Origin of the sequence: Streptomyces sp. NPDC087270, from assembly GCF_044744625.1 — a bacterium.
Taxonomy (GTDB): Bacteria; Actinomycetota; Actinomycetes; order Streptomycetales; family Streptomycetaceae; genus Actinacidiphila.
This window is the reverse complement of sequence record NZ_JBIUYR010000002.1, coordinates 191458-388030: the sequence shown is the minus strand read 5'-3', so window position 1 is coordinate 388030 and position 196573 is coordinate 191458. Positions and strand designations below refer to the sequence as shown.

General features: G+C 72.6%; 155 protein-coding genes, 2 tRNA genes and 1 pseudogene. 91 read left to right on the top strand and 67 right to left on the bottom strand.

The annotated features are described in order from the left end of the window. Nucleotides 1-324: pseudogene (locus tag ACIPAE_RS05145) on the top strand (hypothetical protein); the annotation flags it as partial. A 60-nt stretch (nt 325-384) separates the two neighbouring features. On the opposite strand, the gene ACIPAE_RS05140 reads toward ACIPAE_RS05145, so the two are convergent. Further along, on the bottom strand, nt 385-3522 hold the full coding sequence (locus tag ACIPAE_RS05140; RefSeq protein ID WP_402442985.1) for a phosphocholine-specific phospholipase C: 3138 nt from the start codon (nt 3520-3522) through the stop codon (nt 385-387). 427 nt (nt 3523-3949) lie between these two features. Between ACIPAE_RS05140 and ACIPAE_RS05135 the strand changes: the two genes are divergently transcribed. The 15 genes from ACIPAE_RS05135 to ACIPAE_RS05065 all read left to right on the top strand — a co-directional run bounded on the left by ACIPAE_RS05135 (nt 3950) and on the right by ACIPAE_RS05065 (nt 24032). Then, entirely contained in the window at nt 3950-4732 is a 783-nt protein-coding gene (locus ACIPAE_RS05135; RefSeq protein WP_402442984.1) for a TIGR03936 family radical SAM-associated protein, read from the top strand. A 224-nt stretch (nt 4733-4956) separates the two neighbouring features. Then, nucleotides 4957-9186 carry an Rne/Rng family ribonuclease gene (locus tag ACIPAE_RS05130; protein ID WP_402442982.1) on the top strand — a complete coding sequence of 1410 codons (4230 nt, stop codon included), beginning with the start codon at nt 4957-4959 and terminating at the stop codon, nt 9184-9186. Between the two features lie 339 nt (nt 9187-9525). After that, the gene (rplU, locus tag ACIPAE_RS05125) at nt 9526-9849 is read left to right on the top strand and encodes a 50S ribosomal protein L21 (protein WP_328464128.1); all 324 of its coding nucleotides are present in this window, start codon (nt 9526-9528) and stop codon (nt 9847-9849) included. A gap of 14 nt (nt 9850-9863) precedes the next feature. Next, entirely contained in the window at nt 9864-10118 is a 255-nt protein-coding gene (gene rpmA / locus ACIPAE_RS05120) for a 50S ribosomal protein L27 (RefSeq protein ID WP_202233703.1), read from the top strand. 132 nt (nt 10119-10250) lie between these two features. Then, a complete protein-coding gene (gene obgE / locus ACIPAE_RS05115; RefSeq protein ID WP_329369436.1) occupies nt 10251-11693 on the top strand; it encodes a GTPase ObgE in 1443 nt (480 codons plus the stop codon). 136 nt (nt 11694-11829) lie between these two features. Then, nucleotides 11830-13329: a bifunctional cytidylyltransferase/SDR family oxidoreductase gene (locus ACIPAE_RS05110; protein WP_329369438.1), complete on the top strand. Its 1500-nt coding sequence runs from the start codon at nt 11830-11832 to the stop codon at nt 13327-13329. 205 nt (nt 13330-13534) lie between these two features. Then, nucleotides 13535-15673 carry a hypothetical protein gene (locus tag ACIPAE_RS05105; RefSeq protein ID WP_329369440.1) on the top strand — a complete coding sequence of 713 codons (2139 nt, stop codon included), beginning with the start codon at nt 13535-13537 and terminating at the stop codon, nt 15671-15673. An 81-nt stretch (nt 15674-15754) separates the two neighbouring features. Then, a complete protein-coding gene (locus ACIPAE_RS05100) occupies nt 15755-16822 on the top strand; it encodes a glucose-1-phosphate thymidylyltransferase (protein WP_329369441.1) in 1068 nt (355 codons plus the stop codon). Beyond that, nucleotides 16819-17802, top strand: a complete 984-nt coding sequence (rfbB, locus tag ACIPAE_RS05095; protein ID WP_329369443.1) for a dTDP-glucose 4,6-dehydratase — start codon at nt 16819-16821, stop codon at nt 17800-17802. The genes ACIPAE_RS05100 and rfbB overlap by 4 nt, the downstream gene beginning before the upstream one ends. Next, nucleotides 17799-18695: a dTDP-4-dehydrorhamnose reductase gene (gene rfbD, locus ACIPAE_RS05090; protein WP_329369445.1), complete on the top strand. Its 897-nt coding sequence runs from the start codon at nt 17799-17801 to the stop codon at nt 18693-18695. The genes rfbB and rfbD overlap by 4 nt, the downstream gene beginning before the upstream one ends. Continuing rightward, nucleotides 18688-20244, top strand: a complete 1557-nt coding sequence (locus ACIPAE_RS05085) for a lipopolysaccharide biosynthesis protein (protein ID WP_402442977.1) — start codon at nt 18688-18690, stop codon at nt 20242-20244. Before rfbD ends, ACIPAE_RS05085 begins: the two co-directional genes overlap by 8 nt. Before the next feature lie 22 nt (nt 20245-20266). Further along, nucleotides 20267-20995, top strand: coding sequence for a glycosyltransferase family 2 protein (locus ACIPAE_RS05080; RefSeq protein WP_329369448.1), 729 nt, complete (start codon nt 20267-20269; stop codon nt 20993-20995). Between the two features lie 3 nt (nt 20996-20998). Next, nucleotides 20999-21373, top strand: coding sequence for a DUF2304 domain-containing protein (locus ACIPAE_RS05075; protein WP_328464106.1), 375 nt, complete (start codon nt 20999-21001; stop codon nt 21371-21373). Further along, nucleotides 21370-22293 (top strand): glycosyltransferase, encoded by a 924-nt coding sequence (locus tag ACIPAE_RS05070; RefSeq protein WP_329369451.1) that lies wholly within the window; start codon nt 21370-21372, stop codon nt 22291-22293. The genes ACIPAE_RS05075 and ACIPAE_RS05070 overlap by 4 nt, the downstream gene beginning before the upstream one ends. Continuing rightward, the gene (locus ACIPAE_RS05065) at nt 22290-24032 is read left to right on the top strand and encodes a DUF6020 family protein (RefSeq protein WP_402442974.1); all 1743 of its coding nucleotides are present in this window, start codon (nt 22290-22292) and stop codon (nt 24030-24032) included. The genes ACIPAE_RS05070 and ACIPAE_RS05065 overlap by 4 nt, the downstream gene beginning before the upstream one ends. A 9-nt stretch (nt 24033-24041) precedes the next feature. Here the strand turns inward: ACIPAE_RS05065 and ACIPAE_RS05060 are convergent, their stop codons facing one another. From ACIPAE_RS05060 to ACIPAE_RS05045, 4 genes are all read right to left on the bottom strand, one after another. Beyond that, complete coding sequence (locus tag ACIPAE_RS05060) at nt 24042-24830, bottom strand: class I SAM-dependent methyltransferase (RefSeq protein WP_328464100.1); 789 nt, start codon at nt 24828-24830, stop codon at nt 24042-24044. A 116-nt stretch (nt 24831-24946) separates the two neighbouring features. Continuing rightward, nucleotides 24947-25558 carry a dTDP-4-dehydrorhamnose 3,5-epimerase gene (rfbC, locus tag ACIPAE_RS05055; RefSeq protein WP_328464098.1) on the bottom strand — a complete coding sequence of 204 codons (612 nt, stop codon included), beginning with the start codon at nt 25556-25558 and terminating at the stop codon, nt 24947-24949. Between the two features lie 241 nt (nt 25559-25799). Beyond that, nucleotides 25800-27875 (bottom strand): glycosyltransferase family 2 protein, encoded by a 2076-nt coding sequence (locus tag ACIPAE_RS05050; RefSeq protein WP_402442971.1) that lies wholly within the window; start codon nt 27873-27875, stop codon nt 25800-25802. Nucleotides 27876-28200: 325 nt separating this feature from the next. Further along, entirely contained in the window at nt 28201-29967 is a 1767-nt protein-coding gene (locus ACIPAE_RS05045) for an FG-GAP repeat domain-containing protein (RefSeq protein WP_402442969.1), read from the bottom strand. A gap of 266 nt (nt 29968-30233) precedes the next feature. Here ACIPAE_RS05045 and galE point away from each other — a divergent pair, with 266 nt between their 5' ends. From galE to ACIPAE_RS05020, 5 genes are all read left to right on the top strand, one after another. Next, nucleotides 30234-31202, top strand: a complete 969-nt coding sequence (gene galE, locus ACIPAE_RS05040; RefSeq protein ID WP_329369459.1) for a UDP-glucose 4-epimerase GalE — start codon at nt 30234-30236, stop codon at nt 31200-31202. A 77-nt stretch (nt 31203-31279) separates the two neighbouring features. Beyond that, the gene (gene proB, locus ACIPAE_RS05035; protein ID WP_329374306.1) at nt 31280-32380 is read left to right on the top strand and encodes a glutamate 5-kinase; all 1101 of its coding nucleotides are present in this window, start codon (nt 31280-31282) and stop codon (nt 32378-32380) included. A gap of 198 nt (nt 32381-32578) precedes the next feature. Continuing rightward, nucleotides 32579-33061: a hypothetical protein gene (locus ACIPAE_RS05030; RefSeq protein ID WP_329369460.1), complete on the top strand. Its 483-nt coding sequence runs from the start codon at nt 32579-32581 to the stop codon at nt 33059-33061. Between the two features lie 141 nt (nt 33062-33202). Next, nucleotides 33203-34489 carry a glutamate-5-semialdehyde dehydrogenase gene (locus ACIPAE_RS05025; RefSeq protein ID WP_328464088.1) on the top strand — a complete coding sequence of 429 codons (1287 nt, stop codon included), beginning with the start codon at nt 33203-33205 and terminating at the stop codon, nt 34487-34489. Between the two features lie 157 nt (nt 34490-34646). Then, nucleotides 34647-35069 carry a hypothetical protein gene (locus ACIPAE_RS05020; RefSeq protein ID WP_402442966.1) on the top strand — a complete coding sequence of 141 codons (423 nt, stop codon included), beginning with the start codon at nt 34647-34649 and terminating at the stop codon, nt 35067-35069. 1326 nt (nt 35070-36395) lie between these two features. On the opposite strand, the gene ACIPAE_RS05015 is transcribed toward ACIPAE_RS05020, so the two are convergent. Then, on the bottom strand, nt 36396-37448 hold the full coding sequence (locus ACIPAE_RS05015; protein WP_329374308.1) for a M48 family metallopeptidase: 1053 nt from the start codon (nt 37446-37448) through the stop codon (nt 36396-36398). Nucleotides 37449-37670: 222 nt separating this feature from the next. Between ACIPAE_RS05015 and ACIPAE_RS05010 the strand changes: the two genes are divergently transcribed. The 6 genes from ACIPAE_RS05010 to ACIPAE_RS04985 all read left to right on the top strand — a co-directional run bounded on the left by ACIPAE_RS05010 (nt 37671) and on the right by ACIPAE_RS04985 (nt 41763). Then, on the top strand, nt 37671-37814 hold the full coding sequence (locus tag ACIPAE_RS05010; protein ID WP_328464084.1) for a hypothetical protein: 144 nt from the start codon (nt 37671-37673) through the stop codon (nt 37812-37814). Nucleotides 37815-37822: 8 nt separating this feature from the next. Further along, the gene (gene nadD / locus ACIPAE_RS05005) at nt 37823-38422 is read left to right on the top strand and encodes a nicotinate-nucleotide adenylyltransferase (RefSeq protein ID WP_328464082.1); all 600 of its coding nucleotides are present in this window, start codon (nt 37823-37825) and stop codon (nt 38420-38422) included. A 30-nt stretch (nt 38423-38452) separates the two neighbouring features. Next, nucleotides 38453-40255 (top strand): LytR C-terminal domain-containing protein, encoded by a 1803-nt coding sequence (locus ACIPAE_RS05000; protein ID WP_329369464.1) that lies wholly within the window; start codon nt 38453-38455, stop codon nt 40253-40255. A 115-nt stretch (nt 40256-40370) separates the two neighbouring features. Further along, nucleotides 40371-40814 (top strand): ribosome silencing factor, encoded by a 444-nt coding sequence (gene rsfS / locus ACIPAE_RS04995; protein WP_329369466.1) that lies wholly within the window; start codon nt 40371-40373, stop codon nt 40812-40814. Nucleotides 40815-40959: 145 nt separating this feature from the next. After that, entirely contained in the window at nt 40960-41577 is a 618-nt protein-coding gene (locus ACIPAE_RS04990) for a histidine phosphatase family protein (protein WP_402443306.1), read from the top strand. A gap of 113 nt (nt 41578-41690) precedes the next feature. Then, a tRNA-Ala gene (locus tag ACIPAE_RS04985) sits at nt 41691-41763 on the top strand. Between the two features lie 184 nt (nt 41764-41947). Here the strand turns inward: ACIPAE_RS04985 and ACIPAE_RS04980 are convergent. After that, entirely contained in the window at nt 41948-43045 is a 1098-nt protein-coding gene (locus tag ACIPAE_RS04980) for a helix-turn-helix transcriptional regulator (RefSeq protein ID WP_402442963.1), read from the bottom strand. Nucleotides 43046-43147: 102 nt separating this feature from the next. Here ACIPAE_RS04980 and ACIPAE_RS04975 point away from each other — a divergent pair, with 102 nt between their 5' ends. Beyond that, nucleotides 43148-44680, top strand: coding sequence for an MFS transporter (locus tag ACIPAE_RS04975; protein ID WP_402442961.1), 1533 nt, complete (start codon nt 43148-43150; stop codon nt 44678-44680). Between the two features lie 61 nt (nt 44681-44741). Here ACIPAE_RS04975 and ACIPAE_RS04970 read toward each other — a convergent pair whose 3' ends face one another. Further along, nucleotides 44742-45848, bottom strand: a complete 1107-nt coding sequence (locus tag ACIPAE_RS04970; RefSeq protein ID WP_402442959.1) for an alkene reductase — start codon at nt 45846-45848, stop codon at nt 44742-44744. A 215-nt stretch (nt 45849-46063) separates the two neighbouring features. Here ACIPAE_RS04970 and ACIPAE_RS04965 point away from each other — a divergent pair. The 7 genes from ACIPAE_RS04965 to ACIPAE_RS04935 all read left to right on the top strand — a co-directional run bounded on the left by ACIPAE_RS04965 (nt 46064) and on the right by ACIPAE_RS04935 (nt 57530). Next, nucleotides 46064-46136, top strand: a tRNA-Ala gene (locus ACIPAE_RS04965). Nucleotides 46137-46601: 465 nt separating this feature from the next. Then, complete coding sequence (locus ACIPAE_RS04960) at nt 46602-48572, top strand: protease pro-enzyme activation domain-containing protein (RefSeq protein WP_402442957.1); 1971 nt, start codon at nt 46602-46604, stop codon at nt 48570-48572. A 309-nt stretch (nt 48573-48881) separates the two neighbouring features. Further along, nucleotides 48882-51764: a leucine--tRNA ligase gene (leuS, locus tag ACIPAE_RS04955; protein ID WP_366413178.1), complete on the top strand. Its 2883-nt coding sequence runs from the start codon at nt 48882-48884 to the stop codon at nt 51762-51764. 189 nt (nt 51765-51953) lie between these two features. Beyond that, entirely contained in the window at nt 51954-52553 is a 600-nt protein-coding gene (locus ACIPAE_RS04950; RefSeq protein WP_329369478.1) for a hypothetical protein, read from the top strand. Nucleotides 52554-52789: 236 nt separating this feature from the next. Beyond that, entirely contained in the window at nt 52790-53659 is an 870-nt protein-coding gene (locus tag ACIPAE_RS04945; protein ID WP_329369480.1) for a DegV family protein, read from the top strand. A gap of 201 nt (nt 53660-53860) precedes the next feature. Beyond that, the gene (locus ACIPAE_RS04940) at nt 53861-54730 is read left to right on the top strand and encodes a helix-hairpin-helix domain-containing protein (protein ID WP_402442955.1); all 870 of its coding nucleotides are present in this window, start codon (nt 53861-53863) and stop codon (nt 54728-54730) included. Between the two features lie 181 nt (nt 54731-54911). Further along, complete coding sequence (locus ACIPAE_RS04935) at nt 54912-57530, top strand: ComEC/Rec2 family competence protein (RefSeq protein WP_402442953.1); 2619 nt, start codon at nt 54912-54914, stop codon at nt 57528-57530. Nucleotides 57531-57548: 18 nt separating this feature from the next. Here ACIPAE_RS04935 and ACIPAE_RS04930 read toward each other — a convergent pair whose 3' ends face one another. Next, nucleotides 57549-58712: an epoxide hydrolase family protein gene (locus tag ACIPAE_RS04930; protein ID WP_329369486.1), complete on the bottom strand. Its 1164-nt coding sequence runs from the start codon at nt 58710-58712 to the stop codon at nt 57549-57551. Between the two features lie 97 nt (nt 58713-58809). Between ACIPAE_RS04930 and ACIPAE_RS04925 the strand changes: the two genes are divergently transcribed. The 3 genes from ACIPAE_RS04925 to ACIPAE_RS04915 all read left to right on the top strand — a co-directional run bounded on the left by ACIPAE_RS04925 (nt 58810) and on the right by ACIPAE_RS04915 (nt 61528). Continuing rightward, nucleotides 58810-59409, top strand: coding sequence for a TetR/AcrR family transcriptional regulator (locus tag ACIPAE_RS04925; protein WP_402442951.1), 600 nt, complete (start codon nt 58810-58812; stop codon nt 59407-59409). A 149-nt stretch (nt 59410-59558) separates the two neighbouring features. Next, the gene (locus ACIPAE_RS04920) at nt 59559-60221 is read left to right on the top strand and encodes a winged helix-turn-helix domain-containing protein (protein ID WP_402442949.1); all 663 of its coding nucleotides are present in this window, start codon (nt 59559-59561) and stop codon (nt 60219-60221) included. 26 nt (nt 60222-60247) lie between these two features. Then, nucleotides 60248-61528 carry an MFS transporter gene (locus ACIPAE_RS04915; protein ID WP_402443305.1) on the top strand — a complete coding sequence of 427 codons (1281 nt, stop codon included), beginning with the start codon at nt 60248-60250 and terminating at the stop codon, nt 61526-61528. A gap of 84 nt (nt 61529-61612) precedes the next feature. Here the strand turns inward: ACIPAE_RS04915 and ACIPAE_RS04910 are convergent, their stop codons facing one another. Next, nucleotides 61613-61870 carry a hypothetical protein gene (locus tag ACIPAE_RS04910; RefSeq protein ID WP_329369491.1) on the bottom strand — a complete coding sequence of 86 codons (258 nt, stop codon included), beginning with the start codon at nt 61868-61870 and terminating at the stop codon, nt 61613-61615. 107 nt (nt 61871-61977) lie between these two features. Between ACIPAE_RS04910 and holA the strand changes: the two genes are divergently transcribed. Continuing rightward, nucleotides 61978-62964 (top strand): DNA polymerase III subunit delta, encoded by a 987-nt coding sequence (holA, locus tag ACIPAE_RS04905; RefSeq protein WP_402442948.1) that lies wholly within the window; start codon nt 61978-61980, stop codon nt 62962-62964. 112 nt (nt 62965-63076) lie between these two features. Here holA and ACIPAE_RS04900 read toward each other — a convergent pair whose 3' ends face one another. After that, nucleotides 63077-63961: a collagen-like protein gene (locus ACIPAE_RS04900; protein WP_366412795.1), complete on the bottom strand. Its 885-nt coding sequence runs from the start codon at nt 63959-63961 to the stop codon at nt 63077-63079. A 326-nt stretch (nt 63962-64287) separates the two neighbouring features. After that, nucleotides 64288-64554 (bottom strand): 30S ribosomal protein S20, encoded by a 267-nt coding sequence (rpsT, locus tag ACIPAE_RS04895; protein WP_328464046.1) that lies wholly within the window; start codon nt 64552-64554, stop codon nt 64288-64290. 260 nt (nt 64555-64814) lie between these two features. On the opposite strand from rpsT, the gene lepA reads away from it, so the two are divergent. The 3 genes from lepA to hemW all read left to right on the top strand — a co-directional run bounded on the left by lepA (nt 64815) and on the right by hemW (nt 70034). After that, on the top strand, nt 64815-66698 hold the full coding sequence (lepA, locus tag ACIPAE_RS04890; protein WP_402442945.1) for a translation elongation factor 4: 1884 nt from the start codon (nt 64815-64817) through the stop codon (nt 66696-66698). A 173-nt stretch (nt 66699-66871) separates the two neighbouring features. Then, nucleotides 66872-68755 (top strand): AMP-dependent synthetase/ligase, encoded by a 1884-nt coding sequence (locus ACIPAE_RS04885; RefSeq protein WP_402442943.1) that lies wholly within the window; start codon nt 66872-66874, stop codon nt 68753-68755. Nucleotides 68756-68801: 46 nt separating this feature from the next. Further along, nucleotides 68802-70034, top strand: a complete 1233-nt coding sequence (hemW, locus tag ACIPAE_RS04880) for a radical SAM family heme chaperone HemW (RefSeq protein ID WP_329369499.1) — start codon at nt 68802-68804, stop codon at nt 70032-70034. Nucleotides 70035-70070: 36 nt separating this feature from the next. On the opposite strand, the gene ACIPAE_RS04875 is transcribed toward hemW, so the two are convergent. Further along, nucleotides 70071-70901, bottom strand: a complete 831-nt coding sequence (locus ACIPAE_RS04875) for a DUF3097 domain-containing protein (protein WP_329369501.1) — start codon at nt 70899-70901, stop codon at nt 70071-70073. Nucleotides 70902-71188: 287 nt separating this feature from the next. Continuing rightward, on the bottom strand, nt 71189-71905 hold the full coding sequence (locus ACIPAE_RS04870; RefSeq protein ID WP_402442940.1) for an MBL fold metallo-hydrolase: 717 nt from the start codon (nt 71903-71905) through the stop codon (nt 71189-71191). 260 nt (nt 71906-72165) lie between these two features. On the opposite strand from ACIPAE_RS04870, the gene hrcA reads away from it, so the two are divergent. The 4 genes from hrcA to ACIPAE_RS04850 all read left to right on the top strand — a co-directional run bounded on the left by hrcA (nt 72166) and on the right by ACIPAE_RS04850 (nt 76219). Next, the gene (hrcA, locus tag ACIPAE_RS04865; protein WP_329369505.1) at nt 72166-73182 is read left to right on the top strand and encodes a heat-inducible transcriptional repressor HrcA; all 1017 of its coding nucleotides are present in this window, start codon (nt 72166-72168) and stop codon (nt 73180-73182) included. Next, a complete protein-coding gene (gene dnaJ / locus ACIPAE_RS04860; protein WP_103889160.1) occupies nt 73183-74319 on the top strand; it encodes a molecular chaperone DnaJ in 1137 nt (378 codons plus the stop codon). Nucleotides 74320-74414: 95 nt separating this feature from the next. Then, nucleotides 74415-75479, top strand: coding sequence for a nitronate monooxygenase (locus ACIPAE_RS04855; RefSeq protein ID WP_402442937.1), 1065 nt, complete (start codon nt 74415-74417; stop codon nt 75477-75479). Then, nucleotides 75476-76219, top strand: coding sequence for a 16S rRNA (uracil(1498)-N(3))-methyltransferase (locus ACIPAE_RS04850; protein ID WP_402442935.1), 744 nt, complete (start codon nt 75476-75478; stop codon nt 76217-76219). The genes ACIPAE_RS04855 and ACIPAE_RS04850 overlap by 4 nt, the downstream gene beginning before the upstream one ends. A 203-nt stretch (nt 76220-76422) precedes the next feature. Here the strand turns inward: ACIPAE_RS04850 and ACIPAE_RS04845 are convergent, their stop codons facing one another. The 7 genes from ACIPAE_RS04845 to ACIPAE_RS04815 all read right to left on the bottom strand — a co-directional run bounded on the left by ACIPAE_RS04845 (nt 76423) and on the right by ACIPAE_RS04815 (nt 88006). Continuing rightward, the gene (locus tag ACIPAE_RS04845) at nt 76423-79203 is read right to left on the bottom strand and encodes a glycoside hydrolase family 3 C-terminal domain-containing protein (protein ID WP_366412798.1); all 2781 of its coding nucleotides are present in this window, start codon (nt 79201-79203) and stop codon (nt 76423-76425) included. 680 nt (nt 79204-79883) lie between these two features. Then, nucleotides 79884-80390 carry a DUF4232 domain-containing protein gene (locus ACIPAE_RS04840; RefSeq protein WP_402442933.1) on the bottom strand — a complete coding sequence of 169 codons (507 nt, stop codon included), beginning with the start codon at nt 80388-80390 and terminating at the stop codon, nt 79884-79886. Between the two features lie 143 nt (nt 80391-80533). Beyond that, entirely contained in the window at nt 80534-81208 is a 675-nt protein-coding gene (locus ACIPAE_RS04835; RefSeq protein WP_402442931.1) for a hypothetical protein, read from the bottom strand. Between the two features lie 157 nt (nt 81209-81365). Further along, entirely contained in the window at nt 81366-83363 is a 1998-nt protein-coding gene (locus ACIPAE_RS04830) for a protease pro-enzyme activation domain-containing protein (protein WP_402442929.1), read from the bottom strand. Nucleotides 83364-83675: 312 nt separating this feature from the next. Beyond that, nucleotides 83676-87209 carry a S41 family peptidase gene (locus ACIPAE_RS04825; protein WP_402442927.1) on the bottom strand — a complete coding sequence of 1178 codons (3534 nt, stop codon included), beginning with the start codon at nt 87207-87209 and terminating at the stop codon, nt 83676-83678. Nucleotides 87210-87289: 80 nt separating this feature from the next. Continuing rightward, complete coding sequence (locus ACIPAE_RS04820) at nt 87290-87652, bottom strand: hypothetical protein (RefSeq protein WP_402442925.1); 363 nt, start codon at nt 87650-87652, stop codon at nt 87290-87292. Nucleotides 87653-87808: 156 nt separating this feature from the next. Next, a complete protein-coding gene (locus ACIPAE_RS04815; RefSeq protein WP_402442923.1) occupies nt 87809-88006 on the bottom strand; it encodes a hypothetical protein in 198 nt (65 codons plus the stop codon). Between the two features lie 151 nt (nt 88007-88157). On the opposite strand from ACIPAE_RS04815, the gene ACIPAE_RS04810 reads away from it, so the two are divergent. Both ACIPAE_RS04810 and ACIPAE_RS04805 read left to right on the top strand, forming a co-directional pair. After that, nucleotides 88158-88514 carry a histidine triad nucleotide-binding protein gene (locus ACIPAE_RS04810; protein WP_329369521.1) on the top strand — a complete coding sequence of 119 codons (357 nt, stop codon included), beginning with the start codon at nt 88158-88160 and terminating at the stop codon, nt 88512-88514. 160 nt (nt 88515-88674) lie between these two features. Beyond that, nucleotides 88675-89583: a ribonuclease Z gene (locus tag ACIPAE_RS04805; protein WP_402442921.1), complete on the top strand. Its 909-nt coding sequence runs from the start codon at nt 88675-88677 to the stop codon at nt 89581-89583. A 53-nt stretch (nt 89584-89636) separates the two neighbouring features. Here the strand turns inward: ACIPAE_RS04805 and ACIPAE_RS04800 are convergent, their stop codons facing one another. Both ACIPAE_RS04800 and ACIPAE_RS04795 read right to left on the bottom strand, forming a co-directional pair. Continuing rightward, complete coding sequence (locus ACIPAE_RS04800) at nt 89637-90455, bottom strand: HAD family acid phosphatase (RefSeq protein ID WP_402442919.1); 819 nt, start codon at nt 90453-90455, stop codon at nt 89637-89639. 163 nt (nt 90456-90618) lie between these two features. Continuing rightward, nucleotides 90619-91971: a 6-phospho-beta-glucosidase gene (locus ACIPAE_RS04795; protein WP_402442917.1), complete on the bottom strand. Its 1353-nt coding sequence runs from the start codon at nt 91969-91971 to the stop codon at nt 90619-90621. A 142-nt stretch (nt 91972-92113) separates the two neighbouring features. Between ACIPAE_RS04795 and ACIPAE_RS04790 the strand changes: the two genes are divergently transcribed. From ACIPAE_RS04790 to ACIPAE_RS04765, 6 genes are all read left to right on the top strand, one after another. Next, a complete protein-coding gene (locus tag ACIPAE_RS04790; protein WP_402442915.1) occupies nt 92114-93331 on the top strand; it encodes a carbohydrate kinase family protein in 1218 nt (405 codons plus the stop codon). Nucleotides 93332-93434: 103 nt separating this feature from the next. After that, complete coding sequence (locus ACIPAE_RS04785) at nt 93435-94520, top strand: PhoH family protein (RefSeq protein WP_329369527.1); 1086 nt, start codon at nt 93435-93437, stop codon at nt 94518-94520. 13 nt (nt 94521-94533) lie between these two features. Next, nucleotides 94534-95028, top strand: coding sequence for an rRNA maturation RNase YbeY (gene ybeY, locus ACIPAE_RS04780; RefSeq protein WP_329369529.1), 495 nt, complete (start codon nt 94534-94536; stop codon nt 95026-95028). A gap of 19 nt (nt 95029-95047) precedes the next feature. Beyond that, nucleotides 95048-96421 (top strand): hemolysin family protein, encoded by a 1374-nt coding sequence (locus ACIPAE_RS04775; RefSeq protein ID WP_329369531.1) that lies wholly within the window; start codon nt 95048-95050, stop codon nt 96419-96421. A 52-nt stretch (nt 96422-96473) separates the two neighbouring features. Continuing rightward, nucleotides 96474-97091 carry a MarR family winged helix-turn-helix transcriptional regulator gene (locus ACIPAE_RS04770; RefSeq protein ID WP_402442912.1) on the top strand — a complete coding sequence of 206 codons (618 nt, stop codon included), beginning with the start codon at nt 96474-96476 and terminating at the stop codon, nt 97089-97091. Continuing rightward, nucleotides 97088-98503, top strand: coding sequence for an MFS transporter (locus ACIPAE_RS04765; RefSeq protein WP_402442910.1), 1416 nt, complete (start codon nt 97088-97090; stop codon nt 98501-98503). Before ACIPAE_RS04770 ends, ACIPAE_RS04765 begins: the two co-directional genes overlap by 4 nt. A gap of 22 nt (nt 98504-98525) precedes the next feature. On the opposite strand, the gene ACIPAE_RS04760 is transcribed toward ACIPAE_RS04765, so the two are convergent. From ACIPAE_RS04760 to ACIPAE_RS04740, 5 genes are all read right to left on the bottom strand, one after another. After that, entirely contained in the window at nt 98526-99896 is a 1371-nt protein-coding gene (locus ACIPAE_RS04760; RefSeq protein WP_402442908.1) for an MFS transporter, read from the bottom strand. A 199-nt stretch (nt 99897-100095) separates the two neighbouring features. Beyond that, on the bottom strand, nt 100096-102696 hold the full coding sequence (locus ACIPAE_RS04755) for a hypothetical protein (protein ID WP_402442906.1): 2601 nt from the start codon (nt 102694-102696) through the stop codon (nt 100096-100098). 140 nt (nt 102697-102836) lie between these two features. Beyond that, complete coding sequence (locus ACIPAE_RS04750) at nt 102837-103787, bottom strand: carbohydrate ABC transporter permease (protein ID WP_402442905.1); 951 nt, start codon at nt 103785-103787, stop codon at nt 102837-102839. Then, nucleotides 103784-104728 (bottom strand): carbohydrate ABC transporter permease, encoded by a 945-nt coding sequence (locus ACIPAE_RS04745; RefSeq protein WP_402442903.1) that lies wholly within the window; start codon nt 104726-104728, stop codon nt 103784-103786. Before ACIPAE_RS04745 ends, ACIPAE_RS04750 begins: the two co-directional genes overlap by 4 nt. Before the next feature lie 35 nt (nt 104729-104763). After that, complete coding sequence (locus ACIPAE_RS04740) at nt 104764-106041, bottom strand: extracellular solute-binding protein (RefSeq protein ID WP_329369546.1); 1278 nt, start codon at nt 106039-106041, stop codon at nt 104764-104766. 479 nt (nt 106042-106520) lie between these two features. Between ACIPAE_RS04740 and ACIPAE_RS04735 the strand changes: the two genes are divergently transcribed. After that, nucleotides 106521-107492: a LacI family DNA-binding transcriptional regulator gene (locus ACIPAE_RS04735; RefSeq protein ID WP_329369548.1), complete on the top strand. Its 972-nt coding sequence runs from the start codon at nt 106521-106523 to the stop codon at nt 107490-107492. 235 nt (nt 107493-107727) lie between these two features. On the opposite strand, the gene ACIPAE_RS04730 is transcribed toward ACIPAE_RS04735, so the two are convergent. From ACIPAE_RS04730 to ACIPAE_RS04720, 3 genes are all read right to left on the bottom strand, one after another. Continuing rightward, complete coding sequence (locus tag ACIPAE_RS04730; protein WP_402442900.1) at nt 107728-108105, bottom strand: hypothetical protein; 378 nt, start codon at nt 108103-108105, stop codon at nt 107728-107730. Between the two features lie 122 nt (nt 108106-108227). Beyond that, on the bottom strand, nt 108228-109478 hold the full coding sequence (locus ACIPAE_RS04725; RefSeq protein WP_402442899.1) for a helix-turn-helix domain-containing protein: 1251 nt from the start codon (nt 109476-109478) through the stop codon (nt 108228-108230). Nucleotides 109479-109764: 286 nt separating this feature from the next. After that, nucleotides 109765-110949: a helix-turn-helix domain-containing protein gene (locus ACIPAE_RS04720; protein WP_402442897.1), complete on the bottom strand. Its 1185-nt coding sequence runs from the start codon at nt 110947-110949 to the stop codon at nt 109765-109767. A 671-nt stretch (nt 110950-111620) separates the two neighbouring features. On the opposite strand from ACIPAE_RS04720, the gene ACIPAE_RS04715 reads away from it, so the two are divergent. Further along, nucleotides 111621-114437 carry a glycosyl hydrolase family 95 catalytic domain-containing protein gene (locus ACIPAE_RS04715; RefSeq protein ID WP_402442895.1) on the top strand — a complete coding sequence of 939 codons (2817 nt, stop codon included), beginning with the start codon at nt 111621-111623 and terminating at the stop codon, nt 114435-114437. A 103-nt stretch (nt 114438-114540) separates the two neighbouring features. Continuing rightward, nucleotides 114541-116310, top strand: coding sequence for a CocE/NonD family hydrolase (locus tag ACIPAE_RS04710; protein ID WP_402442893.1), 1770 nt, complete (start codon nt 114541-114543; stop codon nt 116308-116310). 1 nt (nt 116311) lies between these two features. Here ACIPAE_RS04710 and ACIPAE_RS04705 read toward each other — a convergent pair whose 3' ends face one another. Beyond that, nucleotides 116312-116929: a TetR/AcrR family transcriptional regulator C-terminal domain-containing protein gene (locus tag ACIPAE_RS04705; RefSeq protein WP_366412822.1), complete on the bottom strand. Its 618-nt coding sequence runs from the start codon at nt 116927-116929 to the stop codon at nt 116312-116314. 68 nt (nt 116930-116997) lie between these two features. On the opposite strand from ACIPAE_RS04705, the gene ACIPAE_RS04700 reads away from it, so the two are divergent. Further along, nucleotides 116998-118260 carry a beta-ketoacyl-[acyl-carrier-protein] synthase family protein gene (locus ACIPAE_RS04700; protein ID WP_402442891.1) on the top strand — a complete coding sequence of 421 codons (1263 nt, stop codon included), beginning with the start codon at nt 116998-117000 and terminating at the stop codon, nt 118258-118260. 438 nt (nt 118261-118698) lie between these two features. Here the strand turns inward: ACIPAE_RS04700 and ACIPAE_RS04695 are convergent, their stop codons facing one another. Then, nucleotides 118699-120231, bottom strand: coding sequence for an MFS transporter (locus tag ACIPAE_RS04695; protein WP_402442889.1), 1533 nt, complete (start codon nt 120229-120231; stop codon nt 118699-118701). Nucleotides 120232-120397: 166 nt separating this feature from the next. Here ACIPAE_RS04695 and ACIPAE_RS04690 point away from each other — a divergent pair, with 166 nt between their 5' ends. Beyond that, the gene (locus tag ACIPAE_RS04690) at nt 120398-121222 is read left to right on the top strand and encodes a helix-turn-helix transcriptional regulator (RefSeq protein ID WP_402442887.1); all 825 of its coding nucleotides are present in this window, start codon (nt 120398-120400) and stop codon (nt 121220-121222) included. A gap of 38 nt (nt 121223-121260) precedes the next feature. Here the strand turns inward: ACIPAE_RS04690 and ACIPAE_RS04685 are convergent, their stop codons facing one another. Then, complete coding sequence (locus ACIPAE_RS04685; protein ID WP_366412826.1) at nt 121261-122103, bottom strand: helix-turn-helix transcriptional regulator; 843 nt, start codon at nt 122101-122103, stop codon at nt 121261-121263. A 42-nt stretch (nt 122104-122145) separates the two neighbouring features. Beyond that, nucleotides 122146-122379: a hypothetical protein gene (locus ACIPAE_RS04680; protein ID WP_328463924.1), complete on the bottom strand. Its 234-nt coding sequence runs from the start codon at nt 122377-122379 to the stop codon at nt 122146-122148. Between the two features lie 106 nt (nt 122380-122485). Here ACIPAE_RS04680 and ACIPAE_RS04675 point away from each other — a divergent pair, with 106 nt between their 5' ends. The 3 genes from ACIPAE_RS04675 to ACIPAE_RS04665 all read left to right on the top strand — a co-directional run bounded on the left by ACIPAE_RS04675 (nt 122486) and on the right by ACIPAE_RS04665 (nt 123792). After that, nucleotides 122486-123325: a Scr1 family TA system antitoxin-like transcriptional regulator gene (locus ACIPAE_RS04675; protein WP_402442884.1), complete on the top strand. Its 840-nt coding sequence runs from the start codon at nt 122486-122488 to the stop codon at nt 123323-123325. Next, nucleotides 123307-123516 carry a DUF397 domain-containing protein gene (locus ACIPAE_RS04670; RefSeq protein WP_402442882.1) on the top strand — a complete coding sequence of 70 codons (210 nt, stop codon included), beginning with the start codon at nt 123307-123309 and terminating at the stop codon, nt 123514-123516. Before ACIPAE_RS04675 ends, ACIPAE_RS04670 begins: the two co-directional genes overlap by 19 nt. Before the next feature lie 66 nt (nt 123517-123582). Then, complete coding sequence (locus ACIPAE_RS04665) at nt 123583-123792, top strand: DUF397 domain-containing protein (protein WP_402442880.1); 210 nt, start codon at nt 123583-123585, stop codon at nt 123790-123792. 209 nt (nt 123793-124001) lie between these two features. On the opposite strand, the gene ACIPAE_RS04660 is transcribed toward ACIPAE_RS04665, so the two are convergent. Continuing rightward, nucleotides 124002-124952: an aldo/keto reductase gene (locus ACIPAE_RS04660; protein WP_329369575.1), complete on the bottom strand. Its 951-nt coding sequence runs from the start codon at nt 124950-124952 to the stop codon at nt 124002-124004. 72 nt (nt 124953-125024) lie between these two features. Next, nucleotides 125025-125633, bottom strand: a complete 609-nt coding sequence (locus ACIPAE_RS04655) for an NAD(P)H-binding protein (RefSeq protein WP_329369577.1) — start codon at nt 125631-125633, stop codon at nt 125025-125027. A gap of 87 nt (nt 125634-125720) precedes the next feature. On the opposite strand from ACIPAE_RS04655, the gene ACIPAE_RS04650 reads away from it, so the two are divergent. The 3 genes from ACIPAE_RS04650 to ACIPAE_RS04640 all read left to right on the top strand — a co-directional run bounded on the left by ACIPAE_RS04650 (nt 125721) and on the right by ACIPAE_RS04640 (nt 127076). Further along, a complete protein-coding gene (locus ACIPAE_RS04650) occupies nt 125721-126053 on the top strand; it encodes a winged helix-turn-helix transcriptional regulator (protein WP_402442877.1) in 333 nt (110 codons plus the stop codon). 83 nt (nt 126054-126136) lie between these two features. After that, nucleotides 126137-126424, top strand: a complete 288-nt coding sequence (locus ACIPAE_RS04645) for a hypothetical protein (protein WP_328463908.1) — start codon at nt 126137-126139, stop codon at nt 126422-126424. Between the two features lie 130 nt (nt 126425-126554). Further along, on the top strand, nt 126555-127076 hold the full coding sequence (locus tag ACIPAE_RS04640; protein WP_329369582.1) for a hypothetical protein: 522 nt from the start codon (nt 126555-126557) through the stop codon (nt 127074-127076). Between the two features lie 83 nt (nt 127077-127159). On the opposite strand, the gene ACIPAE_RS04635 is transcribed toward ACIPAE_RS04640, so the two are convergent. Further along, on the bottom strand, nt 127160-127687 hold the full coding sequence (locus tag ACIPAE_RS04635; RefSeq protein WP_402442876.1) for a GNAT family N-acetyltransferase: 528 nt from the start codon (nt 127685-127687) through the stop codon (nt 127160-127162). A 48-nt stretch (nt 127688-127735) separates the two neighbouring features. On the opposite strand from ACIPAE_RS04635, the gene ACIPAE_RS04630 reads away from it, so the two are divergent. Beyond that, nucleotides 127736-128011, top strand: coding sequence for an Ig-like domain-containing protein (locus ACIPAE_RS04630; protein WP_402442875.1), 276 nt, complete (start codon nt 127736-127738; stop codon nt 128009-128011). A 17-nt stretch (nt 128012-128028) separates the two neighbouring features. Here the strand turns inward: ACIPAE_RS04630 and ACIPAE_RS04625 are convergent, their stop codons facing one another. Continuing rightward, entirely contained in the window at nt 128029-128223 is a 195-nt protein-coding gene (locus tag ACIPAE_RS04625; protein WP_328463900.1) for a hypothetical protein, read from the bottom strand. Between the two features lie 114 nt (nt 128224-128337). Between ACIPAE_RS04625 and ACIPAE_RS04620 the strand changes: the two genes are divergently transcribed. Further along, nucleotides 128338-128721 (top strand): cytidine deaminase, encoded by a 384-nt coding sequence (locus ACIPAE_RS04620; RefSeq protein WP_328463898.1) that lies wholly within the window; start codon nt 128338-128340, stop codon nt 128719-128721. Between the two features lie 41 nt (nt 128722-128762). On the opposite strand, the gene ACIPAE_RS04615 is transcribed toward ACIPAE_RS04620, so the two are convergent. Beyond that, the gene (locus ACIPAE_RS04615; protein ID WP_328463896.1) at nt 128763-129101 is read right to left on the bottom strand and encodes a P-II family nitrogen regulator; all 339 of its coding nucleotides are present in this window, start codon (nt 129099-129101) and stop codon (nt 128763-128765) included. Then, on the bottom strand, nt 129098-130411 hold the full coding sequence (locus tag ACIPAE_RS04610) for an ammonium transporter (protein WP_402443303.1): 1314 nt from the start codon (nt 130409-130411) through the stop codon (nt 129098-129100). The genes ACIPAE_RS04615 and ACIPAE_RS04610 overlap by 4 nt, the downstream gene beginning before the upstream one ends. Before the next feature lie 294 nt (nt 130412-130705). Here ACIPAE_RS04610 and era point away from each other — a divergent pair, with 294 nt between their 5' ends. Continuing rightward, on the top strand, nt 130706-131677 hold the full coding sequence (gene era, locus ACIPAE_RS04605; protein WP_328463894.1) for a GTPase Era: 972 nt from the start codon (nt 130706-130708) through the stop codon (nt 131675-131677). 282 nt (nt 131678-131959) lie between these two features. Here era and ACIPAE_RS04600 read toward each other — a convergent pair whose 3' ends face one another. Then, entirely contained in the window at nt 131960-133057 is a 1098-nt protein-coding gene (locus ACIPAE_RS04600) for an Lrp/AsnC family transcriptional regulator (protein ID WP_402442873.1), read from the bottom strand. 118 nt (nt 133058-133175) lie between these two features. Between ACIPAE_RS04600 and ACIPAE_RS04595 the strand changes: the two genes are divergently transcribed. After that, complete coding sequence (locus ACIPAE_RS04595) at nt 133176-134636, top strand: MFS transporter (RefSeq protein WP_402442871.1); 1461 nt, start codon at nt 133176-133178, stop codon at nt 134634-134636. A 236-nt stretch (nt 134637-134872) separates the two neighbouring features. Here ACIPAE_RS04595 and ACIPAE_RS04590 read toward each other — a convergent pair whose 3' ends face one another. From ACIPAE_RS04590 to ACIPAE_RS04580, 3 genes are all read right to left on the bottom strand, one after another. Further along, nucleotides 134873-137200: an ATP-binding protein gene (locus tag ACIPAE_RS04590; RefSeq protein ID WP_402442869.1), complete on the bottom strand. Its 2328-nt coding sequence runs from the start codon at nt 137198-137200 to the stop codon at nt 134873-134875. 86 nt (nt 137201-137286) lie between these two features. Then, entirely contained in the window at nt 137287-137907 is a 621-nt protein-coding gene (locus ACIPAE_RS04585) for a DUF6879 family protein (RefSeq protein ID WP_402442867.1), read from the bottom strand. Then, on the bottom strand, nt 137900-138169 hold the full coding sequence (locus ACIPAE_RS04580) for a hypothetical protein (RefSeq protein ID WP_402442865.1): 270 nt from the start codon (nt 138167-138169) through the stop codon (nt 137900-137902). Before ACIPAE_RS04580 ends, ACIPAE_RS04585 begins: the two co-directional genes overlap by 8 nt. 604 nt (nt 138170-138773) lie before the next feature. Between ACIPAE_RS04580 and ACIPAE_RS04575 the strand changes: the two genes are divergently transcribed. Next, nucleotides 138774-139340, top strand: a complete 567-nt coding sequence (locus tag ACIPAE_RS04575; RefSeq protein ID WP_328463879.1) for a DJ-1/PfpI family protein — start codon at nt 138774-138776, stop codon at nt 139338-139340. Between the two features lie 105 nt (nt 139341-139445). Here ACIPAE_RS04575 and ACIPAE_RS04570 read toward each other — a convergent pair whose 3' ends face one another. Both ACIPAE_RS04570 and ACIPAE_RS04565 read right to left on the bottom strand, forming a co-directional pair. Next, entirely contained in the window at nt 139446-139712 is a 267-nt protein-coding gene (locus ACIPAE_RS04570) for a protealysin inhibitor emfourin (RefSeq protein ID WP_329369605.1), read from the bottom strand. 5 nt (nt 139713-139717) lie between these two features. Continuing rightward, entirely contained in the window at nt 139718-140839 is a 1122-nt protein-coding gene (locus ACIPAE_RS04565) for a M4 family metallopeptidase (RefSeq protein ID WP_402442863.1), read from the bottom strand. Between the two features lie 300 nt (nt 140840-141139). Between ACIPAE_RS04565 and leuA the strand changes: the two genes are divergently transcribed. The 7 genes from leuA to ACIPAE_RS04530 all read left to right on the top strand — a co-directional run bounded on the left by leuA (nt 141140) and on the right by ACIPAE_RS04530 (nt 148924). Then, complete coding sequence (leuA, locus tag ACIPAE_RS04560) at nt 141140-142912, top strand: 2-isopropylmalate synthase (protein ID WP_329369608.1); 1773 nt, start codon at nt 141140-141142, stop codon at nt 142910-142912. 176 nt (nt 142913-143088) lie between these two features. Further along, complete coding sequence (locus ACIPAE_RS04555; protein ID WP_402442860.1) at nt 143089-143709, top strand: hypothetical protein; 621 nt, start codon at nt 143089-143091, stop codon at nt 143707-143709. Between the two features lie 289 nt (nt 143710-143998). Continuing rightward, nucleotides 143999-144700 (top strand): TerB family tellurite resistance protein, encoded by a 702-nt coding sequence (locus ACIPAE_RS04550; RefSeq protein WP_328463862.1) that lies wholly within the window; start codon nt 143999-144001, stop codon nt 144698-144700. A gap of 455 nt (nt 144701-145155) precedes the next feature. Continuing rightward, the gene (locus ACIPAE_RS04545; RefSeq protein WP_402442858.1) at nt 145156-146514 is read left to right on the top strand and encodes a sensor histidine kinase; all 1359 of its coding nucleotides are present in this window, start codon (nt 145156-145158) and stop codon (nt 146512-146514) included. Continuing rightward, the gene (locus tag ACIPAE_RS04540) at nt 146511-147203 is read left to right on the top strand and encodes a response regulator (protein WP_402442856.1); all 693 of its coding nucleotides are present in this window, start codon (nt 146511-146513) and stop codon (nt 147201-147203) included. The genes ACIPAE_RS04545 and ACIPAE_RS04540 overlap by 4 nt, the downstream gene beginning before the upstream one ends. Before the next feature lie 49 nt (nt 147204-147252). Further along, nucleotides 147253-147999, top strand: coding sequence for a DNA repair protein RecO (recO, locus tag ACIPAE_RS04535; protein WP_329369614.1), 747 nt, complete (start codon nt 147253-147255; stop codon nt 147997-147999). A gap of 127 nt (nt 148000-148126) precedes the next feature. Continuing rightward, entirely contained in the window at nt 148127-148924 is a 798-nt protein-coding gene (locus ACIPAE_RS04530; protein ID WP_328463856.1) for an isoprenyl transferase, read from the top strand. Between the two features lie 234 nt (nt 148925-149158). On the opposite strand, the gene ACIPAE_RS04525 is transcribed toward ACIPAE_RS04530, so the two are convergent. Continuing rightward, nucleotides 149159-150541: a glycine--tRNA ligase gene (locus tag ACIPAE_RS04525; protein WP_329369615.1), complete on the bottom strand. Its 1383-nt coding sequence runs from the start codon at nt 150539-150541 to the stop codon at nt 149159-149161. Nucleotides 150542-150809: 268 nt separating this feature from the next. Here ACIPAE_RS04525 and ACIPAE_RS04520 point away from each other — a divergent pair, with 268 nt between their 5' ends. The 3 genes from ACIPAE_RS04520 to ACIPAE_RS04510 all read left to right on the top strand — a co-directional run bounded on the left by ACIPAE_RS04520 (nt 150810) and on the right by ACIPAE_RS04510 (nt 153206). Further along, a complete protein-coding gene (locus tag ACIPAE_RS04520) occupies nt 150810-151241 on the top strand; it encodes a Fur family transcriptional regulator (RefSeq protein WP_402442853.1) in 432 nt (143 codons plus the stop codon). Between the two features lie 178 nt (nt 151242-151419). Further along, nucleotides 151420-152190 carry a class I SAM-dependent methyltransferase gene (locus tag ACIPAE_RS04515; protein WP_402443301.1) on the top strand — a complete coding sequence of 257 codons (771 nt, stop codon included), beginning with the start codon at nt 151420-151422 and terminating at the stop codon, nt 152188-152190. Between the two features lie 11 nt (nt 152191-152201). Continuing rightward, nucleotides 152202-153206 carry an NAD-dependent epimerase/dehydratase family protein gene (locus tag ACIPAE_RS04510; RefSeq protein WP_402442851.1) on the top strand — a complete coding sequence of 335 codons (1005 nt, stop codon included), beginning with the start codon at nt 152202-152204 and terminating at the stop codon, nt 153204-153206. A 46-nt stretch (nt 153207-153252) separates the two neighbouring features. Here ACIPAE_RS04510 and ACIPAE_RS04505 read toward each other — a convergent pair whose 3' ends face one another. Both ACIPAE_RS04505 and ACIPAE_RS04500 read right to left on the bottom strand, forming a co-directional pair. Then, on the bottom strand, nt 153253-154254 hold the full coding sequence (locus ACIPAE_RS04505) for an aldo/keto reductase (RefSeq protein ID WP_329369621.1): 1002 nt from the start codon (nt 154252-154254) through the stop codon (nt 153253-153255). A 320-nt stretch (nt 154255-154574) separates the two neighbouring features. Then, nucleotides 154575-156113, bottom strand: a complete 1539-nt coding sequence (locus ACIPAE_RS04500; RefSeq protein WP_402442849.1) for an MFS transporter — start codon at nt 156111-156113, stop codon at nt 154575-154577. A gap of 161 nt (nt 156114-156274) precedes the next feature. Between ACIPAE_RS04500 and ACIPAE_RS04495 the strand changes: the two genes are divergently transcribed. Then, on the top strand, nt 156275-157210 hold the full coding sequence (locus tag ACIPAE_RS04495; RefSeq protein WP_402443299.1) for a helix-turn-helix transcriptional regulator: 936 nt from the start codon (nt 156275-156277) through the stop codon (nt 157208-157210). Between the two features lie 103 nt (nt 157211-157313). On the opposite strand, the gene ACIPAE_RS04490 is transcribed toward ACIPAE_RS04495, so the two are convergent. From ACIPAE_RS04490 to ACIPAE_RS04460, 7 genes are all read right to left on the bottom strand, one after another. After that, entirely contained in the window at nt 157314-157922 is a 609-nt protein-coding gene (locus ACIPAE_RS04490) for a lamin tail domain-containing protein (RefSeq protein ID WP_402442847.1), read from the bottom strand. A gap of 373 nt (nt 157923-158295) precedes the next feature. Continuing rightward, on the bottom strand, nt 158296-160047 hold the full coding sequence (locus ACIPAE_RS04485) for a RyR domain-containing protein (protein ID WP_402442845.1): 1752 nt from the start codon (nt 160045-160047) through the stop codon (nt 158296-158298). Further along, complete coding sequence (locus tag ACIPAE_RS04480) at nt 160047-160904, bottom strand: RimK family alpha-L-glutamate ligase (protein WP_402442843.1); 858 nt, start codon at nt 160902-160904, stop codon at nt 160047-160049. The genes ACIPAE_RS04485 and ACIPAE_RS04480 overlap by 1 nt, the downstream gene beginning before the upstream one ends. Beyond that, a complete protein-coding gene (locus tag ACIPAE_RS04475; protein ID WP_402442841.1) occupies nt 160901-163870 on the bottom strand; it encodes a TIR domain-containing protein in 2970 nt (989 codons plus the stop codon). The genes ACIPAE_RS04480 and ACIPAE_RS04475 overlap by 4 nt, the downstream gene beginning before the upstream one ends. 32 nt (nt 163871-163902) lie before the next feature. Next, complete coding sequence (locus tag ACIPAE_RS04470) at nt 163903-164901, bottom strand: NAD(P)-dependent oxidoreductase (protein WP_402442840.1); 999 nt, start codon at nt 164899-164901, stop codon at nt 163903-163905. A 284-nt stretch (nt 164902-165185) separates the two neighbouring features. After that, nucleotides 165186-167948 (bottom strand): pyruvate, phosphate dikinase, encoded by a 2763-nt coding sequence (gene ppdK, locus ACIPAE_RS04465; RefSeq protein WP_329369629.1) that lies wholly within the window; start codon nt 167946-167948, stop codon nt 165186-165188. Between the two features lie 479 nt (nt 167949-168427). After that, entirely contained in the window at nt 168428-170626 is a 2199-nt protein-coding gene (locus ACIPAE_RS04460; protein ID WP_402442838.1) for an RICIN domain-containing protein, read from the bottom strand. A gap of 266 nt (nt 170627-170892) precedes the next feature. On the opposite strand from ACIPAE_RS04460, the gene ACIPAE_RS04455 reads away from it, so the two are divergent. From ACIPAE_RS04455 to ACIPAE_RS04435, 5 genes are all read left to right on the top strand, one after another. Next, nucleotides 170893-172080 carry an ROK family transcriptional regulator gene (locus ACIPAE_RS04455; protein ID WP_366411410.1) on the top strand — a complete coding sequence of 396 codons (1188 nt, stop codon included), beginning with the start codon at nt 170893-170895 and terminating at the stop codon, nt 172078-172080. Between the two features lie 140 nt (nt 172081-172220). After that, nucleotides 172221-173546, top strand: coding sequence for an extracellular solute-binding protein (locus ACIPAE_RS04450; RefSeq protein ID WP_366411409.1), 1326 nt, complete (start codon nt 172221-172223; stop codon nt 173544-173546). Between the two features lie 178 nt (nt 173547-173724). Then, a complete protein-coding gene (locus ACIPAE_RS04445) occupies nt 173725-174690 on the top strand; it encodes a sugar ABC transporter permease (protein WP_329369635.1) in 966 nt (321 codons plus the stop codon). Between the two features lie 173 nt (nt 174691-174863). Then, entirely contained in the window at nt 174864-175649 is a 786-nt protein-coding gene (locus ACIPAE_RS04440) for a carbohydrate ABC transporter permease (protein WP_366411408.1), read from the top strand. A gap of 7 nt (nt 175650-175656) precedes the next feature. Continuing rightward, nucleotides 175657-177303 (top strand): beta-N-acetylhexosaminidase, encoded by a 1647-nt coding sequence (locus ACIPAE_RS04435; protein ID WP_402442835.1) that lies wholly within the window; start codon nt 175657-175659, stop codon nt 177301-177303. A 107-nt stretch (nt 177304-177410) separates the two neighbouring features. Here ACIPAE_RS04435 and dusB read toward each other — a convergent pair whose 3' ends face one another. Beyond that, nucleotides 177411-178646: a tRNA dihydrouridine synthase DusB gene (dusB, locus tag ACIPAE_RS04430; protein ID WP_402442833.1), complete on the bottom strand. Its 1236-nt coding sequence runs from the start codon at nt 178644-178646 to the stop codon at nt 177411-177413. Nucleotides 178647-178770: 124 nt separating this feature from the next. Between dusB and ACIPAE_RS04425 the strand changes: the two genes are divergently transcribed. Both ACIPAE_RS04425 and ACIPAE_RS04420 read left to right on the top strand, forming a co-directional pair. Further along, nucleotides 178771-180192 carry an MFS transporter gene (locus ACIPAE_RS04425; protein WP_402442831.1) on the top strand — a complete coding sequence of 474 codons (1422 nt, stop codon included), beginning with the start codon at nt 178771-178773 and terminating at the stop codon, nt 180190-180192. Beyond that, nucleotides 180189-180788, top strand: a complete 600-nt coding sequence (locus ACIPAE_RS04420; protein WP_402442829.1) for a MarR family winged helix-turn-helix transcriptional regulator — start codon at nt 180189-180191, stop codon at nt 180786-180788. The genes ACIPAE_RS04425 and ACIPAE_RS04420 overlap by 4 nt, the downstream gene beginning before the upstream one ends. A 31-nt stretch (nt 180789-180819) precedes the next feature. On the opposite strand, the gene ACIPAE_RS04415 is transcribed toward ACIPAE_RS04420, so the two are convergent. Together ACIPAE_RS04415 and ACIPAE_RS04410 are read right to left on the bottom strand one after the other, a co-directional pair. Next, nucleotides 180820-181206, bottom strand: a complete 387-nt coding sequence (locus ACIPAE_RS04415) for a hypothetical protein (RefSeq protein WP_402442827.1) — start codon at nt 181204-181206, stop codon at nt 180820-180822. Between the two features lie 179 nt (nt 181207-181385). Next, nucleotides 181386-182108: a MarR family winged helix-turn-helix transcriptional regulator gene (locus ACIPAE_RS04410; protein WP_402442825.1), complete on the bottom strand. Its 723-nt coding sequence runs from the start codon at nt 182106-182108 to the stop codon at nt 181386-181388. Nucleotides 182109-182202: 94 nt separating this feature from the next. Here ACIPAE_RS04410 and ACIPAE_RS04405 point away from each other — a divergent pair, with 94 nt between their 5' ends. Continuing rightward, complete coding sequence (locus tag ACIPAE_RS04405) at nt 182203-183063, top strand: nitroreductase/quinone reductase family protein (protein WP_402442823.1); 861 nt, start codon at nt 182203-182205, stop codon at nt 183061-183063. Nucleotides 183064-183147: 84 nt separating this feature from the next. Here ACIPAE_RS04405 and ACIPAE_RS04400 read toward each other — a convergent pair whose 3' ends face one another. Continuing rightward, on the bottom strand, nt 183148-183861 hold the full coding sequence (locus tag ACIPAE_RS04400) for a DUF4230 domain-containing protein (RefSeq protein ID WP_328463792.1): 714 nt from the start codon (nt 183859-183861) through the stop codon (nt 183148-183150). A gap of 255 nt (nt 183862-184116) precedes the next feature. On the opposite strand from ACIPAE_RS04400, the gene ACIPAE_RS04395 reads away from it, so the two are divergent. Together ACIPAE_RS04395 and ACIPAE_RS04390 are read left to right on the top strand one after the other, a co-directional pair. Beyond that, the gene (locus ACIPAE_RS04395) at nt 184117-185214 is read left to right on the top strand and encodes a LacI family DNA-binding transcriptional regulator (RefSeq protein WP_329369648.1); all 1098 of its coding nucleotides are present in this window, start codon (nt 184117-184119) and stop codon (nt 185212-185214) included. A 319-nt stretch (nt 185215-185533) separates the two neighbouring features. Beyond that, complete coding sequence (locus ACIPAE_RS04390; RefSeq protein ID WP_366411402.1) at nt 185534-186961, top strand: endo-1,4-beta-xylanase; 1428 nt, start codon at nt 185534-185536, stop codon at nt 186959-186961. Nucleotides 186962-187105: 144 nt separating this feature from the next. Here the strand turns inward: ACIPAE_RS04390 and ACIPAE_RS04385 are convergent, their stop codons facing one another. From ACIPAE_RS04385 to ACIPAE_RS04360, 6 genes are all read right to left on the bottom strand, one after another. After that, on the bottom strand, nt 187106-187588 hold the full coding sequence (locus ACIPAE_RS04385; RefSeq protein WP_329369650.1) for an OsmC family protein: 483 nt from the start codon (nt 187586-187588) through the stop codon (nt 187106-187108). 82 nt (nt 187589-187670) lie between these two features. Continuing rightward, the gene (locus tag ACIPAE_RS04380) at nt 187671-188330 is read right to left on the bottom strand and encodes a vancomycin high temperature exclusion protein (protein ID WP_402443297.1); all 660 of its coding nucleotides are present in this window, start codon (nt 188328-188330) and stop codon (nt 187671-187673) included. A 368-nt stretch (nt 188331-188698) separates the two neighbouring features. Further along, a complete protein-coding gene (locus ACIPAE_RS04375; protein WP_402442821.1) occupies nt 188699-190555 on the bottom strand; it encodes a hypothetical protein in 1857 nt (618 codons plus the stop codon). 601 nt (nt 190556-191156) lie between these two features. Beyond that, a complete protein-coding gene (locus tag ACIPAE_RS04370) occupies nt 191157-195059 on the bottom strand; it encodes a DUF5682 family protein (protein ID WP_402442820.1) in 3903 nt (1300 codons plus the stop codon). Continuing rightward, nucleotides 195046-196308 carry an AAA family ATPase gene (locus ACIPAE_RS04365; RefSeq protein ID WP_402442818.1) on the bottom strand — a complete coding sequence of 421 codons (1263 nt, stop codon included), beginning with the start codon at nt 196306-196308 and terminating at the stop codon, nt 195046-195048. The genes ACIPAE_RS04370 and ACIPAE_RS04365 overlap by 14 nt, the downstream gene beginning before the upstream one ends. Further along, the gene (locus ACIPAE_RS04360; RefSeq protein WP_402442816.1) at nt 196305-196523 is read right to left on the bottom strand and encodes a hypothetical protein; all 219 of its coding nucleotides are present in this window, start codon (nt 196521-196523) and stop codon (nt 196305-196307) included. Before ACIPAE_RS04360 ends, ACIPAE_RS04365 begins: the two co-directional genes overlap by 4 nt. Between the last annotated feature and the right edge of the window lie 50 nt (nt 196524-196573).

Sequence of the window (196573 nt, the reverse complement as noted above, 5' to 3'; positions counted from 1 at the left end):
GCGATCGCGGCCGCCTGGCAGGCGGGGGCGTATGTGGCCCGGCTGATCGGCCGCGGCATCGGCTGGTTCTTCCGGGTGCTGGTCTTCCTGCCGGTCGCCTTCGTCTGGCGCTACACCGGGGCGCCGGTCTTCCGCGTGATCGGCGCGGTGCTCCGCTTCGTCCGCCGGGAGATCCTGCACCCGGTCCGGGTCGCGCTGGCCGACGCCCGGCGGGCCGTCGGGTCCGCGCTGTTCGGCACCCCGCGGCAGGCGCCGCCACCCCTGCCGCCTCCCCCGCCCGCGCCCGGCGGCGGCTTCGGGCCGCCGCCGGACATGAGCAAGTAGGCCGCGTGGCAAGCGGAGTGACGGTTCGTCAATTCCGCTTCCCCGCAAGGCTATTCGGGGTCAGTCCGCGACCGGGGTGAGGCCGATCCGGACGTGGTCGATCGCCCAGTACCAGTTGTTGCCGGCGTCGAACATCCGGAACTTCAGCGTCACCGCGGCCGCCCCGGCCGGCACCGCGATCTTCCGGGTGATCAGCTGGTTCTCCGCGTCGCCGCCGGCGTTGTCGTTGCCGGTGGCGGCGCCGCTGTAGGTGAGCAGCACCGTCTCCTCGCCGGTGTCGAACGCGGCCGTGACGGTGGCGGTCTGCGGCGCCTCCTGCCGGTAGTGCGAGTCGAAGCCGAGGTACAACTCCGCCGTACCGGACGGGATCGCGACCGCGGGCGAGCTGAGCGTGGAGTCGAACCGCCCCTTCGACGACGGTGATCCGGTGTCGTCCCAGTCGTCGGGGTCGGCGACCGCGACGATGCCCAGCCCGCGGGTGAAGTTCCCGCGGTCCTGGCTGTCGGACGCGAGCCAGAACCGCTTGGTCATGAACGACCAGCCCTGCTCCTCCGCGGTGCCCTGCGGCATGCCCGGCGCGTTCGTCACCGACCAGCCGGCCGGCGGGGTCGCGGTCCAGCCGAGCACGCCCGCCGGCACGTTCAGGTTCACCGCCGGCTTCAACTGCCCGGCCAGCGACTCGAAGTCCTCCCCGAGCAGGTAGCCCTTCATCGAGGGCGCGGTGCGCGCGGCGACCTCGCCGTCCGCGAGCGCCACCCGCGATCCGGCCCGGCCGCGTACGTTCGCCAGCACCCGTGCGGTGGTACCGGACGGCAGCGCGGCCGGCGCGGTGACCTGCCAGCGCACCGTGGCCGAGGCGCCGCGCGCGAGCCGCCGCGGCGGGGCGGCGAGCGTGCGCACCGTCCAGCCGGCCGGCACCACCAGCGCGGCCTCGATCCGGTCGACCGCCGCGTCCGGCGCGGTGAGCACCGCCGACACCGTGGCCGGGGTGCCCGGCACGACCACCGGCTCGTCGACCGTGGTCGAGCCGGAGGCGAGCGCGACCTCGGCGACGAGCGCGTCCGGCAGCCCCATCGCCGGGTCGGTGACGCCCTGCCGTCCGTCGGCCAGCCGCCCGGCCGCCCGGCGCAGCCAGAACAGGTCGTCCCCGGCGCCGACCGCCACGTCGTACCAGCCCTCGCGGGCCACCGGCAGCGTCACCGTACGGGTCCGGCCGCCGTCGATCCGCACCTCGTGGGTGCCGCCGCCGTACGCGAGGTCGCCGACGGTGAAGGTGCGGGCGCGGCGGCCGCCGTTGCGCAGCTCGACCCGCAGCTCGCGGCGGTGGACGTCCTCGGCGAACACCGCCTCCGACGTGTCGCCCTGGCCGCCGCGGAAGTGCCACAGCGAGCCGTTGGGGCCGTGCACCCGCAGGTCGTAGCCGTCGGCGCCGACCTTCCAGGAGTCCGACAGCCGCTTGCGGGCGCCGACGGTGAAGAACCGCGGCTTCACCCCGGGCGCCGGGTAGGCGGCGAACACCGCGGCCTGCGTACCGGAGTTGGCGTAGTCCAGCTCCAGAGCGCCGCCGCGCAGCCGCCCCCGGGTGCTCAGCGTGTACGGCACCGGGCGCGCGGTGCGGGTGCCGCGCGCCTGCACCGGCCGCACCTGCGGGCTCGGCACGGTCGGCGCGGGCAGCTTGCCGGTGTCGGTGACCTTCTGCCGGTTGCCGCTGGTGTCCGGCAGCGACGGCCACTGCGGCTCGTCGCCGGAGAAGTCGAAGGCCGAGGTGAGGTCGCCGGTCACCGCGCGCCGCCAGGCGCTGATGTTCGGCTCGTGCACGCCGAACCGCCGTTCCAGGAACTTGATCACGGAGGTGTGGTCGAAGACGGTCGAGTCGACCGCGCCGCCGCGGGTCCACGGCGAGGCCACGATCATCGGTACCCGCAGGCCGAGCCCCAGCGGGAACGGCCCCGCGGTCACGGTCTCCCCGGCGGGCAGGTTCGGCGACCAGCTCAGGGTGCCGTCGGCGGCCGCGACCCGGTAGCGGCCGCGCTGGTCCACCACCCGGTAGAAGGTGCTGCCGCCCTTGGCCACCCGCACCACGACCTCGCCGTCGGTGGAGACCGTCGAGTCACCGCGGCCGGCCGCGAGCGGCGGCACCGGCGGCAGCAGGTGGTCGAAGAAGCCGCCGTGCTCGTCGTAGGTGAGGAACAACGCGGTCTTCGCCCACACCTCGGGCTTCGCGGCCAGCGCCGCCAGCAGCCGCGCGGTCAGGTTCTCGCCGTCCGGCGGCGCGTAGCTGGCGTGCTCCGACAGCGCGGCCGGCGCCACCAGCCAGGACACCTGCGGCAGCGCGTCCGCGGCCACGTCGGCGCCGAACGCCGCCACCAGCGCGTCGCCCATCGCCCACGGGTTGCCGGCGTTCGCCGCGTCACCGGCCCGGGCCAGACCGCGGTCGTACAGCGGCTGGCCGGGCTTCGCCTGGTGGAAGGCGGAGAACCAGGCGAGCGCGTTGTCGTCGAAGTTCTCCTGCGCCTGGTAGGTCTTCCAGCTGATCCCGGCCGCCTGCAGCCGCTCCGCGTACGTCGTCCACTCGTAGCCGGCGGACACCTCGGTGTTGTCGATGACCGGGAACTCGCGGAGGCTGCCGCCGCTGGTGCCGGTCATGAAGTGCTCGCGGTTGGGGTTGGTGCTGGTCTCGATCGAGGCGTGGTAGTTGTCGCAGATGGTGAAGACCGAGGCGAGCGCGTTGTAGAAGGGCATGTCGGCGGGGGCGTAGTAGCCCTGGCCGAGCCGGCCGCTGTCGCGCCGGGTGACGTAGCCGTCGCCGATGCCGTCGTTGCGGGCGTTCATGCTGTCGCCGTAGCCGAACGCGGCAGCGCCCTGCTGGTAGGCGCTGGTGTGGGCGGCGTCCATCGCGAACGGTGCCAGGTAGCCCTCGGCGCGGGAGGGGTCCGGCTGGTCCCAGACGGGCCGGCCGTTGACGCCGCGCACGGCGGTGCGGTCCCCGTAGCCGCGGACGCCGGCCATGGTGCCGAAGTAGTGGTCGAAGGCGCGGTTCTCCTGCATGAGGACCACGACGTGCTGGATGTCCTCCAGCCGGCCGGGGCGGGCGGGTGCGGCGAGCGCCTGCCGCACGCTGATCGGCAACGCGGTCAGCGCGGCCGCGCCGGCGGCGCCGCCGAGCAGCGCGCGGCGGGACACGAAGGGGGAGGTCACGGGCTGGGCTCCTTGCTGGGTGGGTACGCGGGCGGCGGCGAGCGGGTGCGGACGGGATACCCGCCGCCCGGAATTTGGGTCCAGACCCGTTATGAATACGAGACCATGATGGCGGGCGAGGGAGCGCGGGATGAACAGCGGCGGAAGCCGTGCGGGTCGGTGGGCGGCGGGCGGGGGCGCCGGGCACCGGATGGGGCGGGCGGGGGAGCAGGTGTACGGGAGGCGTCGTCGCGACCGCGGGCGGGCGGTTGTCCACAGGCCGGATCGCGGGCGGCGCGGGGCCTGTGGCATGCGGCGTAACCTTGGAGGTGCAGGGACGCCCGGGTGCGCCGGAATGGGCACGCGGGCGCGTGGTACACGACCCGACACGAAGGACTGAGCGACACTGGGCAAGCGACAGCCAGAGGGCCCGCCGCCGGCACCGGCGGTGCAGCGCATCCGCCTGCGGTACACCAAGCGCGGCCGCCTCCGGTTCACCAGCCACCGCGACTTCCAGCGCGCCTTCGAGCGGGCCCTGCGCCGCGCCGAGGTGCCGATGGCGTACTCGGCAGGGTTCACCCCGCATCCGAAGGTGTCATACGCGAACGCCGCGCCGACAGGCGTCGGCAGCGAGGCGGAGTATCTGGAGATCGCGCTCGCCGCACCGCGCGACCCCGAGCAACTCCGGCTGCTGCTCGACGAGTCGCTGCCCACCGGCCTCGACGTCATCGAGGCGGTCGACGCCCGCACGTCGGGCCTGGCCGAGCGGCTGGAGGCGTCGGTGTGGCAGCTCAGGCTCGACGGCGTCGAGCCCGACGAGGCCCGCCGGGCCGTCGCCGCGTTCCTCGCCGCCGAGACCGTGGAAGTACAGCGCACCACCAAGAACGGCGTCCGCACCTTCGACTGCCGGGCCGCCGTCGCGCGGTTCGAGGTCGTCTCCGCGGCCGACGCGGCGGCCGGTGCGGCGGACACGGACGCGGCAGATCCGGGTCCCGGCGCGCCGCGGGGCGGCGCCTGTGCGATACTGCGCCTGGTTGTACGACACCTGACACCTGCCGTGCGACCCGACGACGTACTGTCCGGCCTCCATGCGACGGCCGACCTCGCGCCGCCGGTCCCCGTAGCGGTGACCAGGCTGGCGCAGGGGCCGCTCGACGAGGAGTCCGGCACGGTCACCGACCCGCTCGCGCCAGATCGCGACGCTGTGGCGGTACCTGCCGGTTCCGCCTAGGTACGGCGTCGACGCGTTGCCGACGCACCAGGGAGCCACCCGGGTCCGGCGACGCTGACCACACGAGACTTTCGTCGGCCCCCCACCGGGGCGGGCCGATGAGCGAGACAGCAGCCCCCGTGCGGCGCCCGCGCCCCCGGAGGACGGCCACCGCGACCCAAGCGGCCCGCCGACCCCGGAACTCCAGGCGCGGCGCCCGGGGGCACGACGGGAGCACTGCCCGAATGCCCGACAACGACGAGACCACCCCGGGTTCCACCCCGGACACCACTTCCTCCGGCGCCGCGGCCGACGAGAGCGCGGCACCCCGCCGCCGCCGTCGCGCCGCGTCCCGCCCGGCGGGCCCGCCCGGAGCGGACACCGCCACCGACACGTCCGGCGCCGCAGGCACGGAAGAGGCGGCCCCGGCCGCACCCCGCCGCCGCGCCACCCGCAAGACCGCCGCCGCGGCCCCGGCCGAGGAGACGCCGGCCGCGGAGGCCGCTCCCACGGAGAGCAAGCCTGCTGCCGAGGGTGAGGCGGAGGCCGCTCCGGCGCGTCCGCGTCGTCGTGCCACGCGTAAGGCGACGGCTCCGGCGGGTGCGCCTGCCGCTGCCGAGGAGACCCCGGCCGCGGAGGCCGCTCCCACGGAGGACAAGCCTGCTGCCGAGGGTGAGGCGGAGGCCGCTCCGGCGCGTCCGCGTCGTCGTGCCACGCGTAAGGCGACCGCTCCGGCGGGTGCGCCTGCCGCCGCCGAGGAGACCCCGGCCGCCGAGACGGTGACCGCCCCGGCCGCCGCCACCCCCGCCACCCCCGCCGCCGCGGAGGAGAGCGCGCCCGCCGCCGACGAGAGCGCGGCGCCCGCCCGCCCGCGCCGCCGCGCCACCCGCAAGGCGACCGCGCCCGCGGGTACCCCGGCCCCGGCCGAGGAGGCCGAGACCCCGGCCGCCCCCGCGACCCCCGCAGCAGAGGCCCCCGCCACCGCCCCCGCCGACGAGGCCCCCGCCGCCCCCGCGCGCACCCGCCGCCGGGCCACCCGCGGCTCCGCCGCTCCCGCGCCGGCCCCCGAGCCCGCCCCGGAGCAGGCGCCCGCACCGGCTGCCGCACCGGCACCCGCGCCGGCCGCCGACGAGCAGCAGAGCGGCGGCCGTTCCCGCCGCCGCGGCCGCAAGGGCGCCGCCGTACCGACCTTCTCCGCCGGCGACGGCCTGCGGCGGCTGAAGCCCGGCGCGCTCGCGCCCCGCGAGGACGCCACCGGCCACCACCCGTACACCGGCCGGGCGCTGCGCGACGGCGACGGCTGGGGCGTCGAGATCGACGACGCCTACGAGATCCGCGGCTACGGCGAGACCGTCGCCGACGCGACCGCCGAGGCCGCCGACGCCCTCGCCGCGGCCTTCGGGATTCCCGTCGAGTCCATCACGATCGACGTGCGCACCGAGACCGCCGAGACCAGCGGCGCGCCCGCGGCCGACGCCGCCGCCGAGCCCGCCGAGGAGGCGCCCACCCGCGGCCGCCGCCGCGCCACCCGCCCGGCCGTCGCGGTCTTCCAGCCGCCGGTGTTCCAGGCCCCCGAGGCCGGCGCCCCCGCGGAGGCCGCACCCGCCGCACCCGCCGCTGCCGCCGAGCCGGCCGCGACCTCCGACGAGAGCGCGGAGGCCGACACCGAGGCCGACGACGACCGCACCCCCCGTCGCCGTCGCCGCCGTCGCGGCACCGCCCCCGAGCAGTCGCCCGCCGCGGCCGACGAGCAGGAGGCCGAGCCCGCGCGGGCCGGCGCCGCCGCCGACCAGGACGAGGCGGACGAGCACGACGACCACGACGGCGCCGAGGGCGCCGACGGCTCCGACGCCGACCAGGACGGCGACGACCGCCCGTCCCGCCGTCGCCGCCGCGGTGGCCGCCGCCGTCGCCGCGGTGAGTCCGGCGACCAGGACCACGACGACAACGGCTCCGACGACGAGTCCGACGAGTCGGCCGAGGGCCACGACGATGACGACAACGGCGCCGCGCACGACGACGACCACGACGACGCCCAGGGCGGCTCCTCCTCCAGCAGCCGCCGCCGGCGCCGCCGTCGCCGCCGCGGCTCGGACGGCGGCGACGACCACGCGGCCGCCACCGGCACCGACGACCCGGAGCGCACCGTCATCAAGGTCCGCGAGCCGCGCTCCCGTTACGAGGGCGGCACCGGTTCCGACGAGGTGCAGTCCATCAAGGGCTCCACCCGCCTGGAGGCGAAGAAGCAGCGCCGCCGCGAAGGCCGCGAGCAGGGCCGCCGCCGCGTGCCGATCATCACCGAGGCCGAGTTCCTGGCGCGCCGCGAGGCCGTCGAGCGCGTCATGGTGGTCCGGCAGAACGGCGACCGCACCCAGATCGGCGTGCTGGAGGACAACGTCCTCGTCGAGCACTACGTCAACAAGGAGCAGTCGACCTCCTACGTCGGCAACGTGTACCTCGGCAAGGTGCAGAACGTGCTGCCGTCGATGGAGGCCGCCTTCGTCGACATCGGCAAGGGCCGCAACGCCGTGCTGTACGCGGGCGAGGTCAACTTCGAGGCGCTGGGCATGTCCGGCGGCCCGCGCCGGATCGAGTCCGCGCTCAAGTCCGGCCAGCCGGTGCTCGTGCAGGTCACCAAGGACCCGATCGGCCACAAGGGCGCCCGCCTGACCAGCCAGGTCTCGCTGCCCGGCCGCTACCTGGTCTACGTGCCCGAGGGCTCGATGACCGGCATCAGCCGCAAGCTGCCCGACACCGAGCGGGCCCGGCTGAAGTCCATCCTGAAGAAGGTCGTCCCCGAGGACGCGGGCGTCATCGTGCGCACCGCCGCCGAGGGCGCCAGCGAGGACGAGCTGCGCCGCGACGTGGAGCGGCTCCAGTCGCAGTGGGAGGACATCAAGCGCAAGTCCAAGAGCGGCAACGCGCCCACGCTGCTGTACGGCGAGCCGGACATGACGGTGCGGGTGGTCCGCGACATCTTCAACGAGGACTTCTCCAAGGTCATCGTCAGCGGTGACGAGGCGTGGTCCACCGTGCACGAGTACGTCTCGCACGTCGCGCCCGACCTGGTCGACCGGCTGTCGCGCTGGACGTCGGAGGTCGACGTCTTCGCCAACTTCCGGATCGACGAGCAGCTGTTGAAGGCGCTGGACCGCAAGGTGTGGCTGCCGTCCGGCGGTTCGCTGGTGATCGACAAGACCGAGGCGATGGTCGTGGTCGACGTCAACACCGGCAAGTTCACCGGGCAGGGCGGCAACCTGGAGGAGACCGTCACCCGCAACAACCTGGAGGCGGCCGAGGAGATCGTCCGCCAGCTGCGGCTGCGCGACCTCGGCGGGATCGTGGTGGTCGACTTCATCGACATGGTGCTGGAGTCCAACCGCGACCTGGTGATGCGCCGGCTGCTGGAGTGCCTGGGCCGGGACCGGACCAAGCACCAGGTGGCCGAGGTCACCTCGCTCGGCCTGGTGCAGATGACCCGCAAGCGGGTCGGCCAGGGGCTGTTGGAGTCCTTCTCCGAGACGTGCGTGCACTGCAACGGGCGGGGCGTCATCGTCCACATGGACCAGGCGACCACCACCGGTGGCGGCGGCAAGCGCAAGCGGCGCCGTGGTGGCGCCGGCGTGGGCGAGCACGACCACGACCACGAGCACGAGACGGCCGTGGAGGCCGAGCAGGCGCAGGGCGACGAGGCCGAACTCCCGGAGCTGGAGCCGATCGAGGTCGGCGAGTCGGACCTGGTGCCGGCGGTCGGCGACCCCGAGGAGGAGTGGTTCGGCAGCGCCGCGGAGGCGGAGGCCGCCGCGAACGGCTCCCGTGGCCGCGGCCGGCGCCGCGGTGCTCGCAAGGCCACGGCCCCGGCGGGCGCGCCCGCCGCGGCGGACCACGAGCCGGAGCCGGCCGTCGTGGTCGTCCCGGTCAGCGAGCCCGAGGTCGAGCCGGCCGAGGCCGAGCCGGAGCCGGTCGTCTCGACCGAGCCGCCGGCCCGTACGCGCCGCCGCGCCACCCGCAAGGCGACCGCCCCGGCCGGGGCGCCGCCCGCCGCCGAGGAGGCCGCGGTGGTCGTGGTCAGCGCGGAGCCCGCGGCGGCCACGCCCGAGCCCGAGGCCGAGCCGGAGCCTGCCGTCTCGACGGAGCCGCCGGCCCGTGCGCGGCGTCGCGCCACCCGTAAGGCGACCGCGCCCGCGGGGGCGCCGGCCGCGGCAGCGGAGGAAGCGGCGGTGGTGGTCGTACCGTCCGCCGAGGCCGCCCCTGCGGAGGCTGCGCCCGACCAGGCCGAGCGGGCCGAGCAGGCTGACGGTGAGCCGTCGGCGGAGGCCGAGGCCGAGCCCAAGAAGCGGGCGGCCCGCAAGGCCCCGGCGAAGAAGGCGGCGGCCAAGAAGACGGCGAAGAAGGCCGCGACGAAGAAGACGGCGGCCAAGAAGACGACGACGAAGAAGGCCGCGACGAAGAAGGCGAGTTCGCCCGCGGAGTAGCCAGGCGGACCCTCCGGGGTGCCCCGTCAGCGCCGTAGGGACCTTGCGGTCCACGGCGGTTCGCCGCGCGGTTCTCCCCCAGAGCTTCGCCTGGGTGGTGCCCCCACGCGCCCCTGGTCAGTGCAGCCACTGCCAAGGGGCGCGGGCAACCCGGGCGGTCCTGCTCGACCCTGGCCGGATTTGACCCGGGTGGACGCGGTCCGTAGCCTTGACCTTCGGCGTTTCTGCGCCTTCGCCTGAGCACATTCCTCCCGGGCTTCCCGGGAGAGGCCCCTCCGCGGCAGTTATGGAGTGGCTGGCATCAGGGGTTTTCGAATCGAGCGAGAGAGTGAGTTCCGCGTGTACGCGATCGTGCGTAGTGGTGGCCGCCAGCACAAGGTGGCCGTCGGCGACATCGTCGAGGTTGACAGGATTCCCACCGGCAAGGTCGGCGACGCGGTCGAGCTCTCGACGCTGCTCGTCGTCGATGGCGAAGCCGTCACCAGCGACCCGTGGGTGCTCGCCGGGATCAAGGTCGAGGCCGAGATCGTGGACCACCACAAGGGCCAGAAGATCGACATCCTGCGCTACAAGAACAAGACCGGTTACCGCCGTCGCCAGGGTCACCGCCAGCACTACACGGCGCTGAAGATCACTGGCATCCCCGCCGCGGCTGCGAAGTAAGGGACTGAGGAGAGATGGCACACAAGAAGGGCGCATCGTCCACCCGGAACGGTCGCGACTCCAACGCTCAGCGGCTCGGTGTGAAGCGCTTCGGCGGCCAGGTCGTCAACGCCGGTGAGATCATCATCCGCCAGCGTGGCACCCACTTCCACCCCGGCTCCGGCGTCGGCATCGGCAAGGACGACACGCTGTTCGCGCTGTCCGCCGGTGCGGTCGAGTTCGGCGTGAAGCGCGGTCGCCGCGTGGTGAACATCGTTCCGGCCGCCTGAGGCGAGCCGTAAGAACTTTCGAGGGCGGACCCGTTTCCCGGACTCCGGGAAGTGGGGCCGCCCTCGGCGTGTTACAAGGCCAGTAGGACCGTAAGAACCGTGGGAAACCCGTACGTTCTGGAGGAAGCACCCATGACCACCTTCGTGGACCGCGTCGAACTGCATGTCGCCGCGGGTAACGGGGGCCACGGCTGCGCCTCCGTGCACCGGGAGAAGTTCAAGCCGCTCGGCGGGCCGGACGGCGGCAACGGCGGGCGGGGCGGGGACGTGATCCTCGTCGTCGACCAGGACGTGACCACCCTGCTCGACTACCACCACAGCCCGCACCGCAAGGCGACCAACGGCAAGCCGGGCGAGGGCGGCAACCGCTCCGGCAAGGACGGCAGCGACCTGGTGCTGCCGGTGCCGGACGGCACCGTCGTGCAGGACCGGGACGGAAACGTGCTGGCCGACCTGGTCGGCCAGGGCACCACCTACGTCGCCGGGCAGGGCGGCCGCGGCGGCCTCGGCAACGCGGCGCTCGCCTCAACCCGGCGCAAGGCGCCCGGCTTCGCGCTGCTCGGGGTGCCCGGGCAGGCCCGGGACATCGTGCTGGAGCTGAAGACCGTCGCCGACGTGGCGCTGGTCGGCTACCCGAGTGCGGGGAAGTCCTCGCTGATCTCGGTGCTCTCGGCGGCGAAGCCGAAGATCGCGGACTACCCGTTCACCACGCTGGTGCCGAACCTCGGAGTGGTCAACGCCGGCTCGACGGTCTACACGATCGCCGACGTGCCCGGGCTGATCCCCGGCGCGAGCCAGGGCCGCGGGCTGGGTCTGGAGTTCCTGCGGCACGTCGAGCGCTGCTCGGTGCTGGTGCACGTGCTGGACACCGCGACCCTGGAGTCCGACCGCGACCCGGTGACCGACCTCGACGTCATCGAGGCGGAGCTGCGGGCGTACGGCGGCGGGCTGGAGGACCGGCCGCGGCTGGTCGTGCTGAACAAGATCGACGTGCCCGACGGGCAGGACCTGGCGGAGATGATCAAGCCGGACCTGGAGGCGCGCGGCTACCGCGTCTTCGAGGTGTCCGCGGTCTCGCACGCCGGGCTCAAGGAACTGTCGTTCGCGCTGGCCGGGATCGTGGCGGAGACGCGGGCGGCGCGCCCGGCCGAGGAGTCCACCCGCGTGGTGATCCGGCCGCAGGCCGTCGACGACGCCGGGTTCACCGTCACCTACGACGGCGAGCTGTACCGGGTGCGTGGCGAGAAGCCCGAACGCTGGGTGCGGCAGACGGACTTCACCAACGACGAGGCGGTCGGCTACCTCGCGGACCGGCTCAACCGGCTCGGTGTCGAGGACGAGCTGGTCAAGGCGGGGGCGAAGGCGGGCGACGGCGTCGCGATCGGGCCGGAGGACGACGCGGTGGTCTTCGACTGGGAGCCGTCGCTGGCGGCCGGTGCGGAGATGCTGGGGCGGCGCGGTGAGGACCACCGTTTCGACACGCCGCGGCCCGCGGCGAGCCGGCGTCGCGACCGGCAGGCCGAGCACGACGAGGCCGCCGACGCCTACGACGAGTTCCATCCGTTCGGAGGGTGACCGGACCTCCTGGCCGCCCCTCCCCGTGGTCGTAGGACCTTGCGGCGAGGGGCGCCTCGGTGAACCCCGCCTTGCGAGACGGTTACCGGGGGTGAGACGATCCCCGTATCTCTTGTTGCCGCTAGGTAGGTCTCACGTGTCCCTGCACCTTGCCCACTCCCGTACCACCGCTGTCATCCTTGCCGGTGGCACGGGGCAGCGGGTCGGCCTGTCGATTCCCAAGCAGCTGCTGAAGATCGCCGGTAAAGCGGTGATCGAGCACACGCTCGCCATCTTCGAGCAGTCGGACGCGATCGACGACATCATCGTGCTGATGGCGCCGGGCTATGTCCCGGACGTCGAGAAGATCGTCACGAAGGCCGGTCTGAAGAAGGTCAGCCGGGTGATCGAGGGCGGCACGACGCGCAACGAGACCACCGAGCGGGCCATCGCCGCGCTGAGCGAGGAGCTCGAGCCCGGCCAGGACCGCAACGTGCTCTTCCACGACGCCGTGCGCCCGCTGATCTCGCAGCGCGTGATCGCCGACTGCGTGGCCGCGCTGGAGCGGTACGAAGCGGTGGACGTGGCGATCCCGTCCGCGGACACCATCATCGTCACCCGCACCCACGGCGGCGACGGCGAGTTCATCACCGAGGTGCCGGACCGCTCCCGGCTGCGCCGCGGCCAGACCCCGCAGGCGTTCCGGCTGTCCACTATCCGCCGGGCCTACGAGGTCGCCGGCGGCGACCCCAACTTCCAGGCCACCGACGACTGTTCGGTGGTGCTGAAGTACCTGCCCGACGTGCCGATCTACGTGGTCCCCGGCGACGAGCACAACATGAAGGTGACCACCCCGGTGGACGTCTTCATCGCCGACAAGCTCTTCCAGCTCGCCTCCACCGCCGCCCCCGGCCAGTCCGACGAGGCGGCGTACCGCGAGCTGCTCGCCGACAAGACCCTGGTGGTCTTCGGCGGCTCCTACGGCATCGGCGCCGACATCGCGGCGATGGCCGAGGGATACGGCGCGAAGGTCTTCGCGCTGGGCCGCTCGACCACCGGCACCCACGTCGAGGACCCCGAGCACGTCGACGACGCGCTGTCGCGGGCCTACGCGGAGACCGGCCGGGTCGACTACGTGGTGAACACCGCGGGCGTGCTGCGGATCGGCAAGCTCGCCGAGACCGACAACGCGACCATCGAAGAGGCGCTGCGGGTCAACTACCTCGCCCCGGTGCAGATCGCCCGCGCCTCCCACAAGTACCTCGCCGAGACCCGCGGCCAGCTGCTGCTCTACACCTCCAGCAGCTACACCCGGGGACGGGCCGAGTACAGCCTGTACTCGTCGACCAAGGCCGCGATGGTGAACCTCACCCAGGCACTCGCCGACGAGTGGGCCGGCGACGGCATCCGGGTCAACTGCGTCAACCCCGAGCGCACCGCGACGCCGATGCGCACCAAGGCGTTCGGCCAGGAGCCGGCCGGCTCGCTGCTCTCCTCGGAGGCGGTCGCCCGCACCTCGCTCGACGTCCTGCTCTCCACCCTCACCGGCCATGTGATCGACGTCCGCCAGCAGGACCCGATGCAGGGCCTGTCCGGCGCCTCCGGGATCGAGCGCGCGCTGGCACACGTTCTCGCCCAGGGGGAGGACGAGCAGTAATCCTTACCGGAACGGATCGACAGTCCTTGGGCCCGCGTGACACGGTGCGCCCAGGGACTTCGTCCGTTGATGAGGGAGCGCGGCGCCGGCCGGCCCGCCCCTTCCCGCACCGCCACTCCGCCTCACCCGATCTCCGTATCCTCATTCGACGTCTCATTCGACATCGCACTGGAGCAGTCACCCCGTGATCTCAAAAGCCATTCGCATGGCCCGTGTGGCGTCCGGCGGCGAACTCGCCGCCGCGCTGCTCATGCTCCTCAGCTACCCGTGCCTGGTGATCGCCGCGCTGCTGCCGAGCCTGTGGTTCTTCGTGGCCGCCGGCGCGGTCAGCTACGTGACGGACTGGTTCCTGCACCAGCGCCGCTCGTACCTGATCAACCGGCTGGGCAAGGCCCGGGCCGGGCTGTCGCTGCGCTTCCTGCTGCGTGAGCTGACGCTGGTGCTGCTGATGGCGCAGATGAACCTCGCCAACAACCGGGCGTTCTCCGCGGCCATCGTCTGCTTCCTGGTCTTCTACGGCATGCAGGCCCCGCACGCGGCCCTGATCACGCTGATCCGCAACCGCCGCAAGCTGCCGTTCGGCACCCGCAACATCGACCTGAGCGGGATGCGCATCACCAACGCGCCGTCGGGCCTGCTGACCTCGCGCGCGGCCGAGAAGATGCTGCACCTGGACCTGTTCGCGGTGATCGGCCTCCTGCTGTACGCGAAGGCCGGGCACATCGCGTTCGTCTACCTCGGTGCCGCGCTGACGCTGGGCCTGGGCATCGTGTACACGCTGGCCCTGGCGCCGTACCTCACCCGCCGCCGGCTGCCGGCGAAGACCGACGACGCGCTGGCGTTCATGGACACCTGGCTGCGGGCGTACCGGCCGAGCACCGTGCTGTACTTCTCCGGCTCGCCGGACTCCGCGTACCAGGTCAACATGTGGCTGGACACGATGGCGGACATGCCGGGGGAGCGGCCGCTGGTGATCCTGCGCGAGCGGGCGATCCTGCTCCAGCTCGCCGACACCGCGGTGCCGGTGCTGTGCGTGCCGGGCGCGGTGCACCTGATGAACATGGACCTGTCGACCGTGCGGGTCGCGCTGTACCCGGCGAACGTCGGCAAGAACATCCACCTGCTGCGGGTGCCGAGCATGAAGCACGTCTTCGTCGGCCACGGCGACAGTGACAAGGTCGCCAGCATCAACCCGTTCAGCAAGGCGTACGACGAGGTCTGGTCGGCCGGCAAGGCGGGCCGGGACCGGTACGCGCTCGCCGACGTCGGGGTGCGTGACGAGGACGTGGTCGAGGTGGGCCGCCCGCAGCTCGCCGGGATCACCGCCTGGGACGGCTCGGCCGCGACCGGCATCCCGACCGTGCTGTACGCGCCGACCTGGGAGGGCTGGACCGACGAGCCCGGCAACACCTCGCTGATGCTGGCCGGCGTGAACATCGTGCGCGGCCTGGTCGCGTCCGCCACCCCGGTCCGGGTGCTGTACAAGCCGCACCCGTTCACCGGCACCGTCAACCCGAAGGCGAAGCGGGCCCACGACAAGGTGGTCGCGGTGCTGGCGAAGGCGAACGCCCAGCGGGCCGCCGACCCGGCGTGGTCCGCGCGGATCGCCGAGGGCAAGGCGGCGCAGGCCACGGCCCGCGCCGAACTGGCGTCGATAGAGACCGAGTTGGATTCGCTGGTGGCCGAGGCGACCTCCGCGGAGGGGGACATGGCGATCATGTCCCGCGACTCGATCGCCGACCCGCAGCTCACGGCGCGGCTCGCCGAGTTGCGCGCCCGGTGGAACGCCGCGTACTGGAAGTCGCTGAGCGCCTGGGAGCACAAGGTCGTCACCGGCCCGATGCCTCACCTGTACGAGTGCTTCAACGAGTCCGACGCGATGGTCTCCGACATCTCCAGCGTGGTCTCGGACTTCGTGGCGACCGGCAAGCCGTACGCCATCACCGATTCGGCCGAACTGGGCGAGGAGGAGTTCAAGCGGCAGAACACCGCCGCCCGCGCCGCGCTCATCCTGGACAACTCGGCGAGCCGGGTCGGCGAGCTGGTCACGGCCGTGGTCACCCCCGAGCTCGACCCGCTGGCCGGGTCGCGCAAGGAGATCAAGCAGTACCTGCTCGGCCCTGACCACCCCACCTCCATCGAGCGGTTCTCGCAGGCGGTGCGCGACCTCGCACACAAGGCCGAGGTCCGGCTCGTCCAGCAGGCCGCTCTGGGCCAGACGGGTGATGTCGATCCGCTGGACGGTCCGACCGCCCAGGCCAGGGCCGAAATGGAGCGAACCACTCCGCAACGGCGCGCCGACGAGGAGTTGGCGTCGGATGTCCAGGAGCGAAACGCGGGGTGACGTCCGGGTATGCTCGCAGCCGGGGGCGCGGGTCGCGACCCGCAGTGACCGCCCCCTGAATCCATCTGCATGGGACGTAACGTGAAAGCACTTGTGCTCTCCGGCGGGGCGGGCACCCGCCTCAGGCCGATCACTCACACCTCGGCCAAACAGCTGGTACCGGTCGCCAACAAGCCGGTGCTGTTCTACGGCCTGGAAGCCATCGCCGAAGCCGGGATCACCGAGGTGGGCATCATCGTCGGCGACACCGCCGAGGAGATCAAGGAGGCGGTCGGCGACGGCTCCGCCCTCGGTATCGCGGTCACGTACATCCCGCAGGACGCGCCGCTCGGGCTGGCGCACGCGGTGCTGATCGCGCGCGAGTTCCTCGGCGAGGACGACTTCGTGATGTACCTCGGTGACAACTTCATCGTCGGCGGCATCAGCGGCCTCGTCGAGGAGTTCCGCGCGGAGCGCCCGGACGCGCAGATCCTGCTCACGAAGGTGCCGAACCCGACCTCCTTCGGCGTCGCCGAACTCGACGCGCAGGGGCGGGTGAAGAACCTGGAGGAGAAGCCGAAGCAGCCCAAGAGCGACCTGGCGCTGGTCGGCGTCTACCTCTTCACCCCGGCCGTCCACGAGGCGGTGCGCGCCATCAAGCCGTCCTGGCGCGGTGAGTTGGAGATCACCCACGCCATCCAGTGGCTGATCGACGAGCAGCGCGACGTGCGCTCCACCACGATCTCCGGCTACTGGAAGGACACCGGCAACGTCACCGACATGCTGGAGGTCAACCGGTCGGTGCTGGACACCCTCGAACCCGAGGTGCTCGGCGAGGTCGACGCGGAGAGCGAGATCATCGGCCGGGTCCGGATCGAGGCCGGCGCGAAGGTGGCCGGCAGCCGGATCGTCGGTCCGGCGATCATCGGCCGCAACTCGGTGATCAGCGACGCGTACGTCGGCCCGTACACCTCCGTCTCGGAGAACTGCCGGATCGAGGACAGCGAGATCGAGTACTCGATCCTGCTGCGCGACTCCTCGCTCACCGGCGTGCGCCGGGTCGAGGCGTCGCTCATAGGGCGCAACGTCGAAGTGACCCCGGCCCCCCGAAACCCTGCCGCGCACCGCCTGGTGCTCGGCGATCACAGCAAGGTGCAGATCTCGTCATGACCGACCGCATACTGGTGACCGGCGGGGCCGGCTTCATCGGCTCCCACTACGTCCGTACGCTGCTCGGCCCGACCGGGCCCGGGGACGTGGCGATCACCGTCCTGGACAAGCTGACCTACGCGGGCAACCCGGCGAACCTCGACGAGGTCCGCGCGCACCCCGGCTTCCGCTTCGTGCAGGGCGACATCTGCGACGCCGAGCTCGTCGACAAGCTGGTCGCCGAGCACGACCAGGTGGTGCACTTCGCCGCCGAGTCGCACGTCGACCGCTCGATCCTGGGCGCCACCGAGTTCATCACCACCAACGTGGCCGGCACCCAGACCCTGCTGGACGCGGCGCTCCGCAACAACCTGCGGACGTTCGTGCACATCTCCACCGACGAGGTGTACGGCTCGATCGCCGAGGGCTCCTGGCCCGAGACCGACCCGCTCCAGCCGAACTCGCCGTACTCCGCGGCCAAGGCGTCCAGCGACCTGATCGCGCTCGCCTACCACCGCACCCACGGCCTGGACGTGCGGGTGACCCGCTGCTCCAACAACTACGGGCACCACCACTTCCCGGAGAAGGTCATCCCGCTGTTCATCACCAACCTGCTGGACGGCGGCAAGGTCCCGCTCTACGGCGACGGCGGCAACGTCCGGGACTGGCTGCACATCGACGACCATGTGCAGGGAATCGACCTGGTACGGAACCTCGGCCGCCCGGGAGAGGTCTACAACATCGGAGGCGGCACCGAGCTGTCCAACAAGGAGCTCACCGGCCTGCTGCTCGAAGCGTGCGGGGCCGGCTGGGACTCCGTGGAGTACGTCGAGGACCGCAAGGGCCACGACCGTCGCTACTCGGTGGACTGCACCAAGATCCGTACCGAGCTGGGTTACGTGCCGCGCAAGGACTTCGCGACCGGCCTGGCCGAGACCGTCGCCTGGTACCGGGAGAACCGGGCCTGGTGGGAGCCGCTGAAGGAGCGCGCCACACTGTGAAACCGCCGAACGCGACCTGGCTGGTGACCGGCGCCGCCGGGATGCTGGGCCAGGACCTGCTGGTCCGGCTGCGGACCGAGCCGGACACCGCGGTGGTGGCCATGGGCAGCACCGCCCTGGACATCACCGACCCGGAGGCGGTCGCCACCGCGATCGCCGAGCACCAGCCCGTCCTGGTCGTCAACTGCGCGGCCTGGACCGGGGTCGACGACGCGGAGAGCCGCGAGGCCGACGCCGCGCGGATCAACGGCGACGGGCCCCGGCACCTCGCCGAGGCGTGCGCCAAGTCCGGCGCGAAGCTGATCCACGTCTCCACCGACTACGTCTTCGCCGGGGACGCGGACCAGCCGTACGCCGAGGACGCCGCCACCGGTCCGCGCGGCGCCTACGGGCGCACCAAGCTGGCCGGCGAGCGGGCGGTGCTCGACACCCTGCCCGACGCCGGCTACGTGGTGCGCACCGCGTGGCTGTACGGCGCGGCCCGCGGCAACTTCGTCCGCACGATGATCCGGCTGGAGGGCGTCAAGGACACCCTCGACGTGGTGGACGACCAGCGCGGGCAGCCCACCTGGACCGCGGACCTGGCCGACCATCTGGTCCGGCTCGGCACCGCCGCGCTCGCCGGCGACGCGCCGGCCGGCGTCTACCACGGCACCAGCGCGGGCGAGACGACCTGGTTCGGCTTCACCCAGGAGATCTTCCGGCTGCTGGGCGCGGACCCCGAGCGGGTCCGGCCCACCACCAGCGCGGCGTTCGCGCGCCCCGCGCCGCGCCCGGCGTACAGCGTGCTCGGCCACGACCGGTGGCAGTCGGCCGGCATCGAACCGATCCGCGACTGGCGGTCGGCGCTGGCCGAGGCGTTCCCCGCCCTGGTGGCAGCCGAACGTGGCTGAGGCCCCGGCCGGCGCGGCCGGCGGGCGGGCGCGGCGGCTGGGCCGGCGGGCGCTGGCGGTGCTGCCGCCGGGCACCGCGCTGGTGGGCGCCGGCACCGCGGTCCTGGGACTGGCCAGCTACATCCAGCTCGCGGCCGCGGGCCGCACGCTGCCGTCCGACCGGATGGCGGGCGTGTCGGTGCTGTGGACGCTGGTCTTCTCGGTCGGCCTCGGGCTCTTCTTCCCGATCGAGCAGGAGATGACCCGGCTGGTCGCGGCCCGGGTGGTGGCGGGAGAGGGCACCGGTCCGGTGCTGCGCCGCGGCCTGGCCACCTCGCTGGGGCTGCTGGCCGCGGTGTGCGTGCCGGTGGCGGTCCTCGCGCACCCGGTCGCGAACCGGCTCTTCGACGGCAACCTCTCCCTGGTCGGCGCGCTGTGCGCGGCGTTCGGGGCGCTGTCGGTGGCGTACGTGACCCGCGGCATGCTGGCCGGCACCGGCCGATTCCGGGTGTACGGCACGCAGTTGGCGCTGGACGGCGCGCTGCGGGTGGTGTTCTCGGTGCTGCTGGCGGCGGCCGGGACGCACTCGCCGCTGCTGTTCGCCGCGGTGCTGACGGTGCCGACGCTGCTGTCGGTGGCGGCCACGCTGCCGTGGGTGCTGCGCGCGGCGCGGTACGGCGCGGAGGGCGTGAGCGCGGTGAAGCCCGCGGCCGGCGCGGATGTCGCCGCTGCCGCCGCCGGCGTCGCGGCCGGCGCCGTCGCAGGCGGGGCCGCTGGTGCCTCTTTTGCCGGTGAGACGGCGGGCGGGGCCGCCCGGACGGGCGGGGCGACGGCGCTCCGGTCGTCGCCCCCGCTGCCGTGGCGTGCGCTGTGGTCCGGCCTGCTCGCGCTGATCCCCTCCACGCTGCTCGCCCAACTGCTCGTCAACATCTCGGTGATCAGCGTGAAGCTGCTGGCACCCGACGACACCGCGTTCATCACCGCGCTGCTGTCCGCGGTGGTGCTGGCCCGGGTGCCGCTGTTCGTCTTCGGCTCGCTCCAGGCGTCGCTGCTGCGCGGGCTGTCCGAGGCCGTCGCGGCCGGCGACCGTGCGGCCTACCGCCAACTGCTGCTGCGTACGGCCGCGTTCACCGGCCTGCTGGGCGGCACGGGCGGGGTGGTGGCGGTGGCGCTGGGCCCGTGGCTGGTGCCGCGGCTGTTCGGTTCGCCCGATCTGCTCGGCTGGACGGACTTCGCCTGGCTGTCGGCCGGCACGCTCTGCTACATGCTCGCCTCGGTGCTCGGCCAGGCGTTGCAGACCACCGGCGGTCACGGCCGGCAACTGGTTTCCTGGGCGGTCGGCACGGCCGCGCTGCTCGCGGTGACGTTCAGTCCGTTGCCTATCCGTGACCGGGTCGAGATCGCTTATGCGGTCGGCGCGGCAATCACCGCGATCCTGCTCTCCATCCGGGTGACTTATGCCATTCGGATGCAACCTATGCGTCACTTCGACCGTCAAGCTGGGTGGACGGATGCGATACAGGGGACCAATTTCCGGGACCCCGCGGAGCGTCCACAATCGGTTGAATAATTGACGAAAGGGTGCGCTTCCCATGGTGATTTCCGGCGCGCCGCGCCTTGCCAGTAAGCGCACCTTCGGTGATGTCTGGCTGATCATCCCGGTCTACAACGAAGCCCCGGTCGTGGCCGGAGTGGTGACAGAGGCGCTGCGTACCTTCCCCAACGTGGTGTGCGTCGACGACGGCAGTGTCGACGGCTCCCAGGACGAGGTCGCCCGTACCGGCGCCCACCTCGTCCAACACCCCGTCAACCTCGGGCAGGGCGCGGCGATCCAGACCGGGCTGCACTACGCACTGTCCCAGCCCGGTGCCGAACGCTTCGTCACCTTCGACGCAGACGGCCAGCACCGCGTCGAGGACGTCATCACCATGCTGGCGGTGGCCCGGGCCCGGGGCGCCGACGTGGTGCTCGGCTCCCGCTTCCTGCGGCCCGGCGGCGAGCGCGTCGAAGTCCCCTGGGCCAAGCGCCTGGTGCTGCGTACGGCGGCGGCGGTGAGCCCCACCGCGCGCCGCCTGAAGCTCTCCGACGCGCACAACGGGCTGCGGCTGTTCAACCGCACCGCCGCCGCCCGGGTCAACATCACGATGAACGGCATGGCGCACGCCTCGGAGATCACCGGCTTCCTCGCCCGCTCCGACCTGAGCGTCGTGGAGTCACCGGTGTCGATCCGCTACACCGACTACTCGCGGGCCAAGGGCCAGTCGCTGCTCAACGGAGTGAACATCCTCTTCGACCTGTCCCTGAACCGCGAGAAGGGCTGACCGGTGCTCATCCAGATCGTCCTGCTGTCCGCGGTGGTGGTCCTGCTCGCGGTGTTCATGCGCAGCTGGAACACCACCCGGACCCGGGCGTGGAAGCGGATCGCCTTCCTCGCCTTCTGCTTCCTCAACGCCTACGCGGTACTGCGGCCCGGCGACACCACGAAGGCCGCCCACCTGCTCGGTGTCGGCCGCGGCACCGACCTGGTGCTGTACCTGCTGGTGGTCGGCGTGACCGCGCTGGCGCTCAACACCTACCTGCGGTTTCGCGCCATGGAACGCCGGCTGACCGAACTCGCCCGTGACGCGGCCCTGCGCACGGCCCACCGCCCGGAACCCGAGCGGCCGCTGGCCGCCGTGGAAGGCGAACGCTCCCAGTGACCGACACGCTCGACATCATGCTTCCGTACTACGGCGACCCCGCGCTGATGCGCGACGCCGTGCGCAGCGTCCTCGCGCAGACCGACCCCGACTGGCGGCTGACCGTCGTGGACGACGACACCCGGCCCGGCGTGCCGGAGTGGTTCGCCGGACTGGACGACCACCGGGTGCGGTACTTCCGCAACGAGCAGAACCTCGGCGTCACCGGCAACTTCCGCCGCTGCGTCGAGCTGGCCGACTACCCCTACACGGTGCTGATGGGCTGCGACGACCTGATGCGTCCCGGCTACGTCGCCACCGTACGGGCCGCCCGGGCCGACCTGCCGGGCGCCGCGATGTACCAGCCGGGGGTCCGGGTGATCGACGGCGAGGGCCGCCCGGTGCACACGCTGGTCGACACCGTCAAGCGGCGGCTGTACTCGACGGCGCCCGAGCGGCGCGCGCGGCTCGGCGGGGAAGAGCTCGCGGTCAGCCTGCTGCGCGGCAACTGGCTCTACTTCCCGGCCATGTGCTGGCGCTCCGACCTGCTCAAGGAGGTCGGCTTCCGCACCGACCTGACGGTCGTGCAGGACCTCGCGCTCACCGTGGAGCTGCTGCTGCGCGGCGAGGAGCTGGTCACCGACCCGGAGATCTGCTTCGACTACCGGCGGCACGTCGGCAGCGAGTCCTCCGCGCAGGCGGTCAGCGGCTCCCGCTTCGAGGAGACCCGCCGGCTGCTGCTCGAACTCGCCGCCGACTTCGACGCGCTCGGCTGGCACCGCGCCGCCCGTACCGCCCGCCGCCACCTGTCCACCCGGCTGCACGCGCTGCTGATGGTGCCGGGAGCGCTGCGCCGGCGCCGGCTGGACACGGCCCGCGAGCTGACCGGGCACGCCTTCGCCCGGGTGCCGCGCCCGGCCGCCCCGGCGGCGGCCCGATGAGCGCCCCGAACTCCCCGGGCGGCGGCCGGTTCGGCGCCCCCGCGAACGCTCCCGCGAACGCCCGCGCCGACGCCCGCGCCGACGCCCATCTGGACACCTCCGCGGACACCGCGCCGCCCGACCTGGTGAAGGCCCCGGGGAAGGCAGCCGGGGGCACCCCGGCAGGCCCGCCGCCGGGCGCCTCCGCGCTCTCCCCGGCCGGGCCCGGCCGCTGGTCGCCCTCCCGCCTGTCCGCCCGCCTGCCCGCCCGCTGGCGGCTGCCGCTCGCGGTGTACGCCGCCTGCCAGCTGCTGCTGCTGGGCTGGTGGGCCGCCTTCTACCCGGGCCGGATCAGCGGCGACACCCTCACCTACATCTACGAGGTCAGCACCTCCCACTGGCGCTCGGACCACTCGGTCGCCTACGACGCGCTGCTGTGGATCTCGCTCCAGGTCACCGGCGGCATCGCGGCCCTGACCTTCGTCCAGACCGTCTGCATGGCCGCCGCGCTCGCCTACGTCTGCGTGGCGCTGCGTGACCTCGGGGTGCGCGGGCGGTGGAGCGCGGCCGCCGCCGTGGTCGTCGCCGCGGCGCCGATGACCGCCTCGTTCACGGTGTTCGTCTGGAAGGACGTCGCCTACACCATCGCCACCCTGGTCGCCTTCGGCGCGGTGGTCCAGCTCACCGCCCGCCGGCTGCGCCGCGAGCACGCCGTACGCGACCGGTCCTTCCGCCGCCAGCTGCTGACGCTGGCCCTGGGCTGCCTGGGCATCGGCCTGTTCCGCAACAACGGCTTCCCGGTGCTCATCGCCGCCGTGGTGCTGCTGGTGCTGCTGCTGCCGGGCATGCGCCGCTGGATCGCCGCCGCGATCGGGGTCCCGCTGGTGCTGACGCTGGCGATGAACAACTTCCTCTACCCGGCGCTCGGCGTCCAGAAGCCGCGCCCCGACGAGGTGTACGCCTTCAACTACGCCGACATCGGCGTCGCCTACGCCAAGCGCCCTGACATCTTCACCGCCTCCGACCTGCGGCTGATGCGCGGCCTCGCGCCGCTGTCGCACTGGAGCGGGCCGGGCGGCGACTGCCATGTGGCCGACCCGATCATGCACAAGCCGATGAACCGGATCAAGGCCGGCAAGGAGAACGGGCAACTGCTCGCCCTGTGGGGGCGCATCCTCGAACACCACCCGACGCTGATCATCGACGCCCGGCTGTGCCGTGCCGACATCGCCTGGGCGTTCAACGGCCACACCGGCAAGTACGCGGCGTCCAACCACCACGTGCTGCGCACCTGGTCCAGCTTCGGCCTGGACTCGGTCCAGCAGCTGCCGTACCACGCGTCGCTCTCCGACGCCCCGCTGTCGTACAAGCTCGACCACCTGGCCACCAGGGCCTACGAGTGGACGCAGACACCGAGGAAGGCACCGGTGCTGTGGCGCGGGGTGAACTGGACCTACCTGGGCTACCTGGTGGTCGCCCTGGTCGCGGTGCGCCGCCGCAGGTACGAGCTGCTGGCGCTCGCGGTGCTGCCGGCCGGCCTCCAGGTCACGGTGCTCGCGGCGAACCCGTCACCGCTGTGGCGCTACATGTGCGCCGCGCTCTTCGTGGGCATGCTCACAGTGCCGGTGCTCGCGCTGGCCGGCCGCCGAACGCTGCCGTGGGAGCGCGCCGCCCGGTCGGCGGCCCCGCCGGACACCACGACCGGGTCGCCCACCGAGGGCAGCCAGGACACGGCGCCGGCGACGGGGCGCCGGACCTGAGACCAGCGGTCAGCTCACGGACTCGATCTGCCGGCGGATCGCGCCGAAGGACGAGCGGCCGCGGCGCAGGTTGCGGGCCCGGGCGAGCGCGGGCCAGAAGGGGGCCCGCAGCAGCGTCTCGGCGTTGACCGCGTTCTTGCGGAGCAGCAGCTCCTCCGGGATGTCCTGCGGGTCCTCGGTGGCGTACTCCGCGATGATCTTGTCGTAGTTGTCGCGGAGTACCGTGTTGGTCGGGTCGGCGCCGAAGATCGCGGTCACGCCGGTCTTCACGGTGTCGACGTCCACCACGGTCAGGTCGGGGCGGTAGCGGCGCAGCACCTGGGCGACCTTGAAGACGTCGCCGGCCCAGTCCTTGGTGTGGCGGTCGCGGGCGGCCTCGTCCACGTTGCGCGGCAGCATGTCGTCGAAGACGATCACGCTGGACCAGCGGGAGTGCTTCTCGACGTTCATGAAGTCGCGCAGCGCGTACTCGAAGATGTGCATGCCGTCGATGAAGGACAGCTCCAGCACGGGGTCGCCGACCAGGGCGAGCGGGTCGCGCCGGCCCAGCGCCCGGAACGGGTTGCGTCCCGGGCGCAGGTGCAGCAGCGGGTCCTTGCGGTTGAAGAACGCGTCACTCGTGGCCCGCACCAGGTGTACGTCGCAACTGATGGACTGGGTGAGCTTGAAGGCCGGGTCGATCGCGACGGACGGTACCCGGGACAGCGCCAGGCTCTTCCCGTCGTTGACGCCGATCTCCAGATAGTTGCGCGGCTTGTAGACCTTGTGCAGCCTGCGCAGGAACTCGTGACGGTGCACTGAACAACCCCTCGATGCGAAAGACGGCGGGAGTGATGGAGCGACGCTAGCGCTTGCTCCGCCGGACCGACATCGTTCAGCGGAAGTTTGTCGAATCCTCAGAGACCTCAGAGGTTTCAGGAGCCCGCAGGGCCGCCGGCCCGCAGTTCTGCGTCGAACCGCAGGCAGTCCTCGTACGAGGGCAGCAGCCCCTGCGCGCGGGCCTCGGCGAGGGTGGGCGCCTGGGCGTCCTTCTCCGACAGCAGCGGCTCGACGTCCGAGGGCCAGGCGATGCCCAGTTCCGGGTCGAGCGGGTTGATGCCGTGCTCGCGCCCGGGGGAGTACCCGGCCGAGCAGAGGTAGACCACCGTGGCGTCGTCGGTGAGGGCCATGAAGGCGTGCCCCAGGCCCTCGGAGAGGTACACCGCGTGGTGCTGGTCGTCGTCCAGCCGCACACCCTCCCACTGGCCGAAGGTGGGCGAGCCGACCCGGATGTCCACGATCACGTCGAGCACCGCGCCGCGCACGCACTTGACGTACTTCGCCTGGCTCGGCGGCACGTCCGCGAAGTGCACCCCGCGCAGGGTGCCGCGGCTGGACACCGAGCAGTTGGCCTGCACCAGGTCCAGCCGGTGGCCCACGGACTCCTCGAAGTCCGCGGCGCGGAACCACTCGTGGAAGCTCCCCCGGCTGTCCGGGAAGATCTTGGGCTCGTGTACGAAGGCGCCGGCGATGTCCAGCTGCCGCATGCGGATCACGTCCTTGGGGGTTGGTGACGGGTGGGGGAGAGGGCGACGGGAAGGGAGGCGGGCGAAGCGGTGGCCGGCCGGCGGCAGGAACACCCGCGAGGAGTACGGGGTCCCGCCGATGTGCGCGGGACCCCGTTCGAGTGGTGCTGCGTGCCGTGCGGCCGTCCCGCCCCGAACCCAGGCAGAAGCCAGGCGCCGGAGCCTGGGCTCCGAACCCAGGCTCCGAACGTAGGCTCCGAACCTAGGCGCCGAAGCGCGCGGCCATCCGCCGGAGCTTCTTGCGGGAGCCGGGGTTGAGCCGCTGCATCACCGGGCCGCCGATCCGCTTCAGCATGCTGCGCTTGGCCGACCGGCGCCGCTGGGCCTGGGCCTCACGGGCGGTCGCCGGGTCCACCGTAGCCAGACCCTCGACCGGGTGCAGCCGGCCGCGGTCGTCGACCCGCACCTGCCCGATCTTCAGCTCGGGTCCGGAGGCGGCGCCGTCCAGCCGGGCCGACAGCTGCCAGGTGCCCGGCCGCAGCCCGGTGAACGGAGTGGCGCCCTCCTTGACGTCGGCCGGCCGCAGGTGCACCCGGCCGCCCACCGGCTCCAGCACGGCCGGCAGCCCCGCGAAGGCCGCGTCCGGACCGGTGCCGCGCAGCACCAGCCAGGCCCGGGCCGTGGCGGTGCCCGTGTGCGAGACCGCGGCCAGCTCCAGTTCCAGCTGGTCGCCGGGCATCCGCAGCACCTCCTGGCCGGCCAGCGCGTCGCCGAGCTTCTTGCCGCGCCGCGCCACGTCCAGCGTCAGGTTGCCGTGCGGGTCGGTGAAGTACGGCACCGTGAGCTGGGCGGGCTCGCCGAGCAGGGCGGGCAGGCACGCGTCGTCCACACCCGGCGCCCGGTCGGCGCCGAGCCGGGCCTTGCGGACCAGACCGAGGCCGCGCACCGGCACCCACACGTCCCACATGCCGCGGGTGAGCGCGTCGCGGCCCTTGACCGCCTTGGGGTCGAGGTAGCCGGTGCCGTGCAGCACCACCTCGCAGAGCACGCCCTCCGGGCCGCCCGCGACGGCCGGCAGGTCCTCCACCGCGGTCTCGAACTCCGCCGGGCAGGCCCACTCCACCGCGGTCTCCCGGTCGCGGATGCTGACCTCCGCGCGGTAGCCGTCGATCTCGTCGGTGACGTCGATCAGCTCGCCGTCCTCCAGCAGGTCCTGGTGGAAGTCGGGGTGCAGGTAGTAGCGGTCGCCGCGGCGCAGCAGCGACAGCGGCTTCTTGTCGTCGCCCCACACCAGGCGGGCGGTGACGGTGATGGCGATCCGGCCGTCGACCCAGCGGAAGTCCTCCAGCCGCGCGGCGCCCTTGACCGAGGAGGCCCGGCGGGCGACCACGACCAGCTGCTCGCGCCGGTCGCGGCGCAGCAGGGTGGAGCGCAGCCGCATGATGGCGCCGAGCCCGTCGTGCACCCCGTCGTTGACGAAGTCGCCGGCCACGTCGTTGACGGCGTCGATCATCTCGTCGCGGTACTCGGGGGTGTACTTCAGCACCGACGGCTCGCTGAGCCGGCCGAGCATCTCGACCCGGTAGAAGCGGCGCAGCAGGTCGTCCCGGAAGGTGCCGGGCTCGGTGTTGGCGACCACCACGTCGAGCACTTCGCGCAGGTTGCCGTAGTAACCGGACGGCACGATCTTCGCCGAGCCGGCGTTCTTGCCGTCGTCGCGCTTGGAGTAGTGGTAGCAGGTGTAGTCGCCGAGGATGGAGACGACCTTCGCCGGGAAGTAGGTCTCCATCATGTACAGCTGGTCTTCCAGCCGCCGCTTGCCCTCGGGATAGGCGATCTTGTTGTCCCGCAGGAACTGGGTGCGGAACATCTTGTGCGGCGTGAGGCTGTCCACCAGCGGTGCGTCGTGGATCGTGCACTTCTCGCGGTTGACCCGGAAGACGCCGTGCGGGACGCCGCGGAAGTTGCTCGCGACCTTGCCGAAGACGATGTCCGAGCCGTTGCGGTGGCCCATGTCGTACAGCCGGCGCAGCGCGTCGGGCGCCATGTAGTCGTCCTGGTCGACGAAGTGCACGTACTCGCCGCGCGCCTGTTCGACGCCGATGTTGCGCGGCTTGCCCGGCCAGCCGGAGTTCGGGATGTGGATCACCCGCACCTGCGGATGCTCGGCGGCGAGCCGGTCCAGTCTCGCGGGGGTGTCATCGGTGGAGCCGTCATTGACGAAAAGGAGTTCCAGTTCGTCCGCCGGCAGCGTCTGTCCCAACAGCGACGCGATGCAGGGCTCTATGTATTTCCCGGGGTTGTAGACCGGAACGATGACGCTGACCTTGACCGACATCCTTGTTTCCGCCTCGCCTTTCGCAGCTCTCGTTCAGGCCGCTGGTATGTCCGTGGAATCCTACGGCGGCCGTGAGGGGTCGCCGAACAGAGCGCGGGCGTGCCTCAGGGGGTACGTGGCGCTCTGCGGTAAGACGATTCAGCGGGCGAAAGGATGTACGTACACCGCGGATTGTGACTGGTGTCACTTCGACGTCGGCGTCCGTTCAGGTGGGACGTCGGCGGGGTGGGCGGGGTGGGCGCGGGGCCGGGCGGGAACGGCAAGGGGCGCCGGCGCCGCGTGAAGCGGTGCCGGCGCCCCTCAGGTGAGCCGCTGGTTGCTCGGATCAGCCCAGGTCGGCGTACTGGCTCCAGCCGGCGCCGCCGATCTGGACCCGCGCCTTGAAGGTGCCGGTTCCGGTGCCCGCGTAGAAGTACAGGCCCTTCGAGCTGCGGGCCAGCAGGTCCGCCACCCCGTCGCCGTTCATGTCGCCGGGCGCGATCAGCTTGTTGTACTGGCTCCAGCCGGTACCGCCGATCTTCTTCTTCGCCCCGAAGGGTGAGGACGCGTTTCCGGTGCCGGCGTACAGGAACAGCCCGGCCGACGAGCGAGCGACGATGTCCGCCTTGCCGTCACCGGTCAGGTCGCCGGTGCCGACGATCTGGTTGTACTGGTTCCAGCCGCTGCCGCCGATCTGCACGCGGCCCTTCATCGACAGGCCGTTGCCGTTGCCGCCGTAGTAGTACAGCGCCGACGAGTTGCGGGCGAGCAGGTCGCCCTTGCCGTCGCCGTTGAGGTCACCGGGGCCGACCACCAGGTTGTACGACGTCGAACCGGCGGCGAGCATGTCGTCGTCGATGGCGTAGTTCGCCAGGTTGTAGAGGTGGCCGTCGTACAGGCCCTTGCCGATCAGGTCCGAGAACCCGGAGTCGGTCAGCGAGGAGACCTCGTAGAGCCGGATCGCGCTGCGGTCGAAGCCGGTGCCGGCCTCGTACTTCGTGTCGAGGTTCCCGGTGCCGGTGGCGTCGTAGTAGTACAGGGTGCCGTTGGAGGTGTTGGCGTAGATGCCGTCCTTGCCGAAGAACGGGTTGGCGCCCGCGCCCGCGAACTGCCGCTCCCAGCCCCAGCCCGTGCCGACCTTCATGCGCGTGGGGTCGAACGTGCCGTTGCCGTTGCCGTCGTACAGGTAGAGGGTGCCGTCGTAGCCGCGGGCCAGCAGGTCCTGGGTGCCGTTGCCGTCGTAGTCACCGCCACCGAGGATCTGGTTGTACTGGTTCCAGCCGGTGCCGCCGATCTGGGTCTTCGCCGCGAACGGGGTGGCCGCCTTGCCGCTGCCGGTGTACAGCCACAGCCCGCTGGAGTTGCGGACGACGATGTCGCCGATGCCGTCGCCGTTGAAGTCGCCCACGCCGACGAGCTGGTTGAACTGGTTCCAGCCCGCGCCGCCGACCTGGACCCGGGCGCCGAAGGGCGCCGAGCCCGAGCCGGTGCCCGGGTAGAAGAACAGTCCGGCCGAGCTGCGCGCGAGCAGGTCGGGCTTGCCGTCGCCGTTGAGGTCGCCGGGCGCGAACAGCTTGTTGTACTGCTGCCAGCCGGTGCCGACGGTGGTGTACGACTGGAAGCCGTCGGTCTGCAGCCCGTTGGCGCCGCTGTGCAGGCGCAGCGAGCCGCTGGCGGTCAGCGTCAGCAGGTCGGGCTTGCCGTCGCCGTTCAGGTCGCCCGGCGTCAGCAGGTCCTTCACCTGCGAGGTGTCGCCCTCGATCACCGTGGTGAGGCGGTTGGAGGCGCCGTTGAGCAGGTCGATGACGATGTCGCCGTTGCTGTACCGGTAGACCAGGTCGTCCGCGCCGTCACCGTCGAAGTCGGACGGGTGCGTGGTCGCGGCGGAGGTGGCGATCTTCGCGGTCTTGCCGCGCAGCTTCTTCGACGAGCGGGCCGGCAGCGAGACCTGCGAGGTCTTGGCCGTGACGGCCGGCCGCTTGACCGGGCCGGGGGCACCGGGCGCGTCAGCGGCCGCGGTGCCGCTCAGCGCGCCGGTGGCCAGCAGGCCCGCGCAGCCGAGCACCGCGCAGGCGACCGTACGGCGGCCCTTGCGGCGAATGGTGTTGGACACGTGTGTGTTCCTTCGTCGAGAAATGGTGTGCGGGCACCACAGCGCCGGGCCACGTGTCGCAGGCATGACCGCGCAGAGCGCGCAGGTCGCCTCGACCGCCGATGTCCCCCCCGGGGTGCTCCGACTCTCTGTCCTATGCGGATATGTGCTCGAAGCGCAAGGCTTTTCTGTGAATTCGGTGAAGATCTCCGGTACCTCGGGTGACGGCCGGGCGGCCTCCGGAAGCGGTCATCGGGCCCCGCCGCCCCCGCTGTTAGGGTGGGACGATGTGGTTGATCACCGGCGGAGCCGGATACATCGGGTCCCACGTCGTCAGGGAGTTGACCGCCGCCGGCGAGAGCCTCGTGGTCCTGGACGACCTGAGCAGCGGCGACCCGGCCCGGCTGCCGGCCGGCATCGTGCTGGAGCGCGGCTCGGTGCTCGACGCGGAGGTGCTGGCGCGCGTGCTGCGCGAGTACGCCGTCGACGGGATCGTGCACATCGCCGGCCGGAAGCAGGTCGCCGAGTCCGTCGAACGCCCGCTGTACTACTACCGGGAGAACATCGAAGGACTGCGCACCGTCCTCGACGCGGCCGCGGCCGCCGGGGTGCGCCGCTTCGTCTTCTCCTCCTCCGCGGCCGTCTACGGCCCGACCGACGTCGATCTCGTCACCGAGCAGACCCCCTGCGCGCCGATGAGCCCGTACGGCCAGACCAAGCTCGCCGGCGAGTGGCTGGTCGCGGCGGCCGGCCGGGCGTACGGCATGGCCACCGTCTCGCTGCGCTACTTCAACGTCGCGGGCGCGGCCACCCCGGAACTCGCCGACACCGGCGTGTCCAACCTCGTCCCGATGGTCTTCCAGCGGCTCGCCGCGGGAGCGCCGCCGCTGATCTTCGGCGACGACTACCCGACGCCGGACGGCACCTGCGTGCGCGACTACATCCACGTCCAGGACATCGCCTCCGCGCACCTGGCCGCCGCCCGCCGGCTCACCGCCGACCCGGACACCGCCCTGGTGCTGAACATCGGCACCGGCCTCGGCGTCTCGGTGGCCGAGATGGTCACGGTGATCGGCGAGGTGACCGGTCACACTGATCTCGTGCCCGAAGTCGGCCCGCGCCGCCCGGGTGACCCGGCCCGTGTCATCGCCTCGGCCGAGGCGATCGCCAAGGAGCTGGACTGGCGCGCACAGTACGACGTCCGGGAGATGGTGGGTTCGGCATGGGCGGGCTGGCAGGCACGCCACCCGGGGTGACGGCCCGTCACGGCCGGACGGATCGCGGAACAGCGGACAGAGGGACGGCGCAGGTGGCAGCGGCGGCACGGCAGGACGTGGTGGAGGCCCGCAGGGTCGTGGTGAAGGTCGGCTCCTCGTCGCTGACCACGGCCGCGGGCGGGCTGGACGCCGACCGGGTGGACGCCCTCGTCGACGTCCTGGCCAAGGCCCGCGCGGACCGCGAGGTGGTCCTCGTCTCCTCCGGCGCGATCGCCGCCGGGCTCGCGCCGCTCGGCCTGCCGCGCCGCCCCCGCGACCTGGCCCGGCAGCAGGCCGCCGCCAGCGTCGGCCAGGGCCTGCTGGTCGCCCGCTACACCGCCTCCTTCGCCCGGTACGGCATCCGCGTCGGCCAGGTGCTGCTCACCTCCGACGACGTCAGCCGCCGCACCCACTACCGCAACGCCTACCGCACGCTCGACCAGCTGCTGGCCATGGGCGCCCTGCCGATCGTCAACGAGAACGACACCGTCGCCACCGACGAGATCCGGTTCGGCGACAACGACCGGCTCGCCGCCCTCGTCGCCCACCTGGTCCACGCCGACCTGCTGGTGCTGCTCTCCGACGTCGACGGCCTCTACGACGGCGACCCGCGCACCCCCGGCACCAGCCTGGTCGGCGAGGTCACCGGCCCCGGCGACCTCGCCGGCATCTCCATCGGCAGCGCGGGCCGGGCCGGCGTCGGCACCGGCGGCATGGTCACCAAGGTCGAGGCCGCCGCCATCGCCACCGGCGCCGGGGTGCCGGTGGTGCTCACCTCCGCCGTGCACGCCGCCGACGCGCTGGCCGGCCGCGAGACCGGCACGTACTTCCACCGCACCGGCAAGCGCTCCGCCGACCGTCTGCTGTGGCTCGCGCACGCCTCCACCCCGCGCGGCTCGCTGCGGCTGGACGCGGGCGCGGTGCGCGCCGTCACCGAGCGGCACAGCTCCCTGCTGCCGGCCGGACTCACCGCGGTCGAGGGCGACTTCACCGCGGGCGACCCGGTCGACCTGCTGGACGAATCCGGCCACCCGGTCGCCCGCGGCCTGGTCAACTTCGACGCCCGCGAACTGCCCCGCCTGCTCGGCCGCTCCACCCGCGACCTCGCCAGGGAACTCGGCCCGGCGTACGAACGCGAAGTGGTCCACCGCGACGACCTCGTACTGCTGCGCCCCTGAGCGGAGGGCTGCCCGTTTCCCGCGTGCGAATGCCCGGTTCCGCCCGGTTCCCGGGACCCCTCCGGCCGGTCGCTCCTCGGCCAATCTCCGGGAAAACGCCACGCCCGGCCGCCGAGCCTGGTCAACTGTGAAGCGGAGGAGTCGTCCGCAGGGAGCGTGCGGGCGGGCTCGGTCACGTCACCCACAGGGAGGCCACCGGTGAAACGAGGGCGCCCAGGGCACTCGTCCAGGGGGACATCGGGGCGCGCGCTGGTCAGCGTGAGCAGCGGGCACGACGTCGGTAAGGCCGGCGCCGGCAGCAGCGCTGACGACGCGGAGACCGGGCACGACGAACACCCCTCCGCCCGGCTGTGGCACGTCACGCTCAGCGTCTCCGGCCCCCGCGCGCCCCTCGCCGAGGTCAGACGCGGACTGGAACAGCTCGCGCACGATCACCCGTTCCTGCTCACCAGCCGCTACGCGACCGACCACGCCGAGATCCGCTACTGGGAAGAGGCCCGCGACCTCCACGACGCCGCCGCGCTGGCCTTGCGGTTGTGGGGCGAACACCGCTCCACCGCCGGGCTGCCCCCCTGGGAAACCGTCGGCCTCGAAGTCATCGACCGCACCACCTACCACCAACGCCTCGCCGAAGGCTACGGCCCCCCACCCGCCGTCCCCGTAGGCGTCCACCCGTACTAGGCGGCGTGGGCGGTCCGCCTCTTCCGCGACGAGCAGCCCCACCAAGGGGCGCGGGGAACCGCGCGCTCAACAGGCCACCGGCAGGTGGTCCGCCAACCGACAGAACCAGCCACCCGGGCGGGTCAGGGTACCCTGCACCGCATGGAATTGCCCTCGCCGCTCCCCACGTCCCCCGTGCTGCTGGCCGCGTACCGCGCCCGCGCCGCCGCCGCGGAGCTGGCCCCGCAGGCCCGCGCGGCGAAGGACGACGCGCTGCTGGCCATCGCGGACGCGCTGATCGTCCGCACCCAGGAGATCGTCGCCGCCAACGCCGAGGACGTCGCCCGGGCGAAGGCCGCCGGCACCAGTGAGGCGATCATCGACCGGCTCACCCTCACCCGCGAGCGGGTCGCCGCGATCGCCGCCGACGTACGGCATGTCGCGTCGCTGCCCGACCCCGTCGGCGAGGTGCTGCGCGGCTCCACCCTCCCCAACGGCCTCGACCTGCGGCAGGTCCGGGTCCCGCTCGGCGTGGTCGGCATCATCTACGAGGCCCGCCCGAACGTCACCGTGGACGCCGCCGCGCTCTGCCTGAAGTCCGGCAACGCGGTGCTGCTGCGCGGCTCGTCCTCCGCGTACGCCTCGAACACCGCCCTGGTCACCGTGGTGCGCGACGCGATCGGCGGCGCCGGCCTGCCCGCGGACGCGGTACAGCTCGTGCCCGGCGAGAGCCGTGAGTCCGTCACCGAGCTGATGCGCGCCCGCGGCCAGGTCGACGTGCTGATCCCGCGCGGCGGCGCCGCCCTGATCCGTACCGTCGTCGAGGGCTCCACCGTGCCGGTGATCGAGACCGGCACCGGCAACTGCCACGTCTACGTGGACGCCGAGGCGGACCTGGACACCGCCGTGCAGATCCTGGTGAACTCCAAGGCGCAGCGGCCCAGCGTCTGCAACTCCGCCGAGACCCTGCTGGTGCACCGCGACATCGCCGACCGCTTCCTGCCGCTCGCGCTGGACGCGCTCGCCGAGGCGGGCGTCACCGTGCACGGCGACCCGGGGGTGGTGGCGGCCGCGCGGGCGCACGACGGCAAGGCCACCGTGGTGCCGGCCACCGCCGAGGACTGGGAGACGGAGTACCTGTCGTACGACATCGCGGCCGGCGTGGTGGACTCGCTGGACGCGGCCGTCGCGCACATCCGGCTGTGGTCCTCCGGCCACACCGAGGCGATCGTGACCACCTCGCAGGCCGCCGCCCGCCGCTTCACCCGGCTGGTCGACGCCGCCGCGGTGATGGTGAACGCCTCCACCCGGTTCACCGACGGCGGCCAGTTCGGCTTCGGCGCCGAGATCGGCATCTCCACCCAGAAGCTGCACGCGCGCGGCCCGATGGGCCTGCCCGAGCTGACCTCCACCAAGTACATCGTCACGGGCGACGGCCACATCCGCTGACCGGCGCCCCACACGTACTCACCGGTATCCGCCGTCCCGCCCGCCCCGGCGGTCGGGACGGCTGGCGTACCACGTCCCCGCCACTGGCGCACAGCCGCCGCACGGTGGGCCAGGAAAGCCCTGCCCAAAAGGGCCCCTTCCGGCTTACTCTGAACAGATGCCGGACGATGACGAGTTCGCCTCCGTAGTCCTCGACGAGGAATTCGTACGGTCCGCTCTGTTCCATGAGCCCACGGCCAGGGAACGGATGCTTGCCGTCGCCGAAGGTCCCGCGCTGCCACCCAGCCGTCCCGGACGGCACAGAAGCCGGGGCGCCACCGTACCCGAGCTGGAGGACGACTCCGTCCTGGAGTCGGACGAGCTCTACGCCGCCGGGCACCCCTACCGCGCCGGCAACACCCGCTGGCACCGGCCGGTGGCCTGGGCGCTCGCGGTGGTGATGGGCATCGGCGTGGTCGCCCTGACCTTCGCCGCGGTCTACCGGGGCGCGGGCGGCGGGCGCACCACGACCCCGCCGCCGACGCACCCGCCGATCGGCACATCGGCGACCCCGACCATCCACTTCGTCCCGCAGCCCTGATCGCACGTCAACTTGACCGCCACAAGGGCGCCTGTTCCCGTCCATACGGACTTAACCTTGTGATATGAGCGGGCATGAGGACCCTCCCGAGGGCTCGCCCGACGGCGTGCCGGCCGGGGGCGACGACGAGAGCGAATACCGATCCGTCGTGTTCGACGAGTCGTTCGTCAAGGCTGCCCGTATCCAGGAGTACTCCGCGCGCGAGCGGCTCGACGACGCCGCGCACGCGGTGCGCATCCGCCATGTGATGCCGCACGGCCTGGCCCGGCAGGCACTGGCGATGTTCGCGCTGATCATGGTGGCGTTCGGCTTCGCCGTCTACATGGGGGTCCGCCACCCGTACCGCGGCCACACCCCCGCGGTGAGCGAGCAGATCCGGGTGAACCTGATACCTCTGGTGCCGAAGGGCACGGTGCAGGCGGTCTCGCCGAGCGAGCCGTTCGCCGGCAGCCGCGCCGAGGGGTACGGACACGGCATCAGGGTGCCGACCGACGCGGCCCGGCGGATCGGCGGCTACGCGCAGAGCGAGGTCCAGGAGGCGCTGGACACCGCGAAGAAGTATCTGACCGTCACCTCGCTCGACCGCGAGACGGTGATCTCCGGCGACCTGGAGCCGGTCCGGGACCTGCTGAGCCCCGGCCAGCTCGACCAGTTCGACGCCACCCTCACCCAGCCCAGCGACGACGGCAGCCACGCGGCCACCGGCTGGCTGGTGCGCTTCGACCCGCAGATCTCCCTCGCGGGCAGCGCCGACAACGCCATCCGTGTGAACGACGGCAAGGTGCGGACCGCCGCGGCCGGCAGCGAACTGGAGATCGTCACCGACTACACCTTCTTCTACGCCCTGCGCGGTGAGTCGGACACCACGGTGTCGCTGTTCTCGGTGCGGCGCGATCTGACCTTCCACGTCAACCACACGGATGTGCGGCAGCACCACATCGAGCTGGTCGACGCCGACGTCCAGGCCGGGCCGCTGGCCTGTACCGACACCGTCGGCAGCTATTTCCGGCCGATACTCGCCGGCGGCAGCGGCGGTCGGCTCGACGGCGTCGACCCGTACCGGCCCGACCACCCGGCGGGCTCGGTCTGCAGCGCGATGGACGGCAGCGCGGACGCCCCCACCGGCACGGCCACCGCCCGTACGCCCACTCCCACCGGGAGCGGGGCCGGGGCTGGGTCAGGGCCCGGGTCCGGGACCGGGTCCGCGACGGCTACCGAGACGGGGCTGGTGACCGCGACCGGCAGCACGACCGGCGGCACGACCGGCAGTGCGGTCGTGCCGCCGGCGACGGTGACCACCGCGTCCGCGGTGCCCGTCGCGCGCTGCTACGCCCCTTCGGGCGCGGCGCCCGACGGGTCGGCGCCGGTGTCGCCCTTGCCGCCCGCCCCGGTGAACTTGTCGCGCAGCTTGCCGCCGATGTCACCGGCGCCGTTGCCCAGATCGCGGATCAGACCGACCAGCGGGTCCTTGCTCTGCTTCGCCCGCTCGGAGTAGTGACTGGCCGACTCCTTGAACGTGTCGTAGACCGAGGCGTCCTTGTCGTCGGTGCGCCGCGGGTAGTGGCCGTCCATCAGCCGCTGGTAGTCCCGGCTGGTCGCCCACTTGCGCAGCTCGCTGGCGCGCACGGTGGCGAAGGGGTGGCTGCGCGGCAGCACGTTGAGGATCTTCAGCACGGAGTCGCGCAGGTCGCCGGCGGCTTCGTACTCGTCGGCCTGCTTGAGGAACGCGTCCACGTTCATCTCGTGCAGGTGGTTGCCGCCGGCCAGCTTCATCAGGCCGCGCATCGACGCCTGGAGGTCCTGGCCGACCAGCAGCCCGGCCCGGTCCGCGGACAGTTCGGACTTGCGGAACCACTCGCGCAGCGCGGTGACGATCGCCAGCACCGCCAGGTTTCCCAGCGGTATCCACGCCACCCGCAGGGCGAGGTTGGTGAGGAAGAGCAGGATCGTCCGGTAGACGGAGTGGCCGGACAGCGCGTGGCCCACCTCGTGGCCGACGACCGCGCGCATCTCCTCCTCGTCCAGCAGCTCCACCAGGCCGGTGGTGACCACGATGATCGGCTCGTCCATGCCGATGCACATCGCGTTCGGCTGCGGGTCCTGCGTCACGTAGAAGGCCGGGACCTTCTCCAGGTCGAGGATGTAACAGGCGTCCCGGAGCATCGCGTTGAGGTGCGCGAACTGCTCGTCGCTGACCCGGACGGAGTCGGACAGGAACAGCAGCCGCAGGCTGCGCTCGGGCAGCAGCCCGCTCAACGCCTTGAAGACGGTGTCGAATCCGGTGAGCTTGCGCAGCGCCACCAGCGCCGACTTGTCGGCCGGGTGTTCGTAGGCCCGCGACGAGATGTCGGGGAACCGGCGCCGGGTGCGGCTGGGCAGCTTCTCACCGCCGGAACCCTTGCCGGCCGAGCCCTTTCCGCCGGGCCCGTCCTTCTTCGATTTCTTCGACTGGGACGATTCGGACACCTGGGCCAACCCCCTGCTCGCCAACCGTTACACAGTGCTGGACGCGCGGAGCCAGCGCGAAGTTCCCCGGGCACCGCCCGTACCATGTGCCGTGAGTCTTCCCGCCCGTCCCCGAGAAAGCAAAGGGTCAGCCGAATGTCGACCGCAGCAGCCACCACCCTGACCACACTCGCCGAGGGCGGCAACCACCCGAGCCTCAGCCCCTACCTGACCGGATTCGGCGCCCTGGGCGCCCTCCTGCTCCTCCTGTGGGTCGTCACCCGCTTCAACCGGGACTAGCCGTCCGCATGTCAGAGAAGAAGCGCATCGGCGTGATGGGCGGTACCTTCGACCCCATCCACCATGGGCACCTGGTGGCCGCGAGCGAGGTGGCGAGTCTCTTCCACCTCGACGAGGTCGTCTTCGTGCCCACCGGCCAGCCCTGGCAGAAGGAAGACCGCAAGGTCTCGGCCGCCGAGGACCGCTACCTGATGACGGTGATCGCCACCGCCTCCAATCCGCAGTTCTCGGTGAGCCGGAGCGACATCGACCGCGGCGGCCGGACCTACACCATCGACACCCTGCGGGATCTGCGGAACGACCACCCCGAGGCGGAGCTCTTCTTCATCACGGGGGCCGACGCGCTCTCGCAGATCCTGTCCTGGCGGCATGCCGAGGAGCTCTTCGCGTTGGCGCATTTCATCGGCGTCACACGTCCAGGGCATACGCTGTCGGACCCGGGCCTCCCCGAAGGCGGAGTGTCGCTGGTGGAGGTCCCGGCGCTGGCGATCTCGTCGACCGACTGCCGCCAGCGGGTGGCCAAGGGGGACCCGGTCTGGTACTTGGTTCCGGACGGTGTGGTGCGCTACATCGACAAGCGCGCGCTCTACCGGCACGAGACCGGGTAGCGGCGCACAGCAAACGTGAAGGGGTTCCTCGTGAACGACGCAAACCCCCGCAGGCACTATGCCGAGGGCGGTCCAGACAACGAGAGAGACCCTTACGCGCAGGACCCCTACTACCAGCAGCAGCCTTACGGCTACGACGAGTACGGCCGCCCGCTCACCCAGCCCCCGCCGCCGTACCAGGACCCGTCCTCGACGTACGGCGGCCAGCAGCAGGGCTACGGGGTCCCCCAGCAGGCCCCGCCGCCGTACCAGGAGCAGTACGACACCGGCGCGCACCCGGTCTACCCGCAGCAGGGCTACCAGCCCGGCTACGACCAGGGCTACGGCACCGGGCAGATGCCCGCCTACGGCACCGGCCAGCAGCCGGCGTACGACACGGGCCAGCAGCCGGCGTACGACACGGGGCAGCAACCCGCTTACCAGACCGGGCAGATGCCCGTGTACGAGACGGGTCAGCAACCGGCTTATGACACCGGGCAGCAACCGGCCTACCAGGACGAGCAGGCTTCCGCGGCGGCGGAGCAGGCCGCGGAGCAGGCGGAGCGGCAGGCCGCGCAGGACTACCGCACCGAGCAGTTCGCCTTCGTCGACGAGGAGTCGGAGGAGTCCGAAGAGGTCATCGACTGGCTGAAGTTCTCCGAGTCGCGCACCGAGCGCCGCGAGGAGGCCAAACGGCGGGGCCGCAAACGGAAGTTCGGCCTGGTGGTCATACTTGTGCTCGCCCTGCTCGGCGGTGGCGGGTATCTGTGGCAGGCCGGGAAGCTCCCCGGATTCAAGAAGGGCTCCGCGGCGGCGGCCGCGAGCGGCGGCGCCGAGCGGCGCGACGTGATCGTGGTGCACATGCTGCCGGTCAACGGCGGCGCCAGCTCCACCGCGCTGCTGGTGGACAACACGACGAAGAAGCACGGCAACACCGTGCTGATCCCGGGCGACGTGCAACTCACCGATGACGACGGCTCGGTGACCACCCTCGACAAGTCCGTGGCGAACGGTGTCGGGCCCACCCGGGACTCGCTCAACACCCTGCTCGGCACCGACATCAAGGGCAGCTGGCGGCTCGACTCGCCGTATCTGGAGCTGCTGGTCGACTCCCTCGGCGACATCTACGTCAACACCGACACCGAGGTCAAGGGCACCGGCAAGGACAAGGACAAGGTGCTCGTGCCCAAGGGCGAGCAGCAGGAACTGAGCGGGGACGCCGCGGTCGCGTACGCCACGTACAAGGCCCCCGGCGAGCCGCAGACCGCCCAGCTCAACCGGTTCGGGCAGGTCATGCAGGCGGTGCTGATGAAGATGCCGAGCGACGCGCCCGACGCGACCAGGACGGTGCAGGCGCTCGCCCAGATCCTCGACCCGTCGCTCACCGACAAGCAGCTCGGTGCCTCGCTCGCCCAGCTCGCCGACCTCGCCAAGACCGGCCAGTACAGCACCTCGATGCTGCCGGTGCAGAAGGACGGCACGCTCAGCGAGGCGGCCACCGACAGCGTGGTGAAGGACGTGCTCGGCGGCAACGTGAAGCAGGCCACCGGCAACTCCGGTCCGGCGAGGGTCGCGATCAAGGACGCCAGCGGCAACGCCAAGTCCGCGGCCATGGCGCAGGCCGCGATCGTCAACGGCGGCACCTACACCTACGTGTCGGGCGGCAAGTCCGCCACGGTGCAGGCGGTGTCCCAGGTGCTCTACACCGACCCGGCCCGGGAGGCCGCGGCCAAGGACGTGGCCGCCACGCTGGGCCTCCAGGCGAGCGCGGTGAAGAAGGGCACGGTTCCGTCGAACGCCGACATCTCGGTGGTCCTCGGCAAGGACTACAAGCCGGCCAACGACGACGGCTGACCGTCCAACCGGGTGGCGCCGCAGGTCAGCGGCGTCGCCCGGTAATGCGGTCGGGGTCTGTCGGAGGGTCGTGAGACCCTGGGGGCGACAGGTTCCCGACCGGAAAGCCGCATCCGTGACCGCCACTGACCGTTCCATCGAGCTGACCCGCGCCGCCGCCCAGGCGGCCGCCGACAAGCTCGCGCACGACATCATCGCCTACGACGTCAGCGATGTGCTCTCCATCACCGATGCCTTCCTGGTCGCCTCCGCGCCCAACGACCGGCAGGTCAAGGCGATCGTCGACGCGATCGAGGAACACCTGCTCAAGGAGCTCGACACCAAGCCGGTGCGGCGCGAGGGCGAGCGGGACGGCCGCTGGGTGCTGCTGGACTACGTCGACATCGTGGTGCATGTACAGCACTCCGAGGAGCGGGTCTTCTACGCCCTGGAGCGGCTGTGGAAGGACTGCCCCGAGATCGCGCTGCCCGAGGACGCGGTGGCCACCCGGGGCAAGGCGGCAGCCCACGCGGCGGCCGCGGAGGAGGCGGCCGACGCCGCCGAGCGCGAGGAGGCGTGAGGGCACGGTGACCGGCAACGAGCGTGCGAGGGGTGCCGAGCGTCCGGAGGGCGCCGAGGGTGGGGCCGGGTCCGATCACGCGGCCGTCCCCGAGGGTGCGGCCGGGTCCGATCACGCGGCCGTCCCCGACCGGCGCCGGCGGGTCGTGCTGTGGCGCCACGGGCAGACCGCCTGGAACGTCGAGCAGCGCTTCCAGGGCAGCACCGACATCCCGCTGACCGAGACCGGCGTGGCCCAGGCCCGCCGGTCCGCCCGGCTGCTCGCCGCGCTCGCCCCCGACGCGATCATCTCCTCGGACCTGCGCCGTGCTGCCGACACCGCGGCCGAGCTGGCCGCCCTGACCGACCTGCCGGTGACCCCGTACGAGGGCCTGCGGGAGACCTACGCCGGCGCCTGGCAGGGGCTCACCCACGCGGAGATCCTGGCCCGCTACGGCGAGCAGTACACCGCGTGGAAGCGCGGTGAGCCGGTCCGGCGCGGCGGCGGCGAGCTGGAGACGGAGGTCGCCGACCGTGCCGCGCCGCTGGTGCTCGCCGCCGCCGACAAGCTCGCCGACGGGGGAGTGCTCGTCGTGGTGAGCCACGGCGGCGCCATCCGCACCACCATCGGCCGCCTGCTCGGCCTGGACCCGACGAGCTGGGAGTCGCTGGGCGGACTGTCGAACTGCTGCTGGTCGGTGCTCGGTGAGGGCGCGCGCGGCTGGCGGCTGACCGAGCACAATGCCGGCACCCTGCCGGAACCGGTGCTCGGCGACGACGCGTAGGTCCGGCGCGCAGCGCTCCTTCCCGCTGCTCGGGCGGGCCGTGCGGCCGATTTCGTTTCCGGCCCGTCCACCGGCTATGCTTCTTCACGTCGCCGGGACAACCGGGTCGACGCGGGGCTGTAGCTCAGTTGGTAGAGCGCTTGCATGGCATGCAAGAGGTCCGGGGTTCAATTCCCCGTAGCTCCACAGACGAGAGAGCGGGACCTGTTCGCGGAAGACGCGGGCGGGTCCCGCTCTTTTCTGCCTGCTCGACTTCCCGCGCCCGGCTTCCCCCTCGCGTGCGGGGCCGGTCGAACGGCGGGCCGGGGCAGACGGCGGGCTCCGGGACGGCGGGCTCCGGGACGGCGGGCTCCGGGACGGCGGGCTCCGGTCAGACGGCGGGGCCGGTCTGCCGGGCGCGCTCGGTGCGTCCGACGCTGTCCGCCAGTGCCGCCGACAGGCGCCGCCCGTGCCGCTCGCAGCCGACGATCGGGTCCCCGATCGCCCGCAGCCGCTCGATCTGAAGCCGGTCCTCCTCCTCGACCGGGGTGTAGACCACGATCCGGTGCTCCGCCATGCCGTCGATGCTCAGCGACAGGGAGGTCAGGTTGATGATGCCGACCTCCGCGTGCCGGAAGACCTTCACCCGGCGGCCCGGCGCCGCCACGTTGCCGCTCGCCCACAGCTGCGCGAAGGTCGCGCTCTCCTTGATCAGCAGCGCGACGAAGTCCTCCCACGCGGACTCGCCGATGTGCCGGGCGTAGCTGCGGCGCAACTGCGCGACCATCCACGGCAGTTCCTCCGCACTGTTCTTGAAGGTCGAGCAGCAGTCGGGAGTCGTGAAGAGCTTGTACAGGACGTTGCGTTCCCAGCGTTCGACGAGCGCGGTCATCGGCCACAGGACGCGGTAGGTGGCGTTGGTGGCCTGCACGTCGTAGCGGGCGTTGTAGACGGCGGCTGGCAGCGGGTTCAGGGAGCCGAGCACGCCGAGCAGTTCCTCGCCGACGATCTCCGCGTCGGAGACCGGTTCGCTGACGAACGGGATGCCGGCAAGACCGTAGAGGTGGTCGCGCTCGGTCACGTCGAGTTGGAGCACGCGGGCCACCGCGTCGAGCACCTGCACGCTGGCGTTGATCGGGCGGCCCTGCTCCAGCCACGTGTACCAGGTGACGCCGACCCCGGCGAGCTGCGCGACCTCCTCGCGGCGCAGGCCGGGGGTGCGGCGGCGCGAGCCCGGCGGCATGCCGACGTCCTCCGGGCTGATCCGGGCCCGGCGGCTGCGCAGGAAGGCGGCGAGCTCGCCGCGGCGCTGGGGTTTCACGCCGCCGACCCGCGCCGGGGGTGCTGCCGCCTGAGCGGGTGCCTGCGCGGGTGCCTGCGTCTGAGCGGGTGCCTGCGCTTGTGCCGGTGTTCGCGCCCGCGGCGGGGTGGCCGCCTGCGCCTGGTGGGCCTGTCGTCGGATGTCCGGCCGAGCTTGCGGCTGTGCCATGCCCCCATCCTGTACGGGCGGCGGTGCCGGTGCCAGGTGGTGCCAGTACCAGGATCGCTGGGCTCTCGTTACTGGTACCGGGCCGGCGCCAGGCTCGTGAACATGAGCAACGACACGCTGGCCGGAGCCACCTCCGCGACCCCCGATCCCCTGTCCACTCCCGCCCCCGCCCCCGCCCCCTCTTCCGTTTCCGTGGCAGCCGCCGTCCCACCCGGTGCCGGAAGTATCGGCCGGGCCGGGCCCCGTCCGGGGCTGCTGCTCGGGACCATCCTCGCCGGGCTGTTCATGGCGCTGCTGGACGTCTTCATCGTCAACGTCGCGGCTCCCACCATCCGTACGGACCTGCACGCCTCGGGCGCGGCCCTGCAACTGGTGATCGCCGGCTACACCATCTCCTACGCGGTGCTGCTGATCACCGGCGCCCGGCTCGGCGACCTGTTCGGGCACCGGCGGCTGTTCATCATCGGGCTGTCGGTGTTCACGGCCGCCTCGCTGGCCTGCGGGCTCGCCCAGAACACCGGCGAGCTGATCGGTTTCCGCTTCGTGCAGGGCACCGGGTCCGCGCTGATGATCCCGCAGGTGCTGAGCCTGCTCCAGCTGAACTTCCGCGGTGAGGCGCGCACCCGCGCGATGAGCGTCTACTCGGCCGTGATCTCCTCCGGTGCCGCGCTCGGCCAGCCGCTGGGCGGGGTGCTGGTCAGCGCCGACCTGTTCGGCACCGGCTGGCGGCCGGTGTTCCTGGTGAACGTGCCGATCGGCGTGGTGCTGCTGGTGGTCGCCCCGCGGGTGCTGCCGAAGGACCGGCGGAGCGCGCCGGAGCGGCGGCGCTCCCTCGACATGCCGGGCCTGGTGGCGCTGGGCGCGGCGGTCACCCTCCTCACGGTTCCGCTGGTGCTCGGGCAGGAGGAGGGCTGGCCGGTGTGGGGCTGGATCTGCCTGGCGCTGAGCGTGCTGCTGTTCGCCGCGTTCACCGTGATCGAGTCGCGGCTGACCAGGCGCGGCGGCGCCCCGCTGGTCTCCGGCCGGGTGCTGCGGGCGCCGGGCATGCCGCGGTCGGTCGCGCTGCTGATGCTCTCCATGGCGGTGAACGCGGGCTTCCTGTTCGCGGTGGCGCTGCACCTGCAGACCGGTCTCGGCTACAGCGCGCTGCGCACCGGGCTGACCTTCGCGGTCACCGCCGTGGTCTTCGGCTGCACCAGCCTCTACTGGCGGCTGCTGCCGAGTGCCTGGTGGCACCGGCTGGCCGGCGCCGGCATGGCGCTGGCCGCGATCGCGCTGGCGGTCCTGGGACTCGCCCTGCGCGGTGGCGGCCACGGAGGCGCGGCCTTCTACGTCGGCATGGTGCTGCTGGGCGGCGGTCTCGGCCTGGCCTTCAGCCCGACGTTCGCCCTCGCGCTGTCCAAGGTCGCGCCCGAGGACGCCGCCGACGCCAGCGGGCTGCTCGCCACGGTGACCCAGCTCGGCCAGCTCATCGGCGTGGCCACCTTCGGCACGGTCTTCCTCAACCGGCTCGGTTCCGGCACCGGCGCGCACCACTCCGCCCACGCCTACGCGATCACCTCGGTCGCACTGGTCGCGGTCGCGGTGGTGGGCGCGGTGGTCGCGGTGGCGGCGACCGTCCGCCGCCGGGGCTGAGCGGGGCGGTCCGTACGGGCCCGTTCGGGAGGGCCCGTACCGGCGGCGGCCGACCGTACGCTCACGCCTCCTCGGCCGCGGGCAGCGCCGGGTAGTCGGTGTAGCCGCGGTCGTCGCCGCCGTAGTACGTGGCCCGCTCGGGGGAGTTGTACGGTCCGCCGCGGCGCAGCCGGTGCGGCAGGTCGGGGTTGGCGAGGAAGAGGGCGCCGAAGGCGAGCATGTCGGCGGTGCCGTCCTCGATCAGGGGCAACTGGTCGGGGCCCGAATACCCGTTCTCCGCGCGGGCGTTGAGGATGAACACCCCGGCGAACCGCTTGCGCAGCTCCAGCGTCAGCGCCCGGTCGGGGCTCTCGATCAGGTGCAGGTAGGCCAGGCCGACCGGCTCCACGGCGCGCAGCAGCGCGAGGTAGGTGGCGTCCGGTTCCGGCTCGTCGATGTCGCCGAACGGCTTGCCGGGGGAGATCCGCAGCCCGGTGCGCTCCGGGCCGATCGCGGCGGCCACCGCCCGTACCACCTCCACCGCGAACCGGGTCCGGCGCTGGTCGTCGCCGCCCCAGTGGTCGGTGCGGGTGTTGGAGTTCGGGGCGAGGAACTGGTGCACCAGGTAGCCGTTGGCGCCGTGCACCTCCACCCCGTCGAAGCCGGCGGCCATGGCGTTGCGGGCCGCGGTGGCGTGGTCCTCGACGGTCTGCCAGATGTCGTCCTCGCCCAGCTCGCGCGGCACGACGTACGCCTTCGGCCCGCTCGCGGTGTAGACCGAGCCCTTCGCGGCGACCGCGGACGGCCCCACCGGGTAGAGCCCGTCCGGCAGCAGCGAGGGGTGCCCGATCCGGCCGGTGTGCATGAGCTGGGCGAAGATCCTGCCGCCCGCCGCGTGCACCGCGCCGGTCACCCGGCGCCACGCCGCGATCTGCTCGGCGCTGTGCAGCCCGGGGGCGTCGGGGTAGCCCTGCCCGCCCGGCGACGGCTGGGTGCCCTCGGTCACGATCAGCCCGGCCGAGGCCCGCTGCGCGTAGTACGCGGCGGCCGACTCGGTGGGGCTGAGCCCGGGACCGTACGCCCGGCTGCGGGTCATCGGCGCCATGGCGATCCGGTTGCGCAGGCGTATGCCGCCCAGGTCGATCGGGTCGAACGCGGCGGTCACGGTGGTCTCCAGCCTCTCGTCCACACGGCCGAACCCACCGTAGCCCGCGAACCCTGCACCAATTATTGAGACTTCGTGAACACCGCGACGGGTCCCGTCACCGGGCCCCGCCACCGGCGCGCGGGGCCGCCGTCCGGGAGCCCGCCGCGCCGGCCGGCGCCCCCGTTTATCGATGTGCTTCCCGGCTCCGTCGCCGTGTAAAGTAACTCCAGGTCGCCGGGGTCTCCCGGGGTCCGCGCGGGGCTGTAGCTCAGTTGGTAGAGCGCTTGCATGGCATGCAAGAGGTCCGGGGTTCAATTCCCCGTAGCTCCACAGCGATCATCGACGCCGCACACCACCAGGTGTGCGGCGTTTTCGTTCGGCCACCGGCCACCGGCCACCGGCCACCGGCCACCGGCCACCGGGCGTCAGGCATCCGGCTTCGGCCGTCGGGCTCGCCCGTCGACTGCCGCTGCCGCCAACGCCGTTCCGGCCGTAGCGTGCCAACTCGGCGCGTTCCGTGCACCGGGTCCGGTGTTTGGCCGGGTGCGCAGCGAGCAACATCAATTCGTCGGGGAGCGGATTCGCCGTGCCCGCAGGACAGTTGGGGCCTGGTGAGCGGCTGTCGCGGCGTCATGTCCGGCCGCCGGTGCGTACCATTCCTTGACCTTCTCTTGGTGAAACCATATCCCTGGCATGAACTGATCAGCGAAAGAGTGTCGCTCTGCGGTGAGCCGCGCACGCATAGCGGCGACGCCGTCTCGGATGCGACAACCATTCGCTGCGTATGGGGGTTTCATGAGATTTGAGCGCAAGAGAACGCGCGCGGCACTCGCGGTGGCGGCGGCGCTGCCGCTGGTCGCCGGTGCCCTCGCGCTGGGCGCCCAGAGCGCCACGGCCGCACAGCCCGCCGGACGCCAGCTCCTGAGCGGCACCAAGCCGCAGTGGGCCACCGCCCACGCGGACAAGGGCGCCACGTCGGACAGCGGCAAGGTGACCGTGCGGGTCTACCTCGCGGGCAAGGACGCAAGCGGCCTCGCCGCCTACGCCAAGGCCGTCTCGGACCCGAACTCCGCCGACTACGCGCACTACTTGACGGCGGCTCAGGCCAAGGCCCGGTTCGGCGCCACCAAGGCGCAGACCGATGCCATCACCGCCTGGCTGACCTCGGCCGGCCTGAAGGTGACCGGCACCAACGCCCACTACCTCACCGTCACCGGTGAAGTGAAGGCCGCCGAGAAGGCGTTCGGCACCCAGCTGCACAACTACACCAAGGCCGGCCACACCTACCGCGCCCCCACCAGCACGGCGTCCGCGCCCGCCGCCCTCAAGGGTGCCGTCCTCACCGTCACCGGCCTGGACAACGCCCCCAAGCGAGCCAGCCACGACGACACGCTGCCTCCCCCCGAGGCCGCCTTCTCCAACGCCGGCCCGTTCTCGACCTACTACGGGTCGAACACCGACAAGAAGCTTCCCTCCGCGTACGGCGGCAAGGCCCCGTACACGATCAAGGGCTACACCGGTGACCAGCTGCGCTCCGCGTACGGCGCCGGCAAGTACACCGGCAAGGGCGTCACCGTCGCGATCACCGACGCGTACGCCTCCCCGAACATCGTCGGCGACAGCGCCAAGCTGGCGAAGGACACCGGCGGCCAGAAGTACCGCAAGGGCCAGCTGACCCAGGTCACGCCCGGCCCCGACGGCTACAACAGCGTCGAGGACTGCGGCGGCTCCAGCTGGTACGGCGAGGAGTCCCTGGACGTCGAGTCCGTGCACGCGGTCGCCCCCGACGCGAACATCGTCTACGTCGCGGCCAAGTCCTGCTACGACGACGACCTGCTCGACGCCCTCAACACGGTCGTCGACGGCCGGCTCGCCACCATCGTGTCCAACTCGTGGGGCGACGTCGAGGCCAACGAGACCCCCGACGTGCAGGCCGCCTACGACCAGACCTTCGAGCAGGGCGTGGTCGAGGGCATCGGCTTCTACTTCTCCTCCGGCGACGACGGTGACAACGCCATCGACGGTGCCAAGGACGTCAGCACCCCCTCGGACTCCGTCTGGGCCACCTCGGTCGGCGGCACCTCGCTGGCGGTCGGCAAGAACGACAAGTACCTGTGGGAGACCGGCTGGGGCACCGAGCGCGCCCCGCTGTCGGCCGACGGCAAGAGCTGGGACGGCTTCCCCGGCCCGTTCACCTCGGGTGCCGGCGGCGGTGCCAGCAAGCTCGTCGAGCAGCCCTTCTACCAGCGCGGCGTCGTCCCCGACTCGCTCGCGCTGGCGAACGGCGGCACCACCAAGATGCGGGTCCAGCCCGACATCGCGGCCGTCGCCGACCCGACCACCGGCTTCCTGGTCGGTGAGACCGAGACCTTCCCGGACGGCACCGCGAAGTACAACGAGTACCGCCTCGGCGGCACCTCGCTGGCCTCCCCGGTCATCGCCGGCGTCCAGGCGCTCGCCGAGCAGGCCCGCGGCGGCGTCCCGATCGGCTTCGCCAACCCGCTGATCTACGACCGGTACGGCACCCCCGCCTACCACGACGTGACCGACCACCCGCTCGGTCAGGGTCAGGGCATAGCCAACGTCCGCGTCGACTACGTGAACAGCGTGGACGCCTCGGACGGCCTGATCACCAGCCTGCGCTCCTTCGGCGTGGACAGCTCGCTGCACGCCACGGTCGGCTACGACGACGTCACCGGCGTCGGCTCCCCGGCCAAGGGCTACGTCCAGTCGTACAAGCCGGCCAAGAAGACCGGCAAGCACTGATCGCACGTACACACGACAGGTTCCAAGCCGCCCCGGCACGGCGGCGGGACCGCACCGGCAACCCCGGTGCGCTCTCCCGCCCGGCCGGGGCGGTCCCCGTGCGGGCCCGTCCCCCGCTGCGGTATCCTGACCGCATGCGAGCCGTGAGCCTCCTGCTTAGCCCGCCGCGCTGACCACGAAAGACGTCAGTGCGGCACCCCTCCTGCGCGAGGGGTTTTTTTGTTTCCGCCTCCGGGTCCGCCCGTGGGCTCTCCGGACCGGCTCACCGGCGGCCGCAGCCGTCACGACATCGATGGAGTACCGAGGACGATGAGCGACACCACCCCGGCCGCCGAGACGGCTGCGCCACACCGCTACACGGCCGAGCTGGCCGCGCGGATCGAGAGCCGCTGGCAGGACCACTGGGACGAGCACGGCACCTTCGCCGCCCCCAACCCCAGCGGTGAACTGGACGGGCAGCCCGAGCTGGCCGCCCGGCCGAAGAAGTTCGTCATGGACATGTTCCCGTACCCGTCCGGAGTCGGCCTGCACGTCGGCCACCCGCTGGGCTACATCGCCACCGACGTCTTCGCCCGGCACCAGCGGATGACCGGTCACAACGTCCTGCACACCCTGGGCTTCGACGCGTTCGGCCTGCCCGCGGAGCAGTACGCCGTGCAGACCGGCACCCACCCGCGGGTCAGCACCGAGGCCAACATGGCCAACATGAAGGCGCAGTTGCGCCGGCTGGGCCTGGGCCACGACCGCCGCCGCTCGTTCGCCACCATCGACCCGGAGTACTACCGCTGGACCCAGTGGATCTTCCTGCAGATCTACAACTCCTGGTACGACCCCGACGCCGACCGGGCCCGCCCGATCGACACGCTGATCGCCCAGTTCGAGGACGGCAGCCGCCAGGTGCCCGGCCGCGCCCCCTGGTCCGAACTGACCGGCCCCGAGCGCGCCGACGTGCTGAGCGGCTACCGGCTGGCCTACGTCGCCCAGTCGCCGGTCAACTGGTGCCCCGGCCTGGGCACGGTGCTGTCCAACGAGGAGGTCACCGCCGACGGCCGCTCCGAGCGCGGCAACTTCCCCGTCTTCAAGGCGAACCTGCGCCAGTGGATGATGCGGATCACCGCGTACGCGGACCGGCTGGCCGCCGACCTGGACGCGGTGGACTGGCCCGAGGCGATCAAGTTGCAGCAGCGCAACTGGATCGGCCGCAGCGAGGGCGCCCGGGTGGACTTCGCGGTGCCCGGCGCGGACCGCCCGATCACCGTCTTCACCACCCGCCCGGACACCCTGTTCGGCGCCACCTACATGGTGCTGGCCCCCGAGCACGAACTGGTCGACCCGATCGTGCCCGCCGCCTGGCCGGCCGGCACCCACGCCGTGTGGACCGGCGGCCACGCCACCCCCGCCGACGCCGTCGCCGCCTACCGCAAGCAGGCCGCCTCGAAGTCCGACGTCGAGCGGCAGGCCGAGGCCAAGGAGAAGACCGGTGTCTTCACCGGCGCGTTCGCGGTCAACCCGGTCAGCGGCGAGCAGGTCCCCGTCTTCATCGCCGACTACGTCCTGATGGGCTACGGCACCGGCGCGATCATGGCCGTGCCCGCCCACGACAGCCGCGACTTCGCGTTCGCCCGGGCCTTCGAGCTGCCGATGCGCTGCGTCGTCGCGCCCAGCGACGGCCGCGGCACCGACCCGGCCACGTGGGACGACGCGTTCGCCTCCTACGACGCGAAGCTGGTCAACTCCACGAGTGAGTCCCTGAGCCTGGACGGGCTGGGCGTGGTCGACGCCAAGGCCGCGATCACCGCCTGGCTGACCGAGCGCGGCGTCGGCGAGGGCACCGTCAACTACCGCCTGCGCGACTGGCTGTTCAGCCGCCAGCGGTACTGGGGCGAGCCGTTCCCGATCGTCTACGACGAGGAGGGCACCGCACACGCCGTACCCGACTCGATGCTGCCCGTCGAACTGCCCGAGGTCGACGACTACAGCCCGCGCACCTTCGACCCCGACGACGCCGACACCTCCCCGGAGCCCCCGCTGGCCCGCAACGAGGAGTGGGTCACCGTCGAGTTGGACCTGGGCGACGGCAACGGCACGCGCACCTACCGCCGCGAGACCAACACCATGCCCAACTGGGCCGGCTCCTGCTGGTACGAACTGCGCTACCTGGACCCGCACAACAGCGACAAGCTGGTCTCCGCCGAGGCCGAGTCGTACTGGATGGGCCCGCGCGAGGGCCAGCCGGCCGGCGGCGTCGACCTGTACGTCGGCGGCGCCGAACACGCCGTACTGCACCTGCTGTACGCCCGCTTCTGGCACAAGGTGCTGTACGACCTGGGGCACATCTCGTCCTTCGAGCCGTTCCACAAGCTGTACAACCAGGGCATGATCCAGGCGTTCGTCTACCGCGACGCGCGCGGCATCGCGGTGCCCGCGGCCGAGGTGGAGGAACGAGACGGCGTCTACTTCCACGACGGCGAGCCGGTCTCCCGGCTGCTGGGCAAGATGGGCAAGTCGCTGAAGAACGCGGTCACGCCCGACGAGATCTGCGCGGAGTACGGCGCCGACACCCTGCGGCTGTACGAGATGGCGATGGGCCCGCTGGACGTCTCCCGGCCCTGGGACACCCGGGCCGTCGTCGGGCAGTACCGCCTGCTGCAGCGCATGTGGCGCAACGTCGTGGACGAGGCCACCGGCGAGGTCACCGTCGTGGACGCCGAAGCCGACGAGGCGACGCTGCGCGCCCTGCACAAGGCGATCGACGGCGTCTCCACCGACATGGCCAACCTGCGCTTCAACACGGCCATCGCCAAGATCACCGAGCTGAACAACACGCTGACCCGCACGTCGGGCGCGTCCGGTGGGGTGCCGCGCTCCGTGGCCGAGTCGCTGGTGCTGCTGATCGCGCCGCTGGCGCCGCACTTCGCCGAGGAGCTGTGGGCCAAGCTGGGGCACACGCACTCGCTGGCCCACGAGCCGTTCCCGGTCGCCGACCCCGCGCTGGTCCAGGACGAGGCCGTGACCTGCGTCGTCCAGGTCAAGGGCAAGGTCAAGGCCCGCCTGGAGGTGCCGCCGGCCATCACCGACGCGGACCTGGAGGCCCTGGCGCTGGCCGCTCCCGCGGTCGTCGAGGCCGTCGGCGGGGCGACGGTGCGGAAGGTGATCGTCCGCGCGCCGAAGCTGGTCAACATCGTGGTGTGAGGGTGTGAGGGTGTGAGGGTGTGAGGGTGCTGGGGCGCGAGGGCGTGCGGGTCCTCGGGGACCCTCGGGACCCTTAGGGGAGGGGCCGGAGCAGGTTGGGGGATCGCTCCGGCCCCTCCGCCCCTCCCCAGGCATTACCGTGGAAGCAGGCCCGAACGGGCCGGTGGCCCGCGATCGGAGGCGCTGTCCGTGGAGACCGTCGGCATCATCCTGCTGCTGTTCTTCCTGATCTTCGCGACGCTTGCCACCGTGGCGATCGTGCGGACGACCCGCGCCGTGAAGCGGGGAGTCGAGCGGCGTACGGCCAAGGCGCGGCGGATCGTCGAGGACCAGCGGCTGCGGGCCCGCCGCTTCGCCCAGCCCGGCGACATCGGCGCGCTCACCCAGCTCCGGCTGGACCTGCGCTCCTCCATCGACAGCACCTTCGAGGCCATGGCGCACGCGTCGCTGCCCGAGGCGGCCGCCCTCCTCGACCGTCTCAACGACCACGCCCGCACCCTCGACGCCGAGCTGAAGCTGCTCGAACGCGAACCCGACAAGTCCAGGGTCTCCGCGCAACTCCCCGCGCTCACCGAACGTGCCCACCGCATCACCCACTCCGCCGACGCGCTGCGCTGGGCGGCCCAGGACCGCGTCCACCACTCCACCGGCGACGACCTCGCGTCCCTCACCCGCGAGATCGACATCGAAGCGACGGCGCTCCGCCACTGGGAGCCGCTCCAGAGCGGTGACGACCGCGACCGCGAGCGTGCCCGGGAACTTCGCAACCAGCCTCCGAGCGCCGGCTGAGCCGGTCCGCGCAGCGGCGCACCCGGGCGCGTACCGGAACCCTCGCGGCGGGTGGCCGGGTCCGGGGCCGTGGGGATCGGGCGGGCAACGCATGTCGGCGGCGCACCCGGGCGCGTACCGGCACCGTCGCGGCGGGAAGCCGTACCGCTGACCGTCGCGCTGGGAAGCCCTACCCGCGCCCTGAACCCCCAGGTCCCGACGTGCCACCCCGCACCCCACCCCGGTAACCTCCGGACATGCCCCCGCACGTCTCCATCGTCACGGACTCGACGGCCTACCTGAGCCCGCAAGCCCTCACCCGGCACGCCATAAGCCTGGTCCCCCTCACCGTGGTGATCGACGACGAAGCCTTCGTGGAGGGCGCGGAAATCTCCGCACCGGCCGTGGCCCGCGCACTCCAGCGCCGCCGCCCGGTCACGACCTCCCGCCCGAGCCCCGCCGAGTTCACCGCGGCCTACGAGGCCGCCGCCGCGTCGGGCGCGAAGGCGATCGTCTCGCTCCACCTGTCCGCCGACTTCTCGGGGACGTACGACGCCGCCACGGTCGCCGCGAAGGAGGCACCCGTCCCGGTGCGCGTCGTGGACACCGGCATGGTCGCGATGGCGCTGGGCTTCACCGTGCTCGCGGCGGCGGAGGCCGCGGAGGCGGGCGGCACCGCTGACGACGTGGTGGCGGCCGCGGAACGCCGGGCCGCCGCCACCTCCGCCTTCTTCTACGTCGACACGCTCGACTACCTGCGCCGGGGCGGCCGGATCGGCGCGGCGCAGGCCCTCTTCGGTTCCGCGCTCGCGGTGAAGCCGCTGCTGCGGCTCGCGGACGGGCGGATCGAACTGCTGGAGAAGGTGCGCACCGCGTCCAAGGCGGTCACCCGGCTCGAGGAGATCGTGGTGGAGTGCGCGGGGGCCGCCGTCGACGGCGGGGCGGGTTCCGGACGGGTGGACCTCGCGGTGCACCACCTCGCGGCGGCCGACCGCGCCGCGGCCCTCGCGGAGCGGCTGCGGCCGCGGGTGCCGGGGCTGGGGGAGTTGGTGGTGAGCGAGGTCGGCGCGGTGATCGGGGCGCATGCGGGGCCGGGGCTGCTCGGGGTCGTGGTGTCGCCGCGCTGACGGTGGCGGGTGGGGCGGGGGCGATGAGGCCGGGGCACGGTGGGGCCGAGGCTGGTGGAGCCGGGTGCCGGTGGGGCCTGGGGCGTCCTCGGGCGCGGTCGGGTCACCCACACGAGTGGCGAAGTTATCCACATCCGGCGGGTTGTCCACAGATCTTGAGCAAGATCGTTCCGGGGGTCGGTGCCGGGCCAGCATCGAGTCATGGACCTTTTGGACTCGTTGGACGCGCTGAAATCGCTGGACCGGCCCGAACCGCCGCTGAGTTCGGGCGGGCGTGACCGTGCGGGAAGCGCCGCGGCGGCCCGCGACCGCACCGCGGCGATCTTCGGCATGGCGCGCGAGGGGCCGCCGGGCGCGGAGCCTCCGGCCGAGCCGTCGCTCGGCCCGCCGGTCGCGGGCGCGCCCGTCTTCGGCACGGGACCGCTCGGGCGGATGCGGACATGGCTGTTCGTGCGGTGCGGGCTCGAACTGAAAACGGTGCTGGCGCTCGCCGTCGTCCTCACCGTCGCCGCCGGGCTCGCTCTTCAGCACTACTGGGCGGGCCGCCCTCGCACCGTCCACGTTCCGCCCCCGCCGACTCCGCTCGCGGCGGCCCCGCCGTCCTCCTCGCCCGCGCCTCCGCCCCAGCTCACCGTCGACATCGCGGGCAAGGTCGCCAAGCCCGGCGTGCGCCGGCTCCCCAAGGGCGCCCGCGTCACCGACGCCCTCACCGCGGCGGGCGGCCCCCTGCCCGGCGCCGACACCACCGCCCTGAACCTTGCCCGGCCGGTCACCGACGGCGAGCAGATCCTCGTGGGCATCACCCCACCACCGTCCGCCGCGGGCGCCGCAGCCGATGCTTCCACTGGCGGCGGCTCCACCTCCGGTGGTCCGCCTGACTCCCCGCTCCACCTCAACACCGCCACCGAGCCCCAACTCGACGCGCTGCCTGGCGTCGGCCCGGTCACCGCCCAGCGCATCCTCGCCTACCGCACCCAGCACGGTTCCTTCACCTCGGTCCAGCAGCTCCGGCAGATCCCCGGCATCGGTCCGCGCAAGCTCGCCACGCTCCAACCCCTGGTCGCGCCGTGACCCGCGTCCGCCCGCCGGGTCGGGCGAGCCTGGCGGGGTGGCCCGACACCCGGACAACGTCCGCCGGTCCGGCAGTTCCGCGGCGATCGCCCGGCTTCCGGTGCCCGCGCGGCGCGGTGCGGCCTCGTACGGAGGCGGTGCGCGGCGGCGCCGGTCCGGTTCAGGCCGGCGGGGGTGGCCGATGACCGGCGCGACGCGGTGGCCGAGCGGTGGTCCGACCGAAGGGACAGCCGAAGGTCCGGCCGGGCGGCCGACGGGTGAGCAGCGGGCGGCGGTTCACGCGGGCGCGGCCTCACGGCTCGGTGCGGCCAACCCGCGGCAGGAGGGTCCCCCGGACCTGCGCCTGGTCGGGCCCGCGCTGGCCGCGTGGGCAGCCGCGGCGGCGGCGCCGACGGTGGGCGCGGGCACCGCGATCGCGGGGCTGGCGGCGCTGATCGCCTTGTCCGCGGCGGTCGTTGCCGCACCGCCCGTGGCATCCGCACCGCCCATCGCGGCCGTGGCGGTGGCCCTCCGCGGCGGCCCAGGGCGTCGCGGTCGCGGGCCCGCGCGACGTCGGACGGGTCCGACGGGTCTGCTGCCGGCGGCGATCGCGATGCTGCTGTGCGGCGTGGTCGCGGCGATGGCCGCCGCCTGGGAGGACGCCGACCTGACCCGGGGGCCGGTGCCGTCGCTCGCGCGTCACCGCGCCGGGGCGGAGGTGGCGGTGCGGGTGACGGGCGACCCGTTCGCCGCGGAGGCGGGGGCGCCGCATCCTGTGGTGGTCGTACCGGCCACCGTCGAGCGCGTCGGCCCGACCCGGCTGCGTACCCCGGTGGTCGTGATGGCCACGGGCGCGGCGGACGACTGGCTGCGGCTGGTCCCCTCCACCCGGCTGACCGCCACCGCGCGGTTCGCGCCGGACGAGAGGGGGCAGACCGCCGCCGTGCTCCGGGTGCGGGGCGTGCCGCGGATCACCGGCCCGCCGACGCGTGTGCAGCGCCTGGCCGCGCGGCTGCGCGGGGGACTGCGGAAGGCAGCCGCGCCGCTGCCGGCGGACGTCCGCGGACTGCTACCCGGCCTGGTCGTGGGGGACACGGCGGGGTTGCCGGAGGATCTGAAGGAGGCGTTCAAGGCCACGGACCTCGCGCACCTGACCGCGGTGTCCGGCGCGAACCTGACGATCGTGCTGATCCTCCTGATCGGCCCGCCCGGCCTGGCCACGCGGTCGGAGCGGCGCGGCCTGGCAGCCCGGCTCGGGTTGCCGCTGCGCTGGACCGCGGTGCTCGGTGCCGCGCTCACCGCCGCCTTCGTGCTGGTCTGCCGGCCGAGCCCGAGCGTGCTGCGGGCGGCGGTGTGCGGCCTGATCACGCTGCTCGCGATCGGTACCGGCCGACGCCGTTCGCTGCTTCCGGCCCTGGCCGGGGCGGTGCTGCTCCTGGTGCTGTACGAACCGGAGTTGGCCCGCTCGTTCGGGTTCGCGCTGTCCGTGCTGGCCACGGGTTCGCTGCTGACGCTGGCACCGCGCTGGGGCGCGGCACTGCACCGGCACGGGCTGCGGCCGCGACTGGCGGAGGCCCTGGCCGCGGCGGCGGCCGCGCAGGCGGCGTGCGGTCCGGTGATCGTGCTGCTGTCGGCCCGGCTGAGCCTGGTCGCGGTGCCGTGCAACCTGCTGGCCGAGCCGGCCGTCGGCCCCGCCACGGTGCTGGGGTTCGGCGCGCTGGCCGTGGCCCCGCTCGCGCCGTCGGGGGCCCGGGTGCTGGCGTGGCTGGCCGGCTGGCCCACGCGGTGGATCGTGTCCGTGGCCCGGCACGGCGCCGCGCTGCCGGGCGCGGAGCTCGCCTGGCCGGGCGGCTGGCCGGGAGCGGCCCTGCTCGCGGTGGTCACGGCCGCGGCGGTGGTCTGCGGACGGAGCCTGCTCCGCCGCCCGTGGCTGTGCGCGGGCGCCGCGATCGCCCTGCTGCTCGCGCTGGTGCGGCCGGTGCCGTTGCCCCGGGTGATGGCCGCGTGGCCGCCGGGGGACTGGCGGTTCGCGATGTGCGACGTCGGCCAGGGCGACGCGCTGGCGCTCTCCACCGGCACGGGTGCCGCGGTCGTGGTGGACACCGGCCCGGACCCGGCCTCGGTCGACCGCTGCCTGCGCGACCTGCGGGTGACGTCGATCCCGCTGCTGATCCTGACCCACTTCCACGCCGACCACGTCGACGGGCTGCCCGGAGCGCTGCGCGGGCGCCGGGTGGGCGCGATCGAGACGACCCTGCTGGACGATCCGCCCGGCCAGGCCGCGCGGGTGCGGCGGCAGGCCGCGGCGGCCGGGGTGCCGCTGCTGCGGGTGGTTCCGGGGGAGGAGCGCGCGGTCGGCCCGCTGTCCTGGCGCACGCTGTGGCCCGCGCCGGGTCCGGCCGGGCTGCCCGCCGCCGAACTGCCGGCCGGCGAGCCCAACGACACGAGCATCGCGCTGCTGGTCCACGACGCGGGCCTGACACTGCTGCTGATGGGCGATCTGGAGCCCGATGTGCAGGCCCAGGTGCTGGCGGAGCGGCCAGGGTTGCCGCGCGTGGACGTGTTGAAGGTCGCGCACCACGGCTCGGCCTACCAGGACCCGGCGCTGCTCGCCCGCGCACGTCCCCGCCTCGCCCTGATCAGCGTGGGCGCGGGCAACTCCTACGGCCATCCCGCACCTCGTACGGTCACGGCGCTGCGCGCGCTCGGCGCCGTCGTCCTGCGCACCGACCTGGACGGGCCGATCGCGGTGAGCGGGGCCACCCCGGCCGACCTGCGCACGTCGTTCGTCCCCCACCACGCCGCCCCGCTGAGAGGGTGAGTCGCGGGTGGCAGCGCGTCAGGAACGAAGGGTGCGCAGGCCGGTGCGGATTTCGCCGACCAGGATCTCGGGCTGTTCCAGGGCCGCGAAGTGCCCGCCCTTGTCGGCCTCGCCGTAGTGGATCAGATTGCTGTAGGTGTCCTCGATCCAGCTTCGTGGCAGGCGCGGGATGTCCTTCGGGAAGACGGTCACCGCGACCGGAAGTGCCAGCTTCGGACCGGCGAGGGTGGCCGATCTGTTCTCCCAGTAGATACGGCCGGAGGACGCCGCGCTGTTGGTGAACCAGTAGAGGGATATCGCGTCGAGCATGTCGTCCATGCTGAGGGTGTCCTCGGCGAGCCCGTGGTTGTCGGTCTTGGACTGGAACTTCTCGTAGATCCAGGCCGCCTGACCGGCGGGAGAGTCCGCCAGGGCGAATCCGACGGTCTCCGGCTTCGTGCCCTGGAGGTGGTTCGACCCGCCGAGTTCGCCGGTGTAGCGGGCGAGGGTCTCCACGGCGTAGCGCTCTTCGGGCGACAGGGTGTCGGGTATCTGCGCGGGAAAGGCGTACTGGGTGTTCAGATGGATTCCGAGCAGCCCCTCAGGTTGCATGGCCCCGAGGGCGGTGGTGACGACGGCGCCCCAATCGCCGCCCTGTGCGGCCCATCGTGTGTAGCCGAGCCGCTTCATCAGCTCCACCCACGCGCTCGCGACGCGCGAAACCGTCCACCCGGTCTCCGTGGGCTTCTGGGAGAACCCGAACCCGGGGAGCGACGGGATGACGACGTCGAACGAGTCGGCGGCGTCTCCTCCGAACGAAACCGGATCGGTCAGCGGGCCGATCAGCTTCAGGAACTCGACGATCGAGCCCGGCCATCCGTGCGTGAGGATCAGCGGCATCGCGTGGGGGTTCTTGGACCTGACGTGGATGAAGTGGATGTCCAGCCCATCGATCTCCGTCAGGTACTGGGGGAAGCGATTGAGCTCGGACTCGAAGCGCCGCCAGTCGTAGCCGCGCTCCCAGTATTCGACCAGGGATCTGGCGTTCTCCACGCGGACCCCTTGTGACCAGTCGCCCACCGTTTCCGGGTCCGGCCATCGAGTTCTGGCCAGTCGCTGCTTCACGTCGTCGATCTCCGCATCCGGGATCGAGACGGTGAACGGGCGGACGAGGGTCGAGGTCGGCGGCGTCGGTGCGGTCATTGCTCTCTTCTCCTGAGCTTCGAAGCACAGCGCAACTCTTCATTGCACACTGGTGTGCAGCCTACGTCGTTGCACACTGGTGTGCAACAATGGTGCCGTGCCCACCGAGTCCTCCCGTGCGCGCTCGATGAACGAGACGCGCGATCGCATCCTCGACGTCGCCCTCGATGTGCTGGGAGAGGACCCGGACGCCGGAATGGGCGACATCGCCGCCGCCGCCGGCGTCGTCCGCCGCACGGTCTACGGCCATTTCCCCTCGCGCCTCGACCTGGTGCGGACGCTCACGGAGCGGGCCGTCGCCGAGATGACGGCCGTGCTCGCCGACGTCAACGCCTCCGACGCGGAAGCGGACGCGATGTGGGTCGAGTTCATCGCCCGCGTCTGGCCGGTGGCGCACCGGTACCGAGTGCTGCTGGCGCTGCGCCGTGGCGAGTACGGCGAGGCGATCCACGGCCTGCTCGGGCCGGTCGACGAACTCCTCGCCGACCTCGTGAAACGGGGCCAGGACGGCGACGTGTTCGCAGAGCACCTGCCGGCGGGCATTCTGAGCCAGGTTGCCTACGGCGTCGTGTTCGCCATTGCGGACAGCGACCTGTCGAACGGGACCGCCGGCGCCCGGGCGGCGACGATCACGAGCCTGCTGATGCTGGGAGTTCCCGAGGCGCGCGCGATCGCTCTCGTGGGTGACCGTTCCTGACCTCCTCTTGGACCTGAACGCTGTAGGGCCAAGCCGGTGCCGGACCTCGCCGCATGCCGCGCCCCGCCCGGGCTCCCTGCGCCGACCCTGGAGAACCCTTGAGCAAGGAACCCTTGTAAGCACTTCTTTCTAAAGATATCTTTATATGCATGACGGAGAAGCCGGCACAGTCCTCGGTCCAGCTCACCGACCCCCGAGCGCTGCGGGCGTACGCGCATCCGACCCGGATGGCGCTGTCCGGGCTGCTCAGGCGGGAAGGGCCGCTCACGGCGACCCGGGCGGCGCAACTGACCGGGGAGTCCGTCGCGAGCTGCTCGTACCACCTGCGGGTCCTGGCCAAGTACGGGCTCGTCGAGGAGGCCGACCCGGAGGGGCCGGGGCGGGAGAAGCCGTGGCGGGCCACGGCGCAGTTCACGGACTGGCCCGGGTACTCGGAGGACCCCGCGGTCGCGGCGGCGGCCGAGGCACTGACCGCGGCCGTCGCGGAGAACTACTTCCACCGCATGGCGCGGGCGCAGGACGCGCGCCGGGAGCTGCCGCGCGCGTGGCAGGAGGCGGAGGTGTTCACGGACACCACGCTCTACCTGACCGCGGAGGAGCTGGGCGCGCTGGGGAAGCGGATGGCCGGGCTGCTCGCCGAGTTCGCCGACCGCGGCGCCGACCCGGCGCTCCGCCCGGAGGGCGCCCGCCGGGTGCCCTGGCTCCAGATCGCCTTCGTGGAGCCCGACCCCGCCGAACCCGCCAACCCCGCCGACCCCGCCGGCCCCACCGACGGTGCCGACGCCGGGACGGAGAGCGGGGAGCCGTCGTGAAGGGCGGCGGCGCGCTGCGGCGCGGGATGGCGGCCCGGGTACCGGAGCTGCTGGGGGAGCGGGCCTTCCGGCGGTACTGGACCGGGCAGACGGTCTCGCTCTTCGGGGACCAGGTGACCTTCCTCGCGGTGCCGCTCGCCGCCGTGCTGGTGCTGCACGTGGACGCCGCCGAGATGGGCTGGCTGTCGATGGCCGGGCTGCTGCCGGCGCTGCTGTTCTCGCTGGCCGCGGGCGCCTGGGTCGACCGCAGGGGGCGCCGCCGTCAGGTGATGATCGCCGCCGACCTCGGCCGGGCCGCGCTGATGGCCTCGCTCCCGCTCGCCTACGCCCTCGGCCACCTCTCCCTGCCGCAGATGTACGCGGTGGTCTTCCTGGTCGGCACGCTGTCGGTGGTCTTCGACGTCTGCAACGCCGCGCTGTTCGTCTCGCTGGTCGAACCGGAGGAGTACGTCCAGGGCAGCACGCTGGTCAACGGCAGCAGGGCGTTCTCGTTCGTCGCCGGGCCGAGCGTCGGCGGGCTGCTGGTGCAGGTGCTCGCGGCGCCGCTGGCGCTGTTCGTGGACGCGCTGTCGTACGTGTGCTCGGCCGGCCTGCTGGCCCGTATCGCCCCTGTCGAGCCGCCGCCCGCCGCACCGCGCAAGGGCCACTTCTCGGCCGGGCTGCGGTTCATCGCCCGCTCCCGGGCCATGCGCGCGCTGGTGGCGGCCGCAGCCACGGTGAACTTCTTCAACTTCGTCTTCCACGCGCTGATGGTGCTCTACGCGGTCGACCAACTCGGTTTGAGCGCGGGCACGTTGGGTGTGGTGCTCGGTGCGGGGGCGGTCGGCGGGCTGCTGGGGGCGTTCGTGACCGGGCGGGTGGTGCGGCGGATCGGCATCGGCCCGACGGTGCTGCTCGGCTTCGTCGGGTTCCCCGCGCCGCTGGTGCTGGTGCCGCTGGCGGGCGGGCCGCGGCTGCTGGTCCTGGCCGCGCTGTTCGGCGCCGAGTTCCTGTCCGGCGTCGGGCTGATGCTGCTGGACATCGGCAGCGGGTCGTTCCAGGCCGCGCTCGTACCCGACGCGCTGAGGTCGCGGGTCAGCGGCGCGTTCCGGATGGTCAACTACGGGGTGCGGCCGCTGGGCGCGCTGGCCGGCGGCCTGCTCGGCGGCACCCTGGGACTGCGGCCGACCCTGTGGGTGGCGACCGTCGGGGGTGTCCTGGGCGCCCTGTGGCTGCTGCCGTCGCCGATACCGCGGATGCGCGCACTGCCGGAAAAGGCCGAGGACCCGGAGGCCGACGCCGGCGTGCCGACCGCCGCCGCGGCGTGAGCCGATCGGCCGCCCGACCCGCGCCCGGCCGCCCTCCGCTCTCCCCGCCGCGCCCGGCCGCCCTCCGCCGCCCGCCCTCCCCGCCTACAGCTCCTCGCGGTCCTCTTCCAGCCAGCCGCCCAGCCGCCCGGCCATCTCGTCGAGTGCCGCCGGGTCGAGGAGGTCGTCGTCGTCCTCGACGACCACCAGCCACTGGGCGTCCTCGGCGTCGTCCTCGCCGGCGAGGGCGTCGCGCAGGACGCGTGGCTCGCCGGGCAGGTCGAAGCGGTCGGAGAGGAGTTCGGCGACCTCCTCGGCCGCGTCGCGTTCGGGCAGCACCAGGACATGTCGTACGTCGCTCACCCCGGCATTGTGCCCGAGCGTCCGCCGACGGTTGAACCCGGGCGGGGGGACGGCGGAAGCGCGAGCGGAGGACGGGGTTGTCGGTGCCGCGTGGGATGCTGGTCGCGATGGCCAGGAAGACCGCTTCAGACGACGTACTCGCCCCGCTGACGCTTGCCGTCGGCCAGGAGGACCTGCTGCTGGACCGCGCGGTGCGCGAGGTGGTGACCGCCGCCAAGGCCGCCGACCCGGACACCGATGTGCGGGACCTGCCACCGGAGGCGGTGCAGCCGGGCACGCTCGCGGAGCTGACCAGCCCGTCGCTGTTCGCCGAGCGCAAGGTGATCGTGGTGCGCAACGCGCAGGACGTCTCCGCGGACTCCGTGAAGGACATCAAGGCGTATCTGGCCGCGCCCGCCGAGGAGATCATCCTGGTGCTGCTGCACGCCGGCGGCGCCAAGGGCAAGGCGCTGCTGGACGCGGCCCGCAAGGCGGGCGCGCGCGAGGTGGCCTGCCCGAAGATGACCAAGCCCGCCGACCGGCTCGGGTTCGTCCGGCAGGAGTTCCGGACCCTCGGCCGGTCCGCGACCCCGGAGGCGGCCCAGGCGCTGGTCGACTCCATCGGCAGCGACCTGCGCGAACTCGCCAGCGCCTGCGCTCAGTTGACCGCCGATGTGGACGGCACCATCGATGTCGACGTGGTGGCCCGCTACTACACCGGGCGGGCCGAGGCCACCGGCTTCGAGGTCGCCGACCTCGCGGTGACCGGGCGCACCGCCGAGGCGCTGGAGCGGCTGCGCTGGGCGCTGTCCGTCGGCCAGCCGCTGCCCGGCATCACCTTCGCGCTCGCCTCGGGTGTGCGGTCGATCGGCAAGCTCGCCTCCGCGCCGCGCGGCGCCAACCCGGGCCAGCTCGCCCGCGATCTCGGCATGCCGCCCTGGAAGATCGACCGGGTCAGGCAGCAGATGCGCGGCTGGACCGCGGACGGCGTCTCGGTCGCCCTGCGCGCGGTCGCCGACGCGGACGCCGCCGTGAAGGGCGGGGCCGCCGACCCCGCCTACGCCCTGGAGAAGGCCGTGGTCACCATCGCCCGCGCCGCCCGCTCCCGCACCTGACCGCCCGCCCGGCCCGCCCCACCTGCCCGACCCGCCCCACCTGCCCGGCCCGCCCCACCTGCCCGGCCCGAGCCGCCCGCGCCGCCCGCCTTCGTACCCGTACCCGAGCCCGCTACTTCAGCTTCGGCAGCGTCGCCCGCGTCGCCGTCTTCACCATGGTGGCGGCCTCGTCGACGGTCGTGGAGTCGTCGCTGCTCGTGCCGACGCTGTAGGAACTCCAGCTCATCGTGTACGTCATCCAGCCGTCGCGGACCGCGAGGGTGACGTACTGGCTGCTGCTCTCGTCCTCCGTCAGCAGGTACGCCTCCTGCCCGATGCCGGCGACGGTCGAGATCTTGTACTGCTGGTGCCGCTGGGTGTAGCTGCGCCAGGTGTCGGCGAACTCCGCTTTCGGGTCCGTCTTGTGGTGCAGGGTCACATCGACGTACAGGTAGGCGTCGGAGAGGGAGGACGTCTCCTTCTTGAGGCTCTGGTCGCAGTACATCTCGTCGACCGTGGCGGTCTTGGTGGTGTACGACGTCGGGTCGTCGTCCTTCTGCGGGTACTGCGTGGTGAAGGCGGACACGTCCTCGGTGTCGCAGAGGTTGTCCTTCACCGTGTATCCGCGCAGGTCGGCCTTGGCCGAGGAGTCCTTGCCGAGCAGCAGCACCCCGCCGCCCCACAGCGCGGACGCCACCGCCGCGCCGACCACCGCCCACAGCACCGCCCGCCCGGCCCCGCCGGAGGTCCGCGGCGCCCCCGGCATCCCCGGTGCCCCGGGCGCACCCGGCTGCATGTAGTAGCCCTGCGTCGGCGGCTGCTGCGCGGCGCCGGGCTGTCCGGGAGCCGGCTGCCCGTACGCTCCGGGCTGGGCGTAGGGGTTGTGCTGGGCCGGCACCGGGGTCCCGTATCCACCGACCGGCGGCTGCGGGGGTATCGGGCCAGGGCCGGGGCCCTGGCCGGGCGTGTTTGGCTGCTGGTAGGGGTTGGGGCTCGGCTGCTCGGGCGGCGTCGACATGCGGTGAGAATATCGGCGCGCTGCCCCTGCGGCGACGGGCGGTCACGGAACGCACACGTACCCGTGACCCCGTCGCGACCCGAACGTGCGAGAACCCGCCCGGGCGGACCCGGGCGGGCTCTCGAAGTACGTCGGGCGCCGCAGGCACGTGGCGAACGTCCGCGTGCGACGCACGTGGTCGGGGCGATGCCGGTCCGGGCGGTAGAGGGGCCGCTGAGTCCGGTTGCCGGCGGTGCCGCGATCCATGACGCGTGGTCGTCCGGACGCGCCGGCCCCGGTCAGGGGCGCGCGGCCGTACGGCCGTGGAACGCGGTGGTGCGGGTGGTTCAGCCCTGGAGCGCGGAGACCGACTGAGCCAGCGCCGACTTCTTGTTGGCGGCCTGGTTCTTGTGGATGACGCCCTTGCTCACGGCCTTGTCGAGCTTCTTGGCGGCGGCGCGCGCGGCGGCGTCGGCCTTCGCGCTGTCGCCGGCCGCGACGGCCTCGCGGGTGCGACGGATCGCGGTCTTCAGCTCGGACTTGACGGCCTTGTTGCGCAGGCGCGCCTTCTCGTTGGTCTTGTTGCGCTTGATCTGGGACTTGATGTTCGCCACGAAAGAGCCTTCTCAGGTTCGTCTGGCCGCCGGCTGATGCCGTCGGCGTGTCTACCAGGAGTGCGCGCCTCGGGTAGAGGGCACGAGACGCAGCGGTCCAGGCTACCAGCAGCGCACGCGCGCTCCCAAACCGTGCCCGCCCCCCGGCCATGGGACTATGGGGGACAGTCCATACCCCGACGCTCTCCGATGTTCCCCGACGCTCCCGCTGTTCTCCGACGCTCCCTCGACCCTCACGTTCTCAAGAAACTGGACCCCGCGTGCCCGCGACCCCTTCCCCTCTGCCGCACGACGTCCCGGAGCCGAGCCGTACCGACCCGGCGCTGATCCGGAACTTCTGCATCATCGCCCACATCGACCACGGCAAGTCGACGCTGGCCGACCGGATGCTCCAGCTCACCGGAGTCGTCGACCAGCGGCAGATGCGCGCCCAGTACCTCGACCGGATGGACATCGAGCGCGAGCGCGGCATCACCATCAAGTCGCAGGCCGTCCGGCTGCCGTGGGCGCCGACCACCGGTGACGGCCAGGGCCGCACCCACATCCTGAACATGATCGACACCCCCGGCCACGTGGACTTCACCTACGAGGTGTCCCGCTCGCTGGCCGCCTGCGAGGGCACGATCCTGCTGGTCGACGCGGCCCAGGGCATCGAGGCGCAGACGCTCGCCAACCTCTACCTCGCGATGGAGAACGACCTCACCATCGTGCCGGTGCTCAACAAGATCGACCTGCCCGCCGCCCAGCCGGAGAAGTTCGCCGAGGAGCTGGCCAACCTGATCGGCTGCGACCCCGCCAACGTGCTGCGGGTCTCGGCGAAGACCGGCGTCGGCGTGGACGCGCTGCTGGACCGGGTGGTCCGCGACGTGCCGGCCCCGGTGGGTGTCGCCGACGCCCCGGCCCGCGCGATGATCTTCGACTCGGTCTACGACTCCTACCGCGGCGTGGTCACCTATGTCCGGGTGATCGACGGGCAGCTCACCAAGCGCGAGCGGATCAGGATGATGTCCACCGGCGCGGTGCACGAGCTGCTGGAGATCGGCACCAACTCCCCGGAGATGCTCGCCGCCGACGGCCTGGGCGTGGGCGAGGTCGGCTACCTGATCACCGGGGTGAAGGACGTCCGGCAGTCCAAGGTCGGTGACACCATCACCACCCAGGCCGCCGGCGCCACCGAGGCGCTGGGCGGCTACAAGGACCCCAAGCCGATGGTCTTCTCCGGCCTGTATCCGCTGGACGGCTCCGACTACCCCGAGCTGCGCGAGGCCCTGGACAAGCTCCAGCTCAACGACGCGGCGCTGGTCTACGAGCCCGAGACGTCCGCCGCCCTCGGCTTCGGCTTCCGGGTCGGCTTCCTCGGGCTGCTGCACCTGGACGTGATCCGCGAGCGGCTGGAGCGCGAGTTCGGCCTCGACCTGATCGCCACCGCCCCCAACGTGGTCTACCGCGTCACGATGGAGGACGGCGCCGAGCACACCGTCACCAACCCCAGCGAGTTCCCCGAGGGCAAGATCGACGAGGTGCACGAGCCGGTGGTGCGCGCCACCGTGCTCGCCCCCACCGAGTTCATCGGCGCGATCATGGAGCTGTGCCAGAACCGGCGCGGCTCGCTGCTCGGCATGGACTACCTCTCCGAGGACCGGGTGGAGATCCGCTACACCCTGCCGCTGGCCGAGATCGTCTTCGACTTCTTCGACCAGCTCAAGTCCAAGACCCGCGGCTACGCCTCGCTGGACTACGAGCCCACCGGCGAGCAGAGCGCCGACCTGGTGAAGGTCGACATCCTGCTGCACGGCGACAAGGTCGACGCGTTCTCCGCGATCACCCACAAGGAGAAGGCGTACGCCTACGGGGTGCGGCTGGTCGGCAAGCTGCGCGCGCTGATCCCGCGGCAGAACTTCGAGGTGCCCATCCAGGCCGCCATCGGGGCCCGGGTGATCGCCCGCGAGACGGTGCGCGCCATCCGCAAGGACGTCCTCGCCAAGTGCTACGGCGGCGACATCTCCCGTAAGCGCAAGCTGCTGGAGAAGCAGAAGGAGGGCAAGAAGCGGATGAAGATGGTCGGCAACGTCGAGGTGCCGCAGGAGGCGTTCATCGCGGTGCTGTCCACCGACTCCGAGGGGGAGTCCAAGGCGAAGAAGTAGGGCGCGGGGCGGGCCGCGCCGCCGGGCGGGGAGGGCGGTGGGGAAACGGGTGGGTCCGGTCACGGTTTACGACCCGCCGCCCGTTCCCCCTTACGTGCCGGGCGCTGGGCCTCTACCCTGATCGCGGATAGGTTACTGGTGAGTTAAGAACGCCGTTCGGCCCGGAGGTTGTCGTGACCGACACACAGACGTTGATCGAGAACCGGCCGCCGTCCGTGGCCACGCTCTTCCTGCAGCGGGTCGACGCGACGCCGGACGCCGAGGCGTACCGCATGCCGGTGCCGCCCGCGTCCGGCGAGGGCCCCGACGAGTGGCGGTCGCTCACCTGGGCGCAGGCCGCGAGCCGGGTGTACGCCATCGCGGCCGGGCTGATGGACCTCGGGGTGCGCCCCGAGGAGCGGGTCGCGATCGCCGCGAACACCTCGGTGGACTGGATTCTCTCCGACCTCGGCGTGCTGTGCGCGGGCGCCGCCACCACCACGGTCTACCCGTCCACCAACGCCGACGAGACCGCGTTCATCCTCGCCGACTCCGACAGCCGGGTGCTGATCGCCGAGGACGCGGTCCAGCTCGCCAAGGCCCGCGAGCGGCGCGCCGACCTGCCCGACCTCGCGCACGTCGTGGTCATCGACCCGACGGGCGCCGACGCCGCCGACAGCGACGGCTGGGTGCTGTCCCTCGCCGACCTGGAGAAGCGCGGCGCCGCCTACCTGGAGCGGCACCCGACCGCCGTCACCGACGCCATCGGCGCGCTCACCAAGGACCAGCTCGCCACCCTCATCTACACCTCCGGCACCACCGGCCGCCCCAAGGGCGTGCGCCTGCCGCACGACGCGTGGGCGTACATGGCCCGCGCCATCGAGGCGGTCGGCCTGCTCGACGAGAACGACGTGCAGTACCTGTGGCTGCCGCTCGCGCACGTCTTCGGCAAGGTGCTCACCGCCGGGCACATCACCATCGGCCACGTCACCGCCGTGGACGGCCGGGTCGACAAGATCATCGAGAACCTGCCGGTGGTCCGGCCCACCTACATGGCCGCCGTGCCGCGGATCTTCGAGAAGGTCTACAACGGGGTCGCCGCCAAGGCCAGGGAGGGCGGCAACGCGAAGTACAAGATCTTCCTGTGGTCCGCCCAGGTCGCCCGCGACTACGCCAAGGCGGCGCAGAACAGCATGCGGCTGACCGGCACCCCGTCCGTGCCGCTGCCGCTGCGCAGCAAGCACGCGGTCGCCGACCGGCTGGTCTACGCGAAGCTGCGCGAGGCGTTCGGCGGCCGGCTGCGCGCCTGCGTCTCCGGGTCCGCCGCGCTCGCCCCCGAGATCGGCTTCTTCTTCGCCGGCGCCGGCATCCACATCCTGGAGGGCTACGGCCTCACCGAGTCCAGCGCGGCGAGCTTCGTCAACCCCGGCGAGTCCTACCGCACCGGCACCGTCGGCAAGGCGCTGCCCGGCCTGGAGGTCCGGATCGGCGAGGACGGCGAGGTCCTGCTGCGCGGCCCCGGCATCATGCAGGGCTACCACGGGCTGCCCGAGCAGACCGCCGAGGTGCTGGAGCCCGACGGCTGGTTCCACACCGGGGACATCGGCGAGCTGTCGCCCGACGGCTTCCTGAAGATCACCGACCGCAAGAAGGACCTGATCAAGACCTCCGGCGGCAAGTACATCGCGCCGGCCGAGGTCGAGGGCCAGTTCAAGGCGGTGTGCCCGTTCGTCAGCAACGTCCTGGTGGTCGGCGGCGGCCGCAACTTCTGTACGGCGCTGCTCGCCCTCGACGAGCCGACGCTCCTGGGCTGGGCCGAGGACAACGGCCTCGGCGGCCGGCCGTACGCGGAGGTGGTCGGCACCGACCAGGTGCGCGAGCTGATCGACGGGTACGTCCAGGAGGTCAACGCCGGGCTCCAGCGGTGGCAGCAGATCCGCCAGTTCCGCATCCTCCCGCGCGACCTCGACGTCGAGCACGGCGACCTCACGCCCAGCCTCAAGCTGAAGCGGCCGGTCGTCGAGCGCGAGTTCGCCCCGCTGATCGACGAGATGTACCAGGGCGCCCGCGAGGCCTGAGGACGGCGCCGCCGAGCGTTCCCCCCGGGTGACGGATACTGGACGAATGCCTTCCGTACTCCCCGAGGGGGAACCCGTGCCCGCGGACGGCGGTCTGCCGCCTTCCGCGTTCGAGGGCGCCGAAGACCGCCCGCTCGGGTTCTACCTGCATGTGCCCTACTGCGCCACGCGGTGCGGGTACTGCGACTTCAACACGTACACCGCGAGCGAGCTGCGGGGCTCGGGCGGGGCGCTGGCGTCGCGGGAGAACTACGCGGACGTGCTGGCCGAGGAGGTGCGGCTGGCCCGGAAGGTGCTGGGCGACGACCCCCGCGAGGTCAGCACCGTGTTCGTCGGCGGCGGCACCCCCACGCTGCTGCCGGCCGCCGACCTCGGCCGGATGCTCGCCGCGATCAGGGCGGAGTTCGGGCTCGCCGCCGACGCCGAGGTGACCACGGAGGCGAACCCGGAGTCCGTCGACCCGGCCTATCTGGCCGGACTGCGGGCCGCCGGCTTCAACCGGATCTCGTTCGGCATGCAGAGCGCCCGGCAGCACGTGCTGAAGGTGCTGGACCGCACGCACACCCCCGGCCGCCCCGAGGCGTGCGTCGCCGAGGCCCGCGCCGCCGGGTTCGAGCACGTGAACCTCGACCTGATCTACGGCACCCCCGGCGAGAGCGACCAGGACTGGCACGCGTCGCTGGACGCGGCGATCGGCGCCGAGCCCGACCACGTCTCGGCGTACGCGCTGATCGTGGAGGAGGGCACCGGGCTGGCCCGCCGCATCCGGCGCGGCGAGGTGCCGATGACCGACGACGACGTGCACGCCGACCGCTACCTGATCACCGAGGAGCGGCTGTCGGCCGCGGGCTTCGGCTGGTACGAGGTCTCGAACTGGGCCACCGGGCCCGCCGCGCGCTGCCGCCACAACGAGCTGTACTGGACCGGCGCGGACTGGTGGGGCGCGGGTCCCGGCGCGCACAGCCACGTCGGCGGGGTGCGCTGGTGGAACGCCAAGCACCCGGGCGCCTACGCGCAGGCCCTCGCCGAGGGGCGCACCCCCGGGGTCGGCCGGGAACTGCTCGGCGCGGAGGACCGGCGGGTGGAGCGGGTCCTGCTGGAGCTGCGGCTCGCCGACGGCTGCCCGCTGGCGATCCTCGCGGAACAGGGCGCGAAGGCCGCCGCCCGCGCGGTAAGGGACGGTCTCCTGGAACCCGGCCCTTACGCGGAAGGCCGCGCCGTCCTCACGCTGCGCGGCCGGCTGCTCGCCGACGCCGTGGTCAGGGACCTGGTCGACTGACGCCCGCGGCCGGCCGCCCCGGCGCCGCCTCCCGCACTACGGCGCCGTCACGAAGTCGATCAGGTGCTCCACGGCTCCCAGCAGCTCGGGCTTGAGGTCCTTGTACGACGCCACCGACGCCAGGATGCGCTGCCACGCCTCGCCCGTGGTGAGGTCCGTCCAGCCCAGCGCCCGGCACACGCCCGTCTTCCAGTCCTCCCCGCGCGGCACCCGGGGCCACTCCGGGATGCCGACCGACGACGGCTTCACGGCCTCCCACACGTCGATGTACGGGTGGCCGACCACCAGCACGTCGGCGCCGGTGACCGACGCGGCGATCCGGGACTCCTTGGAGCCCGGCACCAGGTGGTCCACCAGCACGCCGAGGCGGGCGTCCGGGCCGGGGGAGAACGCCGAGACGATCGCGGGCAGGTCGTCGACGCCCTCCAGGTACTCCACGACGACGCCCTCGACCCGCAGGTCGTGGCCCCACACCCGCTCCACCAGCTCCGCGTCGTGGCGGCCCTCCACGTAGATCCGCCCGGCCCGGGCGACCCGCGCCTTCGCGCCCGTCACGGCGATCGAGCCCGACGCCGACAGCAGCGGGCCGCGCGGGGCCGGTGCGGCCGCGCGCGGGCGTACGAGGGTCACGGTGCGGCCGTCGATCAGGAAGCCGCGCGGCGCCATCGGGAACACCCGCAGCTTGCCGAAGCGGTCCTCCAACGTCACGGTCAGGCCCTCGGCGGTCTTCTCGACCCGGACCACGGCTCCGCAGAACCCCGTGCTCACCTCTTCGACCACCAGGTCCCGCTCCGCGGCCACCTCCGGCGCCGCGTCGGACTTCTTCCAGGGCGGGGTGAGGTCAGGGTCATAACTCCTGCTACGCATGCGGATGATCGTAGGGCCTGACCCCCCGGGTTTCCCGGATCTCCCGCCCCGGGACCACCCGTCGTGCCCGCCCCCACGGCAACCCGCCGTCCTGGCTGCCCCCGGAGCTTCGCCTGGGAGGCACCCGCACACACCCAGGGGCGCGGGGAACTGCGCGCTCAGCAGGCCACCGGGCCGAGGACGGGGACGGCGGGCAACCAAGACGGCGGGAACCCGAAGGGGCGCGGGGAACTGCGCGGCAAGCCACCCACCGAGGGGTGGTCCCGGGGCCGACAGGACGGGGCAGCCTAGGGGGTCAGGGCATCCCGCAACCCGCGGACGAAGCGGGCGTCGACCACCGCGCCGTGCCCGGGGACGTAGCGGGCCGTCTCGCCCCCGAGGGCGAGGAGGGCGTCGAGGGTGGCCGGCCACTCCGCCGGGAGGGCGTCGGGGCCGGCCTGGGGCTCCCCGGACTCCTCGACGAGGTCCCCGCAGAAGACCACCGTGGGATCGCTGGCCGTGGCGCCGGGCACGTGCACGACGAGGTCGTGGCCGGTGTGCCCGCGGCCGGGGTGGACCAGCAGCACCGGCCGGTCGCCGAGGTCGAGGGCGAGCCGGTCGTCGACCAGGTGCGTCGGGCGGCGCAGCGCGGCGGCCGCGTCGGCCGCCTCCGCGGGGTCGGTGCCGTGCGCCACCGCGTCGGCGCGCAGGACGTCGCCCTCGCGCCGCAGCAGACCGTCGAGCGCGCGCTGCCCGTACACCTCGGCGTCCGGGAAGGCCGCGGTGCCGAAGACGTGGTCGAAGTGCCCGTGGGTGAGCACCACGTGGGTGACCGGGCGGCCGGTCAGCGCCTCGGCCTGGGCGCGCAGCTCCGCCCCCTCGCGCAGCGTGGACCCGGTGTCGACCAGCAGCACTCCGTCCGCGCCGACCACCAGCCCGATGGTCACGTCGAGGTGCGGCAGCCGCCGCCTGGCGACTCCCGGCGCGAGGTGCTCCCACACCGACCCGCTGTCCTCATCGCTCACGACTCGACGCTATCGCCATGCCCGCCGCGCCGCGCGCCGCACCCCCGGGACCCGCCCCGGTCGCGCGCGGTACCGTACCCACCGCGTGCGGCACCGTACGTACCGCGCGTATCGCCCGTACCGCCCGCCGCGCGAGACCGTATCCCCGGCGCTCTTGCCGTGCCCTTGCCGCCGCGCCGTACACTGACTGCGGGAGCGCTGGCACTCGAAACGGAGGAGTGCCAGGCCGCAGGGCCGGGACGCCGGGTTGGAGGTGCGCGATGTTGAGCGAACGCAGGCTGGAAGTGCTGCGTGCCATCGTTCAGGACTACGTCGGCACCGAGGAACCGGTCGGTTCCAAGGCGCTCACCGAGCGGCACTCGCTGGGAGTGTCCCCGGCCACCGTGCGCAACGACATGGCGGTCCTGGAGGACGAGGGGTACATCGCGCAGCCCCACACCAGCGCCGGCCGTATCCCCACCGACAAGGGCTACCGGCTCTTCGTCGACAAGCTCGCCGGCGTCAAGCCGCTGTCGGGCGCGGAGCGGCGCGCCATCCAGAACTTCCTCGAAGGCGCCGTCGACCTCGACGACGTGGTGGCCCGCACCGTGCGGCTGCTCGCGCAGCTCACCCGGCAGGTCGCCGTCGTGCAGTACCCGTCGCTGACCCGCTCGTCGGTGCGCCACGTGGAACTGCTCTCGCTCGCGCCGGCCCGGGTGATGCTCGTGCTGATCACCGACACCGGCCGGGTCGAGCAGCGGATCATCGACTGCCCGGGGCCGGTCGGCGAGACGGTCCTCGCGGACCTGCGCGCCCGGCTCAACAGCCGTGTCACCGGCTGCCGTTTCCCCGAGGTGCCGCCGCTGGTGCAGGACCTGGCGGACAGCTTCGACCCCGACGACCGCCCGTCGGTCGCCACGGTGCTCGCCACCCTCCTCGAAACCCTCGTCGAGGAGAAGGAGGAGCGGATCATGCTGGGCGGCGCGGCCAACCTGACCCGTTTCCACCACGACTTCCCGCTCACGATCCGGCCGGTGCTCGAAGCGCTCGAGGAGCAGATGGTGCTCCTCAAACTCCTCGGAGAGACCGCCGACGGCACCATGACGGTCCGGATCGGGCATGAGAATTTTCACGAGGGCCTCAATTCCACCTCCGTGGTGGCGGTCGGCTACGGTTCGGGCGACGAGGCAGTCGCCAAGCTAGGCGTGGTCGGACCGACCCGCATGGACTACCCCGGAACGATGGGAGCGGTACGCGCAGTGGCACGTTACGTCGGACAGATCCTGGCGGAGTCGTAGGTGGCCACGGACTACTACGCCGTACTCGGCGTACGCCGCGACGCGGGCCCGGACGAGATCAAGAAGGCCTTCCGCCGCCTCGCCCGCGAACTGCACCCGGACGTCAATCCGGACCCGAAGACGCAGGAGCGGTTCAAGGAGATCAACGCGGCCTACGAGGTCCTCTCCGACCCGCAGAAGAAGCAGGTCTACGACCTCGGCGGCGACCCGCTGTCCGCCGCGGGCGGGGGCGGCGGCGCGGGTGGCTTCGGCGCGGGCTTCGGCAACTTCAGCGACATCATGGACGCCTTCTTCGGGCAGTCCTCGCAGCGCGGCCCGCGCTCGCGCACCCGGCGCGGCCAGGACGCGATGATCCGGCTGGAGATCGAGCTGGACGAGGCCGCGTTCGGCACCACCAAGGACATCCAGGTGGACACCGCGGTCACCTGCGGCACCTGCAACGGGGAGGGCGCCGCGCCCGGCACCTCCGCGCAGACCTGCGACATGTGCCGCGGTCGCGGCGAGGTCTCGCAGGTCACCCGCTCCTTCCTCGGCCAGGTCATGACCTCGCGGCCGTGCCCGCAGTGCCAGGGCTTCGGCACCGTGGTGCCCACCCCGTGCCCGGAGTGCGCGGGTGACGGCCGGGTGCGCTCCCGGCGGACCCTGACGGTGAAGATCCCGGCCGGCGTCGACAACGGCACCCGCATCCAGCTCGCCGGCGAGGGCGAGGTCGGCCCCGGCGGCGGCCCGGCCGGCGACCTGTACGTGGAGATCCGCGAGCTGCCGCACGCGGTCTTCCAGCGCCGCGGTGACGACCTGCACTGCACCGTCACCATCCCGATGACCGCGGCCGCGCTCGGTACCAAGTGCCCGCTGGAGACGCTGGACGGCCTGGAGGAGGTCGACGTGCGGCCCGGCACCCAGTCCGGCCAGTCGATCCCGCTGCACCAGCGCGGCATCACCCACCTGCGCGGCGGCGGGCGCGGCGACCTCATCGTGCACGTCGAGGTGGTCACCCCGCACAAGCTCGACGCCGACCAGGAGGACCTGCTGCGGCGGCTGGCGAAGCTGCGTGGCGAGGAGCGGCCCACCGGGCAGTTCGCGCCCGGCCAGCAGGGGCTGTTCTCCCGGCTGAAGGACGCCTTCAACGGGCGGTGAGGACGCCGTTCGCGGGGCGGGCCCGCCGTTGGCGGTCTCCCGCCCCGGCCACCCCGCGGCACCTGGCGCGGCACCCTACGTGACACGATGACCACATGCCCGCGTTGACCGATCTTTCCTCCTATTCGGCGTACCCGATCGTGCAGGCCCCGATGGCCGGCGGCGCGTCCAACCCGCGGCTGGCGGCCGCGGTGGCGGGCGCCGGCGGCCTCGGCTTCCTCGCCGCCGGGTACAAGACGTCCGAGGCGATGTACCAGGAGATCCGGCAACTGCGGGACGCCACGTCGCAACCCTTCGGGGTGAACTTGTTCATGCCGCAGCCCGGCACCGTCGATCCGTCCGCGGTCGAGGTCTACGCCGAGCAGCTCGCCGGCGAGGCCGCCTGGTACGGCACGGCGCTCGGCGACCCGGAGGCGGGCTCCGACGACGGGTACGACGCCAAGGTGGCGATCCTGCTGGAGGACCCGGTGCCGATGGTGAGCTTCACCTTCGGCTGCCCCGACCGGGCCGTGCTGGACGCGTTCGCGAAGGCCGGCACCTACACCGTCGTCACCGTCACCACGCCCGCGGAGGCGCTGGCCGCCCAGTGGGCCGGGGCCGACGCGCTGTGCGTGCAGGGCGTCGAGGCCGGCGGCCACCAGGGCACCCACCGCGACGACCCCCAACTCGACGGCACCGGCTTCGGGTTGCTGTCGCTGATCACGCAGGTCCGCGAGGCGGTGCAACTGCCGATGATCGCCGCCGGCGGGCTGATGCGCGGCGAGCAGGTCGCCGCCGTGCTCGCCGCGGGTGCCGCCGCGGCCGCGCTCGGCACCGCGTTCCTGGTCTGCCCGGAGTCCGGCGCGTCCGCCCTGCACAAGCGGGCGGTCACCGACCCGGTGTACGCCCGTACCGAGTTGACCCGCGCGTTCACCGGCCGCCCGGCCCGCGGCCTGCTCAACCGCTTCGTCCGCGAGCACGGCCGCTACGCCCCGGCCGGCTACCCGCAAGTGCACCACCTGACCCAACCCGTTCGCCGGGCCGCCGCCGACCTCGGCGACCCGCAGGCGATGGCGTTGTGGGCCGGGCAGGGCCACCGGCTGGCCCGGGAGCTGTCGGCGGGCGCGCTCGTGGAGACCCTGGTCGCCGAACTCCACGCCGCTCAGGGGGCCCACGCATGACCGCCCCTGTCTTCCTGGTCGGCCCCGACGCGCTCGACGGCTCCCCGGCGACGGTACGGCTCGACGGCGCGGAGGGCCGGCACGCGGTGTCGGTGCGGCGGCTCCAGGTCGGGGAGGAGATCGTGCTGACCGACGGGACCGGGCGCGGGGCCAGCGGCGTGGTCGCCGCGGTCACCGGCAAGGACGTCCTCGACGTCGAGGTGCGCGAGCCGCGCGCCGAGCCGGCGCCGGCCGTGTCGGTCACCGTCGTCCAGGCGCTGCCCAAGGGCGACCGCGGCGAACTCGCCGTGGAGACCATGACCGAGGCCGGGGTGGACGCGCTGGTGCCGTGGGCGGCGGCCCGCTGCGTGACGCAGTGGCGCGGCGAGCGCGGCGCGAAGTCCCTGGCGAAGTGGCGCTCCACCGCCCGGGAGGCCGCGAAGCAGGCCCGGCGGCTGCGGTTCCCCTCGGTCGCCGAGCAGGTGACGACACGTCAGCTCTGCGCGCTGCTCGCCGCCGCCGACTTCGCCGCGGTGCTCCACGAGGAGGGCACCGCCCCGCTGGCCGGCGCCCGGCTCCCCACCACCGGTTCCGTGGTGCTGGTGGTCGGCCCTGAGGGCGGCGTCGCCCCGGAGGAGCTGGCCCTGTTCGCGGACGCCGGCGCGGCCGCCTACCGGCTGGGCCCCACGGTGCTGCGCACCTCGACGGCGGGAGTGGCGGCCGTGTCGCTGCTGATGGCCCGAACGGGCCGCTGGTCGTAGGGCGCCCCGCGCCCCCGGGCGGGTGACCCTCTTCTCGCGGAGGGAGCCGCACTCGCTCAGGGGCGCGTGGGGCACTCCTCCTCGCTGCGCCGGGGGCACCCCCACCCAGGCGAAGCTCGGGGGAGAGCTGCGCGAGCAACCCCACCACCGGGCAGGGTGCCCCTCGACCGTTGTCCAGGGGCACCCTGGGGGGTCAGGGCACCCTAGCCCTGCTTCCAGACCTGGTTGGCCGCGCCGGTGCAGTCCCAGATCTGCACCTGGGTCCCGGGAGTGGTGGACTCGTCGGTGTCGTCCAGGCACCTCCCCGAACTCGGGTTGAGCAGCGCCCCGTCGGCCTGCGGCTGCCAGACCTGCGCACCGGTCCCGTTGCAGGTGTAGAGCTGCACCTTCGTGCCGTTGGCGGTGCCCGCCGACGTGATGTCCAGGCACTTGCCGAGCGCCCGCACCGTGTTGTCGCTGCCGACCGTCCACTGCTGGGCGGCGGTGCCGTTGCAGGTGTAGACGTCGACCTTCGTGCCGTCGGCGGAGTTCGCGGCGTTCACGTCCAGGCACAGGCCCTGGTAGCCGACGAGCTGACCGGCCAGCGCCGCGTCCGCGGGCACCACCGTCCACAGGAAGGTGGTCGAGGCGCTCGCGCCCGCGCCGTCGTGGGCGGTGACGGTCACCGTGCTGGTGCCGGCCTTGGTCGGGGTACCGGTGATCGCGCCCGAGGACGAGATCGCGGTCCCCGCCGGCAGCCCGGTGGCGGTGAAGGACGGGGTCTGGCCGGCGGTGGTGTCGTGCGCGGCGACCTGCACGGACACCGCGGCGCCGGTGAGGCCCTCCTGCGCGCCCGGCGCGGTGACGGTCAGCGGCGTGCCGAGCTGCGCCGACGTGACGCCCAGGGTGCCGGTCAGCGGCAGGTTGCCGTCGGAGTCGCCGACCGAGATGCCGTAGGAGCCGGTCGCGGTGGTCCAGGCGCCGGACGAGGCGTCGTAGCTGCGCAGGTTCTGCTGGCTGACGGGGAAGCTGACGGTCTGGCTGGCGCCGGGCTGGAGGTCCACCCGGGCGAAGCCCTCCAGCTGCCGGGGCGGTTCGCCGTTGCCGGCCGGCCGGCTGACGTAGAGCTGGGCGACGTCGGCGCCGGCCCGCGCGCCGGTGTTGGTGACGGTCGCGGTCACGGTGGCCGCGCCGCCCGCCGCCAGGGCGCCCACGTGCAGGTCGCTGAAGGAGAAGCTGGTGTACGACAGGCCGTAGCCGAACGGGAAGAGCGGCGTGAGGTTGTTGGCGTCGTAGTAGCGGTAGCCGACGTCGACGCCCTCGGAGTACTGCACCTGCCCGCCGGTGCCGGGCCACTGCGCGGTGGTGTGCGCGGGGACCTGGGACAGCGAGGTGGGGAAGGTCACCGGGAGGTGGCCGGAGGGGTTGGTGTCGCCGAAGAGCAGCGAGGCGATCGCGGTGCCGTCGTTCTGGCCCGGGTACCACGCCTCCATGACGCCCTTCACGGAGTTCAGCCAGGGCATCGTCACGGCGGAGCCGGTGTTGAGCACCACCACCGTGTTCGGGTTGGCGGCGGCCACCGCCGAGATCAGGTTGTTCTCCGAGGCCGGCAGGTCGATGCCGCCCAGGTCGCTGCCCTCGGACTCGAAGTCACTGGCGAAGACCACCGCGACCGACGAGGCCGCGGCGAGCGAGGCGGCCGAGCCGGTGTCGGAGCCGCTGTCGTACTTGACGCTGACGCCGCCGCCGGCCCGGGCGGTGATGCCCTGCAACGGGGTGACGGTGCCGCTGGAGTTGACCGCCGCGCTGCCGCCGCCGGCGGTCTGCGGGCTGGTGGAGGCGTCCGCGCCGATGACCGCGATCGAGGAGGTGCCCGAGCCGAACGGCAGGACGCCGCCGCTGTTCTTCAGCAGGACGGTGCCCTCGGCGGAGAGCTGGGTCGCCGCGGTCTTGTTCGCGGTGCTGGTGGCGACCGCGCCCGGCGAGCCGGACGGCGCCTTGTCGAACTGGCCGAACGCGAACATCTCGGTGAGGATGCGGGTGGCCATCGTGTCGAGGGTGGCCTGGCTGACCGCCCCGGAGCCGACGGCGTTGCTCAGCGCGGTGCCGTAGTAGCCGTCGTTGCCCGGCATGTCCTGGTCCAGGCCGGAGTTGGCCGAGGCGGCGGTGGAGTGGGTGGCGCCCCAGTCGGAGGTCACGAAGCCCTGGAAGCCGAACTGGCCTCGCAGCGTGCTGTTCAGCAGGTCGGGGTTCTGGCAGGCGTAGGTTCCGTTGATGGTGCTGTAGGAGCACATCACGGAGGAGGCCGCGCCCTGCTGCACCGCGTCCTGGAAGGCCGGCAGGTAGATCTCCTGGAGCGCCTTCTCGCTGATCACCGCGTCGTCCGAGGGGGTGTTGCGGTTGGTCTCCTGGTTGTAGACGGCCAGGTGCTTGACCTGGGCCATCACCCCCGTGGACTGCACGCCCCTGATGTCGGCGGCGCCCAACTGGCCGTTGAGGTACGGGTCCTCGCCGATCGACTCGAAGGCGCGGCCCCAGCGCGGGTCGCGGTCGATGTTGATGGTCGGGCCGAGGTCGACGGTGGTGCCCTTGGCGGCCTGCTCGCTGCCGATCACCTGGCCGTACGTCTGCTCGGCCGCGGTGTCCCAGGTGGACGCGACGCTGACCGGTGCGGGCAGTTGGGTGACGTCGTTCATGCCGTCGGCGACGCCGGCCGGGCCGTCCTCCAGGGTCATCGCCGGGATGCACAGCGCGGGGATCGCCGGGGTGAACCCGACGTAGCTGGAGCCGCCGGTGCCGGTGGCCAGCGCCACCTTCTGGGCGGTCGTCATCTGCGCCAGCACCTGCGCGACCCGGTCGGGGATCGGTGCGGTGGAGTGCACCCAGGGGCAGGCGCCGGCCGCGGTGGGGGCGGCCTGCGCGGTGGGGGCGGAGACGGCGCCGAGCAGGCCGGAGCCGCCGGCCACCAGGGCCAGGGCGGCGAGATACGGCGTTCGCCGTCTCACCGATGTGCGGAACGTGTGCACGATGCCTCCAAGCATCTGCCGAGGGGGGTGTTCCGGTCGGGGTTCGGGGTCGGGGTTCGGGGTCCGGTGGGGGAGTGGAGGTGCGGACGTGGAGGTGCGGACGTGGAGCTGGGGGCGGTGAGCGCGTGGTGCGTGGCGCGGTGGCCGACTTCGGAACATGGACGCATGCCCTACGGCGGCCGGGCGTCGTCACGGCGGCGCGGAACGCTCCGGCCCCGCGGTCGGACCGCGGGTGGAGCGCTCCCAGGAGTGCGCGTCCACGCACTCTTTCCGTGCCGAACGGGAGAACAGGAGAACGGGAAAGCAGGGGAGCGGGAGTGCGGGGGAGCGGGGGAGCGGGACAGCAGGCGTGCGGAAGCGCTGTGCGCGAAGGGGCCGACCCGCGGTCGCCGATGACGGCCGGTCGTCTGCCCATGGTGCGGGTGTGATTGAACTCGCCTACCGGGGCGCGGTCAAGGTCTGAACCATCATTGCGCCCAGCCCTTGACCGGCTGGCGCCATCCGCCCGTTTGGTTTCAAGGAGTGAAGCCAAGACGCCTTCGCGGTGGACCGGTTGAGCAGGTGTCGTCCGAGGGCGGTCGCACGCGGAACGCGGGCCCGCACGACGTACGTGCGAGCCCGCGTGGAGTGCGGTGCCCGGTGGTGGGGGCGGGCGCGGGTCAGGCGCCGCGCTGGACCGGGCCGACCAGGGTGCCCTTGGCGACCGTGAGCTTGCCGTCGGCGAAGGAGGTGCCGGGGATCTCGCCGCCGGGGGCCTGGAGCGTGAACGACGCCGCGTTCGCGGCGAGGCCGTGCGCGTTGTTGGGCACCTGGATGTCGAAGTGCACCGGGTGGCCCGGGCCGAAGGTCACCTTGGTGTGCTGGCTGCCGTAGCGCTTCGTGGTGAGCTTGACGCTCTTGTCGTGGTTCGTGAAGTGCACGCCGGTGGGCGAGCCGGCCAGCGTGCAGGACTCGTAGCCGCGAGGTGCGGTCAGGGTGACGCGGTAGTGCCGGTGCCCCGCGGAGTTGGCCGTCTGGGTGATCTTCGCGAGGTGGTTGGCCGGACGGCAGGCGGAGGGGGCGGGGCTCTTGCCCTTGGCCGGCGACGCCTGCGCGACTCCCGCACCGGCGGCCCCCACCAGTGCGGCGACGGCGAGGGTGACGGCAATCTTCCGGGTGGTACGCATCAACTCGTGCTCCTCGTCTTGCTCAACGGCCCCGAGGTCTCCCCGTCGGAACCATGGTCAACTCGATTGTTGCCCGACCTCCGCGGGAAAAATGTCCCGATAGCGCCACAGTCGCGTCACCGGTACGTGGGGGTATGGCCTCATCAGGCCAGCGACTGCCAGAACGCGGCCTCGTACGCCTGCATCAGCCGCGCCGCCTCCACTGCGGCCGAGGGGTCCTCTCCCGCGTCCAGGCCGGCCTGGAGCAGCCGGGTCGCCTGGGTCTCGAAGCCGGGCGGCAGGGTCGAGAAGAACGCGAAGAACTCCACGTCGCCGGCGGTCAGGTCGTAGCGCGGCGGCACGGCCTCCGCCAGACGCGCGCAATAACCGCCCCAGAAGCCGAAGTTGACCAGCAGCGCCAGCGCCAGCTCGCTGCGCGTGCCCGACCCGACCAGCCAGCCCAGATAGTGCGGATAGCCCTGCGCGGCGGGCGACGGCCGCCACCCGGCCGCACCGGCCGGCGGCCCCGCCGGATCTAGCGCCGACCCCAGCCGCGCCAGCAGCTCCAACGCCCGCGTCTCGCCCTGCGCCAGGCCGAGGAACAGCTCGGCCGCGGCATCGTCGCCGCCGAACCGCGACGCCGCCAGGGCGAAGCTGCGCCGGTCGCTGCGCACGATCAACGACTCCTCCGCCACCAGGCGGACCAGCCGCTCCCGGGGCGCGGCGCCGGACTCCACCAGCTCCACGAACGCGTTGTGCGCGGCGGCGCCGGCCAGCTCGCGCCGCGCACGGGCGATCAACTCCTGTGCCTCGCGCTGTCGTTCGTCGAGCGGTTCCACGCAAACCTCCGGAAAGCACCGTGAAAGCGGGTGGTCGGCCGGAAACCTACCCGTTCCCGGCCGCACCGACGCGGTGCCACGCCCACCCGTTCCCTGCTCGCGGGCGGTCCCTGTTCGGGGGCGGTCCCCCTTCGGTGTGGTCCGTCTCCGGGGCTGACTACCGCCTGACGGGCAGGAGCCGGAAGGAGCGCAGATAGGCCGGGGCGGGCGAGCCGACGCCCGTCACCTCGTCGTAGCCGGGGACCGCGGCCAGCGAGGAGTCGTGGCCGAGGGTCTGGAGCGTGGTGGAGGTGCCCGCCGAATCGTCCACGCCGTTGCGGTAGTCGACCCGTACGGCAGCCAACTGCCGGTCGGCGCCGAGCGGGTGGTCGGTGACGTCGTGGAAGTCGGCGGCGTGCCGCTGGTCGTAGAGGCGGGGGTTGGCGAAGCCGATCGGGAAGCCCTGCGCCTGCTGGGCGAGTGCCTGGATGCCGGCGATCACCGGCGCGGCCAGGCTGGTGCCGCCGATCCTGAACTCGCTGTACTTCACGGTGCCGTCGGGAAAGCTCTGGGTCTGGCCGATGAGGAAGCCGGTGGTGGGGTCGGCGACCGCCGCGATGTCCGGGACGGTCCGCATCGCCCGCCCGCCGCCCTGCCGCGCGAGGGCGGCCGGTACCACGCCGCGCTGGTACCACGGCTGGGCTGCCCGCGTGCTCGCCCCGCCGCCCGCGCCGTCGTCGAAGGTGCCCGGCAGCGAGGACCACGCGGTCCCGGTGGCGTTCAGCCGCGAGTTGTCGGTGCCCCAGCCGGTCTCCCACCGGTAGCCGTCGTCCGCGCCCACCGCGAGCGACGTCCCGCCGACCGCGGTCACCCACGGCCGCGACGCGGGCGTCTCGCTCTGCTTGGTGCCGGTCGACGCCTTGTCGTCGCCGTCGTCGCCGCTGGAGAAGTAGAAGCCGATGCCCTCCAGCGCGCCGGTGGCGAACGTCTGGTCGTAGGCCGGGTCGAGCGCCGGGTCCGCGGCGCTCTCCGGCTCGCCCCACGAGTCGCTGACGATGTCCGCGAGATGGTGGTCCACGACGGTGTTCAGGGCCGCCAGCAGGTCGGGGTCGTCGCACGAGGCGGCGCCGACGTACGTGATCCCGGCGTCCTGCGCCATCGCGTGCGCCGCCTCCACGTCGAGCGACTGCTCGCCGTACCAGCCGTCCGCGCCGCACTGGTCGGTGTCGGTCCAAGCCGAGGCGTCCACGGTGGTCAACTGGCCGGCGCGGTAAGGCGCGTCGCCGTTGCGCCGGGCGTACGTCTCGGCGTCCGCGGTCAGCGTCGGGGAGTGGTAGGCGTCCACCACCGCCACGGTCACGCCGCGCCCGGAAAGGCCCGAGCCGGTCACGCCGTACGCACTCCGCAACTGCCGCCCGGTGTAGCCCTGGACGGCGTACGGCGGGACGGCGCCGTACGCCTGCGGGACGCCGGCTGCCGGGTGGTCGCCCCAACTGGTCGAGAACGGCGGCGCGTTGACGAAGGCGGCGGTGGGACCGGGGAGTTGATCGCCCGGCGAGGCCGCCGATACGGCCTTGGGCGTCGCCAGGTGCGGGGTGTCCTCCAGGCCGGTCACCGTCAGCACCGCGTCGGCCATGTCCGCCGGGACCGAGGCGGCGGTGACCGGCGCGGTGTAGACGTGGCCGCCCTTGCGGTACCGGTGCAGGGTCGTGCCGAACGCGGCGCTGACGGCCTTCGGGCTGCCCTGCACGGTCAGCTGGTGCGCGTCCGCGGCTGTCACCCGGAAGCCGGCGCCGGTCAGCCAGTCGCGTACGGCCGCCTGCCGGCCAGGCGTGGCGCCGTACCGCGCCTGTACCTGCGCCGGGGTGAGGTACCGGCCGTACTCCGCCGAGGCCGGGTCGGAGACCGAACGGGCCGCCGCCTCCAGCCCGGCGTGGTCCCGGCCGGCGAGGTACACGTGCGCGGTCACGGTCGTGCCGGTCGGCGCCTGGCCCTGGTCGGCCTGCGCGGTCGCCCACGGGGGCGCGGTACCGGGCAGGCCGATCCGCCCGGTGGGTACGGCGGGCACGGCGGACGGCGTGGCGGCGTGCGCGGCGGCGGGAGTGCCCGCCACCACCAGCCCCGCGGCCAGCAGGGACGCGGTACGGGCGAGGAGCTTGCGGCTGCGTCGGCGCATGGGCGGTCACCTCTCGGTGGTGGGCGGTGCGGGCCTTCCGAAGATGCATGACCCTTCGCCGGCCGACGGCAACACGGACACCGGGAGATTGCCGCGGGCGGCGGCTGAAACTTCATCAGTTCGGGTGTTCCACCCCACCCCCGCGGATGCGCGGCGGGCCGCACATACCCAGGGGCGCGGGGAGCTGCGCGACCAGCCCCCCACTCGGGGAAGGTCCCGAGAACCGCGGACAGGGGCACCCGGGAGGGTCCCGCGGCGCCCCCGCCGCAAGGTCCCGAGAACCGCGGACAGGGGCACCCGGGAGGGTCCCGCCTACCCCGGAAGGGGCGGCGCCGACTTCGCCGGGTTCGCCGCCAACGCCTCCAGGGCCATCCCGATGGCACGGTCGAGCTGGGGATCGCGCCCGGCGGCGTAATCCTGCGGGGTGACGACCACCTCGACATCCGGCTCGACCCCGTGATTCTCCACGGACCACCCGAACCCCTCGAACCAGAGCGCGTACTTCGGCTGGGTCACCGAGGTCCCGTCGACCAGCTGGTAGCGGCTGTCGATGCCGATCACACCGCCCCAGGTGCGGGTGCCGACCACCGGGCCGATCCCGAGCGTGCGGATCGCCGCGTTGACGATGTCACCGTCCGACCCGGAGAACTCGTTGGCCACCGCCACCACGGGCCCGCGGGGAGCGTCCTGCGGGTAGCTGAAGGGGTGGCCGTACCGCGGCAGGTCCCAGCCGATGACCCGGCGGGCCAGCTTCTCCACCACGAGCTGCGAGGTGTGCCCGCCGCGGTTCTCGCGGACGTCGACCACCAGCCCCTCGCGGGCCACCTCGACCCTCAGGTCGCGATGGAGTTCGGCCCAGCCGTTGCTGACCATGTCGGGCACGTGCAGGTAGCCGAGCCGGCCGCCGGACGCCCGGTGGACGTAGGCGCGCCGGTCGGCGACCCAGTCGTGGTAGCGCAGCGCCTCCTCGTCGGCGAGCGGCACCGCGACCACGTGCCGGACCGGGCCGCCCGCCGCCGGTGTGACCGTCAGCTCGACCGGCTTGCCCGCGGTGCCCACCAGCAGCGGCGCGGGGCCGGTCAGCGGGTCGACCGGCAGCCCGTCCACCGCGACGAGGGTGTCCCCGGCGCGGACCGCCACCCCGGGTGCGGCCAGCGGCGAGCGCGCCCGGGGGTCGGAGGACTCGCCGGACAGCACCCGGTCCACCCGCCAACTGCCGTCCTCCGCACGGGAGATGTCCGCACCGAGCAGGCCCTGGCGGCGGCGCGGGTCACCGGAGCCGCCGGGGGGTGAGACGTACGCGTGCGAGGTCCGCAGCTCGCCGTGGAGTTCCCACAGCAGGTCCACGAGGTCGTCGTGGGTGGCGATGCGGTCCAGCAGCTCGCGGTACCGCTCGCCGATCGCGTCCCAGTCGAGGCCGCCCATGTCGGCCCGCCAGAAGTGGTCGCGGGCGAGGCGGTGCGTCTCGTCGAACATCTGCCGCCACTCGTCGGCGGGTTGGACGGTGGCGCGCACCCGGGCCAGGTCGATGCTCGTCGAACTGTCCGAGTCGTCATCGGACTTGCTGTCCGCCGGCCCGATCCGCAGCCGCGCCCCGCTGGTGACGAGCACCTTCGTGCCGTCGCCGGAGACCGCGAAACCGTCGGCGTCGGAGGCGATCTCCTCGACCTTCAACTGCCGCAGGTCGTAACGCTCCAGGACGGTCTCCGGCGGCTCGGCCTCGGGCGTGGCCAGAGACGCGCCGAGGCTGCCGACGAGCGGGTGCCGCAGCCACAGCACCCCGCCCTTGGCGGCTTCCAACCCCGAGTAGTGGCCGGCCTCGACGGGGAAGGGCACGATCCGGTCGGCGATGCCCTCCGCGTCGACCTTGGTGGGACGGGGCCGGTCCCGGCGGCCGCGCCGCCCCGAACCACCGCTGTCGGAACCGCCGTTGTCGCTGCCGGAACCACTGTCGGAGCCGTTGCCGGAGTCACCGTCGGAGGCGTCGTCGGACTCCTCGCCGGAACCGCTGTCCGAGCCGTCGTCCGCGCCGGTGCCGGCGCTCACGCCCGCCCCGGTGTCCTCGCCCGCGGCCAGCCCCAGACCCGTACCCGTGCCTGTACCCGTGCCGCCGCCGTCGCCGTGCTCGCCGTTCTCGTCCCCGTCGTCGTCGTACGGGCGGCCGTGCCGCTGCGGGCCGAACGGTGAGGGCGTGGTGGCGGCGAGCGTGATCAGGTACGGGCGGCAGGCGTTGGGGAAGGAGAGGTCGAACACGTGGGCGTCGTAGACCGGGTCGAAGGCCCGCTGGGACAGGAGGGCGAGGTGCCGGCCGTCGGCGGTGAACGCGGGCGCGAAGTCGATGAAGCGCAGCGGGGTGGCGTCCACCAGGGTCAGGTCCGCGGTGGCGGCGAGCTTGATCTGCCGCAGCGAGCCCGGCCCGGGCTGGGACCAGGCCAGCCAGCCGGAGTCGGGGGAGAAGGCCAGGTCGCTGACGTCTCCGGCGTTTCCGGCCGGTGCGGGAGCCGGTGCGGGTTCGTCGTCGCCCTCCGCCGTGGCCGTGTCGGTCGTCGGCACCTCGCGGACCTCGCCGGTCTGCGTGTCGACCAGCAGCACCCGCCCGTCGTGCGAGGCGACCGCGATCCGGTGGCCGTCCGGCGACACCTCCAGCTCGTGCACCCGGCCGAGCCGCCCGGCCGCGAGCCGGCGCGGCGCGGTGCCGGCCGGCAGTCCGGTGGCCGGGGAGATCTCCAGCGCGTCGTCGCCGTCGGCGTCGGTCACCCACACCACGTACTGGTCGTCGCCCTGCGAGAACACCCGCGGGTGCCGGGTGCGTACGCCCGGCTGCGCGGCCAGGACCCGGGCCGGGCCGCCCCGGTGGGTGACCCAGTGCGTGGTGCCGCGCACCTCCACCGCGCTGCCCCGGCCGGTGTGGTCCGGCCGGGCGTCGCCCAGATACGCGGCAGGGCGCAGCGGGTAGGGCTGCAAGTCCACCCGCTGGCCACCGAGTTCGATCTCCAGCGGGCGCGGCTGTACGTCCTCGCCGAGGCTGTCCAGCACGTACAGGGTGCCGCCGACGGTGTACACCACCCGGGTGCCGTCGGTGCCTGCCTGCCGGGCGTAGAACCCGCCGAGCGGGGTGTGGCGGCGCAGGTCGGCGCCGTCGGGCCGGCTGGAGTAGAGCGCGCCCTGGCCCTCGTGGTCGGAGAGGAACGCGATCCGGTCGCCGACCCACATCGGGTACTCGAGGTTGCCGTCGATGTCTTCGTGCAGCCGGGCGAACTCCCCCTCGCCGGTGGGGTCGAGCCACAACTTGCCCGCGGTGCCGCCCCGGTAGCCCTTCCAGTACGCGGCCTCGCGCCCCATCGTCACCGACTGGAGCAGCAGGGCGCCGTCCGGTCCGTACGCGAGGTCGCCGAGCGGGCCGAGCGGCAACTTCCGCGCGGGGCCGCTGTCCAGCGGCAGCCGGTGCGCCCAGGTACGGCGGATCGACGCCTGGCCGGCCGTGGTCACCACCACCAGCTCGCCGTCCGGCGTCCATGTCCGCACGCCGGTCTGGGCGTTGCCCCAGTAGGTGAGCCGCCGCGAGGGGCCCCCGGCCAGGTCCGCCACGTGGACTTCGGGGGCGCCGTCGCGGGTGGAGGACCAGGCCACCGACGTGCCGTCGGGGGAGATCCGCGGCCGCCGGACCGGCATGTTGTCCGCGCTGACCCGCCAGGCCCGGCCGCCGTCGAGCGGGGCGACCCACACGTCGTCCTCGGCGGTGAAGACGACCAGGTCACCGTGCGGGTGCGGGTGCCTCAGGTACGAGGGGTGAGATGCGGGGTGAACAGGGCCCGAAGGGCGCGCGGAGAGCGAGGACTGCGTCACGAAGCCAGCCTAACCACGATCAACTGCGCTGAGCAGTGCCCCTCGGTACGAACCGGGGCCGCCGCGCGGAGCGCGGCCGGTCAGCACGCGCCGAGCCCGTGCACGTCGAAAACGGTGCGGCCCTCCACCAACGCGGTCAGATGGCCCTGGACGCACTTGAGGTTCGACTGCCGGGTCACGTCGCCCTTCACCGAGATCTTCCGCTGGTCGTTCGTGCGGCCCACGCAGTCGACCTTCGGGTCCTTCCTGTCCTCGGTCGCGCTGCACGACAGCCACTGCACCTGGACGTGTTCCTGCTTCAGCGCCTTGGTGGCCAACTGGTCAGTGCTCACCGACACGTTGGAGCTGCTCAGCCCGTCCACGGGATCGCACGCCGCGACCGTGGCCATCACCATGGCGGCTCCCGCCACCCCGACACCCCAGTTCCTCCGGATGCGTCCCATCCCCCCACGATGCCCCGCCCTGTTCACGGCGGCCATCCCCCACACGGTGGACGTCCGCCCTTAAGGGCCGCGGCCCGCGCGGACGCCTGCGGGCGTGGGCCGGAAGGCCGGTAGGCCGGCTCACCCGCCTCCGCCGGCCCACCCACCTCCGCTGCCTCACCCGCCTCCGCCGCCGCCACCGCCGCCCCCCGTGCTCGGGCGGCAGTCGGTGTGGCACGACGGCAGCGCGTAGTAGGCGATCGCGCCGAGCCCCGCCACGATGGCTCCGACCAGCATCAGCATCGCGAGCAGGCAGCCCACGGAGATCGACCGGTCACGTAACCTGCCCGCCCGGGGCGCGCGTTCGTTCCTCACTCCCGTGATGTGCCCGGCGGGCGCCGCACCGGAACACGCAAGGGGGGCCGTACCGCGAGGAGGACGACGGGCGGGCCGATACGATGCCGGGTGCGGGTCGGCGGACGGCGCCGGCCGCGGACGGACGAGCGGAAGAGCAAGGGGTGCCGCCGTGGCGGGAGAAGCACAGCCGGACTGCCTGTTCTGCAAGATCGTGGCCGGGGACATCCCGGCGACGGTGGTGCGGGAGACGGAGACCACCATCGCGTTCCGGGACATCAACCCGCAGGCGCCCACCCATGTGCTGGTGATCCCGCGGGTGCACTACGCCGACGCGGCCGAGCTGGCCGCGGGCGACCCGGCCGCCGCCGCGGACGTGCTGCGGGAGGCCGGCGAGGTGGCCGCGCGGGAGAACGTGGTCGACACCGGCTACCGGATCGTGTTCAACACCGGCCCGGGCGCGGGCCAGACCGTCTTCCACGCGCACGCCCACGTGCTGGGCGGCCGCGACCTCCAGCGGCTGGTCTGAGCCGGGCACCGGACGCCCCGAACCCCCGGACCCGACCCGGACGCCCGGACCCGACCCGGACACCCGGACCCGACCCGAACCCCCGGACCCGACCCGAACCCCCGGACCCGACCCGGACACCCGGCCCGGCCCGACCCGCGACCGTACGGACCCCAGCGCCATGTCACCCCGCGAACTCGTCGTGCTCGGCACCGCCAGCCAGGTGCCGACCCGGCAGCGCAACCACAACGGCTACGTGCTGCGCTGGGACACCGAGGGCATCCTCTTCGACCCCGGCGACGGCACCCAGCGGCAGATGGTGCACGCCGGGCTGGCCGCGCACGACCTGACCCGGATCTGCGTCACGCACTTCCACGGCGACCACAGCCTGGGCCTGGTCGGGGTGGTGCAGCGGATCAACCTGGACCGGGTGCCGCACCCGATCACCGCGCACTACCCGGCGAGCGGGCAGCGGTACTTCGAGCGGCTGCGGTACGCCACCGCGTACCGCGAGACCGCGGAGCTGCGCGAGCGGCCGCTCGACGAGGACGGCCCGATCGCGGTCACCGGCGAACTCACGCTGTCGGCACGGCGGTTGTCGCATCCGGTGGAGGCGTACGGCTACCGGCTGGACGAGCCCGACGGGCGGCGGATACTGCCGGAGCGGCTGGCCGCACACGGCATCGCCGGGCCGGACATCAGCCGGCTGCAACGCGACGGCGAGCTGCGCGGGGTGACGCTGGATCAGGTCAGCGAGCCGCGGCCGGGCCAGTCGTTCGCGTTCGTGATGGACACCCGGATGTGCCCGGCGGTGCCCGAACTCGCCGCGGGATGCGACATGTTGGTGATCGAGTCCACCTTCCTCGACCAGGACGCCGGGATCGCCGAGGAGTACGGCCATCTCACCGCGGGACAGGCGGGCCGGGTGGCCGCGGAAGCGGGTGTACGGCACCTGGTGCTCACCCACTTCTCGCAGCGCTACCCCGACCCGGACGACTTCGGGCACCAGGCCCGCGCGGCGGGCTTCGCCGGCGAACTCACCGTCGCCCACGACCTGATGCGCGTCCCGGTGCCCAAACGCCGTCCCTGAAGGGGACCTTGCCGCCGCACGGCACAGCTTCACACCCACGGCGGCCGCACGCCCTACGGCAGGTAGTACATCGGGTTCGGCAGCTTGAACGACTTGTCCGCGTGCCCGCCCTCCAGGTCGCTGTACTGGTCGCCGAAGTTGCCGACGATGTCGTAGCCCAGCGACTCGATGTGCGCCCGGGTGCCGGACTTGTACTCGATGGTCGTGCAGGTCGCGCCGCACGGCAGGTACGACGGCGGGGTGGCCGCGTTCTTCAGGTACAGGTGCGAGGTGTCGGCCGGCGCCTTGAAGCCCTCCGCGGTCAGGTTCCGCACCGTGTCGGCGCGCTGAGCCTCCGGGCGGCCGGTGATCCAGAAGACCGTGATGCCCTTCGAGGCGGCCCAGTTGACGAGGGTGTCGATGCCGAAGACCGGCGGCATGTTCTTGGTGTCCAGGTACGTCTGGTTGCTCGCCGGGGTGTAGTTGAAGCCCACCTCCAGCTCGTAGTTGTACGTCAGCAGGCTGGTGTCGTCGACGTCGAGCACGATCGCGGGCTTGCCGCTCTTGCCGTGGCCCTTCCCGCCGCCGTGGCCGTGGCCGGCGGTGGCCGCCTGCGCCAGCCAGGACTTCGCCTTCGCCTCGATCCCGGCGACCTGATGTGCGTAGTTGCTGGTCGGGGACGCCTGGTGCTCGCCCGACGCGTCGACGGTGTCGCCGTAGTACGCCTTGATCTCGTCGACGACGTTGGTGAGATTGGGGATCTGCTTGTCGCTGCGCGGTGCGGAGTTGTCCGCGGTCGCGACGCCGACGCCGTAGAACGTGGCGCCCAGCGTCACCGCGGCGGCGGTGACGGCCAGCGCGCGGGTACGCAGGGACAGACGGGCACGGGGCATGGCGGTGCTCCTTCAAAGCTTGGTGGTGCGGCGGAATGTAGACCCCGGCATCCGAGCAGGTCAAGGCCCATCTACGCGCGTGGCGGCGCAACACGGGTTCATCCGTGGTTTCCTTTGCGTTAACCCGCAGTTCAGAGCCGCGCGGGCCGGGTTCCGCCGGTTGTCACCAGTTCGCCGCGGTGAGGATACGGCTCGCCGCCGCCGCGGAGTCGACCAGCGGATGCCGTACCAGCGCGCGCAGCGCCGCCGCCCGCGAACCGGTGGTCGCCGCCTCGATCGCCGCCCGCTCCACCGACTTCAGCGCCAGCATCAGCCCGGCCTGGTGCTCGTCGGGCGCCGCCACCGGCAGCGGACGTGCCCCGAACGCGCCCACCTCGCACGGCACTTCCACCACCGCGTCCGGGTCCAGCGCCGAAACCACCCCGCCGCCGGGCACGTTGAGGATCAGCACGGTGCGCTCGTCCCGCGCGATGGCCCGCATCAGGGCGAGCGCCACCTTGTCGTAGCCGCCGCCGTCCAGGTCGTGCGGGTCGCGCTGCCAGCCGCCGGTGGCCGCGCGGTTCTCGGCCATGTAGGTCTCCTCGCGCTCCAACCGGGCACGCTCCCACAGCTCGTACGCCGACGGCCCGCCGCCGGCCGCGCCCGCGGAGCCCGCCTCCGTACCGCCCGCTCGGTCCGCCGCCGCGAAGAACTCCGACTGCCGCGCGTGCAGGAACTCCCCCCGGGTCGCGTCCGCCGACCGCACCGCCGCCAGCGCCTCCCGCTCGAAGTAGTAGTAGTGCAGGTACTCGTTGGGCAGCGAACCCAGCGCCGACAGCCACTCCGCGCCGAACAGCCGCCCCTCCTCGAACGAGCCGAGCGCCGCCGGGTCCGCGAGCAACCCCGGCAGCAACTCCCGTCCGTCCAGGGCGAGTCCGCGCAGCCAGCCGAGGTGGTTGAGGCCGACGTAGTCGTACGAGAAGCCCGGCGCGTCCGGGTCCGCGCCCGCCGCCCGCGCGGCCCGCCGGACCAACCCCACCGGCGAGTCGCAGATGCCGATCACGCGCGGGCCCAGTACCCGGGCCATCGCCTCCGTCACCATCCCCGCGGGGTTGGTGAAGTTGATCACCCACGCGGACGGGGCCACCGCGCGGACGCGCTCGGCGAGATGCAGGGTGACCGGGACGGTGCGCAGTCCGTACAGCACCCCGCCCGCGCCGACGGTCTCCTGGCCGAGCACGCCCTCGGCCAGCGGGACCTGCTCGTCCCGCACCCGGCCCCCCGTGCCGCCGACCCGGATCGCCGAGAACACGAAGTCCGTGCCGCGCAGCGCCGCGTCCAGGTCCGTCTCGACCCGCACGCGCGGTCCGGGAGCCGCACCCGCCGCCCCCTGCTCGGCCAGCACCTTCGCGATGACCCGCAGGCGCAGCGGGTCCGTGTCGTGCAGCACCAGTTCCGTGACCGTGGGGTCCCCTTGCAGGGCCCGAAACACCAGGGGCACCCGGAAGCCGCCCCCGCCGAGGATGGTGAGTCGCACGCCGTATCCGTCCCGTCTGCCTGGCCGATGTCCTCCCCGGACCTTACGACCCGTCCGTGGCGCAACCCCACCGGCAGGTGGTCCCTGAACCGACAGCACGTGGCAACCCGGTCGGTCAGGGGCACCGTGCGACAGTGGGGGGATGGACGATCATCCCGTTCTCGACCCGCTGGGAGGGCTGCGTGCGCCGGGCGACCCGGCGACGGACGTGTACCTGACGGGCACCGTCTTCCTGGACATCATCTTCACCGGACTGGACCGGGCCCCGGTGCGAGGCACGGAGTCCTGGGCGCGCGGCATGGGCTCCAGCCCCGGCGGCATCGCGAACATGGCCACCGCGCTGGCCCGCCTCGGCCTGCGCACGACGCTCGCCGCGGCCTTCGGCGACGACATGTACGGCGACTACTGCTGGGAGTGCCTGCGGGAGGGCGAGGGCATCGACCTCGGGCCGTCCCGGCGGGTCCCCGGCTGGCACTCCCCGGTCACCGTGTCGATGGCGTACGAGGGCGAGCGGACCATGGTCAGCCACGGCCACCGCGCACCGCCTCCGGAGGACGCCGTGCCGACCTGCCCGCCGCCGGCCCGCGCCGCGGTCGCCTCGCTCGGCGCCCGGGAGGCGGGCGAGGAGCGGTACGACTGGATCGCCGGGGCCGCCGCGTCCGGCACGAAGGTCTTCGCCGACGTCGGCTGGGACGAGACCGGCCGCTGGGACCCCGCCGACCTCGCCGGGCTGCGGCACTGCGCCGCGTTCCTGCCGAACGCCGAGGAGGCGGTCCGCTACACGCGGGCCGACGGCCCCCGCGAGGCCGCCCACCGGCTGGCCGAACTCGTACCGCTCGCGGTGGTCACCCTCGGTGCGCAGGGCGCCATCGCGGTGGATTCCGCGACCGGCCAGACCGCGGAGGTGCCCGCGCTGGCGGTGGAGGCGCTGGACCCGACCGGCGCCGGGGACGTCTTCGTGGCCGGCTTCGTCACCGGCACCCTCGCGCAGTGGCCGCTGGCCGACCGGCTGGCGTTCGCCTCGCTGTGCGCGGCGCTGTCCGTGCAGGAGTTCGGCGGGTCGCTGTCCGCGCCCGGCTGGATGGAGATCGCCGGCTGGTGGGAGCAGGCCAAGGCGTTCGCAGGTCAGGCCCCGCACCACCGCGAGGCGGTGTGCCGGTACGGCTTCCTGGAGGACCTGCTGCCGGCGGCCACCCGCCCGTGGCCGCTGCGCCGAGCCGTCCCCACGATCGGCTTCCGCCCGGCGGGCGGCGCGGTCGGCGGCGCGGTCAGCGGATCGGTCAGCGGATCGGTCCCCGGCGCGGTCGGCGGCGCGCCGGGGGGCGCACCCGGCAGCGCGGCCCGAAACGGCGAGCGGTAATCCCCTCTGCCTGCGGCGTTCCGCGTCGTACCCTTGGTACCCCAAGGCCCCCTGGGCCCATCGACCAGCAGAAGGCGGGATGAGCAGGCCCTAGCGCCGGCCCATGACTCAGACACCGACCCAGCAGCAGCCGCAGCAGCCGCATCAGGCGCGCGCGCACTTCGTCGTACCGGCCAAGCACCCCATGGTGACCGTCCTGGGCTCTGGTGACGCTCTTCTCCGCGTGATCGAGCAGGCGTTCCCGGCCGTCGACATCCACGTCAGGGGCAACGAGATCAGCGCGGTCGGCGACGCCGCCGACGTGGCCCTGGTCCAGCGGTTGTTCGACGAGATGATGCTGGTGCTGCGCACCGGCCAGCCCATGACGGAGGACGCCGTCGAGCGCTCGATCGCGATGCTCCGGGCGAACGGGACGTCGGCCGACGGCGAGGCGGAGACGCCCGCCCAGGTCCTCACCCAGAACATCCTCTCCAGCCGCGGCCGCACCATCCGCCCCAAGACGGTCAACCAGAAGCGCTACGTCGACGCGATCGACCGGCACACGATCGTCTTCGGCATCGGCCCGGCCGGCACCGGCAAGACCTACCTGGCGATGGCGAAGGCCGTGCAGGCCCTTCAGGCCAAGCAGGTCAACCGGATCATCCTGACCCGCCCCGCGGTCGAGGCCGGCGAGCGGCTGGGCTTCCTGCCCGGCACCCTGTACGAGAAGATCGACCCGTACCTGCGCCCGCTCTACGACGCGCTGCACGACATGCTGGACCCCGACACCATCCCCCGCCTGATGGCCGCCGGCACCATCGAGGTCGCCCCGCTGGCCTACATGCGCGGCCGAACCCTGAATGACGCGTTCATCATCCTGGACGAGGCGCAGAACACCAGCGCCGAGCAGATGAAGATGTTCCTGACCCGGCTCGGCTTCGACTCGAAGATCGTCATCACCGGCGACATCACGCAGATCGACCTGCCCGGCGGCACCAAGAGCGGGCTGCGCCAGGTGCAGGACATCCTCTTCGACGTGGACGACGTGCACTTCTCCCGGCTCACCAGCACCGACGTGGTCCGCCATAAGCTGGTCGGGCGCATCGTGGACGCCTACGAGCGCTACGACAACGCCCAGGCCGAGGAAGAGTCCGCGCGCGGCCAGGACGCCGGGCGCGGGCGCGGCGGCTCCGGGCCGAAGAGAAAGTAACCACTCCACCATCATGGCGATCGACGTCAACAACGAGTCCGGCTGGGATATCGACGACGAGGCGGTCCTGGACGCCGCCCGTTACGCCCTGCACCGGATGCGCATCCACCCGCTCTCCGAACTGTCGGTGATCGTGGTGGACGCCGCCGCGATGGAGCAACTCCACCTCCAGTGGATGAACCTCCCCGGCCCCACCGATGTCATGTCCTTCCCGATGGACGAACTGCGGCCGGGCAAGGAGGACGACGAACCCGAGCAGGGCCTGCTCGGGGACATCGTGCTCTGCCCGGAGGTGGCGAAGAAGCAGGGCGAGGAGGCGCCGACTAAGCACTCCATGGACGAGGAGCTTCAGTTGCTCACCGTGCACGGCGTGCTCCATCTGCTGGGGTACGACCACGAGGAGCCCGAGGAGAAGGCCGAGATGTTCGGCCTGCAGAAGGCGATCCTGGACGGCTGGCGGGCCGAGCGCGGTGTCGAGGGCCCCTCGCCCGCGCCCACCACCCGCTGACGGCGGCGACTGCACCCTCATGGTCGTCTTCGCCGTACTGCTCGTCATCGTCGCCTGGCTCGCGGCGTGCGCCGAGGCCGGGCTCGCCCGGGTCTCCCGGTTCCGCGCCCAGGACGCGCTGCGCTCCGGCCGGCGCGGGGCCGCGAACCTCGTCGCGGTCGCCTCCGACCCCACCCGCTACCTGAACGTGGCGCTGCTGGTGCGCGTCGCCTGCGAGACGGCCGCGGCCGTCCTGATCACGGTCGTCGCCGACCGGCACTTCGACCGCACCTGGCAGGTGCTGTGCGTCGCGATCGGCGTGATGGTGCTGGTGTCGTACGTGGCGGTCGGGGTCTCGCCGCGCACCATCGGCCGCCAGCACCCGATGAACACCGCGACCGCCGCGTCGTACGTCCTGCTGCCGCTGGCCCGGGTGATGGGGCCGGTGCCGGGGCTGCTGATCCTGCTGGGCAACGCGCTCACGCCCGGCAAGGGCTTCAAGCGCGGGCCGTTCGCGAGCGAGGCGGAGCTGCGGGCGGCCGTGGACCTCGCCGAGTCCGAGTCGCTGATCGAGGACGAGGAGCGCCGGATGGTGCACTCGGTCTTCGAGTTGGGCGACACGATCGTGCGCGAGGTGATGGTGCCGCGTACCGAACTCGTGATGATCGAACGGTTCAAGACGGTCCGTCAGGGGATGACGCTGGCGCTGCGCAGCGGCTTCTCCCGGATTCCGGTGACCGGGGAGAGCGAGGACGACGTGGTCGGCTTCGTCTACCTCAAGGACCTGGCGCGGAGGGTGCACATCAACCGCGACGCCGAGTCCGACCCGGTCTCCTCGCTGATCCGGCCGGCGTTCTTCGTGCCCGACACCAAGAACGCCGGGGACCTGCTGCGCGAGATGCAGCAGCAGCGCAACCACGTCGCGGTCGTGGTCGACGAGTACGGCGGCACCGCCGGCATCGTGACGATCGAGGACATCCTGGAGGAGATCGTCGGGGAGATCACCGACGAGTACGACCGGGAGACGCCGCCGGTGGAGCGGCTGGGCGGCGGCCGGTTCCGGGTCACCGCGCGGCTGGACATCGGCGACCTCGGCGAGCTGTACGGCGTGCCGCTCGACGACGACGACGTGGAGACGGTCGGCGGCCTGCTGGCGAAGGCGCTGGGCCGGGTGCCGATCCCGGGCGCGGTCGCGGTGGTGCCGCTGCCGGTGGACGCGTCGGCGGTCGGACCCGACGGTACGGTCGCGCTGCGGCTGACCGCGGAGACGCAGGCGGGGCGGCGGAACCGGATCGGCACGGTGCTGGTGGAGCCGGTGAGCGGTGCCGAGGCGTCGGGGGCGACGCGGGTCCAGGGCCACCCGGAGCCGGGCGCGGCGGGGCGCGGCGAGGGGGCGCTCGGCGGCGATCGGTAATTTCGACAAGTAAATTCAACAAGTTGCTTGTCGAACTGTTACGGTGGCGGTCATGCGCCCACACGACCCCAACGGCACCCCCGTGCCGGTTTCCGGCGGCACCGCCCCGGCCGGCTCCACGCCCGCCGGCGGCACCGCGGTCGACAGCACGCCGGCAGTCGCCCACCGGCTCAGCGTGGCCATCACCCGCCTCCGCTCGCGCCTGCGGGTGGAGGCGGGGCTGCACGGCACCGGACTGTCGATCTCGCAGCTCGCGGTGCTGGGCAGCGTGGTGCACGACGGTCCGGTCACCGCGGCCTGGCTGGCCACCACCCAGCACGTGAGCCCGCAGTCCATCGCCCAGAACCTGGCCGTACTCAAGGCGGCCGGCCTGGTGCGGGGCCACCGGGACCCGGCCGACGGCCGCAAGACGCTGGTGACCGCCGAGCCGTCCGCCGCGCGCCTGCTGGACACGTTGGAGTCCTCGCGGGAGTCCTTCCTCACCCGGGCCCTGGACGCGCTGGTCCCGGCGGGGGAGCGCGCCGACCTGGAGCGCACGATCGCGCTGCTGGAGCGGCTCGCGGCGGCGGAACTCGACGACACCGAGCCGAAGGGGCCGAAGGGATTGGTAGGTCCGGAGGGACCGGATAGCCCGAAGGACGTGGCGAGCCCGGAGGGTCCGGCGGAATGACGCTCCGAATACGGAAGCAGGCAGCGTCCGCGCCCGCGGGGACGGACGCCGCCGCCCCCTTCGCCTGGCGCTTCGTGACCCCGCTGTACGTGGGCTCCGCGCTCAACCCGGTGAACAGCTCGATCATCGCGACCGCGCTCGTACCCATCTCCACCGCGCTGCACGTGTCCGTCGGCAGCACCGCGGTCCTGGTCTCCAGCCTCTACCTGGCCTGCGCCATCGCCCAGCCCACCGCGGGCAAGCTCGCGGAGGAGTTCGGGCCGCGCCGGGTGTTCCTGGCGGGGATCACGCTGGTGCTGCTCGGCGGGGTGCTCGGCGGTTTCGCCACCGACCTGGCGACGCTCACCGTGGCGCGGGTGCTGATCGGCGTCGGCACGTCCGCGGGCTTCCCCTCGGCGATGGTGCTGATCCGGCGGCGGGCCGCCGCCGCGGGTCTGGCCGAGCCGCCCGGCGCCGTGCTCGGCGGGATCGCGATCGCCGGGATGGCCACCACAGCGGTGGGACCGCCGCTCGGCGGCGTCCTGGTCGGCGCGCTCGGCTGGCACTGGGCGTTCCTGATCAACGTGCCCGTCACCGCCGTCGCGTTCGTGATGACGTTGTGCTGGGTGCCGGCCGACCCGCCCGCCACCGGGCCGCGCCGCGGTGCGCGGCAGATCGCCGCCCGGATCGACCTGCCCGGCATGGTCGGCTTCGGCGGGTTCATGACCGCGCTGATGGTCTTCCTGATGGACCTGCCGGACCTCGACTGGATCGCGCTCGCCGTCGCCGTACTGCTGCTGGGGCCGCTCGTGTGGTGGGAACTGCGCACCCCCACCCCCTTCTTCGACATCCGCGGCCTCGGTGCCAACGCGGCCCTCACCCGGACCTACCTGCGCACCTCACTCACCTTGCTGGGCACCTACACCGTGATGTACGGGCTCACCCAGTGGCTGGAGGCCGGCCGGGGGCTGTCCACCGAGGAGGCGGGGCTGCTGCTCCTGCCGATGGGCGCGCTGTCCGCGCTCGTCTCGCGCCCGCTGTCCCGGCGCAACCTCGTCCGCGGGCCGCTGGTCACCGCCGCGGTCGCCATGCTGGCCGGCTCGCTGGGCATCCTCGCGCTGACCGCGCACAGCCCGGTCGTCCTGGTCGTGGCCGTCACCCTCGTCTTCGGCCTGTGCGTCGGCACCGCCACCGTCAGCAACCAGACCGCGCTCTACACGCAGTCGCCGCCCGAGCAGATCGGTACCGCCTCCGGGCTCTTCCGCACCTTCGGCTACCTCGGCTCCATCGTCTCCGCCACCGTCACCGGGCTCGCCTTCAAGCACGGCGCCACCGACTCCGGGCTGCACGCGGCGGCGATCATCCTCATCGGCGCGGGCGCCGCGGTCCTCGCGATGACCCTTCTGGACCGCGGCCTGACCCGGAAGTCGTAGCCGGTGGCGGCGTGTTCGGGCCTCACGCGGCGCCGCGGGCGGGCTCCGGGGCGTCGGCCGGGGCGTCGGCCGGAGCGGCCGCCGGGTCGGCGGTCGCCGAGGTGCCGCGGGCGGCGCGGGGGAGGAGCAGCGGGGTGGCGAGGACGAGCAGTCCGGCGGCGCCGATCGCCAGGCGCGGTGAGGTGAGGGCCGCCAGCAGGCCCCACAGGGCGGTCATGGCCGCGACGGTGAGGTTGCTGCTGACCGTCCACGCGGACAGCGTGCGGGCGACGCGGTCCGTCGCGGTCTGCTCCAGCCGGTAGGTGGCGAGCACCGGGTTGAACACGCCGATGCAGGTGACCAGGCCGAACTGCACCACGACCACGAGCACGATCCCGGCGATCCCGGGCCGGAGGAACGCCAGCCACAGCGGCCAGCAGGCGCGCAGCGTGCCCGAGACGAGCAGGACGCGGTGTTGCCCGAACCGCGCGACCAGCCGCCGGGACAGCCGTGCCCCGATCAGGCCGCCGAGGCAGGGCAGCGCGAAGGCGAGGCCGTACTGCCAGGGGGCGAAGCCGAGCCGGCCGAGCATGAGGACGGCGAGCAGCGGTTCGGTGGCCAGCAGCAGGGCGCTCATCAGGAGCGTGTTGAGGAAGAGCCGGCGCAGCGTCGGGTGGCCGAGGATGTGCCGCCATCCGTCGAGCAGTTCGGCGGTCCGCGAGCGGGGCGCGGCGCCGCCCTGTGCGGGGACCGGCGTCGTACGGGCCCGCGGGTGCGGCTCGCTGCCGCCGATCGCGCGGACGCCGAGGGCCGACAGCAGGTAGCTGACCGCGTCGGCGACCACGGTCGTCACCGGGCCGAACAGCCCGATCGCGGCGCCGCCGAGCGGCGGTCCGATCACGGTGGCGCTCCATGTGGTCGACTCGAAGCGGCCGTTGGCGACGAGCAGGTGCTCCGGCCGGACCAGCGACTTCAGGTAGGCGCCGCTCGCCGACCGGAACGCGATCTTCGCGGTGGCCACGACGACGGACACGACGAGCAGTTGGGCGAAGCCGAGCCGGCCGCACGCGTAGGCGACGGGGATGCTGATCATCGCGGCGAACCGGACCAGGTCCATCGCGATCATCACCGGCCGCTTGCGGTGGAACTCCACCCACGGGCCGAGCGGCACCGCCGCCACCGCGCCCACGGCGAGCCCGGCGGCCGACAGCGCCGACACCTCGCCCGACCCGGCGTGCAGCACCATGATCGCGAGCAGCGGGAACGCCCCGAAGCCGAAGCCGGTGCCGTAGGCGCTGACCGCGTAGGCCGCCCAGAGCCAGCCGAAGGGCCGCCCGAGCGACCGTGTCCCCGCCGTTCCCGCCGCGCCGGGTGCCGTATCGTCCGCCCTGCCGTCCGCCCTGCTGTCCGTCACGTTCAGCGCACCCCTCGCCATGTCGCCCGTACAACTCCGCGTTGACCGGCGCCATGAAAGCAAGTGCGAGGACGGCAGGGCAAACAACCATCCGTCCGGCGAGCCACAACCGGGAGTTGTGCCTCGATGGCCGAGGTGCCGGGCGTGACCACATGCGGCGCACGCCCGGCGATCATGCGGCGCACGCCCGGCGATCGGCCTACGCCGTACGGACGTTGCGCAGCTCCCCGAACGGCGACACCACCGTCCGCCCGGGACCCGGCAGCGCCGCGCCGCCGCCGGCCGCATCCGCCTCGACCCCGAACAACCCGGCGATCACCGCCTCGGTCACCGCGACGGCGGCCACGCTCTCCCGGTTGGACACCCCGCGCTCGGCGACGCGGTAGCGGCCGTCCGCGGTGGCCTCCATCGCCTGCCCCCACAGCCCGCCCGACGTGGCACGATGGCCGCGCCGCAGCAGGTCCGCCGCGAGGTCGGCCCGCCCGAGCCGGCACAGCCCGTACGCGGTCGCCCCCGGCCAGGCCGCGAAGGCGCCCGCCGCGCCGTGGTCGGGCCGGTCGGACAGCGGCGCGATCGGGTCGGCCGGGTCGAGCGCCCGCATCCAGTCCCCGTCGATCAGCCGGGTCGTCACGAACCGCACCATCTCCGCGCGCCGCGCCGCCGACAGGTCACCGGTCATGTCGGCGGCCACCAGCGCGAAGTCCAGGCAGTGGCCGATGGGTTCGCTGCCCTCCGGGTGCCGGATCAGCCACCGCCCGTCGCCCGCGTAGCCCTCCAGTACCGCGCGGGCCAGCGCGTCGCCGTCCCGCTCGGCGCCGGTCGCCTCCGCGTCCAGGCCGAGCCGGCGCAGCAGCCCACCGAGGGAGCGCAGCATGCCGACGTAGCCGGCGTTGAACGACGTCACCGCATCACGGTAGTTGGGCACACACTCCAGCAACTCCCAGGCGTCCCGGCCCAGATCGACCAGCACCCCTCCGCCGAACGCCGCCGCCCGCGAACGAGGCCGGTAGGCCATCGCCCGCAGATGGTCCAACACGCTGCGCCCGCCGGTGGATTCGGCGAGCAGTCCCAGGTCCCCGGTCACCCCGAGATACGCGGTGGCGGTACGGAACAGCGCGTGGTCGTTCGCGGCGTAGTGGTTGCCGACCGGCAGCAGGTTGCGGGTGTCGAACGAGTGGCAGTGGTCGTACGGCTGGCCGAGCGCCGCCACGATCCATGCCCGCATCCCGGCCGGCTCCAGCAGCGCCGCGGTGCGGGCGAACTCCGACTGGTCCCAGAAGAAGGTCGTGGTCGGCCCGAGCCGGGGCCCGCCGGTCAGGAACACCGGACCGGTCCGCGACACCTGTGTGTTGCGCAGGTACAGCGCCAGCAGCACCCCCAGGTAGTAGGTGCGCGCCAGGTCCGGGTCGGCCGTGACCAGCGCCGGAAGGTGCCCGGAGAACTCCGGGTTGCCCGGCGTGAACGCGTACGCCCAGGTGGCGCGCCACCGCTCGGCGACCTCCGCGAAGGCCGCGTCGAAGCCGGCCGCCGCGCCGTACGCCCGTCGCCGCGCCGCGTCCGCGTCCCGGGCCACGTCCAGCACGAAGCCCACCTCGACCCGCTGCCCGGGCGCGAGCGCGACCTCCCAGCGGGCCACCGCCCGCGCGCCGTCCACGGTCAGTGCGTCCGGCGCGGCCTGGAACGCGTAGCAGGACCGGGCCGGCCCGGCCCCGTCCGTGACCAGCACTCCGCCGCCGGGCAGCGCCTCGGCCGTCCACCGCTGCCCGCCCCACCACGGCGCCGTACGCCCCGCCGCGGCGCCGTCGACCAGCAGCGTCGCGCCCTGCTCCGACAGCCGCACGCCCACCGCGTGCCAGGACCCGAGCGGCAGCGGCTCTTCGGCCAGCACCAGCTCCCCGCCGATCCGCAGCGTCAACCGCCCTTCATCGAAGCCCAGTTGAGCCGAGTCCGGATGGTTGCCGTGGGTGGCGACCACCCCGCTCACCCCGGGCTGGTCCACGCGCACCTCCAACTGCAGTGCGTCGCCCGCGCCGAGCGCCACCGGTCCGACCCGCAGGTCGGTGCCGGCCCGCACGGTGTACGCGGCCACGCCGTCGCCGATCGCCGTGCGTACCCCGTTGCTCCGCTCGACCGCCAACTGCCGTACCAGGCAGGGCGCGCCGGGAGCCCGCACCCGGCCGGAGTCCGGCGCGGAGTGGTCCGGCAGCTCCGACTCCAGCAGCATCGGCGCGGTGTCCTCGTCCCGTTGGATGCCGGGGATGCGCGGCGAGCCGAGCCGTATCCAGCGCTCGCCGTGCGGGAGGAGCTGCACCTGCCGGGGTCTTTCGGCCGTCACCTCCGCGCGCAGCCGCTCGGTGGCGTAGAAGTCGTGGTGGTGGCCGGAGTTCCACGGAGTTCCGTACAGCCAGCCCCAGTCGACCTCGGAGTGCGCGAACATCGCCAGCATCTCCTGCTCGACGACCGTCCGCACCGGCTCCGCCGAGTCGTTGCGCAGCGTGATCCGCCACAGCACGCGGCTGCGCTCGTACGCCATCCGCACGTCGGTCTCGACGGTCAACGGCCCCTGCTCGGCGGCGCGTTGGACGCCCCAGGGGGACCAGCGCATCCGCTGCGCGGCGAGCGGGCGGCCGTCCACCCGCAGGACCCCGGTGTGGTAGCCGCCGCTGTAGGGCGGGAACGCCACCCACGACAGCGACGCCAGGTCCGCGTTGACGTGCGCCTGGCCCCACTGGTTGCGCAGCGACGGCAGATGGGCCAGCTCCTCGACCGGCAGCCACCCGCCGGCCAGGTCGTCCAGCACCGGCACTCCTTCGGGCCGGTCAGGACCGCCCTCCGTCGGAACCGGAACCGCGGCCGGAACCGCGGCCGGAACCGCGGCCGGAACAGGGCCCGGCTCGGGGCCAGGGCCCGCCGCCACCCCCAAGCCGCCCGGCGCCGCGCTCACTTGGTCGATCCCGAGGTCAGACCGGCGATGAACTGCTTCTGCAGGGTGAGGTACCCGACGACCGGGATCACCCCGGCGAGGAACATGATGCCGAACAACTGGCCGTAATCCATCTGGAACTGCCCCACGGAGAGATAGAGACCGGTGGTGATGGTCTGGCCCTGGAGCGGGCCGAGGATGAACTGCGGGTTGAGGAAGTCGTTCCAGATCCACAGCGAGAGGAAGATGGTCACGGTCGCGGTGGCCGGCCGCACCAGCGGCATCACGATGGTCCACCAGATCCGCAGCCCGCCGGCGCCGTCCAGCCGGGCCGCCTCCACCACCTCGTCCGGCACCGCCCGCATGAAGCCGACGTAGACGAACACCGCGAACGAGAAGTAGCCGCCGCCCAGATTGGACAGGATCAGCCCCGGATAGCTGTGGTCCAGGCCGAGGAAGGTCAGGATGCGGATGGTCGGCAGCAGCACCACCTGCGGCGGGATCATCAGCCCCGCGGCCAGCACCGCCAGCACCGCCGCGCGGGTGCGGGTCCGCCGCCGGGAGACGTAGAAGCTGAACGCCGAGCCCAGCGGGATCAGCAGCAGCACCGAACACACCACCACGATCACCGAGTTGCGCAGTCCGTGCTGGAGGAGGTGGTCCGGCCGGCTGAGCGCGGTGTGCAGATTGCCCAGCGTCGGGTGGAGCGGAGGCGTCGCCGGACCGGCGACGATGTCGCCCTCCTTCTTGAACGCGTTGACGATCGTCAGGTAGATCGGGCTGACGAACACCAGCACCACGATCACCGCGAGCGTGAGCCGGGCCGGGCTCAGCCGGCTGCGGCGCGACCTGCCCGGCCGGCCAGGCCGCCGCGACCGGCGCGGCATCGGGGCCGCGGCCCGGCGCGGACGCGGACGCGGACGCGAACCGGTCCGGTCGGGTGCGGTGGGGACGGCGTGCACGGTCACAGGTCGACCTCCCTGCGGCGCAGGATGCTCGTGACGGACAGGGCGATCACCGCGGACAGCGCCAGCAGGAACATCGCGATGGCGGAGGCGTAGCCGAACCGGTCGGAGGTGAACGCCATCTTCACGATGTACTGCGCCGTGGACTGGGTGGCGTCGGCGGGGCCGCCGGAGGTGAGCACCTGGATGACGTCGTACAGCTTCAGCACCGTGATCAGCGAGATCGTCACGCTGATCGTGGTCGCCGGGGCGACCATCCGCAGCGTGATCATGCGGAACTGCTGGCGGGAGCTGGCGCCGTCGATCGACCCCGCGTCGTACAGCTCGCGCGGGATGTTCTGCAGCGCCGCGAGGTAGACGACGGTGGTGAAGCCGGACAGCACCCACGCCACCACGATCCCCACCGACAGCTGCGCCAGGTGCGGCGTGCCCAGCCAGTCCACCGGCCGGTGCACCACGTGGGTGCGCTGGAGCAGGTCGTTGAGCAGGCCGTCCTCGGTGAGGATCGTCTTCCACACGAAGCCGACGATCACCCCCGAGATCACCTGCGGCAGGAACGCGATGGTGCGCAGCACCCGGTAGCTCAACTCGGTCCGGTCCAGCAGCATCGCGAAGGCGAGGCCGACCACGTTGGCCACGACCGTCACGCCGACCGCCAGCGCGAGCGTGAACAGCACGCTGTCGCGCAACTGGCTGTCGTGCAGCATCTCGGAGTAGTTGGCGAGGCCGATCCAGTGGCTGCCGGACCTGAGCGGGTTCTCGTCGGTGAAGCTGCTGCGCAGGCTCATGAAGACCGGCACGACGATGAAGACCAGGTAGAGCAGCAGACCCAGCGCGGCGATCAGCCGCAGACCGAGGTCCTCGGTGGTGTCGCGCAACCAGTGCGAGAGGTGCGGGAAGCGCGAGCTGTTCGGGAAGCGCGAGGCGTCCGAGAGCGGCTGCACTGCTGTTCCCCTCCCTTCGTAAGCGGTCCGGGTGCTCATTGCGTCGACGTGCTCCACGCCTTGTCGAGCTTGGCCATCTGGCCCTTGACGTCACCGGAGTTGAACAGCGCCTGCGCGGCGGCGTAGAAGTCGTTGTTCCCGGAGCCGGGCAGCGCGTCGTCGTTGGTCGCCCAGCCGATCGAACTCACCTTGGTGTCGGTCCTGGTGACGTAGGCGTAGGAGTCGCTGAACGCCGGGCTGACCGTGACGTGGTAGTCGGCGAGCGTCTTGTTCTTGAGCATCGGGTACGCGCCGTCGCCCTCGATCAGCGCCTTGAGGTTGTCCGGGTCCAGCGACCACGCCTGGGCGAACTTCGTCGCCTGGGCCGGGTCACCGACCTTGGTGGCGATGGCCATCGAGCCGCCGACCGCGAACGGGACCACCACCGAGCCGTCGTCCGTCGGCCACGGGAAGACCCCGATGTCGTTCCACTGGTCCTTCGGGATCGAGCCGAGGTACCAGCTGCCCATCGGGTACATCGCGGCCTTGCCCGCGTTGAAGTTCTTGATCGAGTCGGCGTAACTGACGTTGAGCGCGCCCTGCTCGAAGTAGCCCTTGGTCACCAGCGTGCGCATCTTCGTCGCGGCGGCGACCACGTCGGCGTCGGTGAACTTCACCTTTCCGGCGTACCGCTGCTGAATCCACCGCGGGTTCCTGCCCAGCACGTCCGCGCTGATCGCACCGGTCAGCGGCATCGCCGCGGCGAACGGGTCGTTGCCGCCCAGCTCCATCGGGGTCAGGCCGGCAGACTTGAGCTTCGCGTTGGCGTCGAGGAACTGCTGCCAGGTCGTCGGCACCTGCGCCCCGGCCTTCTTGAACAGCGACTTGTGGTAGAAGACCAGCGGGATGATCTGCGAGTTCGTCGGCGGGATGTAGACCTTGCCCTTGATCGCGTTGCCCTGCGGCAGCAGGAAGTTCTGGTCGACCCAGCTCTGGTCGTACGGCCGCAGCAGCCCCGCCGCGGTGTACTGCGACGGCGTGATCGACTGCAGCAGGTCGGGGAACTGCCCTGACGCCTGGAGCTGCTTGGCGTAGGAGTCGCGGTCCGTGCTCGGCGCCACCACCTGCTTGATCTTCACGCCCGGCACGTCCTTCTGCGCCCTGGCGATGGACTGCTTCCAGAACGTCGGCGTCAGCGAAGGCGAGTTGAACGTCATGTAGGTCAACGTTCCGCCCCCGTTCGCGGAAGAGCCGGAGCCGGAGCCGGAGTCGGAGCACGCGGTGAGGACGAGCACACCGGCCGCCACGAGCGCGGCGGCACTTCGTCTGAGCATGGCCGTACCTTTCGGGAGGGTTGGGTCGGCGTACGGCGCGGCCGCCGCGACGACCGGTGGTCACGGGGGCACGGGGCCACGGACCACGGGTCACGGCAACTGCGGGGTACAGCGGAGGACTTGCCAGGATCGTTGAGTGACGATGTGGGTACTTTGAGTAACGACAGAAGGGCTGCGTGGGGACTGCGGGAGGCCCGCGTCGGTGCCGCGGAGCGCTTCTGGGGCAGGCGGAAACCGGCGAGCACGGACGCGTCCCGGACCGGGGACGCTTCGGCGGTTGCCGCGTCCTGACGGCGAGATAACGTTTTCTCGCCGAGTACACTAGGGTTCCAGGACAGCAAGTCAAGCCCCTCGGTGATCACGGACGGATCTCGGGCCGACCCCGGGGGCGAGTCGTGGGCGATCGAGGAGAGGGAAGCGAAGTGGCTGGTCCTGGTGCCGCCGGAAAGCGCGGATCGTCACGTCCGCGCCGGCCCACGATGATCGATGTGGCCCGTGAAGCGGGTGTGGCGCTGCGTACGGTCTCGCGGGTCGTCAACGGCGACACGACGGTGGGCGGGGCGCTCGCCGAGCGGGTCCGGCAGGCCATCGACCGTCTCGGCTTCCAACCCGACGAGCGGGCCCGCCAGTTGCGCAGTGGCCGCACCGGCACCATCGGCGCGGCGGTACGGCACATCGCCGACGCGCACCCGGTGCTGCGGGCGGTCGACGAGACGGCGCGCGGGGCGGGCCTGACGGTCGTCGCGATGTCCACCGAGGACGACGAGGTGCGCGAGCGCGAGGCCGTGATGTCGATGTGCGGGCGCCGCATGGACGGGATCATCATCGAGCCGATCGCGGACGGTCACCAGTACCTCCAGCCCGAGATCGACTCCGGGTTGGCCGTGGTGGCCTTCGACCGGCCCGCCACCGGAGTCGAGGTCGACACGGTGCTGTCCGACAACCAGGGCGGGATCGAGCTGGCCTTCCGCCACCTCGCCGAGCAGGGCCACCGGCGGATCGGCTACATCGGGGACGACGAGCGGATCTACACCGGGCGGCAGCGCGCCGCCGCGTTCCGGGACTGCCTGCGGGCGGCCGGCGGCCCGCTCGACGGGATGGTGCACCCCGGGCCGATCACCGCCGAGCGGATCTCCGCGGCGCTGGAGCGGCTGCGGAGCGGGCCGGACCCGGCGACGGCCATCGTCACCGGCAACTTCTCCACCTCGGTGGCCGTGATCCGCGCGCTCGGGCCCGACTTCGGCGCCACCGCGCTGGTCGGCTTCGACGACTTCGGCCTCGCGGATCTGCTCAGGCCCGGGTTGACCGTCGTCGCCCAGGGTGACGTGCAGATCGGGCGCACCACGATCGAACTGTTCCAGGCGCGGCTGGCGGACCCGGGGCGCCCGGTGCGGACGGTGACGGTGCCGACCACGCTGATCACCCGCGGGTCGGGGGAGATCCCGCTCTGAGGGTTCTCAACGGTGCGGCGGCGCCGCGGGAGTCCGGTGGGTGCCGGTTGCCACGGCTTTCGGGTGCTTCGGCTTTTGGGCGGCACGGCTTTCGGGTGCTACGGCTTTCGGGTCGGCATCGGCGTGCGGGTTGCAGTCCAGGGTGCAGGAGAAGGCTTCCTCGGCGACGGGTCCCGGGGTCGGGCTGGTGGCGCAGTAGACGGGGACCGAGGTCACGCATCAAAGCCGGACCCGATCAACGGGATACGTCCACCGTCGATCCCACCCGATCGCTACTCCCGGGCAGGCCCAGCAGCGCCCCACGGCTGTCGGCGACCCGCAGCGCGTCCGACAACGCCGTACACAAGTGCGCCACCATGCCTTGGAGTTCACAGTCCCAAGGCGTCGCCTCCGCCAGCGTCCGGCGGACAAAGCCCAGCAGCTCCCGGCCCATCCCGAGCTGCACGGACTCCATCTCGTCGGCCAGCCGCCACAACGCGTCACACGCATCCGACCGGAGATAGCACGCACCGCCGTCCGGCCCCGGCCACGGCAGAAGCCGGGCACCGTTCACCGCGGGCCCGCCCACATCCGCTTTCGCCCCGGGCGGCCACGACTCCATGAACTCGCGCATGTCGGCCTGCCTTCGTCAGGTGGTCCACGCCCCCGGACCGGTCAGACGGTCACGGGGGTCCTCAGGACGAAGACGTTATGGGCTGCTGTCACATGGCAGGGGTACGGATTGTGTCCCCTTGACTACGCTGCCAGCATTCCTATCCGCACGGCGAGTTGGGAGGCGCGCCGACGACGGTCGGGGCTCTTCGATGTGGTCTCCTCCAGCACGATCCGCTTCGCATAGCCGTTGTACTTGATGGTCTCCGGCGCGGACTCGTACGCCTTTTCCAATGTTGCCAGGGCGACGTCCGGCTGACCGTCCAACTGGAATCCTCGCGCCTCTTCGATACGGTGGCGGGCGCGGCGGGGGCGGGAAGGAATGGTCACCGCATCCGCCGCCGCGGCCTGCCGGACGGACTCACCGCCGGCATGGAGTTCAACGGCCACCGTCACGGCGTGCGCCCCCATGATGGCCTGCGAGAACGACGTGACCGGATCGTAGTACTCGCCGGGCAGGCGTTCGGCCATGGCGCGGGCCTGATCCCAGTACCGCCAGGCCGTACCCGTCTCGCTTCTCCGCGCGGCGGTGTATCCGGCCTCGAACGTCAACGCACCGGCGATGGCCAGCACCTCGTCCGGCGCGTCCGGCAGCAGGGGCATCAGATACGCAAGGCTCTCCAGAACCACCGCGTCCGCTGCCTCGAAGTGGGCCGGGCCGGCGTCCCGGTGCGCCTGCCCCGCCAGCCAGGCCGCCAGGCCGATGGCGCGCGGGTCTTCGCTCTCCTGTGCGGCCACCAGACCACGCTCGGCCACCCGCCACAGCAGCGCGGCGTCGGGCTGGTAGGCCACGAAGAACTGGCACAGCGAGTACGTCTCGCTGAGGATCGCCTGGGCCGCCCGCCGATCCTCTGCCCGGTCGGACTGTCGGACCGCCGCCTGCGCGTCCCGGATCAGGTCCGGCAGCAGGGACCCCACCACCTCACGATGGTTGGGCGATCTGTGCCGCGAGGCCCAGGCACGATCGAGCCGGGCTCGCAGGTGGGCAGTCGGCGGCGCCTCATGCTGCGATCCGACCGGGTAGGCATCCACCGCAGCCTTCACAGCGGCCAGTCTCGGATGCCCCGGTCCTGCGAACAACTCGACCGGGGGAGCCTGGTTGCCGGCGAGGTCCGCCAGATTCCGGACCCGCAGGATCTCGGCGATCCGCAGGATCACTTCGAGTTTCGGCGTCTTGAGTCGACCGCTTTCCACTGCCTTGACCCACGAACCGGTGAGACCCAGCAGGCCGCCCAACTGCTCACGGGTGATGCCTCGACTGTTGCGGAGAACCTGGAGCCGCTGGCCGAACGCCAGCGCATCGGTGTACGGGTCTGACGTACCGTCTGAAGGCATCAGTGCCCATCCTCTTGTGGCGACTTCGTCACTTGTCGGAACTGTCAGAGTATGGGTCGGGGCCGTTTCTCGGCACCGCGAGCACCGAACCACGGCACGGTAGGCCCGGTGGGTTGAGCCGGCGCGGTCCGGACCGTAGGGCCGCCTATCGGTTCGGAGCGAGGTCGCCCTTTTGGGAGGGCCGCAGCCCGTTCGAGGCCGCCGACCGCGCGCACAGAGGGGTATTCGGCCGCGCTGCTGGAGCGTTGGCCCCACGGCTGGTCCGAGCCCGGCCAATGATTTACGTTCAGTTTCCCAGCCAGTCACCGAAGTTGGTGAAGGTCTCCGGCATGCGGCGCCGAGCGGACTCCAGCCCGGCGTAGGTCTCCCTCACGATCGGGTGGTACCGCGTTTGCTGCGGAGCCAGCGTCCTCGCCTGTTGCAGGCTCTTGAACGCCCCTTCCGTGTGCCCGCTCCACATTTGGGCCCATGCCACCTCGGCGTGGTGGTGAGCCCGCCGGGACAACGGCCAGTCAGACGGAACGGTCATGGCGGTTGCCGTATGGACGGCCTCCGGATACAGATCCAGTTCGGCGAGGACACTGACCCGGTGTGCGGCGACGTTCGTGGGACCGAACGAGAGCCAGTGGATTCGTTCGGCCGGTCCGGTGCGTTGGGCGATCCGTTCGGCTTCGTCCAGGTGCCCCTCGGCCGCGTCTCTGTCCTTGTCCCTGCCTGAGAGGACGGACGCACCGAGATGAAGCTGCCCGGTCAGGACGTCTCGCGTTCGTCCGGGGGCGGCCTGCGCCAAGGCGGTCATTCCCAGGCCGATCAGTCGTTGACCGGTGCGGAAGTCACTCGCGTGCAGGTGGACCAGCGCTCGCAGGTACTGACGCATACCGCTGATGACCGGATCGGAGGCACGCTGAGCCGCCCACTCCATGCGGTCCAAGGCAACCGTGCACAGGTCGAAGAAGCCCAGCTTCGTCGTGACGTCGTAGGCGGTGCGGTACGTACTGGCCAGCAAGCGCCAATGCCGCTCGCTCGGACTGACGTGCGCCGCCGTCGTAGCCTCGAAGATCAGACTCGGCAGTTCCGCCGCGACCTTCTTGATGTCGGTTGCGCGTACCAGGGCGCACATCTCTTCGGCGTCGGTCTCCATCTCCTCGGGCGCGCGCGGCGAGATGTCCGGGTCCGGGCCCAGGTCGTAGACGTTCAGCGCCTCCCGGATCGGCTCTATCAACCCGTCGAGTTGGTCCTGCCGCAATTCCCCGAGGTACGGCTGCCCCGTCAGTTCGGCGACAGGCACCGACAACGCCCGTGCGAGGGCGCCCAACACGGAGGGGCTCGCCGGCATGACGCCTTGTTCCACCTTCGTCAGCGTGCTGTAGGCGACGCTCGACGCGTCGGAGAGCTCACGCCGCGTCAGTCCTCTGACCTTGCGGGCATGCAAGACGCGCGCCCCGGTGTGCTCTTCCGCATAGGCAGGCATAACGGTCTCCCGTTCGGCGTCGACACCAAAACGGTACCCCCGCGAACGGCCGCCTACGTGCGTGGTACTACGGCGGTGAACTCGTGCCGGGCGATCCCGAGCAGATCCGCCGCTTGTCGGAACTGTCAGAGTATGGGGCGGGGCCGTTTCTCGGCGCCGCGAGCACCGAACCACGGCACGGTAGGCCCGGTGGGTTGAGCCGGGCCGGGCCACCCCGTAGGGCCACCTCGGTGAAGGTCTCCGGCATGCGGCGCCGAGCGGCCCCGCCGCCACGCGCGCCCCCGCCGCCACGCGCGCCCCCGGCGGCGCCCAACCCCCGGCGGCGCCCCACCCCCGCGCGGCACCCCACCCCCACGGTTCCGCTCCCGTCCCCTTTACAACCCGCCCGCCCCGCACCTATAAATGAACCCAGTCATTCAAAGATAACGTTATCTCGGGTCCGCGAGCCGCCTCCCGGGAACGTCTTCGGGTGTGCCGGTCCGCTGCGACGACCGCCGGTGCCCCCGCTCCGAGCCCCCCACCTCCCCGTCCGCACACCGCTGTTCGCCCTTCCCGCGCGTGCCGGAGCGGAGGGCGCCGGCGGCGGGCGGGCCCGCGGGGAGACCGGCGTGAAGAAGCAGAGAGGGAGCAGCCTGATGAGGCTCACATCGCTTGCGAGACGAGCGGGAAGCGTGACCACCGCCGCGGTCGTGATGGGCGCCATGGTGACCACGGTGCTGTCCCGGCCGGCGGTGGCCGATTCGATCACCGCGAACCAGGGCGTGGCCACGGTCGCGCAGTACCAGGGCGTGTGGAACGCGCCACCGAGCCACCTCACCGGCGGCGACACCGTGGACGCGCCGCTGATGGGCAACGGCGACGTCGGGGTCGCGGTCGGCGGCGGCATCGACAACCAGACGTTCTACGTGGGCAAGAACGACTTCTGGTCCTCGACCAGCCACGCCATCAAGCCGCTCGGCCGGATCGTGGTGTCGGCGGGCGGCCTGGCCGGGGCGTCGTACCACGTGGTGCAGGACATCCAGCACGCCGAGGTGCGCGGCACGTACACCCTGGGCGGGCAGAGGCTGGCCACGCGGAGCTGGGTGGACGCCGACACCAACCTGTTCGTCACGTCGTTCACGCTCACCGGCGGCAGCGCGCAGAGCATCGGCGTCACGCTGCAGAACGGTACGGGCGGCACGCCCACCGTCTCCACCAGCGACCACGACCTCGACGCCGACGTGGTCGCCGACACCGGCGGCAGCGGCGACCCGCGCGCCCGGATGGCGATGCGCACCATCGGGCAGAGCCAGTCGGTATCCGGCAGCAAGCTGACCCTGACGATGCAGCCGAACACCACCTCGACGCTGGTCGCGGCGATCGAGAGCAGCAACGACTCCGCCGACTACCAGTCCGCGGCGGACGCGTTGGTCGACAACCTCACCCAGGGCAACGTCGACGACCACAACGCCTCGCACCGCAGCTGGTGGAACTCCTACTGGTCGCGGTCCTTCGTGCAGATCGGCGACAAGGACGTGGAGAAGAGCTGGTACGGCTCGCTCTACCTGCTCGGCAGCGTGTCGCGGAGCGGGAAGTACGCGCCCGGCCTGTGGGGCAACTGGATCACCGGCGACATGAACTGGAACGGCGACTACCACACCAACTACAACTACCAGGCGCCGTTCTACGCCGCCCTGACGACCAATCACATCGCGCAGATGGACGCCTACGACCAGCCGGTGCTGGACTGGATGAGCCGCGGGCAGCAACTCGCCCAGCAGAACGGCTTCCAGGGCGTGCTCTACCCGGTCGGCATCTCCCCGAACGGCACCAGCGCCGACACCAACCTGTACAACCAGAAGTCCGACGCGGTCAACGTCGCCAGTGACATGGTGATGCGCTACGAGCAGACCCGCGACGCGACGTACGCGGCGAAGGTCTACCCGTTCCTGAAGCAGGTCGGCCTGTTCTGGCAGAACTACCTCACCAAGGACTCCTCCGGCACGTACACGATCACCAACGACGCGCCGCAGGAAGGCAACGCCTACCCGCAGACCAACAGCATCCTGTCGCTCGGCCTGGTCCACCTGCTGATGGAGGGCCTGACCGACATGAGCGCCGCGCTCGGCCAGGACGCCGGGACCCGCGCCACCTGGCAGGACATCGACGCGCACCTGGCGCCGCTGCCGACGATGACGCAGAACGGCCAGACCGTCTTCCGGGAGACCTCCACCGGCGCGGGCTGGGTCAACGACGGCAACGACATCGACATCCAGGCCGTCTACCCGGGCGGCCAGGTCGGCCTGGACAGCCCGGCCGGGCTCGTGCAGACCGCGCGCAACACCGTCGACCAGCTCACCGCGGCCTGGCACGGCGGCAACGCGCCCGCCACCTTCTACGCCGCCGCCGCCCGGGTCGGCTACGACCCCGCCACGATCCTGGCCAACCTGCACACCGAGGCCGTGGACAACTCCTACCCCAACCTCGCCGTCCACCACAGCGGCGGCGGCATCGAGAACATCAACGTCACCACCTCCGGCCTGGACGAGATGCTGCTCCAGTCCTTCCAGGGCGACGTCAAGGTCTTCGCGGACTGGCCGGCGAACTCCAACGCGAAGTTCGGCGACCTGATGGCGGCCGGCGGCTTCCTGATCTCCAGCAGCATGGCGGACAACGCGGTGCAGTACGTCCGCGCGGTCAGCCAGAAGGGCGGCGACCTCGTCTTCACCAACCCCTGGCCCGGCAGTCCGGTGCAGGTGTACCGGGGCGGTTCCGACGCGGGCACCGTGTCCGGCACGAAGATCACGCTGAACACGTCGGCGGGCGAGACGATCACCCTGGCCAGGCCCGGCACCTCCTACGCCACCGTGCAGACCGAACTCGCCCAGCCGGTCAAGGCGGGCGGCGGTACCACCAGCACCAGCTTCTCCACCGGCTTCGAGTCCGGCCAGCCGCAGCCCACCTGGACCGACTCCGTCGACACCGCGGGCGGCAACGCCGTGGGCGTCACCGGCATCAACTCCGACTCCACCGGCCCGCAGACGGGCGTCCGCAGCGGGGAGACCTCCCGTACCGGAACGGCCGCGCTGATGTACTCCGGCAGTGCCGCCGGCAGCAGCCCGCACGCCTACCTCAAGGTCTACGACCTCAGTGCCGCACCCCTGGACATCGGCACCGCGAAGACCCTCGGCTACTGGATCTACCCCCAGTCGCACGCCACCACCCCCTGGGTGCCCGCCGGTTCGACCGAGAGCGAGTGCGTCGCCGTCGACCTGGTCTTCACCGACGGCGGCACGCTGCGCGACTCCGGCGCCGTGGACCAGAGCGGCGACCAGATCCATCCCGCCCATCAGTGCGGCCACTTGACCCCCGACACGTGGAACCACGTGACCGTCGACCTCGCGGCGAAGAACTCCGGCAAGCGGATCGCGCGTGTCCTCGTCGGCTACGACCACCCCGGCGGCTCGGGCGGCTACCGCGGCTACATCGACGACCTGTCCATCACCTGACCCGTCAACCGGCTGTCACAGAGCGCACGTTGGCGTTCTGCCCCCGCCGACCGGCCCCCGCCGTCTTGTCCACGGCGGGGGCCCGCACGTGACGAGGAGCCCCGTGACGTCCACCAGCCCCGTGACGTACGACACCGCGTACGCCCCGATGCGCGACGGCACGGTGCTGCGCGCCGATGTGTACCGGCCGCCGTACGGGCACGGGCCCTGGCCGGTCCTGCTCGCCCGCTGCCCCTACGGGCGGCGCGACCCGGGGATACTCGCCCGCCTGGCCCCCGCCACCGCGGCCCGCCGCTGCTGGCTCGTCGTCCTCCAGGACACCCGCGGCCGGTTCGGCTCCGACGGCGCGTGGGAGCCGCTGGCCCACGAGTACGACGACGGCCACGACACCGTCCGGTGGGCCGCCGGGCTCCCCGGCAGCGACGGCCGGGTGGCGATGTACGGGCCCAGCTATCTCGGGCACGCCCAGTGGGCCGCGATCGAAGCGGCGCCTCCCGAACTGGTCGCAGCCATACCGGAGTTCACCTGGTCAGACCCCGCTGACGGGTTGCTCGCGCGCGGGGGCGCCCGCGAACTCGGCCTGCCCGTCCAGTGGACGCTCGGCCTGGGCCACGAGGTCCTGCGCCGCAGGCACGCGGCCGACGCGGTCCGGCGGCGCGCCGCTCTCGCGGAACTCACCTGCGCCGAGGGGGAGTTGCGTGCCGGGCACTGGGACCTCGCGGCGCCGGACGCGCTGGGCCTGCCCGTCCCCGGCCGGGTCGGCGCCCCGCCACCCCGCGCCGTTCCCGCCGACCATACGGCGCTGCCGCCCGTCGCCACGCTCACCGTCGCGGGCTGGTACGACGCGTTCCTCCAGGGCAGCCTCGACAACCACGCCGCCGCCCGTGCCGCGGGCCACCGCGCCGCCCTGATCATCGGCCCCTGGACCCACGACAACCAGTCCGGCCGGGCCGAACCGGCCGCCGCCGGGGACGTCTTCGACTTCGGGCCGCACGCGGACAGCGCGCACATCGGCGGCGGCGGCTCCTTGCTGGAGCGCCAACTGGACTGGCTGGAAACGGTGGTGGAGCGCACGCGGATCGTCGCCGGGGGGTCGCGCGACGCAGCCGAGCCGCGGAACGCGCCGGAACCCGGCGCCGGCCGGGCGCGCGGGACCTCGGCGGACGCCACCGCTCTCGTCTTCGTCACCGGGGCCGGCCGCTGGCGCCGGTTCGCCGCGTGGCCGCCGCCGAGCGACCCGACCGCCTGGTACCTGCACGCGAACGGCGAACTGTCCACGCGGCCTCCTTCGGTGACAGGTACGGCCGGGCCCGGCCGGTCGTTCCGGCACGATCCGGCCGACCCCGTACCCGCCCTCGGCGGCGCGCTGCTGCTGACCGAGCGGCACCCGGCCGGGCCCGCCGACCAGCGGCCGATCGAGGCGCGCCCCGACGTACTCGTCTACGCGAGCGCTCCGTTGACCCGCCCGCTGGAGATCGCCGGGCGGATCAGCGCGGTGCTCACGGTGACCTGCACCGCTCCCACCGCCACCTGGGTGGTGCGGCTGTGCGATGTCGCGCCCGACGGCACTTCGGTCAACCTCGCGGACGGGATCGCCCGCGCGGCCCACCCCGTCGGCCGGCCCGGTCCAGCCGGTCCCGCCGGTTCAGCCGGTCCAGCCGGTCCGCCAGGTCCGATCGAGACCGCCGTGGACGTCGACCTGTGGTCCGCGCACCACCTCTTCCGGCCGGGCCACGCCCTGCGCGTGCACGTCGCCGCGACCAGTCACCCGCGCTGGCAACCCGAGCCGGGTCCCGCCGTACAGACGGTCCTGCCGGGCACCTCCCGCCTGATGCTCCCGTCCGTTCCCGCATGCCCCCCCGCACTCGAATGAGCTAACCGGGACCGGGTTCGTCGTGGATGGTCAGTGCTCCGGCGAGGTCGAGGTCGGCGACGGTGCCATGTGCCCCGGCGCGGACGAGCAGCACCGCACCGAGCGCGGTGCTCCAGAACGTCCTGGCTTCCACGTCGAGCGGTCGACGGGCCCTCCAGCCGCGACTGTCGATGAGCTGGCTCACGAAGCGCTCGGACTGCCGGAACAGCAACTGGAGGTGCTGGTCGACCACGGGGGCGAGTTCGGGCTTGGAGATCCCGGCGGCGAGTGCCCGCGTGACCGACGGGAGCGAGGGCATGGCCAGCACGGCGCGGGCGATGTTGCGGCGGAACGTCACGGCGTCGGGGGCTTGGCGACCGATGCGCTCGATCCGTCGGGCGTCGTGCAGCAAGCCGAGGAAGGCGGCGTGCACGAGGAGCGAGTCCTTGGAGCCGAAGTAGTAGGTGACCTGGTTGGGGAAGACGCCTGCCGCGTTCGCGATCTCCGCGACGCTCACCTCGGTGCCGGGCCGTTCCCTGCACAGCCGTGCGGTCGCCTCGATCAGCCGGTGCCTCGTCGCGCGACCGCGGTCACGCGACCGGGCCGACGTTGATCGAGCTTCGGTTCGCTTCTTCTCCACATCGAAATTGTATGTGATACAACAAGGGCGGTGTTGACTTGTATCGCATACAAGAAAGGTTGAGGGGCATGCACGGGACTGAAGTCGTCGTGACCGGGCTCGGCGCGATCACCCCACTCGGGGCAGACGTGGCGTCCACCTGGGACGCCCTGCTCGCCGGTGAGTCCGGTATCCGCGGCGGCGTCCTGCGCGGCTACGACGACGCGGACCTTCCCGACACCGCCGCGGGGACGATGGCGATCGACCCCGCCAAGTTGCTGCCGCCGGTGCGGGCCAGGCGGCTCGACCGCTCGCAGCAGGCGGCGCTGGCCGCGGCGGCCGAAGCCTGGGCCGACGCCGGTGCCCCAGCGGCGGACCCGGACCGGCTCGCGTCGGCGATCGGCACGGGCATCGGGGGCGTACGGACGCTGCTGAAGGAAGACGACGTACTGAGGGCCGCCGGGACGCGGCGCGTCTCGCCACGCACGGTCCCGATGCTCATGCCCAACGCGGCGGCGGCGCTGATCAGTATCGAATACGGTGCACGGGCAGGTGCCTACACGCCCGTCTCGGCGTGCTCCTCCGGTGCCGAGGCGATCGCCCTGGGGGCCAGGCTCATCCGTGCCGGCGAGGCGGACGTGGTGATCGCGGGCGGGACCGAGGCCGCGATCACACCGATCACCGTGGCCGGCTTCGCCCAGGCACAGGCACTGTCACGGCATACCCTCGAACCCGCGTCCGCGTCCCGGCCGTTCGCCGCGGACCGCAGCGGATTCGTGCTCAGCGAAGGCGCCGCTGTCCTGGTGCTCGAAAGCGCCGCGCATGCCGGCGCCCGGGGCGCGCGCGTCCACGCGGTGCTCGCCGGCGCCGGCATCGCCGCCGACGCCCACCACATCACGGCGCCCGCCGCCGACGGCTCCGGTCAGATCTCGGCCATGCGGAAGGCCCTGGCGCAAGCCGGTCTGGCTCCCGAGCGGATCAGCCACATCAACGCCCATGCCACCGGGACTCCGGTCGGCGACCTTGCCGAGGCGCACGCGATCGGGGAGGTCTTCGGCCGCGCCACCGTGACGGCCCCCAAGGCGGCGCTCGGTCATCTCTTCGGCGCAGCCGGCGCGATCGAAGCGCTCATCGCCGTCCTCAGTGTCGAGCAGGGCGTCATCCCGCCGACCCGCAACCTCACCGCGGCCGGCGTCGGTCCCGACATCGATCTCGATGTCGTCGCGGAGCGACGAGACGTCCCCCAGGAGGCCGTGCTCAGCAACTCCTTCGGCTTCGGCGGGCAGAATGTCTCGCTCGTCGTCACCGGCGCACGGCGCCATGCGTCCGGTACGGCCCCGACGACACCATGACCCACGCGAACGCACCGCTGTCCGTGGAGGGCCGCCGCCGATTGTCCGGGCGAAGCCCGACACGGCGTCGTCGGTGGGCCGACCGTTGACGGCCGGCCCACCGATCCCGGAGGTCGGCCGCAGGCGTCCCGCCCCGTCGCCCGGTGAAGCGGCTCGGCCGCGACGCTGCCGAGCAGCTTCACCGGGCCGGCCGCCCCCCTCACCGCCTCACCGCCTCACCGCCCACGGCCTGGTCCTGGAGATGCCCGCCGGGCCCCTGTCCGGCGCCTACGACCACGACCCGATCAGGGGCGGCCGGCCGCCGGTCGTCACCGTCGACATGCTCCACACCGTGGTGCGGCGCCCTCCAGGCGGCGGGTCCGTCGAGCAGATCCCGCCCGGCCTGGCCATCCCCACCGGCGAGCACGCGGGACGGGACCCCTCGGTGGCCGGCGTCATCTACCGGGCACTCGCCGAGCGCGCCAAGCGGGGCAGGCCGGCGGCTACGAGGAGGGCGGCTGCGGCGAGGACGGCCGCGTCGACGCCGAGCGCCAGGTGGAGGCCGGAGAGGAAGTGCGGGCGGGCGGCGGCGAGGGCGGAGAGCAGCGGGATGCCGATGGTCATGCCGACCTGCTGCGAGCTGGTCACCAGGCCGGTGGCCAGGCCCTGTTCGTGGTCGGGCAGGCCCGAGGTCGCGGTGATGCCGTAGGAGACGACGACCAGCAGGTGGCCCACGCAGGCGAGGGAGACCGCGGCCAACGCCAGCCAGGTGCCGGCGGAGCCGGGGCCGAGCAGCAGGAGCGGGAGCGTGAGCAGCGCCTGCACGGCCAGCCCGGTCAGCACGGTGGCGCGGGCGCCGATCCGGCCGATGACGCGGGCCGCGGTCATCCCGGTGACGGCCGCGAACACGCCCTGGACGCCGAAGACCAGGCCGGTGCGGAACGCCGACAGCCCGCGGACCTCCTGGAGGTAGAGGGTGAGCAGGAAGACCACCGAGCTCATCATCGAGAACGTGGCCAGCCCGGCCAGGTTGCCGAAGGCGACGCTGCGGCGGCGCAGCATCGCCAGCGAGACCATCGGCTCCGCGGCCCGCGACTCGACCAGCGCGAACGCGCCCAGCAGCAGCGGCCCGAGCACCAGGGTGACGATCACGTCGGCGCCGCCGAAGCCGTGTTGCGCCGCGGTGGACAGCGCGTAGATCAGCGCGAGCAGCCCGCCGGTGACGGTCACCGCGCCCGGCACGTCGATCCGCGGCCGGCCCGGGTGCCGGGACTCGGTGAGCAGGCCCGGCGCGGCGGCCAGCACCAGCACCGCGACGCCCGCGAGCAGCCCCATCGTGGAGCGCCAGCCGAACGCGTCGGTGAGGGTGCCGCCCAGCACCACGCCGATGGTGAAGCCCAGCGACAGCAGGGTGCCGCTGATCCCCAACGCCCTTTCCCGCTGCGGTCCTTCGGGGAAGGTGGTGGTCAGCAGGGACATCCCGGTCGGCACGACCATCGCCGCGCCGAGCCCCTGGAGCGCGCGTGCGGCCAGGAACGCCGCCGGGTTCCACGCCAGCGTGGCCAGCAGCGACGCGACCGCGAACAGCGCGAGCCCGGTCAGGAAGAGCCGGCGCCGCCCGTAGAGGTCCGCGATCCGGCCGAAGAGCAGCAGGAAGCCGCCCGACGGCAGCGCGAACGCGGTCACCGCCCACTGGAGGTTGGCCCGGCTCATGCCCAGGTCGGCGCCGAGGACGGGCAGGGCCACGTTGAGGATGGAGAAGTCGAGCGCGACCATGAACTGGGCCGCGCACAGCACGAAGAGGATCAACTTGGCGCGTGCGCCGAGCTGTTGGCCGGGTGCTGTGGGGGTGGTCGTGGCCGCGGTGGCCGTGGTCGTGGCGCCCGCGCCGGTCGCCGGAGTCGCGCCGGTCCTGGCGGTCGGTGCCGAGGGTGCCGCGGGCGTCGCGGGTGTCGCCGGTGTCGCCGGTGTCGTGGTGGAGTCGGTTGGCATACGGCCACCCTCGGCCGGTCCGGCCGGCTGTGGGGAGCCGCGGTTTATGCTGGTGGTCGTACCACCAGCCGGGCCGACGGCCGAGGGGGAGCCAGTGGCGGGGACGACAGCGACGAGAAGCACGGCGCCGGGTCGGCGGCGGCGCGAGGAGCTGCGGGAGTTCCTGATGACCCGGCGTGCCCGGGTCTCGCCCGTGGAGGCGGGTCTGCCGGAGGGCGGCCCGCGGCGGCGTACGCCGGGGCTGCGGCGCGAGGAGGTCGCGGTACTCGCCGGGGTCGGCGCGTCCTGGTACCAATGGCTGGAGCAGGGCCGCGACATCACCGTATCCCCGCAGGTGCTGGACGCCGTCTCCCGGGTGCTGCGGCTCAACGGCCCCGAACGGCGCCACCTTTACGTGCTCGCCGGGCTCAACCCGCCGCTGCCGGAGCCCGCTTCGGAGATCGACGTCTGCGCGGGCCTGTACCGGCTGCTCGACGGCTGGATGCCCTACCCGGCGCACATCATGGACGCCTACTGGAACATCGTGGCCTTCAACGAGGCCGCCGGGCAGGCGTTCGGCTTCACCGCCGAGGACACCAACTGCCTGGTCTCCTTCTTCACCAACCCCAGCTACCGCGGCATGGTCGAGGACGCCGACTCGGTGGCCCCCACCGTGGTGGCGCAGTACCGCGCAGCCGCCTCGGAGTTCCCCGACGACGAGGGCTTCCCCCGGATCGTCGCCGAAGTCTCCGCGCGCAGCCCCGAGTTCGCGAAGCTGTGGGCGCGCGGGGACATCGAACCGAGCGGGCAACTGGAGAAGCGGCTCGCCCATCCGCTGGTCGGCGCGATGTACTTCGAGAGCACCCAACTGCGGCTGCCGATCCGGGCGGACCTGATCGTCGTGATGCACAGCCCGCTCGACGCCGACACCAAGTCGAAGCTGGCGTGGCTGGCCACGCCCGAGGGCCGGCGCGGCTCGCTCACCCCGGTGCGGGACGAGCGGGCGAGCTGAACTCCCCTTCCGCGGAAGCGGATCGGCCTGCGGCAAGGCTACGGAAGGGCCTCGTCCCGGGCCCCGTGCAGGACCGCCAGCGAGTCCGCGGGGGTCAGCGCCGCGTCCCGCAGCAGGTCGAAGGCGAGCCGCAACGCCTCGACGTCCTCGGGCTCGTCGATGAGGTGCCCGCTCCAACTGCTCTGCGTGTAGGCGAGAGTGCGGCCGTCCTGGAAGACGATGAGTTCCAGGGAGCTGCGGATGTGGTGCGGTCCGGTCCCGAACGGCACGACCTGTAGCGACACATCGGGTTGCTGCGCCGCCGTGATCAGGCGCTCCATCTGCCCCGTCCACGTCTGCGGATCACGCGCCTTGCGCCGCAGCACCGACTCGTCGATCAGGGCGCGGTAGTGCACCGGGTTCGGACCCGCGAGCCGCTCCTGCCGGCCCAGCCGCGCCGCGACCTGCCCGGCCAGCTTCTCGATGCTGTGCGGGCGTGCGGTGCGGAGTTGTTCCTCGGCGTACGCGCGGGTCTGGAGCAGATACGGCACCGCGCTCACGGCGTACTCCTGGATGCTCACGGCGTCCGCCTCCAACGGGGCCAGTCCCAGGAAGGGCCTGTCCTTCGCCTCCCGCTTGGCCAGGTGCCACAGCTTCACCAGCAGCGTCCCGGTCCCGTACACCTTGTCCAGCGCCGTGGCCGACTCCAGCGTGCCGAGGCGCTGCCCCCGCTCCAGCCGGTGCAGGTAGGACTGCTCGTACATGCACAGCGCCGCGAGTTCCATCAGCGTCAGCCCCGCCTGCCGCCGCCGGTAGGCCAGCTCGCTCGCGTACACCTCCCGCGCGGACAGCCACTCCCAGTCGATGACGTCCTCGTTCCCGTTGCTGCTCCCGCCGTCCATACGGCTCTCCTCTCTCTACGGTGTCCTGCCGGTGGTGGTGCCCTACGCCTCGCGTCGCACGGTGGACCTGCCGGGCCTTCGGGCGAGCGGCCTGATGTTCGCGGGCGCCGTCGTCCACTCGATGCCGCCGCCCTCGGGCCGCAGGAAGAGGAGGCCGCCTTCGGTCCCCATGTAGACGCCGTTGCGCTGACGTGGCCCGTCATCCCAGACCAGCTCGCCGAGTTGAGGCGTGTGCACGGCTCCCACCGGCTTCGGCCGAGGCTCTCTCCGGAGCATGCCCCGCTCCTCTCTGTAGTGGAACCACTACCGGGAGGCGTTACTTTCCCCTAGGGTCGGGAATCGTTCAACCTGACTGCCGCGTAAGTACAATTGAAGGTGCGTCATGAATCGGAAGGAACTCGACCCGGCGAAGTCCCCGCGGCACGCGTTCGGGTCGCAACTGCGCAGCTCACGGGAAGCTCTGGGACTCACGCAAGATCAATGTGGGGATCGGATGGGGTACTCCGGCACGTACATCTCGGCTGTGGAAGTCGGGCGTAAATCTCCCACACTGAAGTTCGCCAAGGCTGCCGACAGGGCGCTGGGCACCGGCCAGACACTTGAACTGATGTGGTGGGGGATCAAGCGGTCTGCCCTGCCGGGATTCCTGGAGCACGCTGCCCATGAGGCCAGAGCGGCGGAGATTCGTGTCTTTGAGCCGAGCATCATCCCAGGACTACTTCAGACCCCGGAGTATGCGGCGGCGCATGCCACGGCAGGCGTCAAGCGCGGCGTGATCACCCAGGAGCAAGCCGAAGAGCGATTGACGTTCCTGGCGGCTCGGCAGCGCCTGCACTCACGCGCGGTGCCCCCCTTGGTGTACGTCGTCATCGATGAGAGCGGGATACGCCGGGCAACTGGTGGTGCTGAGGTCATGGCGGGACAACTGGACCACCTGATGCGCATGGCTGAGGTCCCACACGTGGTTCTTCAGGTGGTCCCTTTTGCTCTTGCCGAACCGGTGCCCTTCAGCGGCCTCGTAACGCTGCTGACCCTGCCCGACCGTTCAGTTGAGGGCTACACCGAGTCGGCGGAGCGGGGTTTCGTGGTCCGGGATACTGAGGCGGTCGCCAGTTGGGAGAGGGCCTACGATCGGTTGCAGGTAGAGGCGCTTTCCACGGCCGCGTCTCTCGCTCTGATCCGCAATGCCCGAGAGGACACGAGATGCCCGATCGAGACCTGACCAGTGCTGCCTGGTACAAGTCGAGTTACAGCCAGAACGGTGGGACCTGCGTAGAGGTGGCCGCTGGGCTCCTCGGGATCGTCCCCGTTCGTGACAGCAAGGACCCGCAGGGGCCTGCCCTGGTCTTCCCGGCCGATGCGTTCGCGTCATTTGTGGCCGGTGTGAAGTCGGGCGAGTTCGGCACCGTCTGATCGTGGGGTAGCCATCCTCTGTGCCGTCCATCCGGGCGGCGCAGGGTCACCCCCCGAGAGGGCACCGTGATGACCGAGTCCCCGTGTTGGTTCAAGTCCTCATACAGCAACAACGGCGGTAACTGCGTTGAGGTTGCGGCGAACCTTGCCGTCTCGCGTGGTGTGGTCCCCGTGCGTGATTCCAAGGACCCGCAGGGGCCTGCCCTGGTCTTCCCGGCCGATGCGTTCGCTTCGTTCGTGGCGGGCGTCAAGTCCGGTGAGTTCGGCTCCGTTTGATCCCGTCGCACCCCTGAGCTGTGGATCACCGTCCGCCGCGTTGGACCGGCGGCCAAGGTGACGGGCACCGAGCCCGGTGAACTCGACCTCCACCGCAGGGTTCTCATCGTCCGCGCGATCGACGTCCTGCGGTGAGGGCGCCGCGGAACGGCGGGGTGCCGCCAGGGCCTCAGTGGCGCTGGGGGCACCGACGCCGCACAGGTCCGTCCTCAGGCGGATGCGGCGTCCAGGGCGTGGAGTTCGGCGTCGGAGAGGCGGAGGTCCTTGAGGGCGACGAGGGCCGGCACCTGGTCCACCGTTCGCGCGGAGGCGATCGGCGCGGCCACGGTGGGCTGTTGGGCCAGCCAGGCGAGGGCGACGGTGGCCAGTTGGGCGTCGTGCGCCGCCGCGACCTCTTCCATGGCGGCGAGGACCGTGTTGCCGCGCTCGCTGTCGGCGTAGCCACCTGCCAGTCCGGGCATGTTGCGTACGCTGTCCACCGTGTGGCCGGGCCGGTACTTCCCGGTCAGGAAGCCGGAGGCGAGGGCGAAGTAGGGGACGCAGGCCAACCCGTCCCGCTGGGCGATGTCCCGGCGCTCGCCCTCGTAGGTGTCGCGGGAGACGAGGTTGTACTGGGGCTGGAGAACCGTGAAGGCCGCCAGGTTCTCGCGGTGGGCGAACCGAAGCATGGCGTCGAGACGTGCCGGGCCGACGTTGGACGCCCCGAGGGCGCGTACCTTTCCGGCACGCACCAGTTCGTCGAGCGTGGTGACGATGTCCTCGACCGGCACCGACTCGTCGTCGAAGTGCACGTAGTACAGGTCGATCCGGTCGGTGCCCAGACGCCGCAGGGAGTCCTCGGCGGCGGCCTTGACGTTGGCGGGCTTCAGGCCCTTGCGCTCCGGACTGTCACCGACCTTCGTGGCGATGACGACGCCGTCGCGGTTGCCGCGGGCGGAGACCCACTCGCCGATGATGCTCTCGGACTGGCCGGCCTGGTTCCCGGGGAAGTGGTACATGTACGAGTCCGCGGTGTCGATGAAGTTGCCGCCCGCGGCAGCGTAGGCATCGAGCACGGCGAACGACTGCTCCCGGTCGGCCGTCCAGCCGAACACGTTTCCGCCCAGACACAGCGGGGCGACGGACAGCCCCGACCCACCCAAGTTCTTGTGATCAGACATGACTTCATTCAACACCCGTCGCGCATGTTCTCGATCGAGGGGCGACCGCGTCCGCGGTGACCGCGCCGTCGGTCAGTTGCTGATCGCCGGGGCGGCGCGCAGATAGGTCTCGTCGGTCACTTGGCCGAGCAGGAAGGCGGCCATGTCGGCGCGGCTGAGGGAGAGGCCCACCACCCCTTGGCCGTAGTGCCCGACCTTGATGTCCCCGGTGGCCGGCTGGTCGTTGAGCTTGGCCACGCGGACCAGTGTCCAGTCCAGGTCGCTGGCGCGTACCGCCTCCGCCGCGGAGCGCACCTCGGCCCAGGGCCGGGGCGCCACGGTCCTGACGAACCTGACGAGTGCCGTGACCTTGAGGTCGGGCCGATCGGCCGGGTCCGCAACGCTGCAGGTGGACACGGCCACGAGGCGCTTGACGCCCGCGGTGTCCATGGCGGCGATGATCCTGCGGGTCGCGGTGCTCTCGGAGCCGACCCCCTCGATGACGGCGTCGGCGGTGCGGACCGCTTCCAGGATCGCCTCGTCGTCGTCGAGTTGTCCGGGGGCTACGGAGAGGTTGGCGTGCGTGATGCGGAGCTTGCCGGGGGTGCGGGCATAGGCCGTGACCGTGTGCCCCTCGTCGAGGGCCCGCCGCACCAGTAACTGGCCCATCCGGCCGGTCGCGCCGAAGATCGTGATCTTCATGGTGGGATGCACCCTCCTGAGGGAACCCGAAACCACTAAAGATTATTTACCGGTGAGCGTAGCACGACGGCTAAAATGGGCGGCATCATGAATCAGGCGGACGACCTCCAGACGGCGCGTTGCATGCAGGTCCTGTCGGTGATCGGCGACCTGTGGACACTGGCGATCGTGATGACGCTCCAGGAGTCGGGGATGCGCTTCAACGAACTTCGACGGGCCATCCCGAAGATCAATGCGGTCACCCTGACCAACCGCCTGCGGAAACTCGAAGATGCCGGCATCGTCAGCCGGGTCGAGGAGTCGAGGAGCAAACAGTCGACCGTCTACGACCTCACTCCGTTCGGCCACAAGCTCCAGCCGATCGTCGACGCGGTCCGTGCCGTCGCCCTGGACCTGGAGCGTTCCGGGGAGGCCCCCTGAAAGCTCCAGGTCCGGGGCGACGGCCCCGCGTCCCCGTCCCGCCGGCAGCCCGCGTGCGGCGGCTCGCGTGAGAGCATCCGTCCGTGAGCGGCGACCTGGAAGTCAGTGCCCTGGCGATCAACGTCACGATCCCGCAGGCGCTGCGCTGGACGGACACCCGACGCGGGGAAGCGTTCACGCTGACCACGCTCAACGTCCGGCTCCTGCCGGACGGCCACCTCGCCGTGAAGGCGTACGGCCGACCGGTCGGCGGCGGCCGGGGCGCGTACGTCTCGTTCCCCGTCCCCGATCGGCCCGAACTGGCGGCCCTGGTCGCCGACGCCGCGACCCGGGCGGGGGAGTTGTGGGCCGCGCATCGCGGGCTCGGCTGAACTCGGCCCGAGGAGACGTCATTTCGGGAACTCGGTGCCGGCTCCACGTCGACCGGCGCGCCCCGCGGGGTGCGGGTTCGGCCGCGAATTCCCTGGTGCGGTGGTCACGGGATGCCGCAAGGTGGCCCGCATGGACTGGTTGCCACTGCTCTCCACCCTGGCCGGCGCCGCGATCGGCATCGTCACCACCCTCGTCGCGGATCGGAGCCGGTGGAAGCGCGAGGACGACAAGGAAGCCCGTCGGCTGCGGCTCGACATATACACGCAGTACACCACCACCGTGAAAGTACTCGGTGAGACGCTGCGGGCCCTGGCCCGGCGCGAGCACCCGTCCGACGACGAGCGGGCACGCGCGCTGCGCGAGGCCTTTCGGGAGTCAGGCATCGCCATCGCGTCCGAACGGATGTGGCTCATCGCGCCCCAACCCGTCGTCAAGGCGTCCAACAGCGTGTTCCACTGCCTGCGACGCATCTGCGAGGGCTACGTCGACGGCACCGCTGTCAGCAGCCCGGAGGACCGCGCCCGCTGGGAGGCACGCGGCAAGGCGGCCGCCAGAATGCGCATGCTCATGCGCGAGGACCTCGGCGTCGGCCCGCTCGCCGAGCGCCACAGCACCGTACCCAGCGACGATGACGACCTCGCCGCCCCGTGAGCGGTCATCCGACGGCACGGCCGATCGCCGAGGCTGGTGCCGTGCCGGGCGCCGCGAACCGGTGAACCTTTCCGGTCACGACGCTAGCCGCCGAGAACCCGCTCCCACAGCAGGCTGTCGCGCCAGTCGCCGTCGAGGAGGATCGAGGAGTGCGCGACGCCGTACGGGCTGAACCCGTTGCGGCGCAGCACCCGTTGGGAGGGCAGGTTCTCCAGATGGGTGGACGCCTCGGCGCGGTGCAAGCCGAGTTCGTCCGTCATCACCCGCAGGACGAGTTCGACGGCGCGCCCGGCGTGCCCTCGGTTCTGGGCGGTCGAGGCGATCCAGTACCCGACGGAGCCGCGGCGCAGGTGCGGCTGCGGCAGGATGCCTCCGACGGTGACCTGCCCGATCACCTGGTCGTCGGCGAGCACCACGCCCGGCCAGACCGTGCCGGCCCGGTGCCCGGCCAGCAACTTCTCGATCCGCTCCGCCTGGCCGTCCGCCGTCAGGAAGCGGGCCGGCTGCGCCGGTTCCCACGGCCGGAACTCCTCGACGTCCCGCACCCGGTGCGCGGCGATCGCGTCGGCGTCGGCGGGCTCGATCAGACGAACCCGGGTGCTGCTGTCCATCGGCTGATCCTCGTCACGGCCCGTCGGCTGGCCCGCCCACCCTATGAGGTGACCGTCACCCGTGACGACCTGGCTCTGAACGCCGACCGCGTCACCGGCCCCTCCGCAACGGTCACGTACGCCAGCTCGGACCCCTCCGTCGCCACGGTCGACAGCCAGGGCGTGATCACGGGGGTCGGGGCCGGGACGTCCGTTGTCACCGCCCGCGCCACGATCGACGGCAAGCAGGTCCGCTCCAACCCGGTGACGGTCTCGGTGGCGGCCCCATCGAACCCGTCGAACCCGTCGAACCCGTCGAACCCGTCGAACCGCCGGGCGGGGTGAGCGACGGGGCGGGATCGTCAGAAGCCGATGTGGCCGATCATGCCGAGCATGTTCGCGCTGGCCGAGTGGATCGACGTGGCCAGGCTGGTGTCGGCGAGGTAGAAGCCGAAGGCGCCGCAGGCCAGTGCGTGGGTCACCTTGAGTTCGGCCTTGCGGCTCAGGAAGAACGTGGCCGCGGCGAGTGCGATGACGAGGGGGAGGTGCAGCAGCATCGTCGGATCACCCCAATCTCCTCATAAGAGGGCATTGCTCATGTATGAGGTTAGGCGGGGGTCGCTAGGTGCGCATCTGCGGATACGGAGGGTGACATCTCCGCGGGGCGTCCTATGATCACGCGTATGACCGAGCCGCAGACGCAGCCGCCCGCAGCCCCCGAGAACCCCGAGGACCGCAAGCTCCTCACGCTCGCCCGCTCCGCGCGGGCCCGCAACGCCGTGCCGGAGGGCGCCGCCGTCCGCGACGAGACCGGCCGTACGTACGTGGCCGGCACCGTGGACCTGCCGTCGCTGCGGCTGACCGCCGTGCAGACCGCGGTCGCGATGGCGGTGGCCAGCGGCGCGACGTCGCTGGAGGCCGCCGCCGTGGTCACCGCGGCCGAGGAGCCCGCCGACGCCGACCGCGCGGCCGTCCGCGACCTGGGCGGCCCGGACACGCCGCTGCTGCTGGCCGGCCCGGACGGCACCGTGCGGCGCACCGTCACCGCGGGCTGAGAAACGGACGACCGTACGGACCTCGCCCGGTCGCCCGTTCCCTACAGGGCGTCCGGGCCGCGCTCCCCGGTCCGCACCCGCACCGCCGTCTCCACCTGCACCGCCCACACCTTGCCGTCGCCGATCTTCCCGGTCCTGGCCGCCGCCACCAGCGCGTCGATCACCAGGTCCGCGTCGGCGTCCTCCACCAGCACCTCTATCCGCGCCTTCGGCACCAGGTCCACCCGGTACTCCGCGCCGCGGTACACCTCGGTGTGCCCGCGCTGCCGCCCGTAACCGCTCGCCTCGGTGACGGTCAGGCCCTGCACGCCCAGCTCCTGCAGCGCCGTCTTCACGTCATCCAGCTTGTACGGCTTGATGACGGCGGTGACCAGCTTCATGCCAGTGGGCTCCTGTCCTTCGCGGCCGGACCGAAGTGCCCGGCGCCCGCCGGGAACGGTGCCCCGCCCGCCATGCCGTGGGTGAGTACGCCGTGATCGTAGGCGGTCTCCGCGTGCACGGTCAGGTCCAGGCCGGTCCGTTCCTCCTCCTCGCTGGCCCGGAAGCCGATCAGCCGCTCGATCGCCCGCCCGAGGCCGTACGTGACCGCGAACGCGTACGCCCCGACCGCGGCCACCGCGACCGCCTGCCGGCCGAGCTGGCCGAGGCCGCCGCCGTAGAGCAGGCCGCGCGGACCGCCGGTCATGGAGGAGGTGGCGAGCAGGCCGATCAGCAGCGTGCCGACGATCCCGCCCATCAGGTGCACGCCCACCACGTCCAGCGAATCGTCCACGCCCCAGCGGAACTTCCAGCTCACCGCGTACGAGCAGAGCACGCCCGCGGCCAGGCCCACCACGACCGCGCCGATCAGGTCCACGCTGCCGCAGGCCGGGGTGATCGCGACCAGGCCCGCGACCGAACCCGACGCGGCGCCCAGCGTGGTGGCGTGGCCGTCCCTGCGCTTCTCCACCATCAGCCAGCCCAGCAGCCCGGCGCAGCCCGCCGCCTGGGTGTTGAGGAACGCCGAGCCGGCCATGCCGTTGGCGCCCAGCGCGGAACCCGCGTTGAAGCCGAACCAGCCGAACCACAGCAGCCCGGCCCCCAGGACGACCAGCGGCAGGTTGTGCGGGCGCATCGCGTCCTTGCGGAAGCCCAGCCGCGGCCCGAGCACCAGCGCCAGCGCGAGCCCGGAGGCGCCGGAGCAGACCTCGACCACGGTGCCGCCGGCGAAGTCCAGCGCGTGCAGCTTGCTCACCACCCAGCCGCCGGTGCCGAACACCCAGTGCGCGACGGGGACGTATACGGCCAGCGTCCACACCAGGACGAAGACCACCCACGCGCCGAACCGGGCCCGGTCCGCGACCGCGCCGCTGATCAGCGCGGCCGTGATGATCGCGAAGGAGAGCTCGAACGCGGCGAAGAGCGGCGTCGGCACGTGCCCGGTGACGCTGGTCGGGCCGACGCCGTGCATGCCGAGGTGGCTGAGGTCGCCGATCAGACCGAGCCCGCCCGCGTCCGGGCCGAACGCCAGCGTGTAGCCGGCCACCAGCCACATCAGCGTGACCAGCGCGATCGACACGAAGCTCATCATCAGCATGTTCAGCACGCTCTTGCTGCGGACCATCCCGCCGTAGAAGAGCGCGAGGCCCGGTGTCATCAGCAGCACCAGCGCGGTCGCGGCCAGCAGCCACGCGGTGTCGCCGGCGTTGATCGCCGCGTGGTGCGCGGCGGCGGCGGGGGCGGCGAGTGACGAGGCGGGCGGGAGGGCGTGGCCGGTGGGCAGGAGCAGCACGGAGGGGTCCCTTCGGTCGCTGATCTAGCACGAGCGTCGGGCGTGCGCGTTACCGGACGTGGGCGTACGTGTTTCGGTGGCGTTTCTTGTTGCCGCCGGGTTTCGGATTCCTCACCGCGGGACGTACGGCTCGTGTCACACCGTGTCGCGTCGTACGGGGGCGGGGGCCGCTCGATCGAGCGGTGTCCGTACACCTCTGCGGTATCGGGGAGAATGGGGGCCATGAGCGCTCGTACCCCCTCCGACGGAACCGCCGGGTCCACCGCGACCCCGCCGCACCGGTCCGGCTTCGCCTGCTTCGTCGGCCGTCCCAACGCCGGCAAGTCCACCCTCACGAACGCTCTGGTCGGCCAGAAGGTGGCGATCACCTCCAACCGGCCGCAGACGACCCGGCACACCGTCCGCGGGATCGTGCACCGGCCGGAGGCGCAGCTCGTGCTCGTGGACACCCCCGGGCTGCACAAGCCGCGCACCCTGCTCGGCGAGCGGCTCAACGATGTGGTCCGCACCACCTGGGCCGAGGTCGACGTGATCGGCTTCTGCCTGCCGGCCGACCAGAAGCTCGGCCCGGGCGACACGTACATCGCGCGCGAGCTGGCCGGGATCAGGAAGACGCCGAAGGTGGCGATCGTCACGAAGACCGACCTGGTCGACCACGACCAGCTCGCCCGGCAGCTCATGGCGGTGGACCGGCTCGGGCAGGAGATCGGGCTGGAGTGGGCCGAGATCGTGCCGGTCTCGGCGGTCGGCGACCAGCAGGTGGGGCTCCTCGCCGACCTGCTCGTCCCGCTCCTCCCGGAGGGCCCGCAGCTCTACGCCGAGGGCGACCTCACGGACGAGCCGGAGCAGGTGATGGTGGCCGAGCTGATCCGCGAGGCGGCGCTGGAAGGGGTGCGGGACGAACTGCCGCACTCCATCGCCGTGGTGGTCGAGGAGATGATTCCCCGCGAGGGGCGGCCCGCGGACAAGCCGCTGCTCGACATCCACGCGAACCTCTACATCGAGCGGCCCAGCCAGAAGGGCATCATCATCGGGCCCAAGGGGGCCCGGCTCAAGGAGGTCGGGACGAAGTCGCGGCAGCAGATCGAGGGGTTGCTGGGGACGCCGGTGTTCTTGGACCTGCATGTGAAGGTGGCGAAGGACTGGCAGCGGGACCCCAAGCAGTTGCGCAAGCTGGGGTTCTGAGACCCACCGGGGTGCCCCTGGCCGCGGGTTGAGGGACCACCTGCCGGTGGGGGCTGGTCGCGCAGTTCCCCGCGCCCCTTGGTCTGTGCGGCTCCTTCCGCGAAAGAACGCCAACACCCCCGGGGGCGCGGGGAACCGCGCGCTCAGCGGGCCACCGGCCTGTGGCCGGGAAAGAGACCGGAACCGTAACGGTGGGTAGCCCAGGGGCGCGGGGAACTGCGCGACCAGCCCTCCACCGGGCGGGAGGTGGGGAGGGGGCGGGACCCTCGCGGCGGGAATCGCTTACGCGGCGTAGGGGCCGGGGCCCTTGAGGAGGCGGTGGATGGGGGCGGTCTCGGTCCGGCGCAAGCCGGGCAACGCGGCGACGGGCCCGGTGAGATAGCGGTAGAGGGCCTCGGGGTCCTTGCAGCTGACGGACGCGTAGATGTTGGTCGCCCCGGTGGTGGCCGCCGCGAACGCGACCTCGCTGTGGTCCGCGAGGGCGGCGCCGACCTCGGCGAGCCGGGCCGGTTCGACCTCCAGCCAGAGCGCGGCACGCAGTTCGGACTTGAACAGGCCGTTGCCGAAGTCGAGGTCGTAGTAGAGGACGCCGGCGGAACGCAGTTCGGACAGGCGGCGCCGTACCGTGCTCTGCGACCAGCGGGTGACGGCGGCCAGTTCGGCGGCGGAGGTGCGGCCGTCCTGCGCGAGGGCGTCGCACATGAGGTGGTCGCCGGGCCCGAGCGGGACGGGGTCGGCGGGCGGGCCGGTCGGGACGCCGGCCGGGCCGCGGGTCGGGTTGTCGGGCGCGTCCGGGGGCGTCAGCGCGGCGATCTCGTCGGGCGTGAGTGCGCTGCTGCGGCTGACCGGGCTGAGGTCCTTCCCGAAGAACATGTGCAGCATCGCGTGCGCGGTCACCTGCACCACCCGCGGGGTGCGCGGGAGTTTCTGGAGCAGCAGCGTGTCGTCGTGGCCGGGCGCGGCGGCCTGGGTGAGGCAACTGATCTCGGTGCCGCCGGAGATCAGGTTGACCCAGCGGGTGTCGGTCCTGCGGGCCAGCGCCGCACCGATCGAGCCGGCCGCGTCGGGCGTGCAGCGCACCCGGACCATCCAGGGGGTCAGCCCGATCCGCAGCGGGTCGGCCAGGCCCAGCACCCGTACGGTCTTCTCGCGGCGCAGCCGGCCGTAGCGGCGGGCGACGGTCTGGTCCGAGACGCCCAGCACCTCCGCGAGCCGGCTGAACGGGGCCCGCCCGTCGATCTGGAGGGCGTGCACGAGCCGCCGGTCGAGCAGGTCGAGACCGGCCAGCGCGCTCCAGACGGTGTCGGTGTCGGTGGTCGCGCGCGCGTCGGTGTCGATACCGGTGTCGATGCCGGGGTCGAAATCGGTGTCGGATTCCATCACCACAGCCTAGGTTCTGTCGAAATGCGCCGCCAAGGCGGTTCTGGCTGGGGAGCGGAGCGGCGTTTGCCCGATGGTGAGGTGATCACATCACGCGAACCCGAACGGAGTCCCACCCATGCGCAAGTGGCTGCCACTTGTGGCGATCTGCCTGGGCGCCTTCATCCTGCTGGTCGACGTCACCATCGTGAACGTCGCACTGCCGAGCATGGCGTCCGACCTCCACGCGTCCTTCACCTCCCTGCAGTGGGTGATGGACATGTACGCCCTGGCGCTGGCGGCCCTGCTGCTGGCCGCCGGGTCGCTGGCCGACCTGTTCGGGCACCGGAAGCTGTACGCGATCGGCCTGGTCGTCTTCGCCATCGCCTCGCTGGGCTGCGCGCTCGCCCCGAACGCCGCCGTGCTGATCACCTGGCGGGGGGTGCAGGGCGTCGGCGGTGCGGCGATGTTCGCGACGTCGGCGGCGCTGGTCGCCGCGACCTACCACGGCCGCGACCGCGGTGTCGCCTTCGGCGTGTGGGGCGCGGTCAACGGTGCCGCCGCCGCGCTCGGCCCGGTGCTGGGCGGTCTGCTCACGCAAGGTTTCAGCTGGCAGGCGATCTTCCTGGTCAACCTGCCGATCGCGGTGGTCGCCATCGTTCTCACGCTGCGGGTGCTGCCGGCCGGCAAGCGCGGCACCGGACGGCTGGACGTGCCGGGCGCGGTCCTCTTCACCGTGGCCGCGGCGGCGCTGACGTACGCGCTGATCCGTGGCGGCGACCACGGCTGGACCGACGGTCTGACGCTTGGAGCCTTCGCGCTGGCCGTGCTGGCCGTAGTCGGGTTCGTGGTCGCCGAACTGGCAACCGCGCACCCGATGCTCGACCTGTCCCTGCTGCGCCGCCCGACCTTCTCCGGGCTGCTCGGTGGCGCCGTGCTCTTCCAGGCGGGCGCGTTCGGCGGGTTCGTCTACATCTCGCTGTGGTTGCAGAACATCCTCGGCCTCAGCCCGATCCGCGGTGGTCTCGCGCTGATGCCGCTGGCGGTGGCGTCCTTCGTGGTGGCCGCGGCGGCCGGGAAGCACACCCACCGGTTCTCGCCCGCGCTGCTGGTCGGTGGCGGCCTGGTGCTGGTCGGTGTCGGCGCGGGCATCATGTGGCAGTCGGTGTCCGCGGGGTCGCACGCGTCCTCGCTGTACGCGGGGCTCGCGGTGATGGGTGTGGGCGTCGGCCTGTCGACGCCGGTGCTGGTCTCCACGGCCGTGGAGGCGGTGCCCCCGAACCGCGCGGGCATGGCGGGCGGCGCGGTCAACACCTTCCGCCAGCTCGGGATGAGCCTCGGAATCGCGCTGTTCGGCTCGATCTTCACGTCACGACTGCGGGACGTCACGCGTCACGGCGGCAGCGTGCGGGCCGGATACGCGTCCGGGTTGGACCGGATCTTCCTGGCGAGTGCGCTGGCCGCGCTGGCGGGCGGAGTGCTGGTCTTCCTCACGGTTCGCCACTCCCGGGGCGACGGGACCCCCCAGGGTGCCCCTGCCCCCGAGCCGCGGGACCTCGCGGTCGAGGGCGGCTTGTCACCCAGTTCCCCCCGCCCCTGACCTTGCACGGCCCCTCCCGGGTTGGCGGCCCCCCAGGGTGCCCCTGCCGCCGGGTCGCGGGACCTTGAGTAGGTGCGGTTCCCCGTGCTCCTTGCTGTCGGCGTCCTTCCACGGAGCGAGCCGCACCAACCAGGGGCACGGGGCTGCGTCCGATGTGAGGCTCCGCCGCCTGGGCGCGACAGGCCACGGCGGACCGTAAGGATTCCGGGCACGGGCGGGCGGGGCAGCCCGGGTGGTCAAACGGTCAGCCGCTGCTGGATGCGGGTGCGGAGGGCCGCCGCCCGGGGATCGGAGAACGATTCAAGGCGCCTGAGCGCTTCGCTCCAGTGTGCCCGCGCGGCCTCGGGAGTATCGGCTTCGACTGCGGCGGCCAACTCGCCAAGTTCCACCGCGTGTTGCCACGTGTCCCCGAGCTCGGCGTGTACGGCCGCCGCCCGGCGGTGGAACTCGGCGGCCTCGTCCGCGCGGCCCGTGGCGCGGTACGTCCGACCGGTCCCGCGCCACGCCAGCGCTTCTCGGCTGCGGTCGCCGACGCGGCGGTGCAGCATGGCCGAGCGCTGGTAGGAGACGAGAGCATCACCGTACTCGCCGGCGGTCCGCTGGATGTCGCCGAGCGTGAGTAGCCAGTACGCCTCCAGGGTGCGGTCCCGCAGCGCCAGCGCGATGTCGAGTGCTTCGTCGATCGCCTGCCGGGCTTGGTCGGGTTCGCTCTGTTCGAGGTGGAGGGCGGCGGAGATGTTCAGGATGTTGCCGATGCTCTGCTGGTTGTTCAGCGCCCGGTGGGCGGCAAGCGCCCGACGGGTGGCCCTGGCGGCTTCGGGTAGGCGGCCTGCTTCCAGCCGGATTCTGGCCAGATTCGACAGGGCGATGGCCGCTCGCCGGGGTTCGTCCTGCTCGTTGAAGGCCGCGGCGGCCTGCTGGAAGTGCGCTTCGGCGACGTCGAGTCGGCGCGTGCGCAGATGGATCAGACCGATGAGGTTGAGCGACCTCGCCTCGTCCACGCGTGCATGGCGGGCCCGTGCGAGCGCCAGGGCCCGCTCGTGGCAGTCCAGGCTCTCGCCGAGGCGGTTGACCTGACGGTAGGACGTGCCCAGGAGCGTGAGGAGCCGGATCTGCGCGTCCGATTCGTTCGACCTCTCGGCGGCTTCCAGCCCTGCGCGGCCCGCGTCGATCCAGTCGGAGTAGGACGCCGACGGGGGCAGGGCGTTCCATTGCGCGATCGCGAGTTGCCAGGCCAGCGCGTCGAGTTCGGCCGACGCGGACGCGAGGACAAGGCGCCGTAAGGTCGCGTGTTCACGTTCGGACCAGTCGACGGCTGCGTTGAAGTCCGCGCATTCCAGGGGCGGCACGGTGGTCGCCGGTGCGGCGAGCGTCATGCGCGCTTCCGCCGGTCTGATCCACGCTCCCGCCGCGTCGGCGGTGTGCAGGTACCACTCCAGGACGCGGCGTAGTGCGCGGTCGCGCTGCTCGGGAGGTTCCTGCGTGTGGGCCTGATCGGCGGCGTAGGCGCGCAGGAGGTCGTGGAACTGGTAGCGGTCCGGGCCGGTCTGCTCCAGCAGGTGGGCGCCGACGAGGTCGTCGAGGGACTGCCGGGCGCGGCGCAGGGGGAGTTCGCCCAGGACGGCTGCCGGGTGCAGGCCGAATTCCGGGCCCGGGTGGAGGCCCAGGAGTCGGAAGAGCCGGGCGGCTGGTTCGGGCAGCGCGCGGTAGGACCAGGCGAAGACCGTCCGTACCGCGTCGGCCTCGCTCTCGCTGCCGGTGCTGAGCGTGTCCCACAGCGCCGATTCGTCGCGCAGGTCGGCGATGAGGTCGTCCAGCCGCAAGTGGGGGTGGCTTGCCGCGCGTTCGGCGGCGATCCGCAGGGCCAGCGGCAAGTGGGCGCAGAGCCGGGCCAGTTCGGCGAGTTTCGCCGGATCGTCGTCGGGCCGGTATCCGCTGGTGACCGCGCCCAGGAGAGCGACCGCCTCGCGTTCCGGGAGGGTGCCGAGGGTCAGGCGGTGGGCGCCGTCGCGTACGGCGAGGCCGGAGAGGCGGCTGCGGCTGGTCACGATGATCAGGCATCGCCCGCCGCCGGGCAGCAGGGGCCGTACCTGGGCGACCGTGGCGGCGTTGTCGAGGATGATCAGGACCCTGCGGTCGGCCAGCAGCGAGCGGTACAGGGCCGCGGCGTCGTCGGTGTCCTGCGGGATGTCCGCGGACGCGACGCCGAGGGCTCGCAGGAACCGGCGTAGGGCCTGGCCCGGGGTGAGGGGTTCGCCCGGGTCGTATCCACGGAGGTTGACGAAGAGTTGGCCCTCGGGGAAACGGTGCTTCACCTGGTGTGCCCAGTGCAGAACCAGCGAGGTCTTGCCGGCGCCGGCCGTGCCGGCCACCACGTGGACGGAGACCACGACCTGGCCGCCGTCGCGGGCGGAGAGAATCGCGTTCAACTGGCCCACTTCGCCGGTGCGGTTGACGAAGGCGGGCTCGTCCGCGGGGAGTTGGCGAGGGACGGGGTGGGACGGCTCACCCGCGGCGGCGGGGTGGAAGTGGATGTCGCCCGTGACGTTTCTGGCCTGCACCACGTCGCGGGTCCACCCGGAAAGGTCGTTCCGCGAGTCGCCCGGGCTGCTGCGGTCCCCTTCTGGTGTACCGATCGCCGACCCCGGCTTCAGGCCGCGGGCGGCGGCGGCAGGGGTGCGACCGCGCGGTGGAAGTACGAGGTCATGTCCTCCGCCGCCGCGTACAGGCTCCGCAGGTAGGCCGCCCAAGGAGTGACGATCGCGGCGTCGGTAAAGCGGACCGCGCCCTCGGTGGCACCCGCCTCGGTATAGAGCACGCGATAGAGGGTCCGGTCATCGAGAAGGGTCAACTCCGGTAGCGGAACGGCACTTTCAGCGCCGACGATGTCGCCCGAGGACACCACCCTGATCCGGTGTCCGTACTCCGCCCGCATCTGCAGCCAGTGCAGTTCCCACTGCACGTACGGTGTCAGCGGTTCTTCCACCACACGCAGGCGATGGAAGCGGTGGTTGCGGCTCGCGTCCTGCTCGGCAGCCGTGCGCACGGAGTCGCGGTCGGCCTCGAACAGCCTGAGCGCTTCGCCCCAGTCGCCGCGGCGGAGCGCGTCCCGGCTGGGGTCGACCTCCTCGAAGTGCTGGAGGCGCTCCAGTTTCCACGAGTCGCCGTCACGGATCGCCGCCCGGCGCTCCCGGAAGTCGGCCCGGTAGCCGGGAACGTCGAACCGTTCTCCCCGCTCGGTCGGGAGTGGGGGAGCGTCGAGGTCAAGCATCGGGAATATCCGCCTTGGCTGCGCTGAGCATGTTGCCGGGGACGACGACGAGCCGTTCGTCCGCGCCGAGCACGACACCGCTCGGCAGTCGCGAACCGTATGCGGCGGTGAGGTCCCGGCCGATCACGGCGATGTCGCCATTGTCGAGTTGCCAGATGTCCGGGCAGTCCTCGTCGTCCTTGGAGTTCCCCAACTCCGCCGCCGACCGCCCGAGCCTTCGCAGGAACGACGCGGACGGATCGGCTTCCCAAGCGCGGGACATGGCCTGCCTCCCAGCACCGTCATCATGACGGAAAGTCGTCACCATGCTACCGGGAGCACGCGTGCCGGCGCAGTGCTGCTTCCCGCCATCCGACGGCGCCGAGCGGGCCCGGGCCGCACTGGCGCAGCCGGCTGCTGGTGCTGGATGCTGGAGTGCGTCGCCCGCGTACGACGCGGAGTCGGCCACCGGGTGCGGGCGCGGAAACGATGCCTTCTCATGCGGTGTTGGTCCTGAACGCCTGGAACTCCCGCGTCTGCGGGTACGGAACTGCCTCGGTTCGGCGTCCTTGGGTCTCGCCATGATCCGGCCTCAAGATGCTCGGCGAGGACTGGAGGGGTCAACCCGATTCGGTTGCGGTTCGCGACAGTTGGCTTGGTCCCGCTCGATCACGTCCGCGTCGGTGCGTTCGGCCGTTGCCGGAGGCGAGCCCGGAAGACCGGGGCCCCGGGGGCCGAAGCAGGGCTCCCGGCAGTATCAGAACTGGTGGAGTGACGCTGTTTGCGCCGTTCGGGGTGGATGGGGCGTTATCCGAGGCGGGGGTGGGGCATCGTGGGGGAGCCGGCGCCGAGAGCGGCGTGGGGGAGTGAGTGGAAGGGACCTGACGATGACGGTGAAGATCCTTCTGGTGACCGGGGACGCTGCCGAATCCCTGGAAGTGCTCTACCCGTACCAGCGGTTGCAGGAAGAGGGCTACGCGGTGGAGATCGCCGCGCCGACCCGTAAAACGCTTCAGTTCGTGGTGCACGACTTCGTGGACGGCTTCGACACGTACACCGAGAAGCCCGGCTACACGTGGCCCGCGGACCTCGGCTTCGACGAGGTCGACCCGGCCGGGTACGCCGCGCTGGTGATCCCGGGCGGCAGGGCGCCGGAGTACCTGCGCAACGATCCGCGGCTGCGCCGGATCGTGGCCCACTTCTTCGAGGAGGGCAAGCCGGTCGCGCAGATCTGCCACGGCCCGCTGATCCCGGCCGCCACGGGGTCGCTCACCGGTCGTCGTACGGCGGCGTACCCGGCGCTGGAGCCGGACGTCGTGGCGGCCGGCGCGCAGTACGAGGACGGTGACGGCGTGGTCGACGGCCGGCTGGTCTCCGCGCGGGCCTGGCCCGACCATCCGGTGTGGATGCGGGAGTTCGTGGCGGTGCTGCGGAAGGTGGCCCCGGCTGCGTAGATCCGGCCGGCGGGGCGGCCCCTGCGGGTGGCAGGGGTCGCCACTGTCGCCGGTGCGCTTACACGTGCGTGGCCGGGTCGGTACGGACGGGGCGGCAGGCGGTGGTCACGCGCCCTCGTGCAGGACCGCGGTGATCAACTCCCGTTGGGCGGGGGTGAGTCCGGGGTCGGCGCAGCGGACTTCGCGGGTGTCGACCGTGAGGGTGTAGGTGAAGCCGTCGGGGACGGGGGCGCGCGGGTGGTCGCCCGGAGGGGTGAGGGCGGCTCGGGCGAGGGCTTCGAGGTGGGGGGCGTCGGGGTGGTCGGCGGTGTCGAGGGTGGCCCGCCGGGGGATGCCGGCGAACCCACCGGAGCGGACCACCTCGATACGCACGGGAGTTACGCCTCCTGGGTCTGCTCGCCGGGCTGCTGGCGCGGCAGTTCGGCCGAACCGGTGGAGCCGGAGGAGCCGGTGACGCCCACCGTGGTCCACGCGGACCGCACCGCCTGGTACTGCGCGCCCTCACCGTAACGCGCCTTCGCCGCCGCGGCCGTGGCCTCGGCGAAAGCGGCGAAGTCCGTGTCGGAGGCGAGCGAGCCGCCGGTGAGGGTGTCGTACCAGATCTGCCCGGCCTGCTCCCAGGCGTGCCCGCCGAGCGAGGCCGCGGCGAGGTAGAACGCGTGGTTGGGAATGCCGGAGTTGATGTGCACGCCGCCGTTGTCGTCCGGGCCCGAGACATAGCCGGCCATGGTGCCCGGCTGCGGGTCCTTGCCGAGGTGCGGGTCGTCGTAGGCGGTGCCCGGGGCCTTCATGGAGCGCAGCGCGACGCCGTGCACGCCGGGGGCGAGCAGCCCGGCGCCGATCAGCCAGTCCGCCTGGTCGGCGGTCTGCCCGAGCGTGAACTGCTTGATCAGGCTGCCGAAGACGTCGGAGATCGATTCGTTGAGCGCGCCGGACTGGTCCTGGTAGTCGAGGTTCGCGGTGAACTGGGTGACGCCGTGGGTCAGTTCGTGGCCGATGACGTCGATGGGGATGGTGAAGTCGAGGAAGATCTTGCCGTCTCCGTCGCCGAAGACCATCTGCTCGCCGTTCCAGAAGGCGTTGTTGTAGCCCTCCAGGTAGTGCACGCTGGCGGTCAGCGGCAGCCCGTGGCCGTCGATGGAGTGCCGGGCGTACGCCTTGAGGTAGGTCTCGAAGGTGGCGCCGAGCCCGTCGTAGGCGCGGTTGACGCTGGCGTCCCGGGACGGCTTCGCGCCCTCGGCGCGGACCTTGCGCCCGGGCAGGTCGTCCTTGTGTTTGGCGTCGTAGATCGTGCGCTGCGGCTGGTCGGCGGGCGCGGCCGGGGCGGCGGCGGACGGGGCGCCGCCGGGTGGTCCGACCACCGCGTTCAGCCGCCGCCGGGTCCGCTGCCGGGCGTCGTGCTCCAGGGTGTGGCGGGCAGTCGCGGACAGCTCCGGGTCGTCGGACCGGGCGAGGCGGTCCAGGATGTGCGGCGGCACGATCGTGCAGAAAACTCCCATGACCGGAATGTGTCAGCTCGGGCACTGTGTGTCACCGTTTTCCCGTTCACACCACGGAAAGGAGGGAATCGCGCGGACCGGGGTGGACGCCCCGGTCGTCTTGCATGCTGAGAGGAAGTACGCACCGGCTGCGACTTCCGTCCGCGGTTCGGCTAGGGTCGGTCTCATGCGTTTCGGGCTGCTTCTCCTTAGCTGCCGCGGCGAGGGCCTGTAGTCGTAGGCCGACCCCCTCCCCGCGGAGTTTGGGCGTTCCCAAGCCGTCGGCCGCCCCGAGCGGACCCCCGAGGAGAGCCACCCCCGATGAACTCGCAGCCCAGCAGCAACCGCGTCGGCCGTGCCACGCCCATCACCGCCGAGACCGTCACGCAGCGCGCGACCTCGATGCCGATCCACAAGTACGGGCGGTACGAGCAGGTCGACATCCCCGACCGCACCTGGCCCGACGCGCGCGTCACCAAGGCCCCCCGGTGGCTGTCCACCGACCTGCGCGACGGCAACCAGGCACTGATCGACCCGATGTCGCCGGCCCGCAAGCGGGAGATGTTCGACCTGCTGGTGCGGATGGGCTACAAGGAGATCGAGGTCGGCTTCCCCGCCTCCGGCCAGACCGACTTCGACTTCGTGCGCTCCATCATCGAGCAGGACGCGATCCCGGACGACGTGACGATCTCCGTCCTCACCCAGTCCCGCGAGGAACTGATCGAGCGGACCGTCCAGTCGCTGGTCGGCGCCCGCAAGGCGACCATCCACCTGTACAACGCGACGGCGCCGGTCTTCCGGCGGGTGGTCTTCCGCGGCAGCCGCGACCAGGTGCGGCAGATCGCGGTGGACGGCACCCGGCTGGTGGTGGAGTACGCCGACAAGATCCTCGGCCAGGACACGGTCTTCGGCTACCAGTACAGCCCGGAGATCTTCACCGACACCGAGCTGGACTTCGCGCTGGAGGTCTGCGAGGGCGTGATGGACGTCTGGCAGCCCGAGGACGGCCGCGAGATCATCCTGAACCTGCCGGCCACCGTCGAGCGCTCCACCCCCTCCACGCACGCCGACCGGTTCGAGTGGATGTCGCGGAACCTGTCCCGGCGCGAGTACGTATGCCTGTCGGTGCACCCGCACAACGACCGCGGCACCGCGGTGGCCGCCGCCGAGCTGGCGCTGATGGCCGGGGCGGACCGGATCGAGGGCTGCCTGTTCGGGCAGGGCGAGCGGACCGGCAACGTGGACCTGGTCACGCTGGGCATGAACCTGTTCAGCCAGGGCATCGACCCGCAGATCGACTTCTCGCAGATCGACGAGATCCGCCGCACCGCCGAGTACTGCAACCAGATGGAGATCCACCCGCGCCACCCCTACGCGGGCGACCTGGTCTACACGTCCTTCTCCGGCTCCCACCAGGACGCCATCAAGAAGGGCTTCGAGGCGATGGAGGCCGACGCGGCCGCCCAGGGCAAGACCGTCGACGAGATCGAGTGGGCGGTGCCCTACCTGCCGATCGACCCCAAGGACGTCGGCCGCTCCTACGAGGCAGTGATCCGGGTCAACTCGCAGTCCGGCAAGGGCGGCATCGCCTACGTGCTGAAGAACGACCACAAGCTGGACCTGCCGCGCCGGATGCAGATCGAGTTCTCGAAGATCATCCAGAACAAGACCGACACCGACGGCGGCGAGGTCACCCCGGCGCAGATCTGGTCGATCTTCCAGGACGAGTACCTGCCCACCCCGGAGCACGCCTGGGGCCGGATCGCGCTGCGCTCCGCCCAGACCTCCACCTCCAGCGACGGCACCGACGCGCTGACCGTGGGCGCCGAGGTGGACGGCGTGCCGACCACCCTGACCGGCACCGGCAACGGCCCGATCTCGGCGTTCTTCGACGCGCTGGCCGCCGTCGGCGTGGACGCCCGGCTGCTGGACTACTCCGAGCACACCCTCAGCGAGGGCGCGTCCGCGCAGGCCGCGTCGTACATCGAGTGCGCCATCGACGGCCGCGTGATGTGGGGCATCGGCGTCGACGCCAACACCACCCGCGCCTCGCTGCAGGCCGTCGTCTCCGCCGTCAACCGCGCGGCCCGCTGATCACCCGTCAATTCCGCGTGATCGCCGGCCGCCGTTCCGGTCGTCGTCCGGGTCCGTTCCGGTCCCGGCCCGACGCCCGTCAACGTACGGCCGGCGCTCACGCACCCGGGTGATTTCCCGCGGTCGGCCGATGTCCGCGCCCGGCTCGCGGCCACCGCGTTCCTACGGTGGCGGGCATGCCCCTGAAGCCCATGTCCAGAACGCGTACGTCCGTCGGGCGCCGTACCGCCCCGCGGCGCGCAAGACCCGCATCCGCGCTTCTCACGGCCGTGGCCGCCGCCCTGCTGGCCGCCGCCACGGCCGGGCCCGCCACCGCCCGCGCGGTGGACCCGGCGCCGCCCCCGCCCGTACCCACCCCCCAGCAGACCGCGCAGGCGCGGCCCGCCGGCGAGCAGGCGTCCGAGGTGCTGTCGCACGCCCACTGCGTGCTCACCCTGCACCGCGCGGACGCCCCCACCGCCCGCTGCGGCGCCGCCGCCGACACCCGTGAGGCCCGCTCCGGCACCCTGCTGATGACCTGGTACACCGGCGCCGCGTACACCGGCGGGGCCACCGACATCCGCAGTGACGCCGGGCGTTGCGACGCCGGCGGGGTGGGCGTCCTCGGCATCTCCGACAGCCTCGGCCGCAGTTGGGACCACGCGGTCTCGTCCTTCCGGGACTACGGCGGCTGCGCGGTCGTCGAGGGCTGGGATGGAGCCGGATACCGCGGCGAGACCCGTGTCTGGGTCGGCGACCAGCCCTACCTGGGCGCCGACTGGGACAACCGGATCTCCTCGCTCGTGGTGCACGGCTGAGCAGGAGGGCGGGCGGCATCCGCGGCATCCGCGGCATCCGCGAACCGGCCGAACCACCGGAATCAGCTGAACCGGCGGCACCGGCCGAACCAGCGGAAACGGCCGGGCCGTGCGCCGGACCACCCGCCGCAACGGCCACCGGAACACCCGCCCAGGTGAATTGCCCTCGTACGCGGTACTGACTGGACCTGTCCACTGTGGCTAACATCACGCTGTACGGCACCGTGGCCGCTGCGCACGTTCGGGCCGTTGCGGATGCGTACCGGGACGAGGACGGCCGGAGGGTGCGATGAGACTGGGGCCTATCTGGGGTGTGCGCACGGCCTGGCACACCGAGGACGACGGCGAGTTCTACTGCCCCGAGTGCGGCGGCGACCGCGCGTACCACCGCAGAACCGGCACCCGCAGGCTGACGGTGCTCAACGTGCCGCTGTTCGCCCGGGGTCCGGCCGGCACCGTCATCGAGTGCGCCGCCTGCCACCAGCAGTACGGCTCCGAGGTGCTGCTCTGCCCGACCACCACCCGCTTCGCCGCGATGCTGCGGGACGCGGTGCACACCATCGCGCTCGCGGTGCTCACCGCGGGCGGCGGCACCGCCAGGTCGACCCGCGAGGCCGCGGTGAGCGCGGTGCGCGCCGCGGGCTTCAGCGACTGCACCGAGGACCAACTCCTCGGCCTGCTCGCCGCGATCGTCGCCGACGAGGGCCGGTTCCGCCGCTCCGACGAGCTCGGTCCCGACTCCTTCGCCGAGGCCGTCGACGGCTGCGGCAGCTGGCTGTCGATCGAGCTGCACGAAGCGCTGGAGCCGCTCGCTGACCACCTCGCGCCCCAGGGCCGCGAGCGGGTTCTGCTCGAAGGCGCGCACATCGCGCTCGCCGACGGGCCCTACCTGCCCGCCGAGCGGGACGTGTTGGAGGCGATCGGCCGCTGCCTGTCGCTGCACACCGACCACATCGACCGCCTGCTGAAGGCGGCCGCGACCGCTGCGTGACGCCTGCCGCGGGCTTGGCCGTGTTGAGGACCGTCGGCCCGGCCCGCCCCGGTCGGCGGCACTGTGGTGACCATGCCGGTGGCGTTGCCACGGTTCGCGGTGGGGTTGGCGCTGGGGGTTGCGTCGGCTTGATGGTGGGCGGCAGTTTGCATGCCTGTGCTTGGTCGGCCCCGATGGTGGGCGAGATGGCGTCGTCACCGTTCGCGGTCGGCTCGGCCCCTCCGCTTGCGTCGGCCTGACGCTGGGCGGCGGCTTGTATGCCTGTGCTTGGTCGGCCTGATGCCGGGGGAGCCCGCCGGGGCCTGGGGACACGGGTGCGGCTACTCCCCGCGGAGTAGCGGGTCTGCGCCGGTCGCCCCGGGGAGTAGGGCGTTCTCGGCCGCGGGCCCGACGAGGGAGGCGCCGTCACGGCGGGAGGGTGGAGTACGCCGCCCGCTGTCACGGAGGATGTCCGCGTGCCCTCAGAATCCGCGCTGCTGTCGCTCTTCACGGCGGGCGTCTCCGGACCCCCGCGCCCGAAGGTCTCCCGGAACGACGTGGCGCTCGCCGCCCTGATCCTGGTGGACCAGACGGTCGTGGCCGCGGTGCTGCCCGAGGGGACCGGCAGCCACCGTCCGGACGCGCTCGGCTGGACCCTGCTGACCGCCAGCGCCGTGGTGCTGGTGTGGCGCCGCCGGACGCCGATGCTGTGCCTGCTGGGCATGGTGGGCGTCGTCGCGCTGTACCACTACCTCCAGTACATCCAGATCGCGCCGATCCCCTCCAGCATCGTCGCCCTGTACGCGCTGGCCGTCGCCGGGCCGCACCTGCGCACCGTGCTGACGGTGCCGGTGGTGGTCGGCGCGATGCTGGTCATCATGTCGACGGTCGGCAAGCAGCACGAGGCCGCAACGATGCTGCAGAGCGCCGGGTGGATTCTGGCGGTGCCGGCGGCCGGCGAGGGCGTGCGGGTGCACCGCAACTACGTGGCCGCGGTCACCGAGCGCGCGGAACGCGCCGAGCGCACCCGGGAGGAGGAGGCCGCCCGCCGGGTCGCCGAGGAACGGCTGCGGATCGCCCGCGACCTGCACGACCTGCTCGCGCACTCCATCACCCTGATCGGCGTCCAGACGTCGGTCGCCGCGCACGTCCTCGTCGCCGACCCCGACCGGCTCGACCGCACCGCGGTCGCCTCCGCGCTCGACGCCATCGCCGACACCTGCCGCGAGGCCCGCGCGGAACTGCGCACCACCCTGCGCGTGCTGCGCGCCGACGGCGACGGCCCCCTCCCGTCCCTGGCCGGCATCCCCACCCTCACCCGGGCCGCCGAGGCCACCGGCGCGAAGGTCCACCTCGTCCTCGACCTCGCAGGGTCCGAGGTGCCCGGTCAGGGGCGCCCCAGTGACCGGCCCGCCACCGGCAGGTGGTCCGGCGAGGGGCAGCGCGACCCAGGACCCGCGGTCCAGGCCGCCGCCTACCGCATCGTGCAGGAAGCCCTCACCAACGCCGTCCGCCACGGCGCCACCGCCCCCCGCATCACCGTCGCCGTACATCGCGAGGGCGACCGCCTGAGGCTGCGCATCGAGGACGACGGACCGCACGCCCGCCAGGCCCCGCCCCCGCACCGCACGGAAGGCTTCGGCATCGTGGGCATGCGCGAGCGGGCCCGCAGCGTCGGCGGCACCCTCACCGCGGGCCCCCGCACCGACGGCCCCGGCTTCGCCGTGCACGCGGAACTCCCGCTCACCCCGCCAGGGCAGCCGGAACCCAGCCCGCAGGAACCCACCCCGCAGGAACCGGCGGAGCCCCTCGCACCCCAGGGAGACCAGAGATGACCGAGCCCACGCCGATCCGGGTCCTGCTCGCCGACGACCAGAACCTGGTGCGCGCCGCGTTCGCGATGCTCGTCGAGTCCGCGCCGGACATGGTGGTGGTCGGCGAGGCGGGCAACGGCCTGGAAGCCGTCGAGATGGCACACGGCACCCGCGCGGACGTGGTCGTGATGGACATCCGCATGCCGGAGCTCGACGGCATCGAGGCGACCCGCAGGATCGCCGCCGACGACGACCTCGCGGGCGTGCGGGTGCTGGTGCTGACCACGTACGACGACGACGATCACGTGGTCTCCGCGCTGCGCGCGGGCGCGTCCGGCTTCATGGTCAAGGACACCCGGCCCGCCGAACTCCTGGACGCCATCCGCACGGTCGCCGCGGGTGACGCGCTGCTGTCGCCCGGCCCGACCGCCCGCCTGATCGCCCGGGTGCTGCGGCTGCCGGACCGCCCGCTGCCCAGCGCGCCCGGCCCGGCCCTGCTGGCCTGCCTCTCCGACCGGGAACGGGAGGTGCTCACCCTGGTCGCGCGCGGCCTGAACAACAACGAGGTCGGCGAGGCGCTGGGCCTGAGCCCGCTCACCGCGAAGACCCACGTCAGCCGGATCATGGGCAAGCTGGGCGCCCGCGACCGCGCCCAACTGGTCATCTCCGCCTACGAGTCGGGCCTGGTCGCGCCGGGCACGGAGCGCTGACGGCGAATCGTTCCCCCGGCCCGCGCCGCCGTAGGCGAGAATGGTCGGCATGAGTCTGTTCCGCGACGACGGCATCGTGCTGCGCACCCAGAAACTGGGCGAGGCGGACCGGATCATCACCCTGCTGACCCGCAGGAACGGCCGGGTGCGCGCGGTGGCCCGCGGGGTGCGGCGCACCAAGTCGAAGTTCGGCGCCCGGCTGGAGCCGTTCAGCCACGTCGACGTGCAGTTCTTCACCCGGGGCGGGGAGCTCGTCGGCCGCGGCCTGCCGCTGTGCACGCAGGGCGAGACCATCGCCCCGTACGGCGGCACCATCGTCACCGACTACGAGCGCTACACCGCGGGCACCGCCATGCTGGAGACCGCCGAGCGCTTCACCGACCACGAAGGGGAGCCGGCCGTGCAGCAGTATCTGCTGCTGGTCGGCGCGCTGCGCACCCTCGCCGCGGGCGAGCACGAGCCGCGGCTGGTGCTGGACGCCTTCCTGCTGCGCTCGCTCGCCGTCAACGGCTACGCGCCGAGTTTCGACGACTGCGCCCGGTGCGGAATGGCCGGGCCGAACCGGTTCTTTTCGGTCGGCGCGGGAGGAGTCGTCTGCGGCGAGTGCCGGGTGCCCGGAAGCGTCGTACCCTCACGGGAGGCACTGGAACTGCTCGGCGCGCTGCTGGGCGGTGACTGGGAGACCGCGGACGCCTGCGAGCCGCGCCACTGCCGTGAGGGCAGCGGGCTGGTGGCGGCCTACCTCCAGTGGCATCTGGAGCGCGGACTGCGGTCGCTGCGCTTCGTGGAGAAGTAGGCACCGCGCGGCGCCGTACCGCGACGCAGCGCACCGCACCGCACCAGCACGCACGACAACGCACCGCACTGCACTGCACCGCATGATCGACGACGACCTGCCACGACCTGTCGGGAGACGTACCACCATGGCACGACGCGGGATTCTCACCCGTCACCGGAAGACCTACCGCACGCCCGACGCCCACCCCTCCGGCGCGCATCCGCCGAAGATCCCGGGCGAGCTGGTCCCCAAGCACGTCGCCATCGTGATGGACGGCAACGGCCGGTGGGCGACCGAGCGCGGGCTGCCGCGTACCGAGGGCCACAAGGTCGGCGAGGGCGTCGTCCTCGAAGTGCTCAAGGGCTGCCTGGAGATGGGCGTCAAGAACCTGTCGCTGTACGCCTTCTCCACCGAGAACTGGAAGCGCTCGCCGGACGAGGTGCGCTTCCTGATGAACTTCAACCGCGACGTGATCCGCCGCCGCCGCGAGGAGATGAACGAACTCGGCATCCGCATCCGCTGGGTGGGCCGGATGCCGAAGATGTGGAAGTCCGTGGTGCACGAACTCCAGATCGCCCAGGAGCGGACGGTCGACAACGACGCGATGACGCTCTACTTCTGCCTGAACTACGGTGGCCGCGCCGAGATCGCCGACGCCGCGCAGGCGCTCGCCCGCGACGTCGCCTCGGGCCGGCTCGACCCGTCCAAGGTCAACGAGAAGACCTTCGCGAAGTACCTCTACTACCCCGACATGCCCGACGTGGACCTCTTCCTGCGGCCCAGCGGCGAGCAGCGCACCTCCAACTACCTGCTGTGGCAGAGCAGCTACGCGGAGATGGTCTTCCAGGACGTGCTCTGGCCGGACTTCGACCGCCGCGACCTGTGGCGGGCCTGCCTCGAATACGCCCAGCGCGACCGCCGCTTCGGCTCCGCCCAGGCGTAAGGGTCGCGCCCCCAAGAAGCGCGGGGAACCGCGCGAGCAACCACGACGGCGGGGCTGGGGCCCGCAGGCCCAGCCCCGCGGTGAGGTTTTCGGACCACCGGCCGGCCGTGGCTTGCCGCGCGGTTCCCCGCGCCCCTGGTGACGCGGGTCATCCGTTGCGGTGTCCCCCGCCCCGGGGAAGGGAACCGTTACCCCTGAAGGGCACCCCGGGGCGGTGGAAGCCCGGCGCAGCTGTCAGCAGCCGAGCAGGCGGCTGCCGAGGTACGCCTCGACCTGGTCCAGGGAGACCCGCTCCTGCTTCATCGTGTCGCGCTCGCGCACCGTGACTGCGTTGTCGTCGAGGGTGTCGAAGTCGACGGTGACGCAGAACGGCGTGCCGATCTCGTCCTGCCGGCGGTAGCGGCGGCCGATCGCGCCCGCGTCGTCGAACTCGATGTTCCAGTTCTTGCGCAGCGCGGTGGCCAGGCCCTTCGCCTTCGGGGAGAGCTGCGGGTTGCGGGAGAGCGGCAGCACCGCGACCTTGACGGGCGCCAGCCGCGGGTCGAGCCGCATGACGGTCCGCTTCTCCATGACGCCCTTGGCGTTGGGCGCCTCGTCCTCGTTGTAGGCGTCGAGCATGAACGCGAGCATCCCGCGGTTGACACCGGCCGCGGGCTCGATCACGTACGGGAACCAGCGCTCGCCGGCCTCCTGGTCGAAGTACGACAGGTCCTGGCCGGACGCCTTCGCGTGCGAGGACAGGTCGTAGTCGGTGCGGTTGGCGATGCCCTCGAGCTCGCTGAACTCCTGGCCGCCGAACTGGAAGCGGTACTCGATGTCGACGGTCCGGGTCGAGTAGTGGGAGCGCTTTTCCTTCGGGTGCTCCAGCCAGCGCATGTTCTCCTCACGCAGGCCGAGGCCGGTGTACCAGTTCCACCGCTCCTCCATCCAGTACTCGTGCCACTTCTCGTCCTCGCCCGGCTTGACGAAGAACTCCATCTCCATCTGCTCGAACTCGCGGGTGCGGAAGATGAAGTTGCCGGGCGTGATCTCGTTGCGGAACGACTTGCCCATCTGGGCGATGCCGAACGGCGGCTTGCGCCGGGCGGTGGTCTGCACCTGGGCGAAGTTCACGAAGATGCCCTGCGCGGTCTCGGGCCGCAGGTACGCCACCGAGCCGGCGTCCTGGGTCGGGCCGAGGTGGGTCTGGAGCATGCCGGAGAACTGCTTGGGCTCGGTGAAGGAGCCCTTGGTGCCGCAGTGCGGGCAGTTGATGTCGGCCAGGCCGTTCGCGGGAAGCTTGCCGTGCTTCGCCTCGTACGCCTCCTCCAGGTGGTCGGCGCGGTAGCGCTTGTGGCAGGAGGTGCACTCGGTGAGCGGGTCGGAGAAGGTGGCCACGTGGCCGGAGGCGACCCACACGTCGGGTGCGAGGATCACCGACGAGTCGAGTCCCACCACGTCGTCACGCGAAATCACCATGGAGCGCCACCACTGGCGCTTGATGTTCTCCTTGAGCTCGACGCCCAGCGGTCCGTAGTCCCAGGCGGCCTTGGAACCGCCGTAGATCTCACTGCTCGGGAAAACGAAGCCACGGCGCTTGCTCAGGCTGACGATGGTGTCGATCTTGTCGGCGGCCACGGTGCTCTCTTCAGTGCGACGGGGGGTTCAGTCGTCCCAGATTACCGGCGGGTGTGGGGCCCATATCAAATCCGTTCCCGCCCGCCGCCGCCCGGCGCGGTCCGGTTCGGCGGAGAGTGAGCAATAATTGACAATGGTTTCCACTTATCCGGACCGTGGTGATCGGGCCCGGGCTGGCACAATGGGCCGCCCGGACGGGTGCGCGAGACGTATCCGGGGGTGATCGAGAAGACCGGGAAGCCCGGGAAGACCGAGAAGGAGGCAATCGGTGGACAGCACCAAGCAGCCGGTGCGCGGCCGCTCCACCCGACAGCGCGCCGCGGTCGCGGCGGCCCTCGACGAGGTCGACGAGTTCCGCAGCGCGCAGGACCTGCACGACCTGCTCAAGCACCGCGGCGACTCGGTGGGCCTGACCACGGTCTACCGCACCCTCCAGTCCCTCGCCGACGCCGGCGAGGTCGATGTGCTGCGTACGGGCGACGGCGAGTCGGTCTACCGCCGCTGCTCCGGTGGCGGGCACCACCATCACCTGGTCTGCCGCGGCTGCGGCAAGGCGGTGGAGGTCGAGGGGCCGGCCGTCGAGAAGTGGGCCGAGTCGATCGCGGCCACCCACGGGTTCGTGGATGTCGCGCACACGATGGAGATCGTCGGGACCTGCGGGGAGTGTGCGGAGGGGGAGCGCCCCGGCGGGTCCGGCTGAGCGCGGCGCGGCGGGCGGCGCGGGCGGCGACTGGCGGCTTGGCGGGCTGTGGCCGACGGGCTGCGTGCTGTGGGCGGATCATCGGCCGACCGGATAATCGGTTGGCCGTCCGTTGCCACCGCGGAACACTGGCGCCGTGCCTTCCGACCCGCACCCGCACCCGTACAGCGACCCGCACATGGACCCGGACCCGTACAGCGACCCGGACCCGTACGTAGACGCCGCCGCGCTCTACGACCTGCTCAACCCGTGGGACCCCGACCTCTACCCGGGTGACCGCTTCTACGCCGGGCTGCTGGCGGCGGCGGGCTCGGTGCTGGACGTCGGCTGCGGTACGGGCGCGATGCTGCACCGGACGCGGGCCGACGGGCACCGGGGGCGGCTGGTCGGGCTGGACCCGGACCCTGACGCGCTGGCCCGGGCGCGGCGCCGTACGGACGTCGAGTGGGTCGAGGCGGCCGCGACCGGCGCGGCGGCCTGGGACGGGGAGTTCGACCTCGCGGTGATGACCGGGCACGCCTTCCAGTTCCTGGTGGCCGACGAGGAGATCCGCGCCTCGCTCGCGGCGGTCCGCGCCGCGCTGCGCCCCGGCGGGCGGTTCGCCTTCGAGACCCGGCACCCGCAGGCGCGGGCCTGGGAGGAGTGGAACCCGGCGAACGCCGCCGACGTCACCGGCCCGGGCGGCCGGCCCCTGCGGGTCTGGCACCAGGTGGAGTCCGTGGCGGGCGGCGTCGTCGCCTTCCACGGCACCACCGCCGCGCCCGACGGCACGGTGCTGCGGGTGGACCGGGCCGAGCTGCGCTTCCTCGATCCGGCCGCCCTCAACTCCCTGCTGGCCGAGGCCGGTTACGAGATCGAGGCGCAGTACGGCGACTGGGCCGGCGGACCGCTGGACGCCGCCAGCCGGGAGATCGTCACGGTCGCGCGGCGGCCGGCCGGACCGGCGTAGGGTCGGCCACCATGCGTGTACTCGTACTCGGCGGCACCTCGTTCGTGGGCCGCGCCATCGTCGACGCCGCCCTGGAGTCCGGGGCCGACGTGACCCTCTTCGGCCGGGGCCGGACCGGGGCGGAGCTGTTCCCGGGCGTGCCCCGGCTGCTCGGGGACCGGGACAGCGGGGACTACGCGGCGCTGGGGCAGGGCGGCTGGGACGCCGTGGCCGACGTCAGCGGGTATCTGCCGCGGCATGTCGGTCAGGCGATGGACGTGCTCGGCGACCGGGTCGGGCGGTACCTGTTCATCTCCAGCCACGCGGTGTACCGGCGCGAGGGCATCGCGCCCGGCTCCGACGAGGACACCCCGCGCCGCCCCGCGGTCCGCGACACCGAGGAGCTGAGCGAGGAGACGTACGGCCCGCTGAAGGTCGCCTGCGAGGACGACGTCACCGCGCGGTACGGCGCCCGGGCCACGATCGTGCGGCCCGGGAAGGTGGCCGGCCCCTACGACCGGTCCAGCGCGTTCACCTACTGGGTGCGGCGGGCCGCCCGCGGGGGCAGGGTCGCCGTGCCGGGCGACCCGCGCCAACCGGTGCAGGTGGTCGACTCCCGCGACCTCGCCCGGCTGGTGGTCCGGCTGATCGCCGACGACCGCCCCGGCGCCTTCCACGCGGTCGGCCCCGCCGAGCCGACCACCCTCGGCGGCCTCATCCACACCTGCGCCCGCATCGCCGGCACCGAGGTCGAACTCGTCCCCGTGCCGCCCTCCACCGCACCCCTCCCCGCGATGTTCCCGCTGATCCGCCCCAACTGGCCGACCCAGCAACGCGACCCCTCCCGCGCCCGCGCCGCCGGCCTGCCCGCCACCCCGCTGGCCACCACCGCCGCGGACGTCCTCGCCTGGGACCGGCAACGCGGCGAGCCCCCGCTGGAGTACACCTTCACCCCGGCACAGGAGCGCGCGGTCCTGTCCGCCCACGCCGAGCCCGCCCACCCCCCGGCCCCGCCGAACGCGCCCACGGCCGGCTGAGCACCCGCACCCGCGCCCGCACGTGTCCGTGGGCCGGGGCCGGGGGTCAGCGCTCGCTGTCGAGGTGCTGCATCTGGGCTTCGTCGTACCGGGTGCCGGAGGCGGCTCCGGGCGGGATCGCGGCCTCGATCGCGGCCAGTTCGGTGGCGTCGAGGGAGACGTCGAGGGCGCCCAGGGACTCGGCGAGGCGGTCGCGGCGGCGGGCGCCGATCAGCGGGACGATGTCGTCGCCGCGCGAGAGCACCCAGGCGATGGCGGCCTGCGCGACGGTGACGCCCTTGCCGTCGGCGACCTCGCGCAGGGCCTCGACCAGGGCGAGGTTGCGGTCGAGGCGGTCGCCGGAGAAGCGCGGGTAGCGGTTGCGGAAGTCGGTCGGGTCGATGCCGCGCTCCTTGGTCCAGTGGCCGCTGAGCAGGCCGCGGGAGAGCACCCCGTACGCCGTGATGCCGATGCCCAGTTCGCGGGCGGCGGGCAGGACGGCCTCCTCGATGCCCCGCGAGAAGAGGCTGTACTCGATCTGGAGGTCGCAGATCGGCGCGGTGGCCGCGGCTCGGCGCAGGGTGTCCGCGCCGACCTCGGACAGCCCGATGTGCCGCACCCGCCCGGCCTGGACCTCCTCGGCGATCGCGCCGACGGTCTCCTCGATCGGCACGTCCGGGTCGACCCGGGCGATCCGGTAGACGTCCACGTGGTCGGTGCCGAGCCGGTTGAGGGAGTACGCGAGGAAGTTCTTCACCGCGGCGGGCCGGCCGTCGTATCCGCTCCAGCCGCCGCCGGCGTCCCGCAGCGCGCCGAACTTGACGCTGATCGCGGCCTGTTCGCGGCTGCCGGGGCGGGCGCGCAGGGCGTCGCGGATCAGCAGCTCGTTGAGCCCCATGGCGTAGAAGTCGCCGGTGTCGAGCAGGGAGACGCCCGCGTCGAGGGCGGCGTGGATGGTGGCGGTGGACTCGGCGTCGTCGGTCGGGCCGTAGACCGCGGACATGCCCATGCAGCCCAGGCCGATGGCCGAGACGGTGGGGCCGGTGGCGCCGAGGGTGTGGGTGCGCATCGGGATCTCCTCGTGAGGACGGGTGGGGCGGGGGTGGGGTGGGACGGCACAGGGCGTACGGGCGGGGGGCTGGGCGTCACGCGGGGTGCGGCGGGGGAGCGCCGCTACGGGGGCGGGTCGGCGTCGGGCATTCCCTCACCGTCGCACGCGGGAAGCGGATCTTCCGTGCGTTCGCCTCGTCGCCGGGTGCCCGGCGTGTCCCCCGTTTCGAGGTCCGCACCGGCCCCGCCCCCGGCCCGCCCCCGCCCCGGCGTGGGACCGCGGGACCGCGGGAGGGGTGGGACTGGCGGGACTGGCAGGACTGGCGGGAAGCCCTCCGCTCACACCACCCTGCGCGGCAGCCGCAGGCTCAGCGCGACCGTCGCCGCCACCGCCACGAGCTGCGCGAGCAGCGTCCACACCAGCGCGTCCCGCACGCCGATCGACGTCGACAGGCTCAGGAACAGGGTGCCGAGCGTCGCGACGCCCAGCGCCAGCGCCGACTGCTGGGTGGTGGCCATCGCACCGCTGCCGACCCCGGCCTGCGCCGCGGGCACCTCGCTCAGCACGATCCGGAACACCACCGGCAGCACCAGGCCCTGCCCGAACCCGGTCACCGCCATGCCCGGTGCCAGCGCCCACACCCCCAGGTGCGGCCAGCCCCAGAGGAAGGTGGCGGCCAGGATCAGCAGGCCCGCGGCCTGGGTCAGCGACCCTGCGGTCACCGTGAGCCGTCCCCACCGCGCGACCATCCGCGGCCCGAGCAGCGAGGCGGCGAAGAACGCCGCGCACAGCGGGGCCAGCGCCGCGCCCGCCAGCAGCGCGCTGAACCTCAGCCCGTCCTGCATCGCCACCGCCACCACGAACATGAAGCCGCCGAAGCCCAGGCAGAACGGCACGATCAGCATCAGCCCGCTGCGCACGCTGTGGATACGGACCAGCGACGGCGGCAGCAGCGGGTTGCCGCCGGTGCGCTCGCCGCGCGTCTCCACCGCCACGAACGCGGCCGCGGTGAACGGCGACAGCGCCAGCAGCGCCCACGCCCACACCGGCCAGCCCGCCGCGCGGCCCTCGGTGAGCGGCAGCAGCAGCGCGACCAGCGTCACCGCGAGCAGCCCGGTGCCGGCCCGGTCGATCCGCGCCGGGTGCTGCGACCTGGTCTCCGGCACCGTGCGCAGCGCCAGGACGAACGCGACCGCGGCGACCGGCACGTTCACCAGGAAGATCGCCCGCCAGCCGCTGCCCGCGATGTCCGCGGAGACCAGCACACCGCCGAGCACCTGCCCGACCACGCTGGCTATGCCCGCGGTCGCGCCGTAGTAACTCAGCGCCTTGGCGCGGCTGCTGCCGGAGGTCGCGGACTGGATGGTGGCCAGCGCCTGCGGCAGCAGGAGCGCCGACGCGGCGCCCTGCGCGACCCGCGCGCCGACCAGGCTCCACGCGTTGGGCGCGAGTCCGCAGGCCAGCGAGGTCAGCGCGAACAGCGCCAGGCCCCACAGGAAGAGGTTGCGGCGGCCGAACATGTCGCCGAGCCGGCCGCCGAGCACGAGCAGCACGGCGTACGCGACGCCGTAGCCGGCGATCACCATCTCCAGCACCGCGGAGCCGGCGTTGAGGTCGCGGTCGATGGTGGGCAGGGCGACGTTGACGATGAAGAAGTCGACCATCGGGAGGGCGGCGCCCAGCAGGACGGTCAGCAGTCCGAGGGCGCTCAGGCCGGGGGAGGGGGCGGGGGTGGTGCCCGTGCCCGTGCCGGAGCTCTTGCCGGTGCCGGTGCCGGCGCTGTTGCCGTTGCCGGTGTGCCGGCCGGTGCCGAGGTGGGTGACCCGGGGTAGCACCTGGGCCCGGGATGTCAGGGTGTGTTCCATGCGTTCGGTCACCCGGCCAACGATGGACCTCTGCTCAGGGGGGTACCAGAGAGCGTTTATCCAGGTATGAGCACCACCTGGCAACGGTCTGCGGAGTGCGGCACGCTGGGAGCATGACACCGACCGCGCCAGGCGCCGCCCGTACGGTTTCCGCCCGTGTGGCCTCCGACCGCATGGCCGCAGGCCGTACGGTTTCCGGCCGCAAAGCCGTGGACCGCGTCGAGGCGGTGGACGCCGGGGTGGCCGCCGAGAGCCGCCGGCACGAACTCGCGTCGTTCCTGCGCAGCCGCCGGGAGCGGATCTCGCCGGAGCAGGTCGGCCTGCCGCCCGGCCGCCGCCGGCGCACGCCCGGGCTGCGCCGCGAGGAGGTCGCGCAGCTCGCCGCGGTCGGGGTGACCTGGTACACGTGGCTGGAGCAGGCCCGGGACATCCAGGTGTCCGGGCAGGTCGCCGACGCGATCGCCCGCGCGCTGATGCTGGACCGGATGGAGCGGAGCCACCTGTTCACGCTCGCCGGGGCCGCCGACCCGCATCCGGACCTGGACTGCCCGGGCATGTCCGCCACCGTGCGCGCCATGCTCGTCCAGCTCGAACCGCTGCCCGCCGCGGTCTTCAACAGCCGCTACGACATCATCGCCCACAACCGCACCTACGGGCGGCTGGTCGGCGACCTCGACCGGATGCCGCCCGAGGACCGCAACCTCATGTGGCTGGCCTTCACCGACCCGGTGTGGCGCGAAGGGATGCTGGACCGCGCGGAGAACATCCGGCTGATGGCCGCGAAGTTCCGCGCGTCCATGGCCCAGCACCTCGCCGAACCGGCCTGGAAGGCCCTGCTCAAACGGCTCCAGCAGGGGTCGCCGGAGTTCTGCGCGCTGTGGGAGCGGCACGAGGTGCTGGTCCAGCCCGACAGCCACGTCAAGCGCTACCTCAACCGCGATGTCGGCCTGCTCGCCTTCGACTTCACCCACCTGTGGCTCGGCCCGCGGCAGGGGTCGCGGCTGACCACGTACGTCCCGACCGACGCGACCACCCGCGAACGGCTGGACCGGCTGCACGCGTTGGTCCTCGCGGAGGAGGAGCGCAGCCGCCGGCCGCTGGCGGTGTGAACGAGCACCGACCCCCTGGGGCCTGGGCGTACGGCCGCCCCGCCGCCCTGGTGCGGGCGACGGGGCGGCACGGCGTGCTACGGCTCAGCGGTGGGCCCGCGGCTCAGCGGTGGTCGTTGCGGTGGTCGCCGGTGCGGTGATTGTCGGCGCGGTGGTCGCCAGTGCGATGGTCCCCGTTGCGGTGCTCCCCGTTGCGGTGGTCACCCGCGCGGTGGTCTCCGGCCCGCCCGCCGCGGTGCTCGTCGCGCTTGCCCCACGACTTGCTGGCGACCAGGTGCCCGCGGCTGTCGCGCAGGGTCGCGGTCTCGGTGGCGTGGGCCCACAGCAGGGTGCGGCTGTTCTGGTAGACGTCGCGCGTGGTGTTCCGGCCCGCGCCGGTGTGCACCCGTACGGACTTGTGGCCGGCCAGGGTGAGGTGGCTGAACCGGTAGACGTGGTGGTCGCTCGCGGACAGCGTCCATCCGTTCAGGTTGACCGCGTTGCGGCCGGTGTTGGCGACCGTGACCCACTCCGTGTCCAGCGCCCTGGCCGAGTGGGTGTCGCGCCCTGCGCTGTCGTGGTGGACCGCTCCCAGGACCACCGCGGAGCGCTGCGGGTGGTGGGCCGGCAGGTGCTGCCGACCGTCGGCGGCGGCGGCCGGCAGCGCCGCGGCGGCCAGCAGCGCGCCGGCGCCGATCGCGGCGGCGGTCATACGGGTGGCGATACGGGACATGTGTCCCCCTTCGTGCGGGTCCGGTACGGGACCGGGACGAGTGGTGCGGATACCCGGCGACCCGCCGGGCAACCTCACTGTGACCGCTTCACCACCCGTTGTGACGCATGATCGCCTCGCGTTACGGAATCCGGACATCTCGGTAACTCTTGCCTGTACCGGTCACCGTTCGGCCCGCTCGGGCGCGTCGCGCCCACCCCGCCCCCACCGACCCCAACCCCCGTGCCGACCAGCCCTCCCCGCCACCCCCGAGCCACCCCGAACACCCACTCGCCCCCACCCCCGTCCGAAGATAACGACGCCCTCACGTGGCACCCCTCTCGCGGACCGGGTGCGGCGAGGGCCACGGCCGGCAGGTTTCGCCGGCCCGCCCTCACATGCCGGCGGTCACCACGGATTCGCTCGTCCCGCTCTGCGGGGGCCGCAGCCGTACGACGTCGAACCCGGCGTCGGCCAGAACGAGGGCGATTCCGCGGACGGCTTCGCGGTCCTTCTCCCGGTCGGGCTCCGCGAGGGATTCCCATGGCACCAGGTCGGGATGGATGCGGCCGTCGTCGTCGCGCACGGGCCCGTACGACCAGCCCGCGGCCCGGCGTTCGGCGCTCCACCGCTCGTGCTCGTGCTCGGCCAGGGCCTCGACCTCCTCGGCCGCGAAGGCGAACGGCGCGGACGCGTCGTTGCGGAGAACCACGGTGCACCCCATGGCCGAGAGCTTCGCGCCGAAGTCCCGCACCTGGTAGCGATTGGCCTCGCGGAGGTTCTCGGGAAGGTCCTCCCAGGAGGACAGGGTGCCCGTGACCTCCACCCCGGCGGCACGCTCCGCCTTCCGCCGGGCCAGGTACCGCTCGTGAACCGAGCGCGCGATCATCTCCGTGAGGTCCTCGTCCATGGAACCGAGGCTGAAGGCGGCGTTCGTGGTGCCCCACAGCCTCAGTCGCCCGTCCATACCGTCCAGTGCCATGGCCGTTTCCTCTCCGTAGTCGAAAGCCGCGCCGTAACCGACGAGATCGTCGAAGCACACCACCACGCTGTCGGGGCGGGTCTGCCACAAGGCGGTGTCCGCCAGGGCCAGTCGCAGGGCTTCCCGCGGGTCGTCCTGGCACAGGTAGACACGCACGTGCGCCGCCCGACCGACAGCCGCCCGCGCCGCGACGGGCGGCGCGTCCTGGGAAGCCCGCAGCTCGCACGCCGAACGCAGGAAGGGAAATCGTCCGGTCATCTCCCCGACGATCCGGTCGGCCCCCTCCCCGACCAGAGTGATCCCCGGACGGTGCCCGTCAGGCAGTATCGGGGGCCACCTGCGGCGCGCCGACTCGATCACCAGGGCCCGGGCGAAGCCTCCGGTACCGACGACGATCAGTTCGTACGCGTCCTCGGCGGTGAGCGCGCGTTCCTCCTCGCGGGCCAGGGCCCTGGCGGCGAGCTCGTCCCGGTTGAAGAAGTCGAGGCGTACACGCTGCGATCCCCGACCGCTCCACCAGCGGGCCCGCAGCGCGTGGCACAGCTCCACGTCATCCATTTCGGCGTAGATGCGCAACTGGTCGGAGGCGGCGCCGTTGGCCGCGGCCAGGGCGACGGCCAGGTTGTGGGCGCTGTCGTCGCCGCATATGTAGACGGCCGCCGCGCCGCTCACTCCCGCCACCTTGAACGTCGCCGTGGAACGAGGGTCACCTGACACCCTGGTCGCGCCGCGCTCGGGATCGTCCGCGAGCGCGACGACATCGCCACCGGCGGATACCAGGGTCCGGGTGAGGACCTTCGCCGCCAGGCTGTCCCCGCACACGATGACATGTCCGCGCTTGCGCCGTACGCGGCGCTGGCGGATCTCCGCGGCGAACAACTGCCGCCCGGCCTCGAAGAACGCGTACGCGGTGGCGGCCGGTGCGACGAACCGCGCGACCTGCAAGGCCCACGGGAGATGCCCGCCCTGGCTGACACCGTCCGAGCTCAGGGCGAACAACTGGATGACGCAGTAGACGACTTCGAGCGTGTCATGGCGGGAGCCCGGCTGGGTCGCCAGCTGTTCCCGTAGACCGATGAACCCGGTGACGCAGGCGGTCACCACGGTGACGGCGAACCCTCCTCTGGCGATGGACAGGGAGGTCGCCCATCGACGCCAGTCCATCAGGAGGCCAGGAAGCGGGCGAATCGCGTGTAGGCGTCCTTGCCGTAGCGCAGGAACAGGTCCGGCTCGATCAGCTCCGCCTCCATCAGCAGCGGTGTTCCCTCCTGGCCGATGACGAAGTCGATCCGTGCGTAGGCCGCCGGTTCGGGGAGCGACGCCATGAGCTGGGCCGAGAAGTCCGCCATCCACGCTTCCGTCGAGACGGCCTGCACCTGACCCCCGTAGTGGTCCTGTACCCGGAACTCCCCGCGGGCCGGGATCTTGCGCACCACGTGGCTCAACTCACCGCCGAAGTGAACGGCCGAGTACTCTCCCTCGGACTCGACGGCGGGTTCGTACGCCTGGACCAGCAGTGCTCCTTGAGCCGAGCCTGCCTCGCCGGTCATGAAGTCGACCGCCGCGCGGGCGTCCTTCATCAGCCAGGTCCGCCGGCCGCCCGCGCCGATCACGGACTTCACCACCAGCCGGCCTGTTCCCAGCCGGTCCGTCAGCTCCTCGACCCGCGCGTCCGCACCCCGCGCGACGGTGACGGTGCGCGGGATGGGGATGCCCTGGTCCGCGAGTGCGCACAGGTAGCGCTTGTCGGCGTTCCAGCGGGTCAGCCGTGCGGAGTTGAGCAGTTGCCCGCTGTCGGCCGCGTCGATCCACTGGTCGAACCGGTCGATGTGTTCCGTGTAGTCCCACGGGGCGTGCAGCAGTATCCGGTCGAACCGCTGCCATGCGACGTTCGGGTCCGTCCACGGCCGCAGTTCGGCGCCGACACCCTGCGCGTGCAGGGCGTCCAGCAGGCCGGCGCTGTCCTCCATGCCGTTCGGGAGTCTGGAGGCGGTCACCAGTACGACACTCGATGCGTTCATGCCGACCTCTCGTCAGGGTGGACACCAGTGATCCCCCACAGCAGCAGGTGCATCGGGTCGGGCAGCTCCCGGTTGAAGTCGACCCATTGCATGTTCCTCAGCAGCACGGGTACCTCGGGCTGAGCGGCGCCGGCCAGCAGCACGGGTATGACGGGACACCGTCGTCCCAGGAACTCCTGGAGCACGTACCAGACCTCATCGCGCTGCCAGGGGCCGACGCCGCTGGGCCCGATCAGGACCGCGGCACAGGGCATCGTCTCCAGCTGGTCCTGGATCGCGACGATCCAGGGGGTGCCCGGAGAGGTCTCCCACAGGTCGAGCCACGGACGGATGCCGTGCTCGCGCAGCCGTTGCGAAAGGCGGGCGGCCGCGTCCTGATCGGCGTGGCTGTAGGAGACGAAGACGTCGTACAGGCGGCGCTTCTCCTTCAGCGCCACATCCGCCGACCGCAGCATCTGCGTCCGCGTCCGCGAGGCCGACGTTTCGATGGCCCGTACCTCGGGGGTCCGTTCCGGCGAGACCGGCTTCTGCGTGAAGTCGATCCGCGTGTCGCAGACACCGCAGGTGATCCAGTCGAAGCCGCGCTCACGGCGTCGGCGTACCTGCTCCGGCCCGATGCCGGTCGTACAGGAGGGGCAGACGACGGTCTGGACGCTGTCCACCGCGCCGCCCACGGCCACCCGGCTCAACTGGGAGCGGCACAGCTCCTCGAACAGTCCGCGCTCCGTGGTGGTCGCCGCCGCGTCGTGCCGGACGTCCACCTGCACCATGCCGCCGGCGTTCGGACGCACCCGGACCCACGAGGCCGATCCCGATGCCCGCCGGAACCGCGCGACGTGTGACCACAGCGCGCACTCGTCGAACAGGCCCGAGTACTCCAGGCCCGCGATCAGCGACGCGTGGACGTGGTCCGCGAGCGCACGGGCCCGGAACCCGGTCCGTCCGGCCAGCCGCTCCCAGGCCAGCTCGTCGTGCGTTCTGCGCACCGCGCTGGGGAAGCGCAGCAGCCCGTGGGCCGCGTCCCGGACCACCGCGCCGGAGTTGAGGAGTTCCTGGACGGCGGCGTGAACGATGTCCTCCTCATGACGGCGATCAGCCACCCGGTCCTTGTCCAGCAGCGGCACCCGGCCGGCCAGCACCTCGTCCTCCGACAGCGTGCCGTCGCCCTCGGGTACGCGCTGGGCGGCGATCACCAGCATCGACGCGTAGGAACCGACCAGCGTCGGCTTCAGCAGCACGAGGTCGCCGAAGCGGAGCCGGTGGACCAGCCCCTCGGCGTCCAGGTTCGACAGCAGCGCCCGGAACTCCGTCAGCGCCGGCTCGGGTACGCCGTTGCGCGTGCAGGCCCGGCAGAACTCGCGGAACAGCGTGCGGGTCTGCTCCATGATCCGACCGGTCGAGGTCTGCTGGAGGATGAACGCGCGCAGTTGCTGGAACTGGCTGTTGGAGGTCAGCGTCGGCACCTCGGACCAGTCGATCGCGCCGAGGATCAGCTCCCGCAGTTCGCCGATGTTCACGCCTTCGCGGGCGCTGGTCTCCAACGTGCCGACGTGGGATTCGACTTCCCTCTCCCAGTCGTCGGCGAGGGACTGGAGGCCCACGCTTCCGCGGTCGGTGCGCGCCACGACGACGACCCGCTTCGGGCCCGCGGCGCCCGGGGGCGTACCGAGCCTCAGCAGCGTCTCCCACTCGCGGATCTCGCTCAGGGGGTCCACGGCGTTCCGGTTGTCGAGCACCAGGAGCGCGATCGCGATGTCGGTCGCCTCGGACTGCTGCATCAGGCGGTACACCGACTGCCCGGCGAAGTCCCACAGGAACACCTCGCGAACGACCGTCCCCTGCTGGTCCAGGCCGATGTGGCGATCCATCAGGGAGACCTGCGTCCCATGGGTGGACTCGGTGGCCTGGAACTCCTTGCCGCACAGGGCGCGGCTCAGCGCGGTCTTGCCGACGCCGGTGTTCCCCAGCACCGCCACGCGGCAGTTCGCGTAGCGCGAGGACGCCGACTCGGTGGTCAGCTCCTCCACCAGCGCGCTGTCGTAGGAGCGCAGGCCGATGGCCCGGTCGGCTTCGCCGGTGCTGGCCAGATACGGAAGGCTCGGGTGGAACCGGGAACTTCCGTACCAGTGGTGGTGGTCGGCGACGTCCGTGAGAAGTTCCAGCAGTTCGAAGGTGTCGGCCCGGTAGACCCACAGGTTCGTCGCGTCGTCCTGCACGGCCAGCAGCTTGCCGTCGTCGGACAGCGAGAGATCGTGCGGTACCCCGCTGAAGCCCTGGATCGTGTGCAGCAGCCGCAGATCCCGTCGGTCCCACACCCGTACGGTTCCGTCGCTGGCGGCCGTGAACAGCGAAGCCGCGGTCGGACTGCCGAGGACGCGGATGACGAAGCCCTGATGCGCGGTGATCTCGGCGGCCATCGCACCGCTGTCCGGGTTCCAGGAACGTACCCTGCCGTCACGTCCGCCCGTGTGGACGAGGCCGTCGTCGCCGCTCCAGTAGGCGTCCTCGATCCGCCCTTCGTGGGCGGCGATGGTGCGCTGCATCTGCCCGGTCCGGGCGTTCCAGGTCCGGAGGGTTCCGTCGTAGCTGGCGGAGAAGAGCCAGGCGTCGTCCGTTCCCCAACCGACCGCGTGTACGTCGTCGGTGTGACCGCTCAGGGTGAGAGCTTCCGTGCCGGAGCGCACATCCAGGACGTGCACGGTGTTGTCGCGGCCGGCGACCGCCAGCCTGCGGCCGTCCGCGGACCACGCCGACGTCCATAACGCCTTCGGAGACACCTTGGTCTCCTTGGTCACCTGGCCGTCGAGGCCGACCAGGCGTACCACTCCCGACTGGGTCGGCACGGCGAGCACCTCGCCGTCCGGCGACCAGGCGACCCGGGTGATCACCTCGCCCCCGAAGGTCAGCGACCACCGCCGCTCGAACCGGCCCGGCCCGTCGGTCTCTGTTCCGTCCTCGCCCTGCACGTCCCGCCCCCAGAACCCTTGTTGTCGTCGGATCAGTACTCGCGGGCTGTGCGCACTGCGAGACGCGGCAGTCGTCCCTGCTGCAGAGCTTCCCAGCACGCGGCGAAATCAGTCACCACGTCCGACTCGGCGGTGATCCCCGCGGAATGCGAGGTGATCACCGTGCGCGGCAGGGACCAGCACGCCGCATCGGGCCCGGCCGGTTCCTCGGCGAGTACGTCGAGTACGGCCCGGCCGACGGCGCCGTCTTCCAAAGCGGCGGCCAGAGCTGTCATGTCGACGGTTCCTCCCCTGCCCACATTCATGAATGTGGCGCCCGCCATGGAGGCGAACATTCCGGCGTCGAAGAAATCTTCGGTTGCCGATGTCAGGGGCAGTGTCGAGACCACCCACCGCGCCGTCGGCAGGACTTCACGCACCTGCGTGCCGGTCACCACGCGGTCGAATCCGGCTTCGGCGCGCTGCCGGGTCGCCACGCCCACGGTCCGCACGCCGCAGTTCCGGAGCGCCCCGCTGACGGCCGTTCCGATCGCTCCCACCCCGAACACCACCGCTGTCTGCCCGCCGGCCAGTTGCGTGGGCCGCCGCTGCCACACCCGCTTCCGGTGCTGGTCGAGGTAGCCGGGAACGTCCTGGCAGTCGGCCAGCACCCACGCCAGCACGTACTGGCCGATGCGTTCCCCCATCCCGCCGACGGTGCGGGTGAGCAGGGCGCCGTGCGGCCACCGCCCGCCACGGAGCACCGTGTCCACGCCGGCGTTGGTGCTGTGGAACCACAGAAGCCGCTCATCGCGCAGGCCCGGCGGAAGGTTCGGGCCCACGTACACCAAGGGCCCGCCGTCGGGCCGAGCAGAGCCGGCGGCGGTATCCGCGCGTCGCTGAACAGCTCGCCCGACGACTCTTTCCAAGGCGCGGACCAGTTCAGCGGAGAGAGCCTCGTCGGCGATCACCCGTGCGGAAGAAAGGGCATGGGACAGCGCTTCCGCGTCAATGTCCTCGACCGACCTGGGATTCCCTTCCGAGGCGCCCAATCACCCTTCCCCCTGTTCCGGTCCGCTGCGCGACTGACGCAGGTATATCCGACCCCGCTTCCTTCCGCCATCGTATTGTTCGCGCGGGCTCGACGGCCCGGACATGACGGAGAAGGGAAGCGGCGCGGTGTCCCAACCCCCGGGCATGCCCGGGGGCGGCGCCTCCGCACGAAGCGCCGCCCCCGGGGGTGAGGGGCCGGGTCCGGGGGTGCCGGGCGGTGAGGGTTGGGGCCCCAGGGCAAGGGCCGCCGCCGGCGGGCCGGACCCGGCCCCGGTTCAGTTGGTCAACGGGCCGCCGCCCGGCCCGCTTCGAGACGGGCCACCGGGATGCGGAAGGGCGAGCAGGAGACGTAGTCGAGGCCGACCCGGTGGAAGAAGTGCACCGACTCCGGGTCGCCGCCGTGCTCGCCGCAGACGCCGAGCTTGAGGCCCGGGCGGACCGCGCGGCCCGCCTCGGCGGCGGAGCGGACCAGCGCGCCCACCCCGTCGACGTCGATCGTCTCGAACGGGGAGACGCCGAAGATGCCCTTCTCCAGGTAGGCGGTGAAGAACGACGCCTCCACGTCGTCACGGGAGAAGCCCCACACCGTCTGGGTGAGGTCGTTGGTGCCGAAGGAGAAGAACTCGGCGGCCTCCGCGATCTGGCCGGCGGTCAGCGCGGCCCGCGGCAGCTCGATCATGGTGCCGATGGAGAGCTTGAGGTCCGTGCCGGTGGCCGCCTCCACCTCGGCGATCACCGCGTCGGCCTCCTCCCGGACGAGTTCGAGCTCCTGCACGGTGCCGACCAGCGGGACCATGATCTCCGGGCGCGGGTCGCCCTTGACCGAGCGGCGGTGCGCGGCGGCCTCGGCGATCGCGCGCACCTGCATCGCGAACAGCCCGGGGATGACCAGGCCGAGCCGCACCCCGCGCAGCCCCAGCATCGGGTTCTGCTCGTGCAGCTTGTGCACGGCCTGCAGCAGCCGCAGGTCGTTCTCGTTCTCGTCCTTGCGGGCCTCGGCGAGCGCGACCCGCACCGACAACTCCGTGATGTCGGGCAGGAACTCGTGCAGTGGCGGGTCCAACAGCCGTACGGTGACCGGCAGTCCGTCCATCGCCTCGAACAGCTCCACGAAGTCGGCCTTCTGCAGCGGCAGCAGCGCGCCCAGCGCCTCCTCCCGCTCGGCGTCGGTGTCGGCCAGCACCAGCCGTTCCACCAACTCCCGCCGCTCGCCCAGGAACATGTGCTCGGTGCGGCACAGCCCGATGCCCTGCGCGCCGAACCGCCGGGCCCGCGAAGCGTCTTCGGCGTTGTCGGCGTTGGCCCGCACCCGCAGCCGCCGCACCCGGTCGGCGTACGCCATCACCCGGTGCACCGCCTGCACGAGTTCGTCGGCCTCCTCGGCGCCGGCGTGCATCCGGCCCTCGAAGTACTCGACCACCGGCGACGGCACCACCGGCACCTCCCCGACGTACACCTTCCCCGAGGACCCGTCGATCGAGATGAGGTCGCCCTCCTCTATCACCACGCCACCGGGCGCGGTCAGCCGCCGCCGCTTGGTGTCGACCTCCAGCTCCTCCGCGCCGCACACGCAGGTCTTGCCCATCCCGCGCGCCACCACCGCCGCGTGCGAGGTCTTGCCGCCGCGCGAGGTGAGGATGCCCTCGGCGGCGATCATGCCGTTGAGGTCGTCCGGGTTGGTCTCGCGTCGGATCAGGATGACCCGCTCCCCGGACCGCGACCACTTCACCGCGGTGTACGAGTCGAAGACCGCCTTCCCGACGGCCGCGCCCGGCGAGGCGGCGATGCCCCAGCCGATCCGCTGGAACCTGGCGCCGACGGTCGCGGAGTCCTCGAACCGGGGGAACATCAACTGGGCGAGCTGCGCCCCGTTGACCCGCTGCAACGCCTCGGCCTCGTCGATCAGCCCCTGGTCCACCAGTTGCGTGGCGATCCGGAAGGCGGCGGCCGCGGTCCGCTTGCCGACCCGGGTCTGCAGCATCCACAGGTGCCCGCGCTCGATGGTGAACTCGATGTCGCACAGGTCCTTGTAGTGCGTCTCCAGCGTCTCCATGATCTTCATCAGCTCGTCGTACGACGCCTTGTCGATCGACTCCAGGTCGGCGAGCGGCACGGTGTTGCGGATGCCGGCCACCACGTCCTCGCCCTGCGCGTTCTGCAGGTAGTCGCCGTAGACGCCCTGCTGGCCGCTGGCCGGGTCGCGGGTGAAGGCCACCCCGGTGCCGGAGTCGGGGCCGAGGTTGCCGAAGACCATCGAGCAGACGTTGACGGCCGTGCCGAGGTCGCCGGGGATGCGCTCCTGGCGGCGGTAGAGCTTGGCCCGCTCGGTGTTCCAGGAGTCGAAGACCGCCCGGATCGCCAGGTCCATCTGCTCGCGCGGCTCCTGCGGGAAGTCCCGCCCGGCCTGCCTGGCGACGATCGCCTTGAACTCGTCGACGAGCTGCCGCAGGTCGGCGGCGTCGAGCCCGAGGTCGCTGTCGGCGCCCTTGGCCCGCTTGGCCTCCTCCAGCGCCTCCTCGAAGAGGTCGCCGTCCACCCCGAGCACGGTCTTGCCGAACATCTGCACCAGACGCCGGTAGGAGTCCCAGGCGAACCGCTCGTCACCGCCGGCCTGCGCGGCCAGGCCGGCCACCGACGCGTCCGACAGCCCGATGTTCAGGACGGTGTCCATCATCCCGGGCATGGAGAACTTCGCCCCGGAACGCACCGACACCAGCAGCGGGTTGTCCTGCTGGCCGAGCGTGCGGCCCATCCGCTGCTCCAGCGCGTCGAGGTGCGCACTCACCTCGTCGCGGAGCGCGGCCGGTTCCGCGCCGGACTCCAGGTAGACCTTGCACGCCTCGGTGGTGATGGTGAAGCCCGGAGGGACGGGCAGACCGAGGTTGGTCATCTCGGCGAGGTTCGCACCTTTCCCGCCGAGCAGGTCCTTGAGGTCCTTGTTGCCCTCTGTGAAGTCGTAGACGTACTTGCGCTTCTTCTCGCGTGTCGACACGGGTCCGTTGACTCCTCGCGTCCTGGATGCCCTGACGGCGGGGAGCGTACCCATCTCGAAGGTGCCCAAGTATGTCCATCACCACGACACACGGGTGTAACCGCTCGTCTGCCGTCTAATCCAAAGTGCGCGGCCGTCCCTCGGGGCCGGGCCCTCCGTTCACGAGTCGAACGGAAGACCTCGCAGCGCGAGGTGCGGCGGGCGGTTCGCGTACGCAGGGTGACGGGTGCGGTGGGTGGGTGTACGCAACCGGGGTGGCACTGAGTGCCGAGCATTCGAGAAGTAGGGCGCTCTGATGTGCGCTCATTTGAGCGCAGTGGGTATCAGGCGTGGCGGGAATCACGCGTTCCGGGTGCCCGGTGTCTCATCTGTTGGACGTACGCGGAGTACGCAGGGGAGGAGGCGGGTGCGTGCCGCGCGAGGTGCGGGTGCCTGCCGCCGCGCGAGGTGCGGGGCGGCGGCAGGCACCGGGACGGGCCGGGGGTTCGCCGGGGGTTCGCCGGGGGGAGTTGGGGGGCGTTGGGGGGCGCCGCTCAGCGGGTGAAGGAGAGCAGCTGGGCGGCGGACGGGGTCCGGTCGCCGCCCTTCGCGGTGCTGTTGTCCCAGCCGCGCTGCGGCGAGGTGGTCACGGCGCCCGCGGTCATGCTGAGCGCCAGCCCGCTGTACCGGTTGACCAGGCGGAAGCCGCCCGACGTCGTCTTCTGGACGCTCCACTGCCGGCCGACGGCGGGGGCCGAGCCGGGCGTGCCGACGGTGACCGGGGCGCCCCAGGCGCGTCCGGCGTCGCCGGTCCCCACCCCGAGGACCTGGCCGGTCGCGGCGTTGGCCACGGTGTAGAAGCCGTCGCCGGTGGCGGTGAAGGTCCAGTGCTGGTCGGCGGCGCGGGAGGAGGAGGTGGTCGTCAGCGAGGTGCCGCTCTGCTTGAGGAACCGGCCGTTGCCCGCGGTGATCTGCGTGGCGCCCGTGACCGGCGCCGCCGGCAGCAGGGAGGACGAGGTCGGTGCCAGGGTGACGTCGACGTACTCGCCCTGGCTGTCGCCGGAGCACTCGAAGGCGCAGTACGAGCGGAAGGTCCTGCCGACCACCGTGGAGCTGGTCTTGTTGGCGGGGTCCAGGAACCAGCGGTACCACGCGCCGTTGGTGTCGCTGGTGACCAGGCCGAGGTCGACCCACTTCTCGCCGGCCAGGCTGTCGGTGGCGTAGACGTGCAGCGGGGTGTCGACGCCGGTGTTCTGGGCGACGTTGTTCTGCGGGGTGGCGATGTACTTGCCGAGGTAGGCGTCCCAGGCGACGTTCATGACGGCCAGTTGGGAGTTGTCCGGCAGGGTGCCGGCGCTGACCTGGGCGGCGGTGCTGCCGGCGGTGGCGGGGTGGTAGTCGTCTCCGGCGTCGATGTATCCGGGGCCGCCGCCGTCCGCGGGGACGATGTCGCTCTCGGCGCCCCCGACGCCGGGGGACTGCCAGGCGCCGTCGTACCACTTCTGCCAGGACGAGCCGGCCATCTTCTGCGAGAGGGGGGCGCGTGCGGCGTGCTCCTCCCAGATGGACCCGCCGCCGGACTTGTTGAGGGTGCGGGAGGCGTAGAAGACGTAGAAGTAGCCGGAGGCGTAGTCGACGAACATGCGCTGGTCGCCGTCGCCGTAGGAGTAGGTCTGTTGCGGGAAGGCGGCCGTGTCGCCCCGCTGGGTGCTGTACGGCGAGGTGATGGCGTGGCCCTGGATCGCCCAGGTGGCGCCGTGGTCCTTGGAGACGGCGTAGTCGATCCCGTCGTAGTGCATGCCGTCGCCGAAGGGGCTGGGCGTGAACTCGTTGTGGACCAGGCCGTACCACCAGCCGGTGTCGGGGTCGACCCATACGCCGCTCAGGTCGCAGTAGTTGCGCTCCGCGTATCCGGCGAGGTCGGCCGTGTCGTAGCTGGCCGACGTGCCGGTCGGGCTGTTGTTGCAGCGCCAGGTGGTGTCGTCGTTGCGGTCGGCGCTGTTGGCGGGGTTGACCGCGGTGTCGATCGACGCGTCGGAGGAGTGGTCGAAGTCGGCGCCGGTGTAGAACTTCCACTGCCGGGAGTCGGTCGGCCCGTACAGGGAGTGGGCCTGGGTGTAGTAGAAGCTGCCGTCCTGGTCGGTGAAGACGGACGCGGGGGTGTCGTCGGAGCGGTCGTACGGGACGGGGGCGGCCCCGGACAGGGTGTACCCCGAGGCCGGTGCGGCGGGCGCGGACCACTGCTCGGTGCTCTGGGCGGGGTCGCAGGGCTCCAGGCCGACGCGCGCGTGGTCCTCGATCGAACCTCCTTGCACGGCAAGGCACTTGGCGGATCTGGCGCTGTAGAGCGTGCCGTCGGGCAGGTGCCGGAAGCCCTGCTGCGGGGCGCCGGCGACGCAGTCGTAGAGCTGGACGAGGGCGCCGTCGGCGTTCGAGGCGCCGGTGACGTCCAGGCATTTCGTGGTGCTGCCGATGGTCACGGTGAGGGCGCCGTCGGCCTGCCAGGTCCAGTTCTGCGCCGCCGAGCCGTTGCAGGTGAACACCTGGACGGCCGAGCCGTTGCCGGTGCCGAAGTCCGCGTCGTCCAGGCACTTTCCGCCGATGGTGATCGGCCCCGCGCCGGCCGCCGCCGCGGACGTCGGACTCACCAGCCCGGTCACCGCCAGCCCGGCCACGAGGACCCCCGACAGGGTTCCGGTCAGTGCTGTCCTCCGGCGTCCCGCCGTGGCGGATCGGGATCTGCTGGGTGGCATGGGTTTGCCTCCGTAGGGCGAGGGGACTGCGGGGTGGGCCGCCGAGGGCGGCAGGTGTCGTGAACGCCGCGCGCGAGGGCGTCCATAACTTAAGACGCTTAATTTAAGGGGCCTTAGAAGGTTGGGATGCCGCTCCGGTCCTGTCAAGAGGGCTGCGGAGGGCCGCCGTTGGCAATCTCGGGGCTGCCGCACCCCTTGACAGGGGTGCGCCGCCGAGCCAGCCTTAAGGCGTCTTAAGTAAAGACATCTAAGAAATTGGAGCCCCGGTGAGTGATGCGAGGACGGCCAAGGGACAGCGCCCGCCCAGGGGGCTGTTCGCTCTGCCGCCCGTTCCGCGCAGACGGGCCGAGCGCACGAAGGCGCAGACCCAGGACAGCCGAGCCCACAACCGCTCGCTGGTCCTGACGACCCTGTACCGCCAGGGCGCGATGAGCCGGGCGGACCTGACCCGCGAGTCCGGGCTGACGGCGCCGACGATCTCGGCGCTGGTCGCGGAGTTGGAGACGGACGGCCTGGTGGCGTACGCGGAGCGGCCGGTGGAGAGCGGCCCGCGGCGCGGCAAGCCGTCCCCGCTGGTGGAGATCCAGGACGGCAGCAGGAGCGCCGTCGTGCTGGACCTCTCGCCGGACGGCCACTTCTCCGGAGCGGTCACGGATCTGCGCGGGAGGGTGGTGGCCCGGGCCAGGACCGACATCGGGGACGCCGTCGGCGCGGCGGCCTGGGACCTGGTCGCCGAACTGGCCGCCCGGTTGGTGGACGCGGCCCCGAGCCGGGTGCTCGGCCTGGGCGTGGCCACGCCCGGCACCGTGGACGACCGGGGAGTCATCCGCCATGCGGCGCACCTGGGTTGGCAGGGCCTGCCGATGGCCGCACGGCTCACCGAGCGGTTCGGTGTCCCGGCGTACGTCGGCAACGACGCGAACGCCGCCGCGCTGGCGGTGCTCCATCTGCGAGAGGCGCGCTCGCTGAACCTGATGGTGATCCTGACCGAACACGGGGTCGGCGCGGGGCTGGTGGTGGACGGCCAGCTGGTGGAGGGGGAGCAGTTCGCCGCGGGGGAGATCGGGCACGTCACGGTCGATCCGGCCGGAGCCTTGTGCATCTGCGGCCGCCGCGGGTGCCTCGACCCCCTGATCGACGCCGGCTGCCTGCGGGAGCGGCTGGCCGAGGCCGGCGCCGGGCAGCGGGCGGAGATCCTGACCGGCGCCGGCGAGGCGCTCGGCATGGTGCTCGCCCCGATCGCCTGCGCGCTCAACCTCAACGAACTGGTCCTCGTCGGCGCGGCCGAACTGCTCCAGGGCCCGCTGCTGGAGGCCGCCGCCGACACCGTCCGGATGCGCACCCTGCCGCCGATCGGCGCCTCGCTGCGGATCAGGGCCCTGACCGAGGACCACGACCTGATCCTCCAGGGCGCGGCGTGCCTCGTGCTCGCCGGAGAACTGAACGTCCTCTGACCGCCCGGTCGCGCGCGCGAGACCGGGCCTTCGTACCGGCGTCCGCGGACGCGAGCTGTTCGTCCCGCGCCCCGCCGCACAGCCATGAGTTCTGCCGGAAAACCGGTGACCGTCACCGGACATGCCCCGAAGGAAGCACCATGACGTACAGACAAGGCACGCTCGCGGCCGCCCTCGTGCTCGCGCTGGCCGGTGGCCTGGCCGCCTGCGGCAGTGCCGGGAACGGCGGCTCCAGCACCGACCAGCGCCAGGTCTCGGCCACCGGCGGCAAGGGCGGCAAGCTCACCGTGTGGGTGATGGACGGCGACTACAGCGACGCCGTGCTCAAGGCGATCGACAGCCGGTTCACCCAGCAGACCGGGGCGAAGGTCAGCATCCAGGTGCAGAGCTGGGACGACATCACCACCAAGGTCACCACGGCGCTGTCGACCGCCAACCCGCCCGACGTGCTGGACATCGGCAACACCCAGGTCGCCGCGTTCGCCGCGAACGGCGGCCTGAAGGACCTCACCTCCTACCGCGAGGACCTGGCGCAGCAGCAGACCTGGCTGGCCGGCCTGGTCGACCCGGCCACCGTGGACGGACATCTCTACGGTGTCCCGGGCTTCGCCGGGGCGCGCGCGGTCATCTACAACAAGACCATGTGGGCGCAGGCCGGGGTGACCAAGGCGCCCACGACCTACGCCGAACTGACCGCGGACCTGGACAAGGTGCGCACCGCCCACCCGGCCAAGGACTTCTCGCCCTTCTACTACCCCGGCCAGAACTGGTACGCGGGCATCCAGTACGTCTGGGACGCGGGCGGCGCCATCGCCACGAAGAAGGGCTCCGACTGGCAGCCGGGGCTGACCTCGGCCGCGGCCCAGCGGGGACTGCGGGCGTTCAAGGCGTTCCAGAACACCTACTCCAGCCCCGCGTCGCGCACCGTCGACGTGCTGACGCCCGATCAGACGCAGGTGCTCGCCGACGGCAAGACCTCGGCCATCATCGCCACCAGCGGGTTCATCGCCGCCATCGAGAAGGCCAACCCGAAGCTGACCGACTCCGACCTGGGCACCTTCCCATTCCCCGGCACGTCGGGCCGGAACCAGCCGGTGTTCCTCGGCGGCTCGGACTGGGGCATCGCCGCGCACAGCAAGAACACCGAACTCGCCCTCGCCTGGACGAAGATCGCGGCGAGCCCGAGCGTGCAGTCCACCTGGATCGCCGGCAAGGAGGGCTTCATCCCCAACAGCTCCCAGGGGATCACGGCGGCCAAGGCGCACCTCACCGCGCTCAACAAGGGCTTCTTCGAGGCCGCGCTGCGCTCCGACGCCACCCCGGCCAGTGCCGACTGGGCACAGATCGAGGGCGACAAGGACATCAACAGCCTCTTCAGCTCGATCGCCTCCGGCTCCAAGTCGCCGTCCACGGCGGCCACGGCCTTCGACGGCGCCGCGTCCAAGGTGCTCAACTCCGGTCAGTGACCGGCCCCGCGTGATCCAGGACCGCGCCGCCGGCTGCCGGCGCGGAGGGGTGATCCTCTGACCCGCGGCCGTCACCGGCCCCCGTCGTACCGGCGATTCCGGTCGACCCCCCGACCAGCGTGGGCACGCGACCAGGTGTTCGGCGGCCGCGCTGTCCGCCAGAACCCAGAGAAGACCCATGACCAGTTCCCTGATGACGCGTGTCCGCCACGCCCCTCCGACCGGTTCTCCGCCCGGCCCCGCACCGCGGCGCCGTCGCCACCACCTGGCCCCGTGGCTGCTGCTCACCCCCGCCGGGCTCGTCCTGATCGCCGTCAGCGTGCTGCCGATCGCGTTCCTCGTGTGGGCCTCGTTCACCGACTACGACCAGCGCACCCTGTTCACCGGCGCCTACCGGATCGTCGGCTTCAGCCAGTACGGCACCCTGTTCGGCAGCGCCGAGTTCTGGCGCTCGCTGGGCCGCACCGCCGTCTTCACCGCGGCCATGGTGCTCGGCAGCGTCGTCATCGGCACCGGCGTGGCCCATCTGCTGACCAAGCTCGGCAGCGGCATGCGCACCCTCACCACGGTGGTGCTGATCTTCGCCTGGGCGATGCCCACCGTCGCCTCCTCGCTGGTGTGGAAGTGGCTGTTCCAGCCCGGGTACGGCGTGGTCAACTGGCTGCTCACCCAGACCCACCTCTTCGGCGACATGACCAGCACCGACTGGTCCAACAACGCCTGGCTGGCCTACCTGTCCATCGGGGCGCTCGTCGTCTGGCAGGCGGTGCCCTTCATCGCGCTGACCCTCTACGCGGCCCTCACCCAGCTTCCGGCCGAACTCGACGAGGCCGCACGGCTGGACGGCGCCGGCGAGTGGCGGGTGTGGTGGTCGATCACCCTGCCGATGCTGCGGCCCACCCTGCTCCTGGTCACGCTGATGTCGGTGATCTGGGACTTCAACGTCTTCAACCAGATCTGGCTGATCTCCTCCGGCGGACCCGACGACGCCACGACCACGCTGGGGATCTACTCCTACAAGACCGCTTTCGTGAACTTCCACATCGGGCAGGGCGCGGCGCTGTCCGTGGTCACCACCGTCGTCCTGCTCGGACTCACGGCCCTCTACATCCGCAACCTGCTGCGTTCCGGGGAGGATCTGTGACCCGCCGCCCGAGCACTTCCGCGTCGGCTTCTGCTTCGGCCGCTGCTTCCGCTGCTGCTTCCGCCTCGGCTTCTGCTGCCGCCTCTGCCTCGGCTTCCGCTGCCGTTTCCGCGCGCCGTCCTCGACGGCGCCGAGGGCGGCGAGGGCGCGTCGGCGCCAACCTCACCGCCGCGGTGTTCTGCGTCCTGTGGTTCTTCCCCGTCTACTGGATGATCAACACGGCGTTCAAACCGCGGTCCCAGGCCATGACCCCGACCCCGCGGTTCTTTCCCACCTCGCCCACGCCGGCGAACTTCGACGCCGCGATCAACCAGACCGCTTTCGCCCGGGACCTCAGGAACAGCCTCGTCGTGGTGGGCGGGACGGTGGCGCTCTCCGTCGTGCTGGGGATGTTCGCCGCCGCGGCCCTGACCCGGTTCCGGTTCCGCGGCCGGCGCACCATCATGGTCGCGATCCTGGTCGTCCAGATGCTGCCCGGCACCGCGCTGCTCATCCCGACCTTCATCGTCTTCAACAAGGCCGGGCTGCTGGGCACGTACACCGGTCTGATCCTGGCCTACCTGGCGCTGGTGCTGCCGTTCTCCATCTGGGTGATGCGCGGCTTCTTCGTCGCCATCCCGGTCGAGATCGAGGAAGCCGCGCGCATCGACGGCGCGAGCACCTGGCAGGTGCTCTCCCGCATCCTCTTCCCGCTGGTCGTCCCCGGCGTGATCGCCTCCGGAATCTTCGCCTTCATCGCCGCCTGGAACGACTACCTCATCGCGTTCACCTTCATGAAGGACCAGAGCCACTACACGCTGCCGGTCTGGCTCGCCTCGTTCTCCACCCCGCTGACCGGCACCGACTTCAGCGGTCAGATGGCCGGGTCGGTCGTCTTCTCGCTCCCCGTCGTCCTCTTCTTCATGATCATCCAGCGCAAACTTGTCTCCGGTGTGTCCGCCGGAGCCGTGAAAGGCTGACCTCCCGATGCTGCTGCCCCGCCCGGCCTCCGTGCACCGCCGTTCCGGAGCCTTCCCGCTGGACGAAGCCACCGGCCTCACCGCACCGCCCGAGTTGCTGCCGACCGCGCACTGGCTGCTCGACGCGCTGCGGCGCCCGACCCGCCTCCCGCTTCCGCTGAACACCGACGCGCCCCGGCGGATCGCCCTCGAACTGGACGACGCCCTGGGCCCGGAGGAATACCGGCTCACCGTCGAGCCCGAGGGCATCCGGGTGGCGGGCGGCAGCCGCGCGGGCGTCTTCTACGGCGGCCAGACCCTGCTGCAACTCCTGCCGCCCGACGTGTACCGCGCCGCCGCCACCGGCCACGCGCCCCGGTGGAGCGTCCCCGCGGTCACCGTCGAGGACCGGCCGCGGTTCGCCTGGCGAGGTCTCCTGCTCGACGTCGCCCGGCACTTCATGCCCAAGCACGCGCTGCTGCGCCTGATCGACCTGCTCGCCCTGCACCGGCTGAACGTGCTGCATCTGCACCTCACCGACGACCAGGGCTGGCGGGTCGAGATCCGCCGCTACCCGCGGCTGACCGAGGTGGGCAGCTGGCGCGCGTCCTCCCCGCTGGGCGCCGCGGAGGACGCTCCGGACGACAACCGGCCGCACGGCGGCTACTACACCCAGGACGACATCCGCGAGATCGTCGCCTTCGCGGCGGACCGGCACATCAGCATCGTCCCCGAGATCGACGTGCCCGGGCACTCCCAGGCCGCGATCGCCGCGTACCCCGAACTGGGGGTGACCGACGCCCGGCTGGGGGTACGCACCCGCTGGGGCGTCAACCCCCACCTGCTCAACGCCGAGGAGTCCACCGTCGCGTTCTACCGCCACGTGCTCGACGAGATCACCGAACTGTTCCCGTCGCTCCACGTCGGCATCGGCGGTGACGAGTGCCCGAAGGAGCAGTGGCGGCAGGACGCACGCACCCAGCAACTCATCGCGGAGCGCGGTCTGGCCGACGAGAAGGGGCTCCAGTCGTGGTTCACCACCCAGCTCGCCGACCACCTGGGGACCCTCGGCCGCCGGGTGCTGGTCTGGGACGAAGCGCTGGAAGGCCCGCTGCCCGACAGCGCCATGATCGCCTCCTGGCGGGGCACCGCCGGAGCCGTGACGGGCGCGCGCCGGGGCTTCGACGTGCTGTCCTGCCCTGACCACCTGGTCTACCTCGACTACCGCCAGTCCGAACAGGACGACGAACCGATCCCGTTCTCCATCCCGCTCACGCTGGAGGACGCCTACTCCTTCGACCCGGTCCCGGCGGCGCTCACCGCGGAGGAAGCGACCCGCGTCGTCGGCGGACAGGCCAATGTGTGGACCGAGCACATGGACTCGCCGCGCACCGTCGACTACTACGTCTTCCCCCGGCTGTGTGCCGTGGCGGAGGCGCTGTGGGCCACCGGAGAGCGGGACTTCGGCGAGTTCCGGGTCCGCCTCCAGGCGCATCTCGCCCGGCTGGACGCGTTCGGGGTCGAGTACCGCAGGCCGGACGGGCCGCTGCCCTGGCAGACCCGCCCGGGGGTGCGAGGGAAGCCGTCCACCCGTGAGGAGTGGGACGCGCTGATCGACCGGCTCACGGCCGGGATCAGGACGGCGGCCCCGACACCGCCGCCGGCCCGCGCGTGAGGGTGGTGACCCGCACGCGACGGTGAAGGGCCGGCGTCGGCCGGGCGGCCCGAGCCAGCCTCCGGAGGCCGGTCAGCCTCCGGACGTGGGTCACCCTCCGGAGGCCGTCAGCCTCCGGACGTCGCCGACTCCGCGTCCTCCGTCAGGGCCGCGCACTCGTAGGGGTCGTTCAGCCACCCGTCCGGCAGGACGACCCTCTTGCCGGGCGCGGTGCGCCCGCGCGGGCCGTCCGCGTGGGCCGGCCACGGCTGCGTCCGGTCCAGCGACCCGAGCAGGTCGGCCATCTCCGCCAGGGACGAGGCCATCGCGAGGGCGCGCCGGACGTCGGAGCCGACCGAGAACCCCTTGGTGTACCAGGGCACGTGCTTGCGGAAGTCGACCACACCGCGGGTCTCGTCGCCGAGCCACTGGCCGAGGAGTTCGGCGTGCCGCAGCATCACCGCGGCCACCGTGCCGAAGTCGGGCGTGGCGGGAGCGCCGCCGCCGGAGACGTCACCGCCGGAGCCGGCCGAGCCGCCGGGGTGGGCGGCACCCGAGCCGAGCGCGGCCACGAGGTCGCCGAACAGCCAGGGGCGCCCCAGGCACCCGCGCCCGACCACCACGCCGTCGCACCCGGTCTCCCGCATCATCCGCACCGCGTCGTCCGCGCACCAGATGTCGCCGTTGCCGAGTACGGGGATCTCGGGGACGTGTTCCTTGAGCCGGGCGATGGCGTCCCAGTCCGCGGTGCCGCCGTAGTGCTGCGCGGCGGTACGGCCGTGCAGCGCGACCGCTGTGACCCCCTCCTCGACGGCGATCCGGCCGGCGTCGAGATAGGTGAGGTGGTCGTCGTCGATGCCCTTGCGCATCTTGATGGTCACCGGCAGGTCGCCCGCGCTGCCGACCGCCTCGCGCAGGATCGCCCGCAGCAGGTTCCGCTTGAAGGGCAGGGCCGAGCCGCCGCCCTTGCGGGTGACCTTCGGCACAGGGCAGCCGAAGTTCAGGTCGACGTGGTCGGCGAGGTCCTCGTCCACGATCATCCGCACCGCCTTGCCGACGGTCACCGGGTCCACGCCGTAGAGCTGGATGGAGCGCGGCGTCTCGGTGGCGTCGAAGTGGATGAGCTGCATGGTCTTGTCGTTGCGCTCGACCAGCGCCCGAGTGGTGATCATCTCGCTGACGAACAGCCCCTGGCCGCCGGAGAACTCCCGGCACAGCGTGCGGAAGGGCGCGTTGGTGATCCCCGCCATGGGCGCGAGCACGACCGGCGGCCACACGGTGTGCGGGCCGATCCGGAGCGCGCCGGGCGCGGGCGGGGCCGAGGTGCCCGTCGCGGGCGGGGCCAGGGTGGCGTCAGCGGTCATACGGCCATTGTCCCGTACCGGCGGAGGTGGTCGGGGAAAACGGTTGTACGACAGTAATGAATTTGGTTGTACAGTAGTAATGATTCTGTTTGTACAAGCGATGAGAGGGTGGGGACGCGACGGTATGCCCGAGACGACCTATCGGCGCCGGATGCTGATCCTGGCGATCTGCTGCATGAGCCTGCTGATCGTCAGCCTGGACAACACGATCCTGAACGTCGCGCTGCCGTCGATGCAGCGCGACTTCCACGCCTCGCTCTCCGGCCTGCAGTGGACGATCGACGCGTACCTGGTGGTGATCGCGTCGCTGCTGCTGCTGTCCGGCTCCACCGCCGACCGGATCGGGCGCAAACGGGTCTTCCAGATCGGGCTGGTGGTGTTCACCCTCGGGTCGGCGCTGTGCAGTCTCGCCCCCGGCCTGGGCTGGCTGATCGCCTTCCGCATGCTCCAGGCGGTCGGCGGTTCGATGCTCAACCCCGTGGCGATGTCGATCATCACCAACACCTTCGACGATGCCAAGGAGCGCGCCAAGGCGATCGGCGTGTGGGGCGGCGTGGTCGGCATCAGCATGGCGGCCGGGCCGATCATCGGCGGTGCGCTGGTGGAGTCGGTCGGCTGGCGCTCGATCTTCTGGATCAACCTGCCGGTCGGCGTGGCCGCGCTGGCGCTGACCGCACGGTTCGTGCCGGAGTCGCGCGCGCCGCGCCCCCGCCGGATCGACCCGGTCGGCCAGGTGCTGGTGATCGCGCTGCTCGGCAGCCTCACCTACGGGATCATCGAGGGCACCGGCGCGGGCTGGGGCTCCCCGCTGATCGTCGGCTGCTTCGTGGTCGCCGCGGCCGCGATCGCCGCGCTGGCCCGGTACGAACGGCGCCGGTTCGACCCGCTGATCGACGTGCGCTTCTTCCGCAGCGTCCCGTTCAGCGGCGCCACCGTCATCGCGGTCTGCGGCTTCGCGGCGCTCGGCGGCTTCCTCTTCCTCAACACCCTCTACCTCCAGAACACCCGGGGCCTGTCCGCGCTCGACGCCGGCCTCTACATGGTGCCGATGGCCGTGATGTGCCTGGTCTTCGCACCGCTGTCCGGACGGCTGGTCGGTGCCCGCGGGCCGCGGCTGCCGCTGGTGCTCGCCGGGATCACGATGACCGCCAGCGGCGTGCTCTTCGCCGGGTTCGACGCCGAGACGGACAACGTCAAGCTGTTCACCGCGTACGTCCTGTTCGGCATCGGCTTCGGCCTGATCAACGCGCCGATCACCAACACCGCCGTGTCCGGCATGCCCCGCGCCCAGTCCGGGGTGGCCGCCGCGGTCGCGTCCACCAGCCGCCAGGTCGGCCAGGCGCTCGGCGTCGCGGTCCTGGGCGCGGCACTCGCCGCGGGCCTGCACGCGGGAGCATGGTGGATCATCACCGGGTGCGGGGCCGCCGTGCTGCTGCTGGGTATCCTCACCACCGGCCGCTGGGCCCGCGGCACGGCGGAGCGTACGGCGTCGGAGCTGATGGCGCCCGAGTCGGAGAAGGACAAGGTGGCGGTGAGCACGTCATGACGACGGTGAATGTGGACGACGCGGGCGGGGGTTCGGGCGCGGGTTCGGGTACGGGTGCGGGCGCGGGCTCGGGTGCGGGCGCGGGCTCGGGTGAGGCCGCGGGCATCGCCACGGCCGAGATGTCGGCCGAGGCCGCGGACGCGGCCGAGCGGGTCTGGAACAACCTGCGGGCCCTCGTTCTGGAGCAGAACGAGCGCCGCAAGGAGACGGCCGAGGCGCTCGGCATGAGCTTCTTCCGGGTCAAGGCGCTGCGCCGGATCGCCGCGCGGTCGTACCGGATGAGCGACCTCGCCACCGAACTCGCTTCCGACCGCCCCTATCTCACCCTGGTGGTCGACGACTTGGAGGAGCGCGGCCTGGTCGAGCGGCACCAGCACCCCACCGACCGCCGCGCCAAGATCGTGTCCGCGACCGAGAAGGGACGGGCCGCCGCCGCCCGCGCCAACGCGATCCTCGGCAACGCCCCACCCGCGCTGGCCGCCCTGCCCGCGGACGACCTCGCCGCCCTCGACCGGATCGTCGCCGAACTCGTCGCCGCGGGCGCCCGGGCCCTCGCGGCCACCCGCGGCGACGGCGGAGTGGAGCCGGGGGAGTAGGCGCACCCGCGCTCCCGGGCCCGCGGGACTCTCAGTCCGGCGGGCGCGACGCCGTCGCGGGGGTGCTGGGGATGGGGGTGATGGGGGTCGGTGGCGGGGTGGGCAGCGCGTCGGCCTGGATGTCCATGGCGTCGTGGTCGGGATTGGGCACGCGCCAGACCTTGAGCACCTTGACGCGGACGCCGTACCCGGTGATCACGTCTCCGGCTTTGACCAGGTGCCAGTCGGCATCGAACTCGTCCTGATACAGGCCGAGTTCGGCTTCGTGGGGGCCGGGCGGCGGTTTGACGGACCCGTTGGTGGAGATGCGGAAACCCACGCCGCGGCCGTGGGGGAGGGAGATGCCGCCCGTGCTGAGGATTCCGATGGTCTCCGGCACGGCCACGAGCCGCTGCACGTCTGCCGCGACGAGCCCCACGGCTCCCACCGTGAACCACCGGGTGCGACGCATCCTGCCCCGCCCGTTCCTTCTTCTGCGCGGGCGTCTCGTCCTGCGCGGCCTGCTCACCCATGCGGTCCCCCGGGGACCGGTCTGCGCTGCCTGCCGACCCGAGTCCACGGCGCCACGGCAGGGCTCCAAGGCCGCCTGACGCATGGTCAGTCGTCGGCGAGCGCGGACTCGTAGGTCTGCAACGTGGTGACGAACATGCGGCGTTCGGCGGGGGTGAGCGGGGCGAGCGCCTGTCGCCAGGCGGTGGCTCCGCGGGTCAGCCAGTTGCTGATGGCGGGGTGGTGGGCGGGGTCGATCGACACGACGGCGCGGCGGCGGTCGCCGGGGTCGGCGTCGCGCCGCAGGACGCCCTGCTTGGCGAGGTCGCTGACCATGAGGCTCACCGTCGCGGGGGCGACCTCCAACCGGGTGGCGAGGTCGTTCACCGACAACGGGCCGTCGAAGAGCAGGTAGGAGAAGAGCGAGAGGTGGCGGGGCGCGAGGGAGTAGCCGCTCAGCTCCTCCGGGAGCTTGATCCGCTTGGCCCGGCCGACCATGCGGGGCATCAGGCGCAGGAGAGTGCGGATGCCGTCGTCGACGGAGAGGCCGTCGGCGCCCACGTCCGCGGAGTCGCTGCTCGGACCGTCCGGGCCCACCGGGCCCTCGCCTGCCGGGCCCCCGTCCGCCGTGCCGGCGCCTCCCGTACCGGCGCTTCCCGTGCCGGCGCTTCCCGTGCCGGCGCGTGCCCTGTCGGTGCCTGGTGCGCCCGCGTCCCCCGCGCCCGCCTGCGCGGCACCGCCCGTGCGCGCTGCCGCGCCGCTCGGGTCCACCGCGCCCGCGCCCGCCCTGCCTGCGCCCGCGTCCGCGCGGCCGTCACCCGTGATTGACATGGCAGCCCGCCTCCCATAGCTTTGCCCTCAAAGATGCTTTGCTTGCAAAGCGAAGCATTCCCGTGGTCCGAGCGTATCGGAGAGGGGCATTCCCATGGCCGACTGGACCGAGCAGGTCATCACGGAGTTCCGGGCGAACGGCGGCCGGGTCGGCGGCATGTTCGCCGGCGCCGACCTGCTGCTGCTCACCACCCTCGGCGCGCGCAGCGGCCTGCGCCGCACCCACCCGATCGGCTACGCCAGGGACGGCGACGCCCTCCACGTGTTCGGCTCGAACGCGGGCGCCGACCGGCACCCCGGCTGGTACCACAACCTGCTCGCCCACCCCCAGGCGCAGGTCGAGATCGGCGACGGCGCCGACGGCGTGCGCACCCTGGCGGTCCGCGCGCGGCCGCTGGCCGGGGCGGAACGCGACCGCGCCTGGGCCCGGCAGGTCGCCGCGGTGCCCGCCTACGGGGAGTACGAGACCCGGACCGCGCGGACCATCCCCGTGGTGGCGCTGCACCCCCTGGACCTCACGGCGCCGGACGCCGACCGCAACCGCGCCATCGCCTACCAACTCCTCACCGTGCACACCGAGTTGCGCGGCCAACTCGCCGCCCTGCGGTACGGCGAGCCGGCCACCGCCGAACTCGCCGTGCACTGCCTGGCGTTCTGCGACGCGCTGGGCGCGCACCACGGCACCGAAGAGGCGGTCCTGCCCGCCTTCGACTCCGCCTTCCCCCACCTTGCCCCGGTGCTGGCCCGGTTGCGGGCCGAGCACCGCGAAGTGGCCCAGGAGCTGGCCGAGTTGCGCGCGATGGTGCGGGAGGGTGCCGGACCCGCGGCCGTGCGGGCCCGGCTCGACGCCCTCGCCGCCGGCGCGGAGGCGCACTTCGCCTACGAGGAGCGGCACTTGCTGCCCGCCCTGCTGGGCGAGGACGGCGCCCGGGGGTTCGGCGCCGGCTCGGAGTGAGCCGGACGGGGCCGCCGGTTCGCAGTTCGCCGGTTCGCGACCGCCGGTTCAGGACCTGCCGGACCCGGTGGACGTGCCCGACGCTCAGCTCGTCGGCGAGTGGGACGGGGAGGCGGAAGGGCTGGGCGTCGCCGGCGCCGTACCGAAGACCACGCTCACCTTGGTGAACCCCAGCGACGTCAGCATCCGCGTCAGCATGCTTCGGGTGTTGGTCTCGGCGCGCTGCGCCAACTCGCTCTGCTTGGCGGCGGTCTGGATCTTCGACGCGGCCAGCTCGTTGAGCTGCTGCATGTTGCCGGGGTTGCCGCTGAAGAAGTCGCCGATCCGGTCGAAGAGGCCGCGCTGCTGCGACACCACGTAGGAGTGCTTGGGGTCGAGCGAGGCGCGCTCCAGACCGGCGTGCGGCAGCCGGATCGCCGCGGTCCTGCGGTTGTCGGAGACCTGCACCGCGCCGGTGCCGACCTTTCCGAGGTCGACGTAGGCGTCCACGCTGCCGGCCCCCACGTACAGGGTGCGCTTGCCGCGGACGGCGTCGGGCAGGAACTTGGCGTCCTTGTCGAGGTCCACCACGACCTGGAAGTTGCCGCTGGCGCCCTCGAAGCGGTTCATGTCCTGGATCGACTTGAGCAGCACCGGGCCGCTGCGGTCGGTGGTCTTCTCCTCGAACGGGTTCGGGATTCCGGGCAGCAGATTCGCCCTCCCGAGCAGGAAGAACAGCAGTCCCAGCACGACCACGCCGATCACGATCCGTGCCCACCACGGTGTGGTGCGCACCACCTCGACCTGCTGCGTCTCCATGACACACCTCCTCTCGTCAACGGCTCGGCTACCCCCGGAACGTGCCGACATGGCTGCGTTCCGTGGCCAACGCCCTTGGGGGGAAGGTGACTTGATCGTCGAGAAGCAGCGAGAGGGGGCGCCCCGGTCGCGAATGGGCGGACCCGATCGGCGAATGTTTCGCGGGTGGATTCGAAGCTTACGGCCCCCGATGGGCTGAAGTGCGGGGTGGGCGGGGCGCTGCCCTCGGCCCCCGGGCGGGCTACGATCGCTGATATGAGTGCCACCAGCGTGCAACCGCCCCGTGACGACCAGCCGGAGACCCCCGGTGACGGCACCGCGACGCTTGCCGAGATCGCGCGGGCCGCGGGCGTGTCGGCTCCGACTGTTTCGAAGGTTCTCAACGGGCGGGGCGACGTCGCGCCGGCCACCCGCAGCCGGGTCGAGGAGCTGCTGCGCCGGCACGGCTACCAGCGGCGGCGCGGCAGCGTGCAGCCGGCCCCGCTGATCGACCTGGTCTTCCACGAGCTGGAGAGCTCCTGGGCGATGGAGGTGATCCGCGGGGTGGAGAACGTGGCCCGCCAGGAGAGCCTCAACGTGGTGCTGTCGGAGTCCGCCGGGCGGCTCAGCCCCGGCCAGACCTGGGTGGACGGTGTGCTGGCCCGCCGCCCGACCGGGGTGATCCTGGTGCTGTCCGACCTGGACCCGGCGCAGCGCGCCCAGCTCACCAGCCGCGACATCCCGTTCGTGGTGCTGGACCCGGCCGGTGACCCGGGCGAGGACGTGCCCGCGATCGGCGCCACCAACTGGCAGGGCGGCCTCGCCGCCACCCGCCACCTGCTGGAGCTGGGCCACCGCCGGATCGGCGTGATCGGCGGCCCCAGCGGCATGATGTGCAACCGGGCCAGGATCGACGGCTACCGCGCCGCCCTGGAGACCGCCGGCGTCGACTACGACCCGGACCTGGTGCGGTCCGGCGACTTCCACCACGAGGCCGGCTACACCGTGGGGCTTGAGCTGCTGCGCCGCCCCGACCGCCCCACCGCCGTCTTCACCGGCAACGACCTCCAGGCCCTGGGGCTCTACGAGGCCGCGCGCGAGCTGGGCCTGCGCATTCCGCAGGACCTGAGCGTGGTCGGCTTCGACGACCTGCCGCTGGCCCGCTGGATCAGCCCGCCGCTGACCACGGTCCGCCAGCCGCTGACGGAGATGGCCGAGGCCGCTGCCCGGCTGGTGCTGGACCTGAGCCGGGGCAAGCAGCCGAGCACCCTGCGGGTGGACCTGGCGACGCGGCTGGTCGAGCGGGCGAGCAGCGCGCCGCCGCGCGCCGACAGCGAGGACCGGGGTCCGGCGGGGGAGCGGGCCGGGGAGTAGGCGGGGGAGTCGACGGCGGGGCGGCTCGGGGGCGGGGCTGCGGCCCGGCCCGCCCCCGGCCCGCCCCCGAGCCGGGTACGGGGAGTGCACCGCGCGGTGACGGGCGCGCGTCAGCCCGCGTATGGGAGCGCTCCCGCTACTCCCACCTGCGATGACCGTCGCGAGTGTTGACGCTCGACGGGGGCGGTCGTAAGGTCTGCGCACAGATCGGAATTGTCCCCGAAACTTTCGAACCGCGGGGAGCCGTACGGCATGGCCGCGGCGGCTCCCGGGGACGCAGCAACCCTGTCCAACCCCACTTGGAGAGAGGTACCCCCCGATGTTCTCGAAGCGCACCCTGAGATCCGCCCTGGGCGGGTCCGGCGTCGCCATGATCGCCGTGACGGCCGCGCTGGTCGCCACCGCGATGCCGTCCGCCCACGCCGCGGACACCCCGCTGCGCACGCTCGCCGAGGCCAAGGGCATCTACATGGGCACCGCCCTGATGGCCAACGAACTGTCCGGCACGTCGGCGTCGATCGCGAGCACGCAGTTCGACGAGGTGACCCCCGGCAACGAGATGAAGTGGGACACCGTCGAGCCGACCCAGGGCACGTACAACTGGGGGCCCGGCGACCAGATCGTGAGCTTCGCGCAGCAGCACGACATGGAGGTGCGCGGCCACAACCTGGTCTGGCACAGCCAGTTGCCGAACTGGCTGACGTCCGGCAGCTTCACCAACGCGCAGGTGCACGACCTGATGATCAAGCACGTCACCGACGAGGTCACGCACTACAAGGGCAAGGTCGTCCACTGGGACGTGGTCAACGAGCCGTTCAACGAGGACGGCAGCTACCGCTCGGACATCTGGTACAACCAGATCGGCCAGTCCTACATCGCCGACGCCCTCACGGCCGCGCACGCCGCCGACCCGGCCGCCAAGCTCTACATCAACGACTACAACATCGAGGGCGAGAACGCCAAGAGCAACGCGATGTACGACCTGGTCAAGTCGCTGAAGCAGCAAGGCGTGCCGATCGACGGCGTCGGCTTCCAGGCGCACTTCATCCTCGGCCAGATCCCCTCGGACTTCGAGGCGAACCTGCAGCGCTTCGCCGACCTCGGCGTGGACGTGGCGGTCACCGAACTCGACGTGCGGATGAACACCCCGGCCAGCGCCGCCGACCTCCAGCAGCAGGCGGGCGACTACACCAAGGTGGTGGACGACTGCCTCGGCGTCTCGCGCTGCCAGGGCATCACGGTGTGGGGCTTCAACGACGCCACCTCATGGGTGCCGAGCACCTTCCCCGGGCAGGGCGCGGCCACCCCGTACGACGAGAACTACCAGCCCAAGCCGGCGTACTACGCGATCCAGACCGCGCTGGGCGGCAGCGGTACGACCACCCCGCCGACGACGCCCCCCACGACGCCGCCGACCACGCCCCCGGGCGGCGGGGCCTGCACGGTCTCCTACACCACCAACGAGTGGAGCACGGGTCTGACCGCGAACGTCACCGTGACCAGCGCGTCGGCGGTGAACGGCTGGACGGTCGCGCTGACCTACCCCGGCGGCAGCAGAACCGTCACCCAAGCGTGGAACGCCACGGTCACCCAGAGCGGCAGCACCGTGAGCGCCACGAACCTCTCCTACAACGGGACCATCGCGGCCGGCGGCAACGCCACCTTCGGCTTCAACGCCGACTGGTCCGGCACCGACCCGAAACCCACCGCCGCCACCCTCAACGGCACCTCGTGCAGCATCAGTTGAGCTGACCTGCGGTTCCCCGCGCCCTTGCCTTCGGCTCGGTCCCTTCCACGGAAGGACGTTGCCCCGCAAGGGACGCGGGGAACCGCGCGACGAATCCACGTGCCGCCGGGGTGGGAGCGGTGACGGGTGTGGTGGGGGTGACGGTCACCCTCCGCTGACGGTCACCGTTGCCTCGTGCCGGACCGGGAAGTTCACCGAGCTTGCGATGAAGCAGAGTTCGTGTGCGCGCTCGTGGAGTGCGAGCGCTTTCTCCGCCATGGCGGGATCGGCGACCTCGACCTCGGGGCGGAGTACGGCCTCGGTGAAGTGCCCGCCGCCGTCGGACGTTTCGGCCATGGTGCCGTCAGCGCGGTCGGTGTAGGCGGTGACCACGACGCCGTTGACCGCGCAGACATGGAGATACGCGAGCAGGTGGCACTGGGAGAGCGCCGCGAGCAGCATCTGCTCGGGGTTCCAGCGGTCGGCGTCGCCACGGAAGTGCGGATCGGCGGACCCGGCGATCACGGGTGTGCCGGGCGCGGTGACCTCGTGGGTGCGCCGGTAGGACCGGTACGAGTCCGTGCCCGTGCCGAGGTTGCCGGTCCAGACGAGCTCGGTCCGGTAGGTGTGCTGCCGGGCGGACGGCATGGGGTGCTCCCTCGGGTCGGTGGCGGCCACCAGGGGCCGTAACGGTCATTTTATCGGTGGGCTCCCTACCACCGCGCGGGGCTCACCGGTCGGCGGGAACGGCGGGTATGTACGGTCCCGGCGGGGCGGCCAGCGCGCGGGCCACCCCGGGCTCCTGGCGCCCGAGGAACTTCGGGCTCGGCTTGATCGCGATGTCGAGCGCGGCCTTGTCCGCGGCCAGCAGCTCCCGGGTCCCGCTGGCGTACCACGTGGCGTCGTGCTTCTCGTCGACGCCGACGCCGTACGCGTCGATCCCCGCGGCCTTGCACAGCGCGAGCGCCCGGTCGATGTGGAAGCTCTGGCTGACCAGCACCGCGTGGTCCACGCCGAAGATCCGCTTGGCCCGGTCGCAGGAGTCCCAGGTGTCGAACCCGGCGTAGTCCAGCACCACTTGGGAGCTGGGCACGCCGTGCGCGACCAGGTAGGTACGCATCGCGCCCGGTTCGTTGTACGACGTACGGCTGTTGTCGCCGGTGGCGAGGATCACCTGGACCTTGCCGGCCGCGTACAGCCGGATCGCCGCGTCGAGACGGTGCGCGAGGTACGCCGACGGGGTGCCGTGGACCAGCCCCGCGCCGAAGACCACGGCCACGGGCTCGCTCGGCACGTCCTGCTCGGAGCGCACCCGGCTGTCCTGGGTGAGCCGCAGCCAGGTCGGCGGCAGCAGCGCGAGCACGCACAGCGCCACCGCCCAGCGCAGCAGCCGGCGTTGGGCGTGGCGGGTGCGCGGGAGGTGTGGGAGTCGGGGGCGGAAGCGGCGCGCCGGGCGAGCACTGTCCGAGGTGGCCGGGGTCGGCGCGGGAGCGGGCGAGCCGTCCGGGGTGGCCGGGGTGGCCGGGGCCTGGGCCGTCCGCGGGCTCGCCGATGTGCCCGGGTCGTCCGGTGCCTGCGACGTACGCGACGCGGTCGGTGCCTGCGACGTCCGCGGGCGGAGCGGGCCGATCCGAGCGGTGCGGGTGGTCCGGATGATGCCGGCCGCCCGGGCGCGCAGTCGTCTGGTCCGGTCACGCATCGGTGCCCCCTCGCTCGTGGGGCGCGCTGCCGCGCCCGCCGGTCACGCAAGATCTCCCCCTACGCGCTGATTGACGTGTTCCCGGCCCACGCGGTTGCGGTGAACTCGCGGGCCGCGGCCCCCGTGTACAGCGCCGCGGCCAGCCACGCGGTGGCGAAGGCGTCCGGGTCGGCGGGCAGCATCGCGCCCAGCGGGTCCGGACGGCGGGCCCGGGTCGCGGCGGCGAGGGAGCGCGCGCACGCGGCGGCCGTCGGCAGCCCCGCGGCCACCAGCCGGCCCGGTAGTTCGGGGTCGACCGCGGCGGCGGCCAGCGCACGGCCGCCTGCCACGGTGCGGGCCACCGCCCGGCTCAGCAGCTCCCACTCCACCGGTGGGGGAGCGAGCGGCGGTATCGATGGCAGGTGCCCGGCACCGGCCGACCCGTCCGCGCGGCCGGGCGCGGACCCTGGCACGGAAAAGGGAGGAGGGGCGCCGGGCGGAAGGCGGTCGAGCCCCAGGTCGTAGCGCGCACCGCCGTCGGTCGTCAGCGCCAGCGCGGCCACTCCCGACGGCCGGTCGGGGGCCAGCCGACCGATCAGCCGGACCCGTCCGCCCGGGCGTTCGGCGAGCCGTCGCAGGTTGCCGGCGTACGCCAACTCCGGTCGCTCGTCGGGGGCGTGGAGCAGCACCGGCGGGCCGCCGTCCGGCACGAGCGCGGCGCGCCCGCCCCGGCCGACCACGGTCCCTTCGAGGAAGAGCAGGTCGGCGCCGGCGGGTCTGCGGTCGGCGTCGGTGCCCTGGTGCGCGAGTGCGGCCGCGACCTGTTCCGCGGGCGGCCGGTGCCACAGCGCGTCGAGCGGGTCGGCGGACCAGTCCGCGCCGGACGCCGTGACCGTACGCAGCCTCGTGCCGCCGCCGATCCGGCCGTCCTCGGTGAGGGTCGCCCCGGTGGCGATCAGGCCCGCGCCGCGGCCGAGTTCGCGCAGGGTGAGGGCGGCGCCGCCGGGCAGCGGGGCGCTCGCGGCCGACCGGGCCCGCTCGGGCGGCCCGGGGGCGATGACGGCGAAGGTGCGCAGCCCGCCACCCGGGTCGAGGGCGTACGTCCGCGCGCCCGCGTAACCCGACGCGGTCGCCACCGGTTCGGTGAACAGGCCGTACAGCCGCAGTGATCCGCTCGGGCGGTACGTCCGGCGGGCCTCGCCCGCGGCCCGGTGCGCGGCGGCGCGGGCCGCGGGGTCGGCCGGGTCGGCGGCGCGTATCACGCGGGTCAGGTCGAGCAGTTCGGCCAGGTCGTCCACCAACTCGGCCAGCCGGAAGGACGGTTCGGCGCCACGGGCTTCGGTGAGGCGGCGGGCGACGCGGACCGCTGCCGAGGAGGGCCGGTGCAGTCCGGCGAGCCTGGCGGCCTGCGCGGCATGCAGCAGCCTCGTACGCGGCAGCGTGGAGGCGACGGCGCCCTCGCGGAGGACGGCGACCCCGGCCGCCCACAACGCCTGCGCGGCCTGCTCCGCCGCGGGGCCCAACGGGTCCGGCCGCGCCGACGGCTCCGCCCCGCCCTCTTCCCTACCCCCGGCTCCCTCCCCGGGCGGCGCCTGCGGCTCCTCCGCTTCCTCCGCTTCCTCCGCTTCCTCCGCCAGGGGCGCCGCCGCGAGCACCGCCGCCCGGTGCAGGCACGCCGGAGCGAGCAGGCAGTCGCAGGTCACGGCGGCCGCGCTCGCCACGGTGCCGTGTTCGGTGAGAGCGAGCACGACCGTGGTGTCCGCGTCCACCGCCACCCGCGCGGCGCCCTCCACCCGGGTCACCGGCCACCCGGCCGCCTTCGCCACCGCGCCGTCGAGCCGCTTGCGCAGCCGCGCGGGCAGATCCGCCAGCGCCTGCGCCGCGGCACCCGCCGCGACCGGCGGGAGCCCTCCCTCTGCCCCTGTCCCCGTCTCCATCCCACACCCTCCACCCGCACCGTCCCCAGCGCCCCGTCGTACGCCCCGAACTCATCCTGCCCCACGGGTCTGACAACGGGTCCGACAGCGCCCGCGCCCACGGGCTGCGCCGGTCCTCCGCCCGTGGGCACCCCCGTTCCATCGGCTCCCGGACCACGGTGACGGGTGGCCCGCACGGTTCTCCGCGCCCCTGGGTCTGTGCGGGCCCTTCCGTGGTGGCCCCGCCGCGCCGCGGGGGTTGCGGTCAGGTGGCGGGTGCGGCGTCGTCGTGGTTGGTCGCGCAGTTCCCCGCGCCCCTGAGTGTGTGCGGGTTCTTCCGTGGTGGCCCCGCCGCGTCGCGGGTGCGGCGTCGTCGTGGTTGGTCGCGCAGTTCCCCGCGCCCCTGGGTGTGTGCGGGTTCTTGCGTGGTGGTCCCGCCGCGTCGTGGCTCGGTGCCGTGGATGGCGTTCACTGATGAGGGGCGCGGGGAACTGCGCGACAAGCCGTCCACCGGCGGGTGGTCCGGCGACTCGGCTGTCCGGGCTGGGCCTGCGGGCCCCCGGCTGCGGGCCCCCGGTCCGTGGAAGGGGCCACCCCCAAGGGCCCGGCGAGCCGGGGGGAGTCAGGGGCGGCGGACCTGTTCGCCGATCCAGGACGCCAGTTGGAGGGGCCCGAGAGCGGCGACGGGCATACCCGCGCTGACGAGCTGCCCGGCCACGCCAGTGGAATAGCGGGGCCGCCCCGAATCGTCGAGCGAGGCACAACCGAGGACGCGGCAGCCGGAGTCGACCAGGGCCCGCACCTCCGCCAGGAGCGGTCCGAGCGCGTCGCCCTCCTCGAAGTCGCTGATGAGTACGACGAGCGTGCGGGAGGGCACCGTGACGAGGGTGCGGGCGTGGCGCAGCCCGCGGGCGATGGAGGTGCCGCCGCCGACCCGCACTTCGAGCAGAAGTGACAGCGGGTCGGACACCTGGTCGGTGAGGTCCAGGACTTCCGTGGAGAAGGCCACGAAGTGCGTGGTGAGCGCGGGCACCCCGGCGAGCACGGCCGCGGTGAGCGCGGCCCAGACCGTGGAGGACTCCATCGACCCGGACACGTCGACGACCAGGACGATCCGCCAGTCCGCCGAAGCGCGGGCGCGGGTGCGGAAGACCGGCCGTTCGGGCCGTACGGTGACCGCGCCGGTGACCGGATCGCGTTCGGCCGTCGCGAGGTTGGCGCGCAGCGTACGGGCCAGGTCCAGCGGGCCGCCCGGGCGGCGGGTGGGCCGCGGGTGGGTCAGGCCGACCAGCGCCGGCCGCATCCGGACCGCGAGTTCGCGGGTCAGCTCGCCGACGATACGGGCCACGAGCGGCCGCAGCCGGGCGAGTTGGCCCTCGGGCAGGCCGCCCGCGTAGGAGAGCACGGTACGCAGCAGGTCCACCGAGGGGCGCGCCGACCGCGGGTCGATGGCGAGCGCGGCGTCCAGCCGGCCCGCCGATGCCGCCGCCGACAGCACTTCCTCCCGCACGTCCGCGCCGAACAGTTCCGCCAACTCCTCGCCCCACGCGCGCACATCCGGATACGGCGGGCCCTGGCCCCCTCCACTGCCCGTCGCGCCGGGCACGCTCGCCGCGCCCTCGCCGCGCCCTGAGCCGTACAACTCGTCGAGCGCGGTGGCGATCCGCCCGGCCCGGCCGCCGCGCCCGCCGCCGTCCTCGACCTGCCCGAGCAGCAACTGCCAGCGGACGTCCGAGGTGATGCCGTCGGGTGCGGGTGCGGGTGCGGGTGCGGGTGCGGGTTCCTGCGGCTCGGGCCGCGGGGAGGCGGGTGCCTCGGCCGCGTCCGCCGTGGCAGGCTTCGGCCCGGCGGGGTTCGCCGTCGGCCCGGCGCTCTCCGTCGTGAGGAGCGTCAACAAGCCGCGCGCCGCGAGCACTTCGCGACCGGCGAGGTCCGCCGACGTGTGTCGGGCGAGCGTGTGCGGGTCAATCGCGGTGGCCCCCCGGGACGCGGCCGGCGCGGACGGGTGGGCGCGGACCGTGGCGAGCAGGCGGGCGCGGGCGGCGGGGGAGAGGGCGTCGAAGCCGTGTCGCAGGGCCGGCAACCGGGTGAGGAAGGCGCGGTCGGGCAGTGCCGCGACGAGTTCGGTGACCGGGGCCAGCAGCGGGCCCGATTCGAGGAGCGGCCCGGCCGCGGTGAGCGCACCCGCGAGGAACGCGCCCAGGTCGGCACGGAGTTCGGGACCGGTCGCGCCGTACGCACGACCGGCCAGCGCCGTACCGAAGGCCGCGGGCGGGAGGTCGTCGAGCAGCACCCGGGTCGCGGCCGCGGCGCCCTTGATCAGCGGGGTGCCGTCGGCGGCCAGCCGGATCAGGGCGTCGCGGACCCGTAGCCCCGGCGGGCCGCCGCGGGTGGCGAGTTCGGCCAGCGCGCGGGCGTCGGCGGGGTCGTCGGAACCCGCCAGCCCGTCCAGCGCGCGAACGCCCGCCGCGGTGAGTCCGGCGAGCGCGGCGGCGACCGGCGCGGCCTCCCAGTCCGGGGGCAGGCCGGGCAGCAGCCCGGCCGAGATCCGGTCGAGCAGCCGCATCGCGGAAAGGAGTTCGGGCAGCGTCCCGGCGGCCGGCAGCACGTCGGCGGTCTCGGCGAGCCGGTCCGCCGCCGCGTCCGGCAGCCCGCACAACGCCGACTCCTCGAAACCGGCCAGCACTTCGGCCGCCGTGGGGCCGCCGCGCCGCCGCTCGGCCAGCGCCCGCTGCCGCAGCAGACCGGCGGCGGCCTGCGCCAGGTCGGTGCCGTGGGCGGCCACGGCGTCCAGCATGGCGGCGGTCGCCGGGGTCCAGCCGACCGCCCAGCGGACACCGATGCCGATGCCCGCGCTCGCGCCGGTGTCGCCGTCGGGCGCGGCGGCCCCCGGCGATCCGGCCGGCCCGGACGCGCCCGGCGTTCCGAATGGCGTGCCCCCGCCGGGTACGACCTCGCCATACGGCACCCGGCACACCGCCAGCCGGCGCAGCGCCAACTCCCGCCTGCGGTCGAGCGGTGAGCGGTGCGGGTCGAGCCGCACCTCGCGCCGGTCCGGCGCATCCGGTGCGGGCAGCCGCAGTTCGGAGAGGAGCGCCTCGACGGCCGGGCCGAGCCCGGAGCGCGGGGTGCCGGGCGCGAGCCGCCCGTGCCGGGTGCCGACCAGCACGGACTCCAGTGCCTGCGCCACCACCCGTCCCCGGCCGAGCAGTTGGCCCTGCGCGAGAACCGTCTGCGCCGCCTCCAGCAACTCCGCACGCCCCGCGGCCGGCCGATCCCGCAGGGTCGCCAAGTCGCGGGCGTGGCGCACCACTTCGCGGGCATCCGGCGGCCCGCACGGATGGCCCGCGGCGCGTACGGCGACGCAGATCCGTACCGCCGTCGCCACCAGCAACGCGTCCAGCCGCTCCGCGTCCCCGGCCGCCTCCACGACACCCTGCTGCCACTCCGGGTCCCGGACGCCGGCGGGGTAGCCGGACCGCTCGTCCAGCAGCGCGAAGGTATAGGGGACGAGCGAGGTGGTGACATCGCCGGTCGCCGCGGGCGGTTCGGTCGCCGCGGGCGGTTCGGCCGCCACACCCGGTTCGGCCGCAGCAGGCGGTTCGGTCCCGCCGCCCGGTTCGGCGCCGGCCTCGGCGTCCGGCGCGTGCCGTGCCGCGCCCGGCAGCAGGGCCGGGGCGTGGAACGCGCCCACCAGCGCGACCGGCCGTACGGCGCCGCGCTCGGCCATCACGCGCCGCATGTGGGCCTCGCGGCGCAGGTCGTGGGGGTCGAGCCGGTCCTCCGTTGCGGCGTCGCGGCGGAGCGCCCAGCCGACCATGAGGGCGGCGCGGCGCAGCGACTCGGGCGCGCCGCCCGGGGCCGCGGACTCGACCAGGCGGTCCCAGAGGTCGTCCTCGGCGCGGCCCCCGGCACGCTCCCGCAACGCGTCCGCGAGGCCGCGCCGCGAGGATGGGTGAAGGGTGCCCGCGCCGCCCCCTCCGCGGCGCGGGCTGTCTGTTTCGGGCGCCCCGACCGGCAGGTCGAACGCCACCACCGGCACCCCGGCCGCCCGCGCCCAGCGCAGCGCGGCGAGTTCCGGCGAGAAATCCGCGAACGGCAGGAACACCAGCCCGCGCGGCCCGTGCCCGGCCAGCGCCACCGGCGGCAGCACATCGGGGTCGGCCAGGTGCGGCAGCCAGGTCCCGAAGTCCGCGGGCAGCTCCACGAACAGCACGTCGGGCGCCGCCGCGGCCAGCAGCTCCGGTACGGCGGCGGCCAGCGCGGGCGAGTGATGGCGTACCCCGATCAGGTACGGCTCCCGGCAGCCCGCCAGCTCTCCCAACTCCGCCTCGAAAAAGTCGTGTTCGAAGCGGCCGGACCCGCCGAACCCGTCGAGCAAGCCGAGCCCGTCGGACCCTCGGGACCCGCCGAACCCGTCGACCTGGTCGGCCGGTTCGGCCGGTTCGGCCCTGCCGGCCCGTTCGGGTGCCACCCCCGCCGCAGCCCCGTTCGCGCCCCCCTCCGCCGCCTCAGCCGAGCGCATCGCGCAGCTCCCACAGCGTCCGCCACAGCGGCGCGCCCTGCTCCGCGCGGCGCCGTACCGGACCGTCCCAGTAGCCGAGCAGCCGGGCGTGGTCGGCCGGGTCGTCCTTGCGTACGGTGCCGAGCAGGTGCCCGGGCAGGGTGCGCAACGGGTCCCGGCCGTCGGGGAGATAGGCCGCGGCCAGGCCCATCGAGGTGGCGACGTGGACCGCTTCCGCGGTGCTCATCACCGTGGAGGGCCGCTCCACCTCCCAGCCTTCGGCGCTCTGGCCGCCGCGCAGGTCGCGGAAGGCGGTGACCAGTGCCTCCAGCACCGCCTGGTCGACGGCGAACTCGGCGCCGCCGCGGGCCAGCGCGGCCGTGGCCTGGGCGCGGACGAGCGCGGTCTCGGTGTCGAGGTCGTCGATCGGGCCGACCGTCTCGAAGTTGAACCGGCGCTTGAGGGCCGCGGACATCTCCGAGACGCCGCGGTCGCGGAGGTTGGCGGTGGCGATCACCGTGAAGCCGGGCACCGCGTGGCCCGTGCCGTCCGTGCCGTCGCCGCTGTCGGCCAACTCGGGTACGGCCATGCGCCGTTCGGACAGGATCGACACGAGCGCGTCCTGCACCTCCGGCAGGCAGCGGGTGATCTCCTCGATCCGGGCCACCGCGCCGCGCGTCATCGCGGTGAGCACGGGGGAGGGCACGAGGGCCGCGCGGCTGGGGCCGTTGGCGAGCAGCGACGCGTAGTTCCAGCCGTAGCGGACCTGGTCCTCGGTGGTGCCCGCGGTGCCCTGGACGGTCAGCCCGCTGGTGCCGCACACGGCGGCGGCCAGCAGCTCCGACAGCATCGACTTGGCGGTGCCGGGCTCGCCGACCAGCAGCAGGCCCCGCTCCCCGGCGAGCGTCACCACGCACCGCTCCACCAGCGCCCGGTCGCCGACGAACTTCCGTGCCACCACAAGCTCGTGGGGCCCGTCGCCCGCCGGGGCGCCCTCAACTCCGTTGCCGGCGGCAGCGCGCAGCGGTTCGCCGCCCGAGCCGCAGACGAAGACGACCACCGCCCTCGGGGTCAGCCGCCAGCCGGGCGGGCGCGGTCCGCGGTCCCAGCCGGCCAGGAACGCCAGCTCCGCGGCGTACCGGTCCTCGGCCAACTCGATCTGCCGCCGGGCAGGTTGAGCGCTCACCACGCCACCGTCACCTTCGCTGTCTCCTTCACCCGCACCGTCGAACCCCCCGGTCCCGGCGCGCTTCGTCCCGCGCTCGCTCATCGCCGTCCCCGTCCGGTCCGCCGCTGGGCGAACTTCTCGAACGCCGGCGGGTCGCCGTCCAGCACCCGCTGCCATGCCCGCCTGAACAGCTCGGGCACCGGCAGTTCCGGTATCGGCTGCGCGGCGAGGTCCAACTGCCCGGCGGAGAGCAGTTCCTGCTTCCACGGGCCGTCGAACCCCCCGGTCCCGGCGCGCTTCGTCCCGCGCTCGCTCATCGCCGTCCCCGTCCGGTCCGCCGCTGGGCGAACTTCTCGAACGCCGGCGG

Bases quoted from the DNA above. Each gene is read 5' to 3' on its own strand.
- leuS (WP_366413178.1), top strand. From the start codon at position 48,882: ATGAGCGACACCACCCCGGCCGCCGAGACGGCTGCGCCACACCGCTAC.
- rfbC (WP_328464098.1), bottom strand. From the start codon at position 25,558: ATGCGGCAGCTGGACATCGCCGGCGCCTTCGTACACGAGCCCAAGATC.
- ACIPAE_RS04775 (WP_329369531.1), top strand. From the start codon at position 95,048: ATGGTCGTCTTCGCCGTACTGCTCGTCATCGTCGCCTGGCTCGCGGCG.
- ACIPAE_RS05010 (WP_328464084.1), top strand. From the start codon at position 37,671: ATGTCGACCGCAGCAGCCACCACCCTGACCACACTCGCCGAGGGCGGC.
- ACIPAE_RS05105 (WP_329369440.1), top strand. From the start codon at position 13,535: ATGGCCCGTGTGGCGTCCGGCGGCGAACTCGCCGCCGCGCTGCTCATG.
- ACIPAE_RS04940 (WP_402442955.1), top strand. From the start codon at position 53,861: ATGGACCTTTTGGACTCGTTGGACGCGCTGAAATCGCTGGACCGGCCC.
- ACIPAE_RS04625 (WP_328463900.1), bottom strand. From the start codon at position 128,223: ATGCTGCTGCACCTCCCCCTCGTCATCGCACTCGCCGCGGCCACGTTC.
- ACIPAE_RS04595 (WP_402442871.1), top strand. From the start codon at position 133,176: ATGCGCAAGTGGCTGCCACTTGTGGCGATCTGCCTGGGCGCCTTCATC.
- ACIPAE_RS04850 (WP_402442935.1), top strand. From the start codon at position 75,476: ATGACCGCCCCTGTCTTCCTGGTCGGCCCCGACGCGCTCGACGGCTCC.
- ACIPAE_RS04670 (WP_402442882.1), top strand. From the start codon at position 123,307: ATGCCCGATCGAGACCTGACCAGTGCTGCCTGGTACAAGTCGAGTTAC.
- ACIPAE_RS04385 (WP_329369650.1), bottom strand. From the start codon at position 187,588: ATGCCGTCCGCCCGGCAGCACACCTACCGGACCGAGCTCGTCTGGACC.
- ppdK (WP_329369629.1), bottom strand. From the start codon at position 167,948: ATGGGTACGCTCCCCGCCGTCAGGGCATCCAGGACGCGAGGAGTCAAC.
- ACIPAE_RS04820 (WP_402442925.1), bottom strand. From the start codon at position 87,652: ATGGGACGCATCCGGAGGAACTGGGGTGTCGGGGTGGCGGGAGCCGCC.
- ACIPAE_RS04765 (WP_402442910.1), top strand. From the start codon at position 97,088: ATGACGCTCCGAATACGGAAGCAGGCAGCGTCCGCGCCCGCGGGGACG.
- ACIPAE_RS04360 (WP_402442816.1), bottom strand. From the start codon at position 196,523: ATGAGCGAGCGCGGGACGAAGCGCGCCGGGACCGGGGGGTTCGACGGC.
- ACIPAE_RS04370 (WP_402442820.1), bottom strand. From the start codon at position 195,059: ATGCGCTCGGCTGAGGCGGCGGAGGGGGGCGCGAACGGGGCTGCGGCG.
- ACIPAE_RS04735 (WP_329369548.1), top strand. From the start codon at position 106,521: ATGATCGATGTGGCCCGTGAAGCGGGTGTGGCGCTGCGTACGGTCTCG.
- ACIPAE_RS04600 (WP_402442873.1), bottom strand. From the start codon at position 133,057: ATGGAATCCGACACCGATTTCGACCCCGGCATCGACACCGGTATCGAC.
- ACIPAE_RS04935 (WP_402442953.1), top strand. From the start codon at position 54,912: ATGACCGGCGCGACGCGGTGGCCGAGCGGTGGTCCGACCGAAGGGACA.
- era (WP_328463894.1), top strand. From the start codon at position 130,706: ATGGGGGCCATGAGCGCTCGTACCCCCTCCGACGGAACCGCCGGGTCC.
- ACIPAE_RS04510 (WP_402442851.1), top strand. From the start codon at position 152,202: ATGCGTGTACTCGTACTCGGCGGCACCTCGTTCGTGGGCCGCGCCATC.
- ACIPAE_RS04680 (WP_328463924.1), bottom strand. From the start codon at position 122,379: ATGCTCCGGAGAGAGCCTCGGCCGAAGCCGGTGGGAGCCGTGCACACG.
- ACIPAE_RS04530 (WP_328463856.1), top strand. From the start codon at position 148,127: ATGGCACGACGCGGGATTCTCACCCGTCACCGGAAGACCTACCGCACG.
- ACIPAE_RS04540 (WP_402442856.1), top strand. From the start codon at position 146,511: ATGACCGAGCCCACGCCGATCCGGGTCCTGCTCGCCGACGACCAGAAC.
- ACIPAE_RS04365 (WP_402442818.1), bottom strand. From the start codon at position 196,308: ATGAGCGAGCGCGGGACGAAGCGCGCCGGGACCGGGGGGTTCGACGGT.
- ACIPAE_RS04515 (WP_402443301.1), top strand. From the start codon at position 151,420: ATGGACCCGGACCCGTACAGCGACCCGGACCCGTACGTAGACGCCGCC.
- ACIPAE_RS04790 (WP_402442915.1), top strand. From the start codon at position 92,114: ATGGACGATCATCCCGTTCTCGACCCGCTGGGAGGGCTGCGTGCGCCG.
- ACIPAE_RS04420 (WP_402442829.1), top strand. From the start codon at position 180,189: ATGACGACGGTGAATGTGGACGACGCGGGCGGGGGTTCGGGCGCGGGT.
- ACIPAE_RS05080 (WP_329369448.1), top strand. From the start codon at position 20,267: ATGGTGATTTCCGGCGCGCCGCGCCTTGCCAGTAAGCGCACCTTCGGT.
- ACIPAE_RS04730 (WP_402442900.1), bottom strand. From the start codon at position 108,105: ATGCGCGAGTTCATGGAGTCGTGGCCGCCCGGGGCGAAAGCGGATGTG.
- ACIPAE_RS04635 (WP_402442876.1), bottom strand. From the start codon at position 127,687: ATGGACAGCAGCACCCGGGTTCGTCTGATCGAGCCCGCCGACGCCGAC.
- ACIPAE_RS04435 (WP_402442835.1), top strand. From the start codon at position 175,657: ATGCTGCTGCCCCGCCCGGCCTCCGTGCACCGCCGTTCCGGAGCCTTC.
- ACIPAE_RS04740 (WP_329369546.1), bottom strand. From the start codon at position 106,041: ATGCTCAGACGAAGTGCCGCCGCGCTCGTGGCGGCCGGTGTGCTCGTC.
- ACIPAE_RS04585 (WP_402442867.1), bottom strand. From the start codon at position 137,907: ATGCTTGACCTCGACGCTCCCCCACTCCCGACCGAGCGGGGAGAACGG.
- ACIPAE_RS04800 (WP_402442919.1), bottom strand. From the start codon at position 90,455: ATGCCCCGTGCCCGTCTGTCCCTGCGTACCCGCGCGCTGGCCGTCACC.
- ACIPAE_RS04920 (WP_402442949.1), top strand. From the start codon at position 59,559: ATGACGGAGAAGCCGGCACAGTCCTCGGTCCAGCTCACCGACCCCCGA.
- ACIPAE_RS04725 (WP_402442899.1), bottom strand. From the start codon at position 109,478: ATGCCTTCAGACGGTACGTCAGACCCGTACACCGATGCGCTGGCGTTC.
- ACIPAE_RS04840 (WP_402442933.1), bottom strand. From the start codon at position 80,390: ATGCGTACCACCCGGAAGATTGCCGTCACCCTCGCCGTCGCCGCACTG.
- ACIPAE_RS05025 (WP_328464088.1), top strand. From the start codon at position 33,203: ATGGAATTGCCCTCGCCGCTCCCCACGTCCCCCGTGCTGCTGGCCGCG.
- hemW (WP_329369499.1), top strand. From the start codon at position 68,802: ATGCCTTCCGTACTCCCCGAGGGGGAACCCGTGCCCGCGGACGGCGGT.
- ACIPAE_RS04875 (WP_329369501.1), bottom strand. From the start codon at position 70,901: ATGCGTAGCAGGAGTTATGACCCTGACCTCACCCCGCCCTGGAAGAAG.
- ACIPAE_RS04960 (WP_402442957.1), top strand. From the start codon at position 46,602: ATGAGATTTGAGCGCAAGAGAACGCGCGCGGCACTCGCGGTGGCGGCG.
- ACIPAE_RS04450 (WP_366411409.1), top strand. From the start codon at position 172,221: ATGACGTACAGACAAGGCACGCTCGCGGCCGCCCTCGTGCTCGCGCTG.
- ACIPAE_RS04785 (WP_329369527.1), top strand. From the start codon at position 93,435: ATGACTCAGACACCGACCCAGCAGCAGCCGCAGCAGCCGCATCAGGCG.
- obgE (WP_329369436.1), top strand. From the start codon at position 10,251: ATGACCACCTTCGTGGACCGCGTCGAACTGCATGTCGCCGCGGGTAAC.
- ACIPAE_RS04675 (WP_402442884.1), top strand. From the start codon at position 122,486: ATGAATCGGAAGGAACTCGACCCGGCGAAGTCCCCGCGGCACGCGTTC.
- ACIPAE_RS04695 (WP_402442889.1), bottom strand. From the start codon at position 120,231: ATGCCAACCGACTCCACCACGACACCGGCGACACCGGCGACACCCGCG.
- ACIPAE_RS04580 (WP_402442865.1), bottom strand. From the start codon at position 138,169: ATGTCCCGCGCTTGGGAAGCCGATCCGTCCGCGTCGTTCCTGCGAAGG.
- ACIPAE_RS04655 (WP_329369577.1), bottom strand. From the start codon at position 125,633: ATGAAGATCACGATCTTCGGCGCGACCGGCCGGATGGGCCAGTTACTG.
- ACIPAE_RS04640 (WP_329369582.1), top strand. From the start codon at position 126,555: ATGGACTGGTTGCCACTGCTCTCCACCCTGGCCGGCGCCGCGATCGGC.
- ACIPAE_RS04720 (WP_402442897.1), bottom strand. From the start codon at position 110,949: ATGCCTGCCTATGCGGAAGAGCACACCGGGGCGCGCGTCTTGCATGCC.
- ACIPAE_RS04505 (WP_329369621.1), bottom strand. From the start codon at position 154,254: ATGCGCACCCACACCCTCGGCGCCACCGGCCCCACCGTCTCGGCCATC.
- galE (WP_329369459.1), top strand. From the start codon at position 30,234: ATGTGGTTGATCACCGGCGGAGCCGGATACATCGGGTCCCACGTCGTC.
- ACIPAE_RS05020 (WP_402442966.1), top strand. From the start codon at position 34,647: ATGCCGGACGATGACGAGTTCGCCTCCGTAGTCCTCGACGAGGAATTC.
- ACIPAE_RS04930 (WP_329369486.1), bottom strand. From the start codon at position 58,712: ATGACCGCACCGACGCCGCCGACCTCGACCCTCGTCCGCCCGTTCACC.
- dusB (WP_402442833.1), bottom strand. From the start codon at position 178,646: ATGACCGCTGACGCCACCCTGGCCCCGCCCGCGACGGGCACCTCGGCC.
- ACIPAE_RS04660 (WP_329369575.1), bottom strand. From the start codon at position 124,952: ATGTCTGATCACAAGAACTTGGGTGGGTCGGGGCTGTCCGTCGCCCCG.
- ACIPAE_RS04615 (WP_328463896.1), bottom strand. From the start codon at position 129,101: ATGAAGCTGGTCACCGCCGTCATCAAGCCGTACAAGCTGGATGACGTG.
- nadD (WP_328464082.1), top strand. From the start codon at position 37,823: ATGTCAGAGAAGAAGCGCATCGGCGTGATGGGCGGTACCTTCGACCCC.
- rfbB (WP_329369443.1), top strand. From the start codon at position 16,819: ATGACCGACCGCATACTGGTGACCGGCGGGGCCGGCTTCATCGGCTCC.
- ACIPAE_RS04445 (WP_329369635.1), top strand. From the start codon at position 173,725: ATGACCAGTTCCCTGATGACGCGTGTCCGCCACGCCCCTCCGACCGGT.
- holA (WP_402442948.1), top strand. From the start codon at position 61,978: ATGGCCAGGAAGACCGCTTCAGACGACGTACTCGCCCCGCTGACGCTT.
- ACIPAE_RS04395 (WP_329369648.1), top strand. From the start codon at position 184,117: ATGAGTGCCACCAGCGTGCAACCGCCCCGTGACGACCAGCCGGAGACC.
- ACIPAE_RS04685 (WP_366412826.1), bottom strand. From the start codon at position 122,103: ATGGACGGCGGGAGCAGCAACGGGAACGAGGACGTCATCGACTGGGAG.
- ACIPAE_RS04485 (WP_402442845.1), bottom strand. From the start codon at position 160,047: ATGGACTGGCGTCGATGGGCGACCTCCCTGTCCATCGCCAGAGGAGGG.
- ACIPAE_RS04620 (WP_328463898.1), top strand. From the start codon at position 128,338: ATGATCACGCGTATGACCGAGCCGCAGACGCAGCCGCCCGCAGCCCCC.
- ACIPAE_RS04915 (WP_402443305.1), top strand. From the start codon at position 60,248: ATGGCGGCCCGGGTACCGGAGCTGCTGGGGGAGCGGGCCTTCCGGCGG.
- leuA (WP_329369608.1), top strand. From the start codon at position 141,140: ATGAACTCGCAGCCCAGCAGCAACCGCGTCGGCCGTGCCACGCCCATC.
- recO (WP_329369614.1), top strand. From the start codon at position 147,253: ATGAGTCTGTTCCGCGACGACGGCATCGTGCTGCGCACCCAGAAACTG.
- ACIPAE_RS04575 (WP_328463879.1), top strand. From the start codon at position 138,774: ATGACGGTGAAGATCCTTCTGGTGACCGGGGACGCTGCCGAATCCCTG.
- ACIPAE_RS04975 (WP_402442961.1), top strand. From the start codon at position 43,148: ATGAGCAACGACACGCTGGCCGGAGCCACCTCCGCGACCCCCGATCCC.
- ACIPAE_RS04700 (WP_402442891.1), top strand. From the start codon at position 116,998: ATGCACGGGACTGAAGTCGTCGTGACCGGGCTCGGCGCGATCACCCCA.
- ACIPAE_RS04770 (WP_402442912.1), top strand. From the start codon at position 96,474: ATGCGCCCACACGACCCCAACGGCACCCCCGTGCCGGTTTCCGGCGGC.
- rpmA (WP_202233703.1), top strand. From the start codon at position 9,864: ATGGCACACAAGAAGGGCGCATCGTCCACCCGGAACGGTCGCGACTCC.
- hrcA (WP_329369505.1), top strand. From the start codon at position 72,166: ATGTTGAGCGAACGCAGGCTGGAAGTGCTGCGTGCCATCGTTCAGGAC.
- ACIPAE_RS04495 (WP_402443299.1), top strand. From the start codon at position 156,275: ATGGCCGCAGGCCGTACGGTTTCCGGCCGCAAAGCCGTGGACCGCGTC.
- ACIPAE_RS04480 (WP_402442843.1), bottom strand. From the start codon at position 160,904: ATGAACGCATCGAGTGTCGTACTGGTGACCGCCTCCAGACTCCCGAAC.
- ACIPAE_RS05050 (WP_402442971.1), bottom strand. From the start codon at position 27,875: ATGTCGGTCAAGGTCAGCGTCATCGTTCCGGTCTACAACCCCGGGAAA.
- ACIPAE_RS04900 (WP_366412795.1), bottom strand. From the start codon at position 63,961: ATGTCGACGCCGCCCGAGCAGCCGAGCCCCAACCCCTACCAGCAGCCA.
- ACIPAE_RS04650 (WP_402442877.1), top strand. From the start codon at position 125,721: ATGAATCAGGCGGACGACCTCCAGACGGCGCGTTGCATGCAGGTCCTG.
- ACIPAE_RS04460 (WP_402442838.1), bottom strand. From the start codon at position 170,626: ATGCCACCCAGCAGATCCCGATCCGCCACGGCGGGACGCCGGAGGACA.
- ACIPAE_RS04945 (WP_329369480.1), top strand. From the start codon at position 52,790: ATGCCCCCGCACGTCTCCATCGTCACGGACTCGACGGCCTACCTGAGC.
- ACIPAE_RS04375 (WP_402442821.1), bottom strand. From the start codon at position 190,555: ATGGAGACGGGGACAGGGGCAGAGGGAGGGCTCCCGCCGGTCGCGGCG.
- ACIPAE_RS04855 (WP_402442937.1), top strand. From the start codon at position 74,415: ATGCCCGCGTTGACCGATCTTTCCTCCTATTCGGCGTACCCGATCGTG.
- ACIPAE_RS04830 (WP_402442929.1), bottom strand. From the start codon at position 83,363: ATGCGCCGACGCAGCCGCAAGCTCCTCGCCCGTACCGCGTCCCTGCTG.
- ACIPAE_RS04405 (WP_402442823.1), top strand. From the start codon at position 182,203: ATGGCCGACTGGACCGAGCAGGTCATCACGGAGTTCCGGGCGAACGGC.
- ACIPAE_RS04400 (WP_328463792.1), bottom strand. From the start codon at position 183,861: ATGGAGACGCAGCAGGTCGAGGTGGTGCGCACCACACCGTGGTGGGCA.
- ACIPAE_RS04390 (WP_366411402.1), top strand. From the start codon at position 185,534: ATGTTCTCGAAGCGCACCCTGAGATCCGCCCTGGGCGGGTCCGGCGTC.
- ACIPAE_RS04550 (WP_328463862.1), top strand. From the start codon at position 143,999: ATGAGACTGGGGCCTATCTGGGGTGTGCGCACGGCCTGGCACACCGAG.
- ACIPAE_RS05130 (WP_402442982.1), top strand. From the start codon at position 4,957: ATGCCCGACAACGACGAGACCACCCCGGGTTCCACCCCGGACACCACT.
- ACIPAE_RS04980 (WP_402442963.1), bottom strand. From the start codon at position 43,045: ATGGCACAGCCGCAAGCTCGGCCGGACATCCGACGACAGGCCCACCAG.
- ACIPAE_RS04565 (WP_402442863.1), bottom strand. From the start codon at position 140,839: ATGGGAGTTTTCTGCACGATCGTGCCGCCGCACATCCTGGACCGCCTC.
- ACIPAE_RS04805 (WP_402442921.1), top strand. From the start codon at position 88,675: ATGTCACCCCGCGAACTCGTCGTGCTCGGCACCGCCAGCCAGGTGCCG.
- ACIPAE_RS04690 (WP_402442887.1), top strand. From the start codon at position 120,398: ATGACCCGGCGTGCCCGGGTCTCGCCCGTGGAGGCGGGTCTGCCGGAG.
- ACIPAE_RS04490 (WP_402442847.1), bottom strand. From the start codon at position 157,922: ATGTCCCGTATCGCCACCCGTATGACCGCCGCCGCGATCGGCGCCGGC.
- ACIPAE_RS04425 (WP_402442831.1), top strand. From the start codon at position 178,771: ATGCCCGAGACGACCTATCGGCGCCGGATGCTGATCCTGGCGATCTGC.
- ACIPAE_RS04555 (WP_402442860.1), top strand. From the start codon at position 143,089: ATGCCCCTGAAGCCCATGTCCAGAACGCGTACGTCCGTCGGGCGCCGT.
- ACIPAE_RS05065 (WP_402442974.1), top strand. From the start codon at position 22,290: ATGAGCGCCCCGAACTCCCCGGGCGGCGGCCGGTTCGGCGCCCCCGCG.
- ybeY (WP_329369529.1), top strand. From the start codon at position 94,534: ATGGCGATCGACGTCAACAACGAGTCCGGCTGGGATATCGACGACGAG.
- ACIPAE_RS04410 (WP_402442825.1), bottom strand. From the start codon at position 182,108: ATGTCAATCACGGGTGACGGCCGCGCGGACGCGGGCGCAGGCAGGGCG.